We start from the raw sequence: 230686 nt of genomic DNA, 5'->3' as shown, positions 1-230686 counted from the left end.
GGCGCAGGAGACCGGCCAGGACGAGTGGCCGTCACTCGGCCGCTCAGCGACCGGCGCAGGCGACGCAGGTGGCCGACCACGGCCGGAACTCGAGGCGCTCCAGTGAGATCGGCTCACCGCACGACGTACAGCGTCCGAAGGTGCCGTCGGCGATCCGCTGCTGGGCGGCGGTGATCTCGCCCAGCGTCTGCCGGAGCGCGGAGCGCTGGACGGCGGCGACCTGGTCGTCCTCCGCGAGGGGGAGCCGTTCGATCTGGTCGAGCCGGTTGGCGGCGGCCTCGCCGAGGGCCTGGCCGAGCTGGGCCAGGGTCGCGGTGGTGAGCGAGTCCGTGGTGGCGGTGGGAGTGGGCGTGTTCACGTGGTCCTCCTGATGAGGTGGCTAGATGTCGAGCGCGCAGTAGACGCACCGTGGCGTCCAGGGCTTCTCGCGCAGGGCCGAGAGCGCGATCGGTCCGGAGCAGTCGGTGCAGGTGCCGTAGGTGCCCGCCGCCAGACGCGCGCGGGCCTGCGCGGCCTCGCGTGCGACGCGCTGCAGCTGGGCCTGGCGGGCCAGCGAGCGGTGGCTGAGCTCGGCCAGCGGAGGCATCCGGCGCAACGCGCGGCCGAGCGCGCGGAGGATCTCCTCCAGTCGTCGCGGGGTGTCGGTCGGCAGGGCGACGGTGTCGTCGAAGCGGGTCAGCGAGGAGCCCCTCGGTGGCTGGAGCACCGCGAAGGCGGCCGCCTGCTCACGCGTGGCGTCGGCGGTACGAGTGGTCCGTGCGGCGAACCGCCCGGCGGGAGCGGGGGCGGCGAGTTGCTGGGTCATGGAGGCCTCCAGGGGTCGAACGTCGATCCCGGTGGGGTGGTGTGGATGGTGCCGTCGAGCCGGGCTCAGCGGCGGATGCAGCGGTCGCAGATCGTCGTCCACGGCCGCAGCTCCAGCGACCGGTCGTCGATGTACTGCTCACAGCGGGAGCAGAGGCCGTAGGTGCCGGCCTCGAGCCGTTCCTGGGCGGCGATGATCGAGTCGAGGATCCGCGTGACGCTGGTCCGGTGCATCGTGGCGACCGGGCTGGAGTCCTGGGGGAGGTCCTTCAGCTGGGCCCGACGGGCCTGCGCCGCCTCGGTGAGGAGGGCGGTGAGGTGCTCGATGCTCTGCTGGCTGAGCTGGTCGTTCGGGTGTGCGGCGAGCCGAGTGGAAGCACGCATTGGTCCTGTCCTGTCGTCCGGATAAGCAAAAGCCGCGAACTCGTCGGGACGAGTCCGCGTGCCGGGGGTGGGATGAGCGACAGGTCAGGCGGGCGGAGCGCGATCGACGCTCCGGCGGAGGATGTCGAGACCACGCATGCCGCGGGCGATCTCACTCAGCTCGAGAGCGAGCAGGGCGGCACCGGAGGGCACGTGCGACGGACCGGCCGTCGTCGTGTGCGCCTTGCGGATGGGTGCCATGTTCGGACCATAGCACCGGGGGTCGAGGAATGCGCCGCGGAAGGCGGCACCCCTGGGGACCCCCGGTGCTCGGCCCGGCTGGTCGGAGTCGACCGGCCGGTGATCAGATGACGCCGAGCGCGAGCATCGCGTCGGCGACCTGGGTGAAGCCGGCGATGTTGGCGCCGGCGAGGTAGTTGCCGGGCTGGCCGTACTCGTCGGCGGTCGCCAGGCAGCGGTCGTGGATCTTGCGCATGATGTCGGCGAGACGACGCTCGGTGTAGTCGAAGGACCACGAGTCGCGCGAGGCGTTCTGCTGCATCTCCAGGGCGCTGGTGGCCACGCCGCCGGCGTTCGCCGCCTTGCCCGGCGCGAACGCGATGCCGGCCTCGCTGAAGCGGCGCACCGCCTCGGGGGTGCAGGGCATGTTCGCGCCCTCGGCGACCACCGAGCAGCCGTTGCGCACCAGGGCGGTGGCGTCGGTGCCGTTCAGTTCGTTCTGCGTCGCGCACGGCAGCGCGATGTCGCAGGGGACGTTCCAGATCGACCGGCCCTCGACGTAGTCGGCGCCCGCGCGCTCCTCCGCGTAGGCGGAGATGCGGGCCCGGCGCCCCTCCTTGATCTCCTTCAGGAGGTCGAGGTCGATGCCCTTCTCGTCGTGGACGTAGCCGGTGGAGTCGGAGCAGGCGACGACGACCGCGCCCAGCCGCTGCAGCTTCTCGATGGCGTAGATCGCGACGTTGCCGGACCCGGAGACCACGGCGGTCTTCCCGTCCAGGCTCTCGCCGCGGGTCTTGAGGATCTCGTCGACGAAGAAGACGGTGCCGTAGCCGGTGGCCTCGGTGCGGACCTGCGAGCCGCCCCAGGTCAGGCCCTTGCCGGTCAGCACGCCGGACTCGTAGCGGTTCGTGATCCGCTTGTACTGGCCGAACAGGTAGCCGATCTCGCGTCCGCCGACGCCGATGTCGCCGGCCGGCACGTCGGTGTACTCGCCGATGTGCCGGTAGAGCTCGGTCATGAACGACTGGCAGAACCGCATGATCTCGTGGTCCGAGCGACCCTTCGGGTCGAAGTCGGAGCCGCCCTTGCCGCCGCCGATCGGCAGCCCGGTCAGGGAGTTCTTGAAGATCTGCTCGAAGCCGAGGAACTTCACGATGCCGAGGTTGACCGAGGGGTGGAAGCGCAGCCCGCCCTTGTACGGCCCGAGGGCGGAGTTGAACTCCACGCGGAAGCCGCGGTTGATCTGCACGTCGCCGCGGTCGTCGACCCACGGCACGCGGAAGATGATCTGCCGCTCGGGCTCGCACAGCCGCGGGATGATCGCGGCGTCGACGTACTGGGGGTGCTTGGCGATGACCGGGCCGAGCGAGTCGAGCACCTCGTGTGCCGCCTGGTGGAACTCACGCTCGCCGGGGTTGCGGCGCAGCAGCTCGTCGTAGACGTCTTGCAGCTTCTCGTCGAGGACGGACACGGGTGCTCCTTGCGATCGGTTCGTTCCGGAGCCTGCAACGCCGAAGGCCCTTGACCTCGCGAATCCTAGGCGGTCACCGGGCGTCAGACCTGCCGGGTCTCACGGTCAGCGGTGTGATGTGTGCGGCGCGGCGCGCGGCCCGGCGAGAGACAAGGCCCCGATCACAGCCGCTGTCGGCCGGGTCGGCCGGGAAGAAGGTCTCGCAGCACTCGGTCTCGACGGCACGGCCCGCCGCCGCTGATCACGTCGTGGCGGCGCCGCCGAGCGGTACCGCTCGAAGGAGCACGACAGTGTCACGATGGGCTTCTGCACAAGGAGCTGCCGGGACGTCTGCGACCGCGACCGGAGGGCCCGGCAACGACCGCACGGCACACCGCCATTCTCGGACTAGGCTGCGGCCCCGTGAACACCGACACCGAGCACCTCCTCCTGCGCCGCGCGGTCGAGCTCGCCGCGGCGAACGTACGCGGCGGCGGCCGGCCCTTCGGCGCGCTGGTCGTGCTCGACGGCCAGGTCCTCGCCGAGGGCGTGAACACCACGACGTCGAGCGGCGACCCGGTCGCACACGCCGAGGCCGAGGCGATCCGCGCGGCATGCCGGGAGCGCGGCACGCTGCGACTCGACGATGCCGTGGTCTACGCCAGCGGTGAGCCCTGCGTGATGTGCCAGGCGCTCGCCAAGGCCGTCGGCGTCGCGGCGATGGTGTTCGCGGTCTCGTCCGCCGAGGCGGCCGTCGCCGGCTGGCCCTTCTCCGAGGAGTCCTTGCGGCTGCACGCGGCCTGGACCGCCGCCGCCGGCGGGTACGCCCGGCAGGGCGACGTGCCCGAGGCGGCGCAGCCGATCTTCTCGTGGGCGACCGCCCAGCCCTGACCGGCGCCCCTCAGTCCGGGTCGGCGCCGCCCTCGCCGGCCGTGCCGGCGGCATGCTCTGCGGCCAGCAGCGAGAGGCCCAGGGCGGCGAGCAGCCCGTTGCCGGCGAGGTAGCCCCCGGCCCCGGCGCCGGACATGCCGACCGCCGCTCCGCCGGCGGCGTACACGCCGGCCACCGGGCTGCCGTCGGGCCGCAGCACCCGCGCATGCTCGTCGATCGAGAGGCCGCCCTGGGTGTGGAAGAGGGCGGGCCGGACCGAGATCGCGGCCAGCGCGCCGGCGAGTGGCGCCTCCCAGTGGGTGCGGCCGAAGCGGTCGGGGCGCTCGCCGCGCGCGACCAGGCCGGTCTCGGCGACCGTGGCGGCCAGCCCCTGCGGGTCGATCCCGGTCCGCTCGGCGAGCTCGGCGGGGGAGTCGCCCCACCGGACCGCGCCGGTCGCGACGGTCTCCTGGTAGTCGCGGAATGCCAGGCAGGCCTCGTGGATCCGTCGATCCACGACGATCCAGGCCTCGCCGCCGGCCCGGTCCAGCACCACGCTGGCGTACTCGGAGTAGCCCGTCGTCTCGTCGCCGAACCTGGCGCCCGCCCGGTCGACGAGGAAGCCGCCGTGCATCACCGTGGCCCAGCCGGCGAGCGTCGCGCCGGGCATCGCGACGGCGGCATGGCCCTGGTAGGCGTCGAGCTGCGCCACCGCCGCCCCGAGCGCGCCGCCCAGCCGCAGGGCGTCGCCCGTGGACCCCTCGCTGCCGTGGTAGAGCGCGCCGGCCATCTCCGGCAGGTGCCGGCGCACCAGGTCCGGGTCGCCGGCGAAGCCGTTCGTGGCCAGCAGCAGTGCCCGGGCGGGCACGGACTCCGTGCCGTGGGGGGTGCGCAGCGTCACGCCGCGCAGCCGCCCGTCGTGCTCGACGTCCACGAGCTCGGCGGGCGCCATCAGGTCGATCTCCGGGCGGCGTCGGACCGCGGCGAGGAGCGTGGCCAGCATCGTGCGCCCGCTGCGGTCGGGGACCGTGTGGCAGCGCCACACCGAGTGGCCGGGGTAGTCGAAGTCGGTGACCAGGTCCAGGTCCAGGCCCGCGTGGTCGGCCAGCCACTCCACCAGCCGTGCGCTCACCCCGGCCAGCGTCGCGGCGACCCTCGGGTCGGCGGAGCCGCCGGTCTTGCGGCGGACGTCGTCCAGGAACCGGCCGGCGTCGTCCGCGACGCCGGCCGCCCGCTGCCAGCGGCTGCCGGCGCCGGGGATCATCGCCGTCGACATCGACGTGTTGTTGCCGAGCGCGAAGTGCTCGCTCCGGTCCACGACCAGGACCGAGAGCCCCAGCTCGGCCGCCCGCAGCGCGGCGACCAGGCCGCCTCCCGCGCCGGCCACCACGAGGTCGACCCGCTCGTCGTCGGCGTCCTCGACCCGAGGCTCATCCATGACGTCCCCCTTCGGGAGCGAGGTGGGCGGCCGGCCGCGCCGAAAGGTACGCTGAGCGGACCTGCATACCGCTGACCGGAACACGCGTTCCCGCCGAGGAGTCCCGATGCGACACGTCCCCGCCTTCCCTCGGTCGTTCCTGTACGTTCCCGGCGACCGACCGGACCTGTTCGCCAAGGCCCAGGTGAGCGACGCCGACGCCGTCATCCTGGACCTCGAGGACGCGGTGCCGGTCGCCGGCCGGGCCGCGGCGCGCGCCGAGGTGACGGCCTGGCTGCCCACGGTCGAGGAGCCGGACCGCTGGTGGGTGCGTCTGGACCCGACGAGTCTCGCCGAGGACCTGCGCCCGGTCGCGGAGTCCGGCGCCGCCGGGGTGGTGCTGGCGAAGGTCTCGCTCGCGGCGCTCGACGAGGCCGACGCGATCCTGCGCGGCATCGGGGCCGCGGCCTCCGGGACGAGCGTCGTGGGCCTGGTCGAGTCCGCAGCGACCTACGCCGCTCTGGCGCAGCTGGTCCGGCACCCGCGCCTGCTCACCCTGGGCATCGGGGAGGTGGACCTGCTGGCCGACCTCGGGATCGTCGCCTCCGAGCGGACCGCCGAGGCGATCGACGCCCTGCGCACCCAGGTAGTGGTGCAGTGCGCGGCCGCGGGGCTGAGAGCCCCGATCGCCCCGACCTCGACCCGGTTCCGCGAGCTGGACGAGTTCGCGGACACCACCAGGCTGCTGCACGAGCTCGGGTTCGGATCCCGCACCGCGATCCACCCCGGACAGGTTGCGGTGATCCACCGGGTGCTGACCCCGACGGCCGAGGAGCTGGCCTCGGCCGCCGAGGTCGTCGCCCGCTTCGAGGAGGCCGGGCAGGGGGTGGCGGTCGACGGCGAGGGCCGGCTGATCGACGCCGCCGTCGTCCGCCAGGCCCGGCGCACCCTCTCCCGGCAGCCGTCGCACTAGATGACTAATTCCAAGGTCTCGCACGCTACGCGACGCTCAGCATCCACGCTGGCTGCGTTGCCAGCGCTCGAGAGACATCCAGCCTGTCGTCGCGCCGGCGCCTGGCCAGCGCGGCGCTGAGCGCCGCTCGCTTGCACGATCCCTTGGAATTACTCATCTAGTCGGCGCGGCCCGCGCGGCGCTGGTACCGCCCGCGCGGCGCCCCGGTCATCGCGCCGTCGGTGAGCACGGCCTCGCCGCGCAGGTAGGTGTCGGTCACCCGGGCGGTCAGGGTGAAGCCCTCGAAGGGCGTGTACTCCTGGGTGGAGAGCGAGTCCTCGGCACGCACGACGTACTCGACGTCGTCGTCGACCAGGCAGAAGTCGGCGTCGTATCCGACCGCCACGTCTCCCTTGTGCGACAGGCCGTAGCGCTGCGCCGGGTTGCGCGCGACCAGCTCGGCGATCCGGTTGTAGGACAGGCCGCGCTTGCGGCCCTCGCTGATCATTCCGGGCAGCAGGTACTCCGCGCCGCCGAAGCCGGACTTGGCCAGGAAGACGTCCTCGCGGGGCTCGCCGAACTTCGCCTCGTCGCGGCAGCAGGCGTGGTCGGAGCAGACCCAGTCCACGTCGCCGGCGAGCACGTGCTCCCACAGCGCCTCGACGTCCTCGCGCGAGCGCAGCGGTGGGTTGACCTTGCCTCCGGGCGCGGCGGTGTGGAAGTCGGCGAGCAGGTGGCCGACGGTGACCTCGCGGCGGAAGGCGATGTGGGGGAAGGTCTGCTGCATCAGCATCGCCGACTCCATCGCCTTGCGGCTGGTGAGGTGGAGCAGGTTGATGTTGGGCAGTTCGGTCTCATGGGCGAGGTAGGAGGCGATGGCGATCGCCAGCCCCTCCGAGTGCGGCGGACGGGACGCGGAGTAGGCCTCGAGCCCGGTCAGGGTGCCGTCCTCCTCGACCAGCCGGGTGTAGGCGCGCATGATCTCGGCCGTCTCGCAGTGCAGGGACAGCGAGATGTGGTCGCGGTCGGCGGCGAAGCGCGGGTCCTGCCGGGCCGCCTCGATCCCGCGCATCACGAACTCGAAGTGGGCCAGGTCGTAGGCCTCGCCCTCCGGCAGCATCAGGAATGAGCCCTGGTCGCTGGAGCGTCCGTGCAGCCCGTGGCTGCCGTAGAACATGAAGACCTTGAACGAGGCCACGCCGAAGTCCTCGATGAGCATCGGGATCTCGTCGATGTGCTCGCGCAGGATCGGCGCGACGTGGAAGGCGTAGTCCACGTAGGACCGTCCCTCCACTGCGTCCAGGATCTCCGGGAAGACCTTGCGGTACGGGCCGGTGCGGTTCAGGTAGTAGGCGCCGGTGCGGATGTAGGTGATGCCCGAGGTCACGCCACCCTGGGCGGCGGCCTGGCTCTCGGTGTCCGCGTCGGTGCTCAGCGGGTTGTAGATGCCCCAGTGCTGGTGGACGTCCACCACGCCGGGGAACAGGTGCCGGCCGCGCGCGTCGAGCGTGCGGGCCGCCCGCGCCGGATCGATGTCCGGCTCGACGAGCGCGAACTGTCCGTCCTTGACGGCGATGTCGAGCCGCTCCGGGGAGCTCTGGCCCGCGCGGACGACGGTGGCGTTCGAGATGACGAGATCGAAGTCGGTCATGGAGGCTCTCCTCAGCTGCGGGACGCCGCGGCGTCCCCGTGGTCATCGGTGGCTGCGCGCCGTGCGGGGTCGGACGGACCGAGCGTCCGCTCGGCGTCGACTCCGGCAAGCGGCCCGGTCAGATCGTGCAGGTCTGTGCAGGTCTCGAGGCGCCGGCAGAGCCCGGCGAGGTCGCGGACCTGGTCGGGTGACAGCCCGCGGCGGGTGTTGGCCTCGAACTTGGTCGTCAGCTCCGCGAACGACAGCGGTCGCTGCGGACCGCCGCGGTTGCTGAGCACCTCCTCCACCACGACGCTCCCGTCGGTCAGCTCGGCGGTGAGCACGGCCGGGAACTGGCGGGGGAAGATCGCCGTGCAGCGCTCGTCGGCCACCACGTCGACCTTGGCCATCAGCGCCCGGCGCTGCGGGTCGCGTGCCAGGTCGTCGGTGTAGTCCTCCAACGCGGCGCCCAGGCCACCGCCGCCGAGCAGGCCCACCGCGACGGCGTACGGCCCGCTGAACTGGGCCATGTAGCCGGTCTCGGGCGCACGCTTGACCTCGATCGGGTCGCCGATCGTGCGCAGGTTGGGGGCCGGTACGCCGAGGACCAGGCGTCGCACGAGCTCGGGGGTCACGCCCCGTGCCTTCAGCGCCCGCCCGGCGTCCACGGCCGCGTGCGTGAAGTGGTTCGCCGGGTAGGGCTTGAAGAAGATGTCGGGGACCGCCCACTCCTCGCCCAGCCCGCGGGTGACCGCGCCGGGATCGAAGCGGCCGTGCAGCCAGGCCTGGAAGAACCCGAAGCGGCCCTCCAGCACGGTCGGGGGACCGGTGACGCCGAGCTCGGCGAGCTCGGCCGCGGAGACCGCGGCGTGCGCGGCCCAGCCGCAGTGCAGCCGCTTCACCGTGCCGCCGGTGCGGTTGGCCTCGATGATGCCCGACGCCATGGAGCCGGCGATGCCCAGCGCGTGCCGGACCTCGGCGGCTCCCCCCGTGAGCATGGCCGCGGCCGCCGCGCCGCCCATCGCGCCGCAGATCGAGGTGGCGTGCTGGCCGTGCTCGAAGAAGGTGGAGTTGCCCGCCTCCTCGTCGTACCCGGCCATTCCGAGCCGGACGCACACCTCCAGCCCCACCGCGATCGCACGGATCAAGGCGGCTCCGTCCGCGCCGACCCGCTGGGCCGCCGCCAGGGCAGCGGGCACCACCGTGGCGCTCGGGTGCAAGACGGAGGGGAGGTGGGTGTCGTCGAAGTCGAGGGAGTGCGCGAGCACTCCATTGACGAAGGCGGCCAGGTTCGCCGGCAGCGGCGTCGGTACGCCGACCGCGTCGGCGGGCCCGGCCGCGCGCTGGGCGACCGCCCAGCGGCGAGCCGCCACGCTGGTGTCGAGGTCGGCCGCGGCCACCGCGATGCCGAGCGTGTCCATGACCCGCGCACGTACGCTGTCGACCACGTCGGCCGGGAGCGTGGCGGTCTCGACACCGGCCGCGAACTCGGCCAGCTGCTCCACGAGGGTCCGGTCGTCGCTCACTGTGCGAACACCGCCAGCGGACGGACGGGGGAGCCGGTGGCGCCGTAGATGTTGAGCGGGATCAGCACCAGCGTGAACTCGTGCCGGTCCTCCCGGGCCAGCTCCTCCAGGTCGAGCGCCTCGATGATGTAGACGCCGTGCTCGACGAGCAGCACCCGGTGTGCGGGCAGCGTCGCGTGTCCGCCCCCCGGGGCCAGGCGCTCGAAGGCGATGGTGTCGGCGCCGGCGGCGTGCACCCCGCGGTCGGCCAGCCAGTGTGCGCCCGCCTCGCCGATGCCGGGGACGCCGCTGTCCAATCCGACGTACGGTGCACCCTCAGCGAAGCGCTGACCCCAGCCGCTGCGGACGAGCACCACGTCGCCCGCGCCGACCTCGAGGCCGCGGCGCGCGGCCGCCGCCTCCAAGTCCGCAACCGTGATCTCGTAGCCGTCCGCACAGCGCTCGATCCCCAGGAGACCGGGGATGTCCAGGAGCACGCCGCGCCGGAGCATGGGGGCGATCGTGTGCACGCCCAGCTCGTCGAACCGTCCGCCCAGGCCCGCCTCGCGCGCGTCGGCGCCGCCGTGGAGTCGCCCGTCCTGCGAGACGTGGGCGAGGGCGTCGATGTGGGTGCCGACGTGGGTGCCGGTGCTGATCATGTCGTTGGCGGCGCTGCCGCCGTCGGCCCGCTCCATGTCGCCGTGTCGGCGAGGGAGCGAGTGGTGGAACGCCGGGTGGTTCGGCGACTGCGGCATCCCGGTGCGCAGCTGGCGCCCCAGATCGACATACCTGACTCCTGCCTGCACCAGGTGCAGCAGCGGGTCACTCACTTGACGGCCTCGCTCTCTCTCATCTCACGTATCTGCTGATCGTCGAAGCCGAGCTCGGCCAGTACCTCGTCGGTGTCGGCGCCGTGGGCTCGGCCGGTGAATCGGATCCGACCGGGCGACTTCTGCATCCGCCACATCACGTTGTGCTGCAGCACGTCGCCCAGATCGTCGTCCGGGACCTCCGTGAGCATCTGCGTCTCACGCACGTGCGGGTCCTCAACGAGGTCGCGGGCGTTGTAGACCGCGGCGATCGCGGCGCCGGCCTCCTCGAAGGCGGCCAGCACCTCGCTCCGGTCGCGCTCGGCGATCCAGTCGCCGACGTAGCCGTCGAGGAGGTCGACGTGCGCCGCCCGGCCGTGCCCGGTGGCGAACCAGGGCTCGGCGATGACCTCGGGGTGGCCCACCAGGGTGAGCACCCGCTCGGCGATGCTCTGGGCGCTGGTGGACACCGCGACCCAGGAGCCGTCCCGGGTCCGGTAGGTGTTGCGGGGCGCGTTGTTGGCCGACCGGTTGCCACGTCGCTGCTCCAGGTGGCCCAGCTGCTGGTAGACGGTGGGCCCCGGCCCGACCGCGGCCATGATCGGCTCCAGGATGCTCAGGTCGACGACCTGGCCCTCGCCGGTGGCGTCGCGGTGCCGCAGGGCCATCAGGACGGCGGACGAGGCCGCGATGCCGCAGATGCTGTCGGCCAGGCCGAACGCGGGCAGTGTGGGCGGGCCGTCGGGCTGTCCCGTGAGGTCGGCGAACCCGCTCATCGCCTCGGCCAGGGTGCCGAAGCCGGCCCGGTGTGCGTAGGGGCCGGACTGTCCGAACCCCGTGACGCGCACCAGGACCAGGCCCGGGTTGATCTCGTGCAGCACCTCCGGGCCCAGGCCCCAGCGCTCGAGCACACCGGGCCGGAAGTTCTCCACCAGGACGTGGGCGGTGGCAGCCAGGCGCTTGAGGACCTCCGCCCCTGCCTCGGACTTGAGGTCGACGGCGACGGTGCGCTTGTTGCGGCCGATCTCCTTCCACCACAGCGGAACGCCGTCCTTGCTCGGGCCGTGTCCGCGCATGCCGTCGGCCCGCCTGGGGTGCTCCACCTTGATCACGTCGGCGCCGAAGTCGCCGAGGATCTGGCAGCAGAGGGGGCCGGCGAGGATGGTGGAGACGTCGACGACGCGGAGCCCATCGAGCGGCATGCGCTCGGTGACCATGAGACAGCCTTTCTGAAGTCCTGGGACGGGTGAAGCGGGAGAGTGGAGGGGTCCGGCCGCCGGGAGGCCGGACCCCTCGACGATCACTCCACGGCCGGTGCGACGTCCTCGGCCGGGATGGCGCGGCTGTTCAGCACGGCGAAGCCCTCGTCCTGCGAGGCGTCCCCCTTGACCTTCCAGGCGGTGACCGGCGACATCAGGAGGTGGTCCTCGGCGCGGAACTCGAAGGTGCCCTTGGGGCCGCTGAAGCTCATCCCGGGAAGCGCGTCGGCGACCTTGTCGGCGTCGGCGCTGCCGGCCGCCTCGATTCCCGCCTTGATCGCGAGGATCGCGGCGTAGCCCTCGTACGACCAGGCGTTGGGCCGCTTCGAGTGGGCCTCGCGGTAGCCGTCGACGAAGGCGGTGTTGACGTCGTTGTCGTACGCCTCGTCGAAGTAGTCGTAGACGAAGGTCATCGGCGGGGTGTCGGCGCCGAGCGCCTCGGCGGTCGGCGTCGAGCCGCCGAGGTTGATGACCTCGCCGTAGCGACCGAAGAAGTCGTAGGGCTCACCCTGCTTGACGAGGCCGATCGTGGTCGCCGAGAAGGTCGACATGAACAGGCCGGTGTTCTTCGCACTGTCGTCGGGGAGCGCGGAGAGCAGCGAGTTGATGTACGGCGCGACCTGGGTGGCGTCCAGCGGGACGTAGACGTCCTTCCCGGTCTTGTCCTCGCCCAGCGCGTCCGCGAACCGGGTCCAGACCTCGCGGCCGAAGTCGTAGTCCGGCCCGATTCCCTGCCAGGTCTCCAGACCCGTGGCCTCGGCGACGTCAGCGGTCGCATTGGCGAGCATGGTGTTGCTCGGCGCCAGCTGGAAGTAGTTGTCGGTCAGGCTGGCCTGTGTCAGTGCGTCGCCCTGGCAGCTCAGGCCCACCAGCACTCCGCCGCCGTCGGAGATGATCGGCGAGGCGGCGAGGCAGTCGGGATCGAGCGTGTAGCCGGCGATCAGCTTGACGCCGTCACTGAGCAGTTCACGCGCCATCTGGACCGAGGTGTTCGGGTCGCCCTTCTCGTCCTTGATGACGAGCTCGATCTCCCGACCGTCGATGCCGCCCTCGGCGTTGATCTGCTGCACGGCGAGCTCGGCGCCGCGTTTGTGCGACTCCCCGATCTCCGCCAACGGTCCGGACATGACAGCGACCAGACCGACCTTGATGGGCCCGGAGCTCTCGGCCTTCTCCGCGTCTCGCGAGGCCTTGCTGCTGCATCCGGCGGTGGTCATGAGTGCTGCGACCGCCACGAGCGACAGCATCTTCGTTGATTTCAGCATTGTTCTACTTCCTCTGCCGAGAGTGGTGTGACAGGGACTGGTTGGCTTCGCCGGGCCGACCGGCTCGCGCTAGACCTTGAGGTAGCGATCACGGATCTCCGGTCGCGCCTGGAACTCCGCACCTCCTCCCTGGAAGGCGATTCGCCCGTCGTCGATCACGCACACGTCATCGACGTTCTGCATCGCGAAGTTGACGTTCTGCTCGGCCAGGACGACCGTCACGGCGTACCGCTCCTTGATGGCGCGCAGCCCCTCGCCGACCTCCTGGACGATCCGCGGCGCGAGGCCCTCGGACGGCTCGTCCAGCAACAGCAGCGTCGGACTGGCCATCATCGCGCGGGCGATCGCGACGAGCTGCTGCTCCCCGCCACTGAGCGCGAAGCCTCGCCGGCTCAGCAGATTCTCGAGCAACGGGAACATCTCGACCATCTCGGCGACGCTGCGCTTCTCTCGCCCGCCGCACGCTCGATGGCCCAGCAGCAGATTCTCCTCGACACTCAGCGACGTCAGGATCCGCCGGTCCTCCGGGACCAGCTGCACGCCGGAGCGCGCGGCCTGGTCCGGGCGCATCCGATCCAGACGGTGTGACCCGTGCCGCACCTCCCCGGTGGTGGTCACCATCCCCCGGGCGATGCTGCGCAGCAGCGTGGTCTTGCCCGCGCCGTTGCGGCCGAGCACGGCCAGGGTGCGTCCACCTTCGACGGTGAGATCCAGTCCGAAGAGGACATGGGCGGTGCCGTACCAGGCATCGAGCCCGGACACCGTCAGTCGGTCGGAAACCGGCTCGCTCATTCGACTCCTCCGAGGTAGACGTCGGCCACGTCCGGCCGGGCACGGACCGTCTCCGGGTCACCGGTGCAGAGCACACTGCCGCGGTACATGACGGTCACCGCCTGCGCGAGACCGAAGACGACGTCCATGTCGTGCTCGGTGATCAGCACGGTGAGCTCGCGCTCCGCCCAGAGCTGCCGGACCAGGTGGACCGTCGCCTCGGTCTCCTCGGGCGACATCCCGGCGGTCGGCTCGTCCAGCAGCAGCACCCGCGACGACAACGCCAGGACCATGGCGATCTCCAAGCGCTTCCGGTCACCCTGGGAGAGCGAACCGGCCAGTCGAGTGGTCAGGTCGCCGAGGCGCAGCTCGTCGAGCAGGTGTTCCGCCTCGACCCGCGCGGCTCGGACCGCACGGGCGGACCAGAACACGAGCGACTTGCCTTGTCGGGACAGCACGGCGGCGACGATGTTGTCGCGCACGCTGAGGGTCGGGAACAGCCGGGCGACCTGGAAGGCCCGCCCGATCCCGAGCCGCACGCGGCGCTGGGGGCTGGCGCCGGTCACGTCCCGACCGTCGAGGAGCACAGTGCCGGTGTCGAGCGGGAGCTCGCCGGCGACCGCGCCGAAGAGGGTGCTCTTGCCCGCGCCGTTGGGTCCGATCACGGCGTGGATCTGACCCGCCGGGACGTGCAGGTCCACGCCGTCGAGCGCCGCGTTGCCGCCGAACCGCTTGGTGACCGAGCGCAGTTCGATCTCCAGGCTCATCGGGCCGCACCTTCCGTCTCGCGCAGTTCGACCTCGTCGGGTGTCGGCGGGTCGCCCCCGCCCCGCCTGATCCAGTAGCGGACCGTGCGCGGCAGGGAGACGACCCCGTCGGGCAGCAGGGCCAGCACCAGGTAGACCAGGATGCCGAGGAAGAAGATGTAGGACGTGGTCCACGCCGAGAGGTAGTGCTCGAGCACGGCGTAGAGCAGGGCGCCGATGGCCGGGCCGGCGAAGTGGCCCATGCCGCCGAGGACGAGCATCATCACCGGTACCGCCGAGGCGGTCCAGTACAGCGAGTCCGGGGTGACTACCTGGTTGACGTAGGCGGAGAGGGCGCCGGCGGCTCCGGCGCCGGCCGCGGCGAGGACGAACGCCAGGGTGCGGTAGGCCCGGACGTTGATGCCCAGGAACAGCGTGCGGACGGGGTCGTCGCGCAGTGCGCGCAGGATCTGACCGAAGGGGGAGCGGGACACCTGCCAGAAGCCGGCGACGATCACAGCGGCGAAGACGGCCACGAAGTACCAGACGTATCCCGGGTCGGACAGCTCGATGCCCAGCACCCGGCTGAAGGGGAACCCGGCGAGCCCGTTGTAGCCGCCGAGGGCGTCCGTGCGGATCGCGATGGTGTAGAGCGACTGGGCGAAAGCCAGGGTGAGCATCGAGAACGCGAGCCCAGCGCTGCGCCACGCGACCGCGGCGGCCACCACACCCACCAGTGCGCCGGCCAGGATCCCGATCAGCAGGCACAGGATCACGGGAAGACCTTCGTGCGCGGCCAGCGCGGCGGCGTACGCGCCGGCGCCGAAGAACCCGGCCTGGCCGAACGAGGGAATGCCCGCCTGGCCGAACAGCAGGTTCGTGCTGGTGGCGAAGACCACCGCGATCACCACGGTGTTGGCGAAGGAGAGCTGGCCGGCGGTGGCGAGCTGCGGGTACACGACCACGAACAGCACGCCCAGCGCGGCCAGGGCCAGCGCGCGCCTCGCTGCGACGGCCTTCCCCAATAGGGCTCTCATGCGATGACCACCTCACGGCCGGCGCCACGACCGCGCAGGCCCTCGGGACGGAAGAACAGGATCAGCAGCATCGGGAGGTACAGGGCGAAGTCGGCGAGCTCCGGCGCGTGGGTGCCCAGGAAGCTGGCGAGTACGCCGAGCAGCAGGCTGGCGATCAGCGAGCCGCTGATGCTGCCGAAGCCACCGATGATCACCACGGCGAAGGAGTAGAGGATGAACGTCGTCGCGAGGTTGGGCGTCATGCTCAGGGTCGGCGCCGCCAGCGCGCCGCCGACGCCGGCGAGGAAGATCGCGACGGCGAAGGTGGCCATGAAGATCCGGGAGATGTCGATGCCGAGGAGTGAGGCCATGTATCGGTCCTCCGCGACGGCGATCACCTGGCGACCGAACCCGGTGCCGTAGATCAGCCACTGCAGCCCGCCGAAGATGAGCAGCCCGACCACGATGAGCATCAGGTCATAGCGGGGAATCACCGTGTCGCCCAGGGTGAGAGCTCCGCCCAGGCCCTCGGGTCGCGGCTGGGTGTGCTGACTGCTTCCCCAGATCATCTGCACGGCGCCTTGCATGGTGAGCAGCACGGCGTACGTCGCGAGCAGCATGGACTCGGCGGAGTGGTCGTAGAAGGGCCGGAGCAGGAACCGCTCCACCAGCACTCCGATCACCGCGGTGGCGAGACCGGCGGCCACCACCAGCAGGGCGAAGGAGGCCGGGTTGTGCGCGGCGCCGCCCTGGAACTGGTAGGCGAAGTAGGCACCGATCAGGAACAGCCCGCCGTGGGCGAAGTTCACGATCCGGAGCACACCCAGCACCAGGGTGAGGCCACTCGAGACCACGAAGATCAGTGAGCCGGCGGCGAGCCCGGTCAGCAAGGTGGTGATCAAGTTGCCTCCGACAGTGTTCCGGTTGGCGGTACATGGTTCCTCTCAACACTCACCGAGAGGAACAGTCGCTGTCAAGCAATTGACCGGAAATGCGCTGTTCTGGAGTTCGAGCGCCGCGGAGTGTTTGTCGGAGCGGAACGACGTTGCCGTGAACCTGTTGCCGGATCTTGAGTCCGCTCGGCTAGCATCTGTCCGCCTCGGATGCCTGTCCCGACTCCGAGACGGACCGCCCCGGGGCCGTGGGCCTGGTGACCGGGAGGGTTGCCTTGAAGACCTCGATGTGAGGAGTGCGAATGCCCGGCGCCACGCCCCTTGACCTCTCCCTGCTTGAGACCGCTGACTCGCTGCGCTCCGGCGAGATGTCGATCCAAGACCTGTTGGATGCCACGTGGTCCCGGCTGGAGCACACGGAGCCCGCCGTACACGCCTGGGCAAGCCTGGCTGATCCTGCCGATCTGGCGCTCCGGGCGCGGGAGCTGCAGTCGAGCCTGGCCTCCGCCGCGAGCCCGCTCCACGGCATCCCGTTCGGGGTGAAGGACATGATCGACACGTCCGCCCTGCCGACCGAAGCGGGCTCGCGGGTGCTTGCCGGCCGTCGCCCGGAGCGAGACGCGGAGTGCGTGCGGCAGGTGCAGGCGTGCGGCGGGGTGATGCTCGGGAAGGCGCACACGCACGAGTTCGCCTTCGGCGTCCGCACGCCGCAGACCAACAACCCCTGGGATCCCGCGCGAACGGCGGGTGGCTCCAGTGGCGGCTCCGCGGCGGCGGTAGCGGCGGGCACTGCGATGTGGGCCCTGGGCACTGACACCCTCGGATCGGTGCGCATGCCTGCGACCATGTGCGGGGTCGTCGGGCTGAAGCCCACCCTCGGTGCCGTGTCGACGGTCGGGGTCCTGCCGCTGGCCACGACCCTCGACTGCGTGGGCGTTCTCACTCGGACCGTGCCGGACGCGGGGGCGGCGTTCGCGGCCGTCCGACGCCCCGACCTGCCTCCGCCCGTCCCCGTGCGCGAACGGCTGCGGATCGGCGTGCTCGTGGAGAGCTCGTTGGGTGCCGTCGAGCCCGAGCAGGCCGCGGCCATGCGCGCCAGCGCCGACCTGCTGGCGGCCGACCACGAGGTGCGGGAGGTCGCGCTCGGGGATCTCGACGCCCATGTTCGACTGGGCTTCGACTTCATGCTGCCCGAAGGCAGCCACTGGCACGAGCGGTTCCTCCGCGCGGAGGGTGGTGAACCCGCCTATGACCCCGCGCTGCGGGACATCCTCCGCTCCGGTTTGGACTTCCCCGCCGTGCGATACCTGGCGGCCGGCGAAGCGCGACGTGCGCTTCAAGCCGAGCTGGCCCGTCTGCTGACGGACGTGGACGTGCTGCTGACACCGGGCACGCCGTACCGCGCGCCGGTCGCCGCCGATCCCGGTATCAGGTGGCCCGATGGAACGGTGGAGCCGATGGAGACCTCGATGTGCCGGTACACGGCAGCCGCGAGCCTGACCGGACTTCCAGCCATGAGCGTGCCGACGGGGTTGGCCGGGGGCCTCCCGGTCGGTGTTCAGCTGATCGGTGGCGCGCACCGCGAAGCCGAGCTCATCGCCGTCGGGTCGAGGATCGAGACCCGTCTCACGCCGGTGCCATGGCCGGGTTCGGCCTCGGCGACTACCTGAAGCCGAGTTGACGGGACAGGTCTCGAGTGCCGGTCAGCAAGTGCTCGGCCGCCTGCTCCCACGACGAGGCGAACCGCTCGGTCGGGCCGCACACGGAGATGACGCCGACGACCTCGCCGCGATGATCCAGGACGGGGGCGGCGACGGAGTGGGCGTCGGCCAGACGCTCGCCGCTGGAGCGGGCGTACCCGCGACGGACGATCCGATCGAGATCCTTGCGCAGCGTCGCCTCGTCGGTGGTCGTGTTCGCCGTCAGTGCCTCACGTGGCTGGGTCGCGAAGAAGGCATCCTGGTCCTCCTTGTTGAGAAAGGCCAGGAACGCCTTGGACGAGGCGCCGGCATGGAGGGGGAACGGCCGTCCGATCGGAACCGTCATCCGCACCTCGCTGGGCGGGTTGACCTGGTCGATGTAGACCCGGTGCCAGTGCTGGCGAAGTGAGAGCGTGGCGGTCTCGTGCGTCAGCGCGCTCAGGCGCTCGAGCACCGGATGGGCCCGCTCGCGCAGGTCGACGTGGGCCAGGTAGGCCAGGCCCAGGGCGAGCGCCATCGGCCCGAGCCGGTAGCGCCGGGAGGCGGGGTCGGCCTCGATCAGGCCAGACTCCCGAAGCGAGGTCACCAGTCGGTGGACCACCGCCTTGGACAGCCCCATCGCCTGCGCGATCTCGGTGATGCCGAGCGTGGGCGACGGGGAGTCAGTGAACAGGGCCAGGACGCCCGCGGCGCGACGAACCGCACCGGCCTGGGTTTGACTCTCGATCGCGGCCACTCGCATCCCCTTCAGGCAATTGTTCCAGTGATCGGAACAAGGTTACAGGAGAAACCGGGTGCTTGCGGGTGAGCTTGACGCCTTCGCCAGGCTCTGTCGTACCTGACCTCAGTGTCGCGGATCCGCGGATTCGGAGCAGATACGTCAGGTGCGTGAGTCACCCGCGACGGAGCGGCTAGCGTGGCGTGTGTGTCCAACCGCTTGGCGTCCGCGACCAGCCCCTACCTGCTCCAGCACGCGGACAACCCCGTCGACTGGTGGGAGTGGGGACCCGATGCGTTCGAGGAGGCGCGGCGCCGCAACGTGCCGGTGCTGCTGAGCGTCGGGTACGCCGCGTGCCACTGGTGCCACGTGATGGCCCACGAGTCGTTCGAGGACGAGGCGACGGCGGCGTACCTCAACGAGCACTTCGTGAGCATCAAGGTCGACCGCGAGGAGCGGCCGGACGTCGACGCGGTGTACATGCAGGCGACCACGTCGATGACCGGTCAGGGTGGCTGGCCGATGACCTGCGTGCTCGACCACGACGGCAACCCGTTCTTCGCGGGCACCTACTTCCCGGACCGGCCGCGGCACGGGCAGCCGTCGTTCCGGCAGGTGCTGGAGGCGCTGGCCGACGCCTGGGTCAACCGGGGTGACGAGGTCGCGCGGGTCGCCGGGACGCTGCGCGAGCACTTGGCCTCGCAGAGCCTCGTGACGGGTGGGGCGGAGCAGGAGTGGCCGGAGCTGCTGGAGCGCGCGGTGATCACGCTGGCCCGTGAGTTCGACCAGCAGACGGCGGGGTTCGGCAACGCGCCCAAGTTCCCGCCGTCGATGGTGCTGGAGTACCTGCTGCGGATCTCCGGCGGCGACGGTGCGCAGACCGAGGCCCGGCGGATGCTCGATGCGACGCTCGAGGCGATGGCGCGCGGGGGCATCCACGACCAGCTCGGCGGCGGCTTCGCGCGCTACTCCGTCGACCGCGACTGGGTGGTGCCGCACTTCGAGAAGATGCTCTACGACAACGCCCTGCTGCTGCGGGTGTACGCCGAGTGGGGCACCGCCGAGGGCGTCTGGGCCGCCGAGGGGATCGGCGGCTTCCTGCTCCGCGAGCTCCGCACCGCCGAAGGCGGCTTCGCGTCGGCGCTCGACGCGGACTCCGAGGGGGAGGAGGGCACCTACTACGTCTGGACGCCGGGCGAGCTCACCGCGGTGCTCGGGCCTGACGACGGCCCGTGGGCGGCGGACCTGCTGGAGGTGACGGAGGCCGGCACCTTCGAGCGCGGCACCTCGGTCCTCCAGCTGCGGACGGACCCTCCGGTCGAGGAGCTGCCCCGGTGGTTCGACGTGCAGCGCCGGCTGCGCGAGGCGCGCGACCTGCGGGAGCGGCCCGCGCGCGACGACAAGGTGGTCGCGGCGTGGAACGGGCTCGCGATCAGCGGGCTCTGCCGAGCCGGCCGGCTGATCGGGCTGCCGGAGTACGTCGAGGCCGCCCGGCAGGCGGGCGAGCTGCTGTGGCGGGTCCACGTCGTCGACGGGCGGCTCCGCCGGGTCTCCCGTGACGGTGTCGTCGGCGCGCCGGCCGGGGTGCTGGAGGACCACGGCTGCGTGGCGGCCGGCTTCCTCGACCTGCTCCAGGTGACCGGCGACGCGGTCTGGCTGGAGCGTGCCGGGGCCGTGCTCGACGTCGCCCTCGAGCACTTCCGCGCCGACGACGGCGGCTTCTTCGACACCGCGGACGACGCCGAGGCCCTGGTGGCGCGCCCGCGCGACCCCTCCGACAACGCCTCGCCCTCGGGGCTGTCGGCGATGGTCGACGCGCTGTCGACGTACGCCGCGGTCACCGGCTCGGGCCGGCATCGCGACGCCGCCGAGGCGGCGCTGGCGACCGTGGCGGTGATCGCCGAGAAGGCACCCCGGTTCGCCGGCTGGTCCCTGGCCGCGGCGGTCGCGATGACGGGCGGGCCGCTGGAGGTCGCGATCGTCGGCGCGGAGTCCGACGAGCGCGACGAGCTGGAGCGGCTGGCCCGCAGGCACGCCGGGGCGGTCGTGGTCGTCGCCGGTGCGGCGAGCGACGAGATCCCGCTGCTGGCCGGCCGGGGCCCGGTCGACGGACGACCCGCGGCGTACGTCTGCCGCAACTTCGTGTGCGAGCGACCGGTGACCGCGCCCGGCGACCTCAGCGCGGCGCTGCGGCGCTGACCAGCTCGTCGCCGAGCCCGGAGCGCAGGTAGAGCACCGAGCGCCCGTGCCGCGCCGAGCTGAGCAGCCCGGCGTCGCGCATCGCGCGCAGGTGCTGGTTGACCGCGCTCGTGGTCACGCCCAGCCGGATCGCGAGCTCGGTCGACGACGCGGGGGAGTCGAGCACCGCGAGCAGCCGCGCGCGGACCTCGCCGACCAGCCCGGCCAGGGCCCGCGGCGCCGCGGGGCGCTCGCTCTCCCAGAGGGTGCCGGCGCCGCGGGCGCCGTACAGGATCAGCGGTGGCTCCTCGGCCGAGATCGGCGCCGTGGCGTTGCGGGTGAACAGCGACGGCGCGAGGGTCAGCCCCTCTCCGGCGGTGCTGCGCCGGAAGCCGACCTTCGAGCTCAAGTGGACGTGCAGCACGTCGTCGACCAGCCGGATCCGAGGCGAGAGGCCGGCGAACATCGCCGCCAGCCCCTCGCGAGCGATGGTGCGGCCGCGGAAGACGATGTCCGCCTCGAGCACCGCCCGCATCCGCGGCCACCAGGGCTCGAAGCAGGCGGTCCAGTACGCCGCGAGCGCGGTCGTGATGCGCCGCAGCACCCGGTCGCGGCGGCCGGTGAGCACGGCCGGCCGGGTCGCCGGGTCGGGGTGCACCTCGGCGATGTCGTCACGGACCACGTCGAGCGGCGTCTGCGCGAGCGCGGCCAGCTCGTCGTCGAAGCGGGTGAGCGGCGTCCACGGCCGCGGGGTCAGGAAGTCCGGGGTCCAGAGGCTGTCGTTGGTGAGCGCGAGCAGCATCTCGCCGTCGAGCTCGGCCCGGGCGGCCTGGGTGAGGTGGAGCCAAGGCAGCTGGAGGGGGTAGCGGCCCGGTTCGCGCCAGGTGCGCAGCGAGAGCGTGAGCTCGTTCATCGGGGAGAGGGCGAACCGCACCTCGCCGAGGTCGGCACCGGCCAGCTCGTACTCGATCCGCCCGACCATGAAGCACAACGCTACATCAATGGTGGCGCCGCGCATCGCGTGAGAGAACTCTGCCGTGCTCGACCGTCTCCGCCGCCTGCTGCTCCCGACCGATCCCGTCGAACGGGCCCTGACCTCCGCCACCATCGCCGCCTCGCTTGCGACCGGCCTGTTCTACAGCGTCAGCGCCCTCTACTTCACCCGGGTGATCGGGCTGGCCGCGACCACGGTCGGCGTCGGCCTGACGATCGCGGGCGCGGTCGGCGTGCTGATGTCTTTCCTGGGTGGGTACGCCGCCGACCGGATCGGCGCCGACCGGCTCCAGCTCGGGGCGAACGCCGTGCAGGGCCTGGCGTTGCTGGCCTACGTGGCCGCCGACAGCGCGCTGACCTTCGTGCTCGTCGCCTGTGTCGCCGTCGGCAGCCGCAGCCTGCAGGGGACGGCCAAGGCGACGGTCCAGGCGCGCTGGTTCACGGGTGCGGAGCGGGTCGAGATCCGGGCCCGGCTGCGCGTGATCACCAACGTGTTCATCGGCATCGGGACCGTGCTCGCGGGCGCCGCCCTGCTCGTCGACACCGCCGCGGCGTACCAGCTGACGATGGTCGCCGTCGGCGTCATCGCGCTCGCCGCGACGGTGCCGCTGACCGGCCTGCGCGGCCGGGCCGTGGGCTTCGGCGCGCAGATGGACGCGCACCTCGCGGTCGACCGCGTCGTCGGCCCGTCACCGCTGCGCGACCGCACGTACCTGACCGTGGTCGGGCTCAACTCGATCGTCGCGATGCAGTTCGGCATGACCTCCGTCGGCGTCCCACTGTGGATCGTGACGCGCACCGAGGCGCCCGCCGTGGTCGTGTCGGTACTGCTGGTGCTCAACACCGTCATCGTCGCGCTCTTCCAGGTCCGCGCGGCGCGGGGCACCCACGACGTGGCGGTGGCCGGTCGCACGGTACGCCGCGGCAGCCTGCTGCTCGCCGCGGGCTGCCTGCTCTACGCCGCGGCCGGCAGCACCGGGGCAGTGCTGGCAGTGGTGCTCCTCCTGCTCGCCGAGGCGCTCGGCTCGTGGGCCGAGGTCTGGTGCGAGGCCGGCGCCTGGGGTCTCGCCTTCGAGCTCGCCGATCCCGCCAGCGCGGGGCGCTACCAGGGGCTCTCCCAGACCGGCTACTCCGTCGCGGGCATGGTCGCGCCCGCGTTGGTCACGGCGACCGCGGTCGACCACGGGCTGCCGGGCTGGGCGTTCCTCGCGGCGCTGTTCGCACTCGCTGGGGTGGGCGTGGCCGCGGTGTCCCGCGCGGCCGCCACCCGTCGTACGCCGCAGGTCGAGCTGGTGGCCTGAGCCCGGCGCCGTCGCGACGGGTCAGTTGGTGACGACGAAGTAGACGACCAGCGCGACCAGGAGCAGGAGAGTGACGCCGCCGACGATCCAGACCCACAGCGGCGTCTTCGCCTTCGGCTCGGGGGCGGGCGGGGGTGGCGGCGGGGGCGGGGCCGCGACGACCGGCACCGGGGCGGGCGGGTTCATCAGCCCGCCGCAGCGGATGCAGATCTCGGCGGTGATCAGGTTGCCCTCGGCGCAGTGCGGGCAGGTGGCCGAGCCGACGGTCGCGCGGCCCGACGTGCCCGGCAGTCGCCGCAGCGACTCGCCGGCGGTGTCGCCGGTGTCGAGCATGACCTTCGACGGCGTCCAGAAGAGCGGGAAGTCGCAGGTGGCGCAGAAGTCCGTGGACTCGCGGCGGGTGAGCGCGACCATCGCGACGGTGCCGCACTCGGGGCAGGTGACCTGCTCCGGCGGGGCGTTGGTCGGCACCGGGATGGCGAGCGGCGGCGCCAGCGCCTCGGTGGGCTGGTCGTCGATGTCGGCGGCCGCTTCCGGCTGCTCCGGCTCGTCGCCGGAGAGCACGTGCCTGCCGGTCAGCGTCTCGCTCACCCCGGCCACTCCTCCTCGCTCGTCCACACCCGGTCGGGCCCGACGTACAGCTCCGCGCGGACGTGGGCCGGGACCTCGTCGCGGACCACGTCGATGAAGTCGTCGAGCTCCAGCAGTCCCGTCGACTCCACCCGCATCACCACCCAGGCGGTGTCCTCGGGTGCGTCGCCGGCACGCCAGATGCCGCCGCCCTCCTCGACGCGGGCCGGTCCCTCGGTGATCAGCTCCAGGTAGGAGCTGAGTCCGCGGGCCGTGCCCCGCCAGGTCAGCGTCTTCGCCGCACCGGACACGATACGGCGTTGCAGCGCCTCCGGCTGGGAATCGTCGATGGTCTCGACGCCGATCCAGGACGCGAGGTAGGGCAGCATCGGCGCGGGCGTGACCGTGCTGTCGGGGATGTGCTCGATGCTGTCGGCGTCCTCGAGCAGCGCGCCGCCCAGGTCCTGGAAGATCGACACGAACCGGACGAAGAAGTCCTGGTCGAGCATCGAGACCGGGAGCTGGTCGAGCATCCAGGACGGGGACCGCTGCGGCCGGGTCTGGCCGCCGGGCACCACCGTGCTGCTCAGCCGCTCGACGGTCACCGGACCACCACCTGGTGGCCGGCGGAGAGGAACAGCGACTGCTTGTCCAGGCGTACGACGTCCTTGCCGCCGCCGAGGCGCCGACCGGTGCGCAGGTCGTACTCGTAGAGCAGCACCTCGTCGACCCGCTCCACGCCGTCGACGCTCTCGAGGAGCTGGGTGACCACGGCGAGGTTCACGTCGGCGTCGAAGGGCCAGCCGGTGCCGTCGGAGCCGCCGACCAGCGGGTTGAGGAACCGCGCCAGCGTGTCCATCGCCCGCTGCCGCACCAGCGCGGCGGGCCGGCCCGGCGCGCCGTGGACGAGCGCGACCACCGAGACGCCCTGGTAGTACGGCGTACTCACCTCGACGGCGGTGCCGACGAGGCGGTGCTCGTCGAGCGCGTCGGTGATCGTGCCCATCAGCTGCTGGGAGATCGCGAAGTCGTCGAGCTGGTGGGTCGTCGGGTCGGAGCGCACGTGCGGTACGACGAGCAGCTGCACCGCGCCGTTGCCGCGGCCCGCGGGTCGGCAGCGGGCCCGGGCGACCTCGATCGAGGACTCCAGCGTCAGCCGCTCGAAGTCGCGTGCGGTCACCGCACGCTGGCCGGTGCGCAGGGTCAGCGGGCCGCGGGCCTTGGCCTCGGCGACGGTCTCGGCGTCGACGCCGCCCGAGGCGGGGGCGAGGTTGATCACGCCGTTCACGAACGGGACCGCGTTGCGCAGCAGGCTGAGCGTGCGGGCGCCGACGTTGCCCCGCGACCCACCGCCGTGGCGGTAGCCGCTGACCTCGACGAACGCGCCGTCGCGAGGGATCGCGCCGTGCTGGCGCACCGACCCGTCGGGGTAGCGGATCCGGGGACCGAAGTGGATCACACCGGTGCCGCTGTCCCACACGTAGTGGCGGTCGTCGGGCCCCGACGCGGAGAAGTCCTCGACCTCCTGCCAGACATGGGTGCGGGTGCCGTCGACGATCCGGACGGTCTCGTCCGAGCGCCGTGGCAGCACGGGATGACGACCGACCTGGAAGGTCTGCGCGGGTGCGCCGTTGCTGCGCCCGAGGGTCTCGCTGCCGATCACCTCGGCGTGCTCGGCCGCCACGGTGCCGCCGAGCGCGGACACCTCGAGGCCGCGGACCCGCGGTGAGTTGCGGTACGTCGGCTGGCCGGCGCGGGGTGCGAGCAGCCGCGCTCGCAGCCAGTACGCCGACTCGTTCGCGACCGTCAGCGGCTCGTGCTCGACCGGCACCATCAAGATGACCTCGCCCGGCCGGTTGAGCCCGCCGGTGGTGTCCTCGTGGACCCGGGCCGGCAGCCAGCCCTCGCCGTTCCAGACCTCCCACAGCAGCGGAGGGTTGCGCGGGTCGACGCCGATGCCCTCGGCCTGGGCCTCGACGCGCAGGCTCACCACCATGCCCGCCAGCGTGCCGCTGAAGCCGAGGTAGAAGGCGTCGCCCGGCGTCAGCGGGTCCGACGAGAAGCAGCGGGCGCCGTCGGTGCCGAAGCGGAGGTCCTCCCAGACGTCGGTGACCTGTTCGCTGGCCACCGAGGACGACTTGGCGGCCACCAGCTCCGGGGGAGCGATCAGCAGGTCCTGGGTGGTCGTGAACACGACGCTGTCGGTCTCGGCGACGCTGGTCTGCGTCATCACGGGGGTGTTCTCGGGCACCAGCACCGGCTGCTCGAGGACGGCGGAGAGCCAGAACGTCAGGTCGGTCCGGGCCACCGAGGGCGGGAACGGCTCGATGCCCACCATGTTGAGGAAGTGCACGAAGAGCCGGTCGGGCACCTGGTTGACGCGGTAGAGCACCATCTCGCTCATCCACGCGAACAGCTCGATCAGCGCGACGCCGGGGTCCGAGACGTTGTGGTTGGTCCACTCGGGGCAGTAGCGCGGGATCAGGCGCTTGGCCTCGTCGACGATGTCCTGGAAGGTCCGATCGTCGAGGGCGGGCGTGGGCAGCGGCATCGGTCGTCCTACTGGTGGCTACTCGGCGTCGTGGGGGATGACGTAGAAGGGATAGACGAGGTTACGACGGTCGTTGGTCGCGCGTACGCGATATCCGATCTGGATGCGGACCAACGCGTGATTGGCGGGATCGGCCTCGGGAGTGACCTCCTCGACGACGATCCGGGGCTCCCACTGTGCGAGCGCGTCGCGGACCGCCTCGGCGATCAGCCCCAGCAGGTTGCCGGTGACGGGCTCGAAGAGCAGCTCCCAGATCCGGCAGCCGAACTGCGGCCGCATCAGCCGCTCGCCGGGCGCGGTCATCAGCACCAGCTCGATGGAGCGGTCGAGGTCGGGTACGCCGTCCGAGAGCGCGATCGTGCCGGTGTGGTCGACGCCCATCGGCCACGCGAAGCCGCGTCCGATGAACGACGAGTCGGGCTGGCCCGGGTCGTCGTGCCTGCGCACCGTGGAGTCGGCCATCAGTTGATCGCCACCGATGCGCCCTTGACGGCGAGCACGCCGCCCGCCTCGACCGTGCCCATGCCCTGCGCCTTCACGCTGAGCATGGCGGCCTCCAGCTTGCCGCTCGCCGCCGTCTTGATCTCCAGGCCGGTCTTGCCCTCGAGCTTGAGGGATCCGTTCGCCGTGATCGTGATGTTCATGCCCTTGATGGTGATGTCGCCCTGGTCGGTGAAGGAGATCTCCGCCTGGCCGTTCTTGATCGTGATCGGCTTGTTGGCGGTCTCGACGAGCACGGCGTCCTCGCCGACCCGGATCTGGTGCCCGTTCTTGGTCTTGAGCAGCACGTGCTTCTTGTCCGGCGACGTGCCGTCGGCGAGCTCGATGAGGTGCCCGACCCGGGAGGTGATCCGGCGGAACTCGGTCTTGCCGTCCGAGCCCACGTTGTCGGTGTTGGGCAGCTTGTTCGCCGCGCTGTAGAGGCCGCCGAGCACGACCGGACGTCGGGTGTCGCCGCCCTCGAACCCCACCAGCACCTCGTCGTTGACCTCGGGATGGAAGACGACGCCGCGCTCCTTGCCGCCGCCCAGTGTGAGGACGCGCGCCCAGGCCGACTCGACGCCGCCGGCGCTGCCGAGGCTCGGGAACTTCACCTTGACCCGGCCCCAGTTCTCCTTGTCCTTGTTGTCGGTCACCACCGCCGTGACCAGGCCGTCGATCGCGCCGCCGGGCGCCGCCGGTGGCGGGCCCAGGAGATCCACCAGGGTGTCGGGCTGCAGCGGCCCGGCCGTGAAGTGGGTGTCGAAGCCGGAGCGCGTGTAGACGTGCTGGACCCGGGTGACGAAGTAGGTGCCGCTCGCGGCGCCCGCGTCGGAGATGGAGACCTTGACCCCGGGTGCCAGGCCGCCGTGGACCACGCACGTCCCGCGGGCCGTCACCGCGGCCGCGGACGACTGCGCGAGCATGCCCTTGCTCACCGCCTGGGCCTCGTCGGTGGTGAGCGGCGATGACGCCACCGTCGCGGTCGTGCCGGCTCCCGCCGTACGTCCCGGGACCTTCGCGAAGAGCTCGGCCTCCTGCGCGACCGTGTCGGTGGCGGTGTTCGTGATCGCCTGCTGCTGCTTGACGTCCCAGCCGGTGACGGTGACCTTGCCGGAGTGCCGGCTCGAGGCCCGGGTCGAGAGCCGTTGCAGGGTGGTGCCCATTTGCAGGGCGACCGTGGTGCTGGCGACGCCGGCCGGCTTCACGGTGAGCTTGCCGTCGGCGACCCACCACAGCATGCCGAACCGCGCGGTGACCCAGTCCAGGTAGGCGAGGTTGGTGCCGGACTGGAGCAGGTACTCCTGGACGTCACCGAACGCCGTGACGTCGGCGGACAGGCCGGCCTCGCCCGCGAACGACGAGAGCACGTCGGAGTACGTCTGGTTGAGGAAGGCGCGGTTCTGGGTCTGGCCGCCGAGCTTGTGCGCCTTGTCGTCGACGGTGACGGACAGCTCGGTGGTGGCCGCACCGAAGTCGGACTGGTCCAGGCTGACCCCGGTGACCTCGCCGGAGAAGACGGTCGGGCCGTTGTGGACGCCGATCGCGACCTCGGTGCCGAGGGTGAGCTTCGGCTGGACCACGAGGTCGAATCCGGTCTCGACGAAGCGCAGCGTCGCCCGGCCGACCAGGTTGACGCCGCGGTCGACCTCGACCGACACCAGCGCGTCGAGCTGGGCCGCGGTGAGCTTCTGCCCGTTGATCTTGACGACGGGCGCCTCCAGGAAGTCCGGCATCAGGAGCCCTCGAGCCGGGGCACGGTCAGCATCGTGCCGGGGCGGACGGCGAGGGGGTCCTCGAGGCCGTTGGCCTGCGCGAGCAGCCGCCAGCGGGTCGAGTCGCCGTAGTAGCGGGCGCTGATCCGGTCCAGGGTCTCCCCGGGCTGCACCCGGTGCACGCGGTGCGGCTTCGGGGTGCCGGACGTGGGGTTCTGCGGGCCGAAGGCCTGGGACGGCTCGTACTGCCGCAGCTCGAGCTCCATGTTGGCGCGCAGCGGCGTCCCGGTGGAGGAGAAGTAGGTGAACGACAGCCGCAGGCCCTGGATCACGGCCTTGAACGAGTGCAGGTCGCCCCAGTGGAAGGTGACCGTCGGCGGCCGGACGTTCGCGGTCGTCTCGTCGGCGCCGGGCAGTCCCGGGTCGACGTCCATCAGCCCGACGATCTTGCCGGTGTGCTCGGTGACCGCGGTGCCGACGGTCGTGGTGTCGAAGACCAGGTCGACCTTGAGCCAGCCGGAGTTGGCCCCGGCGTACCGCAGTGTCGGCACGCCCTGGCCCGGCATCGGGTTGGAGACCCAGTTGTTGCGGCGGCCCACGACGATCGTCTCGGGGTTGTAGAGGCAGGGGACGCGCTCGCCGCCCTCGATCTCCAGGAACGCCTTCTCGAGCTCGGCCATCAGGGAGTCCTCCATCCGTTCCAGCGTCCGCGGCGCTCGAGCTCGTCGATCACCCGGCGTTCGATGCGCTCGACGACGGCGTCGACGACCTGGTTGAACCCGACCCCGGGCAGCACCTGGTCCGCGGGGCCCGCGACGTCGCCCAGGTCGCCGTCGTTGTAGGCCACCTCGTAGGCGGAGGCGGGCACCGGCAGGCTGCTCGGCGCGGGCGGCGGTGGCGGAATGGCCATGGCGGTGTCTCCCTCGAGCGAACGGCGGATCAGCGGGCGCTCCGGTGTGGCGGAGCCCAGAGGTGCCGACCCCAGTGGTGCCGACCCCGGTGGTGCCGACCCCGGTGTGGCGAACAGGTGGGCGGTGGCGTCGACCAGGGACTGCCCGGTGCTGCGCCGCACGGTCGTCGACGCGGCGTCGCTGCTCGCCGGGCCACGGGCGACGTCGGGCACCGGCGGGGCAGGTGGCTGCTGGGGGGCGATGCTGATCCGGGGCGGGGCGACGGTGAGTCGGCGGACGTCGGCGGCCGGGCGGTGCCCCGACGGGGCGGACGCCGCGCCGGGAGGCCCGGCCGGGAACGCGGCGGTCGCGGGTGCCGGGGTCGCCGCCGGGGTCTCGGTCCAGGGCTGCCAGGCCGGTCGTGCGGGCGAGCCGGGCAGCGACGGTGACCCTGCTCGGCCGGCGGCATGGGCGCGTGCGGGCGCGGGGGTGCCGAACGAGCGACGCACCGCCGATGCCGCTGGTGCGGTCGTGCCGCTCGTGCTGCTCGCGCCGCCTGCCGGGGCGGGGCGACGCCAGAGCCGGTTCTCGCCGAAGCCGCCGGGCGTGCGACCCGGTGCACCGCCCAGGGCGGTGGCGACCGCGCTCGCGGGCCGGATCGTCTCCGGTGCGCCGAAGCCGGTCGCGAGCGCCCGGGTCGAGTCGGTGCCGTGGGCGGTGGCCCGGCGGATCGTCATCAGCTCCGGCATCGCGACCTCGGCGCGGGCGACCCCGGGGGAGGCGACGTGCGCGCCGACCCGGGTGACCGGGGTCGGGGTGACCGGTGCTGACACGGTCGGGGCTGACGTCGAGGCCGACGTCGGGGCCGACGTCGGGGCTGACGTCGGGGCTGACGTCGGGGCTGACGTCGAGGCTGAGGCGGCGGGAGCGGGGGCGACGGTGGTGGCGGCCGAGCGTCGAACCGTGGCGGGCGCGGGGATCGTCGTCGTCGCGATCGTGGTCGTGGCCGCCGGGATGCCGGTGGCCGGAGCGACGTGGACGGCGGGCGCCGGCGTGGAGCCGCGGACATCGGTCGCGGGCCGGATGTCGGTCGCCCGGCGCCAGAGACGAGGGAGCCGGCGTACCACCGCACCGTCCGGGGCCCCCGGCACGTCAGCGGGGACCCTCGTCGTGGGCGTCGAGCCGGTGTCGGTCGTCTCGGTCGTCTCGGTCGCGGAGGCCGGCGCCGGCGAGGCGCTCGCCAGTGGCGCCGCCGCGGCCGCGGTGGGCAGCCGGCGCACGACCGGATCGGCCGCGCGAGTCGCAGGCGCGGCGAGCGTCGAGGACGGCGCTGCTGCAGACGGGGTCGGCTGGGTCGACTGGCTCGGCTGGGTCGATGGAGCCGACTGGGCTGGCTGGGCTGGCTGGGCTGGCTGGGCCGACTGGGCCGCGGCCACCTGGGCACGCGCCCCGGCCGCCTGGCGCATCACGATGCTGCCGGCCGACCAGGCATGCCGGCGTACCGTCGCGGGTGCGTCCGCGCCGGCCGAGATCAGCCTCGGACCCGCCGCGGTCACGTCCTCGGTGTGGCGGAGCCCGGACGAGAGCGGCGCGCGGTCGGCGGAGGCGAGCGACGACACGATCGTCGACAGGCCCGGCGCCGCGGCGGCGGACGGAGCCGGAGCGTGCCCGATCGGTGCCCGCCGGACCAGCCCGTCGAACCGAGACCCCGGCGACCGCAGCTGCCACGACGGCCGCGTCGCCCTGCGCAGGGTCGGCGCGGCGATGCCGGTGGGCGGTGAGCCAGCAACCGAATCGGTGCCGGCGATGGTTGCTGATGCACCGCCGGTGGGTGCCGGTGCCGCGGTGATGCCGGTGGGCGGTGAGCCAGCAACCGAATCGGTGCCGGCGATGGTTGCTGATGCACCGCCGGTGGGTGCCGGTGCCGCGGTGATGCCGGTGGGCGGTGAGCCAGCAACCGAATCGGTGCCGGCGATGGTTGCTGATGCACCGCCGGTGGGTGCCGGCGGCGCGGTGACGCCGGTCGGCGGTGAGCCACCAACCGATTGCGTGCGCCGAACGGTTGCCTGCTCACCGCTGGACGGACCGCGCGGGGCAGGCGGGGCGGGGTCCGTCGCTGTGGGAGGCTCCGATGTCGGGCCGGGTGCGGTGGGGGTGGCGGGCTGGCGGGGCGCGCGAGTCGCCGGGCGACGCACGACGGGCGTGGACGTCCCGGGGGCGGACGCCATGGGGGTGGACGTCGTGGAGGTCGCCGGTGCCGACTGGCGGGCGCGGGCGGCCAGACCGGCGTTGAGCTTCGTCCGGTCGGAGTTCATCAGCATCGGGCCGACCGCGGTGACCTCCTCGATCCGCCGGACGCGGATCGCCTCACCGCGCAGGTTGCCGAGGATGCCTCCGGGCGTGTACGTCGACTCGTCCTGGACCGCACGGGCCGCGCGGGGCAGGCCGCGCTCGGGCAGCCGGCGGATCGCGACCGGCCGGGCCGGGGCGAGCCACGAGGGCGAGGCCGAGGCAGGAGATGAGGCCGAGGCGGCGGCCGAGGGGGCGGACGAGGCGGGAGCGTCACGATGCGACGGCGTCCACCAGCGGGGCGGGGCCGAGCTCGCGTCCAGGCCGCGCGGGTCCGGGCCGACCAGGGCGCGGCGGATCTCGACGGGCCGCGAGGTGGCCGCCGCGAAGCGCGACACCGACGACGCGAGGCTGCCGATCCGGCTCGGCAGTGGCCGGCCGACGGGCGGGCCCGGCAGCCGCATCCGGCGTACGACGTCGCGGCCCAGCCGGAGCTCGGAGCCGGCCGAGCCCGGCGCGATGTCCTCGGAGGGGGTCGTGGTCATGACGCCTGCGTGACCGCCCGGAACCCGTGGTGCGCGACCTCGAGCTCCTCCTCGAGCGGGTCCGCGCTCTCCACGGAGAAGTCGGGACCGCGCCACCGGACCGGGAAGACGTCGATGAACTCCCACGACCGCAGCCGGTTGCCGCCGGCGTCGATGACCGTGACGGCACCGGTCGACTTGGTGAGCTTGTTCTGGTTGGCGGCGAAGCCCTCGCCGGAGGTCTTGCTGAACCAGTCGAAGAGCGCGTTGCTGTCGGTCACGCCACGCCGGAACACCAGGTTCGGCCAGGTCATCCGGCTCGGGACCTGGTGGGCGTAGCCGTTCTGCCCGCCCTCGCGGATCTCCTCGGTCTGGACGCTGACGTTGAGCCCGGTCACCTCCTTGAAGACGCCGAGCTCCACGCCGTCCAGCTCGAAGAGGAACCGGTTGGCGATGGGCAGATCGCCCCCGAGGGGGGTCGTGATGTCACTGCTGGCCATATTCACGCACCGCCTGCCATGCTCGATCGTTCAGTGAGACCACGGCCCGCACCATCCGCACCCGATCCATGTGCTCGAGGTCGAGCAGGTCGTCGAGACGCCAGTGCAGGTGGTAGGCGAGGAACGCTATCTCCTGCCACAGCGCCTCGGTGGGGTAACGCATCATCGCGCCGTCACCTCGCGCATCCGTGCGTCCATCACTGGACCTTGCGCGGGATCTCCTCGACCGCTCGACGCAGGTTCGGTCGCGGACCCGGATCCGGCGCTCCCGTGGGTGCGGACGGCTCCCCGTCCGCACCCGGCTCCGCCTCGGCGGCGGGAGCGGGTGCGGACGGCGAGTCGACTCCCAGGAGGGAGGACGAGGCCTGGGCGTTGACCAGTGCCTCGTACTCCTCCTGGCTGCCGAAGTTGATCACCCCGTAGAAGTCCTGGAGGAAGGCCAGGTCCACCGCGAACAGTCCCTCGATGTCGTGCGAGGTGACCAGGTCGAGGGTGCCCAGCTGCTCCACGACCCGGGTCAGCACCAGGATGGTGAGACGCGGGTCGTCGGGACCCTGCACGGTCGGGTCGCGCAGCGGCTCCAGCTCGTCGCGAGCCGTCGCCAGCCGCATCCGGCCGGTCTTGTGCAGGCCGCCCTGACCGTCCACGTAGCCACGCGGAAGGGTGAACTCGTACGACGTGCGGAGAGAGTTCACTTGACCCTGTCGAGGCGCTCGATGACGAGGGTGATGGTCTCCTTGACCGCTTCGTTCGACTCCGTGCTGACGGCGTCGGTCGCGATCTTGGACGGCCAGCCCTTGATGAAGTTGAAGCGGCCCACCTCGGCGAACGAGGTGTCGTAGAGGACGATCGAGCCGTTCTTGCGAGCGCTGGCGCGGTTCATGGTCAGACCCTTGTCGCGGATCGCGATGAACCACTTCCAGATCGGGTCGGACATGGCGTCGGCCGGCGCCATCCGGGTGATGGTCAGGTCGGGCGCCTTCTGCGTGTTGCCGCGCGTCTTGACCACCTGCATCTTGCCCGTCGGGCCGTTCTGCTGGATGGTCACGACGTCGTGCTCGACGTCCAGGCCCGAGACGCCGGACAGGATGATGTTCTCGCCGTCGATCTCCAGGTAGAAGTTCTGCGCGACGATCGGGTCGGTCGCGATGAGGTCGTTGCCCATGACTGTGGTCTCCGGTCTCTAGTTAGGACGAGTGGGTGTCGGGGGCCCCGGCGTCAGCCGGCGACCTGCTTCTTCTGGCTGATCCGGAAGACCACGAACTCGGCGGGCTTCACCGGCGCGATGCCGACCTCGACCACCAGCAGACCCTGGTCGATCGACTCCGGCGGGTTGGTCTCGGCGTCGCACTTGACGTAGAACGCCTCGTCGGCGGACGTGCCGAACAGGGCGCCGGCCGACCAGAGACCGCGCAGGAACGCACCGACGGTGCGCTTCACGCCCTCCCACAGCGCCATGTCGTTGGGCTCGAAGACCGCCCACTGGGTGCCGGTCAGGATCGTGGTCTCCACCATGTTGAACAGGCGGCGGACGTTGATGTAGTTCCAGTCGGTGTCCGAGGACAGCGTGCGCGCGCCCCAGATCCGGATGCCGCGGGTGCCGAACGGGCGGATGCAGTTGATGCCGATCGGGTTCAGCAGCGACTGCTCGTTCTGGCTGACCGTGCGCTCGATGTCGAGCACGCCGCGCATGGTGTCGTTGGCCGGGGCCTTCCAGACGCCACGCGTGTCGTCGGTGCGTGCCCAGACGCCGGCGACGTGGCCGGACGGCGGGATCAGGATCTCGCTGTTGCCGTTGCTGCCGGTCGGGTTGTCGACCTTGACCCAGGGGTAGTACAGCGCGGCGTACGCCGAGTCGTACATCGCGACGTCGCTGCGCCACTCCTTGATCTGCTGCGGGCTCATGCCCGGCGGAGAGTCCAGCACCGCCATCCGGTTGCCGTTCTGCTCGCAGTGCGAGATCAGCGCGGTCTGGACGGCCTTCCACAGGTTGAGGTCGACGGTGCCGTCGTCCTTGGTGGCGGCGGTGACCAGGTCGGGCACGATCACCATGGTGACGTCCTCGGCGACGGTCAGGCCGTTGATGCCCTTGCGCGCCGACTCGGAGCCGGCGAACTTCGCACCGGTGACCGGGACCGGCACCGGGGCCGCCTTCTCGAGTGCGTAGCTGCCCGGCTTGACCAGCTCGAGCTGGGCGCCGAGGTCGACGCTGTCGTCGAGCTCGAGGGCGATCTTGATCCGGGTCGAGGTGGCGTTCACCTTGGTCGCCACGTTGGAGTCGCCCTTGCCGAAGTCGAGGCCGGAGAAGGACTCGACGACCGCGCCTCCCTCGAGGACGTCGATGGAGAACGTCGCGGGGCCGTCGGTGTCGTCGTCACCGGCGTCGTCGGTCGACACCTGGAGCGTGATGCTCGCGTCGGCCTCGAGGCTCTCGACGGCGACGGGGAGTCCGAGCGCGCGGTCCGCCGCCGGGAGGGCCAGGCGGGCCGGCTCGCCGGCGGGCTCGGTGTTCGGGACGCGGCAGATGTAGGCGATCGAGCCGCCGTTGGCGAAGTACCCGTAGACGGAGAGCGGGAGGATGCAGCCCTCGGCGAAGCCGCCGTAGAGGCTCTCGAACTGCGACCAGCTCGTGACGAGCCGGGGCGACAGGCCCTGAGGGTCGTTGGGGTCGTCGGTCGGGAAGGTCGCCGTGAATCCGACGAAGGCGGCCACCGCGGTCGGCGCGGCAGACAGGACCTTCTGGGAGGACGGAACTTCCTCGACGTAGACGCCGGGTGCGGTGTATGTGGGCATCTTCTTCATCCGCTCTCGCGACAGGTGGCAGGACAGCCGCAGACTGCTCCGGCCGGGCAGCGCATGTGACGGGAACGCCGACACATGGCCCGAAATGACTATGCCGATGGCGCGTTGATGTCTTGACGGTTGCCGGGCGGTCTCCGGGATGATCTCGCCATGGCCAACCGCCCCGCCGCGTCGTTGGAGCTCCGCGAGGGCGACCACCAGCTGCTCCTGGCGATGACCCGCAGCCCCACCGTGCAGGCCGGCCTCGCCCAGCGCGCGCGGATCCTGCTGCTCGCCGCCGAGGGGCAGTCCAACACCGCGATCGCCGACAAGGTCGGGGTCTCCCGGCCCACCGTGCTGGTGTGGCGGCAGCGGTACGTCGAGGCGGGCCTCGACGGGCTCGCCGACCGGTCGCGCCCGGGCCGGAGCCCCCAGGTCTCGGCCGCGGACGTGCTGACCGCGACGCTGCGTCCACCGCCGCGCCTGCTCGGCGTGACCCACTGGTCCTCCCGCCTGCTGGGCGAGGACCTCGGCGTGGGCCGCGGGACCGTGGTCCGGGCCTGGCACTCCTACGGGGTGCAGCCGGTGCGCGGTGGGTTCCGCTTCGCCGTGACGCCGACCCTGGCGGGGCGGGTCGTCGCGGTCCTGGCGCTCCGGGTGGGGCCTCCGGAGAGCTTCGTCCTCCTCGACGTGCGCGAGCCGTCGCGGGTGGGTGACCGGTCCGACGACTCGGCCGTCGCGGCGGCGTTGCCGGACCTGCGGACCGCGCTGCAGCAGCCCGTGCCGCCCGAGTCCGACGACCCGGGTGGCGCGCTGCTGGAGCTGCTCGACGACGTCAACCGGGCCCGGGCCTCCTGGCCCACGGCGTCGCGGCTGCACCTGGTCGCCGACGGTACCGGGCCGGTGAGCCTGCCGGCGCTGCGCGAGGCGTTGGCCGTCCGGTCGCGGATCAGTGTGCACACGGTCCGTGAGCCGGGCCGCTGGCCGGGCCTGGCGGCGGCGTTCCTCGCGATGGCGGCGCACCGGCAGGACGGCCCGTCCGCCGTCGCGTCCTTCGAGGACCTGCGGCGCCGGCTCGGACCCGCCGACGCCTTCGCCTGGTGCCACCAGGTACGCCGCGGCGGAGCCGGCTGGAGCGCCGCGGCCGCGGCGTACTCAAGCGTCAAGTGACTTCCGGGCCAGGGCGCTGGGGCCCGGCCAAGCGGGTCAGTTGGACTGGGTCCGCATGGCCCCTGGGTTGGTGATCTGGATGACCCCACCCCAGGCGCAGGTGCAGGTGGAGCCGGCGGTCAGGGCGGGCTGCCCGCCGATCTGGGTCTTCGGCGCGGTGGGTATCCAGGGGGTCGGCACCGGCACGCAGGGCATCGGGGTCAGCACCCCGAGCGCCGCCGAGGTCGCCGCGGCGACCGTGGGGTTGCTCAGGCTGGTGCACATCCCGAACGGCGGGATGTTGGCGCCCGGCGCCATGTCGGTGATCGTGGCGGCGGGCCGCCCCTCGACCAGCACCCGAGCGGTCCCCTTGGGGACGAGCGCTGCGGGCGCGGCCCCGAAGGAACAGCTCAGCATCGCTCCGGCGACTGCGTTGGGTCCGCCCATGACGTCTCGTCCTCCTTCAGTCCGCCGCTGCGGCGGTCATCGCTTCGACCCCTTCACCGACCCCTGGAGCGGCTCGCCCGCCGTCGTGACGAAGCAGATGACGTTGCGGTCGTCGTCCTCCCAGCTCCGGGCCGAGGGCAGCAGGAAGGTGTAGAAGAGGCTGGAGTCGAGGTAGTCCACCCCGACGTAGTCGCCGAAGGCGCCCGCGCACGCACCGTCGGCGAACTTGGTCAGGGCGTCGTCGCCCGGGTAGATGTCCGGTGCCTCGCCCTCGGTGGGCTGGTACTCGATCACCGCGTAGGACTCGTGCGCATGCGGCTCGTCACAGGCGACCTCGGTGAGCTCGCTCAGCTGCGCCTTGACCTCGCCGGGGCCCTCGAAGCACTGGGCCGGCTCGATCGAGAACACCGAGACGCCCTCGTCGTCGCCGCCGAAGAAGCTGCACCCCGCCAGCAGGGGGAGCGCGACGAGTGCGACCAGGGCCGCGGCCAGGCGACGTCCCGGACGGGCGCGCTCGGGCTCAGGCATGCCGCTCGTCGTCCATCCGCGAGGCCATGGCGCTGATCCGGTCGACCGCCGGCGGCTGGATCTCCCAGTCGAAGGAGTCGGCGGCGACGGTGGCCATCACGCTGAACGACGCCTTGAGCGATCCGCCCGCCGCGCTCCAGACCTCGCGGACCCGGTTGTCGGTGTCGCCGAGCGAGAGCCGAACCGAGGACGACAGGCCGTCGGCCAGCAGCGGCTCCGGGAGCACCTCGACCGCGGCGAAGATGCTGACGACGTCGCCGAGCAGCTGGTGCTCGTCGCGCGGGCTGCCGGCCCAGGCGCTGACCAGGTAGCCGAGCTGCACCATCGGCTGCGGACGGCGGCGCTGGGCGGGCCCGGTCTCCGGCGTGCGCACGGACGGCGCCGACGGTTGGCTGCTGCGCTGGATGTCGTACAGGAACAGGTTCACGGTGATCCGGGACAGCTGCGCCGACCAGGTGCCGTTGGGCGGGTCGAACGAGACGTCGCCCATCTCCTCGGGAAGCGGGAGCCGCGTCCGGAGCAGCTTCTCCAGGCCCGAGTCGACGTGGCTGATGAACACGCGCCGAGTTTGGCACGGGCGCCGGGAGGCCCACAGCAAATCCGACAGATCGCCCCTCGGGTCCGGACCGTCGGATCGGGCCGGTCCAGACCACCCGAACGGGCCACGGGGCCGGTCGGACGAGTTTCGTGATTCGGCCACGCAGGGTTCGTCCGATTCCTAGGATCGGACGGTCAGACATGGGGCCAGGTGCGGAGGTCGTCGTGCGGGTAGCCACCGAGCATCGGTTGGTTACCGCCTACCCCGGCGACACCGTGGACGTCCGGGTCGACGTCGTCAACACCGGCGAGCTCATCGAGGGAGTCACCGCCCACCTGATCGGCCTGCCCGACGGGCAGATCAGCGTCGAGCCGCAGCTGCTGCCGCTCTTCCCCGACGCGCAGGGTCAGATCACGCTCTCGATCGGCGTGCCGAGCCACCAGCCCGCCGGCATGCACCCACTCACGATCGCCGTCGTGTCGCACGGCTCCGGATCGCCGACCCAGCACGTCGACATCGACCTGTCGGTCTCGGCGCGGCCCGACGTGCGGCTGGCCACCGACCCGCAGTCGATCAGGTCCCGACGCACCGGACGCTTCGTCGTGACGATCGAGAACGCCGGCAACGTGGCCCTCGACGCGACGCTGACGGCGACGCAGGAGGACAAGCGGACCCGGGCGAGGTTCACCCCGGAGAAGGTCCGGGTCGAGCCGGGCACGTCGGTGCCGACGATCCTCGCGGTCAAGGGGCCGCGGATGTTCACCGGCGCCGAGACCGACCGGATGGTCACCGTCGGCCTGGTCGCCAAGCGCGCGCACACGATCCCGGCGATGGACGAGACCGAGACGGGCCCCGAGCTCGAGCGCGAGGCGATCGTCCGGCTCAAGCAGAAGCCGATGGTCAGCCGGGGCCTGCTGACCGCGCTCATCCTGATGGGCATCGTCCTGATGTGGGCCGCGATCTTCCTGCTCGGGCTCACCCAGGTGCTCGCCGGCGACCCGATGACCAAGACGGCGCCGGCGTCGTTCTTCCCGGCCTCCGCCGAGTCGGGCGAGGGGAGCAGCGGCGAGGGCGACGCGGCCGGCGGTGCGGGAGCGACCGCCGCGCCGGCGGGTGCGATGCCCAAGACGGGCCTGCTGCCGGCGGGCGTCGGCGGCGAGATCTCGGGAACGGTCCTGGCCGCGAGCAACCAGCAGCCGGCCGGCCGGATCACCGTGCAGGCCTACCGCCAGAGCCGCGACGGGCTCAAGCAGGTCAGCTCGGCCGCCAGCCAGACCGACGGCACGTACAGCGTCGCGGGCCTGTTCCCGACGGGCTACCTGTTGAAGTTCAGCGCCGACGGCTACCGCCCGGTGTGGTACCCGAACGCCCCCTCGAAGAGCGGCGCCACCAAGGTCCAGGTGACCGCCCAGGGCGAGGCCGAGGGATACAACGTCGTCATCCAGGGCAAGCCCGCCAGCATCACGGGTGAGATCGACCCGGGCGATGCGCTCGGTCCGGTGACCACGACCGTGGTGGCGCGGATGAGCGGCGCGACCTCCGACACCTCGCCGATCGCCCGCACGGTCGCCACGGGCAACACCTACACGCTCCCGAACCTGCCCGCGCCCGCGACGTACGAGCTGAGCTTCACGGCCGGGGGCTACCAGGCCACCAAGGTGACGACGGCGGTCGCGGGCGGCGAGGCCCGGATCCAGCCGGACGTCGTGCTGAACGCCGGCACCGGCAGCATCAGCGGGATGGTCACCGACGGGAAGGCACCCCTGGGCAACGTCACCGTGACGACGACGGTCGCGGGCCAGGAGGTCTCGGTCATCACGCCGACGACCGGGCAGGTCGGGTCGTTCACGCTCGACAAGCTGCCGACGCCCGGCACCTACATGCTCACCTTCTCCAGCCCCGACCACGGGTCGCGCGCGGAGATCGTCGACCTGGAGGCCGGCCAGAGCAGGAGCGCCATCGACGTCAAGCTGGTCGCCGGCACCGGGAGCGTCACGGGCATCCTGCTCGGCGCCGACGGCAAGGGCCTCGGCGGTGCCACCGTCATCGTCGGCGGCTCGGTCCAGGCCGGCGGCGCGGTGGACACCAGCTCGCTCCCGACGACGACCACGCTGACCGAGGGCGCCGTGGGGACGTTCTCGATCAGCGGCCTGGCCGCGCCCGGCGACTACACCCTGATGTTCCTGCTCGACGGGTACGCCTCGGAGACCGTGCCGATCAGCCTGAGCGGCAACGGCGCGCCGCCGAAGGTGACCGCGACGCTCGGCACCAAGCTCGGCGGCATCCGCGGGACCGTGACCGGGCCCAGCGGCGCGCCGTACGTCGGCGCCACCGTCGTCGCGACCAACGGTGCGAAGTCGTGGTCGACGACGAGCAGCTCGCCGGGTGGCACGCTCAGCAACGGCGGCTACCTGTTCAGCGAGCTCGAGCCGGGGACCTACAGCGTCACGGTCACCGCCGACGGCATCCGCCAGCAGACCGGGCTCGTCACGGTGACCTCCGGTGCCACTGCGGTGCAGGGCTTCACGCTCCGGGCGGCGAACTAGGACATGTACGTCGAGCTGAGCGAGCGTCGCATCGTGGCCGTCCCGGGCCACGCGCAGGAGTTGCAGATCACGATCAGCAACACCGGCGAGGTCATCGGCGGCTACACGCTGCGCTTCCTCGGCGCCGACCCGAGCTGGGTCGAGCTGCCGGAGTCCGAGATCTCGCTGTTCCCCGACGAGACCCGCACGATCACCGCACGCGTCACCGTCCCGGTCGGGATGGTGGCGGGCGACCGCCGCATCGCCATCCAGGTCCGCGAGCTCACCCCGCCCGAGTCGACCAGCATCGAGGAGGTCGTGCTGGTCGTGCCGGAGGCGCGGTCGGTCGAGATGCGCGTCGACCCGATCTCGCAGACCGCCGGCAGCAAGGCCCGGTTCGGCCTGCTGGTCGGTAACACCGGCAACTCCCAGATCAACAGTCGACTCACCGGCACCGACCCGGAGGGTCAGGTGCAGTTCGAGTTCGTGCCGGCGGTGCTCGACCTGCCGCCGGGCGAGCACGCCGTCGTGGAGCTGCGGGCCAAGGCGAAGCGCCCGTTCCTGGGCAGTCCGCTGGTCCGGATCCTCGACATCGGGCTCGAGGACCCGCCGCCCGCCGGAGCGGCCGCGGCGCGGGACGAGCTCGATCCCCAGGCGCCGGAGGAGCCGGAGGGGGAGTCGGCGGCCCGGAAGCTGTCGGTCAAGCGCCGCAAGAAGAAGGTGAGGAACCCCGCCGCGCCGTCGCCGGGCAACGACGCGCCGCCGATGGTCAACGCGTCGTTCGTGCAGAAGGCGCGGATCACCCGGGGGCCGCTGTCGCTGGCCGGTCTGCTGTTCGCGCTGACGGTCTTTGCCGTCGTGATCACGCTGGCCCTCTCGCGGATCGTCGGCCAGTCCGCCGCCGACCGCAACCTCGCGCTCGAGATCGCCCAGGCACGCAACGCCGCCGCCACCTCCGGCAGCAGTGGGATGTCGGGCACCGTCCTGCTGCTGACGTCGGGAGCGCCCGTGCCCGGAGTGGCCGTCGACGTCTTCCCGGCCGACGACACCTCCGAGCCGGTGGCGACGACGGCGACCGACAAGAGCGGCGCCTGGTCGGTCGCCAATCTGCCGTCCGGCGACTACAAGCTCACCTTCCGCGGCGCCGGCTTCGTCCAGCTCTGGTACCCGCAGGCGCTGAGCGCCGACAACGCCGAGACCGTGACGCTGGACGCCAACGGCAAACAGGCGGGCCTGGACGTCTCGCTCGGCGGCGTACCCGCCTCGATCACCGGGACGGTCCTCGGCGACGACGTGTCCGCTGCGACGCTCGCGCTTACCATGCCGATGGCCGGCACCCCCGGCGCGGAGGCGGGGGAGGCCGCCACCGGAGCGGTGGTGCAGACCGTCCCGATCGGCTCCGACGGCTCCTTCGAGCTGACCAACGTGCCCTCGCCGAGCGTCTACGACCTGGTCGTCACCAAGACCGGATACGCGACGTCGACGCAGCGCATCGACGTCAGCGCGGGCGAGGAGCGCACCGGTGTCGAGATCACGCTGCGCAAGGGCGACGGCGTCATCACCGGACAGGTCAGCTCGGCGAGCGGCCCGCTCGGCGGTGTCACGATCACGGCGACGTCCGGGCAGACCGAGGTGTCGACGATCTCGTTGACCGATGGCGACGTCGGCAGCTTCACGCTCCGCAAGCTGCCCACGCCGGCGAGCTACACCGTCGTCGCCAGCAAGGGTGGCTACGCGACGCAGACGCTGACGCTGACCCTGGCGAAGGGCCAGGCGCTGACCGGCGTCGGCCTGACGCTCGGCAAGTCGTCGGGCTCGCTCAAGGGCGAGGTGACGCTGCTGCCCGACCGGGCCCCGGCCGGCGGCGTCGCGGTGACGCTGACCGACGGCGAGCACACGGTCGTCACCGCGACCCAGAGCTCCGGTGACATCGGTGCCTGGCGCGTCGGCGGGCTGACCCTGCCCGGCACCTACACCGTGACGTTCTCCCGGGCCGACCTCGCCGCCCAGACGCTGTCGGTGTCGCTGGACGCCTCGGGACAGATCACCCCCGGCTCCCAGGGCGCCACGGTCACCTCCGCCGGCATCGAGGTCGCGATGCAGCCCTCGACCGCGGTGGTGAAGGGCATCATCACCCAGCCGCTGGCGGGATCGGGCAGCTCCGCGGTCGGCGAGGTCACCGTGCAGCTGAGCTCCGGTCCGGCGAGCTACTCGGTGATCACCGCGTCGGTGCCCAGCGCGGACACCGGCCGCTACCGCATCGAGAACGTGCCACCGGGCACGTACACCGTCAGCGTCAGCCGCAACGGCGTGAGCCCGACCTCGACCATCATCCAGCTGACCGCCGGCCAGGTGCGCGACTACAGCCCGGTGCTCGCGGCGGCCGCGGCGATCTCCGGCACCGTCACCCAGAACGGCGCACCGGTGCCGGCCGGCTGGTACGTCGACCTCTACCGGTCGTCCACCTACCCCGAGAACCCCTACCGGACCGTGCGTACCTCGGCGAACGGCACCTTCCTGTTCGAGGACGTCGACGCTCCGGAGGTCTACGTCGTCGAGGCCCGCCCCACCCGCGGCAGCGCTTCGCTGGGCTCGCGGACCGTCCAGCTCGCTGCCAGTGAGCAGCGGGACATCACGGTGAGAGCAGACCAATGACCTCGAGCTTCCCGGGCCACGAGCCCGCCCCCGGCGTGGTGGTGTCGTCGCGACTGCGCACCGCCGCCGGCTCGCCCCTCCCCGTCGAGGTGACGCTGACCAACACGGCCTCGACCGCTCGGGTCATCGCCGTCGGCGCGATCGGCGTCGACTCCTCGTGGCTGCCCCCGATGACGCGGACCGAGCTGCTCGAGCCCGGTCAGAGCGTGGTCGTCACGCTCACGCTCTCGCCGGCGATCGGCACGGTCCCCGCCCAGTACCCCCTGGCGTTCACCGCCCAGTCCCTCGACCCGATCAGCGGTCGTCCGGGCGGTGCCCCGCCCGCGATGGTCGACAGCGTCCTGGTGGTCAACCCGCGCAACCAGCTCGAGATCGAGCTGGTGCCGCGGCGGGTCTCGCTGGTGTCCTCGCGCCGGGTGCGGATGACGATGCGCAACACCGGCGACGACGTGGCGCGGGTGAAGGTCGGCGTCCAGGCGTCGCCGCGGCTGCGGGTGCGGTTCAAGCGCGAGGACGTCGAGGTCCTCCCCGGCGCCACGGAGCAGGTGAAGGGCCGGGTGTCGGTGCCGCGACCGCGCTTCTTCGGCACCATCGCCCACCACGCCTACACCGTGACGGCCCGCGGCACCGAGTCGGTGCGGCACGTCGAGGGGTCGGTGACCCAGCGTCCGTTCGTCAACACCTTCGTGCTCAAGGCCGTGGCCCTGCTCGCGGTGGTGTCGGTGTGGATCGCGGCCGCCGTCATCTTCATCCCGGGGCTGGCCGACCGGCTCGGCGACCGGCAGAGCGAGACGACCACCACCGCGGGTCGAGGAGAGCGGCGACGGCTCGGGGTCCTCGGACTCCGGCGGCTCCGACGGCGGTGGCTCCGACGGATCGGGAGGCCAGGGCGACCAGGCCGGGGCCGGTGGCGGCGGCAAGGGCGGCGGTGCGCAGCCGGCCGTGGCGACCGACGACCAGCCGCTGTCGCTGACCGGCACGGTCGCCGGCGACGACCCGGGCGGCGTCCGGGTGCGTCTGGAGCCGACGTCCCTCGTCGACGAGGGCGCCCAGGGTGGCGTCGGCGTCGGCGTCCCGAGCTCCCAGCTCGGGAACACCGGCATGAGCCTCGCGTCGTCGTTCCTCAACCAGGCGCTCGACCAGACGCCGGCGGACCGGACCGCGACCACGACGAAGGACGGCTCCTGGTCGTTCGCGGACGTGAGGTCGCCCGGCTACTACCTGCTGACCTTCAGCAAGCCCGGCTACCAGTCGCGGTCGTACGTCGTGGACTCGTCGAGCGAGAACGCCGCCGAGCCGCTCGAGGTCGAGCTGAGGCGCCGGCCAGGGCAAGCTCTCCGGCACCGTGACCGGACCGGGCGGCCCGGTCGGGGCCGCGACCGTGACGATCTCCGACGGCACCAACACGATCACCACGAGCAGCAACTCTCGGGGTCGAGTGGGGCACTGGTCGGTGAGCGGCCTGTCGACGCCGGGCACCTACGTCGTGCAGGCCGCCAGGCCGGGGCTCTCCAGCGAGTCCCGGATGGTCGAGCTCGCCGCGGGCGGCACCGCTACCGCCGACCTGCGGCTGCGCAACGGCGTCGCCAGCCTGATCGGCAAGGTGCGCGCGGTGAACCAGGCCGGGAAGCTGACCGGCGCCGGCGGCGTCTCGGTCAGGGTGGCGAGCGAGGACGGCGTGGTGCGCTCGGCGACGACGCTGACCCAGGGTGCCCGGGCCGGACGCGGCTCGGCCCGAGCCTCGGCCGACTTCGTCGGCACGTACAAGCTGCCCGGCCTGACCGTGCCGGGCAGCTACGTGGTCACGCTCAGCGGGCCGGACCTGCAGACGCAGACCACGAAGCTGACCCTGCGGCGCGGCCAGTCGCAGGCCACGGTCGACGCCGACCTGGTGGCCGCCTCGGGCTCCGTCGCGGGCACGATCACCGGGCTGGACACCAACGGCAAGGGCTCCGGCGTCGTCGGCTCCGGCCTGACGCTCTCCAACCCCGACAACACCTACAAGACGATGTCGACCTCCGACCCGGCGGGCAGCTTCCTGTTCAACGGTGTCGCGCCGGGCACCTACGCGCTCCAGACCCAGTTCTTCGGCTACGTCACCGACCACGTGACCATCACCGTCCGCGCCGGCCGCATCACGCAGGTGGACCGGACGATCAACCAGATCGAGGGTGGCGTCCTGGCCGCCCGCTCGTCGGTGCGCGGACGGGCCATCGACGGCAGCAGCGGCGTACCGATCGAGTGCCCGACCGTCGACAGCGAGTGCCTGACCGCGAGCGTCGTCGAGCCGGGCGTCGACGACGACAGCGACGACGACCACACCTACCGGACGACGTTCCTGGCCGCCGACGAGTTCACGCTGCCCGACCCGCAGACGGACCCGGAGGGCGGCCTGCTCCCGGGCCTGCACACCGTGGTCGTCTCGGCGCCGCACTACTCGTCGGCGATCGCCAGGGTCCAGGTCGGCGACAACCAGCTCGTCGACCTCGGCACGCTCGAGCTGCTGCCCGCGCCCAAGATCGTCGGCTCGATCACGACCGTCACCGACGTGCCGGCGGCGAACACCTGCATCTGGGCGGTGCCGCCGGGCGGCGACGAGCCGCCGGCGGGTTGCACGTCGGCCGTCACGGGCGGCGACGACCCCGTGTGCACCTCGGGCTCGGCGACCTTCGATCTCGGCAGCACCGACGCGGTCTGCGCCTACGTGCCGGGCACGGGTGGCTACTCGCTCGAGGTGCCCACCGACGGCACGTACACGCTCTACGTGCAGCCGCAGGACCCCGAGTACCTCGCGCCCGCGCCGACACCGGTGCTCCTGGAGAACGGCGTCACTCGCAACCAGTCGTACGTCCTCAACCGCCTCGGGCGGCTGAACATCACCGTCCGGAAGGCGGGGGCGCTGGCGCGCCTGGTGCCCTCCGACCAGACCTCCGTCGTCGTGCGCAGCCTGCCCGGGCTGCAGACCGTGAACTCGGCCACGACCGACGACGACGGAGTCGCGTCGTTCACCCGGGTCGCGGCGCAGAGCTACCGGGTCACCGCGACGGTGCCCGACCCGGCGCCTCCGGGCGTGCCGGCCGACGACGCCGGCCTCACCGCGTCCAAGGACATCCCGGTCGGCCTCAACCAGGTGGTCGCCGTCCGGATCAACCTGACCCGTCCGATCGGTGCCGCCGTCGCCAAGGTCGCGGGCTCGGTCAACGGCCAGCTCAAGCCGGTGCCGAACGCCTCGGTGCAGGTCGTCGGCGTGACCGGGTACGACGACACCGACAATCCCCGGCAGACCCCCGTCGGTATGGTCACCGAGGCCCAGGGCTGCTTCGGCATCCTCGGTGCGGGCCAGACGATCGCCGACCTCGGCACGGACTGCAACCCGGGCTGGGCGACCACCGCCCCGCCGCCGTCGGCCATCGGCAGGGTGACGTACCTGTCTCCGGTCGTGTCGGTGAAGGTGATCGCGCCGGGCTACACCGACGGCACGTTCAACGACGTGACGCTCAGCACCACCGACATCAACGACTTCCCGCTGTCTGCCAAGCCGGTCCCCCTCGGCACGGTCGTGCCCGAGATCGACCCGCCCGACCCGGGCTTCGACTGGACCCAGGTCAGCTTCACGGCGATCCCCGAGGCGGGCGCGACGCCCGCGATCACGGTGCGCGCCACCGGCACGGGCGGCACCGGACAGCTGACCTGGCAGGACACCCGGGTGCCCGGTGCGCCGAATCAGGCGATCCCGGGGACCTACGAGATCAGCGCCAGTCTGAACGGCTACATCGCCGGGACCGCCACCCTGGAGTGCCCGGTCGCGGTGAGCTCCGCGGTGACCTGCGCCTGGGACGGGGCACCGCTGAAGCTGCAGAAGCTTGCGCGCCTGGAGGTGCGCCCGCAGTCCGCCGGGGCCGCCCCGGTCACCGGAGCCCGCTACACGCTCTCGCGTGACGGCGTCGCGATCTCGACCGTGACTGCCGGCGCCGGCGCCGGCTCGGTCACCTTCACCGGCCTCGACCCGCGCGACGACGACCTCTACGACGTCGAGGTGCGGGCGCCGGGCTACGCCCACGGCTCGACCGCGAGCTCGACCAGCCCGCTGCCGCTGACCTGCACGCCGGGCGGGAGCAGCATCACGCTGGAGCCGGGTGGGTCGACGTCGTGCGTCGCGTCGATGACCAAGATCGGCACGATCCAGGGCACGGTGATCGGCTCGCCCGCGCCGCCGCCGTCGACCGGCGCCACCAGCAACGTGGCCGGCGCGACCGTCACCGTGCAGCGGTGCACGTCGGTGCTGCCGGCCGCACCGGCCACCGGCACGCCGTACTGCGCCGCGACGGGCGGTCCCACCTTCACCGGCACCACCAACGCCGGCGGCGGCTTCTCGATCACCGGCACGTACGACGTCGACGGGCTCGCCACCGACGTGGCCTGGCTGGTCACGGCCGAGGCGCCGGGCTACTCCCCGGACGAGGACCGCCCCGCCGACGTACCGGCCACCGCGCTGCCCGGCACCCTGGTCCGGTCGTTCACCGACAACGTGGCCGAGGCCGACGTGCGGTTGGACCTCGACCCGGTCGACGTCTCGGTCGCGGTGCTCGTCGGCGGCGTGACGGCGTCGGACGCGACCGTCACGCTCAAGCGCCTGACCTCGAGCGGCACCGAGGTGGTCCAGGAGCCGGCGTTCGACCCCGCCACCGGTCGCTACCCGCTGGTCGGGATCGTCCCCGGCTCGTACATCCTCGAGGTCAGCGGACCGGGCCTGGTCACCAACACCTGGACGCAGACCATCAGTGCGAACAACCAGGTCTTCACGGTCAGCCTCGACCGCGCGATGAACACCATCTACGGCACGATCCTCGGCTCCGACGCCTCGACCGGGCTCAAGGACGCCGACGTGTGGGTGTGCGCGGCGTCCACCTGCGACGAGGCGGACAAGGGGCCGGACAACAACCGGATGTCCGCGAAGACGGCGGCCAACGGCGGCTTCGAGATCCGCAACGTGCCCGACGGTGACTTCTACGTGCTGGTCACGAAGTACGGCTACCGGCCGTACGCCTCGCCGGCAGCCATCCACGTCGACCACACGCTCGGCGCACCGCCTCCGGTGAACCAGACCCTCGAGCTGGTCAAGCGCAACGTCACGATCACGGTGCAGACGCCGTGGACCAACAACGACCTCAGCGCGGGCACCGTCGCTCTCGACGAGGTGGGCGGATCGACCTCGCTCTCCGCGGTCAACCTGGTCGCCACCAGCACCCCCGGGACGTTCACCGCGTCGTTCAACCAGGTGAAGTGGGGCTGCTGGACGGTCACGATCACGCCACCGGTCTCGGGCAACCACCTCGGAACGCCGAGCGCACTGACCGGCGGGCCGACCGATGAGTCGATCACGTGCACGGGCGACTTCGCGCTGACGGTTCCGAGCACGTACGCCGCCAGCCCGGTGACCGCGACCAGCACGCTCAACGAGGGCCGGCTCGACGTGGCGGTCACCGCGACGCCGTTCACCGACGTCCCGCTGGGCACCACTCCGCCGACGAAGGTCGTGCTGACCATCAAGCGCGGCAACACGGTCGTGTACACCGACGACGAGTTCGCCGTGAGCAGCTCGCCGACGACGTTCTGGGTGCCGACCGGGAGCGCCTACACCGTCAGCGCCGACCTGGCGACGCCCACGCCGTTCTGGCCGGACGACTCCGACAGCGTGACCGTGCCCGCGACCAAGCCGCCGTCGTCGGCCGCCGCAGAGGCCGACCTCGACATCGAGGAGCAGGCGGCCACCCTCGACGTCACCGTGACCGGCGGCAGCGGCACCGATCCGCAGGCGACGCTGACCCTCACCGGCACCTCGACCGTGCCACCGTCGTACGTCGCTCCGCTCCTCACCAGCGGCTACAAGCGGACCTACTACCTGCCCGCCGGCACCTGGACGGTCAAGGCGGACATCGGGACGCGCACGAAGACCGAGCAGATCGAGATCACCGCCCCCGAGTCGACGGCGCCGAACGGCAAGTACGCCCTGACGATCGTCGTCCCGCCCCCGCCCTCCAGCGGTGAGGAGGAGGAAGAGGGCGGCAGCGGTGGTAGCGGTGGTTGAGATGCCACGGTGGTTGAGGAAGGCGCGCTGGCGCCTGTCTTGCGGTGGTTGAGGAAGGCGCGCTAGCGCCTGTCTCGAAACCACCCGTCGAGACGTCGACCTGTGGTCGGGACTGGGTCGCGTTGGGGGTGGTTTCGAGACGGTTGCTAGCGCAACCTCCTCAACCACCGTCGTCAGGGAGTCACGGTGGTTGAGGAAGGCGCGCTAGCGCCTGTCTCGAAACCACCAGTCTCGCGGTTGTGATCGTCGGAGTCAGCCTCGTCGAGCGTCCCTTGCACGGACGGACCGACGCCGGCGATCCGACGGTCAGCGCAGGGAGTACGTCGCGAGCGAGACGCCCACGTAGTGGGAGACGAACGCGAGGATCGTGAAGCTGTGGAACACCTCGTGGAAGCCGAAGAAGCGCGGCCACGGGTTGGGTCGCTTGAAGCCGTAGACGACGCCGCCGAAGGTGTAGAGCGCACCGCCGACCACGATCATCACGAACGTCGCGATGCCGACGCCGACCCCGAGCCGGGTCGCGCCGTCGAGGAACGACGGGATGAAGAAGACCGCCGCCCAGCCGAGCGCGATGTAGATCGGCACGTAGAGCCAGCGCGGCGCGTCGGTCCAGAAGATCCGGAAGCCGACGCCGAGCACGGCGCCGCTCCAGACGGTCGCCAGCAGCACCACGCGCGGCGTGCCGTCGAGGAGGAGGAGGCTGAACGGCGTGTAGGAGCCGGCGATCAGCAAGAAGATGTTGGAGTGGTCGAAGCGCCGCAGGAACGCCCAGACCCGAGGTGACCAGGTGCCGGTGTGGTAGATCGCGGACACCGTGAACAGTACGAGGGCTGATCCGGTGAAGAGCGCCGAGCCGATCCGGGTCGCCGGCGTGGGCGACAGGGCGATGAGCACGATCCCGGCCGCGAGCGTGAGCGGGGCGATCGCGAGGTGCAGCCAGCCGCGCAGCTTCGGCTTGATCTCGGCCTTGAACTCGGCCCGGAACTCCGCGACGGCTTCGCGGGCCTGGTCGAGCCCCGCTCGCACCGCGTGGTTCATGGCCTGGTTCATGACGCAGAACCTACCCGGCGCCCGGTGACGGAAACCGCACAGGCGGTGAACGTCACGTCAACGTTGCGACCACGAAATCGGCGGTTCGCTCGCTACCATCGACAGGTGGACTGGAAGCGGGGAGTGCGACGGGTGCTCTATCCGGCGTACGAGGCCCGCGTTCTGCGGCGGATGCCCGAGAACGTCCCGCAGCACGTCGGCGTGATGCTCGACGGCAACCGCCGGTGGGCGCGTGCCGTCGGCCACGACACCGCGCACGGCCATCGGGCCGGCGCCGCGAACATCGAGCCGCTGCTCGGCTGGTGCGACGAGGTCGGCATCGAGGTCGTCACGCTGTGGCTGCTGTCCACCGACAACCTCAACCGGCCCGAGCACGAGCTGCTGCCGCTGCTGGAGATCATCGGCGAGGCCGTCGCCTCGCTCGCCGACCAGCAGAAGTGGCGGATCCATCCCGTCGGCGCCCTCGACCTGCTGCCCGCGGAGGTCGCGGAGAAGCTGAAGGCGGCCGAGGAGGCGACCCGCGACGTCGACGGGATGCTGGTCAACGTCGCGGTCGGGTACGGCGGCCGTCGCGAGATCGCCGACGCCGTACGCTCGCTGCTCCACGAGTCCGCGGCCAAGGGCATGTCGCTCGAGGAGCTCGCCACCACCATCGACGTCGAGCACATCGCCGAGCACCTCTACACCAAGGGGCAGCCCGATCCCGACCTGGTGATCCGTACGTCGGGGGAGCAGCGCCTCGGCGGCTTCCTGCTGTGGCAGTCGGCGAAGTCGGAGTTCTACTTCTGCGAGGCCTACTGGCCGGACTTCCGACGGGTCGACTTCCTGCGCGCGATCCGTGCCTACGCGCAGCGTGAGCGGCGCTTCGGCTCGTAACCGAGCCTTCACCGTCCGTTCGGGCGTGTCGTCCCGGAACCCGTGGGGCCGCGGCGTACGTTCGCGGGTATCGGGGAGTGGGGAAGCTCCCCGTATCGGGAGGCCCGTTCGTGAGCATTCACGACTGCACCGCACACCATCGGGGGGATCCCCCTCGCGGGTGTGCGACCGGGAGCCGGCACTCCGGTCCTCGGGCTCGTTCCGGTCCATCAGAGTGAGCAGATGGCCGGACGCGGAGTGCCCGCCGGCCTGCTGAAGGGGTGTCATCGTGCCGACCCAGGCTCAGAAGTCACAGCGCTCCGCCACCACTGCCGATCGAGCGACACCGCCCGCCGTCCGCACCTTCGTCCTGGACACCAGCGTGCTGCTGGCCGACCCGGGCGCACTGCGGCGCTTCGCCGAGCACGAGGTCGTGCTCCCGGTCGTGGTGATCACCGAGCTGGAGGGCAAGCGGCACCACCCCGAGCTGGGCTTCTTCGCCCGTACGGCGCTGCGGATGCTCGACGAGCTGCGGATCACCCACGGCCGGCTCGACGAGCCGGTGCCGGTCGGCGACGAGGGCGGCACGATCCGGGTCGAGCTCAACCACACCGACCCCGAGTCGCTGCCCTCGGGCTTCCGTCTCGGTGACAACGACACGCGCATCCTCGCGGTCGCCCGCAACCTCGCCAACGAGGGCCACGCGGTCACGCTCGTCTCCAAGGACCTGCCGCTGCGGATCAAGGCGTCCGCGGTCGGCCTCGACGCCGAGGAGTACCGCGCCGAGGCCGTCAGCGACTCCGACACCGGCTACTCCGGCATGGCCGAGCTCGAGGTCGCGGCCGCCGACCTCGACGAGCTGTACGACGACGGCGTCCTCGACCTCGAGGCCGCGCGGGACCTGCCGTGCCACCACGGGCTGGTGCTGCTCTCCGAGCGCGGTACGGCGTTGGGCCGGGTCGGCCCCGACAAGCACGTGCACCTGGTGCGCGGCGACCGGGAGGCGTTCGGCATCCACGGCCGCTCCGCCGAGCAGCGAGTCGCGCTGGAGATGCTGCTCGACCCGGAGGTCGGGATCGTCTCGCTCGGCGGCCGCGCCGGCACCGGCAAGTCCGCGCTCGCGCTGTGCGCCGGTCTCGAGGCGGTGATGGAGCGGCGTCAGCACCAGCGGGTCGTGGTGTTCCGGCCGCTGTTCGCCGTCGGCGGCCAGGAACTCGGCTACCTGCCCGGCTCGGAGTCGGAGAAGATGTCGCCCTGGGCGCAGGCGGTCTTCGACACCCTCGGGGCGATCACGACCCGTGAGGTCATCGACGAGGTGCTCGACCGCGGCATGCTCGAGGTGCTCCCGCTGACCCACATCCGGGGCCGGTCGCTGCACGACGCCTTCGTCATCGTCGACGAGGCGCAGTCGCTGGAGCGCAACGTGCTGCTGACCGTGCTGTCCCGGATCGGTGCCAACTCCAAGGTGGTGCTCACCCACGACGTCGCGCAGCGCGACAACCTGCGGGTCGGGCGGCACGACGGCGTGGTCGCCGTGGTCGAGAAGCTCAAGGGCCACCCGCTGTTCGCCCACGTCACGCTGACCCGTTCCGAGCGGTCGCCGATCGCCGCCCTGGTGACCGAGATGCTGGAGAACATGACGGTCTGAGCCCCGATGGGCGCCTCGGAAGGCCGGGCCACCCGGTGCTTCTGAGGCATCTGTGGCTGTTGTGACGGGGGAGGTGGCCGTCGGCGAATTTATCCGGACGGATGAGGCAGTTCGGTTTGCAACCACCTGCTCCGTCCGGCAGGGTGGCTCGTGATCTCTTCGTGACCTTCGACAGCGTCGTCGCCGGTCCAGCCGGATCGCCTGCCCCGAGTCGTCTACCCCGAGTCAGCGAGCCTTGTCGAAGCGCACGAAGTACGTCCCGAAGCACCGGAGCGTCCCCGAGTCGACCCTGCGCAGCGCGCCCACGAAGGCGCTGCGCACCGGACTGGTGATGACCTCGGTCGCCGCCGCCGTCACCGGTATCTCGGTCGCCGGCGGCCTCCTCGGCACGCCCGCGCAGATGACGACCACGGCCCAGGACCTCGGCAGCGACGTGACCGGCGGCCTCGCCGGCAGGTCCAGTGACGACCAGGCCGCGGCGGCCGCGCTCGCGGACCGCGAGGTCGTCTCCCGCGCGGCCGATCGCCGGCGCGAGGCCGACCCGGACAAGGTCAGCGCGCTCTCCGTCGACAGTGGACCGGCGCGTACCGCGTCCGTGGACGTGAGCGACGGCGATCCGCGCGACATCGCCCGGGCGCTGCTGCCGCAGTTCGGCTTCTCCGGCGACCAGTTCGGCTGCCTCGACTCGCTGTGGACGCGCGAGAGCAACTGGAACCCCGCCGCCCACAACCCCTCCTCCGGCGCGCACGGCATCCCGCAGTCGCTGCCCGGCTCCAAGATGGCCTCGGCCGGCCCCGACTGGTCGTCCAACCCGGTCACCCAGATCACCTGGGGCCTCGGCTACATCCAGGACCGGTACGGCAGCCCGTGCGGTGCCTGGGGGCACTCGCAGTCGCACGGCTGGTACTGACCGTTCTGCAGGGATACCCGGTCCACCGGGTATCCCCGCACTTCTCGGCCGGTGCAACACCCCAGAACGTCAGGGATTGCGCGAGAAGTCCTACGGGTGCGTCATGGACTCCACGTCGAGCGCCTCGTCGAGCTGGGCCTCGGTGAGCTCGCCGCGCTCGACGTACCCCATCGCGATCACGGTCTCCCGGATCGTGGCGCCGTCGGCAAGTGCCCGCTTCGCGATCGTGGTGGCGGCCTCGTAGCCGAGGTAGCGGTTCAGCGGGGTGACGACCGAGGGCGAGGACTCGGCGTACTGCCGCATCCGGTCGGCGTTCGCGGTGATGCCGTCGACGCAGCGCTCGGCGAGCAGTCGTGAGGACGCCGCGAGCAGGCGCACCGACTCCAGCACGTTGCGGGCGATCACCGGCATCGCGACGTTGAGCTCGAAGCTGCCGCTGGCGCCGGCGGCGGTCACCGCGGCGTCGTTGCCGACCACCTGGAAGCAGACCATCAGCGTGGCCTCGGGCAGCACCGGGTTGACCTTGCCCGGCATGATGCTCGATCCGGGCTGCAGGTCGGGCAGGTGGATCTCGGCGAGGCCGGTCGTCGGACCCGAGGCCATCCAGCGCAGGTCGTTGCAGATCTTGGTGAGCCCGACCGCGTAGGTGCGCAGCACGCCGCTCAGCTCCACGAGCGAGTCGCGGGTGCCCTGGGCCTCGAAGTGGTTGCGCGCCTCGGTGAACGGCTGGCCGCTCGCCTCGCCGAGCACCGCGATCACGCGCTCGGCGAAGCCCGGCGGGGTGTTGATCCCGGTGCCGACCGCGGTGCCGCCCAGCGGCAGCTCGCGGACCCGGGGCAGCACGGACTCGAGCCGCTCGGCGGCGTACCGCACGGTCGCGGCGTACCCGCCGAGCTCCTGACCGAGCAGCACCGGCGTCGCGTCCATCAGGTGGGTCCGGCCCGACTTCACCAGGCCGGCGAACTCCTCGGCCTTGCGCTCCAGGCTGCCGGCCAGGAGGTCGAGGGCCGGCAGCAGGTCGTCGACGACGGCGAGGGTCGCGGCCACGTGGATCGCGGTCGGGAACGTGTCGTTGCTGGACTGGCTCGCGTTGACGTGGTCGTTGGGGTGTACGTCGGTGCCGGCCCGCTGCGCCAGCGTGGCGATGACCTCGTTGGCGTTCATGTTGGAGCTGGTGCCCGACCCGGTCTGGAAGACGTCGATCGGGAACTGGTCGTCGTGCTCGCCGGCCACCACCGACTCGGCCGCGCGGACGATCGCGTCCGCCTGGGCGGGCTCGAGGATGCCCAGCTCGCCGTTGACCCGCGCCGCGGCGGACTTGACCCGGCCGATCGCGTGGATCAGCGCCGGCTCGATCGGCGTGCCGCTGATCGGGAAGTTCTCCACCGCGCGCTGGGTCTGCGCCCGCCACAGCGCCGCCGCCGGCACCCGGACCTCGCCCATGCTGTCGTGCTCGACCCGGAAGTCTCCGTCGCTGATCGGGGAGTCGCTCATGACTCGGACGTTACCCGCGACACGAACAGCCAGTACTGCTCGTCGCGGTCCTGGAGCAGCACGTCGTGCGCCTGGCCCTGGGCGTTGCCGAACGCCGCGCGCAGCTGCTCGGCCAGCTCGGGGGAGTCCGCGGCCGACCAGACCGCGAGGGCGCCGCCGGGGCGCAGCGCCCGCCGCGCCGCCCGGAGGAACGGCTCCTGGTAGAGCGCCGCGTTGACGTCGTGCACCAGGTAGCCCGGCCCGTTGTCGACGTCGAGCAGCACCAGGTCGTACGACGCGGGCGCGGCCTCGGCGAGCGCGACCGCGACGTCGGCCACCACGATCGTCACCCGCTCGTCGGCCAGCATCGCGGGCCCGTGGGGGATCGTGCCGTCGCGCATCCAGTCGACCAAGGCCTGCTCGATCTCGACGACCGCGACCTTCTCGACGCGGCTGTCGGCGAGCACCTCGTGCATGGTGAACCCGAGGCCGAGGCCGCCCACGAACACCGCGCGGGGGTCGTCGACGGTCGCCAGCGCGCCGCTCGCCAGGGCCTGCTCGGTGCTCACCTCAAGCGTGTCCATGACGAACACGCCGTTGGCGCGCAGCTCGAGCGCGCTCGAACCGGCCTCGGACCGGCGCTCGCGCAGTACCAGCTCGCCGCGCTCGGACTCGGCTCGGGCGATCTCGACGTACTCCACCTGCCCGACCCTACGGACCCGACGCGACGGACCCGGCGCCAGGGACCGTCAGTCGAAGAGCTCGCTGAGCCAGCTCTCCTTGCGCTTCTTCTTGTAGTAGCCGCCCTGCTGGTAGGGCTGCTGATAGGGCTGCTGGTGCGGTTGCTGGTAGGACTGCTGGGCCTGCGGCGGCGCGGGCTGGGGTGCCGGCTGGGTCAGCGAGCGCTCGATGAGCTTGTCGAGCTCGCCGCGGTCGAGCCACACGCCCCGACAGCTCGGGCAGTAGTCGATCTCGATGCCGCTGCGTTCGCTCATCACCAGGATGGTGCCGTCGGTGGGGCACTGCATGGTCGTGTCCTCTCGTCGTTCACCCGGTCGAACGCACGAGTCGGCCGCGGGGTTCCGCTTCGAGGCGGTCAGCCGATCCAGGTCTGCGTGGTCCACGCCGTCTCGACGACCTCGAGGTAGGGCTCGAAGTCCAGCCCCTGCTGCCGGAGCCAGTCGTCGTCGTCGAACGTCGCGTCGTAGCGATCGGATCGATCGCACATCAGCGTCACGATGCTGCCGCGCTGCCCGCGCTCGTGCATCTCGCAGGCCAGCCGGAGCGCGCCGTAGAGATTGGTCCCGGTGGACGGCCCGGCACGCAGGCCGACGCGATCGCCGAGGAAGCGCATGGCGGCGACGGACGCGGCGTCCGGGATCCGCATCATCCGGTCGATCACGTGGGGCAGGAACGACGGCTCCACGCGGGGCCGGCCGATCCCCTCGATCCGTGATCCGGGAGCGGTGGTCCCCTCGCCGGCGTACGAGGGGAGGAACGCCGACCCGTCCGGGTCCACGACCGCGAGGCGGGTCTCGTGGCCGCGGTAGCGCAGGTAGCGCCCGATGGTCGAGCTGGTCCCGCCCGTGCCGGCGCCGACCACGACCCAGTCGGGGATCGGGAACGGCTCCTCGGTCAGCTGCTCGAAGATCGACTCCGCGATGTTGTTGTTGCCGCGCCAGTCGGTGGCCCGCTCCGCGTTCGTGAACTGATCCATGTAGTGGCCGCCGACGCTCTCCGCGAGGAGCCTGGCGGCGTCGTACACCTCGTCGGCGCGATCGACGAACTCGCACCGGCCGCCCTCCCGCTCGATCAGGGCCACCTTGGCCGGGCTCGTGGAGCGTGCGATGACGGCCACGAACGGCACCCCGATCAGCCGGGCGAAGTACGCCTCGCTGATGGCCGTGGAGCCGCTGGAGGCCTCGACGACCGTGGTGGTGGGGCCGATGTCGCCGGTGCAGATCGCGTACAGGAACAGCGACCGCGCCAGCCGGTGCTTGAGGCTGCCCGTCGGATGGGTCGACTCGTCCTTGAGGTAGATGAGCGCGGACGCGTCGTCGCCGGTGGGCAGCTTGACCATGTGGGTGTCCGCGCTGCGCGCCTCGTCGGCGCGCAGGCAGTGGATGGCGTGCTCCACCCACGACCGGTCGATGCTCGTCGACGGCTGAACGGCTCGGATCGGGACAACAGACACTTCTACTCCTTACTCGACCTGCGATGCACCCTGCGCGTTGTGTCGTCAGTGCCTCAGTTGACCATCCACGTGTCGCCGCCGCCGATGAGGGCGGCGAGACGGTCGGTCGGCTCGCCGGGTGCGGCCTGCCGGGCGGTGGCGATCTGGGCGCGCGCGCCGTCGTCGTACGTCGGGCGCTCGACCTGGCGGAAGATGCCGATGGGGGTGGGTGTGTGGGGGTCGGTGTCGAGCCGGGAGAGGGCGAACTGCCAGGTGGGGTCGGGCTCGGTGGGGTCGTGGGCCCAGGTGTGGCCGTGGGCGGTGACCTGGAGACCGGGTTCGAGGCGGAGCAGTTGCTCGGTGGCGTCGGCGCCTTTGAGGGTGTCGAAGGCGCCGTCGTTGAAGATGGGGCAGTTCTGGTAGATCTCCACCAGCGACGTGCCGCGGTGGGCGGCGGCCGCGGAGAGGACCGTGGTGAGGTGTTTGCGGTCGGAGTCGATGGTGCGGGCGACGAAGGTGGCTTCGGCGCCGAGGGCGAGGGAGACGGGGTTGAAGGGGTGGTCGAGGGAGCCCATGGGGGTGGACTTGGTGATCTTGCCGGTCTCGGACGTGGGGGAGTACTGGCCCTTGGTCAGGCCGTAGATCCGGTTGTTGAACAGCAGGATGGTCATGTTGACGTTGCGGCGCAGGGCGTGGATGAGGTGGTTGCCACCGATGGAGAGGGCGTCGCCGTCGCCGGTGACGACCCAGACGGAGAGGTCTTCGCGGGCGGTGGCGATGCCGGTGGCGATCGACGGCGCACGTCCGTGGATGGAGTGCATGCCGTAGGTGTCGAGGTAGTAGGGGAACCGGCTGGAGCAGCCGATGCCGGAGACGAAGACGATGTTCTCGCGGCGTAGGCCGAGGTCGGGCAGGAATCCTTGGACGGCCTTGAGGACGGCGTAGTCGCCGCAGCCGGGGCACCAGCGGACCTCTTGGTCGGAGGTGAAGTCCTTGCCGGTCTGGGGCTGGTCGGTGGTGGGGACCAGCTCGACACCCGAACGGAGTCCGGGGAACGGAAGCCCGGTGGCGGTCATGCCGATGCCTGCGCGGCCGCCACGAGCGGGTGGTCGGCGGGCATCATGCCGGCGCCCGCGGCTCCGCCCGGCGAGCCGAGGTCGGCGAACACCTCCGCGTTGATCGCGAGGTAGCCCGCCGACTCGCTGGGCAGGTCGTCCTCGTACGCGATCGCCTCGACGGGGCAGACGGGCTCGCAGGCGCCGCAGTCGACGCACTCGTCGGGGTGGATGTAGAGCATCCGCGGGCCTTCGTAGATGCAGTCGACGGGGCACTCGTCCACGCAGGCACGGTCCTTGAGATCGATGCACCCTTGGGAGATCACGTAGGTCATCAGTTGGCTCGCAGTTCTTCGCTGAGGTGGGTGAGGTGGGTGAGGATGTGGTGCTCCAGGTCCGCGGCCTTGAGGGGCATGCCGTTGATCTGGTTGTAGCCGATGGCGTCGATGAGGTATCTGCCGCGGAGTAGGAGGGAGAGTTGGCCGAGGTTCATCTCGGGGACGAGGACCTTGTCGTAGCGGTGGAGGATGTCGCCGAGGTCGTGGGGGAAGGGGTTGAGGTGGCGTAGGTGGACCTGCGCGACGTGGTGGCCGGCCTTGCGGACGCGGCGTACGCCGGCGCCGATGGGGCCGTAGGTGGAGCCCCAGCCGATCACGAGCACCTTGGCCTTGCCGTGTCCTGGGGGGCCGGAGGGGTCGTCGACCTCGAGTGGGGGGAGGGAGTCGGCGATCCGGTCGATCTTGGCCTGGCGGGTGCGGACCATGAGGTCGTGGTTGGCGGGGTCGTAGGAGATGTTGCCGGTGATGTCGGCCTTCTCGATGCCGCCGATGCGGTGCTCGAGGCCGGCGACGCCCGGGGGCGCCCAGGGACGCGCCAGCGTCTCGGCGTCGCGGGCGTACGGCTGGAACTTCCCGTCCTCGGTCAGGTCCTCGGCAGTCGCGAACGCCGGGTCGATCTTCGGCAGGTCGTCGATCTCGGGGATCCGCCAGGGTTCGGAGCCGTTGGCGAGGTAGCCGTCGGAGAGCAGCATGACGGGGGTGCGGTAGGTGATGGCGATCCGGGCGGCCTCGAGGGCGGCGTCGAAGCAGTCGCCCGGTGACTGCGGCGCGACGATCGGGACCGGGGCCTCGCCGTTGCGGCCGTACATGGCTTGGAGGAGGTCGGCCTGTTCGGTCTTGGTCGGCAGGCCCGTGGAGGGGCCGCCGCGTTGGACGTCGATGACGACTAGGGGGAGCTCGGTCATCACGGCCAGGCCGATGGCCTCGGACTTCAGCGCGATCCCGGGTCCGGAGGTGGTGGTCACGCCGAGGGAGCCGGCGAAGGAGGCGCCGATCGCGGAGCCGATGCCGGCGATCTCGTCCTCGGCCTGCAAAGTGGTGACGCCGAAGGCCTTGTGCTTGGACAGCTCGTGGAGGATGTCGGAGGCCGGGGTGATCGGGTAGGAGCCCAGGAACACCGGGAGCCCGGACTGGACGCCGCCGGCGACCAGGCCGTAGGCCAGGGCGAGGTTGCCGGTGATGTTGCGGTAGACCCCCGGGGCCATCGGGGCGGGCTTGATCTCGTAGGAGACCACGAACGCCTCGGTGGTCTCCCCGAAGTTCCAGCCGGCCTTGAACGCGGTGATGTTGGCGTCGCGGATCGCCTCGACCTTCGCGAACCGCTTCTCCAAGAACGCGATGGTGGGCTCGGTCGGGCGGCCATACATCCACGACAACAGGCCCAGGGCGAACATGTTCTTCGCCCGCGCGGCGTCCTTGCGGGACAGGCCGTACTCCTTGACCGCCTCGACCGTCATCCCGGTCAGGTCCACCGGCTGCACCGCGAACGCGCCCAGCGGGTCGTTCGCATCACCCAGCAGATCGAGTGGGTTCGACTCATAGCCGGCCTTGGTCAGGTTCCGGGCGGTGAAGTCGTGGGTGTCCACGATGATCGTCGCGCCCTGGGGCAGATCGCCCAGGTTCGCCCGCAACGCCGCCGGGTTCATCGCCACCAACACATCCGGGGCATCCCCCGCGGTCAGGATGTCGTGATCGGCGAAGTGCACCTGGAACGACGACACCCCCGGCAACGTGCCCTGCGGGGCCCGGATCTCGGCCGGGAAGTTCGGCAACGTCACCAGATCATTGCCGAACACCGCCGACTCCTGAGTGAACCGATCACCCGTCAGCTGCATCCCATCACCGGAATCACCAGCAAACCGGATGATCACCCGATCGAGCTGCTTGACCTGCTTGTCCTGCCTGATCATGCGCGTCCTCATCCGTTGCTCGTCTCCGCGGGCGGCCGGTCGCGTCCCCGCGGGACCGGCGACAGCTGCTCCTCGCCTGCCGGTCGGGTGCCCGGGCCGCCGCTGCGGCGCCCGGCGCCGTACTCGGCCTCCTAAGAGGTCAGACCTTGTCACTTGACGGGTCGTAGAATAGTATGACCTCTGACCTCTCACAAGGAGCAAGATGACAGCGCGTGATTCGGTGTGGATGCATGAGTTGACCTGGCCCGAGGTCGAGGAGTACCTCGGCGGCGACCGGGTGGCGATCGTGCCCATCGGTGCTACCGAGCAGCACGGACCGGCCGGAGTCCTGGGTGTCGACGCCCTGGTGGCGATCACGCTCGCCGAGGACGCCGCGCAGCGCTCCGGTGTGCTGGTCGCGCCGCCGATCTGGTTCGGGGACTCCGCGCACCACAGCGCGTTCCCGGGCACCATCACGCTCCGGACGGAGACGTTGACCGCCCTGGTGGCCGACGTCTGCCGGAGCCTGGCGCGCCATGGCTTCGACCGGATCATCCTGATCAACGGGCACAAGGGGTCCAACCTCCCCGGGCTGGTCACGGCGGTCCGCGGACTGCACGAGCGCGAGCTGGGCGGCGTGATGTTCGCGGTCGCGGACCCGCTGCACCTGGCGCGCTCCGCTGCCGGTGAGATCAAGGAGACCAACGAGCACCACTGCGGGGAGCTGGAGCTCTCCCACGTCCACTACCGGTTCCCGGGCATGGTCCGGATGGACAAGCTGACCGACGCCGAGGTCGACTTCGAGGACGTCTTCGGCGGCTTCGTCGGCAACGACCTCTTCGGTCCCGCGCCCGACGGCGTGGAGATCATGTGGTCCGGCGCGGAGCAGCGGGCGTTCACGCCGAGCGGTCAGTTCAGCTCCTCCCTGGGTGTCACCGAGGAGAAGGGTCGGCGCTACCACGACCACATCGTCGGCCGGCTGTGCGAGCTGATCGACTGGATGCGCGGCTACGACGGGCCCATCGGCCGCAAGGACCGCGGATGAGCGCGTCGACGGTCGAGCCCGGCCTGGTCACCACCGACGTCCTGGTCATCGGCGGTGGCGCCGCCGGGATCTACGCCGCCCTCGAGGCCCGTGCCGCGGGAGCGGAGGTGTGCCTGCTGGACAAGAGCATGGTCGGAGTCGGCGGCGCCACGATCATGGCCCAGATGACCGTCGCCGCGGCCCTCGGACACCGTGAGGACGACAGCGCCGAGCTCCACTTCGCCGACACCATCGCGAGCGGCAAGGAGCTGGTCAGCGAGCCGCTGGCCGAGCTGATGTGCGAGGACGCGCCGCGCCGCATCCTCGAGACCCGCGACATGGGTGTGCGTTGGGCGTCCGACGGCGACCGGCTGCGTCAGGTGATCGCTCCGGGGCACAGCCGTCAGCGGTGCTGCTACGTCGACGTCCTGGCGACCGGTACCGGCGTCATCAAGGGGATGAAGCTCGAGCTGCGTCGGCGCGACGTCGAGCGCACCCAGAACCTCTACGTCACCGAGCTGATCCGTGACGAGTGCGGCCGCGTCTGCGGTGCGGCCGCACTCGACATCACGGACGGCCGCCCGGTCGCGATCTGGGCGGGGAGCGTGGTGCTCGCCTGTGGCGGCCTCACCGAGATGTACAGCCGCAACTCGGCATCGGTGAACATGACCGGTGACGCCTACGCCCTCGCGCTCGGCGTGGGCGCCGAGATCCTCGACCCCGAGATGGTGCAGTTCTTCCCGATCGGCAACCTCGCGCCCCGCACCATCGGGCTCGACCCGATCATGTGGGACCCGTTCCGCTACAAGCTCGGCGGCCGGCTCACCAACGGTCTGGACGAGGACTTCCTGGAGCGGTACGCCGGCGTGGCCGACGAGGGCAAGTACACCGCCACCCGCGACGTGGTGAGCTACGCGATCCTCAAGGAGGTCGAGGCCGGCCGCGGCTCACCGCACGGCGGCGCCTGGCTGGACTTCCGGGGCATCCCCGCCGAGGACATCCACGCGGCGTTCCCGCCCGTGGTGGACAAACTGCTGGAGCAGGGCATCGACCTGACCCAGCGTCGCGTCGAGGTCGGTCCGACCGCGCACTACACGATCGGCGGACTGCGCGTCGACCCGCAGATGCGGACCAACATCCCCGGTCTGCTCGCTGCGGGGGAGGCCGTCGGTGGCGTCCACGGAGCCAACCGGCTCTCGGGGAACGCCATCAGCGAGGCCTTCGTCTTCGGCGCTCGGGCCGGCGTCAGCGCCGCCGCGGACGCGGTGGAGCTGGGCCGGCCCGACCCGAACGGCTCGGCCGCCGCGGCGATGAAGGACGCGCTCGGCCGCATCGACGAGGGCCGCGATCGCAACCGGGAGAGCGGCATCTTCCTCCCCGCGCTGCGCCGCCGGCTCCAGGAGGTCATGTGGCACCGGGTCGGGCCGCTGCGCGACGAGGCCGGCCTGATGGCCGCGGAGGCCGAGCTCGCCGAGCTCGCCGACGCCGTCGAGCTGGCCCATGTCGCTCCCGACCGGACGCACAACCAGGAGTGGGTCGAGCTGTTCGAGATGCGCACGATGCTGCGCAACGCCGCGGTGATCCGGCTCGGGGCGCTGGAGCGCCGCGAGAGCAGGGGTGCGCACCAGCGCGAGGACTTCGTCGCCACCGACGCGGCGTACGTCCGCAACAGCGTGATCACCGATGACGGCAGCGGTCTCGTGCACCGCTGGGAGGACATCCCGCGCCGCTCGCCGGCCACACAGGAGGAGGTGCTCGGCGCATGAAGCTGAGCGTTCAGCGCAAGAGTCAGGACGGCGGCGTCGACCGGGTCGACTCGTTCGAGGTCCCGGAGTCGGAGGGCATGACGGTCCTCGACGCGCTCCTGTGGGTGCGGGAGTTCGAGGACCCCACGGTCGGCGTCAGATTCTCCTGTCGACGGGCCAACGCCTGCAAGGAGTGCCTCGCCGTCGTGAACGGCCAGCGCACCTACACTTGCATCGTTCCGGCGACCGGTGAGGTGCTGGTCGAGCCGCTCTCGCACAAGCCCCTGGTCCGCGACCTGGTCACCCGTTTGTGACGGACAGGAGTAAGAACATGCGATTGGTCGTTGCCATCACCGGAGCTTCGGGGGCCATCTACGGCGTCCGGATCCTGCAGATGCTCTCCGCGCTGGGCGTCGAGAGCCATCTGGTCACCAGCAGGCACGCGATGCTCACCTTGACCACCGAGACCGACTGGACCCCCGAGGGACTGCGGTCCCTGGCCACCCACGTGCACCCGGTCGGGGACGTCGGGTCGGTGATCGCCAGCGGCTCCTTCCAGCACGACGGCATGATCATCGCGCCGTGCTCGGTCAAGACCCTGTCGGGCGTGGCCAACTGCTACGCCGACAACCTGGTCACCCGGGCCGCCGACGTCACCCTCAAGGAGGGTCGCCGGCTGGTGCTGGTCTTCCGCGAGACCCCGCTGCACCTGGGACACCTGCGCCTGCTCACCCAGGCCGCGGAGATGGGCGCCACCGTCTTCCCGCCGGTGCCGGCGTTCTACCACGAGCCCAAGGTCATCGACGATCTGGTCGACCAGACGGCCGGGCGCGTGCTCGACCAGTTCGGCCTGGACGCCGCGGTCGCCCGCTGGGAGGGCATGCGACCGCTCCGGGAGCGGCAGGACCAGCAGCCGGACCACCAGGCGGCTCTCGGCGAGCCGGTCAACGGCTGAGCCGGGATCGGAAGGAGACGGACATGACGCAACCACGTACCCAGTCGCGCCGCCGGCAGGCGCTGAACGACCAGCAGCCGATCATGGTCGACGCCTACCACCAGGTGAAGGCCCGGCTCAATGACCTGGTCGAGCGCCTGGCCGCCGAGGGGGAGTACCGCCTCCCGGCCGAGGACCAGCTCAGCTCGACCCTCGGGGTGAGCCGGCCGACGGTCCGCTCCGCCCTGCTGTCCCTGCAGAAGGAGGGCAAGGTCTCGCGGTTCCACGGCCGCGGCACCTTCATCAACAAGTACGCCCTGACGATGGGCGCCAACCTCGCCGAGGACCTGCCCTTCGTCGACCTCATCGCCAACCTCGGCTACACCGCCACGCTCCGGACGCTGGCCATCGGCGAGGTGACGCCCGAGGCGGAGATCGCCGCGAAGCTGAACCTCGAGGAGGGCGGGACGACCTGCACGGTGGACCGGATCTTCGAGGCCGACGGCCGGCCCGCCGTGCTCAGCCGTGACTACGTGCCGGTCTCCAGGCTGCTGCGCCCCGTGGAGCAGGTCACCGCCGAGGACTCGACCTTCGCGTTCGTCGAGCGCAACGTGCCCGGCCGGATCCAGTACTCCATCGCCGACCTCGTCCCGGCCGCCGCCGACGAGCGCACCAGCGAGCACCTCGGCGTACCCGCCGGACGGCCGATGCTGCTGATCCGGCACCTGCACCTCGACGAGAAGCAGGAGCCGGTCGCCGTCACCGACGCCCTCGTCGACGACGAGATCCTCCGGTTCTCGATCGTCCGCACCTACCTGGACTGACCCCCACCCCTCGACCGACCGACCCAGCTCCGATGTCTGGGCCGGCCGAAAGGAGACCCCGTGCCGAAGGACCTGCGCAGCTTCATGGCTGAGGTCGTCGAACAGCAACCGGGAGGGCTGCGCCGGGTCGACGTGCCCGTCGACCGCCGGTTCGGCATCAACGCCTACGGCGCCCGCGCCGAGCGGGAGCGTGAGTACCCCGCGCTGCTGTTCACCAACGTCGTCGACTCCGAGGTCAGCTGTGTCGCCAACCTGCTGGCGACACCGGAGCGGATGGCGCTGGCTCTCGGCCGGACGGTGAAGGAGCTGACGCAGTCCTCGGACCGCATCGAGAGCCCGGAGGCGCATCCGCCGGTGGAGGTCGCGGCCGCCGACGCCCCGGTCAAGCAGATCGTCTGGCGCGGCGACGACGTCGACCTCGGCAAGCTGCCGATCCCGGTGCACAACGCGCTGGACGGCGGGCCGTTCCTGACCGCCGCGGTCGCGGTGATGCGCGACCCGGAGTCGGGCAAGATCAACGCGGGCATCTACCGCCACCACGTCTACGACGACCGGCACATGGGCGTGTGGTTCTTCGGGTCCCACCACGGCGGGACCATCCACCGTCGCTACGAGGCCAAGGGCGAGCCGACCCCGGTCGCCATCGTCATCGGCCACCACCCGGCGTTCCTCATGGGCGCGGTCTCCCGGGTGCCGGGCATCGGCGGCGAGTACGACGCCGCGGGCAGCTTCCTGGGCGAGTCCCTCGAGGTGGTGCGGGCGGAGACCAGCGACCTGATGGTGCCGGCCCGCGCCGAGATCGTGCTCGAGGGCGTCATCATGCCGGCCGAGGAGCGCGAGGAGGGCCCGTTCGCCGAGTGGCCCGGCCACTACGTCGGCGGCGGCCCCAAGCCGGTGATCCGGATCGACGCGATCACCATGCGCCGCGACGCGATCTTCCAGGACATCCAGGCCTCCGGCCGCGAGCACCGGCTGATGGGTGCGCTGCCCCGCATCTCGAGCATCCACCGCAACGTCAGCCAGGTGATCCCCGGCCTCAAGGCCGTCAACGTCCCGGTCTACGCCCGGATGCACTGCTACCTGTCGATCGACAAGGAGCAGGACAACGACCCGATCCGCGCGGCCACGACGGCGCTGAACACCGAGCCCGAGAACCTCCGGATGGTCGTGGTCGTCGACGACGACATCGATATCTACAACGAGGAGGAGATGGCCTGGGCCATCGGCACTCGGATGGACGCCGCGCAGGACCTGCTGGTGATCCCCGCCTGGAACGGCCCGGGCGGCCTGCTGCCCACCAACTGGGGCTACGACAAGGAGGGCGGTCGTACGGCGCGTCGCTCCTCGGCGGTGATCATGGACGCCACCAAGCCGGCGCCGCCGGTGCAGTTCCCGGTGCGCGCCCAGGTGCCGCCCGAGGTCGTGGACGCGGTCGACCTCGACTCCGCGGTGTCGGTGACCGACTCGGCGGGTCTGCCGTGGCTCGGCTGAGTTCTGGCCTGGGTCTCACCCTGGCCTGCGGGCGCTACGACCGCGTCGGCCCGCTGGTCGACGGCCGCGTGGGGGTCGAGGGCATCGACCTCAACATGGTGCCGCTGGAGCCGGAGGAGTGCTTCTGGCGGATGCTGCGCTTCGAGGAGTTCGACGCCGCGGAGATGTCGCTCTCCAGCTACTGCATGCTCCGCGCTCGCGGCGACGAGCGGTTCGTCGGGATCCCGGCGTTCCTCTCCCGCAGCTTCCGGCACTCCAGCATCTACGTGCGGGAGGGGTCCGGCATCGAGGGGCCGACGGACCTGGAGGGTCGCCGGGTCGGCGTCCCGGAATACCAGATGACCGCCTCGGTGTGGACCCGCGGCATGCTCGCCGACGACCACGGCGTCGACCTGGACTCGATCACCTGGCGCACCGGCGGCATGGAGCAGCCGGGCCGGGTCGAGCGGCAGAAGCTGGTCGTTCCCGACCGGGTCCGCATCGAGCCGATCGGGCCCGAGTCCACGCTCTCCGGTGCCCTGCTGGACGGCGAGATCGACGCGCTGATGGCGCCGCGGATCCCGTCGGCCTTCAGTCGGGGCGAGGGCCGGGTCCGCCGGCTCTTCCCCGACTACGCCGAGCGCGAGACGGACTACTACCGGCGCACCGGGAACTTCCCGATCATGCACCTCGTGGTGGTCCGCGCCGACGTCGCACGTACACACCCGTGGGTGGCGCAGAGCCTCTACAAGGCGCTGCGTCAGGCCAAGGCGGTCGCCATCGAGGGCATCCACGAGGCACCGGCCCTGCGCTACACCATGCCCTTCCTGCTCGAGGCATGGGAGCGCCAGATCGAGGTCTTCGGTGCGGACCCGTGGCCGTACGGCGTCGACGCCAACCGGGCCCAGCTGGAGACCTTCTCCCGCTACCTGACCGAGCAGGGCATCGTCGAGCAGAGCGCGCCGGTCGAAGACCTCTTCGCCGCGAGCACCCTGATCGACTCGCGGATCTAGAGACCCGCGGACCTACAGACAAGGAGTGCGGTGAGCCACCACCAGGAGCCGTCCGGAGCCCCCGAGGTCGGCATCGAGCTCGACCTCAACGGCAGCCCGCGGACGATGATCGTCGACCCCGTCCAGTCGCTGGCCTCGGCCGTGCGCGCCGAGGGCCTGACCGGCACCAAGCTCGGATGCGAGACCGGCGACTGCGGCGCCTGCGCGGTCCTGGTCGACGGCGTGCCGATGGCGTCCTGCCTGCTGCCCGCCGTGCGGGCCGGCGGTCGGCGGGTCACCACCGTCGAGGGGCTGGGCACGGCCACCGAGCTGAGCCCGCTGCAGGCGGCGTTCATGCGGCACAACGCCAGCCAGTGCGGCTACTGCATCCCGGGCATCCTGGTGGCGGCCAGCCCGCTGGTCGACCGCGACGAGCTCACCCGCGACGACGTCGTCAGCGAGCTCACCGGGAACCTGTGCCGGTGCACCGGCTACGAGTCGATCGTCGACGCGGTCCTGGACGCGCACCAGCAGGTGCGGTCGGGCCGGACGGGAGGCGCGGCATGACCACGACCCAGGACACGATCCACGAGACGGCGGCTCGGGGCTGGGTCGGCCGGGGCATCCCGCAGGTCGACATCGAGGCCAAGCTGCGCGGCCAGACGGAGTACATCGGCGACCTGCGCCTGCCGAACATGGCGCACGCCGCGATCGTGCGCAGCACCGTGGCGCACGGGCGGATCCGCGGCATCGACACCAGCCGCGCCGAGCGGGTGCCCGGGGTGCTGGCGGTCGCCACCGCGGCCGACGCCCCCGAGGTGAAGTTCGGCCCCTACACCCCGGACTGGGAGATCCTGGCGCGGCACAAGGTGCGCTTCATCGGCGACGAGGTCGCCGCGGTCGCCGCCATCGACGAGCCGACGGCGCGGTACGCCGCGAGCCTGGTCGAGGTGGACGTCGAGGAGCTGCCGGCGGTCTTCGACCCGTTCGCGGCGCTGGCCGAGGGCGGCCCGGTGATCTGGGACGAGTACGCCGACAACGTCTCCACGCTGTTCACCATCGAGCGCGGTGACACCCGGGCGGCCTTCGACGCCGCAGACCTGGTGGTCGACGACGTCTACGCGACCAGCCGGATGTACCACGCCTACCTGGAGCCGATCGGGGTCATCGCCCACTACGTCGACGGCGTCCACGTCCTGCACGTGCCCTCGCACATCCCCTACCGGGCCCGGCAGACGTACTCCGCCGCACTGGGGCTGCCCCTGGACAAGGTCCGCCTGGTCGTGCCGCCGATCGGCGGCAGCTTCGGCGCCAAGTACGAGATGAACACCCCGCTGATCGCGGCGCTGCTGTCCCGCAAGGCCGGGGTGCCCGTGCGGATCCTCTTCGGTCGCGACGAGGACGCCGCCTACCACCGGCCGCGGCCGCCGTTCGTCTTCCGCAACCGGATCGCGGTGCGCGCCGACGGCACCTTCCTGGGCCGCGAGACCGACGTGGTCGGCATCGCCGGCGCCCGCACCTACTGGTCGCCGGCGACGGTGGCCACCGCGGTCCACCGCCCGGACTCGCTCTACAACTTCAATGCGATGACCGGCCGCGGCCGGCTCGTCTACACGAACGAGTCGCCGACCACCGCCATGCGCGGCTTCGGCAACGCCGAGGCGCTCTTCGGCATCGAGCAGATGATCGACGAGATCGCGGAGCGGCTGGACATCGACCCGGTCGAGATGCGGCGCCGCAACATCGTCCAGGAGGGTGAGACCTCCCTGCACGGCTGGTACATCAGCTCCTCCCAGCTGCCCGCCTGCATCGAGCGGGTCAGCGAGATGTCGGGCTTCGCCGACCGTCGGCGGGCCCGACCGCCCGCGACGGCGGGGGAGCGCGTCGGCAAGCTGCGCGGCACCGGCATCGCGCTCGGCCACCATGTGTCCGGCTACCGGCCGATCCTGCCCGACTACGACGGCTCCTCGGCGATCCTGAGGCTCGGCCCCGACGGCTCGATCCAGCTCTACGTGGGTGAGCCGGACGTCGGCCAGGGCCACGTGACCGTCATGGCCCAGCTGGCCGCCGACGAGCTCGGCGTCGCCCCATCCGAGGTGAAGGTGCAGGGGATCGACTCCGCCTTCAGCCCCGCCGCGGTCGGCACGCTCGCCTCGCGGGCGGCGACCATGGCCGGCATGGCCACGGTGGCGGCGGGTGCCGACGCACGCCGCAAGCTGATCGCGTTCGCCGCCGAGCAGTGGGGCGTCCCCGAGGCCGCCGTGTCGTGGCAGGCCGGCACCCTCACCGACACGACCGGCGCCAACGAGCCGTTCACGCTGCGCCAGGCGCTGCACCGGTACGGCGTGGTCAACTGCGGGCTGCCGCTGCTGGCCACGGGCGTCCACCATCCCAAGACGGTGATGCCCGACGCGACCAAGTACGGCAACGCCTCCGCGGCGTACCCCTTCGCCGCACACGTCGCCGAGGTCGAGGTCGACTGCGACACCGGCCAGATCTCGGTGGTCGGCTACTGGGCCGCCCACGACTCCGGCACCGTCCTGAACCCGCAGACCGCCCGCGGCCAGGTCCTCGGCGGCATCGCCCAGGGTCTCGGCTGGGCGCTGATGGAGGACGTCATCATGAGCGAGGGCGTCGTGCGCAACCCCAACTTCCTCGACTACCGGATCCCCGGTGCGGGCGACATGCCGGCCGGCGTCGAGGTCGAGTTCGTCGACGCCTACGAGCCCAACGGCCCGCGTGGCGCCAAGAGCCTCGGTGAGGTCGCGCTCAACCCGGTCGTCGCAGCGATCGCCAACGCGATCTACAACGCCACCGGCCTGCGCTGCAAGGACCTGCCGATCTCGCCGGAGCGGATGTGGCGCTACCTGCACCTCGGCGAGCCCGTGGAGTCCTCGTCGGCAGGAGCGATCCGATGACCACCCAGACCCGTGAGTACTTCGCACCCGGCTCGGTCGACGACGCGCTGCGGGTGCTCAGCGAGCGCCCGCGCGCGCACCTGCTGGCCGGCGGCACCGATCTCCTCAACGACCTGCGTCACGGCGTGATCGAGCCGGGCGACGTGGTCGACCTGGCCGGCGTCGCCGAGCTGGGCGGGCTCGACGAGGCGCCGGACGGCGTCCGGATCGGGGCCACGGTGACCATGCGGGAGCTGCTCGCGGCGCCGCTGGGCGATCGGCTGCGCGCCCTGCGCGAGGCGGCCGACCTGCTCGGCGGCCGGCAGATCCAGGCCGCCGCCACGGTGGGTGGCAACCTCTGCCAGGGATCACCGGCAGCCGAGGTGGCGACCGCGCTGCTCGCCCACGGTGCTCTGGTCGACGTCGCCGGGCCCCGGGGCCGGCGCACCATGCCGGTCGCGGAGCTCTTCGCCGGCCCGCGGCGCACCACGCTGGCGCCCGAGGAGATCCTGGTCGCCATCCGCGTCGGAGTCGCCGACGCCGGATGGAGCTCGGCGTACCGGCGGATCGACCTGCGCCGGTCCGTGGACATCGCGATCGTCAGCGCCAGCGCGGCGCTGGACATCGACGCCGGCGTCGTCCGGTCCGCCCGGGTGGCGGTCGGCGCGGCCCGTCCGGTGCCGTTCCTGGTGCCCGAGGCCGCGGCCGCGCTCGAGGGTGTGGCGGTCGGCGACGAGGCGGCCCTGGCCGCCGCGGCGGGCCGGGCGGCCGAGGCGGCCCGATCGGCGAGCTCGCCGATCACCGACGTGCGCGCGGGCGCGGAGTACCGGCGCGCCATGGTGGGCGTCGTGGTCGAGCGGGCGGTCAGGGCCGCCGTGGAGGAGGGACGATGAGCACCGAGTCGACGAGCGTGGACGTCGCGCAGCTGCGGCTGCGCACCGAGGCCTTCATCGACGGCCGCTGGCAGGCCGCCGTGGATGGAGCCACCGCCGAGGTGATCAACCCGGCCACCGAGCGGGTCATCGCCACCGTCGCGGTCGGCGGTGCCGCCGACGTCGACGCGGCCGTGGCCGCGGCCCGGCGGGAGATCGACGGCGGCGCCTGGTCGCGCACCTCCGGGACCGACCGGGGCCGGATCCTCGCCCGGGTGGCCGAGCTCCTGGAGCGCGACGCCGACCGGCTCGCTCGGATCGAGACCCTCGACGTGGGCAAGCCGCTGGCCGACTCGGCCATGGTCGACCTGCCCGGCGCGATCGAGACCTTCCGCTACTACGCGGGCCTCGCCGACGGCTGCCTGGAGGGACGCGTCGTCCCGACGCCGCTGCTGCGCGGCCGGCCGACGCACTCCTACACGGTGCGCCAGCCGATCGGTGTGGTCGGGGCGATCGTGCCCTGGAACGCCCCGCTGATGATCACCGCGTGGAAGCTCGCCCCGGCGCTGGCGGCCGGCTGCACGGTCGTGCTCAAGCCGGCGCTCGAAGCGCCGCTGAGCGTGCTCGCGCTCGCCGAGCTGCTGGCCGAGGCCGGCCTCCCCGACGGGGTCGTCAGCGTCCTCGCCGGCGACGCCGAGGCGGGCGCGGCGATCACCGCGCACCCCGGCATCGACAAGGTGACCTTCACCGGCAGCCCGGAGGTGGGCCGGCTGGTCCAGCAGGCGGCCGCCGGGACATTCAAGCGGGTCACCCTCGAGCTGGGCGGCAAGTCGCCGCAGATCATCCTGCCGGACGCCGACCTAACCGCCGCGGTGCGCGGCACCGCTCGTGGCCTCTTCGCCAACCAGGGCCAGGTCTGCGCGGCCGGCACCCGGGTGCTGGTGCATCGCTCGATCGCCGGGGACGTCGTCGAGGCGCTGGCCGAGGCCGCCCGCGCGGTGCAGGTGGGGGACCCGTTCGCCCCGGACACCACGATGGGCTCGCTGATCACCGGAGCCCACCGCGACCGGGTCCTGGGCTACGTACGCCGTGGGCTCGACGACGGCGCCCGCCTGGTCACCGGGGGTGAGCCGGTCGGCTCGACCGGCTACTTCATGGAGCCGACCGTGTTCGCCTCGGCGACGCCGCAGATGGCGATCGCCCGCGAGGAGATCTTCGGCCCGGTGGGCACGGTCCTGGAGTTCGACGACCTCGACTCCGCGGTCGCCATCGCCAACGACTCGACGTACGGCCTGGCCGCGTCGGTGTGGACCCGCGACCTGGCCGCGGCCCACGAGCTGACCGCACGGCTGCGGGCGGGCTCGGTCTGGGTGAACGCGTGGGGCGCGATCGATCCGCGGCTGCCCTGGGGCGGCATGCGGCAGAGCGGCATCGGGCGCGAGCTCGGTGCCGCCGCGATCGACGCCTTCACCGAGGAGAAGGCGGTCCGCATCGTCTACTGACGCCGGCGTTCCGAATGCCGTCGGCGCTCTTGTGCTCTGCACCACATTTGTCTATCGTCAGAGGTCATACGACAGACGGGATGCAACGGATCTCGTCAACACCGAAAGGGACACCCATGGCACGCATCCGGCTAGGCATGGTCGCCGTCGTTGTCAGCGCAATGGTTCTCGCCGCTTGCTCGGGAAACGCCCAGGACGACGATGACGGCACCAGCGGTCCGTCCGGCACGCTCAGAGTCGCCACCGACACCCCGCCCGACCCGTGGGACCCCGCGCTGGCGACGCCCGCGGACCCCAACCTCCTCTACTACCAGGGTCCCTACGAGTTCCTGGTCAACACCGACGACGACGGCCAGCTCGTGCCGGGCCTGGCCACCAGCTGGGAGTCCACGCCGGACAGCCTGACCCTGGAGCTGCGTGAGGGCGTGACGTTCTCCGACGGCACGACGTTCGACGCCGCCGCCGTCAAGGCGAACATCGAGCACCAGCAGAAGAACGGCATCCCGCCGAACCAGGCGAAGTTCCTCAACGTGGAGTCCATGGACGTCGTCAGCCCCACGGAGCTGAAGATCAACCTGTCTCGGCCGACCCCGCAGCTGATCTACAACCTGGCGCGGCAGCAGGGCATCATGGCGAGCCCCGAGGCGCTGAAGGACCCGAAGAAGCTGGCCACCGAGCCGGTGGGCACCGGGCCCTGGCTGCTGGACACCGCCGCCACGGTGGCGAACTCGAAGTACGTCTTCAAGCTGAACCCGAACTACTGGGACAAGTCGGTCCAGGGCGTGCAGAACATCGAGATCCACTTCATCCCCGACCAGCAGGCGCGGGCGAACGCGCTGCTGACCCACAAGGTCGACTACGCCGCACTGGACTTCCAGTTCGCCGACCAGGTCGAGGCTGCCGGCATGGAGGTCCAGGACGTCCCGTCGTTCCCGTACTACCTGCAGATCATGGACCGCAACGGCACCATCGTGCCGGAGTTCAAGGACAAGCGGGTCCGGCTGGCCATGGCGTACGCCATCGACCAGAAGTCCTTCTTCGACGTGACCATGTCCGGCTTCGGGGTCGAGACCAACCAGTGGACCATCCCCGGTCAGTACGGCTTCAACAGCGACTACACGGGCCTCGGCTTCGACCTGGACAAGGCGCAGTCGCTGATGGACGAGGCGGGCGTCAGCAGCCTGGAGTTCGACATCCCCTCGTACGGTCCGTTCGACGGGTACAACACGGCGATCGCCGGCTTCCTGGCGAAGATCGGGGTCACCATGAAGCTGGTGCCCTCCGAGACCGGCAACATCTCCGGTGAGGCCGCGAGCGGCAACTACGCCGCCGCGATCGTGCCGGCGCACGAGGTCCACCCGCAGGACTTCTACAACACCCGGATCTCGGTGTTCGGCCCGGCCAACCCGTTCAAGGTGCCCTCGCCCGACATCGACAAGGTGATGCAGCAGGTCACGGGTGCCGACCCGGCCGCGGACGAGGCGGCCTACCAGGAGATGGCCAAGCTGGCCTCCGAGGACGCGGTCGTGGTCCCGCTGGGAGTCGTCAGCTGCCTGCAGGCCTGGGACCCGCAGCGGATCACCGGGGTCACCAAGTGGGAGTGGACCTGTGGCAATGTGCGGTTCCAGGGCATGAAGGTGCGCTGAGGAACGTGATGTCGCGAACCGGGTCGGATCGGAACGGATTTCCCGCGCTGATGCGGGTGGGACGGCAGGAACGGTGACGAAGTTCATCGCGCTTCGGGTGGCGGCCATGGTGCCGCTGCTCGTGGTGATCTCGATCCTCGCCTTCCTCCTGGTGCAGCTCGCACCGGGCACCGTGGCCGACTCGATCCTGGGCAGCGGCGCCACGCCCCAGGCGGTGGCTGACCTCAACCACCGCCTGGGGCTGGACCGGCCGCTGATCACGCAGTACGGCATCTGGGTGGGCAACGCCCTCCAGGGCGACCTGGGTGTCTCGGCCAAGACCGCGGAGCCGGTCGCCGGCACCATCGGCTCCCGGATGGGCGCGACGCTGTCGCTCACCCTCGGCGCGCTGGTGCTGGCGGTCGTGGTCGGGATCGGGCTCGGCGTCCGGGCCAGCCTCCGGCCCGGCGGCATCTTCGACCGCACGATCACGATCCTGAGCTCGGCCGCCCTGGCGGTTCCGTCGTTCTGGGTCGGCATCCTGCTCAGCGTCTACGTCGGCGTGAAGTGGGGGGTGCTGCCGGCCGGCGGCTACACCGAGTTCGCCTACAGCCCCATCGACTGGCTGAAGGGGCTGATCCTTCCGTGGCTGGCGCTGGCGCTGCCCTCGGCCGCCGTCATCGCCCGCCAGATGCGGAGCGCGATGGTCGACGTCCTGCGCAGCGGCTACGTCCGTGCCGCGGTGGCCGGCGGCCTGACCCGCCGACAGGTCGTGTGGCGGCACGCGCTGAAGAACGCGCTCACCCCGGTGATCCCGGTGATCGGCTTCCAGTTGGTCGTCATCCTGGGCGCCTCCTTCGTCGTCGAGCAGGCCTTCAACATCCCCGGCGTCGGCTCGATGGCGGTGCAGGCGATCTTCGACCGCGACCTCTCCCTCGTGCAGGGCACGGTGATCGTGGTCGCCGTCTTCGTCCTGCTGTCCAACCTGATGACCGACATCGTGTTCGGCTGGGCGAACCCGAAGGTGCGCCTCTGAGATGGGTGACACAGTGAGCGAGACCCGACAGGCTCCACGACGCCCGGGCTTCCTGGCCCGGCTGGTGCGGCAGAAGGTGCCGTTCGTCGCGCTGCTCTTCGTCCTGATGATGGTGCTGGTGGCGATCTTCGCCCCGCTCATCAGCCCCTACGACCCCAACGCCCAGGACCTGGCCAACGCGTTCCAGGGTCCGAACGGCGAGCACTGGCTCGGCACCGACCAGGTCGGCAGGGACAACCTCAGCCGGGTGATCGCCGGCACCCGCCTGTCGATGGTCGCGATGCTGCAGGCGATCTCGATCTCGATCGTGATCGGCATCCCGCTCGGCATGTCGGCCGGCTACATCGGCGGTCGGTGGGAGCGGTTCATCAGCCGCGCCAACGACGTCGCCTTCGCGCTGCCGGCCATCCTCGTGGTCTTCGGCATCGTCGCGGTGACCGGTGTCAGCCTCTCCCACGCGATGATCGGCCTGGGTCTGGTCTTCAGCACCCGCTACATCGCGTTGGGCCGGGCGATGGTCAAGGCCGCTCGGCACGAGCCGTACGTCGAGGCGGCGCAGGTGCTCGGCGTCCGATCCTGGGGGGTCATCGCCCGGCACATCACGCCGAACATCCTGCGCCCGCTGGTCGTGCAGACCACCGTCCTGCTGGGCGCGATCATCCTCATCGAGGCCGAGCTCAGCTACCTGGGCCTGGCCGCCAGCGCGTCGGACCCCAGCTGGGGCCGGATGCTCCACGACTCCCAGGCGTACTTCGCCCGGCAGCCGTTCCTGCCCTTCCCGGCCGGCCTGGCGATCACCCTGCTGGTGATCGCGGTCAACCTCGCCGGTGACGGCGTCGCCGACGCCATCATCAAGCGGCCCGACTCGGGCGCCGTCACCACCGGCAAGCGCCGCAAGCGGCCGCCGGTCCTGGTGTCCGAGCGGGCCGACCGTCCGGTCGCCGACGGCCCCGCCCCGGTGCTCGAGGTCGAGGACCTGGTGGTCGCCTTCCCGGCCGCAGACGGCGGCGAGACCGTGGTCGTCGATGGCGTGGACCTGCGGGTGGCGCCGGGCGAGACGCTCGGCCTGGCCGGCGAGTCCGGATCGGGCAAGAGCCTGACCGCCTGGGCCGTGATGGGCCTGGTGCCCGAGCCGGGACGGATCGTGCGCGGCTCGGTCAAGGTGGCCGGCCAGCAGCTGATCGGTCGGTCCGACCGCGAGCTCAGCGACATCCGCGGCCGCGACGTCGGCATGGTCTTCCAGGACCCGGCGACCGCCCTGGACCCGGCGATGACGGTCGGCCGCCAGGTGATGGAGCCGCTGCGTCGCCACCTCGGCATGACCCGTGCCCAGGCCAAGGCGCGCGCCCAGGACCTGCTCGGTCTGGTCGGCGTACCCGACCCGGCCGGCCGCATGGGCGACTACCCCCACCAGTTCTCGGGCGGCATGGCCCAGCGCGTCGTGATCGCGCGGGCGCTGGCCTGCAACCCCAAGCTGCTGCTCGCCGACGAGCCCACCACCGCGCTCGACGTGACGGTGCAGGCCCAGGTCCTCGACCTGCTGATCGACCTGCAGGACGAGTTCGGCATGGGCATCGTCCTGGTGACCCACGACCTCGGCGTGGTCGCGGACATGTGCGACACGGTCTCGGTGATGTACGCCGGCCAGATCGTCGAGCGGGGCGACTGCGCCGACGTGCTGAAGCACCCGGAGCACCCCTACACCGCGGCGCTGCTGGCCTCCAGTCCGGTCAACGACGCGCCGACGGGACAGCGGCTGGCGACGATCCCCGGCCGGGTGCCCCCGCCGTGGGAGTGGTCGTCGGCCTGTCGGTTCCAGGAGCGCTGCTCCCACGCCGTGGACCGGTGCGGCACCGGGGGCATCGCCCTGGTCGGCGACTCCCGTGCGGTGCGCTGCGTGCGCACCGGCGAGCTGGACCTGGCCGAGAAGGTGAGGACGCCGTGACCGCGTTGCTGGACCTGCAGGACCTCTCGGTGCGCTACGCCGCGCGGCGCTCGCTGCTCGGTGGCGGCGCACCGCGGCCGGCGGTCGACGGGGTGAGCCTGCGCATCGAGCCCGGACGGACCTTCGGCCTGGTCGGCGAGTCCGGCTCCGGCAAGTCGACGATCGGGCGGGCGATCCTGCGGCTGGTCGACACCAGCGAGGGCGCGATCGTCTTCGACGGCCAGGACATCGCCGACTTCGGCCGGCGCAGCCCGCTGTCGTACCGACGCGCCGTGCAGGTGGTCTTCCAGAACCCGACCACCGCGCTCAACGCGAGCTGGAGCATCGAGGACATCCTGCTCGAGCCGATCCGGATGCACCGCAAGCTGCCGAGCTCCGCGGAGGAGTCCCGGTTGGTCGACCAGCTGCTCGACCAGGTCGGCATGTCGGGCTACCACCGCAAGCGCTACCCCTGGGAGCTCTCCGGCGGTCAGTGCCAGCGCATCGCGATCGCTCGCGCGCTCGCCTCGCAGCCGCGGCTGATCGTCTGCGACGAGCCGGTCAGCGCCCTGGACGTGTCCACCCAGAGTCAGGTGATCAACCTGCTGGAGGACCTTCAGGAGGAGCTCGGGGTCGCCTACCTCTTCATCGCCCACGATCTCGCCGTGGTCCGGCACATCAGCGACGAGGTCGGCGTCATGTACTCCGGCCGGCTCCTGGAGACCGGTCCGGCCGAGGAGGTCTACACCGCGCCCGCCCACCCGTACACACGGATGCTGCTGGCCGCGATCCCCATCCCGGACCCCGACGCTCAGCGGGAGCGCCGCCGGCTGCGCCGGGAGCTGCGGACCGCCCAGAAGACGGTCCAGAACGCGGCCCAGCAGGACGTGCGGCCGGACGCGCAGGAGCCGGCCGCGCCCGCGGCCGACCCGCGTGCCGAGGCCGGCTGCCCCTTCCAGAGCCGGTGCCCGCTGGTGATGCCGGTCTGCCGGACGGTGATGCCGCCGATGCGTCCGACCGCGGGCGGTGGTCACGTCGCCTGCCACGCCCACGAGCCGATGACGAACGGAGTCCCTCTCGATGACCGCTGACCTGATCCTGACCGGCGGCACGATCCGAACCTTGGATCCGGCCTCGTCGGTGGCCCAGGCGGTGGCGGTGCGGGACGGTCGGATCGCGGCGGTGGGCTCGGCGGTGGACGTCGCCGGCCTGCGCGGTCCGGCGACGCAGGTCGTCGAGCTCGACGGCCGTACCGTGATCCCCGGCGTCCACGACGGGCATCTGCATCTGGCGATGTGGGCGGCCAACCGGCCGGAGTACTCGATCGACCTGAGCCTCGCGACGTCGGTCGGGGAGGCGGTCGACGCCGTCGCCCGGCGGGTCGCCGAGCGGCCGGCCGGCAGCTGGGTTAAGGGCCACGGCTGGTACGAGGCCCGGATGAGCGACCTCGGTGGCCGCTGGCCCACCCGCCAGGAGCTGGACGCGGTCAGCCCGGAGCATCCGGTCGTCCTGGTGCACTTCTCCGAGCACGCGGTCTGGGCCAACAGCCTGGCCCTCGCCGCGGCCGGCATCACTGCCGCCACGCCGGATCCCGAGGGCGGCACGATCCTGCGCGACGCCGACGGTGAGCCCACCGGCTACCTGATCGAGTCGGCCGGCGACCTGATGATGACCGCGCTGCCGCAGCCCAGCCCGGCGGAGGCCGACGCGGCGGTCGACGCCGCGATGCGGCAGCTGCTCGACCTCGGCGTCACCAGCGTGACCGACCCGATGGTCGGGCCGGAGCTGCTCCGGCAGTACGTTCGGATGCACAACGCCGGCGGGCTCCCGATGCGGGTCGCCGTGCTGCTGCACTGGGCCGGGCTCGGACTGCCCAACAACGCCGGCGAGATCGAGCGCGCCCTGGGCTTCAGCGGGATGGCGACCGGCCTCGGGGACGACGTGCTCCGGATCGCCGGCGCCAAGCTGTTCGCTGACGGCATCCCGCCGCTGCGCACGTCCTGGACCTCGCGGCCGTACGGCGAGGGCTGCCACGGCTCGCTGCTCACCGACGGCGAGACCGACGAGGCGCGCCTGGCCGAGCTCGGCGGGATGATCGAGCACCTGCACCGGGCCCGGCTCCAGGTGCAGGTCCACGCGACCGGCGACCGGGCCTGCGACGCCGCGGTCGACGCGTTCGTCGCCGCGCATCGGGCCGACCCGTGGGTCGACGCGCGGCACGCGCTGATCCACGCCAACCTGCTCAGCCCGCAGACGGCCCGGCGGATGGCCGAGCACGGCTACTGCGCCAACACGAACGCGCTGATCAAGTGGAGCGTCGCCGACGCGCTGGTCGCGACGTACGGCGACGAGCGCGCCGGTTACAGCTCGCCGATGCGCAGTCTCATCGACGCCGGGCTGCACGTGGCCGACACCTCGGATGCGCCCGTCTCGGACCCGGACTGGCGCCAGGGCGTGGAGTGCCTGGTGCTGCGCGAGTCGCGGGCGAGCGGCACGGTCAGCGGTCCCGACGAGCGGGTCAGCCGCGAGGAGGCGCTACGCGCCTGGACCGTCGAGGCGGCGTACCAGGAGCACACCGACCACCTCAAGGGCACCGTCGAGCCGGGCAAGCTGGCCGACCTGGTGGTCCTGGAGGAGGACCCGCTCACCATCGACGAGCACCAGCTGCACGCCCTGACGGTCGCCGCGACCTACGTCGGCGGCGTCCACCGAGGAGGACCCGGACTGTGACGACAACGATGGACCCCGCCCGCCTGGAGCAGGTGCTCGCCGAGGAGGAGGAGCGCTACCGGCGCCGAACGCCGCGCTCGGCCGAGCTGGCCGTCGAGGGTCGCCGCTCGCTGGCCGGGGGAGTCCCGCTCCACTGGATGGGCAACTGGCCCACGCCGTACCCGCTCTTCATGGACGGCGCCGCCGGCGCGCAGGTCACCGACGTCGACGGTCACGAGTACGTCGACCTCTGCCTGGGCGACACCGGCGCGATGTTCGGTCACGCCCACCCGGCGGTGCGCGAGGCGATGATCCGGCACGCCGGCCGCGGCGCCACCGCGATGCTGCCCACCGCCGACGGCAACGCCGTCGGGCGGCTGCTCCAGGAGCGCTTCGGCCTGCCGCTGTGGCAGCTCGCGACGTCCGCGACCGACGCCAACCGGTTCGCGATCCGGATGTGCCGCCTGGCCACCGGGCGCGACAAGGTGCTGGTGTTCGCCGGCAAGTACCACGGCTCGGTCGACGAGACCCACGTCGTCGACGTGAACGGCCGGCTCGAGCCGCAGCCGGGGGTCTCGCGCAACGCGGTCGACTTCGACCGGGTCTCGGCCGTGGTCGAGTTCAACGACGTCGATGCCCTGGAGAAGGCACTCGCCGGCGGCGACGTCGCCTGCGTGCTGGCCGAGCCCGCGATGACCAACATCGGCATCGTGCCCGCCGTCGACGGCTACCACGACGCACTGCGCGAGCTCACACGTGCGGCCGGCACCAAGCTGATCATCGACGAGACGCACACGATCTCCACCGGACCGGGCGGCTACACCCGCGCCCACGACCTCGACCCGGACGTCTTCGTGCTCGGGAAGGCGATCGCCGGCGGCATCCCGGCCGCGGTCTACGGGATGACCGAGGAGATGGCCGGGACGCTGACCGACTACACGCGCAAGGAGAACCACGGCAGCAGCCACGGTGGTTTCGGCGGCACCCTGGTCGGCAACGCCCTCACGCTGCACGTGATGCGGACCGTGCTGGAGGAGGTGATGACCCCCGCGGCGTACGACCACATGATCGGGCTCGCCTCGCGGTGCGAGGCCGGGGTGCAGGAGGTCATCGCGCGGCACGACCTCGGCTGGCACGTGACCCGGCTCGGCGCGCGGTGCGAGTACCTCTTCGCGCCGTCGGTCCCGCGCAACGGCGGCGAGGCCAAGGCGGCCCGCAACCCGCTGCTGAACGCCACACTGCACCTCTTCCTGCTCAACCGCGGCGTCCTGCTCACGCCGTTCCACTCGATGGTGCTGATGTGCCCCGCCACGACGGCGGCGGACGTCGACCGGCACACCGCGGCCCTCGACGAGTTCGTCAGCACGGTCCTGGCCTGATGGTCTCGCCTGTCGCGCTGGTCACCGGGGCCAGCAGCGGGCTCGGCCTGGCGACCGCGGTGGAGCTCGCCGGCACCGGGCGGCGCGTGGTCGCGACGGTGCGTGAGGGCTCGCGTACGACGGAGCTGGCTGCCGCGAGTGCGGCGTCGGGTGGGCTGATCTCGATGGCCCGGCTCGACGTGCGCGATCGGGCTGCGGCCGCCGCGCTGGTCGGGTCGCTGACCGCCGACGGGCTCGCGATCGACGTGCTGGTCAACAACGCCGGCGTCGGCTCCTTCGGCGCCGTGGAGACCAGCACCGACGCCGAGCTCGAGCTGGTGATGGACACCAACTTCCTGGCGGCGGTGGCGATGACCCGGCTGGTGCTGCCGGGCATGCGCGCCCGCCGCGGCGGCACCGTCGTCAACATCGGGTCGGTCGACGGCTGGCTGCCGGGCCGACCGCTGCGCTGGGCGTACGCCGCCAGCAAGCACGCGCTCGGGACGTTCTCCGAGGCCCTCGCGCTGGAGGTCGCGTCGTTCGGGATCCGGGTCCGCCAGCTCGACCCCGGCTTCCACGCCACCCGCATCCGCGACAACCGGATCGCGCGAGCAACCTCGTCCGGCCAGGTCGGGGCCGAGGTCGAGGCGGCGTACGCCGACCTCGGCGCGGCCGTCGACCGGGCGATGCGCGCCGGCGGGGGAGCCGCCGCCGATCCGGCCGACGTGGCCCGCGCGGTGGTCGCCGCGATCGAGGACCGCGACGTGCACCCGATCCGCCGGCTGGTGGGCGCCGACGCCCTCGCCGCGACCGCCGCGGCGCGGGGCCGCAGCGAGCAGGAGCAGGCCGCCGACTGGTGGCGCGACGCGGGGCTGACCCCGCCCGGCGAAGGGACGGATCTGTGACCGAGCAGGAGTTCGCGGGCCGGGTCGCGCTGGTGACCGGCGCCGCGTCGGGGATCGGCCGGGCGAGCGCGCTCGCCCTGGCCGCCGAGGGCGCCTCGGTGATGGTCGCCGACCTCAACGCGGCCGGCGCGGCCGAGACGGTGGCGCTGATCGAGGCCGCCGGCGGCCTCGCCGACTCCGTCGAGGCCGACGTCACCGACGAGCGGGCCGTGGCCGCGATGGTGGCGGCCACCGTCGACCGGTTCGGCGGGCTCGACATCGCGCACAACAATGCCGGCGCGTCCGGGCGGTCCACGCGGATCACCGAGACCGACCTGGACAACTGGAACCTGATCATCGGCGCGAACCTGACCAGCGTCTTCCTCTGCCTGCGCGAGGAGCTGCGGATCATGTCCGCCCAGGGCAGCGGCGTCATCGTCAACACCGCCTCGGTCTCCTCCCGGACCGGCCAGGCCACCCTCGCGGCGTACGGCGCGGCGAAGCACGGCGTCTCCGGCCTGACCAAGGCCGCCGCGATGGAGCACGCCGGGCAGGGCATCCGGATCAATGCCGTCGCCCCCGGCTTCACCCGCACGCCGATGATCGAGCAGGAGATGGCGGAGAACCCGGTGTGGGCGACGTCGGCGCTCGACGCGATCCCGCTCGGCCGCGGTGCCCGCCCCGAGGAGATCGCCGACGTCGTCGTCTGGCTCTGCTCGCGCCGCTCGTCCTTCGTCGTCGGCCAGACCATTTACAGCGACGGCGGCGTGACGGTCGGCCGGAAGGTGCGCGCGCCGCAGTAGGCGCCGGTCCACCCGTCGCCGGTGCGGTGCGGCGGTGGGTGAGCAACCGAAGTCGTCGAGGATTCGGTTGCCTGCTCACCGCCGGGGCGGGGGTTGACCGTGGGGCGGTGCGTCAGCAACCGAACTCGCCGAGGAATGGTTTGCCTGCTCACCGCCGGGGCGCGGGTTGACCGTGGGACGGTGGGTGAGCAACCGAACTCGTCGAGGAATGGGTTGCCTGCTCACCGCCGGGGCGTGGGTTGACGGTGGGGCGGTGGGTGAGCAACCGAACTCGTCGAGGAATGGGTTGCCTGCTCACCGCCGGGGCGTGGGTTGACGGTGGGGCGGTGGGTGAGCAACCGAAGTCGCTGAGGAATGGTTTGCCTGCTCACCGCCGCCCAGCGGCCCGGCCCGGCCCGGCCCGACCGCAGGCCGCCCGGCTCAGCCCAGGTGGCCGCTGAAGCCGGAGACCTTGTTGGCGAAGGCCACCAGGCGGGAGCGCTTGTTGGTGCGGTCCTCGGCCTGGTCGCCGACAGCGCGGATCGCCCAGATGCCGAGGGCACCGACGGCGCGCAGCGGCTCGGGCTCCCAGCCCCGCGGCGGCTCGCCGACCCAGGGCAGCCGGGTCAGGTCGGTGTCCTCCCCGAGGATCAGGTCGGTCAGCGTCCGGCCGGCCAGGTTGGAGGCGGCCACGCCCTCGCCGACATACCCGCCGGCCCACGCGGTGCCGGCGGCGCGGTCGACGTTGACGCACGGTGCCCACCTGCGGGTGACCCCGAAGACCCCGGCCCACGAGCGGTCCACGCGCGCACCCGCCAGCGACGGGAAGAGCTTGACCAGCTGCTGGCGGAAGTACTCCTCGACCACCGGGAGGGCGTTCCCGTCGGGGGAGGGCTTGGAGCCGTAGCGGTACGGCAGCCGGTTGTCGGCGCCGCCGATGGTGATCCGGCGGTCCTCGGTGTGCTGCAGGTGCAGGAAGGGGTGCAGCGCCAGCAGCGTCTCGTGGCGCTCCCAGCCCAGCTCGGCCCACGTCGCGTCGTCGAGCGGCTCGGTGACGATCATCGAGGTGCGCACCGGGATCAGCCGGCGGCGATGGCTGCTCATGCTCTCGGTGTAGGCCTCGGTCGCGCGCACGACCCACTTCGCCCGCACCGTGCCGTACGGCGTGTGTGCGGCGGCCGCCTGCCCTCCGGAGCGCGGGGTGATCGAGGTGACCGGGGTGCCCTCGTAGATCCGGGCTCCGGCGGCATCGACCCGGTCGGCGAGGCGGCGGACCAGCCGGCCGGGGTTGATGGTCGCCGAGTGCGGGCTGAACCGGGCGCCCAGCTGGTTGGCCACCCCGATCCGCTCGGCGGCGGCGCCGGCCTCGAGCCAGACGCAGTCCTCCTCGGTGAAGCCGTGGGCGCGGTCCTCCTCGACCGAACCCCTGAGCCGCTTCGCCTCGAGCTGGTTGCGCGCCGAGATCACCACGCCGCCCTTGACGAAGGCGCCGAGGTCCTCGGCCGCCATGGTCTTGCCGACCTCGTCAACGGTCGCCTGGACCGCGCGCTCCATCCGGACGCCGGCGCCGGGGCCGCCGATCGAGTCCCAGTACTCCCTCGACCCGTTGAGCTGGGCGATCACCGCGCCGCCGTTGCGGCCCGAGGCGCCGTACCCGGCGAACTCGGCGTCCAGCAGCACGATGTCGAGCCCCGGGTCCTTGCGGAGCAGCGAGTACGCCGTCCACAGGCCGGTGTAGCCGGCGCCGACGATGCAGACGTCCGCCTCGCGGTCGCCGTCCAGGCGCGGGCGCCGCCGCAGCACCGACGGGTCGATCTTCTCCTCCTGTGCCAGCCAGTGAGAGACCACGCCGGCGGACGCGCCGGATCGGGTGGTCAGGTCAGCGGTGGGCTCGGGCATCGGGGCACCTCGTCTGATCGAAAGAAGGGAGGAAAGGTTAGAGGGAGCGGGTCCAGTCGGCGAGCAGCCGGACGGTGAAGTCGAGCTGCTCGGGCTGGCCGTAGAGATAGTGCCCGCCGCCGACCACGGGGGTCAGCAGCTTGCGGTCGTGCGGGACGGCGTCGTACAGCGACCGGGCGTGGCCGGGGTAGCAGCCGGGGTCGGCCGTCCCGTACACGACGTGCACGGGAACGTCGACCTCGCGCAGCCGCGTGGGGCCGTGACCGTTGGACAGGTCGTAGCTCCACTGGCTCTGCCACGAGCGCAGCGTGGTGAAGTGCGCCAGCGTCGCCGGAGTCAGGTTGGCCCGGTACGGCGGGCCCCACTGGGTCGTCGCCTTCCGGTCCGACGGGTCCAGCGACAGGTCCAGGTTGCGCGGGTCGGCCATGGTGCCGTGCACCACGAAGGGCAGGTCGTCGACCCGGCCGTCGGAGAGCTGGGGCAGCTCGGCCAGCCGCGCCTGGGCCCAGGCGGTGATCCGGCGGTTGCGCTCGATCTGCGCGGCCCGGTAGCGCTCGAGGAACTCCTCGGCGTACGGCGGACCGTTGTCGGGGTTGAAGAGGTCGAGCTCGGGGTCCCGCCGGAACGGGTCGGCCTCGTCGACGATCGCCGGGTCGATCTTCTCGGTCAGCACGCTGCTGCGGCCGGGGTGGGCCATCAGCATCACCAGCGCGTCGGCGGGCGGCAGCACGGCCTGGGTCAGGTCGGGCGCCCCACCGGCGGGTGGTGAGGTGATCGTGGCCTTGCGGGCCTGGTCCTGATAGAGCGCGACCAGGCCGCCACCGCCGGAGTTGCCGGCGAGCACGATCTGCTCGTAGCCCTCCTCGCGCAGGTGGTGGAGCACCGAGCCGATGTCGACCACGCAGTTCTCCAGCTGGAGCGCCGACTCGTTGCCGAGGTAGCGGGTGGTCATCCCGACCGCGTCGATGCCCAGGTGGGCCAGCGGGTCGAGCGCGTAGTGCGCCATGAAGTTCGACGACGGGTGCACGAAGACCATCACCGCACGCGAGCGGGCGCTCTCGTCACGATGGCGGGTGCACCACAGCACCCCGGCCTTGCGGGCGATGCCGGACTGGATGTCCGAGGTCGCGCCGGTCTGCATGGGAACCGCGAGCAGCTCCCGGATGACGGCCAACTCAGCTCCCCTCGGCCTCGGGGCGCCGGCTCCACGTGGTGATGTACTTCGGGTCCTCCACGTCGAGGGCCGGGTTGGCCAGGCGCAGCGGCCGGAAGGTGTCGAGCATGATCGCCAGCTCCTCGGTGCGCTGGCCGATCCGGGAGAGCGCCTTCTCGACGCTGCCCGGCTGCGGGCCGTGGATGTGGCCGGCCGGGTGCAGCGAGATCGAGCCGCGCTCCACGCCGGAGCCGGACCGGCTGAAGAAGTTGCCCTCGGCGTAGAAGAGGAACTCGTCGCTGTCCACGTTGGAGTGGTACGACGGGATCGGCACCGCCCGCGGGTCGTAGTCGAGCATCCGCGGCACGAAGTTGCAGAAGACCAGGTTGTGCGCCTCGAAGACCTGGTGCACCGGCGGCGGCCGGTGGAAGCTGCCGGTGATCGGGGAGAAGTCCGCGACGTTGAGCACGTAGGGGTAGTTGCAGCCGAACCAGCCGACGACGTCGAAGGGGTGGTTCTGCATCGTGTAGCAGGTGATCCCGTCGCGGTTGCGCACCAGCACGTCGACGTCGCTCTCCGCGGGCGCGACCAGCGGCTCGGTGGGCCGGCGCAGGTCGAGCTCGAAGTACGGCGACTCCTGGTGGTGCTGCCCGTACCGCGATAGGTAGCGCTTCGGCGGGTGGATGTGGCTGTAGGTCTCGAAGACCAGCGCGCGCAGCGGCCCCTCACTGGTCGGCAGCCAGCGGTGCGTGGTGCCGGTGGGCATGACCAGGTAGTCGCCCGGGCCGACCTCGAGGACGCCGAAGACGGTCTCCACGGTGGCGGTGCCTTCGTGCACGAAGACCAGCTCGTCGCCGACCGCGTTGCGGTAGAGCGGGGAGTCGGAGTCGGCGATGACGAACGAGACCAGCACGTCGTCGTTGCCGACCAGCGGCTGCCGGCCGGTGACGGCGTCGCCACCGACCTTGAGCTGGGAGGTGTTGAACAGCCGGGGCAGCAGCGGCTGGTTCGCGGTCAGCGTGATCGGCTCGCGCTCGACGGCGCGGACCGCGGAGATGCCCGTGGGAGGGAGCCGGTGGAACAGCAGCGACATGTCGGAGGAGAAGCCCTCCTCGCCCATCACCTCGGTGCAGTAGAGGGAGCCGTCCTCCTGCCGGAACTGGGAGAACCTCTTGGCGGGGACGTCCCCGACCCGGTTGAAGTAAGGCATCTGGCTTCCGTCCTGTGTCTCTCGGTGGCATGTTCGATAATCGAACGTAAGGCGAACGCGTGGATTTACGATAGGTGCGGCGCCGGGTGCGGTCAAGGTCTCCCGGGCCGGTTCGGGCGCACGCCCGCGCTCGATTCCGAGGGCGTCCCGCCGGACCCGAACGACGAGGCAGGAATGAGAGGTTGCTGGAGTGGAGCTGACCTTCCGTGAGTACTTCCCCTACGTGCACCACGACGCCGTGGTGCCCGAGCTGGTCGACGGCCGGGACCCGGTACGCCACCGGGTCATCGTCGCGGGCGGGGGCCCGACCGGCCTCGCCACCGCCCTCGGCCTGGCCCGGTACGGCGTGCCGAGCGTGGTCCTCGAGGTGGACGACACCGTGTGCAGCGGCAGCCGGGCCGGCGCGATCACCCGGCGCACGCTCGACATCTTCGCCCAGCTCGGCATCATCGAGCCGGCGCTGCGCACCGGCTTCACCTGGTCGGAGGGGCGGACCTTCTACCGCGACCAGGAGGTCTACAGCTTCTCGATGCCGCACGACGACGACCAGCGGTTCCCGCCGGGCATGAGCCTGCAGCAGAACTACGTCGAGCAGTACCTCATCGACGAGGTGGAGCGGCACGCCGACCTGATCGAGGTCCGCTGGCAGTCCGAGGTCGAGGGCGTCCGCCAGACCGAGGGTGGCGTCGAGCTGGACGTGCGCACGCCGACGGAGCGGTACACCCTCGCCGCGGACTGGGTCGTCGCCTGTGACGGCGGCCGCAGCGAGATCCGGCGCCGGCTCGGGCTGCAGCTCGGCGGCACGGCGTACGAAGGCAAGTTCGTCATCATCGACATCCGGATCGACACCGAGGGCTTCCCGATCGGCCGGCGCTGCTGGTTCGACCCGCCCTCGAACCCGGGCTCGACGCTGCTGATGTACACCAAGCCCGACGACATGGTGCGGTTCGACTACCAACTGTTGCCCGGCGAGGACGTCGAGGAGGCGATGCGGCCCGAGTCCGTGCTGCCGCGGGTCGAGCAGCACCTGAAGATGATGGGCGTCGACCGGCCGTGGGAGCCGGTCTGGATGAGCCTCTACCAGGCCAACGCGCTCACCCTCGACGACTACGTGCACGGCCGGGTGCTGTTCGCCGGGGACGCCGCACACCTGGTGCCGATCTTCGGCGTGCGGGGGATGAACTCCAGCCTCGACGACGCCCACAACCTGGCCTGGAAGCTGGCGCTGGTCGCGCAGGGGCGGGCGCCGCGGGAGCTGCTGGACAGCTACTCGGCCGAGCGGGTCTTCGCGGCCCGCGAGAACCTGCGGCTCGCCTCCAAGGGCGCGGAGTTCATGGCGCCGCCCTCCCGGCCGGCGACCGTGCTGCGCGACGCGGTGCTCTCGCTCTCGGAGCGGCACCCGTGGATCGCCACGCTGCTCGACCCGCGTCAGCACTCCTCGATCCCGCTCGTCGCCTCGCCGCTCAACGTGCCCGACGCGGACGGCTGGTCCGCCGGGCCGCGGCCGGGGCACATCCTGACGGAGTTCCCGGTGACGATCCGCGACGCGGACGGCGAGCGGGCCGGTCACCTCACCGACCTGATCGGTGCCCACGCCACCGTGCTGCTGGCGACCGAGGACGGCGCGGTGCCGGAGCCGGTCGCGGCCGCGGTCGCGGCGATCGCCGAGCGGATGCCGATCCGGGTCCGGACCCTCACGCCGGCCGAGGACCACACCGGGCGGTTGCTGCCGGGGTACGGCCTGGCCGATGCCGGCCTCGCGGCGTACCTCGTGCGTCCGGACGGACATGTCCAGGGGCGCTGGAAGGGCCTGGACGCCGCCGACCTGGCCGCCGCGATCACGCGCGCGGCCGACCTGATCACGACGGGAGGACGCGCATGAACACCACCACCGAGACCACGCGGGGCCTGAGCAGCGCCGAGCTCGACGAGCTCTACACGCTGTTGAGCGCGGGGCTGACGGCCGCCGGGGACGAGCAGACCTCGATGGTCCTGGCCCGGTTGGCGCTGCTGCTGATGCACGAGGTCGGCGACAAGGAGCGGGTGCACGCCGCCATCCAGGACGCCCTCGCTCCCTGGTGAGTGCCGGTGGTCAACCCGAGGTGAGCGCCGCCGAGACGGACTCGGCGGTCTCCTTCAGCACCGGGACGAGCGCGCGGACCTGGTCCGCGCGCTCGACCGGCGCCAGCAGCGCGATGCTGGCCAGCGCGTAGCCGTCGGCGTCCAGGAGCGGCACGGCGACGCCGTAGATGCCGGGGTGGAGCTCGTTGTGGCTCTCCGCGAAGCCCTGGCGGTGGAGGTCGTCGAGCCCCCGGCGGACCCGGGCCAGCTCGTCGACGTCGACGATCGACTCCAGCACCCGCTCCAGCTGCCGCGGCTCCAGGTAGCCGAGGATCGCCCGCCCGCTCGCGCCGACGGTCAGCGGGTGCCGTTCGCCGATCGGGTAGCCGACCCGCACCGGGTGCTTCTCGGCGACGACCTGGTCGATGGCGACCGCCTGGTCACCGTCGGCGACGGTGAGCAGCACCGTCTCGCCGTGGACCTCGGCCAGCTCGCGGACCACCGAGCGGGCCTGCGAGAACGCCGCGGGCCAGGCGCGCTGGGCCGCCTTGAGGAAGAACGGCCCGGCGCTGTAGTCGCTGCCGTGCTTGCGCACGAAGCCGCGCGCCTGCAGCGTGGTGAGCAGCCGGTGCGTGACGGTGCGGTTCAGGCCGAGGGTGCTGGCGACCTGCTGGGCGGTGACCGGCCCGTCGTCGATGACGGCGCCGAGCACCTGCAGGGCCTGGTCGGCCGTCTTCGAGATCTCCGCCACGGCGGCGTCCCCCTTGCTCTTCCGACCTAGCGCTCGGCCGAGCGCACCCGGATGCCCGACAGCGGGACGGTGACCTCGCCGGAGGGGTCGGTGAAGAAGTCGTTGCCCTTGTCGTCGACGACGATGAACGCCGGGAAGTCCTCGACCTCGATCTTCCAGACCGCCTCCATGCCGAGCTCGGGGTACTCGATGACCTCCTGGCTCTTGATGCAGTCCTGCGCCAGCCGCGCGGCCGGGCCGCCGATCGAGCCGAGGTAGAAGCCGCCGTGGCTGCCGCAGGCCTCGGTGACGACCTTGGAGCGGTTGCCCTTCGCGAGCATCACCATCGATCCGCCCGCGGCCTGGAACTGCTCGACGTAGGAGTCCATCCGGCCCGCGGTCGTCGGGCCGAACGACCCCGACGCCATGCCCTCGGGGGTCTTGGCCGGGCCGGCGTAGTAGACCGGGTGGTCCTTCAGATAGTCGGGCATCGCCTCGCCGGCGTCGAGCCGCTCCTTGATCTTGGCGTGCGCGATGTCGCGCGCGACGACGAGCGGCCCGGTCAGCGAGAGCCGGGTCTTGACCGGGTACTGCGAGAGCTGGGCGAGGATCTCCGGCATCGGCCGGTTGAGGTCGACCGCGACGACCTCGCCTCCGGAGATGTCCTCGGCCACCCCGGCGTCGGGCATGTACTGCGCCGGGTCGGTCTCCAGCTGCTCGAGGAAGACGCCGTCCGGCGTGATCTTGCCGAGCGCCTGCCGGTCGGCCGAGCACGACACCGCGATCGCGACCGGGCAGGAGGCGCCGTGGCGGGGGAGTCGCACCACGCGCACGTCGTGGCAGAAGTACTTGCCACCGAACTGCGCACCGATGCCGAAGGACTGGGTGAGCTCGAAGACCCGCTGCTCCAACTCGAGGTCGCGGAAACCGTGGGCGCTCATCGAGCCCTCGGTCGGCAGGTGGTCGAGGTAGTGCGCCGAGGCGTACTTCGCGGTCTTGAGTGCGAACTCCGCCGATGTGCCGCCGATGACGACCGCGAGGTGGTACGGCGGGCAGGCGGCCGTGCCGAGGGAGCGGATCTTCTCGTCGAGGAACTCCAGCATCCGCTTCGGGTTGAGGATCGCCTTGGTCTCCTGGAAGAGGAACGACTTGTTCGCCGAGCCGCCGCCCTTGGCCATGAAGAGGAACTTGTACTCCGGCGTGCCCGAGCTCTGCGGCGTCGAGTAGATCTCGATCTGCGCCGGCAGGTTGGTGCCGGTGTTCTTCTCGTCGTACGTCGTGAGCGGCGCGAGCTGGCTGTAGCGGAGGTTGAGCTTGGTGTAGGCGTCGTACACCCCGCGCGAGATCGCCTCGCCGTCGTCGCTGCCGGTGAGCACGCCCTCGGACTTCTTGCCCATCACGATCGCGGTGCCGGTGTCCTGGCACATGGGCAGCACGCCGCCCGCGGAGATGTTGACGTTCTTGAGCAGGTCGAGCGCGACGAAGCGGTCGTTGCCCGACGCCTCGGGGTCGTCGATGATCTTCCGCAGCTGCGCGAGGTGCGCGGGCCGCAGGTAGTGGCTGATGTCGTGCATCGCCTCGGCGGTCAGCCGCTGGATCGCCTCCGGCGACACCCGCAGGAAGGTCCGGCTGCTGCCGTCGACCACAGCCTCGAAGGTCGTGACGCCCTCGGTCGTGACCAGCCGGTAGGGCGTGTCGTCCTGGCCGGTCGGGAGCAGGTCGGAGTACAGGAACTCTGCGTGATTCTGGGGAGTCGTCGCCACGAGCGTCGAGCGTAGCCCGCGGTTCGGCTCCACGGCCCACCAGGGCGGGCCGGGCGGCCGTCTAGTGTCGCGCGTCGGAAGTTGTTGAACGCTTGGCGTGCTCAGGGTGCGTGCGCTGCAAGGCGCCGGAGCGACGCCATACCCGCTCGTCTAGCGAGCTTCGGCAACGCCGCAGAGTGCGTGCCATGGGTGCGCGAAGCGCACAAGAACTTTCGACACGCGGCACTAGGCTGCCACCATGGGAGAGATGGAGCCGCGTCCCGACCCCGCGCTGATGCGGATCTCCGACGCGGACCGACATCAGGTCGCCGAGATCCTCCGTCAGGCCGCCGGCGAGGGGCGCCTGGACATCGACGAGCTCGACGAGCGGCTCGAGGCGACCTACGCCGCCCGCACGTACGCCGATCTGGCGCCGATCACCCACGACCTGCCCGAGCAGGCACCGGCGCAGCGCTCCGGCGCGGTGCCGGCACAGCCGGCGTCCGCCGTCCCGGCCCGGCGCCACGACACCTCGATCGCGATCCTGGGCGGGGTCGACCGCAAGGGCGTGTGGGAGGTCGGCCCGACCCACAACGCGCTCGCGCTGATGGCCGGGATCGACATCGACCTGCGCGAGGCGGTCTTCACCGGCGCCGAGACCGTGATCACCGCGAACGCCTTCTGGGCGGGCATCGACATCATCGTCAACGCGCACACGGTCGTCGTCGTCGAGGGCATCGGGGTGATGGGCGCGTTCGACCAGGTCGACAAGGTGGAGCCGGAGATCACCCCGGACTCGCCGGTCGTCCGGGTCCGCGGGGTCGCGCTGATGGCGGCGGTCACCGTGGTCCGCAAGGGCCCCCCGCGCCCGCGCCGGTCCCGGAGCCGGCACGCCCCGCACTGACCGGCGGCGCGGTCAGCCCGCCGCGCTCGGCTGCTCGGCGGCCTCCGCCATCGCGCGCGTGGGGATCCGCCCGGCGCGCTCGTGGTCGACGGTGAGGTTCTCGCCCGTCGCCGGGTCGAAGAGGTGGATCTGGGAGCCGTCGACCCAGATCTCGGCCTCCTCGCCCTCCTCGATCCGGCTGGCGCCGTCGAGCGAGATCACCAGCTGGGTGTGCAGGGACTCGCCGTCCAGATCGCGTTCGAGCTGGCGCAGCTGCTCCTCCACCTCCGGCGGTGCCTCGAACGGGATGTAGGCGTAGGTCTCGTTGCCCAGCCACTCCACGACGTCGACCTGGGCGCGGAACGTCGAGCCCGAGGCGCGGTCGGTCTTCACCGACGCGTCCTCGAAGTGCTCCGGCCGGATGCCGGCCATCAGCAGCCCCTTGCCGGCCGCCTTCTGGGCCTTCTCCGGCGGCAGCTGCACGGTGCCGAAGGGCAGCTTCACCGAGTTGCCCTCCACGGTCGCCGGCAGGAAGTTCATCGGGGGCGAGCCGATGAAGCCGGCGACGAAGAGGTTGCCGGGCTGCTCGTAGAGCTCGCGCGGCGTCGCGAGCTGCTGGAGCACGCCGCGCTTGAGCACGGCGACGCGATGCCCGAGCGTCATCGCCTCGGTCTGGTCGTGGGTGACGTAGACGGTGGTGATGCCGAGCCGCTTCTGCAGCCGCGCGATCTCGGTGCGCATCTGCCCGCGCAGCTTCGCGTCCAGGTTCGAGAGCGGCTCGTCGAAGAGGAAGGCGTCGGCCTCGCGGACGATCGCGCGGCCCATCGCCACCCGCTGCCGTTGGCCGCCGGAGAGGTTGCCGGGCTTGCGCTCGAGGTGCTCCTCGAGCTCCAGCGTCTTCGCGGCCGCCCGCACCTTCTCGTCGACCTCGGCGTCCGGCGCCTTGGCCAGCCGCAGGGGGAAGGCGATGTTCTCGTAGACCGACAGGTGCGGATAGAGCGCGTAGTTCTGGAACACCATGGCGAGGTTGCGGTCCCGCGGCGCCAGGTCGTTGACCAACCGGTCGCCGATCACCATGTCGCCGGAGGTGATGTCCTCGAGCCCGACGATCATCCGCAGCAGCGTGGACTTCCCGCAGCCGGACGGGCCGACCAGGATCATGAACTCGCCGTCCTGGACGTCGATGCTCACGTCGTTCACGGCGGGGAACCCGTCGCCGTACCTCTTGACGATGTTCACCATGTCGATGGAAGCCACGGGGTCACCCCTTCACCGCGCCGGACGTCAGCCCGGCGACGATCTTTCGCTGGAACAGCAGGACGATGATGATGATCGGGACCGTGACCACGACGGAGGCGGTGGCCAGCAGCCCGTACGGCGGGTTGAACGGATCGGGGCCGACGAAGAAGGACAGCTGCGCCGGCACCGTGCGTGACGACGTCGTCGATGTCAGCGAGATCGCGAGCACGAACTCGTTCCAGGCGAAGAAGAAGGTCAGGATCGCCGCGGTGAAGACCCCCGGCGCGGCCAGCGGCACGATCACCTTGCGGAAGGCCTGCCACGAGGTGGCGCCGTCGACCTGGGCCGCCTGCTCCATCTCCCACGGAATCTCGCGGAAGAACGCCGAGAGCGTCCAGATCGCCAGCGGCAGGGTGAACGACATGTAGGGGATGATCAGCCCGGGCCAGGTGTTGAACAGCCCGAGCGTGCGCCAGAGGTCGAAGAGCGGACCGACCAGCGCGACCACCGGGAACATCGCGATCGCCAGCGCGAGGGAGAGCACCAGCCGCTTGCCCTTGAAGTCGAGGCGGGCGATGGCGTACGCCGCCAGGGTCGCGAAGATCACGGACAGCACCGTGGCGATGGCCGCGATCCCGAAGGAGTTGCGCAGGGCGTCGAGGAAGTCCTTGTGGGTGCTCTCCTGGCCCGGCGTGACGGTGCCGAAGCCGAGGATGTCGCGGTAGTTCTGGAGCGTCCAGTCCTTGGGCAGGAACTGGGGACTGCCGGCCGCGGTCTCGCCGGGGCCCTTGAAGGACAGCGACAGGATCCACACCACCGGGAGCAGGCACCAGACCAGGATGACGATGAAGCCGATCCAGGTGCCGACCTTGGTACGGGTCGCCCCTGCCGTCGCGGCCATTACGCCTCACCCCTCGCCTGCGCCAGGTCGACCCGGAACGTCTTGACGATCAGCCACGCCAGCAGCAGCACGGTGAGGAACAGCAGGACCGAGAGTGCGGAGCCGAGGCCCAGCTGGAACTGCTGGATGACCTGGCGATAGGTCAGGAACGACGAGGACTCGGTGTCCTGCGCGCCGCGGGTCATCACGTAGATGTTGTCGAAGATGCGGAAGGCGTCGAGCGCCCGGAACAGCACGGCGACCATGATCGCCGCCCGCATGTTGGGGATGATCACCTTCCACAGCCGCTGCCACCACGTGGCGCCGTCGACCTTCGCGGCCTCGATCATGTCCTCCGAGACCTGCGACAGGCCGGCGAGCAGGAGCAGCGCCATGAAGGGCGTCGTCTTCCAGATCTCCGACACCATGATCGCGAACATCGCCGGCCAGTGGCTGCCGAACCAGTTGGTGTCCGCGGTGATCCACGGCAGCCACTCGAACCAGCTGTTCACCCACCCGTTGTTCAGGCTGAACGCGAACTGCCAGGCGTACGCCGAGACCACCGTGATGATGCCGTACGGGATCAGGATCGAGGTCCGGATCGCCCCGCGGGCGAAGACGATCCGGTGCATCACCATCGCGAACGCGAACCCGATGACGAGCTCGACGGCCACAGTCACCACCATGATGATGACGGTGTTGAGGGTGTCCTGCCAGAAGAGCGAGTCGGTCAGGACGGTCCCGTAGTTGGACAGTCCCACGAACTCCTTGTCGTCCGGTGTGGTCAGCCGATAGCGGAACAGCGACAGGTAGAGCGCCTGGATCATCGGCCACGCCGTGACGACCAGCATCACGATGACCGCGGGCAGCACGAGCCGCTGACCGAGACGGTTCTCGGCTCTCGAGCGGTCGGTCATCTTCGCCCGCTTCTTGCCCGCCGGGGCCGCCGCCGTGGCGATCGTGGTGCTCACAGCAGGCTCCTTCCGTGGAGGACGTTGTCGATGAACGTCTGCGACTTCGCGGGCGTCGAGGAGTTGACGCTCGACGGTGGGTGCCACGTCGACTGGAGGCCGCCGGAGATGTCGCTCCAGTACGGCGTCACGGTGCGGGGTGCCGCGGCGTCCAGGCTCTCCTGGAAGAGTGCCAGCAGGTCGGCGGGGTAGGTCTTCTGCAGCGCGTTGTCGTTGGCCTCGTAGCCCGCCTTGCTCGCCGGCATGTTGCCGGTGATCTCGGCGTTGACCTCCTGGTTGTCGGGGCTGGTGAGGCACTCGATGGCCTTCATCGCGTCGTCGACGTGGTCGGAGTAGGCGCTCACGCCGAGCCCGATGCCGCCGTACGGCGGGCGCGACGCCTCGCCCTGGACCGTCTGCGGGTAGCGGGTGTAGCCGATGTCCTTGTTGAAGCCCTTGTTGGTCGCTTCGTAGCTGTTGTAGATGTAGGTCCAGTTGACCATGAACGCGCCCTGCGGCCCGCCGAACGTGCTGCCGGCCTGGCCCTCCTGGGCGACCGACAGGTCCGCGGGCGCGGCGGGGGAGTGTGCCAGCTTCTCGATGACCCCCGCGGCCTGCTCGCCGGCCGGGGAGTCGATCTCGAGCTTCATGTCGAGGCCCTTGTCGGTGTCGGTCGCGATCTCGCCGCCCGCGCCGGAGATCAGGGCGTTGATCCAGACGACGTAGCCCTCGTACTTGTTCGCCTGGACGGCGACCTTGCCGCCGTTCTTCGCCGCGACGTCGATGATCTGGTCCCACGTCACCGGCTGGCTCATGTCGATGCCGGCCTTCTCGACGAACGACTTGCGGTACCAGAGCACCTGGGTGTTCGACCAGAACGGCGCGACCACCATCTGGCCGTCCCAGGTGGCCGCGTCGGTGGCGCCCTGGAACGACTGGTCCTTCAGCTTGGTCTGCAGGTCCTGCGGCAGCGGCGCCAGGAACCCGGCGTTCGAGAACTCCGCGGAGAACGGCGGGTCGATGCTCATGATGTCGATGCCCGAGTCGTGGGCGGCCAGCCGGCGGGCCAGCTGGATCCGTTGCTCGTTGGCGTCCTGGGGCAGCACCTGGGTGCTGATCGTGTAGCTGTCGGTGCTGCAGTTCGCGGCGACCTTGGCCTGCCCCCCGGAGTCCGGGTTGATGTACCAGGTCAGCTCGGTCTTCCCGCTCGCGCTGGCCGAGCACGCGGCGAGGAACCCCGCCGCGGTCGTCAGGGCCGCGACGGCGGCGAGCGCGCGGCGTACCCGAGTCATACGGCTCTCCCCTCCGGAGTGTCCTAGTTCACATCTAGCCCTCCGGGGCGCGGTTGTAAACCCACCCGGCCCTCCGGCCCCCAGAACCGGTTACTGTGAGCCCGCTCACCTTTACTACGGATCGTCCGGCACGTACCTGCCGGTGAAGGAGTTGTTCCAGCATGGCCACTGTGCGTTTCGAGGAGGCGCAGCGCTGGTATCCCGGCGCTGACCGGCCCGCGGTGCCGGGCATCAGTCTCGAGATCGGCGACGGGGAGTTCATGGTCCTCGTCGGCCCCTCCGGTTGCGGCAAGTCGACGACCCTGCGGATGCTCGCCGGGCTCGAGGAGGTCAACCAGGGGAAGATCTTCATCGGCGACCGCGAGATCACCCACACCCCGCCGAAGGACCGGGACATCGCGATGGTGTTCCAGAACTACGCGCTCTACCCCCACATGTCCGTCGCCGACAACATGGCGTTCGCGCTCAAGATGGCGAAGGTGCCCAACGAGGAGCGCGCCCGGCGGGTCCAGGAGGCCGCGAAGATCCTCGGCCTGACCGAGTACCTCGACCGCAAGCCCAAGGCGCTCTCCGGCGGCCAGCGGCAGCGGGTCGCGATGGGCCGGGCGATCGTGCGCCAGCCGCAGGTCTTCTGCATGGACGAGCCGCTGTCGAACCTCGACGCCAAGATGCGCGTGCAGACCCGCACCGACATCGCCAAGCTCCAGTCCGACCTCGGCGTCACCACCGTCTACGTCACCCACGACCAGGTCGAGGCGATGACGATGGGCGACCGGGTCGCGGTGATGAAGGACGGCTACCTCCAGCAGGTCGACACCCCGCTGGCGCTCTACGACAAGCCCGTCAACCTCTTCGTGGCCGGCTTCATCGGCTCCCCGCAGATGAACCTGATCGAGGCCAAGGCCGACAACGGCCAGGCGAAGATCGGCGACTACCTCGTGCCGGTCGACCCGGCCGCCGCGCAGAAGATGCAGGGCAACATCACCGTCGGCGTCCGCCCCGAGGCGTGGCGCGTGGTCGGCAACAGCGAGGCCGGCATGCCGGTCCAGGTCACTGTGGTCGAGGACCTCGGCGCCGACGCGTTCGTCTACGGCACCAGCGGCGTCGAGGGCACCCCGCACAACATCATCATCCGGGTCAGCGGGCGCAGTCACCCGCAGAAGGGCGAGACGATGTACGTCACGACCGACCCCCAGAACGTGCACGTCTTCGACACCGAGTCCGGCGAGCGGCTCTCGGAGTAGCCGACGCCGAGCCGGCGCCAGATTTCACCCGAGCCGGCGCCAGCAACCGTCTCGAAACCCCGGAACTGATGCAGGGCGGTGACCGTGGTGTGGTCACCGCCCTGTGCACATTCCGGTGGTTTCGAGGCTCAGGCGCCAGGGCGCCTTCGCACCTCAACCACCGTCACGGTGGTTGAGGTGCGAGGAGCGCTAGCGACGAGCCTCGAAACCACCGGCCCGCTCAGCATTGCCGCGGATCGCGTTGACGAACGTCTCGTGGAGGGGCACGGGGAGGTCGTGGCCCATGCCGTCGATGAGCAGCAGCTCGGCGCCGGGGACGGCGGCGGCCGTGGCCCGGCCGCCCGACACGTGGACCATCCGGTCGGCGAGCCCGTGGACCACCAACGTGGGCAGGCGTACGCCGCGCAGCCGGCTGCCGCGGTTCGGCTGGGTGAGCACGGCGAGCATCTGGCGCACCACCCCGTCGGGGTGCACGCCGCGGTCGAAGGTCTCCTCGAAGCGCCGGCGCATCGCGTCCTCCGGCTCCGGGTAGGCCGGGGAGCCGGTCAGCCGGGCAAACGCCATTCCGCCCGCGACGTACGCCTCGCGGCCGGCCCGGCGCGGCGCGATCAGCCGCGGGAGCAGGGCCGGGTGCTGCCAGCCGACGCTGCGCTTGCCGGTGGTCGACATGACGCTGGTCAGCGAATGGACCCGGTCGGGCCGGGCGATCGCCATCGTCTGGGCGACCATGCCGCCCATCGACACGCCCACGACGTGGGCGCCGTCGAGCCCGAGGTGGTCGAGCAGCCCGAAGACGTCGTCGGACAGGTCCGCGAGGCCGTACGGCGGGCGCACCCTCCGCCCGGCGAACGCGCGCACCACCGAGGCTCGGGAGACCCGGGTCTCGAGCACGGTGGAGCGTCCGGCGTCGCGATTGTCGAAGCGCACGACGTAGAAGCCGACCCGGGCCAGGCCCGCGCACAGGTCGGGGTCCCACCAGGTCATCGGTCCGCCGAGGCCCATCACGAGCACCAGCGGGTCGCCGTCGGGGTCGCCGAAGGTCTGGTAGCACAGCTCGATGCCCCGCCCGACCGGAGCGAAGAGCTCCTCGGACACGACGACCTCGGCGGGAGACGACGGCATGGACCCAGTCAACCAGTTGAAGGTGAAACCGACATGCCGCCCCGGAATCTCACCCGGAGGGGTGGTCACCGGACGTAACGTGGCTCACATGCGTCCCACCGCGCTCGCGGACTTCCTCCTGCCCGAGGGCTTCACGGCCCCCGGGCCGGCGGCGGTGCTCCGCGAGGGCAGCGCGGTGCTCGAGATCGGCAGGTTCGCGCTGCGCGCGGCCGGCGACCGGCGGGCGCGGCGCGACACGCCGTACGCCGCGCGGGCCGGGGTGCGCCACGGCGATCCGGTGCTGCTCGTGCCCGGCTTCCTCGCCGGCGACGGCACGCTCGGGCTGATGGCCCGGGCCCTGCGGGCGCGCGGGTTCCGCACCTACCGCTCGCACATCCATGCCAACGTCGGCTGCACGCGGGCCGCCGCCGCGCAGCTCGAGGCGCGGCTGGAGGCGATCGCGATGCGGCGCGAGGCGCGGGTGCAGCTGGTCGGGCACAGCCTCGGCGGCATGCTGGCCCGCGGGATCGCGGCCCGCCGGCCCGACCTGGTCTCGGGCGTGGTCACGATGGGCAGCCCGATGCTCGCGCCCGGCGCCCACCACCGCTCGCTGGGCGCGAGCGTCGAGCTGCTGGTGCGGCTCAGCCGGGCCGGCGTACCCGGGCTGATGGCCGAGGACTGCGTCGCGGGGGCGTGTGCTCGGCAGAGCTTCGAGGAGAGCCGGCTCCCGCTGCCGAGTGGGACCGGCAACACCTCGATCTACTCCCGGCGCGACGGCATCGTCGACTGGCGCGCCTGCGTCGACCCGCTCGCCGAGGCGGTCGAGGTGAGCGCGTCCCACCTCGGCATGGCCTTCGACCCCCGCGTCATCGACCTGGTGGTCGACCGCCTCGGGCGTACCTCGCCCTGCTCAGCTGTCGAAGTCGATCGCGGCGAAAGCGCGTAGCTTCTGGAGCTGGTGCTCCGAGGTGATCGAGCGGATCGTGCCGCTGCGCGAGCGCATCACCAGCGAGTGGGTGGTCACCCCGCCGGCGCCGTAGCGCACCCCGCGCAGCAGCTCGCCGTCGGTGATGCCGGTCGCCACGAAGAAGCAGTCGTCGCCGGTGACCAGCAGGTCGGTGGTCAGCACGTGGTCGGGGTTGAGGTCGTGCCCGGCGTCGATCGCCTTCTGGCGCTCGTCGTCGTCCTGCGGCCACAGCCGGCCCTGGATGGTGCCGCCGAGGGCCTTCATCGCGCAGGCGGTGATGATGCCCTCCGGGGTGCCGCCGATGCCGAGCAGCAGGTCGATGCCGGTCTCGGCGCGGGCGGCCATGATCGCGCCGGCGACGTCGCCGTCGGTGATGAACTTGATCATCGCGCCGGTGGCCCGGATCTCGTCGACCAGGGCGGCGTGCCGGGGCCGGTCCAGCAGCACGACGGTCACGTCGCTCGGCGTCTTGCCCTTGGCCTTGGCGACCTGGTGGATGTTCTCCGCGACGGGCAGGCGGATGTCGACGACGTCGGCCGCCTCGGGGCCGGTGACCAGCTTCTCCATGTAGAAGACGGCGGAGGGGTCGTACATCGAGCCGCGCGGCGACACCGCGAGCACCGAGACCGCATTGGTCATGCCCTTCGCGGTCAGCGTGGTGCCGTCGATCGGGTCGACCGCGACGTCGCACTCGGGACCGGAGCCGTCGCCGACCCGCTCGCCGTTGTAGAGCATCGGGGCGTTGTCCTTCTCGCCCTCGCCGATCACGACGATGCCGTCCATGCCGATCGTCGAGATCATCACCCGCATCGCGTTGACCGCGACGCCGTCGGCGCCGTTCTTGTCCCCGCGCCCGACCCACCGGCCGGCGGCCATCGCCGCGGCCTCGGTCACCCGGACCAGCTCCAGAGCGAGGTTGCGATCGGGCGACTGCGGTGCGACGGAGAGGGCATCCGCCTGACGGGGGGAGGAGGGCTCGCTCATGGCCGCGACTCTATCGGTCCTCAGACCGGGTAGACCGAGACCTCCGTGGCCTTGACGCTGAACACCACGTGAAGCCCCGGCACCAGGTCGAGCTCGGCGGCGGCGAGCGGGGTGACGTCGGCGGCGAGGCTCGGCCCGCTCGGTGGGGCCGCGTGCACCCGCACCCGGTCGCCGAGCGGCTCCAGGTCGGTGACCGTCACCGCGATCACGTTGCGCGGACTGCCGGCCGGGGGCTCGTGGTCGCCGTCGCCGTACACCGAGACCGCGCTGGGCCGGAACACCGCCACGGCGGGGGCTCCGGCGGTCGGCTGCTCGCCATCGGACAGGCCCCTGACCTCGATCCCGTCCGGGCCGGCGACGGCACCGTCGCGCCAGGTCCCTCGTACGGCGTTGAGGCCGGCGATCCGGGCGGCGAACGCGCTCCGCGGCCGGGCGAGGACCGTCTGGGTCGGCCCCTCCTCGACGACCCGGCCGTCGTCGACGACCACGACCCGGTCGGCGAGCAGCAGCGCGTCCAGCACGTCGTGGGTGACCAGCACGACGGTCCGGTCGGTCAGCACCCGGCGCAGGGTCTGCCGCAGGGCGGGGCGCACGGCGACGTCGAGGGCGGCCATCGGCTCGTCGAGCAGCAGCAGCCGGGGGTCGGCGGCGAGCGCCCGGGCGACCGCGACCCGCTGGGCCTGGCCGCCGGAGAGCTGGTCCGGCCGGCGGCCGGCCAGCTCGCCGACGCCGACCTCGTCGAGCCACGCGCGGGCGCGCTCGCGAGCGGCGTGCCGCGACACGCCCCTGCTGCGCGGCCCGAACGCGACGTTCTCGAGCGCGCTCAGGTGTGGGAAGAGCAGCGCGTCCTGGGCGAGCAGGGCGATCCGGCGCGCGTGTGGCGGCACCCAGGCGTCCGGGCCGGTCAGCTCGGTGCCGTCGAGGACCACCCGGCCCGCGTCGGGGCGCAGCAGGCCGGCGGCCACGGACAGCAGCGTCGACTTGCCGGCGCCGTTCGGGCCGAGCACGGCGACGGTCTCGCCGGCGGCGGCGTCCAGCGCGACGTCGACGCCACGGTCGTCGACCCGGGCGGTGAGCTGGAGGTCGCTCACAGTCGGGGCGTTCATAGCGCCCCCCGGCCGGGCCGGGCGAAGGTGATCACCAGCACCGCGCCCAGCACCAGCACCAGCGACATCGCGACCGCGGCGTCGGGGTCGGTCACCCGCAGGTTGTAGATGTAGAGCGGCAGCGTGCGGGTGGTGCCCTCCAGGCTGCCGGCGAAGGTGATCGTGGCGCCGAACTCCCCGAGCGCCCGGGCGAAGGACAGCACCGCGCCGGACACCAGCCCGGGCAGCACCAGCGGCAGCGTCACCCGGCGGAAGACCGTCGTCGGCCGGGCGCCGAGCGATGCGGCGACCACCTCGTACCGCTCACCCGCCGTGCGCAGCGAGCCCTCGAGGCTGACCACCAGGAAGGGGAGCGACACGAACGTCTGGGCGAGCACCACCGCGATCGTCGAGAACGCGATCTGGACGCCGATCGCGTCCAGCTGCTCGCCCAGCAGTCCGCGGCGGCCGAACGTGTAGAGCAGCGCGATGCCGCCCACGACCGGTGGCAGCACGAGCGGGAGCAGCACGAGCGACCGGATCACGCCCTGCCCGCGGAAGCTGGTGCGGGCCAGCACCAGCGCCATCGGCACCCCGAACGCCAGGCACAGCAGGGTCGAGGCGACCGACGTCCGCAGGCTGAGCCAGAGCGCGGTCAGCGCCGAGTCGGAGGTGACCAGCGAGAGGAAGCTGTTCCAGTCGACGCGCGAGACCATCCCGGCGAGCGGGAGCATGACCAGCGCCGCGCCGAGGACGGCGGGGACGAAGATCCAGCCGGGGAGTCCGACGTGCCGTTGTCTTCCTGGGGCCACGGGCTAAGGCTGCCCGAAGCCGGCATCCTGGAGGATCTGCTGGCCCGTGTCGCCGAGCACGAACTCGACGAACTGCGCGGCCAGGTCGGACTCGTCGCTGCCGTCGACGGGGGCGATCGGGTAGGTGTTGACGACGTCGCCGGACTCCGGGAACGTCACGCCGTGGACCGCGTCGCCGGCGGCGGTCACGTCGGTCCGGTAGACGACGCCCGCGTCGGCCTCGCCGGAGGTGACCTTGGCGAGCACGTCGGTGACCGACTGCTCCTCGCTCACCGGCTTCAGGGTGACGCCGAGGTTGTCGGCCATCGTCTGGGTGGCGGCCCCGCACGGCACCTCGGGTGCGCAGACGACCAGCTGGAGGCCCTTCGCGGCCAGGTCCTGGAAGCTCGCGACCTCGGCCGGGTTGTCCGGGGGCGTGGCGATCTCGAGGGTGTTGGTCGCGAAGTCCCGGGGGTCCTCGCCGGCCAGGTCGGCGTCCACCAGCTTGTCCATGTTGGCGGTGTCGGCGGAGGCGAACACGTCGGCCTCGGCGCCTTCCTGGATCTGGGTGACCAGGTCGGAGGAGCCGCCGAAGCTGAACTCGACCTCGACGCCGTCGTGCGCCTTCTCGAACTCGTCGCCGATCTGCTCGAAGGTCGAGGTGAGCGACGCCGCGGCGTACACCGTCAGCGTCGTCGTCCCGCCGTTCCCGGCCTCCCCGTCGTCGTCACCCCCGCAGGCGGCCAGGGGGAGGACCAGGGCGAGGACGGCGGGCAGCAGGACCAGCTTGCGCAGGGGCTTGTTCACGGGCGCTCCACGATCACGTTGGTGGACTTGACGGACGCGATGGCTCGCACACCGGGCTCGAGGCCGAGCTCCTCGGCCGCCTCGGTGCTCATCAGCGAGACCATCCGGTAGGGGCCGCAGACCAGCTCGACCTGGGCCATCACCCGGTCCTTGACCACCTTCGTGACGATGCCGGACAGCCGGTTGCGCGCGCTCACCGCGGCCGCGCGGGTGGCCTCCCGGTCGGGATGTTCGGCCAGCGACTCGGCGAAGGCCGCCAGGTCGGCGCCGGGCACGACCGTGCGGCCGTCTTCCTTGGTGCTGGCCACGCGGCCGGCCTCGACCCAACGTCGCATGGTGTCGTCGCTGACGCCGAGCAGCTCGGCCGCTTCCGCGATCCGGTATGTCGTCACGCGGTGATCATGCCGTAGATGCGGGCGTTTGTGTCAATTTCGTCCGCAGATGCGCTAACTCGTCAGGCTCAACGCGAGCACCGCGACGATCAGGCTGACCGGCGTGAGGAGCAGCGAGACCCGGTGGAACGCCCGCAGCGAGGGCGGGTGCCCGAGCCGGATCAGGCCGCGGCGCCAGAGCAGGTTGGCCAGCGAGCCGGTGTAGCTGAGCCCCGAGCCGATGTTCAGCCCGAGCAACGCGGCGAGGACGGCGCTGTCGCCGCGGGGCGCCAGCAGCGGCACGAGGAGCAGGGTCGCCGAGAGGTTCGTGAACAGGTTGGCGAGCAGGGTGGCGAGCAGCGCGATCGCCAGCAGGGCGCCGAAGCCGGAGCCGGAGGGCAGCACCTCGGCGACGCGGTCGCCGAGGACGCCGGTCGCGATGCCGGCGACCACGAGGCCCAGGCACAGCACGAACAGCGCGAAGGCGGGGTGGGCGGCGTCGACGGCGTCGCGGACCGCCAGCAGGCCGCGGCGCCGCGCCCACCAGACCAGCGCCGCCGCGGCGACCCCGGACACCCAGCACGGCGCGATGCCGAACGGTGAGGCCACCGCGAAGCCGACCAGCATCAGGCCCACCACGACCAGCGGCACCAGCGGCAGCGCGGTGGTCCCGGTCGGACCGCCCGGCGCCGGCGACTCGGCGAGCTCCCGGCGGAAGAGCAGCCGCAGCCCGACGTACTCGACGACGAGCACGACCGCGAGCACCGGAGCCATCCGGACCGCGAACTGCCCGAAGGTGAGGTCGAGGTGCGGCATCGCCAGCAGGTTGGTGAGGTTGGAGACCGGCAGGAGCAGCGAGGCGGAGTTGGCCATCCGTAGGCAGGCGTGTGCGCCGGGGCGGTACGACGTGCCCGCGCCGACCGCGGCGGTGACGACGACCGGGGTGAGCAGCACGACCGTGGCATCGAGGCTCAGCACGGCGGTCACCGCCGCGGCGAGCAGGAAGACACCGGTGAAGATCGGCAGCGGCCGGCCGCGACCGGCGTCGCGGATCAGGCCCGCCGCCGCCATGAACAGTCCGGAGCGTCCGCAGACGTCGGCGACGACCAGGATCGTGACCAGGAAGAGCACGACCGGGCCGAGGTGGCGGAGCGTGTCCTCGACGTCCGGCCACGCCAGCACGCCGGTCGCGAGGGTGGCGGCCGCCGCGAGCAGCCCGACCAGTGCCTCGACCCGGCCCGACGGATGGGCGTATGCCGTCACCAGCAGGGCGACGAGCGCCGCGACGGGGATCACGTCGACGACCGGCACGGAGCGACCCTAGGTCACCGGCCCTGGGCCGACCTGTGAGGATGTTTCCGGAAGAGGAGGTCCTGCGTGAGCGAGGAGACGCAGACCGGGAAGCCCGGTCGCTACCAGCGGTCGTTCGGTGGCCTGATCGGGTCGATGATCGTGCTGGTGCTGGTCGTCCTGGGCATCGTCGCCTTCCGCGGGACCTTCCGTGACACCCCGGAGTACCAGCCGCCGGACATCGACTACCGCGAGATGGTCGTCAGCATCCAGCAGCTCGGCCTCGAGCCGGTCTACCCGCCGCGGCTCCCCGACGGCTGGTCGGTCAAGGACGCGTCGTTCGACTCCGGGGACCGCCCGGCCGTCGACATGGTGTTCACCACCGACGACGAGCGCACCGCCGGCGTACACCAGGAGGACGAGTCCGAGCGCGCCCTGCTCGGCACGTACGTCGGCGACGGCGTCCGTGAGAACGGCGACACCCTCACCACCCCGGTCGGCACCTGGACCGGTTGGGACGACACCGACACCGACCACGCCTGGACCGCCGAGGTCGGCGACGACACCGTGCTCGTCTACAGCTCGGGCGACCCCGAGGCGCTGCGTGCGTTCGTCGAGTCGCTGACGAGCGAGCCGTTGCAGCCGTAGCCCTGGTCGGCGTTCGGTCGGTCGGCGGCGCCGGTCAGCGGTGAGCAGGCAACCTTTCCGGAGCCGGCAATGGTTGCTGGCTCACCGCCGGGCTGGGCCAGCGCGAACGAAGCGGCTCGTCAGCCCGCGCCGCCGGTGACATCGCTGTAGCCCTCGAGTCGCTTCCCGGCCTCGACGTACTCGAACGGGAGGTCGGTGCGGCCCCACCACGGCAGGGTGGCGATCTTCGTGGCCTGCTCGAGGTCGAGCACCGGATGGTCGCGATGCGCACCGCCGTGCGGCCGAACTGTTGCAGCCTGGCGGCGATCAGTCCTGGTCGGCGTCCTCAGCGCCGTCGCCGTCGCCGGCATCGATCGCGGCGTCGAGGCGCTGCCGGGCGCCGTCGAGCCAGTCCTGGCAGATCGTGGCGAGCTGCTCGCCGCGCTCCCAGAGGGCGAGGGACTCCTCGAGCGTGGTGCCGCCGGTCTCGAGGGCGCGGACCACCTCGACCAGCTCCTGGCGCGCTTCCTCGTAGGAGGGCGTCTCGGCGCGCTCCCGGTCAGTCTTCTTGGCCATCGGTCTCCCCGTCGATCCTCTCGGTGCTCGTGGTGGTGGCGCGGATCCGGCCGTCGGCGACCCGGACGCTGATCCGCTGCTTGGCGGCGACGTCGCCGACCGAGGTGAGCACGTGTCCGTCGGCGTCCTGGACCACGGCGTACCCGCGCTGCAGCGTCGCGAGCGGGGAGAGCGCCCGTGCTCGGGCGCGCTGGTGGCCGACGTCGTCGGCAGCCCGGTCGAGCGAGTGGCGCAGGCAGCGGCGCGCCCGGTCGCGGAGCTGGTGCACCTCGTCGAGCCGTGCGTCGAGCAGGGTGCGCGGGTCGGCGAGGGCCGGCCTGGAGCGCAGCGCGTCGAGGCCGGCCTGCTCGCGGGAGATCCAGCCCGCCAGGGCGCCGCGGATCCGCTCGCGGGCCCGCACGACGTTGCGGACCTCGTCGGCGACGTCGGGCACCACGAGCTTGGCGGCGTCGGTCGGAGTGGAGGCGCGCACGTCGGCGACCAGGTCGAGCAGCGGCTGGTCGGGCTCGTGGCCGATCGCGGACACGAGCGGGGTGCGCACCCTCGCGACGGTCCGGATCAGGCCCTCGTCGGAGAACGGCAGCAGGTCCTCGACGGACCCGCCGCCCCGGGCGACCACGATGACCTCGACGGCGGCGTTGCGGTCGAGGCGCTCGACCGCCTCGATCACCTCCGCCGCCGAGCGCGGCCCCTGCATGGCGGCGTACGCCACCTCGAACCGGACCGCCGGCCAGCGCCGCCGGGCGTTCTCGAGCACGTCTCGTTCGGCGGCGCTGTTGGGTGCGGTGACCAGGCCGACCGTGCCGGGCAGGAACGGCAGCGGACGCTTGAGCTCGGCCGCGAAGAGACCCTCGGCGGCGAGCAGCTGGCGGCGGCGCTCGAGCCGGGCGAGCAGCTCGCCGAGGCCGACCATCCGGATGTCGCGGGCGTAGAGCGAGATCGTGCCGCGGTTGGCGTAGTAGGAGGGCTTGGCGTGCACCACGATGCTGGCGCCCTCGACCAGCGGCGGGTTCAGCCCGTCGAAGAGGGTGCGCGAGCAGGTGACGGTGAGCGAGATGTCGGCGACCGCGTCGCGCAGGGTCATGAAGACGGTGCTCATGCCGGGCCGGCGGTTGACCTGGGCCACCTGGCCCTCGACCCACACCGCGCCGAGCCGGTCCACCCAGCCCGCGATCGCGTTCGCGATCTGGCGGACCGGTGCCGGCGACTCGGGGGAGGTGTCGAGGGCCATGCCCGGGAGATTAGGGGATGGCACCGACCTCCCTAGACTGGACGCCATGACGACCGACATGGGCATGCCGCCGATCCTGTCACCGGAGGCGGCCGACAAGGCCGTCCTGCTGGCGGCGCCACGGGGCTACTGCGCCGGCGTCGACCGCGCGGTCATCACGGTGGAGAAGGCGCTGGACCTGTACGGCGCCCCCGTCTACGTGCGCAAGCAGATCGTCCACAACAAGCACGTCGTCTCCGACCTCGAGTCGCGCGGCGCGATCTTCGTCGAGGAGCTCGACGAGGTGCCGACCGGCGCGACCGTCGTCTTCTCCGCCCACGGCGTCTCGCCCGAGGTGCACCGCCAGGCGGAGGAGCGGTCGCTGAAGACCATCGACGCGACCTGCCCGCTGGTGACCAAGGTCCACCACGAGGCCAAGCGGTTCGCCGGCGAGGACTACGACATCCTGCTGATCGGCCACGCCGGCCACGAGGAGGTCGAGGGCACCGCCGGAGAGGCGCCGGACCACATCCAGCTCGTGCAGAGCCCCGCCGACGTGCCCGGGATCGTCGTGCGCGACCCGAAGCGGGTCGCCTGGCTCTCGCAGACCACGCTGTCGGTCGACGAGACCCTGGAGACGGTGGCGGCGATCCGGGCCCGGTTCCCCGAGCTGCTCGACCCGCCCAGCGACGACATCTGCTACGCCACCCAGAACCGCCAGCTCGCGGTCAAGGAGATCGCCAGCGAGTCCGACCTGGTGATCGTGGTGGGCTCGGGCAACTCGTCCAACTCCGTGCGCCTGGTCGAGGTCGCGCTCGAGGCCGGGGCGAAGGCGGCCCACCGCGTCGACGACGCCTCCGAGATCGACGAGTCCTGGCTCGACGGCGTGAGCACCGTCAGCGTCACCTCCGGCGCGAGCGTGCCCGAGGCGCTGGTGCAGGGTGTGCTGGCGCTCCTGGCCGAGCGCGGCTACCCGGACGCCCAGGCGGTGCACAGCGCCGAGGAGTCGCTGATCTTCGCCCTGCCCAAGGAGCTGCGTCGCGACCTCAAGGCCGCGGGACGAGCGTGAGTCGCTGACGATGGCGCGGTACGTCGACGTCCACCCGGACAACCCTCAGTCGCGGCTCCTCGGCCAGATCGCCGACGCGCTGCGCGGCGACCAGCTGATCGCCTACCCGACCGACTCGGGCTACGCGCTCGGCTGCCAGCTCGGCAACCGCGACGGTCGCGACCGGATCCTGCGCATCCGCGGCCTCGACGACCGGCACCACTTCACGCTGATGTGCAAGGACTTCGCCCAGCTCGGCCAGTTCGTGCAGATCGACAACTCGGCGTTCCGGGCGATCAAGTCCGCCACGCCCGGCCCGTACACGTTCATCCTCCCGGCCACCCAGGAGGTTCCGCGGCGGCTGATGCACCCGAAGAAGCGCACCGTCGGCGTCCGGATCCCCGATCACGTCTTCGTGCAGGCGCTGCTTGGCGAGCTCGGCGAGCCGCTGCTCACGAGCACGCTGATCCTCCCCGGCGAGGACGAGCCGCGCAGCCTCGGCTGGGAGATCAAGGAGGAGCTCGACCACCAGGTCGACCTCGTCATCGAGGCCGGCGAGACGCTGGCCGAGCCGACGACCGTCGTCGACTGGTCGGAGGGCTACCCCGAGGTGGTGCGGGTCGGCGCCGGTGACCCGGAGCGGTTCGCGGCCTGAGTGCCGTGCCGGTGCAGCACCCGGTGGCGTACGGCGAGCACGCCCAGGCTCAGCCCGTAGCCGACGATCAGCGCGCCCGCGTGGTGGCCGAGGCCGGTGACGACCGACTGCACCACGCCGTCCCCCGCGTCGGCGACGGCGTCGGGCCGGATCACGCCCAGGAACGTGAAGGTGCCGACCATCAGCAGCGGGGGCAGCACGCCGACGGTGAAGAAGTCGCGGGGCCGGACCAGCAGCGCCAGCGCCACGCAGAGCAGCACGAAGCAGAGGTCGAAGAGCACCCCCACCGAGCCGAACACGAGCAGGTCGAGGACAGCGGCGGTCAAGGTGACCGCCACTCCCAGGACGGCCACCTGACGGCCGGGCTCGTGCCCCTCCTCCCAGAGGGTCCGCTGGCTCACAGGGCCACGCTAGGGTCCCTCGCGTCGCCGTCATCGGCGGCGCGCCGGTCGACCGCGTGCAGTCCGACCGCGGTGGCGCCACCGGCGGACCTGGCCGCGGCCTCCACCTGACGGGGCGTGGGCAGGTCGCCGAAGCGGCGGGCCGAGACCAGCACCCGCGACTCCAGCGATCCCACGGTCTGGTTGTAGTGGCCGACCGCCGCGTTGAGGGAGCGTCCGAGCTGGTCGAGGTGGCCGGTCATGCTGGTCAGCCGCTCGTGGAGCTCGCGTCCGACCCGGTGGATCTCCCGGGCCTGGTCGGCCAGCGCCTCGTGGCTCCAGCCGTGCGCGACGGTGCGCAGCAGCGCGATCAGGGTCGTCGGCGTGGCGAGCACGACCTGCCGCGCAGCGGCGTACTCGATCAGCGACGGGTCCGCGTCGAGCGCGGCCGCGAGGAACGACTCGGCGGGCACGAACAGCACCACGAACTCGGGGCTCTCGGGCAGGGACCGCCAGTACTGCTTGCCGCCGAGCGCGTCGACGTGGGTACGCAGCTGCCCGGCATGGCGGCGCAGGTGGTGGCGGTGCTCGTCGGGGTCGTCGGTCGACGTCGCGTCGAGGTAGGCGTCGAGCGGCACCTTGGCGTCGACCACCACACTCCGGCCGCCGACCAGCCGGACCACCAGGTCGGGCCGCCGGGCGCCGTCGTCGAGCCGGACCTGCTCGGCGAAGTCGCACCGGTCGACGAGCCCGGCCAGCTCGACCGCCCGGCGTAGGTGCAGCTCGCCCCAGCGGCCGCGCACCTGCGGCTTGCGGAGCGCGGTCGCCAGCGACCTGGTCTCCCGCTGGAGCTGCTCGACCTGGGTGTCGAACTGCCCCTGCCAGGTCGCCCGCGCCCGGTCGAGGTGGTGCATCTGGTCGCTGAGCCGGTCCAGGCCCTGCATCACCTCGGCCTGGTCGACGAGGCCGGCGGCGTACCGCTGCACGGCGACGGGGCGCGAGCGCGCCCACAGCAGCCCGACGACCGCGCCGATCGCCAGACCGACCAGCAGCGTGAGGAAGAGCGTCAGGATGTCCATGGGGCCAGCATGGAGGTGGCCACCGACAGTGGTGTCTCGACGACGGAGGTCAATCGAGGTCGACGACCACGGGCGCGTGGTCGGAGGCGCCCTGGCCGGCCCGCTCCTCCCGGTCGACGAACGCGCCGGTCACCCGCGCGGCCAGTGACGGTGAGCCGAGCACGAAGTCGATGCGCATGCCGCGGTTGCGCTCGTAGCGCTGCCGGTAGTAGTCCCAGTAGGTGTAGGTGTCCGGCTCGGGGGCGTGCGGCCGGACGACGTCGACGTACCCGTCGTCGAGGAACGCCTGGAACGCCGCGCGCTCGGGCGGGGTCACGTGCGTCGACTTCGCGAACTGCTTGATGTCGAAGACGTCGTCGTCGGTGGGTGCGATGTTCCAGTCGCCGACGAGCGCCGTGGGCTGGTCGCGCCAGTCGGCTGCGGCCTCGCGCAGCCGGGCCAGCCAGTCGAGCTTGTAGACGTAGTGCGGGTCGTCGGGCTTGCGCCCGTTGGGCACGTAGAGCGACCAGATGCGGACGCCGGCGCAGGTCGCGCCGATCGCCCGCGACTCGACCTCCGCGACCTCGCCCCATCCCGGCTGGCCCGGGAAGCCGGTCGTCACGTCTTCGAGGCCGACCCGGCTCAGGATCGCCACGCCGTTCCACTGGTTGACCCCGGCCGCGGCCACGTCGTACCCCCGCGCCTCGAGGCCCATCAGCGGCAGCTGGTCCTCGCGGGCCTTGGTCTCCTGGAGGGCCAGCACGTCGACCTGGTGCCGGTCGAGGAACGCCTCGACGCGGTCGATGCGGGAGCGGAGGGAGTTGACGTTCCAGCTGGCGATGCGCACGGCCGCCACCCTAGTGACCAGGCCGGAGCCGGTGTCCGTCCGTATCCTGCTGCCGTGGCCCAGCTGACCTCGATCCACCGCTTCCCGGTCAAGTCCTGCCGCGGGGAGTCGGTCGACTCGGCCCTGGTCGAGCCGTGGGGGCTGTCGGGTGACCGGCGCTGGATGGTCGTCGACGAGGCGGGCACCGTGATCACCGCCCGCGAGGTGAACCGGATGCTGCTGATCGACCCGGTCCTCACCGGCGACGGTCTGCTGGTGACCGCGCCGGACCTGCCGCCGCTGTCGGTGCCGACACCCGACCCCGCGGCCCAGGTCGCGGTCGAGATCTGGGCCTCGCGGCTGACCGCCGCGCCGGCCGGGCCGGAGGCCGACGCGTGGTTCGGCAAGGCGTTGGGGTGCCCGGCCCGGCTGGTCCACCTCGACGACCCGACCCGTCGCCCCACCGACCCGCGCTTCAGCGGACCCGACGACCGCGTGTCGTTCGCCGACGGCTATCCGCTCCTGCTGGCCACCGAGGAGTCCCTGGCCGCGCTCAACGACGTCGTCCTCGAGTCGTCCGGTGGCGGCCACGCGCCGCTGCCGATGACCCGGTTCCGGCCCAGCGTCGTCGTCTCCGGGGTCGCCGCCTGGGCGGAGGACGACTGGCGCCGGATCCGGATCGGCGAGGCGACCTTCCGGGCGGTCAAGGGCTGCGCCCGCTGCGTGATGACGACGGTCGACCCGGACACCGCCGTGCGCGAGAAGGAGCCGATCGCCTCCCTGGCCCGGATCCGCCGCTGGGACGGCGCGACCTGGTTCGCGATCAACCTGGTGCCGGACACGCCGGGAGCGACGATCCGGGTCGGCGACGAGGTCGAGGTGCTCGAGGCGGTGCCCCCGGGAGCGGGACCGATCCGACCGGCCCGCTGAGCGCCGTCGGCGGATTGGGGCACCGTCGTACGCCGCCCGTAGACTCGCCGCCCGTGGCACTCACCATCGGCATCGTCGGGCTCCCCAACGCGGGCAAGTCCACCCTCTTCAACGCGCTGACCAAGAACGACGTCCTGGCGGCGAACTACCCGTTCGCCACGATCGAGCCGAACGTCGGCGTCGTCGGGGTGCCGGACGACCGGCTGCCGAGGCTGGCCGAGATCTTCGGATCCTCCCGGCTGCTGCCCGCGACCGTTGAGTTCGTCGACATCGCGGGCATCGTCCGCGGCGCGTCCGAGGGGGAGGGGCTGGGCAACAAGTTCCTCGCCCACATCCGCGAGTCGGCCGCGATCTGCCAGGTGACCCGGGTCTTCCGCGACGAGGACGTCACCCACGTCGACGGCGAGGTCAACCCCGCCAACGACATCTCCACCATCCAGACCGAGCTGATCCTCGCCGACCTGCAGACGGTCGAGAAGGCGATCCCGCGGCTGGAGAAGGAGGCCCGCGGCAAGAAGGAGCTGGCCGCCAACCTCGCCGCCGCCCGGGAGGCGCTGGCCGCGCTCGAGGCCGGCACCCCCATCATCGCGACGTCCATCGACCGCGCCCTGATCCGGGAGCTGTCCCTGCTCACGGCCAAGCCCTTCATCTACGTCTTCAACTGCGACGCCGACGAGCTGGCCGACGAGGCGCTCAAGGCGCGCATGCAGGAGATCGTCGCCCCGGCCGAGGCGATCTTCCTCGACGCGAAGTTCGAGGCCGAGCTGGTCGAGCTCGACGACGACGAGGAGGCCCGCGAGATGCTCGCCGAGATGGGCGTCGACGAGCCCGGGCTCGAGGTGCTCGCCCGGGTCGGCTTCGACACCCTCGGCCTGCAGACCTACCTCACCGCCGGTCCCAAGGAGACCCGCGCCTGGACGATCTCGAAGGGCGCGACCGCCCCCGAGGCCGCCGGCGTCATCCACACCGACTTCCAGCGCGGCTTCATCAAGGCCGAGATCGTCTCCTTCGACGACCTGGTCGAGCTCGGCTCGATGGCCAAGGCCAAGGAGGCCGGCAAGGTCCGCATGGAGGGCAAGGACTACGTCATGCAGGACGGCGACGTCGTGGAGTTCCGCTTCAACGTGTGACCCGGCGCGGTCGCGCGGGTCCCGCCGCCGCGCGGCTGCGGCAGGGATGCGGCAGCCACGCGGCGGCTTCTGACGGTGGGTGTCGTCAGCGCTCGAGGTCCCCGGGCTTGACCTCGGCCACCTGCTTGACGTTGAAGCGGCCCTCGTAGATCGGGCCCTCGCCGGTCGTCGGGCCCTGGTACTGCAGGAAGAGGATCCGGCAGCCGTTCTCCGTGTGCATCTCGTACTCGAAGTGCGGGTCCTGCATGTACACGAGGTCACCCTGGTGCAGGACGGTGTCGCCGTAGGTGCACTCGCCCTCGACCACGAACCACATCTGCGCGAAGTCGTGCTTGTGGAGCGGGAAGCCGGAGCCCGGCAGGTAGTTGATGATGCCCGCGTTGGGCTGGGTCGGGTCCTCGTCGCTGGGGTGGAACACCATCTGCGTGGTGTTCTTGAAGCGCCCCATCTTCGGTTCGACGTCATCGGGCCGACGGATGATCGGGGCGTTGTGCGTCTTGCGCGCCTCGTCGACCGTCGGTGCCTGCGTAGTCGTCATCAGAGTCTTCCTCTCGCGGGTGACCGGACATCTGCTCGCGCCCGGATTGACTATTGTTCAACTCTGTCGAACGATGTTCGATAAAGTTGACCCGAGTGAAGCCCGTCGTCCCACGCCTTGTCAACCGGTGATTCGCGAGGGATCCGGCGCGACCTCAAGCTTGCGTGCTTGACGTGCGTCACACCGTCATGCCACGGTTTCGTCCATCAACAGAACGGTGTTCAACTATGGAGAACGTCAAGACGTCACGTTCGGTCGAACGTGCACTCACCATCCTCCGCACCCTGGCGCAGGAAGGAGGTCCGCTCGGCATCAGTGAGCTCGCGCGCCGCACCGGATGTTCGAAGAGCACCGTGCACCTGAGCCTCCAGACGATGCGCGCCATGAAGTTCGTCGAGCAGGACCCGACGAGCGGCTACTACGTCCTCGGCCTGGCGGCCGCGCAGCTCGGCGCCGCCGCCACGGACAGCTCGCGCCTCGTCGAGGCGCTGAGCGGGCCGATGCACGACCTGGCGACCTTGTCGGCGGAGGCGGTCTCGCTCGGCGTCCGGACCGGGGGAGAGGTCACCTTCGTCAAGCGGGTCGAGACCGCACACGTGCTGAGGACCGGTATCCGGGAGGGCACCAGCATGCCCCTGCACGCCTCCGCTTGCGGCAAGGCCCTGCTGACCGGCCTGACCGATGACGAGATCGTCCAGCTCTTCCCGGACGAGCGGATCCCGTATCACGCCCGCGGAACGGAGACGACCCGTGCCGACCTGCTCGCCGAGGTCCGAGAAGCGCGCCGCCTGGGCTACGCGACCAGCCACGACGAGTTCGTCGACGGCGTCTCCGCCGCCGCGGCGCCGGTCGTCATCGGTGGCCGAGTCGTAGCCGCGGTCAGCATCGCCGGTCCCACCACCAGGTTCCGGGCGAACCTGTGGACCAACGAGCTCCGGCGACTCGTCAACGATCCCGCGCTCGACGCCGACGATGACGAGGGCGCCTCGGCATGACGACCTCGAACCTCCTGCTCGCCTCGATCGGAACGGTGCTGACCGGATCGATCGAGAGCCCCATCGAGCCTGCCGACTCGATCCTCGTCGAGGACGGTCGGATCGCCGCGGTCGGCACGGGCCTCCGAGCGCCGCTCGGTGTCCCGGTGCTCGACTGCGGGGGCGCGACGGTGCTACCCGGCCTGATCGACAACCACGTGCACCCGGTCTTCGGCGACTACACCCCACGACAGTCGCAGTCGAACTACCTCGAGGGCTTCGTGCACGGCGGCGTGACCTCGGCGGTGTCCGCCGGGGAGGTGCATCTCCCCGGGCGTCCCAAGGACGTCGCCTCGACCAAGGCGCTGGCGCTCCTGGCGTCGAGCAGCTTCCGCAACTTCCGTCCGTCGGGGCTCCGCGTTCATGGCGGAGCGCTCATGCTCGAGCCGGGCCTCCAGGAGTCCGACTTCGAGGAGCTCGCGGCCGCCGGCGTCAACCTCGTCGGTGAGATCGGCATCTCCGGAGTACAGGACCCGGAGGAGGCGGCTCAGATGACGAGGTGGGCCCAAGCGGTCGGCATGACCGTCATGGTGCACGTCGGCGGCAAGTCGGTGCCGACCAGCCGCACCGTCGACGCCGCCTTCTGCGCCGCGGTGCGGCCGGACATCGCCGCCCACGTGAACGGTGGACCGACCGCACCCGCGCTGGCGGATGTCGAACGCATCCTCGACACCACCGAGGCGAGCATCGAGGTCGTCTTCAACGGCAACCCGCGCGCCGCCGTCGACGTGACGCGTCTGGCGATCGCGCGCAACGCGGTCGAGCGGCTGGTCCTCGGCACCGACTCGCCCGCAGGCGCCGGAATCGCCCCGGCCGGGATCTTGCGCACGATGTCCCTCCTGTGCGCCATGGGCGGCCTGCCCGCACCTCTCGCCGTGGCCTGCGCGACTGGCAACACCGCTCGTGCCAGACGCCTCGACACCGGTCGCCTCGCCGTGGGCGCCCCGGCCGACCTGCTCGTCGCAGACACCCCCGACGGGTCGCACGCACCGGACTTCAGCTCCGCCCTCGAGACCGGCGACACCCCGGCGGTGGCGGCGGTCGTCATCGGCGGCGAGCTCGTCGTCACCAGAAGTCGCAACACCGCACCGCCCAAGAGGACGAGCCAGCTCGGCAGCGGCGTCCTCACCGCGTACTAGGAAGCAACGATCAGAAGGACGAACCCATGACCCGGAACCATCACCCGAGACACTCAGTGCGCCGACGCTTGCAGCTGAGCGTCGCCGTCCTCGCCGCGGCCGCACTCCTAGCAGCCTGCGGAGGCGATTCGGAGGGCAGCGTCGGCTTCGAGCTCAAGCACGAGGCCGCCGAGTCCCCGGCCGCCACGGACCTTCCCGAAGCAGAGGACGGTGTCGGCACGATCAAGATCGCCTCGCTCCCCATCCCGCACAACGCTCAGTTCATCGCCCTTCCCGAGTTCGCGAAGAAGTACGGCCTGGACGTCGAGTGGCAGTCCTTCCAGCGATACTCCGACACGCAGCTGGCGGTCGCCAAGGGTGACGTCGCCGTCGCCGCTGCCGGCTATCACACCGTCGCTCTCGACACCGCGCCGACCGGGGTGTCGATCGTCGCCGGTGGCAACTCCGGTGCCCAGGCACTCGTGCTGAGGCCGGACGCCGAGGTCGACGACTGGAACGATCTCGCCGGACTCAAGATCGGGGTGGCTCCGAACAGCGGACCGGACATCCAGTTCCAGCTCTCGGCACGCGAGGCCGGCTTCGACCCCAACTCGATCGAGCGGGTCAACTTCACCACCCTCGGGCCGGCCACGCTGACCGGTCTTCGCAACGAGGAGATCGACGGCATCCTGTGCTGGGAGGTCATCTGCGCGCAGGCCGTCGAGAACGGGAGCGCCGTCTACTCGTCGCTCGACATCGGCGCCAACGACACCCAGAACGCGAACACGCTGGCGCTGGCGAACGACGACTGGCTGGCCGACTACCCGAACGCCGCCACCTTGCTGGTCCGTGCCTACGTCGACGCCGTGGACTACTTCAACGAGTATCCCGACGAGCTGGTCGCCCTGATGATGCAGGAGACCGGAGCGCCCGCCGAGGTCGTCGAGGAGTCGCTCAACTCCATCACCCTGGAGTGGCAGCTCTACCGTGATCGGGCCCTGGCCACCGCTCGCGCGTACAACGAGCTCGGCGTCTCCAAGCGCGACATGTCCGACGTCGTCGAGGACAGCCTCGATTACACCTACCTGATGAACGCGACCGGCCTGTCGAAGACCGAGGTCGGCCAGTGAGTGCCGCGACGAGGTCGCCCGAGGTCATGGCAGGACCACCGATGCCGAGTTCCGAAGCCGGTGCCGAGCCCCGGGGATCGAGGCTGACGCGACTCGTCGCGGGCTCTGTGCGGCGGGTGGACCCGCTGGCCTTCGTCACGCCGATCGTCGTCGTCCTGGTCTGGCAGGCGGTCGTGTCCTTCGACCTGGTCGACACCGAGTACCTGCCCACGCCGTTGGAGGTCGCCGACGCCACCTGGGGCTGGGTGTTCGGCTCGGTCGACGCGCAGCCTCTCTACAACGGCACCTGGCTCGAGCATGCGCTCGCCAGCAGCCAGCGGGTGATCTACGGGTTCGCGCTCGGGGGGCTCAGCGGCGCGGCGATCGGATGCATCATCGGCTGGTCGAGGATCGGGAGCAGGCTCCTCGACCCCTTCTTCCAGATCCTTCGTCCGATCCCGATCACGGCCTGGCTGCCCTTCATGGTGGTCTTCTTCGGAACCAAGGCCATCTCCGCGATCGGGCTCATCGCTGTGGGTGCCTTCTTCCCGGTCATGCTCAACACCGTCCATGGTCTGCACCACGTAGCGCCGCTGCAGCTCCGAGCCGCCCAGATGCTCGGCTGCACCGGCCGGCTGCGCCTGCTGATGCGCGTGGGACTGCCGGCCGCGTTGCCCGCGATCTTCACCGGCCTGCGACTCGGGATCGGGCTGTCGTGGGTCCTGGTGATCGTCGCCGAGATGGTGGCGGTGAAGTCGGGGTTCGGCTACGTGATGTGGGACGCGTACTACTTCGTGCGGCTCGACGTCATCGTCGCGGCCATGCTCTCCGTCGGTCTCATGGGCTACCTGTTCGACCGGCTTGTCGTCATGATCGAGCGCCGCCTGTGCGCCTGGACCGTCGCCTGAGCGACAGAAAGAAGGCATGAGCGATGTCGATCGTCGATGTCCGACAGCTCAGCAAGCGCTACCCCGCTCGCGCCGGTCACGGACCGGTGCTCGCACTCGACGGCGTGGAGCTGTCCGTCGAGGAAGGCGAGATCGTCTGCATCGTCGGACCCTCCGGATGTGGCAAGACCTCGCTGCTGAACATCCTGGCCGGGTTCGAGGACGCCACGAGCGGTGCGGCGCTCTTCAAGGGCGCACCCATCCAAGGGCCCAGTCCCGACCGAGGGGTGGTGTTCCAGGAGGCCGCCCTCTTCCCGTGGCTGTCGGCCCGCCGCAACGTGGAGTTCGGCCTGGTGGAGAAGCGGATGCCGAAGGCCGAACGTCACAGCACGTCCCTCGAGTACCTGAGACTCGTGGGCCTCGAGGCAGCGGCGGACCGGCTCCCCGCCGCGCTCTCGGGTGGCATGCGGCAGCGCGTCGCACTCGCCCGGTCGCTGGCCAACGGCGCCACCGTGCTGCTGCTCGACGAGCCCTTCGCGGCCCTCGACGCCCAGACCAAGGCGCAGATGCACGGCGAGCTCCTCCGCATCTGGGAGACCATGCGCACGACCATGGTCCTCATCACGCACTCGATCGACGAGGCGGTCGCGCTCGCCGATCGGGTCGTGGTCATGGCCCCCAATCCCGGCCGGATCGTCACTCAGTTCCGGATCGACCTCGACCGGCCCCGGGACGACACGTCGCATCCGTTCAACGAGTACAAGAGGGAGATCCGGCAGGTCATCAACGACTGCACGCGGTCGGTGGCGTTGTGAGCTCGCCCCGTCCGCTGGCGAAGGGCCTGTCCCTGTATCCGTCCCGACCGGTCCAGGAGACGCGGCGACTCGCCTGTCTCGCCGAAGAACTGGGCTACAGCCACCTGTGGTTCGGTGACTCCCAGAACATCTGGAGAGAGGCCTACACCTCCATGGCGGCGAGCGCCGTCGACACCTCGCGCATCACCATCGGCACCGCCGTCACCAACGGCGTCACGCGGCACAGGTCCGTCGTCGCCTCCAGCTGGTCGACCCTGCACGAGCTGGCCGGAGGGCGGGTCGCGGCCGGGTTCGGAGTGGGTGACTCGGCCCTGCACACCATGGGTGCGACCCCCATGAAGGTGGCCGAGCTGGAGCACCTCGTCGGCGACCTGCGCACGCTCTGGCGGGGACGGGAGGTGCGGGCGCCCGGCGGCGAGAGCGGCTACCGGCTCGCGTACCTCCCCGAACCGGTCGAGGTGCCCGTCTACATCGCCGCCTCGGGGCCGCGACTCCTCGAGCTGGCCGGTCGTGTCGCGGACGGGGTCATCCTGCTCGTCGGCACGGACTCCGATGCCGTGAGCTCGGCCCTGGCCGTCCTCGGCGAGGCGGCGGCGGAGGCGGGACGAAGCCTGTCCGACATCGACATCGTGCTGTGGGCACCGACCGCCATCGACGACGACCCGGACCGGGCGCGCGACCGCGTGCGCGCGCACGTCTCCCGAACCGTCCTCCGGCCGATCCGGGTGGACCTGTCGGAACGCGAGCTGGCAGCCATCGAGGCCATCCGGAAGCACTATGACTACTACGACCACATGGTGCCGGGCTCGGACCACTCCCGCCTGGTCATCGACGAGCTGGTGGACCGGTTCGCTCTCGCAGGGAGCCGAGCGGAGGTCGGGGACCGGTTGAAGCACCTCGAGGGGCTCGGCGTCACCCAGGTGGGGATCATCCCCTTCGGGGAGTCGAACGACTCCATCGATCAGGTGATCCGCGACTTCTCGGGCCTCTGATGCCCACCACGCCGGTGGCTCCGAACCCGCGTCGTCCGCACCGGCAGCTGCCGTGGCCCTGTTTCCGGGGCAACGACCTCGTCGCGCACTCCCACACCGAACGGGTGATCAGCGCGGAACGCCTGGGACCGGATCTCTACCGTCTCGGTCTGCAGTGCCCCTTCGACCCGTCGAGGCACGATCTCGACATCACTGTCGTGAGTCGAGCCGCTCCGGACGAGGACCACGATGCCGGAGGAAGGGTGGTCTCTGTTCAACTGACGGTGAGCCGCTCGGGTATCTCGGGAAGGGCGTTCGTGGAGACCGCCCGCGGTGTCCGGCCGCGACCCAGCGGACTCGCGCAAGCGATGACCTCGCTCGTGCAGGGCGTCCATGGGACCGTGCTGTTCCGACTGTCCGGCGGGGCCGACTAGGAACGCTGTCTTCTGGTCTGCCTTCTGCCCGGCCCGAGCCGACCCCGATGGGCCACCGACACCAAGACGGTCAGAGCAGCGTGAGCAGGGGCCGTGGATCGGGCGCGTCGCCGGGCGCCTGCAGCACCACCGTGTCGGCTCCGGCCGCGGCCAGCTCGCCGATCCAGCCGCGGACGTCGCCGGCGTCCGGCGCCACCTCGGTGTACGCCGCGACATGGGCGCGCGGGCCGACCGCGGCCCGCGCGCGGCGGACGACGTCGGGATCGGTGACGCTGTCGAGCAGTACGCCGTCGGAGACCTCGCCGGCGAGCGAGACGGTGCGCGGGCCGCGCGCGCCGACCAGCAGCCGCGGCGGTGGTGCGGGCGGCCAGTCGAGGGCGACGGCGTCGAGCTGCACGTAGCGCCCGGACACCGACACCGTCTCGCCCCGCAGCAGGTCGCGGACGGCCAGCGTGTGCTCGTGCAACAGCGTCACGGGCGATTCCGCGCGGGCGCCGACCTGACCCATCCACGCCTGCACGCCGTGGCCGAGCGCCACGACGAGTCGGCCGGGGAAGAGGCGAGCCAGCGTCGCGATCTCCATCGCGGCGAGCGCGGGGTTGCGCAGCGGGACCGGCAGCAGCCCGATGCCGACCCGCACCCGCGACGACCAGGCCAGCGCCGCAGCGGCCGTCGTCAGGCCGCCCTCGAGGAAGCAGTCCTCCCAGAGCCACAGCTCGTCGACGTCGGAGGCGTTCACCGCCTCGACGACGGCGCGCAGCTCCTCGGGCGGGGACTGGGGACGGAAGACGACGCCGGTCGCGGTCATGTCGTCACGGTCTCATCTGCCGCCGACGGTCCGCGGACGCAGCGTGAGCAGCTGCTCGGCCCGGCCGACCGGACCCGACTCGTCGTGCAGCACCGTCGCGGTGAGTCCGTGCCCGCTCGGCCCCCACGTCACGGTCGTGTCCAGCCCGACCCACGGCCCCGACGGTGACCGGAAGAGGTGGATCGTCAGGTCGAGGTTGGGGAAGAGCCACTCCTCGGGCGAGCGCCGGACCGCGATCCCGTTGGCGGTGTCGACGAGCCCGACGTACGCCGCCAGCTCGCTGACCTCCTCGTCGGGGAGCAACGGGTGGGGCGTCGACACCCAGGCCGTGGTGCGGCCGGGCAGCGGCGGCGCCAGCGTGCGTACGTCGAGCGAGGCGATGTAGCCGCCGGGCCAGAGCTCGGCCATCGCCCAGGGTGCCGCGGTGTCGGGGCCCGCCAGCGGCTCGGGCAGCCCGCCGGCGACCACGGAGGTGTCGGTCGCGGCGAGCCGCCAGGCGCGGGCGCGGAGCACGGTCCGGCCGCGCCAGGTGGCCATGGCCTCGAGCAGCTCGATGGTGCGACCCGCTCGGACCACGGCGACGTCCGTCTCGAACTCCTCGACCCCGACCACGCCGAGGATGTCGAAGGAGATGCGGCCCAGCACGAGGCCGTCGTCGCCGCGCGCCGCGGCGTACCGCTCCAGCTCGTGGGCGACGAGGCCGTGGAGCGGGCTGATGTGCTGCTCGGTCGTCGACCAGGCCCCGCTCGTCAGGTCGGTGGCGCGGAAGCGCCCCTCGCCGAGGCGGACGAAGTACGACGTCGCTCCGCTCATGCGGCACCTGACGCGCTGCCCTGGATGATTCGCTCCCTGCGCTCGCTCATGCCGCCACGCTTTCATCCGACCCTAGACTCGATGGACGTGACCCACTCCGAGCCCAGGCTGCGGCCCGGCATCCGCGCCCTCGACCGGTTGTTCAAGGCCGCGCCGTCGCTCTCGGTGGCCCGGATGACGCCCAACCAGCTCGCGAAGGTGCAGGCGTCGGTCATCCCCGACGGCGGCCCGGCCGCGCTCGTCCTCGGCCGTCCTCGCAAGGGCGTGGACATCCGCACGACCACTTTCGTGGGTCGACACGGCGACCTGCCGCTGCGGATCTACACCCCGGAGGCGTGGTCGCGGACGTCGCGGCCGCTGGTGCTGAACTTCCACGGCGGCGGGTTCGTGCTCGGCAGCGCCCGTCAGGGCGACTGGATCTGCAGCACCGTCGCCGCGGACCTCGACGCGGTGGTGGTCTCGGTCGACTACCGGCTCGCGCCGGCGCACAAGTACCCCGCCGCGGTCGAGGACTGCTACGACGCCCTGCTCTGGACCGCCGCGCACGCGGCGGACCTGGGCGGCGACCCCGCCCGCATCGGGGTGATGGGCGACAGCGCGGGCGGCAACCTGGCGGCCGTCATCTCGATCGTCGCCCGCGACGAGCAGGGCCCGGCCATCGGCCACCAGACGTTGATCTACCCGGCGACCGACATGACCGACGCGGCGCTCGAGGACGCGTCGGTCGTCGCGAACACCCGCGGCATCGTGCTCAGCAACGACGACATCCAGATCTTCCGCGACCACTACCTCGACCCCACCGCCGACCGGACCGACCACCGCCTGTCGCCGGTGCGGGCCACCGACCTGTCCGGGCTGCCGCCGGCCGTCGTCGTGGTGGCCGGCCTCGACCCGCTGCACGACAGCGGCGTCCGCTACGCGCAGGCGCTCGCGGACGCCGGGAACGCGGTGACCGTCGAGGACTTCCACCAGATGCCGCACGGGTTCCTGAGCTTCCCGTACTTCGCGCACGCCGCCCGGCCCGCCATGGCCGCGATCGTCGAGTCCCAGCGGGCCGCCCTCGGCTGAGACGCTGATCCGTCGTGCCGGCGGGTGCCGACGTGCGAGGATCACGGCCGTGAAGGAGATCGCTGACGTCATCGTCGTCGGCGCCGGCCTCGCCGGCCTGACCGCGGCCGCCGAGGTCGCCGACGCGGGCAAGCGCGTCGTGCTGCTCGACCAGGAGCCGGAGCAGTCGCTGGGCGGGCAGGCGTTCTGGAGCCTCGGCGGGCTGTTCCTCGTCGACAGCCCCGAGCAGCGCCGGATGGGCATCAAGGACTCGCGGGCCCTCGCGATGCAGGACTGGCTCGGCAGCGCCCAGTTCGACCGCGACGAGGACCGCTGGCCGCGGCGGTGGGCCCAGGCGTACGTCGACTTCGCGGCCGGCGAGAAGAGGGCGTGGCTGCGCGCGATGGGGCATCGCGTGTTCCCGGTCGTGGGCTGGGCCGAGCGCGGCGACGGACGCGCCGACGGGCACGGCAACTCGGTGCCGCGCTTCCACATCACCTGGGGCACCGGGCCGGGCATCGTTGAGCCGTTCGAGCGCCGCTGCCGCGAGCACGCTGCCGCCGGCCGGCTGCGGTTCGCCTTCCGGCACCAGGTCGACGACCTGATCGTCGAGGACGGTGCCGTCGTCGGCGTGCGCGGCACCGTGCTGGAGCCGAGCGAGGTCGAGCGCGGCAAGGCCTCGAGCCGGCGCGGTGTCGGCGAGTTCGAGCTGCGCGCGCAGGCGGTGATCGTCACCAGCGGGGGCATCGGGGGCAACCACGACCTCGTGCGCCGGACCTGGCCCGCCCGGCTCGGCACGCCGCCGGCGACGATGGTTGCGGGCGTGCCGGCACACGTCGACGGGCGGATGCTCGCCATCACCCAGGACGCCGGCGCGAACGTGATCAACCCCGATCGGATGTGGCACTACGTCGAGGGCCTGCGCAACTGGGACCCGATCTGGGAGAACCACGGGATCCGGATCCTCCCCGGCCCCTCGTCCCTGTGGCTCGACGCGACCGGCAAGCGGCTGCCCGCGCCGTACTTCCCCGGCTTCGACACCCTCGGCACGCTCGCGCACCTGCGGCGGACCGGCCACGACTACTCGTGGTTCGTGCTCACCCAGAAGATCATCGAGAAGGAGTTCGCGCTCTCCGGCTCGGAGCAGAACCCCGACCTCACCGGCAAGGACCTCAAGCTGCTGCTGTCGCGGGTGCGCAAGGGGGCGCCCGGCCCGATCGAGGCGTTCAAGCAGCACGGCGAGGACTTCGTCGTCGCCGACGACCTCGCCGGCCTGGTGCGGGGCATGAACGAGGTCGGCGACCGACCCCTGATCGTGGAGGCCGAGCTGCGCGAGCTCGTCGAGCAGCGCGACCGCGAGATCGACAACGCGTTCACCAAGGACGCGCAGGTGACGGCGATCCGCGGCGCCCGCCAGTACCGCGGCGACCGGCTGATCCGGGTCGCGGCGCCGCACAAGCTGCTGGACCCCAAGGCCGGCCCGCTGATCGCCGTGCGGCTCAACATCCTGACCCGCAAGACCCTGGGCGGGTTGGAGACCGATCTCGACGGTCGCTGCCTGACGGCGGCGGGCGAGCCGCTCCCGGGCCTGTACGCCGCGGGCGAGGTCAACGGCTTCGGCGGCGGCGGGATGATGGGCTACAACGCCCTGGAGGGCACCTTCCTCGGCGGCTGCCTCTTCTCGGGGCGTACGGCGGGCCGGGCCGCCGCCCGGGCGGTCTGAGGGCCGGGCGTCAGTGGGCGCCGGTGAGGTTCAGGCCGACGACGCCGGCGACGATCATCGCCAGTGACGCGAACTTGAGCCAGTCCATGGACTCGCCGAGGAAGAGGTAGCCGACGACCGCCACCAGGGCGGTGCCGGCGCCCGACCAGATGGCGTAGGCGACCGACACCGGGACGGTCTTCACGATGATCGCGAGCAGCCCGATCGCGACGGCGTAGCCGGACATCACGACGATCGTCCACGGGATGTTCGTGAAGCCGTCGGCCTTCGGGAGCAGGGCGCTCGCCCCGACCTCCACGGCGATCGCGAGCACCAGCAGGATCCCGGCGAGCATGGGTCGAGTGTAGCAATCGCTACAGGCGCCGCGGTGGCGTCAGTAGTCGACCCGGTCGTCCTTGCCGAGCCAGGCCTCGAACGGCGTGAAGGCGGCCGGGTGGGACCCGGGCTGCACCAGCGTCGGCCAGGTCGACCGGTCGCGCGCGAAGAGCTCGTAGAACTCCCGGTCGTCGAAGCCGCCGCGGGCGGCGTCGTGGCGGTCGGCGGCGTACACGACGCGGTCGAGGCGCGCCCAGAGGCACGCGGCGACGCAGAGCGGGCACGGCTCGCACGACGTGTAGAGCACGCAGCCGGCCAGCGAGAAGTCACCGATCTCGGCACAGGCGGCCCGGATCGCCTCGACCTCGGCGTGGGCGGTCGGGTCGAGGTCGCGGGTGACCCGGTTCTGCCCCGTCGAGAGCAGCACGTCGTCGCGCACGATGACCGCGCCGAACGGCCCGCCGCCGGCCTTGACGTTCTCGATCGCGAGGTCGACGGCCCGGGAGAGCCAGCGGTGGTCGGGGTTCATGGGGACTCCTCGGACGTGGTGGAGGCGAGCCGCCACAGGCGGTCGCGGCTCATCGGCAGCTCGTGGGGACGGACGCCGAGCGCGTCGCGCACGGCGTTGGCGATCGCGGGCGCGACCGGGTTGTACGGCGCCTCGCTCATCGACTTGGCGCCTCGGGGCCCGAGTGTGTCGTAGGTGTCGGCGAAGAGCACCTCGGTCACGGGTACGTCGGCGATCTGCGGCACCCGGTAGTGCCGGAACGACCGCGTCACGACCTCGCCGTCGGCCAGCAGCAGCTCCTCCTGCAGCGCGCTGCCGAGCGCCTGGGCGACCCCGCCCTCGACCTGGCCGCGCAGCTGCTCGGGATTGATGATGCGGCCCGCGTCGACGGCCTGCACCGACCGCAGCACCCGCAGCTCGCCGGTGACCCGATCGACCGCGACCCGTGCGCCGTGCACGTTGAACGCGACCGACCGCGGGGTGCCGCTGTGCCGGCCGGTGCCGTGCAGCGGCGGCGCCTGGCCCGCGTCGAGCGCCGCGCGCACCCGGCGCGCGGCCTGCGCCACCGCCATGCCCGCGACGACGGAGCCGGTCGAGCCGTAGGCGCCGGTGTCGTACGCCGCCGCGTCGGTGTCCGACGAGCGCAGCCGCACCAGCGCGGGGTCGATGCCGAGCTCCTCGGCGACCAGCTGGACGTGCACGGTCGCGCTGCCGTTGCCGAACTCGGCGGTGCCGACGCCGATCGTCGCCGTACCGTCCGCGGCCAGCTCCACGGTCGCCTCGCTGTGGTGGCCGCGCGGCGGGATCGTCGCGATCATCGCGGCGGCCACGCCCTCGCCGACGGCCCAGCGGTCGCCGTCGGGGACCGGTACGTCGTCGCCGGCCGCGAGTGCGGTCTCGACGAGGTCGAGGCACTGGTCGAGGCCGTAGCTGCCGAAGGTCAGGTCGGGGTCGGGCGGGCCGTTGACGATGAACTCGTCGCCCGGCGCGACGACGTTGCGGCGGCGCAGCTCGACCGGGGACATCCCGAGCTCGCGGGCGAGCTCGTCGAGCGCGCACTCGATCCCGAAGATCACCTGGCCGAGCCCGTAGCCGCGGAAGGCACCCGAGGGCACGTTGTTGGTGTAGACGGCCTCGGCGTCGACGCGCTTGTTGGCGCAGCGGTAGAGCGCGACCGACTCGTGGCAGCCGTGGAACATCACCCCCGACGCGTGGTTGCCGTAGGCGCCGGTGTCGCTCAGGACGTCGACCGCCAGCGCGGTCAGCACCCCGTCGGCGTCCGCGCCGGCGGTCACCGAGACCCGCATCGGGTGCCGGCAGGGCGCCAGCGTGAACTGCTGCTCGCGGGTCAGCTCGAGCTGCACGGGTCTCGGCTCACCTTGTCGGGCGGTGCGCAGCACCGCGAGCGCGACCAGGTCCTCGACGAGCATCTCCTGCTTGCCGCCGAACCCGCCGCCGACCCGGGCGGCGACCACGCGGACCCGGTCGGGGTCGAGGCCCAGGATGTGCGCGAGCTCGGCGCGGAGCAGGAACGGCACCTGGGTGCTGGTGCGGATCACCAGCCGGCCGTCGTCGTCGATCCAGCCGCGGGCACCGTGGGTCTCCAGCGAGGCGTGGGTGACCCGGGCGGTCGTCCAGGTGCCGCTGACGGTCGCCGTCGCGGCGGCCAGTCCGGCGGCGACGTCGCCGACCTCGCCGTGCGTCCGGGCGACGACGTTGCGCGAGGGCTCGGCGATCCGCGCGACCTCGGGGGACTTGTCGCCGTGCAGCAGCGGCGCGCCGGGCGCGCGGGCGGCCTCGGGGTCGTGGACGGCGGGCAGCACGGCGTACTCGACCTCGACGAGCGCGGCCGCGCGCTCGGCCAGGATCGGCGACTCCGCGACGACGGCCGCGACCCGCTGGCCGCGGAAGCGCACGACGTCGTCGAGCATCCGGGTGTCGTCGGGGTCGTCGCGCCGGTCGTCGTGCCGCCCGGTCGAGTAGCGGACGTCGGGCACGTCGTGGTGGGTGAGCACCAGGCGTACGCCGGGCGCGGCGGCCGCTCGGGTCGTGTCGATGCTCGTGATGCGGGCGTGGGCGTGGGGGCTCTGCACGAGTGCCATGTGCAGCACGCCGGTCGTGGGCAGGTCGAGTGTGTAGGGCTCGGTGCCGGTCACGATGCGCTCGGCCGCCGGCGCCCCCAGCGACGCGCCGAACGCCGCGCCGTCGGCGGTGCCCGGCCCGACGTTGGTGCGACCGGCCAGCGCGTCGCGGATCGAGCGGTAGCCGGTGCAGCGGCACAGGTTGCCCTTGAACGCCTTGTCGACGACCGCCTCCTCGACGTCGGGGGCGACGCCGGTCGCGGTCACGATGAAGCCGGCGGTGCAGAAGCCGCACTGGAAGCCGGCGGCGTCGGCGAACGCCCGCTGCACCGGATGCAGGTCGCCCGGCCGGCCCAGGCCCGCCACCGTCGTGACCTCGCGGTCGATGCCGCGGACCGCCGGGTAGAGGCAGGAGTGCACGGGTGCGCCGTCGACGAGCACCGTGCAGGCACCGCAGTCACCGGAGTCGCAGCCCTTCTTCACCTCGAGGTGTCCGGTGTCGCGCAGGAACGTGCGCAGGCACTGGCCCGGGTCCGGGTCGGCCCCGGGGGGCGCGCCGTTGACCCTCATCGCGCTCGCCTCCGTGCGGCGGTGAGCAGGCAACCGAATCGGGTGACGGAACGGTTGCTGACGCACCGGCGCCCGGCGTGGGCGCGGGGGAGCGGTGAGCAGGCAACCGAATCGGGTGACGGAACGGTTGCTGACGCACCGCTGCCCGGCGGCGTCGGCGTCGGCGTCGCCGTCGGCATCGGCATCGGCGCGGCTGCCGGCCTCATGCCAGCAGCTCCTCGCACACTTCGCGGGCCAGGACGCCGGTGACGTGGGCGCGCCAGTCGGCGGCGCCGTGCGGGTCGTCGTACCAGCAGTCGATCGCCGCGAGCCCGGCGTCGAGGTCGTGGCCGTCGAGCACGACGGGGCGGGCGGTGCTCGCCGTCACCGTGATCGTGACCGTCGCCCCGGCGCGCCGTCCGGTGACCAGCGCGGACGACCTGCCCAGCGGTGTGAGGGCAACCTTCCGGAACGCGTAGTCGGTTGCCTGCTCACCGCCGAGCGGCACGTCGACGGCGCGCAGCACCTCTCCCGCCTCGAGCGCACTCCGGCCGGCACCGATCACGAAGTCGACGACCGGGACGCGTCGCGCGCCGCCGTCGGGGGTCCAGATCACGGCGACGGCGCCCAGCGTCGCCATCAGCGAGATCATCGCGCCGGCCGGCAGCGCCAGGCACAGGTTGCCGCCGATCGTGGCGACGTGCTGCACCTTCCACGACATCAGGAACGCGTCCGCACACTGGCGGACCAGCTCGGTGGCGGGTCCCCACGGAGCGGCCAGCGCCCGCTCGATCGTGCAGGTGGCGCCGAGGCGCAGCACGCCCGGCAGCTCCTCCCAGTCCGGCCACCCGAGCGCGGTCAGGTCGACGAGCCCGGTCACCGCGGGCTGCGGCTCGGAGAAGAGCCAGGTGCCGCCGGCGAGCAGCGCCTCGCCGGGCGCGAGCGCGAGGTCGTCGCGGCCACGCGCCGGTCGCAGGCTGGTCACCGTGGCCAGGTCCATCACTCCACCTCGCCGAGCCGTCCGTAGGTGGCGGTGATCTCGCTGACCCGGTCGCGCCCCTTGCGGCCGCGGGCCGAGAGCACGCCGTCGGCCAGCAGGCTGACCAGGCTCATCGCGGCGGCGTAACTGTCGAAGGCGAGGGTGCTGGAGACCGGGCAGGCCAGCCAGTACGTCGCGCGGGCGGCGTGCGCGCGGGCGGTCGGGTCGGCGAGGAGCACCACGGTGGCACCGGTGCGCACGGCCTCGTCGAGGATCGCGCCGAAGCCGGCCGGGCGGCGGCGGAAGCCGACCAGCACGACCGCGTCGCCGGCGCCGAGGTCGGCGAGCTCCTCGCCGAGCACCTGGCCGGGCAGCGGCGCGAGGCGGACGTCGGGGCGGGCGTGGGCCAGCTGCTGGCGCACGTGCAGGGCGACCGGGTGGCTGTTGCGCCACCCGAGCACGAGCACCCGCCGGGCCGAGGCCAGCACGCGGGTGACCTCGGCGAGCTCGCAGCTCTCCAGGGCCTGCCGGAGCGACTCCTCCTCGTGCGCCAGGTGCTTGACCAGCGTCGGCTCCCCGTCGACACGGCGCGGCTCGCCGGCCGAGCGCAGGCCGCGCAGGTGGTCGCGGACCTCGTCGAAGTCGGTGAAGCCGAGGTGCTTGAAGAGCCGGCTCATCGTGGCCTTCGAGACCCCGGCGAGGCCGGCCAGCTCGGCCGAGCGGTACGTCGCGAGGTCGTCGAGGTGCTCGAGCAGCGTCTCGGCAGCTCGGCGCTCCTGGGGCGACAGGTCGGCGTACCGATCCGCGATCCGCTCGTCGATGCGCTGGCTCATGCGTGCGTCTCCGATTCCACTCGTCGGGCCAGATGCAGCACCGCCGCCTCCAGCGCGTCCAGGCCGGCGGCGACGTCGCGCTCGCGGACGTCCTCGTCGGGGTGATGGCTGATGCCGTCGTGGCAGCGGACGAAGAGCATGCCGACGTCCGTGGTGAGCCCGATCGCCATCGCGTCGTGCCCGGCCGGGCTCCACAGCCCGATCGGGTCGTCGTCGCCGGTGCTGCGGATGCCGGCGATGACCGCCTCCTGCAGCCGGGGAGCGCACGGCATGGCCGGCGCCGTGTGGGTCTCGTGCACCTCCAGCCGCAGCCCGCGTGCGGTGCAGACCCGCTCGATCTCGGCCCGCAGTGCGGTCCAGAGCCCGTCGCGCTGGGCGTCGGTGGCCGCCCGCAGGTCGAGGCTCAGGTCGGCCCGGCCGGGGATCACGTTGACCGCCCCCGGCTGCACCTCGATCCGGCCCACGGTGGCGATGCAGCCCGCCTCCTTGGACATCCGCTCGACCAGCAGCACCGCCTCGCTGGCGCCGACCAGCGCGTCGCGCCGCCGGTCGTACGGCGTGCCGCCGGCGTGCCGGGCCTCGCCGATGACGTTGAGCCGGAAGCGCCGGGCGCCGGCGATGCTCGTCACGTAGCCCAGTGACCGGTCCGCGGCCTCGAGGTGCGGGCCCTGCTCGATGTGTGCCTCGAGATAGCCCACGAGATCCTCGGGCCGGCGGGCCGCCTCGCCGACGCGCTGCGGGTCGAGGTGGAAGTCGGCGTACGCCTGGCGCAGCGTGATGCCGGCGGCGTCGCGCAGGTCCCACCAGGCCTCGTCCCAGGTGCCGGCGACCGCCTGGCTGCCCAGCAACGCCTTGCCGAAGCGGGTGCCCTCCTCGTCGCTGAAGCCGATCACCTCGAGCGCGAACGGCAGCGCGGTCTCGCGCAGCCGCTCGGCGACGGCGATCGCCATCACGACGCCGAGCATGCCGTCGTAGGAGCCGGCGTCGGGCACCGTGTCGAGGTGGGAGCCGAGCAGCAGCGCCGGCAGCCCGGGCTCGCGGCCCTCGTGGCGGCCGCACTGGTTGCCGGCGGCGTCCTGCCAGGTGCGCATCCCGGCCGCCTCCATCCACCGGCCGGCCAGCGCGTTGGCGCCGGCGTGCTCGGGGGAGAGGTAGACGCGCTGCAGGGCAGGCGGCGTGGCGGTGAGCCGGTCGAGCTCGACGCAGCGCTCGAGGACCTGCCGGGCGGTGCTCATGAGGCGTAGACCTCCCGGGCGGCGCCGACGCCGCCTCCGGCGGTCACGGGGACGCCGTGCCCGCGCAGCACCTGTTCGAGCGCGGCCAGGGTGAGCAGCACGGCGTCGCGGCGCGCGTTGTGGCCCATCGTGCCGATCCGCCAGACCCGGCCGTGGAGCGGGCCGAACGACGTGCCGATCTCGATGCCGAAGTCGTCGAGCAGTGCCGCGCGGACCTTGTCGCCACCCGCGGCGCCGAGCGCCGCCGGGATCTCCACCGCCACGACGTTGTGCATCTTGTGGGCGACGTCGCCGAACACCTCGAGGCCGAGCCCGCGCACGCCCTCGAGCATCGCCCGACCGTGGCCGGCGTGCCGGGCGACGGCCGCGTCGACACCCTCCTCGACCAGCAGCCGGGCGCACTCGCGCGCGCCGTAGAGCATCGTGGTCGCCTCGGTGTGGTGGTTGAGCCGGCGCGGCCCCCAGTAGTCCATCAGCTGGGCGAGATCGAGGTAGTTGCTGGCGATCCGCTCGCCGCGGTCGACGTCGTCGTCGACGCGCAGCCCCGCCTCGACGTGCTTGCGGGCGTCGATCACGCCGACCGCCCGGTCGGAGATCGAGATCGGCGCGCTTCCGGAGGGGCCGCCGAGGCACTTCTGCAGTCCAGCGGTCGCGACGTCGAGCCCCCACGCGTCCATCTCGAACTCGTTGCCGCCCAGCGAGGCGGTCGCGTCGCAGTAGAGCAGCGCGTCGTGGCGACGGCAGATCTCGCCGAGGTCGGCCAGCGGCTGGCACATGGTGGTGCTGGTGTCGCCCTGGACCACCGCGACCAGCTTCGGCCGGACCCGACGTACGGCGTCGTCGATCGCCTCGGGGTCGAAGACCGCACCCCACGGCACCTCGATCGTGTGCACCTCGGCCCGGCACCGCTCCGCGATCTCGGTGAGCAGGTGACCGAACCGTCCGAAGACCGGCACCAGCACCCGGTCACCCGGCTCGAGCAGGCTGACGAGCGCCGCCTCGATGCCGGCGCGCGAGGTGCCGTCGACCAGGAAGGTCTGCCGGTTGGCCGTGCGGAAGACCTCGCGGTAGAGCGCCATCGTCTCGTTCATGGTGTCGGTCATCCACGGGTCGAACTGCCCGACCAGCTGCGCCGACATCGCGCGCAGCACCCGGGGGTCGGCGGTGACCGGGCCGGGGCCCATCAGCAGTCGGGGCGGTGGGTTCACCTGGGTCACGATGCTGGCCTCCTCAGCTGCCGGCCCCACGCGTGGTCGGGGTGGTCGGGGTCGACGGCGCGGCCGCGCACGACGGTGTGGGTCACGCTGCCGTCGAACCGCAGCCCGTCGTACGCCGTGATCGGGTTGCGGTGGGCGAGCCGGGCGGCATCGACCTCGAGCGGCACGGTGGGGTCGTAGACGACGAGGTCGGCGTCGGCGCCGGCCGCGATCCGGCCCTTGGCGGTGAGGCCGACCAGGTCGGCGGGGCCGCGCGACATCCAGCGGCTGACCTGCTCGAGCCCGACGCCGCGTCGGCGCGCCTCGTGGGCGACCGCGGTGAAGCCGACCTGGAGTCCGGAGATCCCGCCCCACGCCTGCTGGAGGTCACCGTCGCCGCGGCCCTTCTCCTCGGCCGTCGTGGGGGAGTGGTCGCTGACGACCAGGTCGATCACGCCGTCCCCGAGCCCGCGCCACAGCTCGTCGCGGTTGCCCGCGTCGCGGATCGGCGGGCAGCACTTGAACTCCGGCGCGGCGTCGGGGATGGTCCCGGCCTCGAAGCACAGGTAGTGGGGGCAGGTCTCGACGGTCACCGGCAGGCCCTCGGCCTTCGCGTCGGCGATCAGGTCGAGGGCCCGCGCGCTGGAGAGGTGGACGACGTGCACGCGGGCCCCGGTGTCGCGGGCCCCGTCGAGTACGCGCTGCACGGCGGTCGTCTCGGCGGCGTCCGGCCGGGAGTGCAGGAAGTCGGCGTACGCCCGGCTCGGCACCGTGGGCGCCACGTCGAGGACGGCGGGGTCCTCGGCGTGCACCAGCATCGGCGCGCCGAGACGCGCGAGCGTCGCCAGCGCGGCGTAGAGCTGGCCGGGGTCGAGCGGCGGGAACTCCTCGACGCCGCTGGGCGAGAGGAAGCACTTGAAGCCGAGGACGCCCGCCTCCCACAGTGGCTCGAGCTCGCGCTCGTTGTCCGGCACCGCCCCGCCCCAGAACCCCACGTCGACGGCCAGCCGGCCGGCCGCCGCCCGCCGTTTGCGCTCGAGGTGGTCGACCGTCGTGGTGGGCGGCAGGGAGTTCAGCGGCATGTCGACGATCGTGGTGGCGCCGCCGAGCGCCGCGGCGAGAGTGGCCGACGCGAAGCCCTCCCACGCGGTGCGACCGGGCTCGTTGACGTGCACGTGGCTGTCGACCACGCCGGGCAGGACGTACGTCGAGTCGGGCACGTCGAGCACCTGGCCGTCGACGGGGTGCGCCCACCGTTCAATAGCGCGGATCCGGCCGTCCTCGATCACGACGGTCGCAGGGACGAACCCCTCGCCGGCCAGGACGTGCCGCCCGCGCACCGCGGCCAGGGGCATCAGGCCTCCTCGCGCAGCACGGTCGCCTGGATCAGCCCGTAGGGCCGGTCGGCGGCGAAGAAGATCTCGCCGGGGTTGTCGAGCCCGAAGGGCTCGAGGTCGACGAGGAAGTGGTGCTTGTTCGGGCAGGAGAGGCGGATCTCGTCGATCTCGGCGTACCGCTCCAGCACCGCCCTGCCCATCTCGAAGATCGTCTGCTGGAGGGCGAGGGAGTGCCGACCGGCGAAGGTCGCGAGCAGCAGGTCCGAGACGCCGGCGTACGTCGCGTCGTAGTCGAGGCCGCGCTCGACGGCGGATGCGGCGTAGCGCCAGGTCGCGGTGAGGTCCGTGGCCAGGATCCGGTCGGTGGTCTCTTCCAGCGTCGTGTAGCGGTCGCGCGGGAAGCCGTGGAACTCCGAGCCGGTCGACTTCAGCACCGTGCAGTCGGTCAGGCCCGCGGTGACGACGGTGCTCTCGCCGTCGTGCTCGACGCGGGCGGTGCGGGTGCCGCGGCCGGTGCGCCGGAAGGCGTGGTCGTGGCCCGCGCCGTCGACGGCGATCCGCTCCCAGGCGTACTGCTCGGCCGCGAGGTCGGCGACGGTGACCCACTCGTGCGCGGTGGTGAAGTGACGGGCCAGCCGGAGCAGGAAGGCCTCGGGCGCGCCGACGCCGTCACGGGCGAAGGCGTAGACGGTGTTCTTCTGGGTGTCGGTCGCGACCACGTGGCCGTTGTCGCCCTCGGTGTGGCAGGAGGTGAAGTCGCCGCGCAGCTGGGTGGTGACGTTGAGGTCGGTGATCTCGTGGCGGTCGGTGGCGCGGTCGATGCGCACCAGGCGGCACTCGGCCTTGCCGTACTGGTTGGGTCCGAGCACGATCCGGGACCGGTTCGAGGAGGTCACGTCAGCTCCCTCGGTAGGTGGAGTAGGCGAAGGGGCTCAGCAGCAGCGGCACGTGGTGGTGCGGCCGGTCGGGGTCGATCTCGACGGCGATGCCGACGACCGGGAAGAACGTCGCGCGGCCCTGGTCGCCGAACCACGCGCCGGTCTCGAACGTCAGCACGTAGACGCCGCCGGCCAGGTCGGCGTCGAAGCGAAGGCGGCCGTCGTCGTCGGTGGTGCCGCTCCCGATCACCCGGTCCGTGGCGTCGCCGAGGTGCACCCGGACACCGGCGGCCGGCACCCCGGCGGTGGTGTCGAGGACGTGCGTGGACAGCGTGCTCATCGGAGGAGTCCTTCCAGGCGGAGCAGCGCGATCTCGCGCAGCTGGCCGGCGGTCACCGCGAGCTCGGTCTCGGGGTCGTGGGTGAGCCGCTCCTCCAGCAGGGCGAGGATCTCCTCGGCACTGCGCCCCGCGGCGCGCACCAGGTAGATCCGGTCGAACCTCTCCTCGTACGCCGCGTTGCCCGCGGCCAGCCGCCGCTGCACGTCGGCGTCGTGGGGGTCGACACCGGCCTGCTCGCGCGTCGACAGCGTGGCGCTCGCCCCGCTGCCGCCGTGGCGCTCGCCGATCCGCGGGTGGTCGGCCAGGGCCCCCTCGACCTCGGCCGGCGTCCACGCCCGGGCCCGAACGTCGGCCAGCGCGAGCAGGCGGTCGACGTCGTCGTACGGGCGACCGGCGACGAGCGCCGCGACCCACGAGTCGATGTCGGCGCAGGGGCGCACCGCGGCGCTCGCCTGCTCCGGGGTCATCGCGTTGAAGTCGGCGAGCTGCACCGACCCTCCTCTCCAGGCCGCCGGCCCGAACCGGTTGGATACCAAGGATCCGCGCGTCGCGGGACCGAAACCGTCGTTTCAGTGACGGTACGGCCTCGCCGCCCGTCACGTCAGGTCAATAGCCAATTCGAGGAGGTCGCGGTCGCGGCCGGGAGCGGCGAGCAGGCAGACGCCGGTGGGCAGTCCGGACCGGGTCCGGCCCGGCAGGCCGACCGCCGGCAGCCCGGCCAGGGCGGCGAGTCCGGTGAGCAGCAGCGTCGCCTGGCGGCCCGCCGACCGGTCGGCGCCGAGGAGCGGCGCGACCGAGGGCGCGGAGGGCAGCACGACGACGCGCTCGCCGACCAGCTCCCGGATCCGCGCGCTCGCCCGCCCGACCACCTGCCGCGCGGCGGCGGCCTGCTCGTCGTCGACCAGCGCCGCCGCCTCGAACCGGGCGCGCACCTCGGGGCCGATCTCGTCGAGCCTCGGCGCCACCCAGGGGCCGAGGTCGTGCCACGCCTCCCAGGCCTGCACCGTCTGGAACGCCGCCAGCCACGCCGGCAGCTCGGTGAGGTCCCACGACTCGCGCATCGCACCGTGCTCGGCGGCGAACGCGTCGACCACGGCGGCGACCTCGGGCTCGGCCAGCCCGGTGAGGCCCGGCACGCTGACCAGGTCGCTGGCCGGGTTGCGTGGGCCGGGCGGCAGCAGCACCTCGCCGACCCGCCGCAGCAGCCCGGCGTCGCGGGTCAGCCAGCCGACCGCGTCGAAGGAGCGCGCCAGCGGCAGCACGGCGTACGTCGACGCCGCGCCATGGGTGGTCCGGATCCCGTAGAGGCCCTGGTACGCCGCCGGCACCCGGATCGAGCCGGCGGTGTCGGTGCCGAGGCCGATGCTGGCCTGTCCCAGGGAGACGGCGCTCGCGGAGCCGGAGGAGGAGCCGCCGGCCGCCCGCCGGGGCGCCCGCGGGTTGGGCGGCGCGCCGTAGTGGGCGTTGACCCCGGCGAGCGACCACGCAAACTCCTCGGTCCGGGCGATGCCGCGCAGGCTCGCGCCGGCCTCCAGCAGCAGTTCGACCGCGCGGGCGTGGACCGGCTCCTCACGCGCCTCGGCCAGCCAGGCGGGGTTGCCGGCCCCGATGCGTTCGCCGCGCACGGCGTACACGTCCTTGACGGCCACGGTCTCCCCGTCGAGCGGTCCCGGCCCGATGGCGGGCACCAGCGGATCGCCCACCAGTCGCCAGATCCGGGTGTCGAGGGCCGGGCCGGGCGCCGAGACGTGGGCGGCGGTGACCCGCCACCCGTCGGCGGTGCGCACCCACAGCTGGGTCTGCTGCCCGCGGCCGCCGCGGGCGAGCTCGGTGACCGCGACGACGAGGGCGTGGTCGTCGTCCACGGTCTGCACGTGGGTCTGCACGATGCGCCGCTGCGGCGTGCCGCCGCGGCTGCTGCGGAACGCGCTGATCTGGTCGTGGCCGACGAGCAGCCCGTCGGCGCCGCCGCGCAGTGTCGTCGGGCCGGGTGCGAAGAGCCGGTCCAGCGTCGCGACGTCATCGGCCATCAGCGCGCGCTCGTACTCCCAGAACGCCTCGACGAGCCCGTCGGGCACGGACTGTTGCCGTGTGGTCATGCAGGGCAGTCTGACGGACCGGCGACCGCCTCACCCGTAGAGGCGGTCCACGACGTCCGAGTACTTGGCGTTCACGACCCGCCGCTTGAGCTTCAGCGTGGGGGTGAGCTCCTCGGACTCGGCCGTCCACTCGACGGGCAGCAGCTCGAACGACTTGACCTGCTCGGGCCGGGAGAGGCGGGCGTTGGCGGCGTCGACCGCCTGCTGCACCATCGCCCGGATCTCCGGCTTGGCCGCCAGGTCGGCGAGGTCGGTGAACTCGATGCCGAGCTGCTGCGCCATCAGCGGCGCGATCTCGCCGTCGAGGGTGAGGATCGCGACGACGTACGGCCGGTTGTCGCCGATCGCCATCGCGTGCCCGATGAGCGGCGACTCCTTGAGGTAGCTCTCGATGTTGGACGGCGCGACGTTCTTGCCGGCCGAGGTGATGATCAGCTCCTTCTTGCGGTCGACGACCGCGAAGAATCCGTCGTCGTCGAGCGTGCCGATGTCGCCGGTGTGCAGCCAGCCGTCGTCGTCGATCAGGGCCCGGGTGGCGTCGTCCTGGCGGTAGTAGCCGGGGGTGTTCACCGGGCCACGGACCAGGATCTCGCCGTCCTCGCCGAGCCGCACCTCCATGCCCGGGTTGGCGCGGCCGACGGTGCCGAGCCGGAAGCCGCCCGGGCCGTTGGCGGTGACGGCGCCGCAGGTCTCGGTCATGCCGTAGACGTCGTAGACCTTGAGGCCGAGGCCGGCCATGAACCTCGCGACGTCGACGGGCATCGGCGCCGCCGCCGAGCCGGCCCAGGTGACCTGGTCGAGGCCGAGCAGCAGCTTGAGGAACCCGAGGATCCGCTCGTCGGCCGCGCGGTAGGCCGCCTCGATCTCCGGCGTCATGGTGCCGCCGACCTCCTGGGCCTCGACCCACGCGAGCGCCGCTGCCATCGACTCCTCGACCATCGCGCGGTTGGCCGGGTCGGGGTCGGCGGCGAGCTTGGCCGTCAGGCCGGTGCGGATCTTCTCCCACACCCGCGGGACGCCGAAGAACGCCGTAGGGTGCACCTCGCCGAGCGCAGCCAGCAGCTGGGTCGGGTCGCCGATGGCGTGCATGTGGCTGCCCTGCGCCTGCGGCCCGTAGAGGCCGAGCACCCGCTCGGCGATGTGGGCCAGGGGCAGGTAGCTCACCCCGGTCTGGGCTCCGGTGAGTCCGGCGGCCTCCTGGGTGCTCATCGTCTCGTAGAGGACGTTGTGGTGGGTCATCACCACGCCCTTCGGGTGCCCGGTGGTCCCCGAGGTGTAGAGGATCGTGGCGGGCGAGTCCGGCGCGAGCGCCGCGGCTCGGGCCTCGACCTCGCCCGGGTGCGCGGCGCGGTACGCCGTCCCTGCAGCCACGAGCTCGTCCCAGTCCGCGTCGAGCCGGACGACCCTGCGGACGCTGTCGACCTCGTCGAGCGCGGTGGCCCAGCGGTCCCGGTAGGCCGCGTCCTCCACGAACACGACGGCCGGTCGGGCGTGCCCGGCGACGTAGGCCACCTGCTCGGGGGCGAGCGTGTTGTAGATCGACATCGGCGTCGCCCCGGCGTGCACGGCGGCGATGTCGGCGACGTAGTGCTCGATCCGGTTCGTGGCCATGATCGCGACCGTGTCGCCCGGGGCGACGCCGAGCTCGACCAGGCCTGCGGCGACGTCGAGGGCGAGCTCGCGGGTCTGGGCCCAGGTGAGGGTGCGCCACGACTCGCCCTCGGGCACGTGGTGCTTGTCGGAGTACGCCGGCCGGTCGCCGTGCTCGCGCACGGTGTCGGCCAGGATGTCGACGAGGGTGCGCCCCTCGATCCCGGACTGGACGCGGGCCCGCTCGGTCAGAACGTCGTCGGACATCGGCTGCTCCTCGATGGCATCGCAGTGACGAGGATCACAGCCTCGCCGATCGCGGGCCGCAGGGCCAGAGCGGCGCCCTCAGATACCCAGGCTGCGGCCGATGATCTCCTTCTGGATCTCGGTGGTGCCGCCGTAGATCGTCTGGATCCGGCTGTCGGTGAACGCCTTCGCGATCGGGTACTCCGTCATGTAGCCGTAGCCGCCGTGCAGCTGCACGCCCGCGTCGACGACCTGCTTCTGCAGCTCGGTGGTCCACCACTTCGCCATCGATGCGAGCGCGGTGTCGACCTCGCCGGTGTTCAGCTTGAGGATGCAGTCGTTGACGAAGACCCGCGCGACGTGGGCGTGGGTGGCCATCTCGGCCAGCACGAAGCGGTTGTGCTGGAAGGAGCCGATCGGCCTGCCGAAGGCCTGCCGCTCCTTGGCGTAGGCCAGCGACAGGTCGAGGACGTGCTCGATCGCGGCGACCGCCATCGCCGCGATCGAGACGCGCTCCCGCGGGAGGTTCGTCATCAGCGCGACGAAGCCCGCGCCCTCCTCGCCGAGCAGGTTCGCCTTGGGCACCTCGACGTCGTCGAAGAAGAGCTCGGCGGTGTCCTGCGCCTTCATGCCGACCTTGTCGAGGTTGCGGCCGCGGCCGAAGCCCGTCATGCCCCGCTCGACGACCAGCAGGCTGATGCCCTGGTGGCCCGCGTCGGGGTCGGTGCGGCACACGACGATCACCAGGTCGGAGAGGATGCCGTTGCTGATGAAGGTCTTGGACCCGTTGAGCAGGTAGTGGTCGCCCCGGTCGACGGCCGAGGTGCGGATCCCCTGGAGGTCGCTGCCGGCGCCGGGCTCGGTCATCGCGATCGCGGAGATGATCTCGCCGCTGACCAGGCCGGGCAGCCAGCGCCGCTTCTGCTCCGGCGTCCCCAGCGCGGAGATGTAGGGGACGATGATGTCGCTGTGCACGGGAAAGCCGGGGCCGCTCGCGCCGACCCGGGCCAGCTCCTCGGCGACGATGGCGTGGTAGCGGAAGTCGTCGACCCCGGCGCCGCCGTACTCCTCCTCGACGTCGAAGCAGAGCAGCCCCGCCGCGCCGGCCCGGCGCCACACCTCGCGGCTGACCTGGCCGTCGGCCTCCCACTGGTCGTGGTGGGGGACGACCTCCTTCTCGACGAAGGCGCGCACGCTCGCGCGGAAGTCCTCGTGCTCCTGCTCGTAGATGGAGGGGCGGGCGGGCATCAGGACACCCACTCCTTGACCTGGGCGACGGCGGCCGCCGGGTCGTCGGAGACCGGCGAGATCTGCAGGTTGGTGACTCCGGCCTCGCGGAAGGCGGCGATCCGCTCCCGGACGTACGACGCGGGGCCGACCAGGTTGCCGGCCTCGAGCCACTCGGTGGGCACGATCGCCTCGGCGTCGCGCTTGTTGCCGCCGAGGTAGAGGTCCTGGATCTGGTTGGCCTCCTTCTCGTAGCCGTACTGGCAGGCGAGGTCGTGGTAGAAGTTCTTGCCGCGAGCGCCCATGCCGCCGACGTAGAGCGCGTACATCGGGCGCATCAGGTCGAGCAGCTTCTTGGTGTCCTCGCCCTCGCCGATCGCGAGCATGCCGCCGGCGGAGATCTCCAGGGGCGCGAGGTCGGGGGAGCGCTTCGCGGCGCCCTTCGCGAGTGCCTCGCCCCACACCTGCGAGGCCTTCTCGGGCAGGAACAGGAACGGCAGCCACCCGTCGGCGACCTCGGCGGTCATCGCGACGTTGGCGTCGCCGAGGGCCGCGACCCAGATCGGCACGGCGCTGCGCTCGGGCCGGGTGAGCAGCTTGAGCGGCTTGCCGAGGCCGAGGCCCTGGTCGGCCGGCAGCGGGAGCGTGACGATCCGGCCGTCGTGGACGAGCGTCTCGCGGCGCAGGCCCCGGCGGATGATCGAGATGACCTCGCGGGTGCGGCCCAGTGGCCGGTCGTACGGCAGTCCGTGGAACCCCTCGATCACCTGCGGCCCGGACGCGCCGAGGCCGATCACCGCACGGCCGCCGGACACGTTGTCGAGGCCGGCCGCGGTCTGCAGCAGCGCGCCCGGCGTACGCGAGAAGACGTTGAGGATGCCGGCGCCGATCTCGATGGTCTCGGTCTTCGCGGCGAGGTAGCCCATCAGGGTGGGGGAGTCGAACCCGTAGGCCTCGGCGACCCAGACCGTGTCCAGTCCGGCCTTCTCGAGCCCGGCCACCTGGTCGGCGGCCTCGCGGGGGTTGCCGGCGTACATCAACGGCGTCGAGAGCTTCATCGTGACAGCCTAACTGTCACGGTCGTGGTTGCCGCAAGGGGTGAGCGTCAGGTGCGTGGGCCCAGGCGCAGTGCGTGCACCCAGATCTCGGTGATCCGGTCGACCGCCTCGTCGAAGTCGATCGGCTCCCCGAGCACGAACCACAGGAACGCGCAGCGCTCGGTCATCGCACCCAGTGCCGTGGCGAAGAAGGCGACGTCGATGTCGGCCGGGATCAGGTCCGCCTGCTGCCAGGCGCGCAGGGCCGCCTCGGTGCGGGCCCGGCTCTGGTGGTGCCGGCCGCTCAGGACCTCGCGGGCCTCGTCGTTGTTCATGGCCGCCTCCTCGATGACGGCCCAGAGTGCGGCGTTGCGCCGGAAGGACTGGAAGTAGAGCCGGTTCGTCTCGCGCAGCCGCTCCTGCGGTGCGGCGTCGCGCGGCAGGCGGGTCGGCTCCTCGTACACCTCGTTCTCGAGTTCGATCAGGAGGATCCGGAAGATCTCCTCCTTCGACTCGAAGTAGGTGTAGAACGACCCGATCGCGGTGTCCGCGGCGGCGGTGATGTCGGCGATCCGGGTGTGGTGGTAGCCCTTCTCCTCGAAGACCTTCCGGGCGCCGACGATCAGCTGGTTGCGGGTGCGGCGCCCCTGTCTGGTCAGGGTCCGCTCCGACTCGGCCGCCTTCTCGATGGTGGAGCGCAGCGACGCGCTCGGACCCGTCGCCGGCGGCGACGGGTCGCCGGGGACGGGTCGCGATCGACCGGGGCCATCTGTCATGTCGTCGTGGAACCGCTTTCTCGGGAGGTCGGCACTGCGGGCTGCGCCATTCAAGCCTAACCCGAACGAACCTTCAACATCCGAATGCTTGCTCAACTTCTGAACCTGTGCTCAACTATGCGCCACGAACGAGGTGACGGCAGTCACAAGGTGGAAGGAGTAGGGGTGGAGCAGCGGGTTGTACTCATCACCGGTGCGTCGAGGGGCTTCGGGGAGGTGGCGGCGCGCGAGCTGGCGCGCCGCGGCCACCGCGTCGTGGCATCGATGCGGAGCCCGGAGCGCGACGGCGACCGGGTGCGGGCGGGCTACGAGGAGCTCATCGAGACCGTCCGGCTGGACGTGACGGAGTCCGACCAGGTGGTCGCCGTGGTCGAGGGGATCGTCGCTCGGCACGGACGCATCGACGCGGTCGTCAACAACGCCGGGTACGGCCTCTACGGCGCGGTCGAGGACCTCACGGAGGAGGAGCTCTTCCGTCAGTTCAACACCAACTTCATGGGGGAGTGGCGGGTCTGCAAGGCCGTCGTCCCGCACATGCGCGCGGCCGGCGGCGGCACGATCGTCAACGTCAGCTCGCTCGGCGCGAAGCTGGTCGCCCCGCTGACCGGGATGTACTCGGCGACCAAGGCGGCGATCGAGGCGATGACCGAGGCGCTCCGCTACGAGGTCGACCGGTTCGGGATCAAGGTGACCATGCTCGAGCCGGGCATGTACCGCAGCGACTGGGCGACGACGTCGCTGGCGGTCTGCGACGCCCTCAGCGAGGGTCGCAGCCCGTACCAGAAGTCGGCGGAGAAGGCGCTGGAGGCCTTCCGCGTGATGGCCGAGACCCGACCGGGTCCCGAGGCCGTCGGCATCGTGATGGCCGACATGGTCGAGCTCCAGCAGACCCCGCCGGTGCGGCTGCCGATCGGCGACGACGCCTACAAGCTCGCGATGGCACGCACGCTCTCCTCCGACGACGCGTGGGAGAAGAGCGTCAAGACCGGGCCGTTCTTCGAGGACGTCGTCCTGTCCTCCGACGGCGCCGGCTTCGCGGGCTACTGATCGCGGCGCCGGGAGAGGAGTGAGCTCGATGGAGAGCTTCAGGGACAAGGTGGTCGTGGTCACGGGCGGAGCACGGGGCATCGGCCTCGAGGTCGCCCGGTCCATGGCCGCGGACGGTGCGGTGCTGGTCCTGCTGGACGCACCCGGGGCGATGTCGACCCTCGGGTACGACGCGGCCGGACCGGACGACCTGGCGCGCGCGGCGGAGTCCGTGCGCGCGAGCGGCGCCCGGTGCACGACGTATGCCGTGGACGTGCGCGACCGTCGCGCCGTCGCGGCCGCGGTCGACGAGATCGTGCGCGACGTCGGGTGCCCCGACGTCGTCGTCAACTGCGCCGGGGTGTGCTCGGTCGTCGACGCCGACGAGATGTCGGACGAGCACTGGGCGGAGGTCGTCGACACGAACCTGCACGGCGCCTACAACCTGGTGCGCGCGGTGATCGGCCCGATGACCGCGCGGGGTGGCGGCGCGATCCTCCAGGTCGTCGGCGACGAGGCCCGCCGCGGCGCGGCGCGGCTGTCGCACGTCAGTGCCGCCGGCTGGGCCGCGATCGGGTTCGCCAAGTCGGTCGCGCTCGAGTCGGCCGCGGCCGGCGTCGCCGTACACGTGCTGTGCGTCGGACCGGTCGAGACCGCCCTGACGGAGTCGGACGCGTTCCGGTCGGCCGCGGCCGACCGGCGCGAGGTGCTCCGGGGCGAGGAGGCCCTGGCCGCGCTGGGCGCGCGGCACCCGAACGGCGCCGCCTGGGTGTCGATGACCGACGTGGTGCGCGCGGCGCGGTTCCTGGCCGCCAGCGGCACCTCGGCCACGGGCTCGGTGCTCGACGTGTCCGCGGGGCTGAGCGCCCTCAACTCCGCCTGACGAGGCGACCGATGCGAGGAGGAGACAAGGATGAGTGAGTTCAGCGGCAAGGTCGCCCTGGTGACCGGAGGAGCCAAGGGCCAGGGGCGCAACCACGCCCTGGCCCTGGCCGAGGCGGGCGCGCGCGTCGGGATCGTCGACGTCTGCCGGCAGTTCGACAGCTGCGCGCCGATGGGCACCGAGGAGGACCTGCGGACCACCGAGGCGATGCTGAAGGAGCGGGGCGCGGAGTGCTTCGCGATGGTCGGCGACACCCGGAGCTCGAGCGACATGCGCCGGTTCGTCGACACCGCACGGGAGCGCTGGGGCTCGGTCGACGTCTTCGTCGCCAACGCCGGTGTCGCGGCGTTCGGCCCGGTGGCGGAGATGACCGACGACATGTGGGACGACGTCGTCGGCGCCAACCTCACCGGGGTCGCGACGTCGATCCGCGCGGTGGTGCCGGTCATGAAGGAGCAGCGCTCGGGGCGGATCATCGCGACCTCCTCGTCGGTCGCGCGCGAGGGTGGGCCCAACAACGCCAACTACGCCGCGTCCAAGTGGGGCGTGATCGGCTTCGTGAAGTCGCTGGCGATCGAGCTGGCGCCGCTCGGCGTGACGGTCAACGCCCTGGCGCCGATGTCGGTCTCGACCGACATGTGCCACAACGACAAGACCTATCGGCTCTTCCGGCCGGACCTCGCCGACCCCACCGAGGACGACGTGCGCGACACGTTCGCCAGCCTCAACCCGATGCGGGTCCCCTGGCTGGAGCTGGAGGACGTGACGGCCGGTCTGCTCTACCTCGCGTCGGAGTCCGGCCGCTACGTCACGGGCGCCTCCCTCGACATCGCGGGCGGGTGGAATGCCTACCACAGCGCCTGAGGGAGGCGACGGCCGTGTCGCGCTCCCGCTGGTCGAGGCGGACCGGACCACCGTCTCGAAGGTGGACGGCGTCATCGACACCGGACTCGCCCAGGTCACGCGGGTCGGTGAGCACGTCTACCTGTCCGGACAGCTCGCCCTCGACCCCGACGGCCGCATCGACGCCCCCGGGGACTGCGGCCGCCAGGCGACCCGGTGCTTCCGCAACATCGAGGGCATCCTCGCCGCGGTCGGCGGCCGGATGAGCGATGTCGTGAAGGTGGTCTGCTACCTGACCGACGCCGCCGACCTGGCCGCCTACGCCGAGGCACGACGCCGGTTCCTCCCGACCGTCCCGGCGTCCACCGCCGTCGTCGTGAAGGCACTGCTGCACGAGGACGCCCTCCTGGAGGTCGACGTGACGGCCGTCCTCCCCCCGCTCCCTACCCGAATCGGCTGAGAGGTGCCCATGTCGAGCAAGATCGACGATCTCGTCTCCACCGCCGTCGCCGGCGGACCGCCCCTGTTCTTCCCCCAGCCCGAGGGGGAGATCCACTACAACTTCGACCAGGGCAACCCGGCCACGGAGACCTTCCCGCTGGCGGCACTGGCCGCTCTCGAGGACGAGGTGCGCCGCGAGGTCGGCGGGCCGTCCTACGACTACTTCGACGCCGCGACCGGCTACGAGGAGCTGGTGCTCGGCTGGCGCGGGCTCCGAGGGGTCCTCGCCGACCGGTTCGCGGCCCGCGACGGCCGGCAGCTCGACCCGATGAACCTGATCCTCACCTCGGGGTCGGTGCAGGGCATCGCCCTGGTGGCCAAGGCGTTCGTCGACCCGGGTGACGTGGTGCTGGTCGAGGCGGCGACGTTCCCGTACGCCGTGCGCTTCTTCGAGGCGGCGGGGGCCGAGATCGTGCCCGTCCCGGTCGACTCCGACGGGATGGACGTCGAGGCGCTGGACGCGACGATCGAGGAGCTGCTGCGCAGCGGGCGCCGGCCCAAGCTCATCTACACGATCCCGACCTTCCAGCTGCCGACCGGCACCTGCCTGAGCCTCGAGCGCCGGCGCCGGCTGGTCGAGATCGCGAACCGCCACCGCGTCATGGTGCACGAGGACAACGTCTACGCGGAGCTGCGCTACGACGGGGATCCGCTGCCGACCCTGTTCAGCCTCGACCAGGGGGGACTGGTCGTCCAGTCCGACAGCTTCAGCAAGACCGTGGCCCCGGCGCTCCGGCTCGGCTGGGTGCTGGGCTCCCATCAGGCCATCGCCGCCGTGGGCGCGGTGCGCCAGGACCTCGGGGTCAACCAGCACCTCGCGAGGGTGATGGCCCGCTTCACGGAGTCCGGCATGCTCGACCGGCACATCGGCGAGATCCGCGAGGTCTACCGGGCGAAGCGGGACACCGCCGTCGCGGGGCTGCGCGAGCACTGCGCGGAGTGGGTGGACTTCACCGTGCCCGACGGCTCGTTCTTCCTGTGGCTGCGGATCTCCGAGCAGATCGACTGGGACGCCGCGGCGGCCCGGGTCGCGGAGGCCGGCGTGTACTGCCGCCCCGGCGAGCGGTTCTCGGGCGACGCCGGCGGCGGCCGCTTCCTCCGGATGGCCTTCAGCAACGTCTCCACCGAGACCATCGCCGAGGGTGTGGCGGCGCTCGGGCGCGCGCTGAAGGCGAGTGCCCGGTGATGACCCCGGTGATGAGCCCGGTGCTGAGCCCGGTGCTGAGCCCGGTGCTGACGGGGTCCGGTGCCGCGCCGGAGGGGTGCCGACGTGGCTAGCTCGTGGACCGAGGTCGTGCTCCCGGCCCGCTGGCGGCCGAGCCGGCCGAAGCGAGGCACGATCGTCGACGTCGCGATCACCTGCGTCTCCCTCTTCGCCGTCTGGCTCTGCCTGCTGCTCGGCTGGCAGTGGGCCTACGACGCGGAGTACGTCTCCAACCTCGTGCTCCCGTCGCCGAGCGCGACGTGGGATGCGTTCAAGGAGGGCGTGTTCGGCTCGGGCACGTACTGGTCCCACATCTGGGTGACGACCTGGGCCACGCTGCTCGCGGTCGGCATCGGCGTCGCCATCGGCATCGCGGGTGGCGCCCTGTTCGCCTTCGTCCCGATCGCTCGCCGGGCGCTCTACCCCTTCGTCCTGGTCGGCATGGCGTTCCCCAAGATCGCCGTGGCGCCGCTGTTCGTGCTGTGGTTCGGCTACGGGCTGTCGTCCAAGGTCGCCGTGGGCGCCTCGATCGCGTTCTTCCCGGTGCTGGCCAACGCCGCGACCGGGCTGCGCGAGATCAACAAGGATGAGACCGAGCTGTTCCGGGCCTACCGCGCGACCATGTGGCAGGAGCTCCGGTTCCTCCGGGTGCCGCGGGCCGTCTCCTACATCCTGCCGTCGCTCGACGTCGCGATCGTCGGCGCCCTTCTCGGAGTGATCGCGGGCGAGTTCGTCGCCTCGACCGAGGGACTCGGGTTCCTGGTGCTGCAGTACTCGAAGTTCGGTGACGCACCGAACGTCTTCGCCGTGCTCTTCTGCATGGCCATCGTCGGCCTCGCCCTCAAGGGGCTGGCCGTCGTGCTCTCCACCCTCGGGCCCAAGAACGTAACGCCGCGATGAGGTCGCGCGTCGTTCCGACAAGAAAGAGGAGTCTCATGATCAAGAAGCTCTGCGCCGTGGGCACGGTGCTCGCGGCCGCCCTCGCGGTCACCACCGGCTGCTCGGACGACTCGTCGACGTCCTCGGCGTCCGGCGACGAGGTGACCCGGCTCGTGCAGGTCAACGCCGACCCGTCGCTGGCGGCGACGGTGGCGTTCCACACCTCGGTCCCCGAGGAGATGGGCTACTTCGCCGATGAGGGCCTCGAGGTGGAGGTCCAGGGCATCGACGGTGCCGAGACCGCCGCGGCGATGGTGCAGTCCGGACAGGCCGACGTCGTCCAGGCCGGTGGGCCCGCGATGGTCCAGTTCGCGGCCGACAAGCCCGACGGCCTGGTCGCGGTCTACCTCAACAAGTCGCACTCCTTCCGTGTCGTCGTCCCCGAGGACTCCGACATCCGGACCGCGGCGGACCTCAAGGGCAAGACGATCGGGTCCGTCGCCCTTGCCGGCTCGCTCTACCAGTACGGCCGCGCGGTCGTCGAACAGGGCGACCTCGACCCGGACTCGGACGTCAAGTGGCTGCCGGTCGGCTACGGCACCCAGGCGGCGGCCGCCTTCCAGGACGGCAAGATCGACGCGTACGCCGGGGCCGACGTGTTCAACGCCGTCATCGGCAGCCTGATCGGCTCGTCCATGCGCGTCATCGAGGTGCCCTCCGACACCCTGCCGGCCTTCGGCGCCTGGCTGTTCCGGCGCGAGATGGTCGAGGAGCAGCCCGAGGTCGTCGCGGGGTTCATCCGCGCCACCCTGCGCGGCATGATCTTCACCGACGCCAACCCGGCCCGGGCCGTGGACATCCACTGGAAGGCCTACCCGAGCAGCAAGCCGACGGACGCCGACAAGGACGGCGTCGCGGAGTTCTGGCAGGACGTCGTCCAGGAGCGACTGGAGCTCACCTACCTCGGCACCGGCGAGGACGGCCTCTACGGGACGGCGAGCGACGAGCAGCTGACCACCACCTTCGAGTTCCAGGTGGGCGCCGAGATGCTGCCCGAGATGCCCGACCTCGACGTCCTGGTGGACCTGGGTCTCGCCGAGGACTACAACGACTTCGACGCCGACGAGGTCCGCGCAGAGGCAGAGGCCTCGTGACGTGAGTGCCGTGCGCCCCACCGCGCCCGCCCGGGCCAGCATCAGTGTCCGCGGGGTCACGAAGCGGTTCGAGATCCCTCGCGAGCCCTCGTTCCTCGCGCTCCAGGAGGCGAACCTCGAGGTGTCGCCGGGAGAGTTCCTGGCGCTGGTCGGCCCGAGCGGCTGCGGCAAGTCGACGCTGCTGCGGCTGATGTCGGGTCTGATCCCGCCCTCCGAGGGGGAGATCTGGGTGGGTGATACCCGGGTCGAGGGTCCCCAGGCCGACTTCAGCACCGTCTTCCAGTCACCCCGGCTGCTGCCGTGGAAGACGGTCGAGGAGAACGTCGCCCTGCCGCTGCGGCTGGGGCGCCGACGGGCCACGCCGGCCAAACGCGAGGTGCGGGACCGGGTCGCGGAGCTGCTCGACCTGGTCCAGCTCTCGGCGTTCGCTCGGCGCTACCCGGGCGAGCTCTCGGGCGGCATGCAGCAGCGCGTCTCGATCGCCCGGTCGCTGGTGACGTCGGCGTCGATCCTGCTCATGGACGAGCCGTTCGGCGCCCTCGACGCCTTCACCCGGGAGTACCTCAACGAGGAGCTCCTGAGCATCTGGAAGGCGACCGGCCGCACGATCGTCTTCGTCACCCACGACATGGACGAGGCCGTGTTCCTGGCCGACCGCGTCGCGGTGATGGGTGCGCAGCCGGGCCGCATCATCGACGTCCTCGACATCGACCTGCCTCGTGAGCGCGACGGCGGGATCCGCACCGAGGCGGCGTTCTTCGACTCGGTCCGCCGGGTCCGGAAGGCGATGGGCTCGACCGGTCGGCGAGCCGACCCCGAGCCGGCCCCGGCAGCGGAGTCGACGGAGGGGGTCCACGCATGAGCACCGAGCCGAGCATGGTGGTGTCGGCGCCTCGGGTGTTGACCGACGGCCTGCTGTTCCCCGAAGGTCCGGTCTGCCTGCCGGGCGGCGATCTCGTCGTGTGCGAGCTCGCCGGCCGGCGGGTCACGCGGATCTCGCCGGCCGGCGAGCGGACAGTCGTGGCCGACTTCCCGGGTGCGCCCAACGGCCTGGTCCTCGACCGGGACGGCGCCCTGCTCGTCTGCGACAACGGCGGGCGCTGGGTGGCCGAGGAGCACGTCGGGCTGGACGAGGGGCCGGGCGACCAGCCCGGCCTGCTGTGGCGGCTGGACCTCGGGGGCGAGCTGACCCCGCTGCTCGAGGAGATCGACGGCCTGCCGCTCACCTCGCCGAACGACCTCTGCTTCGGGCCGGACGGCTCGCTGTGGTTCTCCGACCCGGTCTGGCCCGGCCCCGACGGCGCCGTGCCGCCCGGCCGGGTCGGCTACCGCGGTGCCGACGGGACGGCCGCCTGGGTGCACGACGGGCTCCGCTACCCCAACGGCCTCGGCGTCACTCCCGACGGCTCCGCGCTCATCGTCGCGGAGTCCTACACGTCGTGGCTGCACCGCTTCCCGATCCTCGGGGGCGGCAGGCTGGGGGAGCCGGAGCGGTTCGCGCACCTGGGCGTGGGAACCCTGCCCGACGGGCTCTGCTTCGACGCCGAGGGTCGGGTGATCGTCGCCGGGGCGGGCACCGGCTCGGTGGTGGTGTTCTCGCCCGAGGGCGCCGAGCTCGGCCGGATCCCCTTCGGCAACGACGTCACCAACGTGTGCTTCGGCGGCCCGGACCGGCGCACGCTCTACGTCACCGAGGCGGGCCTCGGCCGGGTGAGCGCGCTGACCTGGGAGGTCGCCGGCCATCCGGTGCCGTACCAGCCGGGCTTCGCCGCGGCCGGTTCGTCGACAGCCGGCTCGTAGACAGAGGAGGAGCACCATGTCACGCCGTACCGTCCCCGCACTGCTCCGCGACGCGGAGCGGCGATTCGGCTCGGGCGTCGCCGTCGTCGACGGCGGAGCCGAGCTCACCTGGCGGGAGCTCGCGTCCGCGGCCCGCCGGGTCGGCAGCGGCCTGCGCGCTCGCGGCGTCGCCCGCGGCGACCGGGTGGCCGTCTGGGCGCCCAACTCCCTGCACTGGGTGGTGGCCGCGCTCGGGGTGCACGAGATCGGCGCGGTGCTCGTGCCGCTCAACACCAGGTACACCGGGCCGGAGGCCCGCGACATCCTCCGGCGGGCCCGGGTGCGGCTGCTGCTGACCGTCGACGGGTTCCTCGGGCTCGACTTCGTCGGCTCGCTCGTCGCCGGCCTCGCCCACGACGACGACGCGGATCCCGCCGTCGGCGACGTGGTCGCGGGGCTGCCCGACCTGCGCGACGTCGTGCTGTTCCCCGGCGATCGGGGCGCGGCCGAGGGGCGCGAGGTCGCGACGCTCGACTGGGACCGGTTCCTCGATGGCGCTTCCGACGCGAGCCCGGACGCCGGCCCCGTCGACGAGCACGACCTCGCCGACGTCGTCTTCACCTCCGGCACCACCGGCCGCTCGAAGGGGGTGATGACCCGGCAGCGACAGACCGTCGAGTGCGTCCAGGCCTGGGTCGAGTGCGCGGGACTGCGCGACGACGACCGCTACCTGATCGCGAGCCCCTTCTCCCACACCTTCGGCTACAAGGCCGGGCTGGTGGCCTGCGTCGCGACCGGGGCGACGATGTACCCGGTCGCGACCTTCGACGTCGATCACGTGCTGCGGCTGCTGCACGCCGAGGGCATCACGGTGGTCCCGGGGCCGCCGACGATCCTGCAGAGCCTGCTCGACGCGTCGAGCGGATCGGGCTTCGGCGGCAGCCGGTGGCGCATCGCCGTGACCGGGTCGGCGGCCGTGCCGGTGCGCCTCGTCGAGAGGCTGCGCGAGGCCGGGGTCGAGAACGTGCTGACGGCGTACGGCCTCTCCGAGGCCGTGGTCGTCACCATGTGCCGCCCGGACGACCCCGCCGAGGTCGTCGCGACGACGGCGGGCCGGCCGGTCGCGGGCTTCGAGGTCCGGGTGCGGGCCGGGGACGGCGGGCTGCAGGCGACCGGGCTGCCCGGCGAGATCGAGCTCCGCGGCCCCAACCTGATGGTGGGCTACCTGGACGACCCGGCGGCCACCAGCGAGGTGGTGGACTGCGACGGCTGGTTCCGCACCGGCGACGTCGGCACGATCGACGACGACGGGTACGTCTCCATCACCGACCGGATCAAGAACATGTACACGGTCGGCGGCTTCAACGTGTATCCCGCCGAGGTCGAGAACGCCCTCGCACGGCTCGAGGGCATCCGCGAGTCCGCGGTCGTCGGCGTCCCGGACGAGCGGCTCGGCAGCGTCGGACGCGCGTACGTCGTCCGTCCGCCGGGGGCCGATCGGCCCGACGCCGACGACGTGCTCGGCCACTGCCGGGCCCGGCTCGCGAACTTCAAGGTGCCCCGGGAGATCCGCTTCCTCGACCGGCTGCCGAGGAACGCCGCCGGCAAGGTCGTCGTGGACGACCTGCGCCGGCTCTGACGGAAGGTGACGCTGTGTCCCGCATCCCGCCCCTCGACACCGACGTGCTCGAGGCCGCCCACCCCGAGCTGCTGGCGACCATGCGCGCCGTCTACGGCGCGGAGCCGTCCACGTTCGGCATCCTGGCCCGGATGCCGAACGTGCTCGACGCCGTCGGCCGGCTCAGCATCGCCGTCATGAACGAGGGCCGGGTGGGGCCCGGCCTGAAGTGGATGGTGGCGCACATCGCGAGCATGTCGGCCGGCTGCCGCTACTGCTCGGCCCACACCGGCTTCCACGCCGCGGACACCGCGGACGTGGACCCGGAGAAGATCGCCGCCGTGTGGGAGTTCGCCACCGACCCCAGGTTCTCCGAGGCGGAGCGGGCCGCGCTGGCGATGGCCCTCGGCGCCGGTCAGACGCCGAACGCCACCACCGACGAGGACTTCGTGGAGCTGCGCCGGCACTTCGACGACTCCGAGATCGCGGAGCTGGTCGCGGTGGTGGCGCTGTTCGGGTTCTTCAACCGCTGGAACGACACGGTCGCCTCCGACCTCGAGCAGGCGCCGCGTGCCTTCGCCGAGAGCCACGTGCGGATCTTCCGGCCCGGGGACGCACCCTGAGGAGAGCGGGGCGTCAGCCGCGGCCGTGCCAGCTGTCCCACAGCGCGGCGTAGGAGCCGCCGGCGGCAACCAGCTCGTCGTGCGACCCGAGCTCGGAGATCCGGCCGTCCTCCACGACCGCGACCCGGTCGGCGTCGTGGGCGGAGAAGAGCCGGTGCGCGATCGCGATCACGGTGCGTCCCTCGAGCACCGCGGCGAGCGAGCGCTCGAGATGGCGGGCCGCGCGCGGGTCGATGAGCGAGGTGGCCTCGTCGAGCACCAGCGTGTGCGGGTCGGCCAGCACCAGCCGGGCCAGCGCGATCTGCTGGGCCTGGGGCGCGGTCACGGCGCGGCCGCCGGAGCCGACCTCGGTGTCGAGGCCCTCGGGCAGCGCCTCGACCCAGTCGAGCGCGTCGACGGCCGCGAGGGCCCCGCGCACGTCGGCGTCGGAGGATCCGGGGCGGGCCAGCACGAGGTTCTCGCGCACGGAGCCGACGAAGACGTGGTGCTCCTGGGTCACCAGCGCGACGTGGCCGCGCAGGTCGTCGAGCGGCAGCTCGACCAGCCCCACGCGGCCGACCGTGACCGAGCCGGTGCGCGGCGGGTGGATGCCCGCGAGCAGCCGGCCGAGCGTCGACTTGCCGGCGCCCGACGGCCCGACCATCGCGATCCGCTCGCCGACGCCGACGTCGAGGTCCACGCCGTGCAGCACGTCGCGCCCCTCGACGTACGAGAAGCGCACGTCGTCTGCGGCGAGGTGCTCGCCCTCGGGCTCGCGACCACTGACCTCGCGGTCGTCGGGCACCTGGGCGACGCCGAGCAGCCGGGCCAGCGAGGCCGCGCCGAGCTGGAGCTCGTCGAGGATCGACACGATCCGGTCGACCGGGTCGATCAGCATCTGCACGTACAGCGTCGCGGTCGTCACCGCGCCCAGCGTCACCTGGTCCTGGGTGTAGAGGTAGCCGCCGAAGAGCAGGGTCAGCACGGTGGGGATCAGGTAGGCGATCTCCATGTTCGGGAAGAACACCGTGCGCAGGAAGAGCGTGTAGCGCTCCGCCCGGTACGACGCCGCGATGTCGTCGTCGACCGCCTCGATGCGGCGCCGGCCCAGGCCGAGCGCCTCGACCGTGCGGGCGCCCTCGACGGTCTCGGTGAGCGTCGCGTTGATCTGCGAGTACGTCGCGCTCTCGCGCAGGTAGCCGTCCTTGGCCCGCTTGAGGTACCAGCGCAGCCCGATCACCAGCGGCGGCACGCCCAGCAGGCAGGGGATCGCCACCCACCAGCCGACGCTGAGCGCCGCGACGAAGGTGACGACCGCCGTGACGACCGCGATCGTCCACTCCGGCAGCGCCATCCGCACCGACCAGCCGAGCTGGTCGACGTCGCGGCTGGTGCGCGTCAGCAGGTCGCCCGAGCCGGCGTCCTCGACGACGCCGACCGGCAGCGCGAGCGTGTTGTCGACGAAGTCCTCGCGCAGCTCGGCCAGCACCTGCTCGCCGAGCACCTGGCTCAGGTAGCGGGCGAACCGGGTGAGCACGGTCTGCACGACGAGGAAGACCGCGAGCAGCGCGACGATCCGGTCGACGTGGTCGGTGGTGGTGCCGCTCTCGACGGCCTGCACGAGGTCGCCGAGCAGCCGCGGCGCGGCCAGGCCGGCGAGCGCGGCCGCGACGTGGAGCGCGAGTGCGCCGTACAGCATCCGCGGGTGCCGGCGGGCCAGCGAGCCGACGTACGAGCGCACCGCGCGGCCGTCGGCGACGGGCAGGTGCGTCCTCATCGGGACCCTCCCGACTTCTGGAGCTCGCCGGTCTCGGTCTCGAGGTCGGGGTCGCTCTCGCGGGCCACGACGCGGCGGTACGCCGGGCTCGTGTCGAGCAGGTCGGCATGGGTGCCGGTCGCGACCACCCGGCCGCCGACGAGGAACGCGACGACGTCGGCGGCGGCGAGCATCAGCGGGCTCGACGAGGTGACCACGGTGGTGCGTCCGGTGCGGTGGTCGCGCAGCCGCGCGGCGATACGGGCCTCGGTGTGCGCGTCGACGGCCGAGGTCGGCTCGACGAGCACCAGGATCTCGGGGTCGATCGCCAGCGCTCGGGCGAGCACCAGGCGCTGCCGCTGACCACCGGAGAAGCTGCGGCCGCGCTCGGCGACGATCGTGTCCAGCCCCTCCTCGAGCGCCTCGAGGATGTCGCCGGCCGACGCGGTCCGGAGCGCGCGCCGCACGTCGCCGTGGCCGGTGAGGTCGAGCCCGTCGCCGAGCCGGCCGGAGAAGAGCATCGCGCCGGTGTCGGAGACCACGATCCGCTTGCGCACCTCCGCCGGGTCGAGTGCGGTGAGCGGGGTGCCGCCGAACCGCACGTCGTCGTCGACGGGGGAGGCGGCCATGCCGAGCCGGTCGGCGAGCACCGCCGAGTCGTCGGGCTGTTCGCTGACGATCGCCGTCAGCCGGCCGGTGTGCACGACGAGCCCGGTGCGGGTGTCGACGAGGTCGGAGCCGACGGCCGGAGAGGGCGCCGGGTGGGCCGGGACGGTGACCTCGGGCTCGAGCGCGAGCACCCGGCAGATGCGGGCGGCCGCGACCCGGCCGCGGATCACCTTGTTGGCGTACTCCGTGGCGGTGCGCAGCGGGATCATCAGGAACGCCGAGTAGCCGTAGAAGGCGACCAGCTCGCCCGGCGTGATCGTGCCCTGCACGGCGTACCGGGCGCCGAGCCAGACCACGACCACGACGAAGAGCCCGGGCAGGAACACCTGGAGCGCGTCGAGCACCGACTGGAGCTGCGCTACCCGGACGCCGGCGGCGCGGGTGGTCTGCGACTCGCGGCGGTAGCGGGCCGAGAACACCTGCTCGCCGCCGATGCCGCGCAGCACGCGCAGGCCGCCGACGATGTCGCTGGCGGTGTTGGAGAGCCGGCCCATCAGGTGCCGCTGGTGGGCGCTGCGGCGCTGGAGGGGGCTGAGCAGCGGGGCGACGCCGAGCATCAGCAGCGGCACCCCGATGAGCACCACGAGCCCGAGCGTCACCGACGTCTGGAGCAGGATCACCGCCACCACGACGAACGACACGACGGCGCCGGCGAACCGTGCCGCGACGTCCATCACCTGGCCGATGTGGGAGAGGTCGTTGGTGCCGATCGCCACGACCTCGCCGGTCGAGACCCGGCGGGGCAGGGTGCCGCCGAGTCGCACGGACTGCCGGGTGACCAGCTGGACGACGCGGTACGCCGCGGTCAGCCAGTTGGTGACCGCGAACCGGTGCCGCATGATGCCCGCCCCGGCCTGCACCAGGCCGATGCAGAAGAGCACGGCCGCCCACTCGGCGAGCCGCGAGGTGTCCTTCGCGGCGACGCCCTCGTCGATGGCGCGGCCGATCACCGCCGGCATCACGGCCTGCGCGCTCATCCAGACGATGCCGAAGAGCATGCCGATCGCGAGCGTGTGCCACTGCTTGCGCGCCACCCACCAGAGGAACCCTCCCGGCGAGCCGTGGGCGGCGGTGCCGGGGTGGTCGAGGGGAAGCTTGCGCACTCGCCAACGCTACGGAGCAGACCCCGTGGTCAGCGAATTGTTTTCGCGGTGACGGTGGTCACCCGTCAGCCGTCCTCCATCGTGGTCAACGTGCCGCAGGATTGCCGGGCGTAGTCGATCGCGTTCTTGGCGCCGGCGAGGCTCATCCGCAGTGTGATCTGGCCGGGCTCGCCCCCGAGGTGGAGGCCGATCTTGAACGCCGTGGCGCCGCCCGACTCGGCGAACGCGTGGGCGTCGCAGCGGGTGGGCTTCACCGGCAGCTCGATGCGCTGCGTGGGATCGGTGCCGTGGACGGTGACCGCGGGGCGCCACACGTCGCTGCCGACGGGCGACAGCACCGGCGTGCCGGAGACGGTGTCGAGGGTGAGGGCGGGCCCGGGTTGGCCGGTCGGCGCCACGACGAGCGTGAGCGTGCCGGGGTCGCCGACCTCGCCGGCGCTCGGCACGTCCTCGGCCCAGGACAGCCGGGCCACCCGGGCGATCGCGAGCTCGAGGCAGCGCGACCCGGCGTACCGGCCGGCGACGTCGGTGGAGTCCGCGACCCGGAGCGCCCGGGTGGTCCTGCCGTACGTGACCGTCACGGTGCCGGTGCCCGTCGGGTGGTCGCAGGCGGGTCGTCGGGGGAGGTAGAGCGGGAAGCCGCGTTCGGACTGGGACGGGATCGGGCGCAGGCGGGTGCCGCGCAGGGTGGTGCGGTAGCGCGGGTCGGCGTAGGTGATCCGGGCCGGCCGGATCTGCGCCGCGGTGTCGTTGTCGATCCAGACCTCCATCCGGCCCGCGGCCGCGTCGCGCGACGACTGCCGCATGTCGGCGCGCAGCCGACCGCTCGGTGGCGGCTCGGGCGGCACCGGCAGCGGCGTCAGGGTCCGGATCGAGCGGGACGGCGACGGCGTCGTCGTGCTCGACGGCGCGTCGTCACCGGAGCAGCCGCCCAGCAGGAGCACTGCGGCCAGGGCCGCGGCGGCGCTACGCCTCACGGTTGTCCAGCCGCGCGGGCAGCACCAGGAGCAGCAGCACGAGCACGGCGGCGATCCCGGCCGCGGCCACCCCGGCCCAGGTGCGGTCGACGACGACGTCCCAGATCAGCAGCACCATCCCCGCCACGAGCAGGGAGATGCAGCCGATCACGCCGTACACGAGCCGGTGCGCGGACTCCACCACGCGCGCCTTGACGTGCCGGCCGGACAGCCGGCGGTGGATCGCGACAGGCGCCATCACCAGCGCGGTGCACAGCGCCGCGAGGATCACCAGCGCCAGGTAGAGGGCGGTCTGGAAGTCGTCGAGCTTCTGGAAGGTGTCCTGGAAGGGCAGGGTCAGCAGGAAGCCGGCCGTCAGCTGCGCGCCGGTCTGCATCACGCGCAGCTCTTGGAGCAGGTCGTTGAACTTGCGGTCGAGCCGCTCGTCCTCCGTCTCGTCGCGCCCCGACCGGCGGCGCTCGTCGTCCATGGTGCCAGTGTGACCCAGACTCAGCCGGCGAGATACGGGATCACCTCGGCCCTCGGCAGCTCGGCCGCCAGCGAGCCGGGGATCAGCAGCTTCGAACGGCGTACGCCGGAGCCGATCACCGCGACCTCGACGTCGAGCACCCGTGGGTCGACGAGCAGCCGCCAGCCGTCCGGGAGACCGATCGGCGTGATCCCGCCGTACTCCATCCCCGACTCCTCGACCGCCCGGTCCATCGACAGGAACGACGCCTTGCGCACGTCGAGCTCCTTGCGCACCCGGTTGTTGACGTCGGCCCGGGTGTCGGAGCGGACCAGGCACGCGGCGATCCGCTCGTCGCCGGCCCGGCTGCCGCCGACCACGACGCAGTTGGCACCGGTGTCCATGCCGATCTCGTACGCCGCCGCCATCGCGGCCGTGTCCGCCACCGCCGGGTCGATCTCCACCACGCCGACCCGCCCCGCGTGCGCCCACCCCCGCAACGCCGCCGCCACCGGTGCGGCGAGCAGATCCGGGCGGTCCAGGGCAGGAACGGTCTCGATGCGGCCGAGCTTCGGTGTCGTCATGAGGACATCCTGCTGGAGAGCGTTCACCGACCCGGTGGTTGAGGAAGGCGCGCTGGCGCCTGTCTCGAAACCACCTGTACCGCGCGAGCGATCGTCGGCGCCCTCCCGGCGGCACGAGTGCGGGTGCCGTATCGGGAGGGCGCCGACCTGTGGTCGGGACTGGGTCGCGTTGGGGGCGGTTTCGAGACGGTTGCTAGCGCAACCTCCTCAACCACCGTCGCCGAGCCTCCCGCCGAGCCCGGTGGTTGAGGAAGGCGCGCTGGCGCCTGTCTCGAAACCACCCGCCCGCGTGAGGAGTGCCGTCGTCCTCCCGGCGGCGCCAGTGTGGGTGCGCGTCCTGCGCCGTCCAGGGTCCGCTTCGCCGCTTCGCGCCCTTGACGGCTCCTCCCGCGCACCCGTTCGGCGCCTATCGGGAGGACGCCGACCGGTGGTCGGGACGCGGGATGCGTTCGTGGCGGTTTCGAGACGGTTGCTAGCGTAACCTCCTCAACCACCGTCGCCGAGACTTGTCGCGTCGGGGGCACGGTGGTTGAGGAAGGCGCGCTAGCGCCTGTCTCGAAACCACCACGAACCTGGGCGGAATTCGCCGCCCAACCCCTTGTGTGATCGAACAATCGTTCGATACAATGAGGTATGGCGCTGATCTCGGACACCCACCTCGACCCCACGGACGACGGCGGTGCCATGTCCGCGATGCCCGCGATTCCCGACGTGTCCGCGGTGCCCGACGTGTCGGGGATGTCCGAGGCGGAGCTGGTGGACGCGATCCGCGCCCTCGAAGACACCAAGGCGAGGGCCTGCGCGGCCCAGGCGCGGTTGACCCGAGTACTGGATGCCCGCGTGAGGGCCCGGCACGCCGACCAGGGCGTGCCGGCCGCGCGGCGGGGGCGGGACGTGCCCGGTCTGGTGGCCTACGCCCGCCGGGAGTCCCCCGCGCGCGGGTCGCGGTTGTTGGGGTTCGCGCACGCCCTGGCCGAGCTCCCCTCGACGGAGGCCGCGCTGGCGGCCGGGGTGGTGTCGGAGTGGCGGGCGATCCTGATCGCCCGGGAGACCGCCTGCCTCCAGCCCGGGCACCGGGCCCGGGTGGACGCCGAGCTGTGCGCCCCCGACAACCAGGGCGCCTATCGGTTCGCGGGGTGGGGCGACCGACGACTCGTCGCGCAGACCCGGGCGCTGGTCGCCGGCCTGGACCCGGCCGCGGTGGTCGACCGCCGCGCCCGCGCGGAGGCCGACCGGCACGTGAGCCTGCGGCCCGCGCCGGACACGATGGCCCGGCTCTCGGTGCTGCTCCCGGTCGCCCAGGGCGTCGCGGCCTACGCCACCCTGACCCGGGCCGCCGACTCCGCTCGTGCCCAAGGCGACCCGCGGTCACGGGGCCAGGTGATGACCGACACCCTCGTCGAGCTCGTCACCGGACAGGCCACCGCGGAGGCGGTCCCGGTCACGATCAACCTGACCGTCTCCGACCACACCCTCCTCGCCGGCGGACACCAGCCCGCCTGGCTCACCGGCTACGGCCCCCTGACTGCCGACCACGCCCGTCACCTCGCCGCTACGGCGCTGGCCGAGGCGCGGGTGGCGCTGCGGCGCCTCTACGCCTGCCCCGAGACCGGCACCCTCGTCGCGATGGAATCGAAGGCGCGGGCGTTCCCGAAGGCCCTCGGCCTGTTCCTTGACCTGCGCGACCAGACGTGTCGCACCCCCTGGTGCAACGCCCCGGTCCGCCACCACGACCACATCACCGACCACGCGCAAGGCGGCCCCACCTCCGCGATCAACGGCCAAGGCCTGTGCGAGCAGTGCAACCACACCAAACAGGCCCCCGGCTGGCGCGCCAGACCACTGGCCGGCCCACCCGATCAGCACGTCGTCGAGACCACCCTGCCCACCGGCCACACGATCCGATCAACAGCACCCCGCGCACCCACACCCAGCCGCGTCGCACCCCGGATCCAACGCGAACTCCACTACCCCGACTTCGTCATCGAATACGCCGCCGCCTGACCGGGTCGACCGACCCGGCAGACCGCATCGTCCTCTCCAGCGGTGACCACGACGGTCGACCCGAGCAGACCGCAAGCCGCCCAGCAGCCGTCACCACCCCCCCGTAACCCCCACCCACGGCGACCACACAAATCCGGTAAGCGCGTCACGGCGAACGACCACGGCGGACAGCACCGTCACAGACCCCCAGGAGAGGGACAGCCAGGGCACGGTGTTCAGCCAAACCTCGGTGAGACGGAACCGGATCACGGCACGATCTGGTCGCATGACGATCACGACCACATCCAAGCCCGGCTGGCAGGTCGTGCTGTTGGGCGCGGTGAGTCTTGGCCCGGCGCTCATCGCTTTCCTCCCGCTGACCATGAGGTCCGTCTGGTACTTGTCGGCGGAGCAGAACCAGCCCTTCCTGAGCGAGGGCCGAGTGCTGTGGTTCCTCGTCTCCTTCACGATCGCTTTCGCGCCGTTCTTCGGTGCGATCGTGGCGCTGCTCTCCGTGCGAGCCGCCGGGCGCGGCTGGCGCGGGGCCACCCAGATCGCGGCCTGGTGGGCATGCGGGCTGGGGCTGGTGGCGCTGGCCGCGGCGGGCCTGGGCGGGGGAGGGTTCTGAGCGGCGTCGTCCGGGCCGACGCCGGGAGCACCTTCACCATCGAGTACGCCGTCGCCTGACCGTACCGACCTCACATCGTGTTCTCCAGCGGTGACCACGACGGTCGACCCGAGCAGACCGCAAGCCGCCCAGCAGCCGCAACCACCCCCCGTAACCCCCACCCACGGCGACCACTCAAATCCGGTAAGCGCGTCACCGGCCGCAACGACAAGCCGACCGCACCGCTGCGCGCCGGTTCCATGGCAGGCACCGAGCGTTGCGGTCCGCTACGCCTCGTTGCCCAAGGTCCATGTCGCGCGCTCTCGCGGCCGGTGCAGTTCCTGGTAGATGCGCTGCCCCTCGACGTACCGCCTCGTGAGCTCAGCATCTGGCTGGAGCACCACAGCGTCGCGCCGGCTCTTCCGAGCCATGGCGACTGAGGTGGACACCTCGAGGAAGATCGAATAGTCCCACCAGCGGGCGAGCTCCTCGCGGAGCAGGAAGAGACCTTCGACGATCGTGATCGTGCTCGGGGCAGCGTGTTCGACGGGCGGATTGATGCGGACCTCGCGAGACCGGTCGATGCATGCCATGCGGTACTCGCCGTTGCCGCCGATGCTCAGTGGCTCCAAGACGCTTCTCGTCAGCGCCTCGTAGTCATAGCTGTCGTCGAGATAGCCCTCGGGCGAGGTGCGCCCACGACGGTGGCGTACGGCACTGGGGTGCATGAAGTCGTCGGCGTGGATGACCAGTGCCGTGCGATTGAGTCGACCTAGTGCGACCGCCAGATTGGTGGCGTACGTCGTCTTGCCGCTCCCGTCGCCGCCGTCGATCGCGACGAGCACCCTCTCCTGGCGGTGGCCATTGGCGATCGCCGAGGCGATGTCGTCGACGGTGGGCACCGGGCGATGGTGCCAGGAGCCCACAGTCCTTCACCCGCGGTTCACGTCGATCCCGCTGCGTGGTCACCGGCCCCGGCTCTGCTGGAGCCATGCGAGAGCCGATCGTCATCGCGCACCGTGGGGCGTCCGGCTACCGTCCCGAGCACACCCTCGCGTCGTACCGCCTCGCGATCGCGCTGGGGGCCGACTACGTCGAGCCCGACCTGGTCTCCACCAGGGACGGCGTGCTGGTCGCCCGGCACGAGGCCGAGATCGGGCGGACGACCAACGTGGCGCGGCGCGGTGAGTTCGCGGACCGGCTGACGACCAAGGAGGTCGACGGCCGCGAGATGACGGGGTGGTTCGTCGAGGACTTCACCCTCGCGGAGCTGAAGACCCTGCGCGCGGTGGAGCGGCTGCCCGAGCTGCGACCGCACAACACGAGGTGGGACGGGCGCTACGACGTGCCGACGTTCGACGAGATCCTCGGCCTGGTGGCCGCGGAGTCGGAGCGGCTCGGCCGCCCGATCGGTGTCTACCCCGAGACCAAGCACCCGGCGTACTTCGCCGAGCTCGGCCTCGGGCTGGAGGAGCCGCTCCTCGACGCGTTGGCGCTGCACGGGTACGGCGGACCGGACGCACCGGTGTTCATCCAGTCCTTCGAGCCAGCCGGTCTCCAGTGGCTCCGGTCACGCACCGGGCTGCCGCTGGTGCAGCTGGTCGGGGTCACCGGTCGCCATGGTCGGCCGAGCGATCTGGTGACCTCGACCGGCCTGCGGCGGGTCGCCGGCTGGGCGGACGCGGTGGGCGTCGACAAGGACCTGGTGCTGCCGCGACATCCGGGCCTCGGCACCATCGGGGAGCCGTCGCCGCTCGTCGCCGACGCGCATGCGGCCGGACTGCTCGTCCACGTGTGGACGATGCGCGACGAGAACGCCTTCCTGCCCACCGGCTACCGACGTGGCGAGAGCCCGTCCGACCCCGGGGACTCCATCGAGGAGACGCAGGCGTTCCTCGACGCCGGGGTGGACGGGCTCTTCACGGACCATCCGGACACGACCCTGGAGGCCAGGCGGCTTCAGGCCTCCGGCATCAGGACCCAGGCGGCGATGTAGGCGACCGCGACGGCGCCGACGCTGAAGATCGCGGCGACCACGGTGAGCAGCCGGACCAGGGTCGGGTCCAGGCCGAGGTAGTCGGCCACGCCGGAGCAGACGCCCGCGATCATGCGGTCGTCGCGGCGGCGGGTCAGGCGGCGGCTGGTGTCGATGTTCATCGGTTCTCCTCGGGGGACTCGGGACTCTCAGTGGGCTCGGGGCTCTCGGCGGGCTCCTCGGCGATGACCGCGGTGTCGGCGGCCTCGGCGGCCTCGTCGTACGCGCCGGGTACGTCGGACTCGTAGGTCTCGGCGACCGGTGCCGCCGGGGGTGTCTCGACCCAGCCGACCTGCTTGGTCGACCACTTGTGCCGCGACGACACGCTCAGGGCGAGCAGCCCGGCGAGGCCGGCCAGCACCCACGGGATGGGGAGCAGCCAGCGGATGTCGTCGTTGTCGACGCCGTCGGCCTGGATCACCGCCCAGATGCCGACCAGGCCGAGGAACGCGATCCCCATGACCAGGTGGCCGACGTTCACCGGGTGCCGGCCCGACGGCCGCTCGGTGTGGGTGGGCATGCTCGTGGTGCTCATCGGTGGCTCACCTCGATCTCCCCGACGCCGAGCTGGGCGTCGATCATGATCTCGGGACCGGTGCTCGGCCCCTCGAAGCTGGTGGACTGGACGTCGATCCCGCCCTGCTCGTGGTCGAACAGGTCGATGTGGCCGGGCCCGTTGACGTCCGCCTGGACGGTGGCGGCGAGGCGGGCGGGCAGGATCACCTCGATGCGGCCCACGCCGCCCTCGATCTCGATCCGTCGGCCGTCGAGACCGGCCAGGTCGACGACCTGCCGCAGGTCGAGCACCTGCTCGCCGGCGCCCAGCCAGTAGCGGTCCTGCACCGCGGACGCGCTGGTCGGCGTCACGCGGACCTGCTCCGCGTCCCACCGGTCGGCGGCGGTGGCCCCGACCAGGCCGACGGTCGCGAGCAGGCCGAGCAGGATGATCCCGCCCGCGCGGCCGAAGAACGCGCCGACCACCAGCATCACGCCGCAGATGGCCACGGCGAGCGCCGGGTACGCCGCGTCGGCGACCTGGCCGCCGGCGAGGTCCACGATGCCGAGGACGCCCTCGGCCAGCACGATCAGCGCGAGCGTGAACCAGAACAGGATGGGTCCGCGCTTGCGCGGGTTCGGCGGCCGGGGCGCGACCGGTGCGACCGGCGGCAGGTACGGCGGCGGTGCCGCGGGTGTGTACGCCGGGCCCGCGGCCGGTGCGACCGGTGCGGAGTAGGGGTTGGTCTGGGTGGGCGCCCCGGTCGGGGCGTACGGCGCGGCGTACTGGGGCCCGGGCTGCGGACCGTACGGCGCGGCGTACGGCGGCTGCGGTGCCGGGCCCGCCTGGCGCGGCGGGTTGTTGCGGGTCAGCAGCCACAGCGCGACCAGTGCCACGACCGCCAGCGGCCACGGGAACCAGAAGGCGCCCCAGCTGTCGCCGATCAGGGCCAGGGCCGCGATCGCGCCGACGATGATCAGCGCGACCGAGCGGGTCCGCTCGTCCAGGTTGAACGGCGCGCGGTCGGACCCCTCCTCGGGGACCAGCAGCCAGCAGGCGCCGTACAGGATCAGTCCGGCGCCGCCGAAGAACACCAGCACCACGAACGCGACCCGCAGGATGAGGGGGTCGATGTCGAGGTGCCGGCCGAGGCCGCCGGCGACGCCCGCGACCTTGCGGTCGGTGATCGAGCGGCGCAGCCGGCCCAGGTCGCGCATCTCCTCACGGGAGACGCGCGGTCCGGTGTCCTGGCCGGGGCCGTGCGGCGGAGGAGGTGCTTCGGGCGGTGTGCTGGTCATGGCACCAGCCTGCGTCACGCCGGACCCGGACACCATCGGGGACGCCCCTGATCCTGGGCGGGGCGGCGGCCCGGTCGCTCAGGGTCGGGTCGGGGTTCGCCCTCATGGTCCGGGCCCGGTCGCTGTGTGACGATTGACCCCGAGATGAGCAGCACACACGGCACCGCGGTCGACGGCGGCGCACCGCCCGCCCCGCGGGAGACCCGCCGCGCGACCCGCGACGCGCAGGAGCCGATCCTCGGCGGCGTCGCGTCCGGCCTGGCCAAGCACCTCGGCGTTCCGGTGCTCTGGGTGCGGGTGGCGTTCGTGGTGACCGCGGCGCTCGGCGGCTTCGGCATGTTCCTGTACGCCGGGCTGTGGTGGATGCTGCCGTCCGACCAGCACTTCGAGTCCGCCGCCCCCGGCATCGAGAGCGCCACCCGCGGCGGCCGCCGCCCCGGCCGGATCCGCCGGCTCGGCGACGTCGGCCCGGTGATCGTGCTGGCCGCGCTCGGGCTCGGCGCGATCCTGCTCGTCGAGGCCGTGGTCGGGCGTGGTGCGGTGTTCTGGCCGCTGCTGATCGGCATCGTCGGCGTCGCGCTGCTCTGGCGACAGGCCGACGAGGCCCAGCGGGAGCGCTGGCTCGACAGCACCGGCCGGATCGCGCCGGTGCGGGTCGTGTTCGGTGCCGGCGGCTGGGCGTCGTACGCCCGGGTGGCCGCCGGCCTCGCCCTGATCGTGGTCGCGCTCGTCCTCTACTCCGCGCACGGCGGCTCGCTCTCGATGGCGCGCGACATCACGGTCGCGGCCCTGCTCACCGTCGTCGGCCTCGCGATCGTGATCGGCCCGTGGGTCTACCGGCTCGCCTCCGACCTCTCCGACGAGCGCGCCGAGCGGGTGCGCACCCAGGAGCGCGCCGACGTCGCCGCCCACCTGCACGACTCCGTGCTCCAGACGCTCGCGCTGATCCAGAAGAGCGCCGACGACCCGACGACGGTCGCCCGCCTGGCCCGGGCCCAGGAGCGGGATCTCCGGTCGTGGCTCTACGCCGGCGAGTCGACCGACGAGCGCACGGTCGCCAGCGCCCTGCGCGGCGCCGCCGCGCGCGTCGAGGACGAGTACGGCGTGTCGGTCGAGGTCGTCACGGTCGGCGACTGCGACTTCGACGAGCTGCTCCGCCCGATCGTCAACGCGACCGGCGAGGCCGTCACCAACGCCGCGAAGCACGCCGGCACGGGCAAGATCGACGTGTACGCCGAGATCACCGACGCCGCGATCGACGTCTTCGTCCGCGACCGTGGCCGGGGCTTCGACCCGGAGACGATCGGCACCGACCGCTACGGCGTACGCCACAGCATCGTCGACCGCATGCAGCGCCACGGCGGATCCTCCGAGATCCGCTCGGCACCGGGGGAGGGGACCGAGGTCCGCCTGCACCTGCCCCGCCCCACCCGACAGGAGGAGAACCACCATGGCTGAGGGGACGAGCCTCGTGAGCGTGGTCATCGTCGATGACCACGCGATGTTCCGGCGCGGGGTGCGCGCCGAGCTGGAGAGCGCCGGCCGGGGCCGGGTGTCGATCCTCGCCGAGGCGGCCGACGTGGACGAGGCGGTCGCGGCCGTCAGCGAGCACCGCCCCGACGTCGTGCTGCTCGACGTGCACCTGCCCGGTGGCGGCGGGGTCGAGGTGATGCGGCGGGTCACCGCGTCCGGTGCCGCTCCCGAGACCCGCTACCTGGCGCTGTCGGTCAGCGACGCCGCCGAGGACGTCATCGGCACGATCCGGGGCGGCGCCCGCGGCTACGTCACCAAGACCATCACCGGGCCCGAGCTGGTCCAGGCGATCGGCCGGGTGGCCGAGGGCGACGCGGTCTTCTCGCCGCGGCTGGCCGGGTTCGTGCTCGACGCCTTCTCCGGCTCGATCGACGTGGCCGCCGTCGACGAGGACCTCGACCGGCTCACCGAGCGGGAGCGCGAGGTGATGCGGCTGATCGCCCGCGGCTACGCCTACAAGGAGGTCGCGAAGGAGCTGTTCATCTCCATCAAGACCGTCGAGACCCACATGTCGAGCGTGCTGCGCAAGCTGCAGCTGTCCTCGCGCCACGAGCTCACCCGGTGGGCGTCGGACCGCCGGCTGCTCTGACCGGTCCGGACCCCGGCCCCGCCGCCGGAGCCGACGGCCTAGGCTTCGGGCATGGAGTTCCTCCGGCACCTGCTGCTCGTCGTCCATCTGCTCGGCTTCGCCGCGCTCTTCGGAGGCCTCCTGATCCAGGCCCGCCAGCCGGAGAAGCGGGTCAACAGCCTGATGCGCGACGGTGCCGGCACGGCGTTCGTCGCGGGCCTGCTGCTGGTCGGCGTGCTCGAGGCGGACGGGTCGCCCAACCACGCGAAGATCGCGGTCAAGGCGATCATCGGCCTGGTGATCCTGGCGCTGGTGATGGCGAACCTGCGCAAGGAGCGCATCGCCAACGGCCTGTGGGCGCTGCTCCTGCTGCTCACCGTCGCCAACGTGTGCGTCGCGGTCTTCTGGAGCCCCGTCCACACCTGATCCCGGGTCTGTCTCAGGTCGTCCTACCGGCGGCCGATATGCCTCGTCGACCGGCTGGTACGACGGAAGGCAGGCAGCCCCGGTGGACGAGATCGACGAGATCGTCCAGGAGTTCCTCGTGGAGAGCCACGAGAACCTGGATCAGCTCGACCGCGACCTGGTCGCGCTCGAGCGCGAGCCCGGCTCGCGGGACCTGCTCGGCAGCATCTTCCGCACGATCCACACGATCAAGGGCACGAGCGGCTTCCTCGCCTTCGGCAAGCTGGAGTCGGTGACGCACGTCGGCGAGAACCTGCTCGCCCGGCTCCGCGACGGCAAGATGTCGATGACGCCGCAGACCACCGACGTGCTCCTGGCGATGGTGGACACGGTGCGCGACCTGCTGTCCGCGATCGAGGAGCATGGCGGGGAGGGCGATGCCGAGGTCGGCGCGGTGGTCGAGCGGATCAGCGCGCTGCTGGAGGGCAGGGAGCCCGCTGTCGAGGTCGTCCCCGAGTCCCTGGTCGAGTCCCTGGTCGAGGACGCTGTCGAGCGGGCCGACGAGAGCGCGGCGGAGAGCGCGGCCGAAGCCGTCGAGGCGCCCGACGCCCCTGCCGCGGAGACCCCCGTCGTGGACGCGGTCGCCGACCACCCCGACGACCACCACGGCCGGCGCAGCGTCGCCGACTCCTCGATCCGCGTCGACGTCGACCTGCTCGACACGCTGATGCAGCTGGTCGGCGAGCTGGTGCTGACCCGCAACCAGATCGTGCGGCAGGCCGGCGACCAGCAAGACGTCGAGCTGACCCGCTCGGCCCAGCGCCTCAACCTGATCGCCTCGGAGCTGCAGGAGGGGGTCATGAAGACCCGCATGCAGCCGATCGACAACCTCTGGGCCAAGCTGCCCCGCGTGGTCCGCGACCTGGGCGCCCACTGCGGCAAGCGGGTCGCGCTCTCGATGGTCGGCAAGGAGACCGAGCTCGACCGCTCGCTCCTCGAGGCCGTCAAGGACCCGCTGACGCACCTGGTCCGCAACGCCGTCGACCACGGCCTGGAGACCCCCGAGGACCGGATGGCCGCGGGCAAGCCGGCCGAGGGCGTCCTCACGCTCCGCGCGTTCCACGAGGGTGGCCAGGTGGTCGTCGAGGTGAGCGACGACGGCGCCGGCATCGACGCGGACAAGGTCGGGGCCAAGGCGGTCGAGCGCGGTCTGCGGACCGCGACCCAGCTCGCCCAGATGACGCCGACCGACGTCCTCCAGCTGATCTTCCTCCCCGGGTTCTCCACCGCCGCCGCGGTCACCAACGTCTCCGGCCGCGGGGTCGGCATGGACGTGGTGAAGACCAACATCGAGGCCATCGGCGGCACGATCGAGATCGAGTCCGTCGTCGGCCGCGGCACCACCTGCCGACTGCGGATCCCGCTCACGCTCGCGATCGTCCCGGCCCTGACCGTGGAGTGCGCCGGCGACCGGTACGCCATCCCGCAGCTGAGCCTGCTCGAGCTGGTGGCGCTGGACGCCGACCGCGCCGCGAACGCCGTGGAGGACGTCAACGGCGCCTCGGTCTACCGCCTCCGGGGCAGCCTGCTGCCGCTGGTCCGGCTCGCCGACGTCCTCGGCGTCGAGTCCGACCGCTCCGACGGGCACGTGCTGATCGCGGTCCTCCAGGCCGAGGGCAAGCGCTTCGGTCTGGTGATCGACCGGGTGCTCTCCACCGAGGAGATCGTGGTCAAGCCGCTCGGCACGCAGCTGAAGGCGATCGGCACCTACTCCGGTGCGACGATCCTCGGCGACGGCCGGGTCGCGCTGATCCTCGACGTCCAGGCCCTCGCGCGCCGCGTGCTCAACATGGACGCCCTCGACCAGGAGGACCGCACCGGCGACGACGCCCGCGGCACCGCCGGCCGGACGCTGCGGCTGCTGGTCGCCGGCCTCGGCGAGGGTCGCAAGGTCGCGATCCCGCTCTCGTCGGTCACCCGCCTCGAGAACTTCGACCGGACGGCGCTCGAGCGGGTCGGCAACCGCGAGGTCGTCCAGTACCGCGGCGGCATCCTGCCCGTCGTCCGCCTCAACGACTACTACGGCGTGGCGAGCGCCCGCGACAGCGAGGAGCTCGTCGTGGTCATCTACACGGTGGGTGACCGCAGCGTCGCGCTGGTCGTCGACGAGATCGTCGACATCGTCGACGAGGTCACCGAGTTCCACGACGACGTGACCGACCACGGCGTGCTCGGCTCGACCCTGGTCCGCGACCGGATCGTCGAGGTCCTCGACGTACGCGCCGCGATCATGTCGGCCGATCCCAGCTTCTACGCCGACCACGAGATGCCCGAGCTCCAGGAGGCGATGTGAGCGCCCGACTTGTCACCTTCACCCTGGACGGGCACCTGTACGGCGTCGACGTCACCGCGGTGCAGGAGGTGCTGCGCGGACAGCCGCAGACGCGGATCCCGCTCGCCCCGGACGCGGTCTCGGGGCTGATCAACCTGCGTGGCCAGGTGATGAGCGCGGTCGAGCTGCGGGTCCGGCTCGGCCTGCCCGACCGCCGCGAGGACCAGGAGCCGATGCTCGTGGTCGTCCGGGTCGCCGGCGAGACGATCGCGCTGCTCGTGGACACGATCGGCGCGGTGATGGACGTCGACGACGAGCAGTTCGAGCCGCCGCCGGACACGCTCGCCGGCCCGGCCCGGGAGTTCCTCGTCGGTGCCTACAAGCTCGAGGACCAGTTGCTCCTCTCGCTCGACGTCGACCGCGCGGCCGCGGCCTGACCACCCTCCATTCATCCCTTCACCCACCTCTTCGCGCCTCTATGCGCAGTCCGAACCCCGAGGAATAGCCATGTCTCTCACCTTCACCTGGACCGTCGGTCGTCGCCTGGCCGGCATCGCCGCCCTGGGCGCCATCTCCGTCGCGGCGGTCGGCGCGATCGCGGTGAACGGACTCCACACGCTTCAGGCGGGGTCCGACGAGCTCGCCGAGTTCGAGCAGGCCCGCGCCCTGCTGCACACCCTCGACACCCGGTCGAGCGAGCTGAAGGTGACCGGGCTCCAGGCGGCCGTCTACTCCGACAACCGGCAGCTGAGCCAGGACCTGACCGAGGACATCGCGACGATCGACGACCTGCTCGCCCGGCTCGACGCCACCGGTGCCGGTGTGACCGGACCCGCGTTCGAGTCCGCGTGGACCGACTACGTGGACTCGATCTCGGAGTACGTCGACCTCGCGATCGCCGACCAGCCCGCCGCGCTCGACCAGGTCGAGTCCGTGCAGGAGGCCAACGGCACGATGGACGACCTGCTCGGCACCGCGATCGAGCAGGTCGAGGAGGGCGCCGCCGAGCGCAGCGACGCGATCGTCTCGCACCGGGCGAGCACCCTGCGCCTCATCGTGCTCAGCGCGATCGTGGCGGTGGCGGTCCTGGTGACCCTCGCCTGGCTCATCGCTCGGTCGGTGACCCGGCCGCTGCACCGCGGCATCGCCGTCCTCGGTGCGTTCGCGGGCGGCGACCTCTCCCAGCGGGTGGAGGAGAAGTCCGCGGCCGAGCTCGGCGAGCTCGAGCGGGCGCTGAACCAGTCGATCGAGTCGGTGGCCGGCATCGTCACCGCCGTCCAGGGCTCGGCGGACGCCGTCGCCGCGGCGTCGGAGGAGTTGTCGGCGGCGTCGCAGCAGATCGCGGCTGGTGCGGAGGAGACGTCGGTGCAGGCGGGGGTGGTCTCGGGTGCGGCCGATGAGGTGTCGCGGAACGTGCAGACGGTGGCGGCGGGTGCTGAGCAGATGGGGGCTTCGATCCGGGAGATCGCGACGTCGGCCAATGATGCGGCGCGGGTGGCTTCGCAGGCGGTGGGGATCGTGGAGTCGACGAACGACTCGGTGGCCAAGCTCGGTGTGTCGAGTCAGGAGATCGGCAATGTGGTGAAGGTGATCACCTCGATCGCGGAGCAGACGAATCTGTTGGCGTTGAACGCGACGATCGAGGCGGCTCGGGCCGGGGAGGCCGGCAAGGGCTTTGCGGTGGTGGCCAATGAGGTCAAGGAGTTGGCGCAGGAGACGGCGCGGGCGACCGAGGACATTGCTCGTCGGGTGGATGCGATCCAGGGTGACACCACGGGTGCGGTCGAGGCGATGGGTCAGATCTCGGAGATCATCACCTCGATCAACGACTACCAGCTCACCATCGCCTCGGCGGTGGAGGAGCAGACCGCGACCACCAACGAGATGAGCCGCAACGTCGCCGAGGCCTCCACCGGCTCCGCCGAGATCGCCACCAACATCGGCGGTGTCGCGACCGCGTCCACGACCACCACCCAGGCGGTGAACCAGACCTTGGCCGCGATCGGCGAGCTGGCCGCGATGGCCGCGAGCCTGCGCACCGAGATCTCGCGTTTCAGCAGCTGACCCTGGGATCCCCAGACCCACTCACCACCACCCCCACAGCCGGAAGAAGCCCAGATGTCCAGCACCACCCGACCGCGCTCGATCCTGTCCTGGTTCCGCGACCGCGGAGTCCGCACCAAGATCCTCGTCGCGGTCGTCCTCACCGCCGTCGTCGCCATCGTCGTCGGCCTGTCCAGCCTGCGTGCGCTGGGCGACTCCGCCGAACGGGCCGAGGCCATCTACCGCGACAACCTGATCGGCGTGCAGTCGGCCGGTGACATGCGCACCGCGATCGACGTCCTGCGTCAGGGCTCCCGTGACGCCGTCATCGCGACCAGCGACGACGACACCCAGGCCGCCCTCGACGGCATGGCCGAGGCCGAGACGATGTTCGCCGAGGCGGCCGAGCGCTACGTGGGCGGTGGGCTGGACGCCGAGCGCGAGAAGCTGCTCGGCGAGCTGGAGCAGAAGGTCACGGAGTACCTGGACAAGCAGCTCACCGTGATGGCGCCGTTGGCGTTCCAGGGCAACCGAGGTCCCTGGACCGAGGCCAACGCGACCGTGATCCGGCCGATCACGAGTGCGATGACCGAGGACATCACGAGGCTCGAGGCGATCGAGTCCGCGGAGGCCGCGGACGCCGCTGCCGGCGTCACGTCGTCCTACAACAGCAGCAGGAACTTCGCGATCGTGCTGCTGACGGTCGGGGTGCTGCTGACGCTCGCGCTGGGCTGGTTCGTCGCCGGCGCCATCGCCTCGGGCGTGGCTCGGGTGAAGCGGGTCGCCGACGGGTTGGCCGTCGGCGACCTGACGCAGCGTGCCGACGTGGACAGCCGCGACGAGATCGGCCTGATGGCCGCGAGCCTGGACACCGCGACCGACCAGCTGCGCCGGCTGATGGAGAACGTGACCGAGTCGGCGGAGTCGGTGGCCGCGGCGTCGGAGGAGTTGTCGGCGGCGTCGCAGCAGATCGCGGCTGGTGCGGAGGAGACGTCGGTGCAGGCGGGGGTGGTCTCGGGTGCGGCCGATGAGGTGTCGCGGAACGTGCAGACGGTGGCGGCGGGTGCTGAGCAGATGGGGGCTTCGATCCGGGAGATCGCGACGTCGGCCAATGATGCGGCGCGGGTGGCTTCGCAGGCGGTGGGGATCGTGGAGTCGACGAACGACTCGGTGGCCAAGCTCGGTGTGTCGAGTCAGGAGATCGGCAATGTGGTGAAGGTGATCACCTCGATCGCGGAGCAGACGAATCTGTTGGCGTTGAACGCGACGATCGAGGCGGCTCGGGCCGGGGAGGCCGGCAAGGGCTTTGCGGTGGTGGCCAATGAGGTCAAGGAGTTGGCGCAGGAGACGGCGCGGGCGACCGAGGACATTGCTCGTCGGGTGGATGCGATCCAGGGTGACACCACGGGTGCGGTCGAGGCGATGGGTCAGATCTCGGAGATCATCACCTCGATCAACGACTACCAGCTCACCATCGCCTCGGCGGTGGAGGAGCAGACCGCGACCACCAACGAGATGAGCCGCAACGTCGCCGAGGCCTCCACCGGCTCCGCCGAGATCGCGGCCAACGTGAACGGCGTCTCCGGCGCGGCCGAGTCGACCACCCAGGCGCTGGTGCAGTCGACCGCGGCGATCGACGAGGTGGCTCGGATGTCCGCCGAGCTGCGCAGCGCCGTGGGCTTCTTCAAGGTCTGAGCAAGGCCTCGGCAAGGCCCCCTCAAGCCCCCGACAGGACGGCGACAAGGCCCGGACATGGGTTGCCCAACGCCTGATCCGCACGTCCACCGTCGGGCTACCATCGACCCCGCCCGGACTCAGGTCCGGGCGGGGTCGACGACACCGGACTGTGGTCGACCGTCGACGGGTGGACGGGAGCGAGCCCATGGCGTACTCGGTGGTCGGCGGGCCGGCCCTCGGCTTCGACCTCGCCCGCCTGCCGGGCGGCGCGCAGGTGGCCGGGGTGGTGCGGGTGGCGCTCGCCGTCGGACCCGAGGACCTGGACCGGCTGGCCGCCTGCCACCCGGGCGCGGGCGCCCGCGAGGAGTGGCGCCGGGCCTACGTGCCGACGACCGGCACCGAGTCGGCGGCCACGACGCTCCGGCTCGCCGGGGCCGCGCTGGAGGAGGCCGCGGCGGGGGAGACGGCGCTGCTGCGGCGACTCGAGAGCAGCCTGCTCGGCGACGCGCACGCCCTCGACCGGATGATCCGCCGCGACGTCCTGGACTGGACCTGGCTGCACGGCGGTGCGGTCGCCGCCCAGGACCCCGTGGCGTCGCTCGCCGCCGACGTACTCGCCGACGCGGCCACCAGCGCCTACCTGCGCGACCGGCTGGCGCCCGACCTGCGGCGCGCGATGGCCGCCCCGTTCGTCCGCGCCGGGCTGGCCCTGCCCGAGCTCGAGACCGGGCTGCCCGAGCTGGACCGCCGGCTGGCCGGGTTCGCCGCCTCCGACGACGACGCCCGCCGGGCCTGGCGCCGGGTCGTCGACGAGGTGCGCGGGCACACCGCCGAGTGGGCGCCCGCGATGCACCAGGCGACCTGGGCGCTCTCGGTGACCGAGCGGCTGCGAGCCGCCTGCGACGCCCAGTTGGCCGCCGTGCTCGCCTTCGTCGACGGCGGGTTCACCGGACGCGACGCGGCGTACGGCGTCTGGAACGCGTGGTCCGGCACCGTGCAGGCGAGCCTGGTGACCGACCTGCTGCCGGAGCGCGACGCCGACGTGCTGCTGCGTGTGTGGCGCGCGGTCCACACCCCGGCAGACTGACCCGCTCGGTCCCCTCAGGTCGCGAACCGAGCGGCCGATGAGCCCTTCACCTGTCACGGGGCAGGGCGACAGTGAAGGGTGTTCCATGGCGCGGATCCGGGTGCTCGTGGTCGATGACTCGGTCGTGATCCGCAAGCTGGTCTCCGACCTGCTCGCCGAGGATCCCGACATCGAGGTCGTCGGCACGGCGGTCAACGGCAGGGCCGGTCTGCAGAAGATCGTGTCGCTGCGGCCCGACCTCGTGACGATGGACATCGAGATGCCCGAGCTCGACGGCATCGAGACGGTCCGGCAGCTCCGGGCCGGTGGCAACCGGGTGCCCGTGATCATGTTCAGCACGCTGACCGAGCGGGGCGCCGTCGCCACCCTCGACGCCCTCGCCGCCGGCGCCTCGGACTACGTGCCGAAGCCGGCGAACGTCGGGAGCGTGAGCCGCTCGATGGAGCAGGTGCGCGACGCGCTGATCCCGCGGATCAAGTCGCTGGTCCCGCGGCCGGACGCGCGGCCGGCCGGCGCCGGACCGGTCGCCACGCCGGCGCCGACCCCCACGCTGCGCCCGCCGGCACCGCAGCCCGTCGGCGGGTACCGACTGGTCGTCGTCGGCTCCTCGACGGGCGGCCCCGAGGCGCTCGGCTCGGTGCTGTCCGGCCTGCCGCCGCTGCCGGTGCCGATCGCGGTCGTGCAGCACATGCCGCCGCTGTTCACCCAGCAGTTCGCGGCCCGGCTGGACCGTCAGCTGCCCGTCGAGGTCACCGAGGCCGTCGACGGCCAGGTGCTGCGGCCCGGCACGGTCTGCATCGCCCCCGGCGACTTCCACCTCGAGATCGTCGCCGACGGCCGGGCCTTCGTGGCCCGGATCAGCCAGACGCCGCCCGAGAACTACTGCCGCCCCGCCGTCGACGTGCTGTTCCGCAGCGCCGCCGCGGTCGCCGGACCCGCGGTGCTGGGCGTCGTGCTCACCGGCATGGGCTCCGACGGCTGCAAGGGCGCCCGCACCATCGTCGAGCGGGGCGGCAGCGTGATCGCCCAGGACCGGGCGACCTCGGTCGTCTGGGGCATGCCCGGTGCGGTCACCTCCGCCGGCCTCGCCGAGCGGGTGCTGCCCCTGGGCGACATCCCCGGCGAGATCAACCGGCGCCTGGGTCACGCACCCGTGGGCGTGACCGGTGTCGCGTCGGCGGCGGGAGGCACCCGGTGACGATCAGCCCCCACGCGTTCACCTTCGTCCGTGAGCTGGTCCGCGCCGAGAGCGCGATCGTGCTCGAGACCGGCAAGGAGTACCTCGTCGAGTCGCGGCTGGTGCCGCTGGCCCGCGCCGCCGGGCACCCGAGCGTCGACGCGTACGTCGCCGACCTCTCGACCCGGCGTACCCCCGCCGCGCTGAAGCAGGTGGTCGAGGCGCTGACGACCAATGAGACCTCGTGGTTCCGCGACTCCGACCCCTTCACGGCGCTCCGGCAGTCGGTGTTCCCCGCGCTCGCCAAGACCCGGCCGAACCGGACCCTGCGGGTCTGGGCGGCCGCCTGTTCGAGCGGCCAGGAGCCCTACAGCATCGTGATGACCGCGCTCGACACCCCCGAGCTCGCGGGCTGGCGGGTCGAGCTGCTCGCCACCGACCTGTCCGAGGAGATGCTGGACCGGGCCCGCACGGGCGAGTACTCGCAGCTGGAGGTCAACCGCGGCCTGCCGGCCACGACGATGGTCCGCCACTTCGAGCGGGCGGGGCTCAACTGGCGCATCAACCGGTCGATCAGGGAGCGCGTGGAGTTCCGCCAGCTCAACCTGACCCGGCCGTTCCCGCCGATGGGCCGGTTCGACGTGGTGTTCCTCCGCAACGTGCTCATCTACTTCGACCTCCCGACCAAGCGGGATGTGCTCAGGCGGGTGCGTCAGGTGATGGCACCGGACGGCCACCTCTTCCTGGGGGCGGCGGAGATGACCATGGGCGTCGACGACGCCTGGGAACGGGTGCCGGCGGGTCGGTCCTCGGTCTATCGGATCAGAGAGGACCTCAAGATGGAGGGCAGCTCATGCGTGCTTTGATTGTCGATGACTCCCGAGCGATGCGCCGGATCGTCGGCCGCATCCTCGAGGACGTGGGCTACGACGTGGTCGAGGCCGCCGACGGCCAGCAGGCCATCGAACGGCTCGAGGAGATGGACGAGCCGCTCCAGCTCGCCTGCGTCGACTGGAACATGCCCGTGATGGACGGCCTCACGTTCATCACGGAGGTCCGCAAGCGGCCGGAGTGGCGCGCCATCACGCTGATGATGGTGACCACCGAGAGCGAGCAGGACCGGATCGTCCGGGCGCTGGCCGCCGGCGCCCACGAGTACCTCATCAAGCCGTTCACCGGTGAGGCCATGCTCGAGAAGCTCGACCTGCTCGGGCTCCTCCCGACCTCGACAGGATCCTGACATGACCATCTCGAGCGCGCCCGACGAGGCGCTCGTGCTCGCCGCCATCGAGCAGGTGTGGGGCTCCATGCTCTTCGCGAGCGCCGCGCCGTGGCCGGCCGACCGGCCCGCGGAGTTCGAGACCGGCCTGCAGGCCCAGATCGAGCTGCGCGGCGACTGGAACGGGCGGCTGGTGCTCACCTGCGACAGCGTGGTGGCCGGCCAGATCGCCGGGGCGATGCTGGGCCTCGGCCCCGAGGAGCAGCTCGACCAGCCCGACGTGCACGACGCGGTGGGCGAGGTGCTCAACGTCGTCGGCGGGAGCGTGAAGGGTGCGCTTCGGGGTACGTCGGCGCTGGGCCTGCCGGGGGTCCGCGAGGTCACCGCGGTGCCGGCGCGCGACGAGTCGTTCGTCGTCTCGTGGGGCGATGCGCCCGTCTACGTCCAGATCGTCCCCGACGCCGCCTGAGCGGCGCCGTCAGCCAGCAGCTCATCCGGAAGGCAGGTCAGAAGGTAGCCCATGAAGATCCTCATCGCCGACGACAGCAAGGTCATGCGTCAGATCGTGCTGCGCACGATGCGCCAGGCCGGCTTCGGCCATCACGAGTTCGTGGAGGCCGTGGACGGCGCCGAGGCCGAGCAGCTGGTCGCGAGCGAGTCTCCCGACCTGGTCCTCTCCGACTGGAACATGCCCAACAAGACCGGGATCGAGCTGCTGCGTGCACTGCGCGGCGGTGGCAACCCGGTGCCGTTCGGCTTCGTCACCTCCGAGGGCTCCGAGGAGATGCGGGAGACCGCGCGGGCCGCCGGCGCGATGTTCCTGATCGCGAAGCCCTTCACCGCCGACCACTTCGAGTCCGAGCTCTCCGGAATGCTGGGCTGAGGCCGACATGCTTCCCGACCGCAAGGACATCAAGGACCTCTTCGAGGGGCTGCTCGGGCGCGAGGTCGCGCTGACCGACGGCACCCCGGTCGACCTGGGCATCCCGAAGCCGATCGTCGCGTCGTACCTCGACGACACCCACGGCTTGCGCGCCGTGGCGGTGATGAGCTTCGGCCTCGCGGCCCGCTCCGGCGCCGCCATCGCGCTGATCCCCAAGGGCGCCGCGCAGGCCGCGGAGGAGGACCGGCTGCTGCCGGTCAATCTCTTCGAGAACGCCGCCGAGATCTGCAACGTGCTGGCCGCCCCGCTGGGCGAGGCCATGGACACCCACCTGCGGCTGGCGGAGACGTTCGCGCCGTCGGACCCGGTCCCGGCCCACCTGCTGGCGCTGGCGGCCCAGGCCGGTGGCCGCGAGGACCTCGAGCTCGACATCTCCGGCTACGGCACGGGCGGACTCTCGATCGCCGTCGCCGTCTGAGCTGCCCGGCACACGCGGGTCCGGGCTGGGGGCGCTCGCACGTAGGGTGGAGCGCGAGATGAGTATGTCGATCCCGCTGCCCGGCCTCGAGGCCGTCGCCCCCGCCGCACCGGCCCGTCGCGGCCCCAGCCGCGAGGAGCTGCTCGAAGGCCTCAACGAGCCCCAGCGCGCCGCCGTGGTGCACGAGGGGGCGCCGCTGCTGGTGGTGGCCGGCGCCGGGTCGGGCAAGACCCGGGTGCTCACCCGGCGGATCGCGTGGCTGATCTCCGAGCGCCGGGCCCACCCCGGCTCGATCCTCGCGATCACCTTCACCAACAAGGCCGCGGCCGAGATGAAGGAGCGGGTCGAGGACCTGGTCGGCAAGCGCGCCCGCATCATGTGGGTGTCGACGTTCCACTCGGCCTGCGTGCGCATCCTGCGCAAGGAGGCCGACAAGCTCGGCTACAAGTCCAACTTCTCCATCTACGACGCCGCCGACCAGAAGCGGCTGATGACGCTGGTCTGCAACGACCTCGACCTCGACCCGCGTCGCTACCAGCCGGGCGCGCTGCTGCACTGGGTCTCGAACCAGAAGAACGAGCTGCGCGACCCCGAGGACGCCACCAAGGACGCCCGCAACCACCTCGAGGAGACCTACGCCGCGGCGTACACGGCGTACCAGCGCCGGCTCCGCGAGGCCAACGCGCTGGACTTCGACGACCTGATCATGTCGACCGTGCATCTGTTCCAGGCGTTCCCGGAGGTGCGCGAGACCTACCGGCGCCGGTTCCGGCACGTGCTCGTCGACGAGTACCAGGACACCAACCACGCGCAGTACGCGCTGATCCACCAGCTCTGTGCGGACGACCCTGAGCAGTCCGACCCCGACGCGGAGCGGGTCGAGCCGGCCGAGCTGATGGTCGTCGGCGACGCCGACCAGTCGATCTACGCCTTCCGCGGCGCCAACATCCGCAACATCCTCGACTTCGAGCAGGACTTCCCCAACGCGACCTCGATCCTGCTGGAGCAGAACTACCGCTCCACGCAGACCATCCTGACCGCCGCCAACTCGGTGATCGGCCACAACAAGGGCCGCAAGGAGAAGCGGCTGTGGTCCGACGCCGGCGACGGCGAGCGGATCGTCGGGTACGTCGCCGACGACGAGCGCGACGAGGCCCGGTTCGTCTCCGAGGAGATCGACAAGCTCACCGACGAGGGCGCCCACCGCCCCGGCGACGTCGCGGTGTTCTACCGCACGAACGCGCAGTCGCGGGTGTTCGAGGAGGTCTTCATCCGCACCGGGATGCCCTACAAGGTGGTCGGTGGGGTCCGGTTCTACGAGCGCCGCGAGGTGCGCGACGCGCTCGCCTACCTGCGGATGCTGGTCAACCCGGCCGACCAGGTGTCGCTGCGGCGGATCCTGAACACCCCCAAGCGCGGCATCGGCGACCGCGCCGTCGCGTGCGTCAACGCGCTGGCCGAGCGCGACCGGATCACGTTCTGGGAGGCGCTGCGCCGGGCCCAGGACGCCCCCGGCCTGGCCACCCGCTCACTCACCCAGATCCAGGGCTTCGTGGCGATGGTCGAGGAGCTGCAGTCGATGGTCGACGCGGGTGAGCGCGCCGACGTCGTCCTGGAGACCGTGCTCGCCCGCTCCGGCTACCTCACCTGGCTGGAGGAGAGCGACGACCCGCAGGACGAGACCCGGCTGGAGAACCTCGCCGAGCTGGTCGCGGTGGCCCGGGAGTTCGCCGAGGACCCGCTGGCCGGCCCGTCGGCCGACCCGACCGACGTCGAGGCCGGCATCGTCGCCCCGGGCCTGGCCGACTTCCTCGAGCGGGTCGCGCTGGTGGCGGACACCGACCAGATCCCCGACGACGACCCCGAGGACTCCGGCGTCGTCACGCTGATGACGCTGCACACGGCGAAGGGCCTGGAGTTCCCCGTCGTCTTCCTCACCGGCCTCGAGGACGGCGTCTTCCCGCACGCCCGTGCGCTCGGCGACCAGCCGGAGCTGGAGGAGGAGCGCCGCCTGGCGTACGTCGGGGTGACCCGGGCCCGCGAGCGGCTCTACATCTCGCGTGCGGTGGTGCGCTCGGCCTGGGGCGCGCCGTCGCACAACCCCGGCTCGCGCTTCCTCGACGAGTTGCCGGTCGATCTCGTCGACTGGCGGCGCACCGAGGCCGCCCAGACCCGGTGGAGCCGGCCGGACCTCTCCGGCGGCCAGCGGTTCGGCGAACCCACCGCCGCCGGCCGGCGCAACTTCTCGGCCGCCGCCGTGCGCGCCGACGCCGCGGCCCGCGCCAAGCCGGCGCGAGAGATCCCCAGCCTCGAGCCCGGCGACCGGGTGCTGCACGACTCGTTCGGCCTGGGCACGGTGGTCGCCCTGGAGGGCGCGGGGGAGAAGTCCGTCGCCTCGATCGACTTCGGTTCCGAGGGCGTCAAGCGGCTGCTGCTGCGCTATGCGCCGGTCGAGAAGCTGTAGCCGCAGGTTGAGGTGCGAGGCCCGCTAGGGCCGTGAGCACGGTGGTTGAGGAGGGCCGCCAGGCCCGTCTCCACGGTGGTTGAGGAGGGCCGCCAGGCCCGTCTCCACGGTGGTTGAGGAGGGCCGCCAGGCCCGTCTCCACGGTGGTTGAGGAGGGCCGCCAGGCCCGTCTCGAAACCCGGTGATCCGAACAGCAGCAGTGACTACGGCTGAAGCCCGTGTACGACGAGCGCGGCGTACGGGTCGACCGGGTCGCCGCCGCCGGGGCGGACCTCGAGGTGGAGGTGCGGCCCGGTGACGTTGCCGGTGGAGCCGACGTAGCCGATCGTGTCGCCGGCGCTGACCTGCTCGCCCTCGCTGACGGTGTACGAGGTCTGGTGGCAGTACCAGAGCTCGGTGCCGTCGTTGAGCGTGATGACGGTCTTGTTGCCGTACGCGCCGTCGTAGCCGACGGAGGTCACCACGCCGTTGGCGACCGCGTGGATGGTGGTGCCGCTCGGGGCCGCGAAGTCGAGACCGGTGTGGTAGTGGGACCACAGGCCGCTGTAGGCGCCGAACTGGGCGGTGAGGCGGTAGCCGGAGAGCGGCAGCGTCCACTGGTTGAGCCGGAGCTTGTCGGACTGCTCCTGGGCCTGCTGGGCGAACTTCTTCAGGGCGGCGTTGCGCTCGCGGTTCTGCGCCTCGACCTCGTCCTGGAGGTCGGCGTCGACCGCGTCGGAGAGCGCGTCGCGGCGCGAGTCGCGGCTGACGGTGCGCCGGTCGAGGAGGCTGGCGCTGGCGACCTGGCTGGCCCCGCTGAGGGCGCTCGCCTGGCTGAAGCGGGGCACCTCGTCGTCGAGCCCGCCCTGGGCGGTCACGGCGCCGCCGACCGAGACGGCCAGCGCGGCGAGGCCGAGCAGCACCGGCGCCGACGGCAGGGCCCGGAAGAGCGGGGCGCGCGAGGAGCTGCGCCGGGCACCCGGCTTGGACGGCGCGGTGCGCGGCGTGTGCGCGGCGCGCACGCCGCCGATGCGCGAGGTCTGGTAGACGACCGGCCGCTCGGTGAGCACCTCGGGGACGTCCCGGGTGATCGGCAGGACCAGGGTCTCCTCGTCCTCGTGGAGGACGACGGCCGCGGGAGCGGGGGCGGCCGGGGCGGCGGCGCGGCGGCCGGGCTTCTCGGCCCGACGCTTGCCGGCGGTGCCGCTGGCTACCGGGGAGGGGAGGTCCGAGGGACGACGGCGCGGGCCGCGACGATCCGCTCGGTGGTTACCCATGAATTTGCTTCTCCGCTGCTCGGGGTTCAGACGGCGAGGCCCGACTGTAACGGACCGATCACGGGGTCGGGAATCCAACCCCGCCAACTTGTGGACGGAATCCGACGAAATTGGCTGGCCAACCGTCGCACAAGATGGTCCAGAGGTCACATCGGCCGGATCGGCCCGGCTGAAACCCCTTCGTGTCGACTTTTTACCGTGGCCCCGGCCACGTGGCGCTCATCACGCTCGGTTAGCCTCCCGTCATGAGCACCTCAGCGGCGCGCCGAATCCGCATCGTGGTGGGCAAGCCCGGTCTCGACGGGCACGACCGGGGGGCCAAGATCGTCGCCCGGGCGCTGCGCGACGCCGGACACGAGGTGGTCTATACGGGCCTGCATCAGACCCCCGAGCAGATCGTGGAGACCGCGATCCAGGAGGACGCCGACCTGATCGGGCTGTCGGTGCTCTCCGGCGCGCACATGACGCTCTTCCGGAGGCTGGTCGAGCTGCTCGCCGAGCGCGACGCCTCCGACATCGTCGTCTTCGGAGGCGGGATCATCCCCGAGGAGGACATCCCGGTGCTCGAGGAGCTCGGGGTGGCCAAGGTGTTCACCCCCGGTGCGTCGACCGGTGAGATCACCGGCTGGGTCGCGGAGCACTTCGCCGCCTGACCGCCGCCTGACTGCCGCCTGAGCCGCCGTCCGGCCGGGCTGCGCCGTGCCCCACGTCACGTCGGTCCGCCCTCGTCGTACTCCCGCGAGCGGGTCTAAGGTGCCGAGGACACCCCGAGCGCGTGGCGGCTCCCTCCAATCGGCTGGGCGCGCCCGCTCGCTCGCTCCGACCGAATAGGACTTGGTGGATCAGTGGATCTGATGGAGTACCAGGCGAAGGAGCTCTTCGCCAAGCATGGTGTGACCACGACGCTGGGCGTCGTCGTCGAGACCGCGGAGGCCGCCAAGGCCGCCGCCGAGAAGCTCGGTGGCGTGACCGTCATCAAGGCACAGGTCAAGGCCGGCGGCCGCGGCAAGGCCGGTGGCGTGAAGCTGGCCAAGACGGCGGATGAGGCGTTCGAGCACGCGTCCAAGATCCTCGGCATGGAGATCAAGGGCCTCACGGTCAACCGGGTCCTGGTGACCCCGGCGACCCCGCCCGAGGAGGAGTACTACTTCTCCTTCCTGCTCGACCGCGCCAACCGCCAGTACCTCTGCATCGCCTCCGTCGAGGGCGGCGTCGAGATCGAGGAGGTCGCCAAGACCAACCCCGACGCGGTCAAGCAGATCGCGATCGACCCGGGCGCCGGCGTGGACGAGGCGAAGGCCCGCGCGATCGCGACCGAGGCGAAGTTCCCCGAGCCGGTCTTCGAGCAGGCCGTCGCGATGATCCAGGCGCTCTACCGGGTCTTCGTCGAGGAGGACGCCACGCTCGTCGAGGTCAACCCGCTCGCGCGGCTGGCCGGCGACAAGCTCGAGGCCCTCGACGGCAAGGTGTCGCTCGACGACAACGCGTCCGAGGTCCGCCACCCCGACCACGAGGGCTTCGTGATCCGCGAGGAGGAGGACCAGCTCGAGGCGAAGGCCAAGGACAAGGGCCTCAACTACGTCAAGCTCGACGGCCAGGTCGGCATCATCGGCAACGGCGCGGGCCTGGTCATGTCGACGCTCGACGTCGTCGCGTACGCCGGTGAGGCCCACGGCGGCGTCAAGCCCGCCAACTTCCTCGACATCGGCGGCGGCGCCAACGCTCAGGTGATGGCCGACGGCCTCGACGTGATCCTCGGCGACCCGCAGGTCAAGAGCGTCTTCGTCAACGTCTTCGGCGGCATCACCGCCTGCGACGAGGTCGCCAACGGCATCAAGGGCGCGCTGGAGATCCTCGGCGACGAGGCGAGCAAGCCGCTCGTCGTGCGCCTCGACGGCAACAACGTCGAGAAGGGCCGCGCGATCCTGGACGAGCTGAACCACCCGCTGGTCACCCAGGTCGACACGATGGACGGCGCGGCCGACAAGGCCGCCGAGCTCGCGAACGCGTAAGGACGAGAACAGATGTCGATCTACCTCAACAAGGACTCCAAGATCATCGTCCAGGGCATCACGGGCGGGATGGGCTCCAAGCACACCACGCTGATGCTCGACGCGGGCTCGAACATCGTCGGCGGCGTCAACGCGCGCAAGGCCGGCACCACCGTCGAGCTCGGCGGCCAGGACCTCCCGGTCTACGGCACCGTCAAGGAGGCGATGGCCGAGACCGGCGCCGACGTGTCGGTCGTCTTCGTGCCGCCGGCCTTCACCAAGGACGCCTGCATCGAGGCCATCGACGCCGGCATCGGCCTGCTCGTGGTCATCACCGAGGGCGTGCCGGTGCAGGACACCGCCGAGGTGTGGTCCTACCTGCAGAGCCCGGCCAACTCCGGGGGCACCCGGATGATCGGCCCCAACTGCCCCGGCATCATCACGCCGGGGGAGTCGCTGGCCGGCATCACCCCGCACACCATCGCGGGCAAGGGCCCGGTCGGCCTGGTGTCGAAGTCCGGCACGCTGACCTACCAGATGATGTACGAGCTGAAGGACTTCGGCTTCTCCACCGCCATCGGCATCGGTGGTGACCCGATCATCGGCACCACCCACATCGACGCCCTCGCGGCGTTCGAGGCCGACCCGGAGACCAAGGCGATCGTGATGATCGGCGAGATCGGCGGCGACGCCGAGGAGCGGGCCGCGGCGTACATCAAGGACCACGTGACCAAGCCCGTCGTCGGGTATGTCGCGGGCTTCACCGCCCCGGAGGGCAAGACCATGGGCCACGCCGGCGCCATCGTCTCCGGCTCCTCCGGCACCGCCCAGGCCAAGAAGGAGGCCCTCGAGGCGGTCGGCGTGAAGGTCGGCAAGACGCCGTCCGAGACCGCCGCGCTGATGCGTGAGGTCCTGCAGAGCCTCTGATCCAACGCCGAGTCGGCGCCAGATCTCACCATCAGGTGGAGATCTGGCGCCGACTCGGCGATTTCGGGTCAGTCCATCTCGTCGACGACGGCCCGGGCACCGTCCAGGTGGGCCGTGACCGCGTCGGCGTCGAACGCGTCGCCGTCGTGGTTGACCAGCGTCTGCAGCACCGCCTGGCCGACCCGGACGACCTGCACGATCTGGCCACCCGGGCCCGGCTCGCCGTCCACCTCGACGCGCATGACCGACGAGGCCGCGTAGTCGCCGAGGTCGGACTCGTCGACCTCGTAGGTCTTGCTGACGCCCTCGTCGGCGTCCTCCGGGCAGGCGGCGAACGGCGCGATCACACCCTCGGCGTAGGCCTGCGCCGCGTCGGCCGACGCGAAGGTCATCAGCTGGCGCAGGATGCCGGTGGAGATCGAGCGATGGCCGGCGTACAGGGTGTCGACCGGCTCCGGTAGCCCGGTCGGAGCGGCGCCGCAGGCCCGGAGCGAGCTCTCGACGTTGTACCCCTCGAGGTCCAGCTCGTGGGCGGGGCCTTCGAGGCCGATGCCGCCCTCGGCGTCGGTGGGCAGTCCCTCGTCGAGCGGGAATGCGTCGGGGATGGTGCCCGACAGGCCGGTCGGCTCGTCGACGGCCTCGGAGGCGTCCGGGGCGGCCGGGTCGCAGCCCTCGATCGAGAAGACGCACATCGCAGCGACGGTCGGCTCGACGGCGCCGGTACGCCGGTCCAGCTCGTACTGCACCGCTTGGTCGCCGCCGGCGGAGCCGTAGGCGCTGTCGTAGAGCAGCGCGTTGCCGGTGCGGAACACCTCCACCAAGGTCAGGTCGCTGATCAGGCCGTCGTCGTGGCGGGCCTGCTGGGTGTAGGCGTAGGCGTCGTCGGCCGTGAGCTGGTCCGGGGCCGGCACCGAGCTGAAGAACATCTCGATGCCCTGTCCGCCCGGGACGGGCGCGCAATCGGCCGTCGCGTTCCGCAGGGCGTCGAGCTCCGCGGCCGCGGTGGCCTCGTCGGGGTAGACGACCAGCCAGCGCTGTGCGTAGTCCTCCGACTCGCCTCGGTACCGCACGGCCAGGTCGTCAGCGGGCTTCTGCGAGGGCCAGTCCCCGCAGTTCGGGATCTCTCCGACGGCCGCCGGCCGGGTGGTGGCCGGGGTCGGGAAACCGGTCTTCAGTGGGAAGTCCGTTGGGATCGTGGTGGTCCAGCCGCCCGGCGGCTGCTGGTCGACCGGGAGCGGCTGTCCCTGGTTGCCACCGCTCGCGGCCAGTGCGATCGGGGTCGCGATCATCGCGACCGCGGCGACCGCGCCCACGGTGGCGAGCGCCTGGTGGCGACGCCGCATCCGGGTGCCACGGCGGCGTACCTCGGCGGCGGGGAGCGGGTCCATGGTGAGTCCTGGGGTGGAGAAGTTCTCGAGCTCTGCCAAGAAGTCGGGGTCTGCCGGGTCAGGCATGGCTCACTCCTTCCTCGTCGCCGAGCAGCGCGGCGAGCGCGGCGCGGCCCCGGCTGAGCCGGGCCTTGATGGTTCCTTCGGGGACGCCCACCTCGCGGGCGACGTCGTGCACGGGCAGGTCGGCGATGTGGTGGAGCACCAACGCCTGCCGCTGCGCCTCGGGGAGCTGCTTGAGCGCCGCCACGAGCGCGACGTGCGCCTCGCTGGGTGCCGGGGCCTCGGTGGCCGGGCCGACCGCCCGGTCCGCCGGCCGCCGGCCGCGCACCGTGCGCCGCCAACGGCTCACCGCCAGTCGGTACGCCGTGGTGCGCACCCACGCCTCGGGGTGCTGGGCCCGTTCGAGCTTCCTGCGGTGCGCCCAGGCGCGCACGAACGCCTCCTGCACGCACTCCTGCGCCTCGTCCCGGTTGCCGATCATCGCGTAGACCTGGCCGGTGATCCGCTGGAACGACGCGGTGTAGAAGTCGTCGAACTCGCGTTCGTCCATCGACTCAAGTGTCCCGTCTCGTGTGGTCAGCAGGGTTGCTGATCGTGAGGGATACGCCCGGACGGGGGTCACGGTTGCACGCCGACGCGGATTTCTCCCGCAGGCGCAGCGGATCGGGGTGGGCTACTGGCCGGTCTTCGGCGCGGGCATCTGCCGGAGCCGGTCGAGGGCCCGCTCGGCGAGGGCCTGGAACTGCTCCGGGGGGATCGTGACGTCCTTGACCGGCACGAAGCCGACCTGGCCCACGGCGGTGCCGTGGCGCAGCACGCCCATCAGGAAGTTGATCGACTTGTCGTCGGTGACCGCGGTCGTCACCCGCCACACGGTCAGCTCCCGGTCGCCGCGGCGTACCTCGCGCAGCCGGGTGACCTCGGTGCCCATCTGCTTCTTCGAGCACCGCGCGAGCTTGTCGCGGACGTCGCCGACGAAGGCCTTCGCCCTCTTCTTCGGCAGCGTGCCGACCGACTCGGTGAGGCCGAACTCGCTCGGCAGCTTCGCCTTCGGGATCAGGAAGGTGCGGGTGAGGTTGTTGCTCATCCCGCGCGTGGTGAAGTCGGTGTCGTCGCAGTGGGTCGCCGCGGCGTTGTCGAGCGCGCGGCGCGGCTCTGTGCCGACCCAGGGCCGGCGTACGCCGGTGGCGGGCGGCAGGTCGACCTCGGAGAGCATGCCGGGCGCCGCGCCCACCGGGACCGGTGCCGACCTCCGGGTCGACGGGTCGGTCGCGCAGGTGCCCCCCTGGGGGAGCTCGCACAGCCGGTCGACCCCGGCCGCGAGCAGCCGCGCCACCGTGCGGGGCCGGGGTCCGGCGTCGCCGGGTGTGCTGGCCACCGTCGTCGTGGTGAAGCTGCCGGTGCGGGCCACGCCGGCGATCACGCTCGTCGCGGGGTCGGCCCAGGTGCGGAGCTCGAAGACCACCGCCTCGTCGCCGATGCCCGCGGCGCCGTACGTCGTGAGCAGCTGCGCCCGGTCCTCACGACAGTCGGCGAACCACCGGCTCGCCGCGTCGTACGCCCGGATCGCGGCCCGCTCGGTGCGCGCCGCCTCCGCGGCCTGGATCACCACGGTCGCCCGCCGCGCGGCCTTGCCCGTCGCCTGCGGCTTCGCGGTCGGCTGGCTCTGGGTCGGCTGGCTCTGGGTCGACTGGCTCTGGGTCGACTGGCTCTGGGTCCGCTGGGGGTCGAAGACCCGCACCAGCGCCGCGTCGGGACGGTTGCGCGGTGCGGCGTACCGGCTCTCCTGGCAGGTCATCACCAGGCCGTTGCGAGTGGAGTTGTCGTCGGTGCTCGCGATGCTCCAGGTGTCGGAGGCGGCCCCGGACACGGTGCGGGCGACGTCGTCGCCGTCGAGCATGGAGTCCTCGGGCAGCGCGACCGGCTCCCGCTGCTGGGCACCGGCCGCCTGACCCTCGATCCGCTCGCCGGCCAGCGTCGGGCGCACGCCGTCGGCGTCGGTGACGAGCGTGCCGGTGATCACGAGCGCGGCGGCGGTGGCGGCGACGCCGATCACGGTGTGCGTACGCCTTCGGGCCGCGCCGGCGCGGCGGATGATCGTGGAGCGGGGCCAGCGGACGTTCTCCACGTGCCCGCGGACCGCCTCGAGCACGCTGCGCACGCTCGTGGTGGGCACCTCGCGGTGCAGCGCGAAGGTCGACGTCGCGGTCTGCAGCTCGCGCTCCGCCTCGGTGCGGGGGAGTCCGACCTCGCGGGCCATCGCGGTGAGCGAGGCGCTGGTGAGCTCGGTGATCAGCAGCACCCGGCGCTGGGTCATCGACAGCTTCGCCAGGGCGTCGAGCGTGGCCTTCACCTCGGCATCGAGGCTCTTCTCGCGGTGCCAGAGCTTCGCGGTGTGCCGGCGTTGCGCATGGCGGCACGCGTGCTCACGGACCCAGCCCTCGGGGTCCTCCACGCGGGTGACCTTGCGCCAGTGGTGCCAGGCGACCACGAAGGCGTCGCGGACCGCGGCGCGGGAGGACGAGAGGTCGCCGGTGAGGCAGTACGTCAGCAGCAGCAGGCGGGTGCGGACGTCCTTGTAGAACTGGTCGAACTGGTCGGGCTCCGTCATGGCTGACTCCACGGTAGCCTGCGCCGCACATCCGCACCGATTCGGCGTGTGCGCCCGGCTCCGGGGTCGGGAGCGGGTGATGATGTCCGGACCATGACGTCGCTGCTTCCCGGGTCCTTCCCGGCCGGGTCCACGTCCCGGGCCGGTCGGAGCGGAGCCGATCCCCGGCACCGCTCGCCGCTGGTCCCGGTCGCCTTGCTCGGCGGCGCCGCCGCGGCCGGTGCGGTCCTCGTGGTCTGTCTCGCCGTCGGGGTGCTCGGCTGGTTCCTCACCGACGCCGGCGCCCACGGCACCCCCCGCGACGGGCTGCGCGTCGGGGCGTTCGGCTGGCTGATGGCCCACGGCTCCGGGGTCATGATCGGCGGCGTCGCGGTCACGATCGTCCCGCTCGGCATCTCCGCGCTCTGCGCGTGGTCGGCCTGGCGGGTGGGACACCGCGTCGGCGACGCGATCTCGGGCCACGGCCCCGACGCCGACCGGATCGCCGACGGCGAGCGGGACTGGACGGTCCCGACCGCGGCGGCGGCGTTCACCGCCGGCTACCTGGCGGTGACGGTCGGTACCTGTCTGCTGGTGTCGTCCGACACCACCTCGCCGTCGCTCGGTCGGGTGGTGGTCTGGTCGTTCCTGCTGTGTGCCGCCTTCGGCTGGACCGGCATCGCGACCGGCTCGGGGCGGCTCGCGATCTGGGCCGCGGACGTGCCCGCCTGGCTGCGCGCGGGCCTCGCCGGCGGCCTGCGCATCCTCGCCACGTTCCTGGTCGCCTCGACGGTGCTCTTCCTGGCCGCCCTGGTCGCCGACTTCGGTACGGCGGTCAACGTGATGTCCCGCCTGCACGCCGGTGTCGGCGACGCGGCGATCTACACGACGCTCACCGCGACGCTGGTGCCCAACGCGGTCGTGTACGCCGGCAGCTACCTGCTCGGCCCAGGCTTCCTCGTCGGCACCGGCACGCTGGTGTCGCCGAGCCTGGTCTCGCTGGGGCCGGTGCCGATGTTCCCGCTGCTCGCCGCGCTGCCCGACAACGGCGCCACGCCGGCGTGGGCGGCGTACCTGATCGCGGTCCCGCCGCTGACCGCCGCCGTCGCGGCCGCGGCCGCCCAGCGGCGCATCCCCACTCTGCGGTGGGAGGAGGGCGCGGTCCGCGGCTGCGTCGGCGGCGTGCTGGCCGGCCTCCTGCTCGGCGCCCTCACCGTGGTGTCCGGCGGCGCGGCCGGCCCCGGCCGGATGCGCGAGATCGGCCCCGACGCGATGGATGTGCTGGTGCACGCCGTGACCGCGTTCGGCATCGGCGGCGTCGTCGGCGGAGTGGCGATGACCTGGTGGCAGCGCCGCGCCGCCCGCGCCGAGGGCGAAGCGTCCTAGACTCCCTCGCGTGTCGCGCACCGAGCCCGCTGCCCTGGTCGTTCTCGTCTCCGGCAGCGGCACCAACCTGCAGGCGCTCCTCGACGCGTGCACCGACCCGGCGTACGGCGCCCAGGTGGTCGCCGTCGGCGCCGACCGCGACGGCGTCGAGGGGCTCGCCCGGGCCGAGCGCGCGGGACTCCCGACGTTCGTGGTGCGCGTCAAGGACTACGAGACCCGCGAGGAGTGGGACGCCGCGCTGGCCGGCGCGGTCGCGGCGTACGACCCCGACATCATCGTGTCCGCGGGCTTCATGAAGCTCTTCGGCAGCACCTTCCTCGCGCTCTACGGCGGCAAGGTCGTCAACACCCACCCGGCGCTGTCGCCGTCCTTCCCCGGGATGACCGGGCCGGCCGACGCGCTGGCGTACGGCGTGAAGGTCACCGGCGCGACGCTGTTCGTGGTCGACCCCGGCGTCGACACGGGCCCGATCATCGACCAGCGGGCGGTCGGGGTGCTCGACGGCGACACCGTCGAGACCCTGCACGAGCGGATCAAGGGCGCGGAGCGCGGGATGCTCGTCGAGGCGGTCGGCCGGATGGCCCGCGAGGGCTTCGTCGTCGAGGGACGCCGGGTCCGCTTCGGCAAGCTGGTCGACTAATGTCTGATCCACACGACTGGCGCAGGTGGGCAACCACCAGGGAGTGAGCCGGGAGCATCGACCGCCTGGGTGCTCTCAAACCGCCCGAACCATCGCAACCGCTGGAGTGTCCGTGTCCGACTCTGCCATTTCCGTGGGCCGCATCCCGATCAAGCGCGCCCTCGTCTCCGTCTACGACAAGACCGGGCTCGAGGATCTCGTGCGGGCCCTCCACGACGCCGGCGTCGAGCTGGTGTCGACCGGGGGCTCCGCCGCCCTGATCGCCGGGTTGGACCTGCCGGTGACCAAGGTCGAGGATCTCACCGGCTTCCCCGAGTGCCTCGGCGGCCGGGTCAAGACCCTGCACCCGCGCGTGCACGCGGGCATCCTGGCCGACCGCCGCCTCGACTCGCACGTCGAGCAGCTCGCCGAGCTCGGCGTGGAGCCCTTCGACCTGGTGGTCTCGAACCTCTACCCGTTCGTGCAGACCGTCGCCTCCGGGGCGACCCCCGACGAGTGCGTCGAGCAGATCGACATCGGCGGCCCCTCCATGGTCCGCGCCGCCGCCAAGAACCACCCCTCGGTCGCGATCGTCACCTCGCCCGGGCGCTACGCCGACCTGCTGGCCGCGGTCGCGGCCGGTGGCTTCACGCTCGCCGAGCGACAGCTGCTCGCCGCGGAGGCGTTCACCCACACCGCGGCGTACGACGTGGCGGTGGCGTCCTGGATGGGCAGCGTGCTCACCGACACCTCGGTCGAGGACGGCGAGAGCACGGGCTTCCCCGCCTGGGTCGGCGCATCGTGGGAGAAGGCCGCGGTGCTCCGGTACGGCGAGAACCCGCACCAGCCGGCCGCGCTCTACCGGAGCGAGTCGGCTCTCGGCGGCAGCGGTCTCGCGGGCGCCGAGCAGCTGCACGGCAAGGAGATGTCCTACAACAACTACGTCGACACCGATGCCGCCCGGCGGGCGGCCAACGACTTCGCCGAGCCGGCGGTCGCGATCATCAAGCACGCCAACCCGTGCGGCATCGCCGTCGGCTCCGACGTCGCCGAGGCGCACCGGCGGGCGCACGAGTGCGACCCGGTCTCCGCGTTCGGCGGCGTGATCGCGGTCAACCGTCCGGTGTCGGTCGAGATGGCCCGTCAGGTGGCCGAGGTCTTCACCGAGGTGATCGTCGCGCCGGCGTACGACGAGGGCGCCGTCGAGATCCTCCAGGCCAAGAAGAACATCCGGATCCTGGTCTGCGCGGTCGACGCGCACCCGGCGCCGGTGGAGATCCGCCCGGTCAGCGGCGGCCTGCTGATGCAGCGCGTCGACCACGTCGACGCGGCCGGCGACGACCCCGCGACCTGGACGCTGGCGACGGGCACGGCCGCCGAGCCCGAGGTGCTGGCCGACCTCGCCTTCGCCTGGAAGGCCTGCCGGTCGGTGAAGTCGAACGCGATCCTGCTGGCCAAGGACGGCGCCTCGGTCGGCATCGGCATGGGCCAGGTCAACCGCGTCGACTCGTGCCGGCTCGCCGTCGAGCGGGCGGGGGAGCGGGCCGCCGGCTCGGTCGCGGCCTCCGACGCGTTCTTCCCGTTCGAGGACGGTCCGCAGATCCTGATCGACGCCGGCGTCACCGCGATCGTCCAGCCGGGCGGGTCGGTGCGCGACGAGCTGACGATCGAGGCCTGCCGGGCCGCGGGCATCACGATGTACTTCACCGGCACCCGGCACTTCTTTCACTGAGCCGACCACGAGCACGACAGGATGACCCCCGTGACCGCACAGAAGCTGGACGGCAGCGCGACCCTCAAGGCGATCAAGGCCGAGCTGACCGAGCGGGTGGCCAAGCTGCGCGAGCGCGGCGTCGTACCCGGCCTCGGCACCGTGCTCGTCGGCGACGACCCCGGTTCGCACTGGTACGTCTCGGCCAAGCACAAGGACTGCGCCGAGATCGGCATCGAGTCGATCCGGGTCGACCTGCCGGCCACCGCGGCTCAGGCCGAGGTCGAGGCGGAGATCGACCGGCTCAACGCCGACCCGGCCTGCACCGGCTTCCTGGTGCAGCAGCCGACCGGCCTCGACGAGTTCCGGCTGCTCTCGCGGGTCGACCCCGACAAGGACGTTGACGGCCTGCACCCCACCAACCTCGGCAAGCTCGTGCTGGGCGAGGCCGGCCCGCTGCCGTGCACGCCGATCGGCTGCATCGAGCTGCTGCGCCGGCACGGGGTGGAGCTGAACGGCGCGGAGGTGGTCGTGGTGGGCCGCGGCATCACCGTCGGCCGGCCGCTGGGGCTGCTGCTCACCCGCCGCAGCGAGAACTCCACCGTCACGCTCTGCCACACCGGCACCCGTGACCTCGCCGCGCACACCCGGACCGCCGACGTGGTCGTGGCCGCCGCCGGCGTGCCCGGGATCATCACCGGCGACATGGTCAAGCCGGGGGCGGCGGTGCTCGACGTCGGCGTCTCCCGGGTGGACGGCAAGATCGCCGGCGACGTCGCCGACGACGTCTGGGACGTCGCCGCGTGGGTCTCGCCGAACCCGGGCGGCGTCGGCCCGATGACCCGCGCCATGCTGCTCTCCAACATCGTGACCGCTGCCGAGCACCAGGCCTCGTGAGCGACTCGGACCAGCCGCCGGGGCCGCCGGATCCTGCCGAGGAGGAGGAGCCGACCTCCGCCGAGGACACCGGCGAGGGCGCGCCGCGCCGCTACCCGTCGACGATCGGTGGCGGCTTCTACCTCCTGGTGCTGGCGGTGGTCGCCATCGCGATCGGCGTCGTCACGACCGGTGCGTGGCGCGGCGGCATCCGCTGGTTCGGCGGGGCGCTGATCTTCGCCGCCGTGGTCCGGGCGGTGCTGCCCGCCAAGGACGCCGGCATGCTCGCCGTCCGCGCCCGCTGGTGGGACTGTCTCCTGCTCGCCGGCACCGGCGTCGCCCTGATCCTCCTGGCCAGCTCGATCCCCGACCAGCCCCTCTAACGCCGAGTCGGCGCCAGTTTTCACGTCCTGGTGAAAACTGGCGCCGACTCGGGTGAGATTTGGCGCCGACTCGGCTCAGATCAGGCCGAGCTCCGTGACGGCGGCGCGCTCGTCGGCGAGCTCCGCGGTGGAGGCGTCGATCTTGGCGCGGGAGAAGTCGTCGATCTCGAGGCCCTGGACGATCTCCCAGTCGCCGCCCTTGGTGGTGACCGGGAACGACGAGATCAGGCCCTCGGGCACGCCGTAGGAGCCGTCGGAGACGACCGCCATCGACACCCAGTCGCCCGTGGCGGAGCCGAGCAGCCAGTCACGGGCGGCGTCGATGGTGGCCGACGCGGCCGAGGCGGCCGAGGAGGAGCCACGGGCCTCGATGATCGCGGCGCCGCGCTTGGCGACCGTCGGGATGAAGGTGTCGGCGATCCAGGCCTGGTCGTCGACGACCTCGGCGGCGTTCTTGCCGGCGATCTCGGCGTGGAAGACGTCGGGGTACTGGGTCGCGGAGTGGTTGCCCCAGATCGTCATCTTCTTGATGTCGGTGACGGCGGCGCCGGTCTTGGCGGCCAGCTGCGAGATCGCGCGGTTGTGGTCGAGGCGGGTGAGCGCCGAGAACCGCTCCTGCGGGATGTCGGGTGCGTTGGTCATCGCGATCAGCGCGTTGGTGTTGGCCGGGTTGCCGGTCACGCCGATGCGGACGTCGTCGGCGGCCACCTTGTTGAGCGCCTTGCCCTGGGCGGTGAAGATCGCACCGTTGGCTGAGAGCAGGTCGCCGCGCTCCATGCCCGGGCCACGGGGACGGGCGCCGACGAGGAGCGCCAGGTTGACGCCGTCGAAGATCTTCTCGGCGTCGTCGCCGATCTCGACGCCGGCCAGGTTCGGGAACGCGCAGTCGTCGAGCTCCATGACGACGCCCTCGAGGGCCTTCAGCGCCGGGGTGATCTCCAGCAGCCGCAGCTCGATCGGGCGGTCGCCCAGCAGCGCACCGCTGGCGAGGCGGAAGAGCAGGCTGTAGCCGATCTGACCGGCGGCACCGGTGACGGCGACCTTCAACGGGGTAGAGCTCACGACGACTCCTTGACACACGAGCGAGGCAGGTGGATTTCCGGCTCCCGACGCTAGCAGCGCACCGTCCCCCTGCGATGCTGGGGTCCATGACGATGCGCGGGCCGATGGCGATGGCATTCGCCACCGTCGTCGCCGTCGGTCTCGCCGGGTGCGGTACGGCGTCCGCGCCGAGCCCCCCGACCGGGGTCGACCAGCTGGTCATCCCGACGCCGAGCCCCGACCCCGACGACTTCGTCGCCGGGGTCGACAACACCTGGCTGCCGTTGCCCGCCGGCCGGACCTGGACCTACGAGGTCGTCGACGCCGGCGGGGCCCACCGGATGCGGGTCCGCGTGGCCGACGGGCCGGAGGTCGACGGCGTCGCCACCACGGCGCGGGTGACCACCGAGGCCGGTGCGGACACCACGGACTGGTTCGCCCAGGACGACGAGGGCAACGTGTGGTGGTTCGGGCGCGAGGGGGAGTGGCAGGCCGGCACCGACGGCGCCCGCGCCGGACTCGCGATGCCGAGGAGCCCGCGCGTGGGCGACGGTTTCCGTACGGCGTACCAGCCGGGAGTCGTCGAGGACGTCGCGACCGTCACCGCCGTGGACGAGTCCGTCACCGTCCCGGCCGGTTCGTACGACGGCGTTGTGGTCGCCCGCGTGACCTCGGCGCTCGAGAGCGGCGCGCGGGACACCTACTGGGCGCGCGGCGTCGGGCTGGTCGAGGAGGACGGCACCGGCCGGACGGTCCGCCTGACCGGCGTCAGCGGCTGACGATCAGGGGCTGACGGTCACGGGTGCGGCGGCCGGATCTGGGTGTCGCCGTCGTCGCCCTCGGGCCACCCGGGCGTCGCGGGCGGCTCCGCCGCCTGCTCGGCCGCGGCCCGCTCGGCCGCGGCCCGCTCGGCCGCTGCCTGCTCGGCGGCCTGCTGGGCCCGCCACTGCTCCGGGGTGGAGCCGACGGGGTGCCACTGCTGGCCGACCGGGTCCCACTGCCAGCCGTCCTGGACGATCGGCTGGGCCGCGGCCGGCTCCGGGTTCCACTGCTGCTGGTACTGGTCGCGAGCGGCGTACCCGGGCGTCTGCGCCGCGGTGCGGGGCCGGATGAAGCTGATGCCCGAGCCCGGGACCAGATCGCCGACCCGGCCGAAGAGCAGCGGGTAGGCGATGCCCGCGATCGCCGCGCCGATCAGCGGGGCCAGGATGAACAGCCAGAGCTGCTTGATCGCGTCGGGCCCGGCGAAGAGCGCGGGGCCGATGGAGCGGGCGGGGTTGACCGAGGTGCCGGTCGCGGGGATCGCCACGAAGTGGATCGCCGCCAGCGTGAGGCCGATCGCGAGCGGCGCGAGGGCGGGGTGCTCGTTGCGCTCGTCGGTCACGGCCAGGATCACGAGCACGAAGACCGCGGTCAGCACGAGCTCGAGCAGGAAGGCCGCCCACCAGGCGTAGCCGCTGCCGACGTCGCCGAAGGCGTTCTGGCCCATGTTGCCCTCGGCGTCGAAGTTCGCGAAGCCCTGCATCATCACGAAGAGCGCCAGCGCGCCCAGCACGGCGCCCACCAGCTGGGCGACGATGTAGAGGCCGACCTCGCGCCAGGCCATCCGGCCGCCGATGCCGGCGCCCACGGAGACGGCCGGGTTGAAGTGGCCGCCGGAGACCCGGCCGAACGCGTAGACCATCACCACGATGACGAGACCGAAGGTGAGGCCGACCGTGGTGACGGTCGACGGCAGCAGCCGGCCGTCGTTGGCGGCCTGCGCGGTGCCGTAGACGACGACGGAGCCGCAGCCGAACAGCACGAGGACGAGCGTCCCGATCACCTCGGCGATGAGCTTCTGCTGGAGGGTGGGTGCGACGTTGGGCTCGATGGTGGGTTCGATGGTGGCGTCGGACATGTCATCAGCTCCCTCGTGCGGCGCCCCTCGCGAGCGCGGCGACAGCACCTTACCCATGGCCACCCCCCGCTGGACCTCACCCGAACCGGGTGCAAAGGTGGGTTGGTCGGCCCCGTCAGGTATCTTGACGTCAAGGAACTTTGTCCAGCCCCAGGAGACACAGAACCCTCATGGCCAAGATCATCTACACGCACACGGACGAGGCGCCCCTGCTGGCGACGTACTCCTTCCTCCCGATCGTGCAGGCGTACGCCGGTAAGGCGGGCGTCGCCATCGAGACCCGCGACATCTCGCTGTCCGGCCGGATCCTCGCTCAGTTCGGCATCGTCGACGACGCGCTCGCCGAGCTCGGCGCCCTGGCCAAGACGCCCGAGGCCAACATCATCAAGCTGCCCAACGTCTCCGCCTCCGTCCCGCAGCTCAAGGCCGCGGTCAAGGAGCTGCAGGAGCAGGGCTTCGCGATCCCCGACTACCCGGAGAGCCCCTCGACCGAGGAGGAGAAGGAGATCCGGGCGAAGTACGACAAGGTCAAGGGCTCCGCGGTCAACCCGGTGCTGCGCGAGGGCAACTCCGACCGCCGCGCGCCGCTGTCGGTCAAGAACTACGCCAAGACCCACCCGCACCGGATGGGCGCGTGGAGCTCCGACTCCAAGACCAACGTGGCCACCATGGGTCACGACGACTTCTTCTCCAACGAGCGGTCCGTCGTGCTCCCGGCCGACGACACCCTCACCATCAAGCACGTCGCCGCCGACGGCACCGAGACCGTCCTCAAGGACGGCCTGAAGGTGCTTGCCGGCGAGGTCGTCGACGGCGCGTTCATGAACGTCGCGGCGCTGCGCGGCTTCCTCGCCGAGCAGATCGCCCGGGCCAAGGCCGACGACGTGCTGTTCTCGGTGCACCTGAAGGCGACGATGATGAAGGTCTCCGACCCGATCATCTTCGGCCATGTGGTCCAGGCGTTCTTCCCCGCGCTGTTCGAGCAGTACGGCGAGCAGCTCGCCGCCGCCGGCATCTCGCCGAACGACGGCCTCGGCGGGCTGCTCTCCGCCGCCGAGAAGCTCCCCGAGGGCGCCGCGATCAAGGCGGCCGTCGAGGCCGGTCTCGCCGACGGACCGAAGATGGCGATGGTCGACTCCGACCGCGGCATCACCAACCTGCACGTGCCCTCCGACGTCATCATCGACGCCTCGATGCCGGCGATGATCCGCATCGGCGGCCACATGTGGGGCCCCGACGGCGAGGAGGCCGACACCCTCGCGGTGATCCCGGACTCCAGCTACGCCGGCGTCTACCAGGCGGTCATCGACGACTGCCGCGCCCACGGCGCGCTCGACCCGGCCACGATGGGCTCGGTGCCCAACGTCGGCCTGATGGCGCAGGCGGCCGAGGAGTACGGCTCCCACGACAAGACCTTCGAGGTCCCCGCCGCGGGCAAGGTGCAGGTCGTCAACGCCGCCGGCGACGTGCTCATCGAGCACGACGTCCAGCAGGGCGACGTCTGGCGCGCCTGCCAGACCAAGGACGCCCCGATCCGCGACTGGGTCAAGCTGGCCGTCACCCGTGCCCGCGCCACCGGCTCCCCGGCGGTGTTCTGGCTCGACGAGGCCCGCGCCCACGACGCCAACCTGATCGCCAAGGTCAAGCAGTACCTGCCCGAGCACGACACCGACGGGCTCACCATCGAGATCATGGCGCCGGCCGAGGCCACGGCGTACTCCCTCGAGCGGATCCGCAAGGGCGAGGACACCATCTCGGTCACCGGCAATGTGCTGCGCGACTACAACACCGACCTGTTCCCGATCCTCGAGCTCGGAACCTCGGCGAAGATGCTCTCCGTCGTTCCGCTGATGAACGGCGGCGGCCTCTTCGAGACCGGCGCGGGCGGCTCGGCCCCCAAGCACGTGCAGCAGCTGGTCAAGGAGAACTACCTGCGCTGGGACAGCCTCGGCGAGTTCTTCGCGCTGGTGCCCTCGCTGGAGCTGTACGCCGAGCAGGCCGGCACGCCGGCCGCGAAGGTGCTCGCCGACACCCTCGACCGGGCGACCGGGACCTTCCTCAACGAGGACAAGTCCCCGACCCGGCGCCTGGGCGGCATCGACAACCGCGGCTCGCACTTCTACCTGGCGCTCTACTGGGCCCAGGAGCTCGCCCGGCAGACCGACGACGCCGACCTCGCGGCCGCGTTCAAGCCGCTGGCCGACACACTCGCGGCGAACGAGCAGCAGATCGTCGAGGAGCTGATCGCGGTGCAGGGCAGCCCGGCCGACATCGGCGGCTACTACCGCCCCGATGACGCCAAGGCGGACGCCGTGATGCGCCCGTCGGCGACGCTCAACGAGGCGCTGGCGTCCCTTGCCTGAAGCACCGGAGGAGATCCACTCGAGCTTCGACCGCTGGGACCAGCGGCCGGCGCTCGGGCGCCGCGGCCTGGTCGTGATGATCGGGGTCGTGGTCGTGATCGCCGCCGTGGCGTTCGGGGTGGTCTCGCTGGTCTCGCGGGGCACGGAGACCCAGGCGACGGCGATCAAGGTCCCGACGTCGGACTGGATCCCCGGACAGCCGGGTGGCTCCGAGACGATCCGCGGAGCGCTGGCGATCGACTCGCGGCGCTGCACCTACCTGCGGGCCGACGACGGGTCGGAGCTGTGGCCGGTCTGGCCGGCCGGGTACTACGCCCGGATCGACGATGCGGGTCGGGTGAGCCTGTACGACGGCGGCGACCGCCTGGTCGCCCGCGACGGCGAGAGCGTGCAGGCGTCCGGCAGCTATGCGACCGCGGCGGCGTTCGCGGGGCAGACCTGCCTGCCACCCGACGGCGACGTCGCGGTGGTGGAGTCCGAGGTGTCCCGGCTGGGCTGACGCCCAGCCGGGCCCCGGCCCGGGTCGGTCAGGAATAGGCGCCGCACCGGGCGCGGTTGCAGACTGTCGAGTGCTGCGTACGCCGTCAGCCGTGACTCGACCGCCAACCGGAAAGATCCCCGCCTCGTGACGACGACCGCGCCGACCCCCGCCGCGACGGGTGAGGCCACGACCGCGCGCCACTATCGGCTGGCGGTCCTCGCCCTCGCGCTCGGCGGGTTCGCGATCGGGACCACCGAGTTCGTGACGATGGGCCTGCTCCCGCAGGTCGCCGCCGGTGTCGGCGTCTCGATCCCGCAGGCCGGCCACGTCATCTCCGCCTACGCGCTCGGCGTGGTGGTCGGCGCTCCGGTGATCGCGATCTTCGGTGCCCGGCTGCCGCGGCGCGCGCTGCTGGTCGGCCTGATGGCGGCGTACGCCGTCTTCAACGTGCTCAGCGCCGCCGCCGACAGCTACGGCGTGCTCTTCGCCGCGCGGTTCCTCGACGGCCTGCCGCACGGCGCCTACTTCGGTGTGGCGTCGCTGGTCGCCGCGGGCCTGGCCAGCCCCGGCCGCCGGGGCCGGGCGGTCGCCAGCGTGATGCTCGGCCTGTCGGTCGCGAACGTCGTCGGCGTGCCCGCCGCCACCTGGCTCGGTCAGCAGGTCGGGTGGCGCGCGGCGTACCTCTCGACCGCGGGCCTGGCGCTGCTCACCGTGCTGATGGTCCTCGTGTTCGTGCCGCGCACCCCGGGCGACCCGGAGGCCACCGGGCGGCGCGAGATGCTGTTCTTCCGGAACGGCCAGGCGATGCTGACGCTGCTCGCCGGTGCGGTGGGCTTCGGCGGCCTGTTCGCGGTCTACTCCTACATCGCGCCGACCGTCACCGACGTGGCTGGCCTCTCCGAGTCCGCGGTGCCGGTGTTCACCGCGGCGTTCGGCGTCGGCATGGTCGCCGGCACCTGGCTGGCCGGGCGGCTGGCCGAGTGGTCGGTGTTCCGTACCCTGATCTGGTCGGGGGCGGCCTCGGTCCTGGTGATGCTCGTCGTCTGGGCGGTCGCGCCGTACGGCTGGTGGCTGATGCCGGTCATCTTCCTGGTCACGGCGACCGGGTCGGTGCTCGTGATCAACCTGCAGCTGCGGCTGATGTCGGTCTCCGGCGAGGCGCAGACGCTGGGCGCGGCGATGAACCACGCGTCGATCAACATCGCCAACGCGCTCGGCGCCTGGCTGGGCGGCCTCGTGATCGCCGCCGGCTACGGCTACCGGGCGCCGGCGCTGGTCGGTGCCGCCCTGTCGGTCGCCGGCATCGCCGTGCTGCTCTGGTCGGCCGCGCTGCACCGGCGGACCGGCTGACCCTGCCGCGTCCGTCCCATCCCCATCCGGAAGAATGACCGCCATGTCCACCACGACCGCACCCGAGGTCGCTCCGAGCACCCAGGGGTCCGCCACGTCCCGTCCCCGCGTGCTCTCCGGCATCCAGCCGACGGCCGACTCGTTCCACTTCGGCAACTACCTGGGCGCGCTGCGGCAGTGGGTGGACCTCCAGCAGGAGTACCAGCCGTTCTTCTTCATCGCCGACCTGCACGCGATCACGGTCGAGCAGGACCCGAAGGTGCTCCGCGAGCGCACCCTGCGGGCCGCCGCCCAGCTGATCGCGATGGGCATCGACCCCGACCGCTCGGCGATCTTCGTGCAGTCGCAGGTGCCCGAGCACGCCCAGCTCGGCTGGGTGCTCCAGTGCCTGACGGGCTTCGGCGAGGCGCGCCGGATGACCCAGTTCAAGGACAAGTCAGCGAAGGGCGGTGAGGGCGCGGCCAGCGTCGGCTTGTTCACCTACCCGATCCTCCAGGCGGCCGACATCCTCCTCTACCGGCCCCACTACGTGCCGGTGGGCGAGGACCAGCGTCAGCACCTCGAGCTGACGCGCGACCTGGCGCAGCGCTTCAACAGCCGCTACAAGAAGACGTTCCGGCTGCCGGAGCCCTACATCCTCAAGGCCACCGCCAAGATCACCGACCTCCAGGACCCGACCTCGAAGATGTCGAAGTCGGCCTCCTCGCTCTCGGGCATCATCGAGATGCTCGACGACCCGAAGGCCTCGGCGAAGAAGATCCGCTCGGCGGTCACCGACTCCGGGTCCGAGATCCGGTTCGACCCCGACGGCAAGCCCGGCGTCAGCAACCTGCTCACGATCTACTCGGCGCTCACCGCGCGCCCGATCGCGGACCTCGAGGCGGAGTACGCCGGTCGCGGGTACGGCGACCTGAAGAAGGAGCTCGCCGAGGTCGTGGTCGACTTCGTGACGCCGTTCCGGACCCGCACGCTCGAGCTGCTCGACGACCAGACGTACCTCACCGACGTGCTCCGCCGGGGCGCCGAGCAGGCGGGGGCGGTGGCCGAGGCGACGCTGCGCGACGTCTACCAGCGGGTCGGCTTCGTGGCGGCCGGCCAGTAGGGTCGAGGTCGTGCCAACCATCGGAGTGGCGATCGCGATCCCCGAGCCCTGGGCGACCGAGCTGCAGGACTACCGGACCGCGGTCGGAGACACCACGGCGGCGATGATCCCGACCCACATCACGCTGGTGCCGCCGACCGACGTCGACGATGCCGACCTGCCGGAGATCGAGCGACACCTGGCCGAGGCCGCGACCGGCATCGGCAGCTTCGTGGTGCACCTGCGCGGGACCGGCACCTTCCGGCCGATCTCGCCGGTCGTCTTCGTCACCCTCGTGCAGGGCATCTCCGAGTGCGAGCGGCTCGCCGACGCCGTACGCCGCGGTCCGCTGGACGTCGAGCTCGCGCACCCCTACCACCCGCACGTCACGATCGCCCACCACATCGAGGACGCCCTGTTGGACCGGGCGTTCGCGGAGCTGGCGGACTTCGAGTGCGAGTTCACGGTGGGGGAGTTCCACCTCTACGTGCACGACGAGGAGATCGGCTGGCAGCCGACGCGGCAGTTCTCGCTGGCGGCGTCGGGGACCTGACGTGCCCTCGCTCCGGGAGCGCGCCGCGGACGTCCGCCGGCGCCGGCCCCTCGTCGACCACGTCGTCCGCACGCAGGAGCACTACGGCACGGTGAAGGCCGGCCAGCAGGCCGGCGCGGTCACCTACTTCGCGTTCCTGTCGTTCTTCCCGATCCTGGCTCTCGCGTTCTTCGTCGTCGGCTGGCTCGCGAAGATCTGGGCCAACGCCGAGGAGAACCTCACCAAGGCCCTGGACGCCGTCATGCCCGGCCTGGTCGGCACCGGCCCCGACCAGGTGCAGATCAGCGACATCGAGCGGGCCGCGAGCACCGTGGGGATCATCGGCGCGGTGATCCTGCTCTACTCCGGGCTCGGCTGGCTGGCCGCGATGCGCGCCGCGCTCGTCATCGTGTTCGAGGTGCCGGCGAAGGAGCAGCCCAACTTCGTGCTCGGCAAGCTCCGCGACCTGCTCACCCTGGCCGTCATCGGCGGGATCCTGCTGCTGGCGGTGGTCGTGGCCGGTCTGGTCGGCGGCTTCTCGCGTGAGGTGCTGGACTGGCTGGACCTCGACATGGAGTTCGGGCGGCTGCTCTGGCTGCTCACCGTTGCGTTCGGCTTCCTCGCGAACATGCTGCTGTTCTACGCGATGTTCGTGCTGCTCGCCGAGCCGCGCACCCCGCGCCGGTCGCTGTGGTCGGGGGCGGTGCTCGGTGCGATCGCGTTCGAGGTGCTCAAGCAGGTCTCCGGTCTGCTGATCAAGGCGACCCAGGGCACTCCGGCGTTCCAGGCGTTCGGCATCGCGCTGATCGTGCTGGTCTGGATCAGCTACTTCTCCCAGGTGGTCCTCTACTCCGCCGCCTGGGCACACACCTCCCGCGCCGCGCGCGCCGCCCGACCGGTGCCCATGGTGGCTCCGGTGGCCGGGCCGCCGTCGCCCCCGGTGCGGCGTACCGACGACGTCGAACACCCCTGGGCGGCGCCGTACGCCGCGGGTGCGGCGACCATGCTCGGCCTGATGGCCGTGGTCCGCAGGCTGACGACCAGATCGACGAGAAGGAGCGAATGACAGTGGGACGCAAGACCGGGTGGTTCCTGGTCGCCGTGGCGGCGTGGAACTTCCTGACCTGGATCATGTTCGCGCGCAACCTGTACGACGCGCACGCCTCCGGTGAGGACCGCCCGCAGGGCTACTGGATCGCCCACACCGGCCTGATCACCGTCAACCTCTGCCTGGGCGTCGTCTTCGCCGTCCTCGGCCTCCGGACCCTGCGCAAGCCCTGAAGCTCGCGGGTGGCTCCGCGAAGCCGGGTCAGCGTGGCACGGACGCCGACGACGGCGGCGTCCGCGATCCGCTGGGCGATGCCGTGTGCAGCTTGGCAGCTGCGGCCCCGGAGAGGACGCCGGCGGCCAGGAAGCCGATCCCGAGGCTGACGAGGATCACCAGAGGCAGGAACAACGCCGTCGCCGCCAGGAGGGTCCAGCGGGCGATGCCGGGAGCCAAGGATGTCGACAGCAGAGCCAAGACTGTGGGAACCGCCATGGCGGCCGCCCATGCCGCGGTCTTCGCCGCGGAGTTGTCTCCCTCGGTGACCATCACGGCCAGGTAGAGGGCCACCGAAGCTGCGCCGAGCAGGCCCGACGCCGCAGCGAGGCGCCTGACTTCCCTCGGAACTCGTCCGACCGTTCCCGTCACCATGATGCCCACTTCCCTAGCTGTGGCTGCGGTGGAAGGACAACAGCGAGGCGCAGTCACCCTCCTTGTGCGCAGACCACTCCATCTGGAAGACGCCATTTGCCTTTCCGCGGATGAGGTTCGGGCGGTAGTTGGTCCGGGTGTCGGCGATGGGTAGGCAGAATGGCTGGTTGCTGAACCCAGAGTAGCTCTCCGTCACGGCACCGCCGCACGTGCGGCCCGAATCGGTGCTCGAGTAGTCCTTGCGCCGGCCGGTTGCCTGAAGCCAGCCGTACTGCCCATGGCTTGGACCAGCCGCATGCCTCCCGCAAGGCCTGAAACGCCGAGTCGGCGCCAGATTCCAGTCAGGACTGGAATCTGGCGCCGACTCGGGTGAGATCTGGCGCCGACTCGGCTTAGTGGCCGTGGCGGAGGGCGGCGTGCAGGTCCCAGTTGAGGCGGGAGATCACGTCGAGGGGGATCTCCTTGGGGCAGGCAGCGGTGCACTCGCCGATGTTGGTGCAGCCGCCGAAGCCCTCGGCGTCGTGCTGGGCGACCATGCCGACGACGCGGCTGTCGCGCTCCGGCTGGCCCTGCGGGAGCTCGCCGAGGTGGGTGATCTTCGCACCCATGAACAGCGAGGCCGAGCCGTTGGGACAGGCCGCCACGCAGGCGCCGCAGCCGATGCAGGTCGCCACGTTGAACGCGCGGGTCGCGTCGTCGCGGGGGACCGGCACGGAGTGCGCCTCGGGGGCGGAGCCGGTGTTGACGGAGATGAAGCCGCCGGCCTGGATGATCCGGTCGAACGCGCCGCGGTCGACGACGAGGTCCTTGACCACCGGGAACGCGTCGGCGCGCCAGGGCTCGACGACGATCTCGTCGCCGTCCTTGAAGGACCGCATGTGCAGCTGGCAGGTCGTGGTGACCTCCGGGCCGTGCGCCTGGCCGTTGATCATCAGCCCGCACATGCCGCAGATGCCCTCGCGGCAGTCGGAGTCGAACGCGACCGGGTCCTCGCCCTTGGCGATCAGATCCTCGTTGAGGACGTCGAGCATCTCCAGGAACGACATGTCCTGCGAGACGCCGTCGAGCTCGTAGGTCTGCATCGCGCCCTTCGACGCGGCGTCCGGCTGGCGCCAGATCTTGAGGGTCACCTTCATTACTTGTAGCTCCGCTGCTTCATCTCGATGGCCGTGTAGACGAGGTCTTCCTTGTGCAGGACGGGCAGCTCGCCGTCGCCGGCGAACTCCCAGGCGGCGACGTACGCGTACTGGTCGTCGTGGCGCAGCGCCTCGCCGTCCTCGGTCTGCGACTCGGCGCGGAAGTGGCCGCCGCAGGACTCGCGGCGGTTGAGCGCGTCGATGCACATCAGCTCACCGAGCTCGAGGAAGTCGGCCACGCGGCCGGCCTTCTCCAGCGACTGGTTGAGGCTGTCGGAGGTGCCCAGCACCTTCACGTTGCGCCAGAAGTCGTCCTTGAGGGTGCGGATCAGGTCGATGGCCTTCTTCAGGCCGTCCTCGGTCCGCTCCATGCCGCAGTACTCCCACATGATGTTGCCGAGCTCGCGGTGGTAGGAGTCGACGCTGCGGGTGCCGTTGGTGGACAGGAAGTGCGAGACCCGGTCCTCGACCGACTTCCGCGCCTCGACGACGTCCGGGTGGGTCTCCTCGACCTTCTCGAACGGCCCGTCCGCGAGGTAGTCGCGGATCGTGTGGGGCAGCACGAAGTAGCCGTCGGCGAGCCCCTGCATCAGGGCGGAGGCGCCCAGGCGGTTGGCGCCGTGGTCGGAGAAGTTGGCCTCGCCGGTCACGAACAGCCCGGGGATCGACGCCTGCAGGTCGTAGTCGACCCACAGGCCGCCCATGACGTAGTGGACCGCCGGGTAGATCCGCATCGGGGTGTCGTACGGGTTCTCGCCGGTGATCCGGGCGTACATGTCGAAGAGGTTGCCGTACTTCTCCTCGACCGCGTCGCGGCCCAGCCGCTCGACCGCGGCGCTGAAGTCGAGGTAGACGCCACGGCGCACGCCGTCGACCTCCGGGCCGACGCCGCGACCCTCGTCGCAGACGTACTTGGCGGCGCGGGACGCGATGTCGCGCGGCACCAGGTTGCCGAAGGAGGGGTAGATCCGCTCCAGGTAGTAGTCGCGGTCCTGCTCCGGGATCTGCCGGGGGTCCTTGTCGCAGTCGGACTTCTGCTTCGGGACCCAGATCCGCCCGTCGTTGCGCAGCGACTCCGACATCAGCGTCAGCTTCGACTGGTGCGACCCGGTGACCGGGATGCAGGTCGGGTGGATCTGCGTGTAGCAGGGGTTGGCCATGTAGGCGCCCTTGCGGTGCGCCCGCCAGGTGGCCGTGACGTTCGACCCCATCGCGTTGGTGGAGAGGTAGAAGACGTTGCCGTAGCCTCCGGAGGCCAGCACGACGACGTCGGCCAGGTGTGTCTCGATCTCGCCGGTGACCAGGTCGCGGGCGATGATGCCGCGGGCCCGTCCGTCGACCACGATCAGCTCGAGCATCTCGTGGCGGGTGTACTGCGTGACCGTGCCGGCCGCGACCTGCCGCTCCATCGCCTGGTAGGCGCCGATCAGCAGCTGCTGACCGGTCTGGCCGCGGGCGTAGAACGTGCGGGAGACCTGGACGCCGCCGAACGAGCGGTTGTCGAGGAGGCCGCCGTACTCACGCGCGAAGGGGACGCCCTGCGCGACGCACTGGTCGATGATGTTGGCGCTGACCTCGGAGAGCCGGTAGACGTTCGACTCGCGCGAGCGGTAGTCGCCGCCCTTGACGGTGTCGTAGAACAGCCGGTGGACGGAGTCGCCGTCCTCCTTGTAGTTCTTCGCGGCGTTGATGCCGCCCTGCGCGGCGATCGAGTGGGCGCGGCGCGGAGAGTCCTGGTAGCAGAAGGACTTCACGTTGTAGCCGGCCTCGCCGAGCGTGGCCGCGGCCGAGCCGCCGGCCAGGCCGGTGCCGACGATGATGATGTCGAGCTTGCGCCGGTTGGCCGGGTTGACCAGGCGGGCCTCGAACTTGCGGGTCTGCCAGCGCTCGTCGATCGGGCCCTCGGGGGCCTTGGTGTCGCGGATCGGCTCGCCGGGGGTGTAGTAGCCGGCGGCGTCGTCGCCGTGCTCCGCGGGGGCGTCGTGCGAGGGGTCACCCGTCAGCGTGGTGTCAGGCATGTCGGTCATGTGCAGCCCCTTACTTGGAGATGACGCCCGCGAGGACGAAGATCGGGACGAGGGAGAAGCCGGCGGCGATGACGACCGCGAGGATCCAGCCGAGGGCCTTGGCGTTGCGACGGGCGCGTGCGTTGTTCGTCAGGCCCAGCGTCTGCGCGGCGCTCCAGGTGCCGTGGTGCAGGTGCATGCCGAGCGCGAACATCGCCAGCAGGTAGATGACGGTCATCCACCAGGTGTCGAAGGTGTCGACGAGCAGGTTGTACGGGTCGTTGGTCTCCCCGCCCGCCACGTTGACCTTGCCGATCGTGAAGTTGATCAGGTGCCAGATCACGAACAGCAGGATCGTCAGGCCGCCCCAGCGCATCCAGCGCGAGGAGAACGACGAGGCGAGGTTCTTCTTCACGACGTACTTCTGGCTGCGCGCATGGTTCGCGCGGCGCCACAGCTTGGCCGCGGCGTATACGTGCACGACCACCGCGACGATGAGCACGGCGCGCATGATCCAGAGGAAGCCGGCGTACGGGAGCATCGGCTCGCCGAGCGTGCGCAGGTGGTGCGCGTACTCGTTGTAGGCATCGTGGCCGGCGAAGGCCTTGAGGTTGCCGTACATATGGAGCAGCACGTACAGGATGAAGATGATGCCGCTCGCGGCCATCAGGAGCTTGAGGGTGATGGTCGAGCGCGACGCCCGCGCACCCGTCACCAAGGTCGTCGTTGCCACGAGAGGCCACGCTACCCCGCGTGAGCGGCCCGTGATCGGCGGGTCAGTGTGACTTAGAGCGCGTTACCGACCGGTCTCGTTCGCGCGCTGGTGCAACCGGTTCTCGAAATCTTCGGTGTGGCCTCTTTCACATCCCGCGCCGACTGTGCAGACTGCGGATGCACCCGACCCACCGGAGGTGGCGATGGCGTCGACCGACGCGCGCGAGACCAGGGCAACGCAGGGCTCAGCAGGTTCGACAGGTGTGAACGGCCCGACCCGGGCCCGGATCGGAGTGAAGACGCTCCGTACCGACACGTGGTGGCTCTACCCGGCCGTGACGTTCGTGGTGTTCTCGGCGTTCGTGGTCTATGCCACCTGGCGGGCGTTCGCCGGCGCCTACTACTACGCGACGCCGTACCTCTCGCCGTTCTACTCGCCCTGTCTCGGTGACTGCGTCGAGGGCGCCTCGGACTTCGGCCAGCCGTTCGCGGGCTTCCCACTGTCGGCGGCGCTGATCATCCTGATCTTCCCGCTCGGCTTCCGGCTCACCTGCTACTACTACCGCAAGGCCTACTACCGGGCGTTCTGGCTCTCGCCGCCCGCCTGTGCGGTTGCCGAGCCGCACGGCAGGTACACCGGCGAGACCCGCTTCCCGCTGATCCTGCAGAACATCCACCGCTGGTTCTGGTACGCCGCGGTGCTGGTCGCCTGCGTGCTCAGCTACGACACCGTGCTGGCCTTCCGCAACGAGGACGGCGAGTGGGGGCACATGGGCCTCGGCACCGTCCTGATGCTGGCCAACGTCGTGCTGATCTGGCTCTACACGCTCTCGTGCCACTCCTGTCGGCACATCACCGGCGGCCGGCTCAGACACTTCTCGAAGCATCCCGTGCGCTACCGGCTGTGGACGGCCGTCTCGAAGCTGAACACCAAGCACGGGGTCTATGCCTGGTACTCGCTGTTCTCCGTGGCGATCGTGGACCTCTACGTCTACCTGCTCGCCACCGGCGCCTTCGACGACCCGAGGTTCTTCTAATGAGTGAGCGGCACCCCATGACCGGCAACGAGATGTCCGGGTCAGCGGCCGGCGGACTGGAGCGGCACGAGTACGACGTGGTCGTGATCGGTGCCGGGGGCGCCGGCCTGCGCGCGGCGATCGCGGCGCACGAGGCGGGTGCACGCACCGCGGTGGTGTGCAAGTCCCTGCTCGGCAAGGCGCACACGGTGATGGCCGAGGGCGGCATCGCCGCCGCGATGGGCAACCGCTGGCCCGAGGACAACTGGGAGGTGCACTTCCGCGACACCATGCGTGGCGGGAAGATGCTCAACAACTGGCGGATGGCCCAGCTGCACGCCCAGGAGGCGCCCGAGCGTGTGCAGGAGCTCGAGGACTGGGGCGCCCTCTTCGACCGCACCGACGACGGGCTGATCTCGCAGCGCGACTTCGGCGGTCACAAGTACGCCCGGCTCGCCCACGTCGGCGACCGCACCGGGCTGGAGATGATCCGCACCCTCCAGCAGCGCACCGTGCAGCTCGGCATCGACGTGTTCATGGAGTGCACGATCACCGAGCTGCTCAAGGACGGATCGCGCGTGTCGGGTGCCTTCGGGTACTGGCGCGAGACCGGCCGCTTCGTCGCGTTCGCGGCACCGACGGTGATCCTCGCGACCGGCGGCATCGGCAAGTCCTTCAAGGTCACCTCGAACTCCTGGGAGTACACCGGCGACGGCCACGCGCTCGCGCTCCGGGCGGGCGCCGCGCTGATCAACATGGAGTTCGTGCAGTTCCACCCGACCGGCATGGTGTGGCCGCCCTCGGTGAAGGGGCTGCTGGTCACGGAGTCGGTGCGCGGCGACGGGGGTGTGCTCAAGAACTCCGAGGGCAAACGCTTCATGTTCGACTACATCCCGGAGTTCTTCAAGGCGGAGACGGCCGACACCATCGAGGAGGCCGACCGGTGGTACGAGGACAAGAAGAACAACCGGCGGCCACCCGAGCTGCTGCCCCGTGACGAGGTGGCGCGGGCGATCAACTCCGAGATCAAGGCCGGCCGCGGATCACCGCACGGCGGCATCTATCTCGACATCGCGTCCCGGCGTACGCCCGAGTTCATCCGCAAGCGGCTGCCGTCGATGTACCACCAGTTCAAGGAGCTGGCCGACGTCGACATCACCCAGGAGCCGATGGAGATCGGGCCCACCTGCCACTACGTGATGGGCGGGGTCGAGGTCGACGCCGACAGCCAGGAGAGCGCGGTCACCGGCCTGTACGCCGTGGGGGAGTGCTCGGGCGGCATGCACGGCTCCAACCGGCTGGGCGGCAACTCGCTCGGCGACCTGCTGGTGTTCGGCAAGCGGGCGGGTGAGCACGCTGCGGCGTACGCCGCGGGGCTCTCGACCCGTCCGGCGGTCGACGAGGCCGACATCAAGGCGGCGTCGACGAGCGCCCTCGCGCCATTTGAGGTAGAGGGAGGCGAGAACCCGTACACGATCCAGCACGACCTCCAGCAGTCGATGAACGACCTGGTCGGCATCATCCGCACCGCCCGCGAGCTCGAGCAGTCACTGGTCGAGATCGAGGGGTTGAAGGAGCGCGCGCGGCACATGGTCGTGGAGGGGCATCGGCAGTACAACCCCGGCTGGCACCTGTCGATCGACCTGCGCAACATGCTGCTGGTCTCGGAGGCCATCGCGAAGGCGGCGCTGGCCCGCGAGGAGTCACGCGGCGGCCACACCCGCGACGACTTCCCCCAGACCGACAACGAGGTGTGGGGCACGAAGAACCTCGTCGTCACCCTCGACGCCGGCGGCACCGGCGTGGACCTGTCCGAGAAGCCGTTGCCGGTGCTGCCGGACGAGCTCAAGAAGTACTTCGACTAGCCAGATCATCGGGAGAGGACCGGCATGGGCTACGACCTGAAGATGCGCGTCTGGCGCGGCGACCAGTCGGGCGGCGACCTCGGCGACTACACCGTGGAGGTGTCCGAGGGCGAGGTCGTCCTCGACGCACTGCACCGGCTGCAGGCGACGCAGGCCGGCGACCTGGCGATCCGCTGGAACTGCAAGGCCGGCAAGTGCGGCTCGTGCTCCGCCGAGATCAACGGCCGGCCGCGGCTGATGTGCATGACCCGGCTCTCGGACTTCGAGCCCGAGGAGACGATCACGGTCACGCCGATGCGCGCCTTCCCGGTGATCCGCGACCTGGTGACCGACGTGTCGTACAACTACGAGAAGGCCAAGGAGCTGCCGTACGCCGAGCTCGGTCCGCGCGACCCCGACGGCAAGCGCCGGATGGCGCAGATCGACGTCGAGCGCGGGCAGGAGTTCCGCAAGTGCATCGAGTGCTTCCTGTGCCAGGACACCTGCCACGTCGTCCGCGACCACGAGGACAACAAGCCGGCCTTCGCCGGCCCGCGGTTCTTCCTGCGGTACGCCGAGCTCGACATGCACCCCCTCGACACCCACGACCGGCGGGCCCTGGCGCAGAGCGCCGCGGGCATCGGGATGTGCAACATCACCAAGTGCTGCACCGAGGTCTGCCCCGAGGGCATCCGGATCACCGACAACGCGATCATCCCGATGAAGGAGCGGGTCGTCGACCGCAAGTACGACCCGCTGGTCTGGCTCGGCAACAAGATCGGCATCCGCAACAAGGACAACGACGGCCGTGCCGAGGTCTAGCGACCCACGACGAGCCGGACCTTCGATCCGAGCCGGACCTCCGTGCCGGCGGTCACGCCCTGACCGAGGACCTTGCCCCGCTTGGCCTTCTTCGCGACCTTCTTCCGGCTGACCGCGCCCGTGGCGCAGCCCGCGGCCTTCAGCCGGGTGGTGGCCTGGGCGACGGTGCGGCCGGTCACGCTCGGCACCCGGCAGTACGTCGTGGCCGTGGGGGTGGCCGGGGTCGCGGGTGCCGGGGTCGAGACCACGACCGGAGCGTTGGCGGGGCAGACGTCGTCGCTGAACGCGCCGTTCGTGGCGTTGCCGAACGACTCCGTCCCACATCCGGCGTGGACGATGCCGCCCGCGAGCTCGACGCCGGTGTTGTTGAGGTTGAGGTGCGTGCGCGTCGCCCATGCCTCGGCCCCGGCCGCCGCGCGGAGCGCGACGTTGGACTGGGTGACGACGCTGTCGGTGATGCTCACCCGGGTCGGGTGCCCCGGAGCCGGCTCGAGCAGGACTCCGTGCTGACAGTTCTGGGTGAGCGCGACGTCGCTGAGCGCGATGTCGACGAAGGTGTCGGGTGAGCTGGAGGTGAGCGGGGTCCGGATGGCGTTGGCCTGGCCGGAGATCCGGACGTCGTCGAGGCGGACCGAGCGGGCCGCGATCACGGAGACGCCCGCGATGCCGCCGCAGGTGCCCGCGACGCTCCCGGACAGGCCGCCGATGATGTCGAGGCCGCGCAGGATCACGTCGGCATCTCCCGGGGCGTTGATGATGACGGCCGTGGTCCCGAGGTTGCTGATGGAGCCGAAGCTGCCGGAACCGTCGATCGTGATCGACTTGGTGATCGTGACGGCGCCGAAGCCGCCCGGGTCGAGGACGTTGATCGCGCCGCCCGCTGCCGTCTTGGAGATCGCCCCGGCGAAGGTCTTGCACGGTGAGGTGCGCGAGCACGGATTGCCGTCGTCGCCGACGCCCGAGACCCAGGTGCGCTGCGCCTGCGCCTGTGCCGGCGCGGCGATCACGGGCACGGTGGCCAGGCCGAGGACGAGGGGAAGGACGGGAGCGAGGCGCCGGAGGCGGCGCCGGGACGTTGTCATGACGCGGACCGTAGCGGTCGGAGGCGGTGCCGTCTGCCGATCGCGGGACCTCGTCCGAGACGTCACACGCGGTCGACGGTCGGGGCCTCAGCCGACCTGGCGGATCCGCACGTAGTAGGCGGGGATGGAGCCGTCCGGCCGCTTCCTCCCATCGGGTCGCTGTCGCAGGGGCGTGCGGGCGAAGGTCGCGACGTCGTACTCCTCGATGGAGAGGGTGACGTAGCGGGCACCCGGCAGCACGAGAACCTCGCGCTCGGTGGTCGCGGTCGACAGCATCGAGATGTCCTTGCCGCCGCTGCCGTCCACCTCGACCTCGACGAACAGCTTGATCGGCCCGTCGCCGCTCGTGCGGAGGAACTGACGACCGGTCGCGGTGCCCTTGGACGTGCTCATGAAGAGCTCGTTGGTGGCCACCTGGCCGACCGTGTACATCCTCTTCATCCGGCCGAGGTCCACGTTGTCGCCACGGTAGGAGACGCCGTGCCACGCCGGCAGCTTGGCGAGGCCCGACATCGCCATGCCAGCGTGTACGGCGCTCTCCTGCTGGAGGCGGTCGACGGACTCGTCGTCGGCCCTCGCCCCGAGGTGCTTGCGCAGTCCGGGCTCGAAGCCGGTCATGCTCGGGTTGATGTAGCGGTAGTTCTCCGCGGTGTAGGTCCGAATCGCCAGCACCTCGGCATGGCTGAGGCCGGCAGCCGCCGTCGCGAGCCGGGCGTTGGGTGCCTTCTGGTTGTCGGATGCGCTCGCGTCCTGTACGAACCGCTCGTCGTCCGGACGGGCACCCCATGACGTGTCGTGACCCCGGATGTCGGCGCCGCCCGTCAGGTGTGCGAACTGTCGAACGGGCGGGCGGGTCTGGCCGCCCTTCGAGCCCTTCTGCGCCGGCACCGCCTGCAGCTCGTGCTTCTGGAGGTCGGTGCCCCCGAGCCGCTCGGCGTACTGGAGTTCGGCGTAGGTGCGCAGGACCTGGGCCGAGGCGAGTCGGTCGATCTCCACCATCAGGTCGATGCGGCTGCGCTCGACCTCGCTGGTGCCCCCGCGGTGCTTGAACCGATAGGACTCCGCCAGGCGCCCGACCTTCTTGACCAGGGGCAGCTGGTTCAGCGGGTGCCGGGTCGCGGCGAGCTCGTCGAGGGTGACCATCAGCCGGTAGAGGGTCGACTTCTTGGAGCGGGCGCGCTTGAGCTCGTCGTAGGACATCGTGTCCCGCACCGCGGTGGACATCTCGCGCAACGTCCGGCTCGGCCCGCGCCGCGGGCGCTTGGCCTTCGCGGCGGCGGCCGCGATCTCCTTCTCGGTGGGGGGCACGAAGTCGGAGAGGTCGTCGACCTTGGCTCCCGCGTCGTCGAAGGGCGAGTCCTCCTGCTCCGACTCGGACTCCTGGGACTCGTCGTGACGGTCGCCGCCCTGGGGGGTGACCTTGCCCGGTGCGAGCGTGACGTCGTTGGAGGGCTGGCCGGCGAGGGTCTGCAGCTGCTCCTCGCTCTCGCTCTCCTGCGACTCGTCCTCGACCTCGAGCTGGGTGGGTGGCGCGGTGGCGGCCTGCTTCGGCGCCGGCGCCTGCGGCTTCCTCTTCTTGAAGTGCCTACTGAAGCCCATCGAAGTCCTCCTCCCGGACTACGCGCCCGAGCTTGACGTACTCCGCGATCAGGGCCGCCCGGACGTGGCGCATCTCGACCGGGCGGTCCTCGTCGGCCGCCCGGAAGGCGGCGGCGATCACGGCGTTGCGGATGACGCCGCCGGTGAGCTCGTAGCGGCGGGCGAGCAGGTCGAGGTCGAGGTCTCCCTGCGGTACGCCGTCGCGGAGGTGCCGCTCCCAGATGGCGCGCCGCTCGGGCCCGGCCGGGGTGGGGAAGTCGACGACGAAGTGGATGCGGCGCAGGAAGGCGTCGTCGATGTTCTTCGGCAGGTTCGTGGCCAGCACGACGATGCCGTCGTAGGTCTCGAGCCGTTGGAGGAGGTAGGAGACCTCGAGGTTGGCGTACCGGTCGCGGCCGTCCTTGACCTCGGCCCGCTTGCCGAAGAGCGAGTCGGCCTCGTCGAAGAACAGCACCGAGCTGCCGGCCGACGCGGCCGCGAAGAGCCGCTCGAGGTTCTGCTCGGTCTCGCCGATGTACTTGCTGACCACGGTCGAGATGTCGATGCGGTACATGTCCAGGCCGAGCTCCGACGCGACCACCTCGGCGGCCAGGGTCTTGCCGGTGCCGGACTGGCCGGTGAAGAGCGAGACGATCCCGCGGCCGGCGGCGTGCGACAGCCCCCAGTCGTTGAGCACCCGGCCGGCGTGCTGGTAGCGCGCGACGATCGACCGCAGCTGCGCCAGCTTGGCCCCGCTCAGCACCAGGTCGTCCCAGGACTTCTGCGGCCGGACCCGGCGCGCCAGCGTGCCGAGTGGCCCGGCGAGCAGGCGGCGGACGGCGACGTGCACGTCGCCGTCGACGGTCGGGTGCACCGCAGCGACGAGCTCCGTCTGCTCCGCGGTGAGCCGGTGCTCCAGCGGTACGCCGGGGCCGACCGCGGCTCGCCACTCGTCGTCGGTCACCAGCTCGGCGGACGCGACGTGCTCGGAGCGCGCCCGGTCGGGCAGGTCGCGGACCGGCAGTTCGTCGACGCAGGTGAGCGCCCAGCCGAGATGGGTGGCCCGCTCGACCCAGCGCCGCCCCTCCTCGGGGAGGCCGTCGTCGAGCTCGACGACGACCGCTCGGCCGGTGAGGGTGGCCTCGCGCACGATCGCGGCCCAGCCGGCGTCGGACGCGGGGGCCGGGGCCACCAGGAACCGGCCGCCACCGGAGCGCTCGATGGCCAGGTCGCGGCGGCGTACCCGGTCGGGACCGGAGGCCAGCACGACCTCGGCCGACCGGGGAGTCGACGCCGGCCGGTCGACGTGACGGGTGCCGACCGGCAGGTCCGCGTCGGGGGACGGGTCGCCCAGCAGTGCCCACAGCACCTGCGGCGCGAGCTCGACCTCGGTCGTCGCCCACAGCCCCGGGCGGTGACCGCCGACCAGCGCCGCGCGTCGCAGGGCGGACCCGGGACCGGCCGCCTCCGCGCAGGCGAGGGTCCCGCCCAGCAGGCGGGCGGCGGCGCCGAGCGTGATCCGGCTGGGCCGGGTCGCGCCGACCAGCACGCCGATCCGGGCCGCGCGCACCGGGTCGAGCTCGCAGGCCACGAGGAGTGCGAGCAGCTCGCGCGCGGGACCCACCGCCCCGGCGTTGACGCAGAGCGTGTGGAACACCGACGCGGAGTCGAGCGCGAGCGCCGTGCGCGCGTCGTCGAGCGCCTCGGCCGGCGCCTCGTCCAGGGCCACCTCGATCGCGGCGTCCGCGAAGGCGGCGAAGGGCGGTGCGCCGGCGTCCGTCGCGAGCATGGGCGTCGACATCCGTGCTGGTCTCCCTCTGGGGGCCGACGCAGGAGCCGGGGCCCTCGAGCGAAATCTAGACCACCGGAGGCCGCTGTCCACCCCGAATGGTGAGGATGCCCGCGCCCGCTCTCGGCCGGGGCAGGACCGGTTCCGGGCCGGTCAGGAGAGCATCCCGACGAAGGCTCTCGAGGCGACGTACGTCGCGGCGCCGAGCGCGGCCGCCACCACCAGGGTCACCAGCGCGATCGTCACGACCGCCCTGAGCACCGCCTGCCAGCGTGCCGCCTCCTCCTCGTTCCGGCCCCGAGGCCGGTGTGCGAGCACCGTCATGCCGATCTCCTCCCTCCCGAGTCGAGGATCGATCTGGATCCAGCATGTTCCTCGTCCGGTGTGTTGTCTTCGCCTGCACCGGGTGAGACGCGGTGGGCGGCGGTTCGGTTGTCCGGAGGTGGCCGAGGAGGCACCCGGTACGGTTTTGTCGATCGAGGAGCCTCACGTCGATACGAGCCGGGGAGGGCGTGTGGTCAGGGGACGTCCGGGCCGGGCGCTGTTGGCGACCCTCGCGGTCAGCGCCCTGGCCCTCGTCGGCATCGACGACCCGGCACGGGTGCCCGAGTCGGCGCGCGCGGCGCTCACCCCCACGCCGACACCGGCGCTGGAGCGGCCGGTCTCGAGGCCGAACGTCCTGATGATCACGGTCGACGACCTGGCCGCGGCCGACCTGCCCTACCTCCCGCGGGTGCGCCGGCTGATGGAGACCGGCGGCGTGACCTTCGGCGACGGCATCGCGCCGTCCCCGATGTGCGTGCCGGCCCGGGCGTCGCTGCTCACCGGGCAGTACGCCCACAACCACGGCGCCAAGACGGTGCGCGGTCCGGCCGGCGGCTACCAGGCGCGGGACTGGGACGACCGCGACACGATCGCCAGCGCGCTGCAGGACGCCGGCTACGACACGCTGTTCACCGGCAAGTACCTCAACGGCTACGGCAAGAACAGGACCGCCCGCGACATCCCGCCCGGCTGGACCGACTGGCGGGCCACGCCCGACCCCTCGACGTACCGCTTCTTCGACCAGCGCCTGAGCGTCAACGGCCGGATCGAGCGCCAGCAGGGCTACACGACCGACGTGATGACCGAGCAGGCCACCCAGATGATCGGGGAGCGCCGCGACAACCCCTGGTTCGCCTGGGTCAATTACGTCGCTCCGCACGTCGGCGGACCGGTGGACGCGGAGGCGCCGCGGAAGAAGTACGCCGGCACGCGCCAGGCCCGCTTCAAGTCCACGGTGCCCGATCCCGAGGACGTCGGCTTCTACCGGGACGTGCCGCTGCCGATCACGCCCAACTCGTTCCCGGAGCCCGACCACGAGACGCTGCCCGAGTGGGCGCCGGCCAACGTCCGCCAGTTCGACGAGGCGGACCGTCAGGCCCTGAACATCGTCTACCAGCGCCGGATCGAGGCGGCGCGCGGCCTCGACCGGGCGGTCGCCAAGCTCTTCCGCCAGCTGAAGGCGACCGGGCAGCTGGACCGGACGCTGGTGATCTTCACCTCCGACAACGGCTACGCGGTCGGCAACCACAACCTGAACGGCAAGCTCTACCACTACGACGAGTCGGTGCGGATCCCGATCCTGATGCGCGGCCCCGGGCTCCCGCAGGGCGTCACGGTGCCGACCGCGGTGACCAACCCCGACCTCGCCGCGACGATCCTCGCCGCGACCGGGGTCGCGCCGCCGCGGCCACTCGACGGCGTCGACATCCTGCCGTGGGTCGACGCGCCGGCCCAGGTGCGCGTGGTGCCGATCGAGGCCTACCAGGTGGCTGGCACCCAGCGCATCTACTGGGGCGTGCGGGTCGGTGCCTGGACCTACGTCCGCTACCGCCGCGGCGGGCAGGAGCTCTACGACCGCTCCCGCGATCCCTACGAGATCCACAACCTCGCCGGCGAGAAGCGCTACGCGCCGGCGCGCAAGGCGCTGGCCTCGCTCGCCAAGCGCTACCGGGGCTGCGCGGGCGAGACCTGCCCGCGCGACTTCTACCCCGCCGACGAGCTGGCCGAGCTCTTGGCCGAGGCCGCGTCGGGGGAGGGGAGCGCCGATGCCTGAGCAGCCCGAGCGGTTCTGGGCCGGCTTCCACCTCGACCCGCGGCGCCCGGAGCACGCCCGGGTGCGGGCGACCGACGCCGACCGCGACCACGCCCGCGACCTCTTCGTCGAGGCGTACGCCGACGGCCGGCTGACCCGCGCGGAGCTCGACGTACGCACCGCGCGGACGACGGCGCCGATCACCCTCGGCGCGCTCCTGACCCTCGTGTCCGACCTCCAGCCCACCCGGAGCGCGTCGGCGGAGCCCGACCGGTCCCGGCGGCCGGCGGGCCGCGAGCTGCTCGTGTTCGTCGTATGCAGCGTCGCGTGCGTGCTGCTGTGGTCGCAGACCGGTCGCGGCTTCTTCTGGCCGCTGTGGGTGATCGTCTTCACCGGCCTCCCGCCGCTGGCGACGCTCGTCAGCGGGCGGCGGGTGCCCGAGGGCGGCTCCGGACGCGGAAAAGGTCACACTCAGTAGCCCTCGTCACGAGGCGCTCCTATCGTTCGCACCATGACCGAACGTGGGACTCTCGAGGGCGGCCTGAGCGAGCCCGAGGAGCTGGAGCCCGAGCAGGGGTCGCTCGACCTCGCGGACCCGGCCGACACCTGGACGGTGGCCGACTGGGAGACGCAGGCGGCGGCCGTGCTGCGCAAGGCCGGGCGCCTGGGCGAGCAGGACGCCGACGACCTCGTGTGGGAGCGGCTCACCCGCACCACGCTCGACGGCATCGGCATCTCGCCGCTCGGCACCGCCGCGCTCCTCGACGGCCTGCGGACCTCCGGCCGGCCGACCCGGCAGGGCGACTGGGACGTCCGGTCCTACGTCGACGCCGGCGACCCGGCCGCGGCGAAGCTCGCCAACGAGGAGGCGCTCGTCGACCTCGACGGCGGCGTCACCAGCCTGTGGCTGCGCGGGAGCGCCGACTACGCGACCGTCCTGAAGGACGTGCTCCTCGACCTCGCCCCGGTCGTGCTCGACGGCGGCGACCCGCAGGCGTTCCTGGCGTACGCCCGGTCGAGTCTGGCGGAGGGCCGAGAGCTGCACCCGGCGACGAACCTCGGCGTGCCCGCGGCCGACGCGACCGGCGAGCTCGCGCGAGCGGCGCAGCAGCGTGGCGTCCTGGCCTTCGTCGTCGACGCGACCGCCGTGCACGACCGCGGCGCCTCCGACGCGCAGGAGCTGGCCTGGTCGCTGGCCGCCGGCGCGGCGTACCTGCGCACGCTCACCGACGCCGGCCTGAGCGTCGACGAGGCCGCCGGCCTGGTCGAGTTCCGCTACGCCGCGACCGACGAGCAGTTCGCCACGATCGCCAAGCTGCGCGCGGCCCGCCGGGCCTGGGCGCGGATGCTCGAGTTGAGCTCCGCGCAGGGCCGCGAGCAGCGCCAGCACGTGGTGACCAGCCGGCCGATGATGAGCAAGTACGACCCCTGGGTGAACATGCTCCGCACCACCGTCGCCGCCTTCGCGGCCGGCGTCGGGGGAGCCGACAGCGTCACCGTGCTGCCCTTCGACGGCCCGCTCGGCCGCCCGGACGCCTTCGGCCGCCGGATCGCGCGCAACACCAGCCACCTGCTGATCGACGAGTCGCACGTCGCCCACGTCGCCGACCCGGCCGGCGGCGCGTACGCCGTCGAGAAGCTCACCGACGACCTCGCGGTCGCCTCCTGGGAGCTCCTCGGCCGGCTCGAGGAGGGCGCCGACCTGGACGCGGAGATCGCCGAGACCGTGGCGAGGCGCGATGCCGCGGTCGCCCGGCGCAAGCGCCCGATCACCGGCCTCACCGAGTTCCCCAACCTCGGCGAGGTGCTCCCGGAGCGCGACCCGGCCGGTGCCGACACCACGCGTCGCTACGGCGCCGCGTTCGAGGCGCTGCGCGACCGTCCCGTCGCGTCGAAGGTCTTCCTGGCGACGCTCGGCACGGTCGCCCAGCACACCGCCCGCGCGACGTTCGCGAGCAACCTGCTCGCCGCCGGCGGCATCGCGGTCGACGTCGCCGGGCCGACCCCGGGCGTCGACGACCTGGTCGCGGCGTACGACGGCCAGGCGGTCGTCTGCCTGGCCGGAGCAGACGCGACGTACGCCGAGTGGGGCCAGGCTGCGGCCGAGGCCCTGCGCGCGGCCGGCGCGACGCACGTGATCATCGCCGGGAAGCCGGCGGACTACGCGGACGCGTCGTGCGCGATGGGCGTCGACGCGCTCGCCTTCCTGACCAGCACGAGGGAGAAGCTGCAGTGAGTGTCCCGAAGAGCTTCAGCGGACTGTCGCTGGAGGGTGGTTTCGAGACAGGCGCTAGCGCGCCTTCCTCAACCACCGTGTCGACTGATTCGAGCGCGCCTTCCTCAACCACCGTGTCGACTGGTTCGAGCGCGCCTTCCTCAACCACCGTGTCGACTGATTCGAGCGCGCCTTCCTCAACCACCGTGTCGACTGATTCGAGCGCGCCTTCCTCAACCACCGTGTCGGCTGGTTCGAGCGCGCCTTCCTCGACCACCGTGCCGCCGGTGGTTGAGGTGCGAGGAGCGCCAGCGACGAGCCTCGAAACCCCCGGTGACGACCACACCTGGTTGTCGCCCGAGGGCATCGCGATCCGGCCGTCGTACGGTCCCGCGGACCTCACCGGCCTCGACGCGCTCGACACGCTGCCGGGCCTGAGCCCGTTCCTGCGCGGGCCGTACCCGACGATGTACACGACCCAGCCGTGGACGATCCGGCAGTACGCCGGCTTCTCCACCGCTGAGGAGTCGAACGCCTTCTACCGCCGCAACCTCGCGGCCGGCCAAAAGGGCCTGTCGGTCGCCTTCGACCTGGCCACCCACCGCGGCTACGACTCCGACCACCCGCGGGTGCGCGGCGACGTCGGCATGGCGGGCGTGGCGATCGACTCGATCTACGACGCGCGCACGCTCTTCGACGGCATCCCGCTGGACCAGATGTCGGTGTCGATGACCATGAACGGCGCGGTGCTGCCGGTGCTGGCGCTCTACATCGCGGCGGCCGAGGAGCAGGGGGTGAAGCCGGAGCAGCTCGCGGGGACCATCCAGAACGACATCCTCAAGGAGTTCATGGTCCGCAACACCTACATCTACCCGCCGGCCCCGAGCATGCGGATCATCAGCGACATCTTCCAGTTCACCTCGCAGAAGATGCCCCGCTTCAACTCGATCTCGATCTCCGGCTACCACATCCAGGAGGCCGGGGCGACCAACGACCTCGAGCTCGCCTACACGCTGGCCGACGGCGTCGAGTACATCCGGGCCGGCCTCGACGCGGGGCTGACGATCGACCAGTTCGCGCCGCGGCTGTCCTTCTTCTGGGCGATCGGCATGAACTTCTTCATGGAGGTCGCCAAGATGCGCGCGGCCCGCGCGCTGTGGGCGCGGCTGGTGCGCCAGTTCGACCCGCAGAACCCGAAGTCGCTCAGCCTGCGTACCCATTCGCAGACCAGCGGCTGGTCGCTGACCGCGCAGGACGTCTTCAACAACGTCGGCCGCACCGCCATCGAGGCGATGGCCGCCACCCAGGGCCACACCCAGAGCCTGCACACCAACGCGCTCGACGAGGCGATCGCGCTGCCGACCGACTTCTCGGCGCGGATCGCCCGCAACACCCAGCTGCTGCTGCAGCAGGAGAGCGGCACCACCGGCACGATCGACCCCTGGGCGGGCAGCTACTACGTCGAGCGGCTGACCCACGACCTCGCCGAGCGCGCCTGGGCGCACATCCTCGAGGCCGAGCAGGCGGGCGGCATGGCCGCCGCGATCGAGCAGGGCATCCCGAAGATGCGCATCGAGGAGGCCGCGGCCCGCACCCAGGCCCGGATCGACTCCGGCGCGCAGCAGGTGATCGGCGTCAACACCTACCGGCTCGCGGCCGAGGACAAGCTCGACGTGCTCAAGGTCGACAACGACGACGTCTACCGTCAGCAGATGGCCAAGCTGGAGCGGCTGCGCGCCGAGCGCGACGACGACGCCGTACGCCGCGCGCTCGAGGCGCTCACCCGCTCCGCCGAGCAGGGGGCGACCCGGGGCTCCCTCGACGGCAACCTGCTCGCGCTGGCCGTCGACGCGGCTCGGGCGAAGGCGACCGTGGGGGAGATCTCCGAAGCGCTGGAGAAGGTCTACGGCCGCCACCAGGCGGTGATCCGTACGATCAGCGGCGTGTACAGGGACGAGTCGACCACCGGCGAGGGCGGCACGCTCGTGCAGCAGGTGCTCGACGCCACCGAGGAGTTCGAGGAGGCCGAGGGCCGCCGACCGCGCATCCTGGTCGCCAAGATGGGCCAAGATGGCCACGACCGCGGCCAGAAGGTCGTGGTCACGGCGTTCGCCGACATGGGCTTCGACGTCGACGTGGGCCCGCTGTTCTCGACCCCGGAGGAGGTCGCCCAGCAGGCCGTGGACGCCGACGTGCACATCGTCGGGGTCTCCTCGCTGGCCGCGGGCCACCTCACGCTGCTGCCGGCGCTGAAGCAGGCGCTCGCCGAGCAGGGCCGTCCGGACATCATGATCGTGATCGGCGGGGTGATCCCACCCGACGACGTACCCACGCTGCGGGAGATGGGCGCGGCGGCGGTGTTCCTGCCCGGCACCGTGATCGCCGAGTCGGCGCTTGATTTGCTGGCCCGGCTGCGGGAGCAGCTGAAGCACTGATGCCGGACGTCGATTCGCTCGTCGCCGGCATCCGGGACGGCAGGCGGGCGGCGGTCTCGCAGGCGATCACGCTTGTCGAGTCGACCCATCCGCGGCGTCGCGAGCAGGCGCGCGAGCTGCTGACCGCGCTCGCCACGGATGCGCCCAGCGACGTGGTCCGGGTCGGGATCTCGGGCGTGCCGGGTGTCGGGAAGTCCACGCTCATCGAGGCGCTCGGCTCCCGGCTGACCGGCCAGGGGCACCGGGTCGGGGTGCTCGCGGTCGACCCGTCCAGCGTGCGTACCGGCGGCTCGGTGCTCGGCGACAAGACCCGGATGTCGCGGCTCGCCAACGACCCGTCGGCGTTCGTCCGGCCCTCGCCCAGCGCCGGCACCCTCGGCGGCGTCGCGCGGGCGACCGTGCAGGCGATGGCGGTGCTCGAGGCCGCGGCGTACGACGTGGTGCTGGTCGAGACCGTGGGCGTGGGTCAGTCCGAGGTGACCGTCGCGGGCATGGTCGACACATTCGTCTTCCTGACCCTGGCCCGCACCGGCGACCAGTTGCAGGGCATCAAGAAGGGCATCCTCGAGCTCGCCGACGTGATCGCCGTCAACAAGGCCGACGGGGACCGCGTGCAGGAGGCGCGGGTGGCCGCGCGTGACCTGGCCGGGGCGCTGCGGCTGGTGCGCGGCCGGGGGGAGTGGGCGCCTCCGGTGGTGACCTGCTCCGCCCTCGAGGACACCGGGGTCGACGACCTCTGGGACCGGGTGCACGGCCACCGCGACCACCTCGGCCCGCAGGGGCTGGCCGACAAGCGGGCCCACCAGCAGCTGGACTTCACCTGGGCGCTGGTCCGCGACGAGCTCGACCAGCGGCTGCGGCACTCCGCGGGGGTCAAGGCGGTGCGCGAGGAGGTGCGCTCGGCCGTGCTCGCGGGCGAGCTGCCCGCCACGGTGGCGGCCGACCGGATCCTCGCGGCGTACGACGCGGGCTGACCGGCGCCGGCGGGTCAGCCGATGCCGAGGACCCGGACCAGTCCTCGCTCGACCTCCCTCATGAGATGACTCGGGACCGCGCCGGTCGGGTGTGGGTCCAGCGAGCTGCGGTCGACTGTCGCGAGCGCGGTGACGTTGGCGACCGAGTCCTTCGGCAGTCCGGTAGCCGCCGCCGGCAGGAAGACGTTGCCCGGCATCGCCGACAGTGCGGTGTGGGAGGTGAGGACGGCGACGATCGTCGTTGCGAGCCGACTCTCGTTGTACGGGTCCGCCTGGACGACCAGCACCGGCCGCCGCTTCGCCGGAGCGCTGCCCGATGGTTCGCCGAGGTCGCACCAGTGGACGTCGCCACGACTCACCACTGGCTGTCCGGATCGTCGTCGAGCCGTGTGCCCGCGGTGATCGCGAACTGCATCGACGAGTCGGCGTTGGCCGCGTCCACGACCGCGTCGATGGCTGCCGTCACATCGGCGGACTCGACCTCGGCCGCTAGGCGCTCCGCGGCGGCCGAGTAGAACTGGGAACGGTTCAGTCCCAGCTTCCTCGCCGCTCGCTCGGCGCGAGCGTAGATCTCTTCCGGTACGGAGATCGCGGTCTTCACGACCCGAGTATAACTCGGTATGACCCGGGCCGTTGCCTCGGTGTCCCGAACATTCGGGACCGGCGTCACCTGCGCCCGGGACCGGGGGATCGGCAGTGTCATCCCACCGACACCACATCCTTCTGGAGGCAGCACACCATGCGCACGACCCGAATCCTCGCCGGCCTGGCGGCCACCGCGCTCGCCGCCGGCACCCTCGCGGCGGCGCCGTCCCTGGCGGTGCCCGCCAAGCCCGCCAAGCCCGCCAAGCCGACCGTGCTGGCGAAGGGCCTGCTCAGCCCGCTGAGCATCGCCGTCGACGGCACCGACGTCTACGTCACGCAGAACTTCGGCGGCTCGCTCCAGCTGCTCCGGCCGGGCAAGCAGCCGAAGACGCTCTACACCGCCACGAAGCGGGGCGCCGAGGTCGGCGCCGTCTCCGCGCGGCGCGGCACCGTGACCTTCGCGGTCAGCGAGTCCGACAAGGACGGCAACTACACCGCGACCCGGCTGCTGCGGATCGCCGGCAGCGGCAAGGCGACGCCGGTGGCGAACCTGCTGGCCTACGAGAGGAAGGCCAACCCCGACGGCGACGTCACCTACGGCGTCCGCGGCCTCGCCGACGACTGCGCGGCTCAGTGGCCGGCCGACGGGCCGCCGGCGTCGTACCCCGGCATCGTCGACTCGCACCCCTACGCGACCACGACGGTCAAGCGGACGACGTACGTCGCGGACGCGGCGATGAACGCGATCCTCGCCGTGTCACCGCAGGGCAAGGTCCGCACGGTCGCCGTGCTGCCGGGCGTGCCGACCGAGATCACCGCGGGCTTCGCCGAGGAGCAGGGGCTGCCGCAGTGCGCGGTCGGCCTCGACTACTACTTCGAGTCGGTGCCGACCGACGTCGAGGTCGGTCCCGACGGCAGCCTCTACGTGAGCTCCCTGCCGGGCGGGCCCGAGGACCCGAGCATGGGCGCGCGCGGCCAGGTCTTCAGGGTGCATCCCAAGAGCGGCAAGGTGAGCAGGGTCGCCGGCGGCCTGGTCAGCCCGGTCGGGGTGGCCGTGGCCGACAACGGCGACGTGTACGTCTCGCAGCTGTTCTCCGGCGCGATCGCGAAGATCAAGAAGGGCTCGGACCGGGCGTCGACCGTGCGCCGGCTCTCGATGACCGGTGACGTCGAGGTGCGCGGCACGATGCTGTTCGCGACCACGGACGTGCTCCCGCCGAAGGGCAAGAAGCCCAACGGCAAGGTGGTCAGCTTCCGACGCTGACCGCCCCACGATCCGAGTGCGGGTCCCGGATGATCGGCCGGGGCCCGCACTCGCGTCTATCCCCCGGATGGGCGTTGCGCGCGGCACGAGGTCGTCACAGTGTGGAGGGGCTCATCACCGCTCAGGGAGGAAGCCCATGCGCAGAACCCGGATGCTCGCCGCCGCGGCCACGCTCGCCGTGGCCGCCACGACGGCCGTCGCCGTGCCCGCCGGCCAGGCGGCCGCGCCGAAGCCCGACACGCTCGCCAAGGGACTGATCGCCCCGCTCTCGGCCGCGGTCGACGACGACGGCACGGCGTACGTCACCCAGAACTTCGCCGGCCTGCTCAGCAGGATCCGCCAGGGCAAGAAGCCCAAGACGGTCTACGCGAGCAAGAACGGCAACGAGGTCGGCGGGGTCTCGGTCTTCCACGGCAAGCTCGTGTTCACCGAGACCAAGAGCAGCGGCGAGCAGATGCCGATCAAGTCGTGGGTCAAGTGGATCACGCCGAAGGGCAAGGTCAAGACGCTCGCCAACGTCCGTGCCTACGAGAACAAGAAGAACCCGGACCACAAGGTCACCTACGGCATCCGGGGCATCAGCGCCGAGTGCGCGGCGCAGTGGCCGACGGCGGACTTCGGGCCGCCGAGCTACCAGGGGCTGCCGGACTCGCACCCGTACGCGACGTACCAGGTCGACGAGGGCACCGTCTTCGTCGCCGACGCGGGGATGAACGCCGTGCTCTCCATCTCGCCGAAGGGCAAGATCCACACGCTCGCGGTGCTGCCCGCGGTGCCGGTGAAGATCACCGCGGAGCTCGCCCAGGGCATGAAGCTGCCCGACTGCGTGGTCGGCATGACCTACTACGGCGAGCCGGTGCCCACCGACGTGCAGAAGGGCTCCGACGGCAAGCTCCTGGTCACCACCGAGGGTGGCGGGCTCGGGGAGCAGATGCCGCTCGGGTCGCTCTACAGCGTCGGCATGAAGAACGGGAAGGTCAAGCAGGTCGTCGGCGGCCTCTTCGCGCCCACCGGACTGGCAGTGGCGGCGAACGGCGACGTCTACGTCGCCCAGCTCTTCGGCGGCGAGATCTCCCGGATCAAGCACGGCACCACGAAGGTGCGCACGTACGCCAAGACGAAGCTGCCCGCCGCGGTCGAGTGGACCCCGGACGGCCTCTACGCCACCACGAACGTGCTCCCGCCGAACGACACGGCACCGCCCGCCGGCAAGCTCGTGCGCTACGGCGGCTGAGCCGACCCGCGGAGCCCCGGATGCGGGCCCGGTCGCCGGCCGGGCCCGCATCCGGGCGCGCGTGAACTAACCTCGTGCTGACATGTCCTCCCTCGGCCCGACCCCTGGCACGCCCCCCGGCGCCGTCCTCGGCGACGCCATCGCCGGCGCCGTCGCGGCCGTCGGGGACGAGCTGATCGGGCTGCGGCGCGACCTGCACGCGCACCCCGAGCTGTCCTGGCGTGAGCTGCGCACGACCGCTCTCGTCGCGGCCCGCATCCAGCAGGCCGGGTGGCGGGTCACCGAGCTGCCCCGCACCGGGCTGATCGCCGAGATCGGCGACCACGGCCCGGTCGTCGCGCTGCGGGCCGACCTCGACGCGCTGCCGGTCCCCGACCTCACCGGCGACCCGTGGGCGAGCACGGTCGAGGGGGTCACCCACGCGTGCGGGCACGACGTGCACACCTCGGCGCTGGTCGGCGCCGCCGTCGCCCTGGCGCGGGTGCACGAGCTGGGGCTGCTCCCGGGCCGGGTGCGGCTGCTCTTCCAGCCCGCCGAGGAGGTGATGCCCGGCGGCGCGCTGTCGCTGATCGAGCTGGGCGCCCTCGACGGCGTCGAGCGGATCTTCGGCCTGCACTGCGACCCCACCCTCGACGTCGGCCGGGTCGGCCTCCGCGAGGGGCCGATCACCGGTGCGGCCGACCACGTCGACGTCACGCTCACCGGCTCCGGCGGGCACACCTCGCGCCCGCACCTCACCGAGGACCTCACCTTCGCGCTCGGCAAGGTCGTCACCGAGCTGCCGGCCATCCTCTCCCGCCGGCTCGACCCGCGGGCGGGCGTCAGCGTGGTCTGGGGCGTGGTCCGGGCCGGCTCGGCGCACAACGTGATCCCCGCGACCGGCCGGGTCGGGGGGACGGTCCGGATGCTCGACGCGATCGCCTGGTCGGAGGCCGAGAAGCTGGTGCCGCTGCTCGTGGAGCAGATCGTCGCGCCGTACGGCGTGCACGCGCAGGTCGAGTACCAGCGCGGCGTGCCCCCGGTGGTCAACGACTCGGCCTCGACCACGCTGCTGGCGGGCGCCGTGGAGGCCGTGCTCGGCCTCCACGGCCACGTGTCCACCCAGCAGAGCCTCGGCGGCGAGGACTTCGGGTGGTATCTCGACCGGGTCCCGGGCGCGATGGGCCGGCTCGGCACCCGCACGCCGGGCGGGCCGACGTACGACCTGCACCAGGGGAACCTCCGCGTCGACGACCGCGCGGTGGCGGTCGGCGCCCGGGTGCTGGCGCAGGTCGCGGTGGCGTCCTTGCCCCGCACCTGACGTGAAACGGGCGGTTCGCACGCATCGACTCGGTAACAACTTCGTCAACAGCGTGCCGTCGCCGCGCGAAGGGCCTAGTGTCTGACCTGTTTTCTGCGCCTGGAAGGGCGTCCACAGCACATGAAGGAGGCGTCTTGCGGCGCACCACGAAGTTTGCGGCAGTGCTCGCGGCCGGGATCCTGGCCCTCAGCGCGTGCGGCAGTGACAGCGACGGCGACAACGGCTCGGCCTCGGACGACGGCTCGAAGGCGCCCACCTCTGACGTCAAGGTCGGCATGGCGTACGACGTCGGCGGCCGTGGCGACCAGTCGTTCAACGACTCCGCGGCGGCGGGTCTCGACCAGGCCAAGGAAGAGGGCCTGATCGCCGAGAGCCAGGAGTCCGAGGCCGAGGACGGCGAGGCCGAGACCGCTCGCGAGGAGCGTCTGCGCACCTTCGCCGACGCCGGCTACGACCCGATCATCGCGGTGGGCTTCGCCTACGCCGCCTCGGTGGGCAAGGTCTCCAAGGAGTACCCCGACGTCCACTTCGCGATCATCGACGACTCCAGCCTCGCGGACTCCCCGAACGTCGCCAGCCTGGTGTTCGCCGAGGAGCAGGGCTCGTTCCTGGTCGGCGCCGCCGCGGCGCTGAAGACCGAGACCGACCACATCGGCTTCGTCGGTGGTGTCGAGACCCCGCTGATCCAGAAGTTCCAGGCGGGCTACGAGGCCGGCGCCCAGGCGGTCAACCCGGACATCAAGATCGACGTCAAGTACCTCACCCAGGTCCCGGACTTCTCCGGCTTCGCCGACCCGGCCAAGGGCAAGACGGCCGCGCAGGGCATGTACGACAACGGCGCGGACGTCGTCTACCACGCCGCCGGCGGCTCCGGTGGTGGCGTCTTCGAGGCGGCCTCCGAGGCCAAGGCCTGGGCGATCGGTGTCGACTCCGACCAGTACAACACCGCGGACCCGTCCGTGAAGGACGTCATCCTGACCTCGATGCTCAAGAACGTGAACGTCGCGGTCTACAACTACCTCAAGCAGGTCAGCGGGGGCGACTTCCCGACCGGTGTCACCACCTACGACCTCAAGGTCGACGGTGTCGGCTACTCCACCAGCGGTGGCTTCGTCGACGACATCACCGACCAGCTCGACGACTACAAGCAGCAGATCATCGACGGCGAGATCACGGTGCCGGACAAGCCGGCCAAGTGACCGTCGGCTGAATCGACACGATGACGGGTCCGCGGGGCAAGCCCCGCGGGCCCGTCCCGTCTCCGGTAGCGTCACGCCCGGACTGACAAGGAGGTCAGAGATCGTGCCCACCGCGGCCCCACCCAGCGAGATCGCCGTCCGCCTGCGCGGCATCGGCAAGAGGTTTCCTGGCGTCATCGCCAACGACGACATCAACATCGACGTGCGCCGGGGCACGATCCACGCCATCGTCGGCGAGAACGGCGCCGGCAAGTCCACGCTGATGAAGATCCTGTACGGCGTGCAGCCGCCCGACTCGGGCACGATCGAGATCAACGGCGAGCAGGTCACCCTGCACTCGCCGGCCGACGCCATCAAGGCCGGCGTCGGCATGGTCTTCCAGCACTTCATGCTCGCCGACAACCTCACCGTGCTCGAGAACGTCGTACTCGGCGCCGAGAAGCTCCACGGCATCGGCGCGAAGGCCCGGGCCGAGGTGGTGCGGATCTCGGACGCCTACGGCCTCGGCATCGACCCCGACCGCCTGGTCGAGGAGCTCGGCGTCGGCGCTCGGCAGCGCGTCGAGATCCTCAAGGTGCTCTACCGGGGCGCCCGCATCGTCATCCTCGACGAGCCGACCGCCGTGCTGGTGCCCCAGGAGGTTGACGAGCTCTTCGGCAACCTGCGCGAGCTCAAGGCCGAGGGCCTGAGCGTCATCTTCATCTCCCACAAGCTCGACGAGGTGCTCTCGGTCGCCGACGAGATCACCGTGATCCGCCGCGGCACCACCGTCCGCACCGTCGAGGACCCCAAGGGCGTCACCGCCCGCCA

Annotated in this window: 215 protein-coding genes and 1 riboswitch (2 of these 216 cut by a window edge); of the genes, 109 read left to right on the top strand and 106 right to left on the bottom strand. The window is 71.9% G+C overall.

The genetic code is table 11. From position 1 onward, the window contains the following. A protein-coding gene (locus KM427_RS20745; RefSeq protein ID WP_502887161.1) for a MarR family winged helix-turn-helix transcriptional regulator crosses the window boundary here: on the top strand, positions 1-106 show its 3' portion. Its footprint begins 662 nt before the window's first position; only the last 106 of its 768 coding nucleotides appear in the window; its start codon lies beyond the left edge, outside the window; it ends in the stop codon at positions 104-106. Here KM427_RS20745 and KM427_RS20740 read toward each other — a convergent pair. The 5 genes from KM427_RS20740 to gdhA form a co-directional block, all read right to left on the bottom strand. Next, positions 44-358: a TraR/DksA family transcriptional regulator gene (locus KM427_RS20740; protein WP_183591691.1), complete on the bottom strand. Its 315-nt coding sequence runs from the start codon at positions 356-358 to the stop codon at positions 44-46. The genes KM427_RS20745 and KM427_RS20740 overlap by 63 nt on opposite strands. Positions 359-379: 21 nt before the next feature. After that, a complete protein-coding gene (locus tag KM427_RS20735; protein WP_215525157.1) occupies positions 380-805 on the bottom strand; it encodes a TraR/DksA C4-type zinc finger protein in 426 nt (141 codons plus the stop codon). A 65-nt stretch (positions 806-870) separates the two neighbouring features. Beyond that, a complete protein-coding gene (locus tag KM427_RS20730; protein WP_215525156.1) occupies positions 871-1188 on the bottom strand; it encodes a TraR/DksA C4-type zinc finger protein in 318 nt (105 codons plus the stop codon). An 84-nt stretch (positions 1189-1272) separates the two neighbouring features. Continuing rightward, positions 1273-1428, bottom strand: coding sequence for a hypothetical protein (locus KM427_RS20725; RefSeq protein WP_183591688.1), 156 nt, complete (start codon positions 1426-1428; stop codon positions 1273-1275). A gap of 103 nt (positions 1429-1531) precedes the next feature. Next, positions 1532-2878, bottom strand: a complete 1347-nt coding sequence (gdhA, locus tag KM427_RS20720) for an NADP-specific glutamate dehydrogenase (RefSeq protein WP_183591687.1) — start codon at positions 2876-2878, stop codon at positions 1532-1534. Between the two features lie 402 nt (positions 2879-3280). Here gdhA and KM427_RS20715 point away from each other — a divergent pair, with 402 nt between their 5' ends. After that, positions 3281-3748 (top strand): nucleoside deaminase, encoded by a 468-nt coding sequence (locus KM427_RS20715; protein ID WP_215525155.1) that lies wholly within the window; start codon positions 3281-3283, stop codon positions 3746-3748. 10 nt (positions 3749-3758) lie between these two features. Here KM427_RS20715 and KM427_RS20710 read toward each other — a convergent pair whose 3' ends face one another. After that, on the bottom strand, positions 3759-5165 hold the full coding sequence (locus KM427_RS20710) for an FAD-dependent oxidoreductase (protein ID WP_215525154.1): 1407 nt from the start codon (positions 5163-5165) through the stop codon (positions 3759-3761). Positions 5166-5271: 106 nt separating this feature from the next. Here KM427_RS20710 and KM427_RS20705 point away from each other — a divergent pair, with 106 nt between their 5' ends. Continuing rightward, positions 5272-6117, top strand: coding sequence for an HpcH/HpaI aldolase/citrate lyase family protein (locus KM427_RS20705; RefSeq protein WP_215525153.1), 846 nt, complete (start codon positions 5272-5274; stop codon positions 6115-6117). 157 nt (positions 6118-6274) lie between these two features. Here the strand turns inward: KM427_RS20705 and KM427_RS20700 are convergent, their stop codons facing one another. From KM427_RS20700 to KM427_RS20660, 9 genes are all read right to left on the bottom strand, one after another. Continuing rightward, a complete protein-coding gene (locus tag KM427_RS20700) occupies positions 6275-7747 on the bottom strand; it encodes a dihydroorotase (protein ID WP_215525152.1) in 1473 nt (490 codons plus the stop codon). Positions 7748-7758: 11 nt separating this feature from the next. Further along, positions 7759-9252 (bottom strand): MmgE/PrpD family protein, encoded by a 1494-nt coding sequence (locus KM427_RS20695; RefSeq protein ID WP_215525151.1) that lies wholly within the window; start codon positions 9250-9252, stop codon positions 7759-7761. Next, entirely contained in the window at positions 9249-10061 is an 813-nt protein-coding gene (locus tag KM427_RS20690; RefSeq protein WP_183591681.1) for a cyclase family protein, read from the bottom strand. Before KM427_RS20690 ends, KM427_RS20695 begins: the two co-directional genes overlap by 4 nt. Continuing rightward, on the bottom strand, positions 10058-11257 hold the full coding sequence (locus KM427_RS20685) for a CaiB/BaiF CoA transferase family protein (RefSeq protein WP_215525150.1): 1200 nt from the start codon (positions 11255-11257) through the stop codon (positions 10058-10060). The genes KM427_RS20690 and KM427_RS20685 overlap by 4 nt, the downstream gene beginning before the upstream one ends. Positions 11258-11340: 83 nt before the next feature. Continuing rightward, the gene (locus tag KM427_RS20680; RefSeq protein WP_215525149.1) at positions 11341-12564 is read right to left on the bottom strand and encodes an ABC transporter substrate-binding protein; all 1224 of its coding nucleotides are present in this window, start codon (positions 12562-12564) and stop codon (positions 11341-11343) included. 69 nt (positions 12565-12633) lie between these two features. Next, positions 12634-13356 (bottom strand): ABC transporter ATP-binding protein, encoded by a 723-nt coding sequence (locus tag KM427_RS20675; RefSeq protein WP_183591678.1) that lies wholly within the window; start codon positions 13354-13356, stop codon positions 12634-12636. Next, positions 13353-14102 (bottom strand): ABC transporter ATP-binding protein, encoded by a 750-nt coding sequence (locus KM427_RS20670; RefSeq protein WP_183591677.1) that lies wholly within the window; start codon positions 14100-14102, stop codon positions 13353-13355. Before KM427_RS20670 ends, KM427_RS20675 begins: the two co-directional genes overlap by 4 nt. Next, positions 14099-15118 (bottom strand): branched-chain amino acid ABC transporter permease, encoded by a 1020-nt coding sequence (locus KM427_RS20665; RefSeq protein WP_215525148.1) that lies wholly within the window; start codon positions 15116-15118, stop codon positions 14099-14101. The genes KM427_RS20670 and KM427_RS20665 overlap by 4 nt, the downstream gene beginning before the upstream one ends. Then, entirely contained in the window at positions 15115-15999 is an 885-nt protein-coding gene (locus KM427_RS20660; protein ID WP_183591675.1) for a branched-chain amino acid ABC transporter permease, read from the bottom strand. Before KM427_RS20660 ends, KM427_RS20665 begins: the two co-directional genes overlap by 4 nt. A 293-nt stretch (positions 16000-16292) precedes the next feature. On the opposite strand from KM427_RS20660, the gene KM427_RS20655 reads away from it, so the two are divergent. Then, positions 16293-17660, top strand: a complete 1368-nt coding sequence (locus KM427_RS20655) for an amidase (protein WP_215525147.1) — start codon at positions 16293-16295, stop codon at positions 17658-17660. Here the strand turns inward: KM427_RS20655 and KM427_RS20650 are convergent. Then, complete coding sequence (locus KM427_RS20650) at positions 17653-18426, bottom strand: IclR family transcriptional regulator (RefSeq protein ID WP_183591673.1); 774 nt, start codon at positions 18424-18426, stop codon at positions 17653-17655. The genes KM427_RS20655 and KM427_RS20650 overlap by 8 nt on opposite strands. A gap of 189 nt (positions 18427-18615) precedes the next feature. On the opposite strand from KM427_RS20650, the gene KM427_RS20645 reads away from it, so the two are divergent. Beyond that, complete coding sequence (locus tag KM427_RS20645; protein ID WP_215525146.1) at positions 18616-20607, top strand: thioredoxin domain-containing protein; 1992 nt, start codon at positions 18616-18618, stop codon at positions 20605-20607. Here the strand turns inward: KM427_RS20645 and KM427_RS20640 are convergent. Beyond that, positions 20585-21568, bottom strand: a complete 984-nt coding sequence (locus tag KM427_RS20640; RefSeq protein WP_183591670.1) for an ArsR/SmtB family transcription factor — start codon at positions 21566-21568, stop codon at positions 20585-20587. The two genes, KM427_RS20645 and KM427_RS20640, sit on opposite strands and share 23 nt — an antisense overlap. Before the next feature lie 55 nt (positions 21569-21623). On the opposite strand from KM427_RS20640, the gene KM427_RS20635 reads away from it, so the two are divergent. Next, positions 21624-22880: an MFS transporter gene (locus KM427_RS20635; protein WP_215525145.1), complete on the top strand. Its 1257-nt coding sequence runs from the start codon at positions 21624-21626 to the stop codon at positions 22878-22880. 21 nt (positions 22881-22901) lie between these two features. Here KM427_RS20635 and KM427_RS20630 read toward each other — a convergent pair whose 3' ends face one another. From KM427_RS20630 to KM427_RS20575, 12 genes are read right to left on the bottom strand one after another with little or no spacing between them, the layout of a single operon-like run. Further along, positions 22902-23471 carry a hypothetical protein gene (locus KM427_RS20630; protein WP_215525144.1) on the bottom strand — a complete coding sequence of 190 codons (570 nt, stop codon included), beginning with the start codon at positions 23469-23471 and terminating at the stop codon, positions 22902-22904. Continuing rightward, positions 23468-24055: a phage tail protein gene (locus tag KM427_RS20625; RefSeq protein WP_252274716.1), complete on the bottom strand. Its 588-nt coding sequence runs from the start codon at positions 24053-24055 to the stop codon at positions 23468-23470. The genes KM427_RS20630 and KM427_RS20625 overlap by 4 nt, the downstream gene beginning before the upstream one ends. Beyond that, positions 24052-26001, bottom strand: coding sequence for a putative baseplate assembly protein (locus tag KM427_RS20620; RefSeq protein WP_183591668.1), 1950 nt, complete (start codon positions 25999-26001; stop codon positions 24052-24054). The genes KM427_RS20625 and KM427_RS20620 overlap by 4 nt, the downstream gene beginning before the upstream one ends. Positions 26002-26019: 18 nt before the next feature. After that, positions 26020-26463 carry a GPW/gp25 family protein gene (locus KM427_RS20615; protein ID WP_183591667.1) on the bottom strand — a complete coding sequence of 148 codons (444 nt, stop codon included), beginning with the start codon at positions 26461-26463 and terminating at the stop codon, positions 26020-26022. Then, positions 26463-28217: a phage baseplate assembly protein V gene (locus KM427_RS20610; RefSeq protein ID WP_215525143.1), complete on the bottom strand. Its 1755-nt coding sequence runs from the start codon at positions 28215-28217 to the stop codon at positions 26463-26465. The genes KM427_RS20615 and KM427_RS20610 overlap by 1 nt, the downstream gene beginning before the upstream one ends. Continuing rightward, a complete protein-coding gene (locus KM427_RS20605) occupies positions 28217-28891 on the bottom strand; it encodes a CIS tube protein (protein ID WP_252274713.1) in 675 nt (224 codons plus the stop codon). Before KM427_RS20605 ends, KM427_RS20610 begins: the two co-directional genes overlap by 1 nt. Next, positions 28876-31920, bottom strand: a complete 3045-nt coding sequence (locus KM427_RS20600; RefSeq protein WP_215525142.1) for a hypothetical protein — start codon at positions 31918-31920, stop codon at positions 28876-28878. The genes KM427_RS20605 and KM427_RS20600 overlap by 16 nt, the downstream gene beginning before the upstream one ends. After that, positions 31917-32399 carry a phage tail protein gene (locus tag KM427_RS20595; RefSeq protein WP_183591662.1) on the bottom strand — a complete coding sequence of 161 codons (483 nt, stop codon included), beginning with the start codon at positions 32397-32399 and terminating at the stop codon, positions 31917-31919. The genes KM427_RS20600 and KM427_RS20595 overlap by 4 nt, the downstream gene beginning before the upstream one ends. Beyond that, positions 32386-32565: a DUF6760 family protein gene (locus KM427_RS20590; RefSeq protein WP_183591661.1), complete on the bottom strand. Its 180-nt coding sequence runs from the start codon at positions 32563-32565 to the stop codon at positions 32386-32388. Before KM427_RS20590 ends, KM427_RS20595 begins: the two co-directional genes overlap by 14 nt. Before the next feature lie 31 nt (positions 32566-32596). Further along, positions 32597-33094 carry a hypothetical protein gene (locus tag KM427_RS20585; RefSeq protein WP_183591660.1) on the bottom strand — a complete coding sequence of 166 codons (498 nt, stop codon included), beginning with the start codon at positions 33092-33094 and terminating at the stop codon, positions 32597-32599. Further along, the gene (locus KM427_RS20580; RefSeq protein ID WP_183591659.1) at positions 33091-33564 is read right to left on the bottom strand and encodes a phage tail protein; all 474 of its coding nucleotides are present in this window, start codon (positions 33562-33564) and stop codon (positions 33091-33093) included. Before KM427_RS20580 ends, KM427_RS20585 begins: the two co-directional genes overlap by 4 nt. A 53-nt stretch (positions 33565-33617) precedes the next feature. After that, the gene (locus tag KM427_RS20575; RefSeq protein WP_215525141.1) at positions 33618-35192 is read right to left on the bottom strand and encodes a phage tail sheath family protein; all 1575 of its coding nucleotides are present in this window, start codon (positions 35190-35192) and stop codon (positions 33618-33620) included. Between the two features lie 159 nt (positions 35193-35351). Between KM427_RS20575 and KM427_RS20570 the strand changes: the two genes are divergently transcribed. Further along, positions 35352-36350, top strand: coding sequence for a helix-turn-helix domain-containing protein (locus KM427_RS20570; RefSeq protein ID WP_183591657.1), 999 nt, complete (start codon positions 35352-35354; stop codon positions 36348-36350). A gap of 36 nt (positions 36351-36386) precedes the next feature. Here the strand turns inward: KM427_RS20570 and KM427_RS20565 are convergent, their stop codons facing one another. The 3 genes from KM427_RS20565 to KM427_RS20555 are packed head-to-tail and all read right to left on the bottom strand — an operon-like array spanning position 36387 to position 37863. Beyond that, complete coding sequence (locus KM427_RS20565) at positions 36387-36776, bottom strand: DUF4280 domain-containing protein (protein WP_183591656.1); 390 nt, start codon at positions 36774-36776, stop codon at positions 36387-36389. Positions 36777-36812: 36 nt separating this feature from the next. Then, positions 36813-37304, bottom strand: coding sequence for a septum formation family protein (locus KM427_RS20560; protein WP_215525140.1), 492 nt, complete (start codon positions 37302-37304; stop codon positions 36813-36815). After that, on the bottom strand, positions 37297-37863 hold the full coding sequence (locus KM427_RS20555) for a Pvc16 family protein (RefSeq protein ID WP_183591654.1): 567 nt from the start codon (positions 37861-37863) through the stop codon (positions 37297-37299). Before KM427_RS20555 ends, KM427_RS20560 begins: the two co-directional genes overlap by 8 nt. Before the next feature lie 179 nt (positions 37864-38042). Here KM427_RS20555 and KM427_RS20550 point away from each other — a divergent pair, with 179 nt between their 5' ends. The 4 genes from KM427_RS20550 to KM427_RS20535 are packed head-to-tail and all read left to right on the top strand — an operon-like array spanning position 38043 to position 49110. Further along, entirely contained in the window at positions 38043-40388 is a 2346-nt protein-coding gene (locus KM427_RS20550) for a carboxypeptidase-like regulatory domain-containing protein (protein ID WP_215525139.1), read from the top strand. A 3-nt stretch (positions 40389-40391) separates the two neighbouring features. Continuing rightward, positions 40392-43022 carry a carboxypeptidase regulatory-like domain-containing protein gene (locus tag KM427_RS20545; RefSeq protein WP_215525138.1) on the top strand — a complete coding sequence of 877 codons (2631 nt, stop codon included), beginning with the start codon at positions 40392-40394 and terminating at the stop codon, positions 43020-43022. Beyond that, the gene (locus KM427_RS20540) at positions 43019-44371 is read left to right on the top strand and encodes a COG1470 family protein (RefSeq protein ID WP_215525137.1); all 1353 of its coding nucleotides are present in this window, start codon (positions 43019-43021) and stop codon (positions 44369-44371) included. The genes KM427_RS20545 and KM427_RS20540 overlap by 4 nt, the downstream gene beginning before the upstream one ends. Then, entirely contained in the window at positions 44368-49110 is a 4743-nt protein-coding gene (locus KM427_RS20535; protein WP_215525136.1) for a carboxypeptidase regulatory-like domain-containing protein, read from the top strand. The genes KM427_RS20540 and KM427_RS20535 overlap by 4 nt, the downstream gene beginning before the upstream one ends. 306 nt (positions 49111-49416) lie before the next feature. Here the strand turns inward: KM427_RS20535 and trhA are convergent, their stop codons facing one another. Next, positions 49417-50160 carry a PAQR family membrane homeostasis protein TrhA gene (trhA, locus tag KM427_RS20530; RefSeq protein WP_183591650.1) on the bottom strand — a complete coding sequence of 248 codons (744 nt, stop codon included), beginning with the start codon at positions 50158-50160 and terminating at the stop codon, positions 49417-49419. A gap of 105 nt (positions 50161-50265) precedes the next feature. Between trhA and KM427_RS20525 the strand changes: the two genes are divergently transcribed. The 3 genes from KM427_RS20525 to KM427_RS20515 all read left to right on the top strand — a co-directional run bounded on the left by KM427_RS20525 (position 50266) and on the right by KM427_RS20515 (position 53573). Further along, complete coding sequence (locus KM427_RS20525; protein WP_183591649.1) at positions 50266-51036, top strand: isoprenyl transferase; 771 nt, start codon at positions 50266-50268, stop codon at positions 51034-51036. A gap of 268 nt (positions 51037-51304) precedes the next feature. Then, complete coding sequence (gene phoH2 / locus KM427_RS20520) at positions 51305-52663, top strand: RNA 5'-3' helicase PhoH2 (RefSeq protein WP_183591648.1); 1359 nt, start codon at positions 51305-51307, stop codon at positions 52661-52663. A 235-nt stretch (positions 52664-52898) separates the two neighbouring features. Further along, entirely contained in the window at positions 52899-53573 is a 675-nt protein-coding gene (locus KM427_RS20515) for an aggregation-promoting factor C-terminal-like domain-containing protein (RefSeq protein WP_215525135.1), read from the top strand. A 90-nt stretch (positions 53574-53663) separates the two neighbouring features. Here KM427_RS20515 and KM427_RS20510 read toward each other — a convergent pair whose 3' ends face one another. The 7 genes from KM427_RS20510 to KM427_RS20480 form a co-directional block, all read right to left on the bottom strand. Further along, positions 53664-55067 carry a class II fumarate hydratase gene (locus KM427_RS20510; RefSeq protein ID WP_215525134.1) on the bottom strand — a complete coding sequence of 468 codons (1404 nt, stop codon included), beginning with the start codon at positions 55065-55067 and terminating at the stop codon, positions 53664-53666. Further along, entirely contained in the window at positions 55064-55747 is a 684-nt protein-coding gene (locus KM427_RS20505; protein WP_215525133.1) for a spermine/spermidine synthase domain-containing protein, read from the bottom strand. Before KM427_RS20505 ends, KM427_RS20510 begins: the two co-directional genes overlap by 4 nt. 48 nt (positions 55748-55795) lie before the next feature. Next, the gene (locus KM427_RS20500) at positions 55796-56074 is read right to left on the bottom strand and encodes a TFIIB-type zinc ribbon-containing protein (RefSeq protein WP_215525132.1); all 279 of its coding nucleotides are present in this window, start codon (positions 56072-56074) and stop codon (positions 55796-55798) included. Between the two features lie 68 nt (positions 56075-56142). Beyond that, positions 56143-57240, bottom strand: coding sequence for a PLP-dependent cysteine synthase family protein (locus tag KM427_RS20495; protein WP_252274711.1), 1098 nt, complete (start codon positions 57238-57240; stop codon positions 56143-56145). Between the two features lie 53 nt (positions 57241-57293). After that, positions 57294-58295 carry a 2-oxoacid:ferredoxin oxidoreductase subunit beta gene (locus KM427_RS20490; protein WP_215525131.1) on the bottom strand — a complete coding sequence of 334 codons (1002 nt, stop codon included), beginning with the start codon at positions 58293-58295 and terminating at the stop codon, positions 57294-57296. After that, on the bottom strand, positions 58292-58609 hold the full coding sequence (fdxA, locus tag KM427_RS20485; protein WP_183591642.1) for a ferredoxin: 318 nt from the start codon (positions 58607-58609) through the stop codon (positions 58292-58294). Before fdxA ends, KM427_RS20490 begins: the two co-directional genes overlap by 4 nt. After that, positions 58609-60534, bottom strand: a complete 1926-nt coding sequence (locus KM427_RS20480; RefSeq protein WP_215525130.1) for a 2-oxoacid:acceptor oxidoreductase subunit alpha — start codon at positions 60532-60534, stop codon at positions 58609-58611. The genes fdxA and KM427_RS20480 overlap by 1 nt, the downstream gene beginning before the upstream one ends. A gap of 190 nt (positions 60535-60724) precedes the next feature. Here KM427_RS20480 and KM427_RS20475 point away from each other — a divergent pair, with 190 nt between their 5' ends. The 19 genes from KM427_RS20475 to KM427_RS20385 all read left to right on the top strand — a co-directional run bounded on the left by KM427_RS20475 (position 60725) and on the right by KM427_RS20385 (position 83100). Further along, positions 60725-61546, top strand: coding sequence for a creatininase family protein (locus KM427_RS20475; protein WP_183591640.1), 822 nt, complete (start codon positions 60725-60727; stop codon positions 61544-61546). After that, on the top strand, positions 61543-63291 hold the full coding sequence (locus tag KM427_RS20470) for an FAD-binding protein (protein ID WP_215525129.1): 1749 nt from the start codon (positions 61543-61545) through the stop codon (positions 63289-63291). Before KM427_RS20475 ends, KM427_RS20470 begins: the two co-directional genes overlap by 4 nt. Then, on the top strand, positions 63288-63584 hold the full coding sequence (locus KM427_RS20465) for a 2Fe-2S iron-sulfur cluster-binding protein (RefSeq protein ID WP_215525128.1): 297 nt from the start codon (positions 63288-63290) through the stop codon (positions 63582-63584). The genes KM427_RS20470 and KM427_RS20465 overlap by 4 nt, the downstream gene beginning before the upstream one ends. Positions 63585-63601: 17 nt before the next feature. Beyond that, positions 63602-64225 carry a UbiX family flavin prenyltransferase gene (locus KM427_RS20460; RefSeq protein ID WP_183591637.1) on the top strand — a complete coding sequence of 208 codons (624 nt, stop codon included), beginning with the start codon at positions 63602-63604 and terminating at the stop codon, positions 64223-64225. Positions 64226-64248: 23 nt separating this feature from the next. Further along, positions 64249-65028 (top strand): GntR family transcriptional regulator, encoded by a 780-nt coding sequence (locus KM427_RS20455; RefSeq protein WP_215525127.1) that lies wholly within the window; start codon positions 64249-64251, stop codon positions 65026-65028. A gap of 60 nt (positions 65029-65088) precedes the next feature. Further along, entirely contained in the window at positions 65089-66519 is a 1431-nt protein-coding gene (locus tag KM427_RS20450) for a UbiD family decarboxylase (RefSeq protein WP_215525126.1), read from the top strand. Then, positions 66507-67511: a substrate-binding domain-containing protein gene (locus KM427_RS20445; RefSeq protein WP_215525125.1), complete on the top strand. Its 1005-nt coding sequence runs from the start codon at positions 66507-66509 to the stop codon at positions 67509-67511. The genes KM427_RS20450 and KM427_RS20445 overlap by 13 nt, the downstream gene beginning before the upstream one ends. 30 nt (positions 67512-67541) lie before the next feature. After that, the gene (locus tag KM427_RS20440) at positions 67542-68057 is read left to right on the top strand and encodes a (2Fe-2S)-binding protein (RefSeq protein ID WP_252274709.1); all 516 of its coding nucleotides are present in this window, start codon (positions 67542-67544) and stop codon (positions 68055-68057) included. Then, positions 68054-70408: a xanthine dehydrogenase family protein molybdopterin-binding subunit gene (locus KM427_RS20435; RefSeq protein WP_215525124.1), complete on the top strand. Its 2355-nt coding sequence runs from the start codon at positions 68054-68056 to the stop codon at positions 70406-70408. The genes KM427_RS20440 and KM427_RS20435 overlap by 4 nt, the downstream gene beginning before the upstream one ends. Beyond that, positions 70405-71280 (top strand): FAD binding domain-containing protein, encoded by an 876-nt coding sequence (locus tag KM427_RS20430; RefSeq protein ID WP_215525123.1) that lies wholly within the window; start codon positions 70405-70407, stop codon positions 71278-71280. Before KM427_RS20435 ends, KM427_RS20430 begins: the two co-directional genes overlap by 4 nt. Beyond that, complete coding sequence (locus tag KM427_RS20425; protein WP_215525122.1) at positions 71277-72761, top strand: aldehyde dehydrogenase family protein; 1485 nt, start codon at positions 71277-71279, stop codon at positions 72759-72761. The genes KM427_RS20430 and KM427_RS20425 overlap by 4 nt, the downstream gene beginning before the upstream one ends. Before the next feature lie 116 nt (positions 72762-72877). Next, positions 72878-74407 (top strand): ABC transporter substrate-binding protein, encoded by a 1530-nt coding sequence (locus KM427_RS20420; RefSeq protein ID WP_183591631.1) that lies wholly within the window; start codon positions 72878-72880, stop codon positions 74405-74407. 73 nt (positions 74408-74480) lie between these two features. Continuing rightward, positions 74481-75422 carry an ABC transporter permease gene (locus KM427_RS20415; protein ID WP_215525121.1) on the top strand — a complete coding sequence of 314 codons (942 nt, stop codon included), beginning with the start codon at positions 74481-74483 and terminating at the stop codon, positions 75420-75422. A 13-nt stretch (positions 75423-75435) separates the two neighbouring features. Next, on the top strand, positions 75436-77367 hold the full coding sequence (locus tag KM427_RS20410; protein WP_215525120.1) for a dipeptide/oligopeptide/nickel ABC transporter permease/ATP-binding protein: 1932 nt from the start codon (positions 75436-75438) through the stop codon (positions 77365-77367). Continuing rightward, positions 77364-78437 (top strand): ABC transporter ATP-binding protein, encoded by a 1074-nt coding sequence (locus KM427_RS20405; RefSeq protein ID WP_183591628.1) that lies wholly within the window; start codon positions 77364-77366, stop codon positions 78435-78437. Before KM427_RS20410 ends, KM427_RS20405 begins: the two co-directional genes overlap by 4 nt. Beyond that, complete coding sequence (locus tag KM427_RS20400) at positions 78427-80076, top strand: amidohydrolase (RefSeq protein WP_215525119.1); 1650 nt, start codon at positions 78427-78429, stop codon at positions 80074-80076. Before KM427_RS20405 ends, KM427_RS20400 begins: the two co-directional genes overlap by 11 nt. Further along, the gene (locus KM427_RS20395) at positions 80073-81434 is read left to right on the top strand and encodes a transaminase (RefSeq protein WP_215525118.1); all 1362 of its coding nucleotides are present in this window, start codon (positions 80073-80075) and stop codon (positions 81432-81434) included. The genes KM427_RS20400 and KM427_RS20395 overlap by 4 nt, the downstream gene beginning before the upstream one ends. Next, on the top strand, positions 81434-82318 hold the full coding sequence (locus KM427_RS20390; protein ID WP_215525117.1) for an SDR family NAD(P)-dependent oxidoreductase: 885 nt from the start codon (positions 81434-81436) through the stop codon (positions 82316-82318). The genes KM427_RS20395 and KM427_RS20390 overlap by 1 nt, the downstream gene beginning before the upstream one ends. Further along, complete coding sequence (locus tag KM427_RS20385) at positions 82315-83100, top strand: SDR family NAD(P)-dependent oxidoreductase (RefSeq protein WP_215525116.1); 786 nt, start codon at positions 82315-82317, stop codon at positions 83098-83100. The genes KM427_RS20390 and KM427_RS20385 overlap by 4 nt, the downstream gene beginning before the upstream one ends. Positions 83101-83520: 420 nt before the next feature. Here the strand turns inward: KM427_RS20385 and KM427_RS20380 are convergent, their stop codons facing one another. From KM427_RS20380 to KM427_RS20370, 3 genes are read right to left on the bottom strand one after another with little or no spacing between them, the layout of a single operon-like run. Then, on the bottom strand, positions 83521-84978 hold the full coding sequence (locus tag KM427_RS20380; RefSeq protein ID WP_215525115.1) for an NAD(P)/FAD-dependent oxidoreductase: 1458 nt from the start codon (positions 84976-84978) through the stop codon (positions 83521-83523). Positions 84979-85015: 37 nt separating this feature from the next. After that, positions 85016-86152, bottom strand: a complete 1137-nt coding sequence (locus tag KM427_RS20375) for an alpha/beta hydrolase (RefSeq protein ID WP_215525114.1) — start codon at positions 86150-86152, stop codon at positions 85016-85018. A 1-nt stretch (position 86153) separates the two neighbouring features. Next, positions 86154-87341 carry a homogentisate 1,2-dioxygenase gene (locus tag KM427_RS20370; protein ID WP_183591623.1) on the bottom strand — a complete coding sequence of 396 codons (1188 nt, stop codon included), beginning with the start codon at positions 87339-87341 and terminating at the stop codon, positions 86154-86156. A 190-nt stretch (positions 87342-87531) separates the two neighbouring features. Between KM427_RS20370 and KM427_RS20365 the strand changes: the two genes are divergently transcribed. After that, positions 87532-89223 carry an FAD-dependent monooxygenase gene (locus KM427_RS20365; RefSeq protein ID WP_215525113.1) on the top strand — a complete coding sequence of 564 codons (1692 nt, stop codon included), beginning with the start codon at positions 87532-87534 and terminating at the stop codon, positions 89221-89223. Then, a complete protein-coding gene (locus tag KM427_RS20360; RefSeq protein WP_215525112.1) occupies positions 89220-89423 on the top strand; it encodes a DUF2783 domain-containing protein in 204 nt (67 codons plus the stop codon). The genes KM427_RS20365 and KM427_RS20360 overlap by 4 nt, the downstream gene beginning before the upstream one ends. Before the next feature lie 10 nt (positions 89424-89433). Here the strand turns inward: KM427_RS20360 and KM427_RS20355 are convergent, their stop codons facing one another. Both KM427_RS20355 and KM427_RS20350 read right to left on the bottom strand, forming a co-directional pair. Next, entirely contained in the window at positions 89434-90153 is a 720-nt protein-coding gene (locus KM427_RS20355; RefSeq protein WP_215525111.1) for an IclR family transcriptional regulator, read from the bottom strand. Between the two features lie 26 nt (positions 90154-90179). Next, on the bottom strand, positions 90180-91895 hold the full coding sequence (locus tag KM427_RS20350; RefSeq protein WP_286674209.1) for a fumarate hydratase: 1716 nt from the start codon (positions 91893-91895) through the stop codon (positions 90180-90182). A 238-nt stretch (positions 91896-92133) separates the two neighbouring features. Here KM427_RS20350 and KM427_RS20345 point away from each other — a divergent pair, with 238 nt between their 5' ends. After that, positions 92134-92778 carry a DUF1707 SHOCT-like domain-containing protein gene (locus tag KM427_RS20345; RefSeq protein ID WP_215525110.1) on the top strand — a complete coding sequence of 215 codons (645 nt, stop codon included), beginning with the start codon at positions 92134-92136 and terminating at the stop codon, positions 92776-92778. A 12-nt stretch (positions 92779-92790) separates the two neighbouring features. Here the strand turns inward: KM427_RS20345 and KM427_RS20340 are convergent, their stop codons facing one another. Genes KM427_RS20340 through KM427_RS20325 form a run of 4 tightly spaced genes read right to left on the bottom strand, consistent with a single transcriptional unit; the run spans position 92791 to position 97118 of the window. Next, positions 92791-94014, bottom strand: coding sequence for an ABC transporter ATP-binding protein (locus KM427_RS20340; RefSeq protein WP_215525109.1), 1224 nt, complete (start codon positions 94012-94014; stop codon positions 92791-92793). Between the two features lie 4 nt (positions 94015-94018). Continuing rightward, entirely contained in the window at positions 94019-94897 is an 879-nt protein-coding gene (locus tag KM427_RS20335) for a carbohydrate ABC transporter permease (RefSeq protein WP_183591618.1), read from the bottom strand. Further along, on the bottom strand, positions 94897-95847 hold the full coding sequence (locus KM427_RS20330; protein WP_215525108.1) for a carbohydrate ABC transporter permease: 951 nt from the start codon (positions 95845-95847) through the stop codon (positions 94897-94899). The genes KM427_RS20335 and KM427_RS20330 overlap by 1 nt, the downstream gene beginning before the upstream one ends. Beyond that, positions 95844-97118 carry an extracellular solute-binding protein gene (locus KM427_RS20325; RefSeq protein ID WP_215525107.1) on the bottom strand — a complete coding sequence of 425 codons (1275 nt, stop codon included), beginning with the start codon at positions 97116-97118 and terminating at the stop codon, positions 95844-95846. Before KM427_RS20325 ends, KM427_RS20330 begins: the two co-directional genes overlap by 4 nt. 161 nt (positions 97119-97279) lie before the next feature. Between KM427_RS20325 and KM427_RS20320 the strand changes: the two genes are divergently transcribed. Continuing rightward, a complete protein-coding gene (locus KM427_RS20320; protein WP_215525106.1) occupies positions 97280-98362 on the top strand; it encodes an ABC transporter ATP-binding protein in 1083 nt (360 codons plus the stop codon). Between the two features lie 189 nt (positions 98363-98551). Here the strand turns inward: KM427_RS20320 and KM427_RS20315 are convergent, their stop codons facing one another. After that, positions 98552-99484: an alpha/beta hydrolase family protein gene (locus KM427_RS20315; protein WP_215525105.1), complete on the bottom strand. Its 933-nt coding sequence runs from the start codon at positions 99482-99484 to the stop codon at positions 98552-98554. A gap of 88 nt (positions 99485-99572) precedes the next feature. On the opposite strand from KM427_RS20315, the gene KM427_RS20310 reads away from it, so the two are divergent. Further along, the gene (locus KM427_RS20310; protein ID WP_183591614.1) at positions 99573-100409 is read left to right on the top strand and encodes an esterase/lipase family protein; all 837 of its coding nucleotides are present in this window, start codon (positions 99573-99575) and stop codon (positions 100407-100409) included. Here KM427_RS20310 and glpX read toward each other — a convergent pair. The 6 genes from glpX to KM427_RS20280 are packed head-to-tail and all read right to left on the bottom strand — an operon-like array spanning position 100374 to position 105779. Beyond that, positions 100374-101414 (bottom strand): class II fructose-bisphosphatase, encoded by a 1041-nt coding sequence (gene glpX, locus KM427_RS20305; protein ID WP_215525104.1) that lies wholly within the window; start codon positions 101412-101414, stop codon positions 100374-100376. The two genes, KM427_RS20310 and glpX, sit on opposite strands and share 36 nt — an antisense overlap. A gap of 20 nt (positions 101415-101434) precedes the next feature. Beyond that, a complete protein-coding gene (locus KM427_RS20300) occupies positions 101435-102520 on the bottom strand; it encodes a sulfate/molybdate ABC transporter ATP-binding protein (RefSeq protein WP_215525103.1) in 1086 nt (361 codons plus the stop codon). Beyond that, positions 102517-103311: an ABC transporter permease gene (locus tag KM427_RS20295; protein WP_353846975.1), complete on the bottom strand. Its 795-nt coding sequence runs from the start codon at positions 103309-103311 to the stop codon at positions 102517-102519. The genes KM427_RS20300 and KM427_RS20295 overlap by 4 nt, the downstream gene beginning before the upstream one ends. Before the next feature lie 3 nt (positions 103312-103314). Beyond that, positions 103315-104097: a molybdate ABC transporter substrate-binding protein gene (gene modA, locus KM427_RS20290; RefSeq protein WP_252274706.1), complete on the bottom strand. Its 783-nt coding sequence runs from the start codon at positions 104095-104097 to the stop codon at positions 103315-103317. Next, the gene (locus KM427_RS20285; RefSeq protein ID WP_183591611.1) at positions 104094-104489 is read right to left on the bottom strand and encodes a TOBE domain-containing protein; all 396 of its coding nucleotides are present in this window, start codon (positions 104487-104489) and stop codon (positions 104094-104096) included. The genes modA and KM427_RS20285 overlap by 4 nt, the downstream gene beginning before the upstream one ends. A 54-nt stretch (positions 104490-104543) precedes the next feature. Beyond that, entirely contained in the window at positions 104544-105779 is a 1236-nt protein-coding gene (locus KM427_RS20280; RefSeq protein ID WP_215525102.1) for an SLC13 family permease, read from the bottom strand. A 66-nt stretch (positions 105780-105845) separates the two neighbouring features. Between KM427_RS20280 and KM427_RS20275 the strand changes: the two genes are divergently transcribed. Further along, on the top strand, positions 105846-106406 hold the full coding sequence (locus KM427_RS20275; protein WP_215525101.1) for a DUF4245 family protein: 561 nt from the start codon (positions 105846-105848) through the stop codon (positions 106404-106406). 119 nt (positions 106407-106525) lie between these two features. On the opposite strand, the gene KM427_RS25760 is transcribed toward KM427_RS20275, so the two are convergent. From KM427_RS25760 to xseA, 3 genes are read right to left on the bottom strand one after another with little or no spacing between them, the layout of a single operon-like run. Continuing rightward, a complete protein-coding gene (locus tag KM427_RS25760; RefSeq protein WP_286674208.1) occupies positions 106526-106657 on the bottom strand; it encodes a hypothetical protein in 132 nt (43 codons plus the stop codon). A 55-nt stretch (positions 106658-106712) separates the two neighbouring features. Then, entirely contained in the window at positions 106713-106961 is a 249-nt protein-coding gene (locus KM427_RS20270) for an exodeoxyribonuclease VII small subunit (RefSeq protein ID WP_215525100.1), read from the bottom strand. Next, entirely contained in the window at positions 106945-108192 is a 1248-nt protein-coding gene (gene xseA, locus KM427_RS20265; RefSeq protein ID WP_215525099.1) for an exodeoxyribonuclease VII large subunit, read from the bottom strand. The genes KM427_RS20270 and xseA overlap by 17 nt, the downstream gene beginning before the upstream one ends. A 46-nt stretch (positions 108193-108238) precedes the next feature. Between xseA and KM427_RS20260 the strand changes: the two genes are divergently transcribed. Together KM427_RS20260 and KM427_RS20255 are read left to right on the top strand one after the other, a co-directional pair. Further along, positions 108239-109240: a 4-hydroxy-3-methylbut-2-enyl diphosphate reductase gene (locus tag KM427_RS20260; RefSeq protein ID WP_183591606.1), complete on the top strand. Its 1002-nt coding sequence runs from the start codon at positions 108239-108241 to the stop codon at positions 109238-109240. 10 nt (positions 109241-109250) lie between these two features. Continuing rightward, positions 109251-109874 (top strand): L-threonylcarbamoyladenylate synthase, encoded by a 624-nt coding sequence (locus tag KM427_RS20255; protein ID WP_215525098.1) that lies wholly within the window; start codon positions 109251-109253, stop codon positions 109872-109874. Here the strand turns inward: KM427_RS20255 and KM427_RS20250 are convergent. From KM427_RS20250 to KM427_RS20240, 3 genes are read right to left on the bottom strand one after another with little or no spacing between them, the layout of a single operon-like run. Next, positions 109820-110275 carry a DUF6542 domain-containing protein gene (locus tag KM427_RS20250; protein ID WP_215525097.1) on the bottom strand — a complete coding sequence of 152 codons (456 nt, stop codon included), beginning with the start codon at positions 110273-110275 and terminating at the stop codon, positions 109820-109822. The two genes, KM427_RS20255 and KM427_RS20250, sit on opposite strands and share 55 nt — an antisense overlap. Further along, positions 110272-111333, bottom strand: coding sequence for a DNA recombination protein RmuC (locus KM427_RS20245; RefSeq protein ID WP_215525096.1), 1062 nt, complete (start codon positions 111331-111333; stop codon positions 110272-110274). Before KM427_RS20245 ends, KM427_RS20250 begins: the two co-directional genes overlap by 4 nt. A 49-nt stretch (positions 111334-111382) precedes the next feature. Continuing rightward, positions 111383-112159 carry an exodeoxyribonuclease III gene (locus KM427_RS20240; RefSeq protein WP_215525095.1) on the bottom strand — a complete coding sequence of 259 codons (777 nt, stop codon included), beginning with the start codon at positions 112157-112159 and terminating at the stop codon, positions 111383-111385. A 54-nt stretch (positions 112160-112213) separates the two neighbouring features. Here KM427_RS20240 and KM427_RS20235 point away from each other — a divergent pair, with 54 nt between their 5' ends. Beyond that, on the top strand, positions 112214-113068 hold the full coding sequence (locus KM427_RS20235; RefSeq protein WP_215525094.1) for an MOSC domain-containing protein: 855 nt from the start codon (positions 112214-112216) through the stop codon (positions 113066-113068). A 53-nt stretch (positions 113069-113121) separates the two neighbouring features. Beyond that, on the top strand, positions 113122-114198 hold the full coding sequence (gene ychF / locus KM427_RS20230) for a redox-regulated ATPase YchF (RefSeq protein WP_215525093.1): 1077 nt from the start codon (positions 113122-113124) through the stop codon (positions 114196-114198). An 85-nt stretch (positions 114199-114283) separates the two neighbouring features. On the opposite strand, the gene KM427_RS20225 is transcribed toward ychF, so the two are convergent. After that, complete coding sequence (locus KM427_RS20225; protein ID WP_183591599.1) at positions 114284-114736, bottom strand: cupin domain-containing protein; 453 nt, start codon at positions 114734-114736, stop codon at positions 114284-114286. Between the two features lie 227 nt (positions 114737-114963). On the opposite strand from KM427_RS20225, the gene KM427_RS20220 reads away from it, so the two are divergent. From KM427_RS20220 to KM427_RS20195, 6 genes are all read left to right on the top strand, one after another. Beyond that, a complete protein-coding gene (locus tag KM427_RS20220) occupies positions 114964-115731 on the top strand; it encodes an IclR family transcriptional regulator (RefSeq protein ID WP_215525092.1) in 768 nt (255 codons plus the stop codon). Beyond that, positions 115728-116909 (top strand): amidohydrolase family protein, encoded by a 1182-nt coding sequence (locus KM427_RS20215; protein ID WP_183591597.1) that lies wholly within the window; start codon positions 115728-115730, stop codon positions 116907-116909. The genes KM427_RS20220 and KM427_RS20215 overlap by 4 nt, the downstream gene beginning before the upstream one ends. Positions 116910-116977: 68 nt before the next feature. Beyond that, positions 116978-118018 carry an ABC transporter substrate-binding protein gene (locus KM427_RS20210; RefSeq protein WP_183591596.1) on the top strand — a complete coding sequence of 347 codons (1041 nt, stop codon included), beginning with the start codon at positions 116978-116980 and terminating at the stop codon, positions 118016-118018. Between the two features lie 41 nt (positions 118019-118059). Continuing rightward, positions 118060-118905 carry an ABC transporter permease gene (locus tag KM427_RS20205; RefSeq protein WP_183591595.1) on the top strand — a complete coding sequence of 282 codons (846 nt, stop codon included), beginning with the start codon at positions 118060-118062 and terminating at the stop codon, positions 118903-118905. A 23-nt stretch (positions 118906-118928) separates the two neighbouring features. Next, complete coding sequence (locus tag KM427_RS20200; RefSeq protein WP_215525091.1) at positions 118929-119699, top strand: ABC transporter ATP-binding protein; 771 nt, start codon at positions 118929-118931, stop codon at positions 119697-119699. Then, on the top strand, positions 119696-120691 hold the full coding sequence (locus KM427_RS20195) for an LLM class flavin-dependent oxidoreductase (RefSeq protein WP_215525090.1): 996 nt from the start codon (positions 119696-119698) through the stop codon (positions 120689-120691). Before KM427_RS20200 ends, KM427_RS20195 begins: the two co-directional genes overlap by 4 nt. Before the next feature lie 483 nt (positions 120692-121174). On the opposite strand, the gene KM427_RS20190 is transcribed toward KM427_RS20195, so the two are convergent. After that, a complete protein-coding gene (locus tag KM427_RS20190; RefSeq protein WP_215525089.1) occupies positions 121175-121912 on the bottom strand; it encodes an LLM class flavin-dependent oxidoreductase in 738 nt (245 codons plus the stop codon). Positions 121913-121924: 12 nt separating this feature from the next. After that, entirely contained in the window at positions 121925-122725 is an 801-nt protein-coding gene (locus tag KM427_RS20185; protein ID WP_215525088.1) for a thioesterase family protein, read from the bottom strand. 87 nt (positions 122726-122812) lie between these two features. Here KM427_RS20185 and KM427_RS20180 point away from each other — a divergent pair, with 87 nt between their 5' ends. Beyond that, positions 122813-123793: an alpha/beta hydrolase gene (locus KM427_RS20180; RefSeq protein ID WP_215525087.1), complete on the top strand. Its 981-nt coding sequence runs from the start codon at positions 122813-122815 to the stop codon at positions 123791-123793. 49 nt (positions 123794-123842) lie between these two features. Beyond that, positions 123843-125495, top strand: coding sequence for an FAD-binding dehydrogenase (locus tag KM427_RS20175; RefSeq protein WP_215525086.1), 1653 nt, complete (start codon positions 123843-123845; stop codon positions 125493-125495). Positions 125496-125505: 10 nt separating this feature from the next. Here the strand turns inward: KM427_RS20175 and KM427_RS20170 are convergent, their stop codons facing one another. The 16 genes from KM427_RS20170 to KM427_RS20095 form a co-directional block, all read right to left on the bottom strand. Further along, positions 125506-125829 carry a DMT family transporter gene (locus KM427_RS20170; RefSeq protein WP_183591587.1) on the bottom strand — a complete coding sequence of 108 codons (324 nt, stop codon included), beginning with the start codon at positions 125827-125829 and terminating at the stop codon, positions 125506-125508. Between the two features lie 39 nt (positions 125830-125868). Beyond that, a complete protein-coding gene (locus KM427_RS20165; RefSeq protein ID WP_183591586.1) occupies positions 125869-126339 on the bottom strand; it encodes a nucleoside deaminase in 471 nt (156 codons plus the stop codon). Continuing rightward, positions 126336-128969: a molybdopterin-dependent oxidoreductase gene (locus KM427_RS20160; protein WP_215525085.1), complete on the bottom strand. Its 2634-nt coding sequence runs from the start codon at positions 128967-128969 to the stop codon at positions 126336-126338. The genes KM427_RS20165 and KM427_RS20160 overlap by 4 nt, the downstream gene beginning before the upstream one ends. Before the next feature lie 202 nt (positions 128970-129171). Continuing rightward, positions 129172-129948 (bottom strand): FAD binding domain-containing protein, encoded by a 777-nt coding sequence (locus KM427_RS20155; protein ID WP_252274703.1) that lies wholly within the window; start codon positions 129946-129948, stop codon positions 129172-129174. Then, positions 129948-130760: a MurR/RpiR family transcriptional regulator gene (locus tag KM427_RS20150; protein WP_183591583.1), complete on the bottom strand. Its 813-nt coding sequence runs from the start codon at positions 130758-130760 to the stop codon at positions 129948-129950. Before KM427_RS20150 ends, KM427_RS20155 begins: the two co-directional genes overlap by 1 nt. After that, complete coding sequence (locus KM427_RS20145; protein WP_183591582.1) at positions 130757-131995, bottom strand: allantoate amidohydrolase; 1239 nt, start codon at positions 131993-131995, stop codon at positions 130757-130759. Before KM427_RS20145 ends, KM427_RS20150 begins: the two co-directional genes overlap by 4 nt. Beyond that, a complete protein-coding gene (locus KM427_RS20140) occupies positions 131992-133212 on the bottom strand; it encodes a pyridoxal-phosphate-dependent aminotransferase family protein (RefSeq protein WP_252274701.1) in 1221 nt (406 codons plus the stop codon). The genes KM427_RS20145 and KM427_RS20140 overlap by 4 nt, the downstream gene beginning before the upstream one ends. Further along, positions 133209-134546, bottom strand: a complete 1338-nt coding sequence (allB, locus tag KM427_RS20135; RefSeq protein WP_215525084.1) for an allantoinase AllB — start codon at positions 134544-134546, stop codon at positions 133209-133211. The genes KM427_RS20140 and allB overlap by 4 nt, the downstream gene beginning before the upstream one ends. Next, the gene (gene pucL, locus KM427_RS20130) at positions 134546-135424 is read right to left on the bottom strand and encodes a factor-independent urate hydroxylase (protein WP_215525083.1); all 879 of its coding nucleotides are present in this window, start codon (positions 135422-135424) and stop codon (positions 134546-134548) included. The genes allB and pucL overlap by 1 nt, the downstream gene beginning before the upstream one ends. Before the next feature lies 1 nt (position 135425). Continuing rightward, the gene (uraH, locus tag KM427_RS20125; RefSeq protein WP_183591579.1) at positions 135426-135746 is read right to left on the bottom strand and encodes a hydroxyisourate hydrolase; all 321 of its coding nucleotides are present in this window, start codon (positions 135744-135746) and stop codon (positions 135426-135428) included. After that, positions 135743-136237: a 2-oxo-4-hydroxy-4-carboxy-5-ureidoimidazoline decarboxylase gene (gene uraD, locus KM427_RS20120; protein ID WP_183591578.1), complete on the bottom strand. Its 495-nt coding sequence runs from the start codon at positions 136235-136237 to the stop codon at positions 135743-135745. Before uraD ends, uraH begins: the two co-directional genes overlap by 4 nt. Before the next feature lie 105 nt (positions 136238-136342). Beyond that, the gene (locus KM427_RS20115) at positions 136343-137845 is read right to left on the bottom strand and encodes an AtzH-like domain-containing protein (RefSeq protein WP_215525082.1); all 1503 of its coding nucleotides are present in this window, start codon (positions 137843-137845) and stop codon (positions 136343-136345) included. Positions 137846-137875: 30 nt separating this feature from the next. Continuing rightward, a complete protein-coding gene (locus KM427_RS20110) occupies positions 137876-139702 on the bottom strand; it encodes an AMP-dependent synthetase/ligase (protein WP_215525081.1) in 1827 nt (608 codons plus the stop codon). Positions 139703-139780: 78 nt separating this feature from the next. Beyond that, positions 139781-140929 carry an acyl-CoA dehydrogenase family protein gene (locus tag KM427_RS20105; RefSeq protein ID WP_215525080.1) on the bottom strand — a complete coding sequence of 383 codons (1149 nt, stop codon included), beginning with the start codon at positions 140927-140929 and terminating at the stop codon, positions 139781-139783. Continuing rightward, positions 140929-141966, bottom strand: coding sequence for an LLM class F420-dependent oxidoreductase (locus KM427_RS20100; RefSeq protein ID WP_215525079.1), 1038 nt, complete (start codon positions 141964-141966; stop codon positions 140929-140931). The genes KM427_RS20105 and KM427_RS20100 overlap by 1 nt, the downstream gene beginning before the upstream one ends. A 47-nt stretch (positions 141967-142013) precedes the next feature. After that, the gene (locus tag KM427_RS20095; RefSeq protein WP_183591573.1) at positions 142014-142721 is read right to left on the bottom strand and encodes a TetR/AcrR family transcriptional regulator; all 708 of its coding nucleotides are present in this window, start codon (positions 142719-142721) and stop codon (positions 142014-142016) included. A gap of 165 nt (positions 142722-142886) precedes the next feature. On the opposite strand from KM427_RS20095, the gene KM427_RS20090 reads away from it, so the two are divergent. From KM427_RS20090 to KM427_RS20040, 11 genes are all read left to right on the top strand, one after another. Further along, complete coding sequence (locus tag KM427_RS20090; RefSeq protein WP_183591572.1) at positions 142887-143768, top strand: SDR family oxidoreductase; 882 nt, start codon at positions 142887-142889, stop codon at positions 143766-143768. Between the two features lie 28 nt (positions 143769-143796). Then, complete coding sequence (locus tag KM427_RS20085; RefSeq protein WP_215525078.1) at positions 143797-144630, top strand: SDR family NAD(P)-dependent oxidoreductase; 834 nt, start codon at positions 143797-143799, stop codon at positions 144628-144630. Positions 144631-144660: 30 nt separating this feature from the next. After that, positions 144661-145494, top strand: a complete 834-nt coding sequence (locus tag KM427_RS20080) for a mycofactocin-coupled SDR family oxidoreductase (RefSeq protein WP_215525077.1) — start codon at positions 144661-144663, stop codon at positions 145492-145494. Between the two features lie 61 nt (positions 145495-145555). After that, on the top strand, positions 145556-145933 hold the full coding sequence (locus tag KM427_RS20075) for a RidA family protein (RefSeq protein WP_183591569.1): 378 nt from the start codon (positions 145556-145558) through the stop codon (positions 145931-145933). Between the two features lie 9 nt (positions 145934-145942). Further along, a complete protein-coding gene (locus KM427_RS20070; protein ID WP_215525076.1) occupies positions 145943-147160 on the top strand; it encodes an aminotransferase-like domain-containing protein in 1218 nt (405 codons plus the stop codon). Positions 147161-147244: 84 nt separating this feature from the next. Then, complete coding sequence (locus tag KM427_RS20065; protein ID WP_183591567.1) at positions 147245-148078, top strand: ABC transporter permease; 834 nt, start codon at positions 147245-147247, stop codon at positions 148076-148078. 35 nt (positions 148079-148113) lie between these two features. Further along, a complete protein-coding gene (locus KM427_RS20060; RefSeq protein ID WP_215525075.1) occupies positions 148114-149211 on the top strand; it encodes an ABC transporter substrate-binding protein in 1098 nt (365 codons plus the stop codon). Position 149212: 1 nt separating this feature from the next. Further along, positions 149213-150073 carry an ABC transporter ATP-binding protein gene (locus tag KM427_RS20055; protein WP_215525074.1) on the top strand — a complete coding sequence of 287 codons (861 nt, stop codon included), beginning with the start codon at positions 149213-149215 and terminating at the stop codon, positions 150071-150073. Continuing rightward, a complete protein-coding gene (locus KM427_RS20050; RefSeq protein WP_215525073.1) occupies positions 150070-151011 on the top strand; it encodes an SMP-30/gluconolactonase/LRE family protein in 942 nt (313 codons plus the stop codon). The genes KM427_RS20055 and KM427_RS20050 overlap by 4 nt, the downstream gene beginning before the upstream one ends. A gap of 16 nt (positions 151012-151027) precedes the next feature. Further along, the gene (locus KM427_RS20045) at positions 151028-152629 is read left to right on the top strand and encodes an AMP-binding protein (protein WP_215525072.1); all 1602 of its coding nucleotides are present in this window, start codon (positions 151028-151030) and stop codon (positions 152627-152629) included. A gap of 14 nt (positions 152630-152643) precedes the next feature. Continuing rightward, the gene (locus KM427_RS20040; RefSeq protein WP_215525071.1) at positions 152644-153231 is read left to right on the top strand and encodes a carboxymuconolactone decarboxylase family protein; all 588 of its coding nucleotides are present in this window, start codon (positions 152644-152646) and stop codon (positions 153229-153231) included. Between the two features lie 13 nt (positions 153232-153244). Here KM427_RS20040 and KM427_RS20035 read toward each other — a convergent pair whose 3' ends face one another. From KM427_RS20035 to KM427_RS20015, 5 genes are all read right to left on the bottom strand, one after another. Beyond that, the gene (locus tag KM427_RS20035; protein ID WP_215525070.1) at positions 153245-154987 is read right to left on the bottom strand and encodes an ABC transporter ATP-binding protein; all 1743 of its coding nucleotides are present in this window, start codon (positions 154985-154987) and stop codon (positions 153245-153247) included. After that, positions 154984-156738, bottom strand: coding sequence for an ABC transporter ATP-binding protein (locus KM427_RS20030; RefSeq protein ID WP_215525069.1), 1755 nt, complete (start codon positions 156736-156738; stop codon positions 154984-154986). The genes KM427_RS20035 and KM427_RS20030 overlap by 4 nt, the downstream gene beginning before the upstream one ends. Positions 156739-156803: 65 nt before the next feature. Beyond that, positions 156804-157715 (bottom strand): hypothetical protein, encoded by a 912-nt coding sequence (locus tag KM427_RS20025; RefSeq protein ID WP_215525068.1) that lies wholly within the window; start codon positions 157713-157715, stop codon positions 156804-156806. After that, a complete protein-coding gene (locus tag KM427_RS20020; RefSeq protein ID WP_215525067.1) occupies positions 157705-158184 on the bottom strand; it encodes a DUF6328 family protein in 480 nt (159 codons plus the stop codon). The genes KM427_RS20025 and KM427_RS20020 overlap by 11 nt, the downstream gene beginning before the upstream one ends. A gap of 20 nt (positions 158185-158204) precedes the next feature. Next, positions 158205-158747: a YbaK/EbsC family protein gene (locus KM427_RS20015; RefSeq protein WP_215525066.1), complete on the bottom strand. Its 543-nt coding sequence runs from the start codon at positions 158745-158747 to the stop codon at positions 158205-158207. A gap of 633 nt (positions 158748-159380) precedes the next feature. Here KM427_RS20015 and KM427_RS20010 point away from each other — a divergent pair. Both KM427_RS20010 and KM427_RS20005 read left to right on the top strand, forming a co-directional pair. Further along, positions 159381-160751 carry an HNH endonuclease gene (locus KM427_RS20010; protein WP_215525065.1) on the top strand — a complete coding sequence of 457 codons (1371 nt, stop codon included), beginning with the start codon at positions 159381-159383 and terminating at the stop codon, positions 160749-160751. Between the two features lie 265 nt (positions 160752-161016). Further along, on the top strand, positions 161017-161358 hold the full coding sequence (locus KM427_RS20005) for a hypothetical protein (protein ID WP_215525064.1): 342 nt from the start codon (positions 161017-161019) through the stop codon (positions 161356-161358). A gap of 266 nt (positions 161359-161624) precedes the next feature. Here the strand turns inward: KM427_RS20005 and KM427_RS20000 are convergent, their stop codons facing one another. Beyond that, positions 161625-162239, bottom strand: a complete 615-nt coding sequence (locus KM427_RS20000) for a nucleoside/nucleotide kinase family protein (RefSeq protein WP_215525063.1) — start codon at positions 162237-162239, stop codon at positions 161625-161627. Positions 162240-162328: 89 nt separating this feature from the next. Between KM427_RS20000 and KM427_RS19995 the strand changes: the two genes are divergently transcribed. Then, positions 162329-163333, top strand: a complete 1005-nt coding sequence (locus tag KM427_RS19995; protein ID WP_183591556.1) for a glycerophosphodiester phosphodiesterase — start codon at positions 162329-162331, stop codon at positions 163331-163333. Here KM427_RS19995 and KM427_RS19990 read toward each other — a convergent pair. From KM427_RS19990 to KM427_RS19980, 3 genes are read right to left on the bottom strand one after another with little or no spacing between them, the layout of a single operon-like run. Next, a complete protein-coding gene (locus KM427_RS19990) occupies positions 163297-163494 on the bottom strand; it encodes a PspC domain-containing protein (protein ID WP_183591555.1) in 198 nt (65 codons plus the stop codon). The genes KM427_RS19995 and KM427_RS19990 overlap by 37 nt on opposite strands. Beyond that, complete coding sequence (locus KM427_RS19985; RefSeq protein ID WP_215525062.1) at positions 163491-163907, bottom strand: hypothetical protein; 417 nt, start codon at positions 163905-163907, stop codon at positions 163491-163493. The genes KM427_RS19990 and KM427_RS19985 overlap by 4 nt, the downstream gene beginning before the upstream one ends. Continuing rightward, positions 163904-165166, bottom strand: a complete 1263-nt coding sequence (locus KM427_RS19980; RefSeq protein ID WP_215525061.1) for a PspC domain-containing protein — start codon at positions 165164-165166, stop codon at positions 163904-163906. Before KM427_RS19980 ends, KM427_RS19985 begins: the two co-directional genes overlap by 4 nt. 144 nt (positions 165167-165310) lie before the next feature. On the opposite strand from KM427_RS19980, the gene KM427_RS19975 reads away from it, so the two are divergent. The 15 genes from KM427_RS19975 to pcrA all read left to right on the top strand — a co-directional run bounded on the left by KM427_RS19975 (position 165311) and on the right by pcrA (position 181032). After that, complete coding sequence (locus KM427_RS19975; protein ID WP_183591552.1) at positions 165311-166624, top strand: ATP-binding protein; 1314 nt, start codon at positions 165311-165313, stop codon at positions 166622-166624. Continuing rightward, a complete protein-coding gene (locus KM427_RS19970; RefSeq protein ID WP_215525060.1) occupies positions 166617-167288 on the top strand; it encodes a response regulator in 672 nt (223 codons plus the stop codon). The genes KM427_RS19975 and KM427_RS19970 overlap by 8 nt, the downstream gene beginning before the upstream one ends. A 51-nt stretch (positions 167289-167339) precedes the next feature. Next, the gene (locus KM427_RS19965) at positions 167340-167693 is read left to right on the top strand and encodes a hypothetical protein (RefSeq protein ID WP_183591550.1); all 354 of its coding nucleotides are present in this window, start codon (positions 167340-167342) and stop codon (positions 167691-167693) included. A gap of 82 nt (positions 167694-167775) precedes the next feature. Next, a complete protein-coding gene (locus KM427_RS19960) occupies positions 167776-170025 on the top strand; it encodes a chemotaxis protein CheA (protein ID WP_215525059.1) in 2250 nt (749 codons plus the stop codon). Continuing rightward, complete coding sequence (locus tag KM427_RS19955; RefSeq protein ID WP_215525058.1) at positions 170022-170441, top strand: chemotaxis protein CheW; 420 nt, start codon at positions 170022-170024, stop codon at positions 170439-170441. Before KM427_RS19960 ends, KM427_RS19955 begins: the two co-directional genes overlap by 4 nt. A gap of 70 nt (positions 170442-170511) precedes the next feature. Continuing rightward, on the top strand, positions 170512-172068 hold the full coding sequence (locus tag KM427_RS19950) for a methyl-accepting chemotaxis protein (RefSeq protein ID WP_215525057.1): 1557 nt from the start codon (positions 170512-170514) through the stop codon (positions 172066-172068). Positions 172069-172122: 54 nt separating this feature from the next. Beyond that, complete coding sequence (locus tag KM427_RS19945; RefSeq protein ID WP_215525056.1) at positions 172123-173742, top strand: methyl-accepting chemotaxis protein; 1620 nt, start codon at positions 172123-172125, stop codon at positions 173740-173742. A gap of 169 nt (positions 173743-173911) precedes the next feature. After that, on the top strand, positions 173912-174811 hold the full coding sequence (locus KM427_RS19940) for a hypothetical protein (protein ID WP_215525055.1): 900 nt from the start codon (positions 173912-173914) through the stop codon (positions 174809-174811). Between the two features lie 85 nt (positions 174812-174896). Continuing rightward, complete coding sequence (locus KM427_RS19935) at positions 174897-176009, top strand: protein-glutamate methylesterase/protein-glutamine glutaminase (RefSeq protein ID WP_215525054.1); 1113 nt, start codon at positions 174897-174899, stop codon at positions 176007-176009. Then, positions 176006-176854, top strand: a complete 849-nt coding sequence (locus tag KM427_RS19930) for a CheR family methyltransferase (protein WP_215525053.1) — start codon at positions 176006-176008, stop codon at positions 176852-176854. Before KM427_RS19935 ends, KM427_RS19930 begins: the two co-directional genes overlap by 4 nt. Next, entirely contained in the window at positions 176842-177228 is a 387-nt protein-coding gene (locus tag KM427_RS19925; RefSeq protein ID WP_183591542.1) for a response regulator, read from the top strand. The genes KM427_RS19930 and KM427_RS19925 overlap by 13 nt, the downstream gene beginning before the upstream one ends. A 1-nt stretch (position 177229) precedes the next feature. Further along, positions 177230-177676: a chemotaxis protein CheX gene (locus tag KM427_RS19920; RefSeq protein ID WP_215525052.1), complete on the top strand. Its 447-nt coding sequence runs from the start codon at positions 177230-177232 to the stop codon at positions 177674-177676. A 51-nt stretch (positions 177677-177727) separates the two neighbouring features. Next, entirely contained in the window at positions 177728-178090 is a 363-nt protein-coding gene (locus KM427_RS19915; protein WP_183591540.1) for a response regulator, read from the top strand. A 7-nt stretch (positions 178091-178097) separates the two neighbouring features. Continuing rightward, entirely contained in the window at positions 178098-178568 is a 471-nt protein-coding gene (locus KM427_RS19910; protein WP_215525051.1) for a hypothetical protein, read from the top strand. Positions 178569-178632: 64 nt separating this feature from the next. Continuing rightward, positions 178633-181032: a DNA helicase PcrA gene (gene pcrA, locus KM427_RS19905; RefSeq protein ID WP_215527694.1), complete on the top strand. Its 2400-nt coding sequence runs from the start codon at positions 178633-178635 to the stop codon at positions 181030-181032. Between the two features lie 203 nt (positions 181033-181235). On the opposite strand, the gene KM427_RS19900 is transcribed toward pcrA, so the two are convergent. Beyond that, positions 181236-182288 carry a M23 family metallopeptidase gene (locus KM427_RS19900; protein ID WP_215525050.1) on the bottom strand — a complete coding sequence of 351 codons (1053 nt, stop codon included), beginning with the start codon at positions 182286-182288 and terminating at the stop codon, positions 181236-181238. Between the two features lie 245 nt (positions 182289-182533). Between KM427_RS19900 and icmB the strand changes: the two genes are divergently transcribed. From icmB to sucD, 3 genes are all read left to right on the top strand, one after another. After that, on the top strand, positions 182534-182941 hold the full coding sequence (icmB, locus tag KM427_RS19895) for a coenzyme B12-dependent isobutyryl CoA mutase small subunit (protein WP_183591537.1): 408 nt from the start codon (positions 182534-182536) through the stop codon (positions 182939-182941). 192 nt (positions 182942-183133) lie between these two features. Beyond that, a complete protein-coding gene (gene sucC / locus KM427_RS19890; RefSeq protein ID WP_183591536.1) occupies positions 183134-184300 on the top strand; it encodes an ADP-forming succinate--CoA ligase subunit beta in 1167 nt (388 codons plus the stop codon). Positions 184301-184312: 12 nt separating this feature from the next. Continuing rightward, positions 184313-185206, top strand: a complete 894-nt coding sequence (sucD, locus tag KM427_RS19885) for a succinate--CoA ligase subunit alpha (RefSeq protein WP_183591535.1) — start codon at positions 184313-184315, stop codon at positions 185204-185206. Positions 185207-185274: 68 nt separating this feature from the next. On the opposite strand, the gene KM427_RS19880 is transcribed toward sucD, so the two are convergent. From KM427_RS19880 to KM427_RS19870, 3 genes are all read right to left on the bottom strand, one after another. Continuing rightward, positions 185275-186660, bottom strand: a complete 1386-nt coding sequence (locus KM427_RS19880; RefSeq protein ID WP_215525049.1) for a hypothetical protein — start codon at positions 186658-186660, stop codon at positions 185275-185277. Continuing rightward, a complete protein-coding gene (locus KM427_RS19875) occupies positions 186653-187147 on the bottom strand; it encodes an RNA polymerase sigma factor (RefSeq protein ID WP_215525048.1) in 495 nt (164 codons plus the stop codon). The genes KM427_RS19880 and KM427_RS19875 overlap by 8 nt, the downstream gene beginning before the upstream one ends. Before the next feature lie 123 nt (positions 187148-187270). Next, the gene (locus tag KM427_RS19870; RefSeq protein WP_215525047.1) at positions 187271-189208 is read right to left on the bottom strand and encodes a SigE family RNA polymerase sigma factor; all 1938 of its coding nucleotides are present in this window, start codon (positions 189206-189208) and stop codon (positions 187271-187273) included. A gap of 93 nt (positions 189209-189301) precedes the next feature. Between KM427_RS19870 and KM427_RS19865 the strand changes: the two genes are divergently transcribed. From KM427_RS19865 to KM427_RS19845, 5 genes are all read left to right on the top strand, one after another. Further along, positions 189302-190573, top strand: a complete 1272-nt coding sequence (locus KM427_RS19865) for a cell division protein PerM (protein WP_215525046.1) — start codon at positions 189302-189304, stop codon at positions 190571-190573. Between the two features lie 10 nt (positions 190574-190583). Then, entirely contained in the window at positions 190584-191213 is a 630-nt protein-coding gene (gene purN, locus KM427_RS19860) for a phosphoribosylglycinamide formyltransferase (RefSeq protein WP_183591530.1), read from the top strand. A 2-nt stretch (positions 191214-191215) separates the two neighbouring features. Beyond that, a riboswitch (ZMP/ZTP riboswitch) is annotated at positions 191216-191291 on the top strand. A gap of 34 nt (positions 191292-191325) precedes the next feature. Then, positions 191326-192924 carry a bifunctional phosphoribosylaminoimidazolecarboxamide formyltransferase/IMP cyclohydrolase gene (gene purH, locus KM427_RS19855; protein ID WP_252274697.1) on the top strand — a complete coding sequence of 533 codons (1599 nt, stop codon included), beginning with the start codon at positions 191326-191328 and terminating at the stop codon, positions 192922-192924. A gap of 30 nt (positions 192925-192954) precedes the next feature. Beyond that, positions 192955-193800, top strand: a complete 846-nt coding sequence (locus KM427_RS19850; protein ID WP_215525045.1) for a bifunctional methylenetetrahydrofolate dehydrogenase/methenyltetrahydrofolate cyclohydrolase — start codon at positions 192955-192957, stop codon at positions 193798-193800. Beyond that, positions 193797-194162, top strand: a complete 366-nt coding sequence (locus KM427_RS19845; protein ID WP_215525044.1) for a DUF3017 domain-containing protein — start codon at positions 193797-193799, stop codon at positions 194160-194162. The genes KM427_RS19850 and KM427_RS19845 overlap by 4 nt, the downstream gene beginning before the upstream one ends. 75 nt (positions 194163-194237) lie before the next feature. On the opposite strand, the gene KM427_RS19840 is transcribed toward KM427_RS19845, so the two are convergent. Next, entirely contained in the window at positions 194238-195224 is a 987-nt protein-coding gene (locus KM427_RS19840) for a malate dehydrogenase (protein ID WP_183591526.1), read from the bottom strand. A gap of 86 nt (positions 195225-195310) precedes the next feature. Here KM427_RS19840 and KM427_RS19835 point away from each other — a divergent pair, with 86 nt between their 5' ends. After that, positions 195311-195982, top strand: coding sequence for a hypothetical protein (locus tag KM427_RS19835; RefSeq protein WP_183591525.1), 672 nt, complete (start codon positions 195311-195313; stop codon positions 195980-195982). A 17-nt stretch (positions 195983-195999) separates the two neighbouring features. On the opposite strand, the gene KM427_RS19830 is transcribed toward KM427_RS19835, so the two are convergent. After that, positions 196000-197103 carry an MIP/aquaporin family protein gene (locus KM427_RS19830; RefSeq protein ID WP_215525043.1) on the bottom strand — a complete coding sequence of 368 codons (1104 nt, stop codon included), beginning with the start codon at positions 197101-197103 and terminating at the stop codon, positions 196000-196002. 170 nt (positions 197104-197273) lie between these two features. On the opposite strand from KM427_RS19830, the gene KM427_RS19825 reads away from it, so the two are divergent. From KM427_RS19825 to KM427_RS19795, 7 genes are all read left to right on the top strand, one after another. After that, positions 197274-199466 carry an NADP-dependent isocitrate dehydrogenase gene (locus tag KM427_RS19825; RefSeq protein WP_215525042.1) on the top strand — a complete coding sequence of 731 codons (2193 nt, stop codon included), beginning with the start codon at positions 197274-197276 and terminating at the stop codon, positions 199464-199466. Then, entirely contained in the window at positions 199459-199965 is a 507-nt protein-coding gene (locus KM427_RS19820; RefSeq protein ID WP_183591522.1) for a hypothetical protein, read from the top strand. Before KM427_RS19825 ends, KM427_RS19820 begins: the two co-directional genes overlap by 8 nt. A 126-nt stretch (positions 199966-200091) precedes the next feature. Beyond that, positions 200092-201297 carry an MFS transporter gene (locus KM427_RS19815; RefSeq protein ID WP_215525041.1) on the top strand — a complete coding sequence of 402 codons (1206 nt, stop codon included), beginning with the start codon at positions 200092-200094 and terminating at the stop codon, positions 201295-201297. A 43-nt stretch (positions 201298-201340) separates the two neighbouring features. Further along, on the top strand, positions 201341-202399 hold the full coding sequence (trpS, locus tag KM427_RS19810; protein ID WP_215525040.1) for a tryptophan--tRNA ligase: 1059 nt from the start codon (positions 201341-201343) through the stop codon (positions 202397-202399). 10 nt (positions 202400-202409) lie between these two features. Then, positions 202410-202931 (top strand): 2'-5' RNA ligase family protein, encoded by a 522-nt coding sequence (locus KM427_RS19805; protein WP_215525039.1) that lies wholly within the window; start codon positions 202410-202412, stop codon positions 202929-202931. Position 202932: 1 nt separating this feature from the next. After that, the gene (locus tag KM427_RS19800; RefSeq protein WP_215525038.1) at positions 202933-203976 is read left to right on the top strand and encodes a YihY/virulence factor BrkB family protein; all 1044 of its coding nucleotides are present in this window, start codon (positions 202933-202935) and stop codon (positions 203974-203976) included. Further along, on the top strand, positions 203973-204191 hold the full coding sequence (locus tag KM427_RS19795) for an SCO4848 family membrane protein (protein WP_215525037.1): 219 nt from the start codon (positions 203973-203975) through the stop codon (positions 204189-204191). Before KM427_RS19800 ends, KM427_RS19795 begins: the two co-directional genes overlap by 4 nt. Before the next feature lie 28 nt (positions 204192-204219). Here KM427_RS19795 and KM427_RS19790 read toward each other — a convergent pair whose 3' ends face one another. From KM427_RS19790 to KM427_RS19775, 4 genes are all read right to left on the bottom strand, one after another. Beyond that, positions 204220-204615: a hypothetical protein gene (locus KM427_RS19790; RefSeq protein WP_215525036.1), complete on the bottom strand. Its 396-nt coding sequence runs from the start codon at positions 204613-204615 to the stop codon at positions 204220-204222. Between the two features lie 383 nt (positions 204616-204998). Further along, positions 204999-205742, bottom strand: coding sequence for a succinate dehydrogenase/fumarate reductase iron-sulfur subunit (locus KM427_RS19785; protein WP_183591516.1), 744 nt, complete (start codon positions 205740-205742; stop codon positions 204999-205001). Beyond that, entirely contained in the window at positions 205742-207760 is a 2019-nt protein-coding gene (locus tag KM427_RS19780) for a fumarate reductase/succinate dehydrogenase flavoprotein subunit (RefSeq protein ID WP_183592229.1), read from the bottom strand. Before KM427_RS19780 ends, KM427_RS19785 begins: the two co-directional genes overlap by 1 nt. Positions 207761-207779: 19 nt before the next feature. Further along, on the bottom strand, positions 207780-208481 hold the full coding sequence (locus KM427_RS19775; RefSeq protein WP_183591515.1) for a succinate dehydrogenase cytochrome b subunit: 702 nt from the start codon (positions 208479-208481) through the stop codon (positions 207780-207782). A gap of 244 nt (positions 208482-208725) precedes the next feature. Here KM427_RS19775 and sdhC point away from each other — a divergent pair, with 244 nt between their 5' ends. From sdhC to KM427_RS19760, 3 genes are read left to right on the top strand one after another with little or no spacing between them, the layout of a single operon-like run. Next, positions 208726-209499 carry a succinate dehydrogenase subunit SdhC gene (sdhC, locus tag KM427_RS19770; RefSeq protein ID WP_252274695.1) on the top strand — a complete coding sequence of 258 codons (774 nt, stop codon included), beginning with the start codon at positions 208726-208728 and terminating at the stop codon, positions 209497-209499. Further along, positions 209499-211343, top strand: coding sequence for a fumarate reductase/succinate dehydrogenase flavoprotein subunit (locus tag KM427_RS19765; RefSeq protein WP_215525034.1), 1845 nt, complete (start codon positions 209499-209501; stop codon positions 211341-211343). Before sdhC ends, KM427_RS19765 begins: the two co-directional genes overlap by 1 nt. Positions 211344-211367: 24 nt before the next feature. Next, positions 211368-212144, top strand: coding sequence for a succinate dehydrogenase/fumarate reductase iron-sulfur subunit (locus KM427_RS19760; RefSeq protein ID WP_183591512.1), 777 nt, complete (start codon positions 211368-211370; stop codon positions 212142-212144). On the opposite strand, the gene KM427_RS19755 is transcribed toward KM427_RS19760, so the two are convergent. From KM427_RS19755 to KM427_RS19740, 4 genes are all read right to left on the bottom strand, one after another. After that, positions 212141-213226 (bottom strand): PASTA domain-containing protein, encoded by a 1086-nt coding sequence (locus tag KM427_RS19755; protein WP_215525033.1) that lies wholly within the window; start codon positions 213224-213226, stop codon positions 212141-212143. The two genes, KM427_RS19760 and KM427_RS19755, sit on opposite strands and share 4 nt — an antisense overlap. 87 nt (positions 213227-213313) lie before the next feature. Then, positions 213314-214825: an ADP-ribosyltransferase gene (locus tag KM427_RS19750; protein WP_215525032.1), complete on the bottom strand. Its 1512-nt coding sequence runs from the start codon at positions 214823-214825 to the stop codon at positions 213314-213316. Beyond that, entirely contained in the window at positions 214812-216605 is a 1794-nt protein-coding gene (locus tag KM427_RS19745) for an ATP-binding protein (RefSeq protein ID WP_215525031.1), read from the bottom strand. The genes KM427_RS19750 and KM427_RS19745 overlap by 14 nt, the downstream gene beginning before the upstream one ends. Positions 216606-216746: 141 nt before the next feature. After that, on the bottom strand, positions 216747-216917 hold the full coding sequence (locus KM427_RS19740; protein ID WP_183591508.1) for a hypothetical protein: 171 nt from the start codon (positions 216915-216917) through the stop codon (positions 216747-216749). Between the two features lie 190 nt (positions 216918-217107). Between KM427_RS19740 and KM427_RS19735 the strand changes: the two genes are divergently transcribed. The 5 genes from KM427_RS19735 (at position 217108) to meaB (ending at position 224294) form a co-directional block, all read left to right on the top strand. Then, positions 217108-218691, top strand: coding sequence for a sulfatase family protein (locus KM427_RS19735; RefSeq protein ID WP_252274693.1), 1584 nt, complete (start codon positions 217108-217110; stop codon positions 218689-218691). Continuing rightward, entirely contained in the window at positions 218684-219148 is a 465-nt protein-coding gene (locus KM427_RS19730) for a DUF1707 domain-containing protein (RefSeq protein WP_215525029.1), read from the top strand. The genes KM427_RS19735 and KM427_RS19730 overlap by 8 nt, the downstream gene beginning before the upstream one ends. Before the next feature lie 33 nt (positions 219149-219181). After that, positions 219182-220906, top strand: a complete 1725-nt coding sequence (locus KM427_RS19725; RefSeq protein WP_215525028.1) for a methylmalonyl-CoA mutase family protein — start codon at positions 219182-219184, stop codon at positions 220904-220906. Between the two features lie 266 nt (positions 220907-221172). Then, the gene (scpA, locus tag KM427_RS19720) at positions 221173-223320 is read left to right on the top strand and encodes a methylmalonyl-CoA mutase (RefSeq protein WP_286674207.1); all 2148 of its coding nucleotides are present in this window, start codon (positions 221173-221175) and stop codon (positions 223318-223320) included. Continuing rightward, positions 223320-224294, top strand: a complete 975-nt coding sequence (gene meaB, locus KM427_RS19715) for a methylmalonyl Co-A mutase-associated GTPase MeaB (RefSeq protein ID WP_215525027.1) — start codon at positions 223320-223322, stop codon at positions 224292-224294. The genes scpA and meaB overlap by 1 nt, the downstream gene beginning before the upstream one ends. Before the next feature lie 14 nt (positions 224295-224308). Here the strand turns inward: meaB and KM427_RS25615 are convergent, their stop codons facing one another. Together KM427_RS25615 and KM427_RS25610 are read right to left on the bottom strand one after the other, a co-directional pair. Next, a complete protein-coding gene (locus KM427_RS25615; protein WP_286674206.1) occupies positions 224309-224653 on the bottom strand; it encodes a type II toxin-antitoxin system PemK/MazF family toxin in 345 nt (114 codons plus the stop codon). Next, positions 224650-224895 (bottom strand): hypothetical protein, encoded by a 246-nt coding sequence (locus tag KM427_RS25610; protein WP_252274689.1) that lies wholly within the window; start codon positions 224893-224895, stop codon positions 224650-224652. The genes KM427_RS25615 and KM427_RS25610 overlap by 4 nt, the downstream gene beginning before the upstream one ends. A 138-nt stretch (positions 224896-225033) precedes the next feature. Here KM427_RS25610 and KM427_RS19705 point away from each other — a divergent pair, with 138 nt between their 5' ends. The 5 genes from KM427_RS19705 to KM427_RS19685 all read left to right on the top strand — a co-directional run. Continuing rightward, complete coding sequence (locus KM427_RS19705) at positions 225034-226143, top strand: ScyD/ScyE family protein (RefSeq protein ID WP_215525025.1); 1110 nt, start codon at positions 225034-225036, stop codon at positions 226141-226143. 136 nt (positions 226144-226279) lie between these two features. Next, entirely contained in the window at positions 226280-227377 is a 1098-nt protein-coding gene (locus KM427_RS19700) for a ScyD/ScyE family protein (protein ID WP_215525024.1), read from the top strand. Positions 227378-227459: 82 nt separating this feature from the next. Next, positions 227460-228677: an amidohydrolase gene (locus KM427_RS19695; protein WP_215525023.1), complete on the top strand. Its 1218-nt coding sequence runs from the start codon at positions 227460-227462 to the stop codon at positions 228675-228677. 134 nt (positions 228678-228811) lie between these two features. Further along, positions 228812-229876: a BMP family lipoprotein gene (locus KM427_RS19690; protein WP_183591499.1), complete on the top strand. Its 1065-nt coding sequence runs from the start codon at positions 228812-228814 to the stop codon at positions 229874-229876. A gap of 103 nt (positions 229877-229979) precedes the next feature. After that, positions 229980-230686, top strand: the beginning of a protein-coding gene (locus KM427_RS19685) for an ABC transporter ATP-binding protein (RefSeq protein WP_183591498.1). 823 nt of this gene lie beyond the right edge of the window; only the first 707 of its 1530 coding nucleotides appear in the window; the start codon lies at positions 229980-229982; its stop codon lies beyond the right edge, outside the window.

Origin of the sequence: Nocardioides sp. LMS-CY (assembly GCF_018732145.1) — a bacterium.
Taxonomy (GTDB): domain Bacteria; phylum Actinomycetota; class Actinomycetes; order Propionibacteriales; family Nocardioidaceae; genus Nocardioides; species Nocardioides soli.
Note: the sequence above shows the minus strand (reverse complement) of the source record. Positions and strands in the feature narration are given on the sequence as shown.

Excerpts from the sequence above, each read along its gene's own strand:
- KM427_RS20735 (WP_215525157.1), bottom strand. The coding sequence starts at position 805 with ATGACCCAGCAACTCGCCGCCCCCGCTCCCGCCGGGCGGTTCGCCGCA.
- KM427_RS20730 (WP_215525156.1), bottom strand. The coding sequence starts at position 1,188 with ATGCGTGCTTCCACTCGGCTCGCCGCACACCCGAACGACCAGCTCAGC.
- KM427_RS20725 (WP_183591688.1), bottom strand. The coding sequence starts at position 1,428 with ATGGCACCCATCCGCAAGGCGCACACGACGACGGCCGGTCCGTCGCAC.
- KM427_RS20710 (WP_215525154.1), bottom strand. The coding sequence starts at position 5,165 with ATGGATGAGCCTCGGGTCGAGGACGCCGACGACGAGCGGGTCGACCTC.
- KM427_RS20705 (WP_215525153.1), top strand. The coding sequence starts at position 5,272 with ATGCGACACGTCCCCGCCTTCCCTCGGTCGTTCCTGTACGTTCCCGGC.
- KM427_RS20700 (WP_215525152.1), bottom strand. The coding sequence starts at position 7,747 with ATGACCGACTTCGATCTCGTCATCTCGAACGCCACCGTCGTCCGCGCG.
- KM427_RS20685 (WP_215525150.1), bottom strand. The coding sequence starts at position 11,257 with ATGGTCACCGAGCGCATGCCGCTCGATGGGCTCCGCGTCGTCGACGTC.
- KM427_RS20680 (WP_215525149.1), bottom strand. The coding sequence starts at position 12,564 with ATGCTGAAATCAACGAAGATGCTGTCGCTCGTGGCGGTCGCAGCACTC.
- KM427_RS20675 (WP_183591678.1), bottom strand. The coding sequence starts at position 13,356 with ATGAGCGAGCCGGTTTCCGACCGACTGACGGTGTCCGGGCTCGATGCC.
- KM427_RS20670 (WP_183591677.1), bottom strand. The coding sequence starts at position 14,102 with ATGAGCCTGGAGATCGAACTGCGCTCGGTCACCAAGCGGTTCGGCGGC.
- KM427_RS20665 (WP_215525148.1), bottom strand. The coding sequence starts at position 15,118 with ATGAGAGCCCTATTGGGGAAGGCCGTCGCAGCGAGGCGCGCGCTGGCC.
- KM427_RS20655 (WP_215525147.1), top strand. The coding sequence starts at position 16,293 with ATGCCCGGCGCCACGCCCCTTGACCTCTCCCTGCTTGAGACCGCTGAC.
- KM427_RS20640 (WP_183591670.1), bottom strand. The coding sequence starts at position 21,568 with ATGGTCGGGCGGATCGAGTACGAGCTGGCCGGTGCCGACCTCGGCGAG.
- KM427_RS20620 (WP_183591668.1), bottom strand. The coding sequence starts at position 26,001 with ATGCCGCTGCCCACGCCCGCCCTCGACGATCGGACCTTCCAGGACATC.
- KM427_RS20615 (WP_183591667.1), bottom strand. The coding sequence starts at position 26,463 with ATGGCCGACTCCACGGTGCGCAGGCACGACGACCCGGGCCAGCCCGAC.
- KM427_RS20610 (WP_215525143.1), bottom strand. The coding sequence starts at position 28,217 with ATGCCGGACTTCCTGGAGGCGCCCGTCGTCAAGATCAACGGGCAGAAG.
- KM427_RS20605 (WP_252274713.1), bottom strand. The coding sequence starts at position 28,891 with ATGGAGGACTCCCTGATGGCCGAGCTCGAGAAGGCGTTCCTGGAGATC.
- KM427_RS20600 (WP_215525142.1), bottom strand. The coding sequence starts at position 31,920 with ATGACCACGACCCCCTCCGAGGACATCGCGCCGGGCTCGGCCGGCTCC.
- KM427_RS20595 (WP_183591662.1), bottom strand. The coding sequence starts at position 32,399 with ATGGCCAGCAGTGACATCACGACCCCCCTCGGGGGCGATCTGCCCATC.
- KM427_RS20590 (WP_183591661.1), bottom strand. The coding sequence starts at position 32,565 with ATGATGCGTTACCCCACCGAGGCGCTGTGGCAGGAGATAGCGTTCCTC.
- KM427_RS20580 (WP_183591659.1), bottom strand. The coding sequence starts at position 33,564 with ATGGGCAACGACCTCATCGCGACCGACCCGATCGTCGCGCAGAACTTC.
- KM427_RS20575 (WP_215525141.1), bottom strand. The coding sequence starts at position 35,192 with ATGCCCACATACACCGCACCCGGCGTCTACGTCGAGGAAGTTCCGTCC.
- KM427_RS20570 (WP_183591657.1), top strand. The coding sequence starts at position 35,352 with ATGGCCAACCGCCCCGCCGCGTCGTTGGAGCTCCGCGAGGGCGACCAC.
- KM427_RS20565 (WP_183591656.1), bottom strand. The coding sequence starts at position 36,776 with ATGGGCGGACCCAACGCAGTCGCCGGAGCGATGCTGAGCTGTTCCTTC.
- KM427_RS20560 (WP_215525140.1), bottom strand. The coding sequence starts at position 37,304 with ATGCCTGAGCCCGAGCGCGCCCGTCCGGGACGTCGCCTGGCCGCGGCC.
- KM427_RS20550 (WP_215525139.1), top strand. The coding sequence starts at position 38,043 with ATGGGGCCAGGTGCGGAGGTCGTCGTGCGGGTAGCCACCGAGCATCGG.
- KM427_RS20545 (WP_215525138.1), top strand. The coding sequence starts at position 40,392 with ATGTACGTCGAGCTGAGCGAGCGTCGCATCGTGGCCGTCCCGGGCCAC.
- KM427_RS20540 (WP_215525137.1), top strand. The coding sequence starts at position 43,019 with ATGACCTCGAGCTTCCCGGGCCACGAGCCCGCCCCCGGCGTGGTGGTG.
- trhA (WP_183591650.1), bottom strand. The coding sequence starts at position 50,160 with ATGAACCAGGCCATGAACCACGCGGTGCGAGCGGGGCTCGACCAGGCC.
- KM427_RS20510 (WP_215525134.1), bottom strand. The coding sequence starts at position 55,067 with ATGAGCGACTCCCCGATCAGCGACGGAGACTTCCGGGTCGAGCACGAC.
- KM427_RS20500 (WP_215525132.1), bottom strand. The coding sequence starts at position 56,074 with ATGCAGTGCCCCACCGACGGCACCATCCTGGTGATGAGCGAACGCAGC.
- KM427_RS20490 (WP_215525131.1), bottom strand. The coding sequence starts at position 58,295 with ATGACCGCCACCGGGCTTCCGTTCCCCGGACTCCGTTCGGGTGTCGAG.
- fdxA (WP_183591642.1), bottom strand. The coding sequence starts at position 58,609 with ATGACCTACGTGATCTCCCAAGGGTGCATCGATCTCAAGGACCGTGCC.
- KM427_RS20480 (WP_215525130.1), bottom strand. The coding sequence starts at position 60,534 with ATGAGGACGCGCATGATCAGGCAGGACAAGCAGGTCAAGCAGCTCGAT.
- KM427_RS20475 (WP_183591640.1), top strand. The coding sequence starts at position 60,725 with ATGACAGCGCGTGATTCGGTGTGGATGCATGAGTTGACCTGGCCCGAG.
- KM427_RS20470 (WP_215525129.1), top strand. The coding sequence starts at position 61,543 with ATGAGCGCGTCGACGGTCGAGCCCGGCCTGGTCACCACCGACGTCCTG.
- KM427_RS20465 (WP_215525128.1), top strand. The coding sequence starts at position 63,288 with ATGAAGCTGAGCGTTCAGCGCAAGAGTCAGGACGGCGGCGTCGACCGG.
- KM427_RS20460 (WP_183591637.1), top strand. The coding sequence starts at position 63,602 with ATGCGATTGGTCGTTGCCATCACCGGAGCTTCGGGGGCCATCTACGGC.
- KM427_RS20455 (WP_215525127.1), top strand. The coding sequence starts at position 64,249 with ATGACGCAACCACGTACCCAGTCGCGCCGCCGGCAGGCGCTGAACGAC.
- KM427_RS20435 (WP_215525124.1), top strand. The coding sequence starts at position 68,054 with ATGACCACGACCCAGGACACGATCCACGAGACGGCGGCTCGGGGCTGG.
- KM427_RS20430 (WP_215525123.1), top strand. The coding sequence starts at position 70,405 with ATGACCACCCAGACCCGTGAGTACTTCGCACCCGGCTCGGTCGACGAC.
- KM427_RS20425 (WP_215525122.1), top strand. The coding sequence starts at position 71,277 with ATGAGCACCGAGTCGACGAGCGTGGACGTCGCGCAGCTGCGGCTGCGC.
- KM427_RS20420 (WP_183591631.1), top strand. The coding sequence starts at position 72,878 with ATGGCACGCATCCGGCTAGGCATGGTCGCCGTCGTTGTCAGCGCAATG.
- KM427_RS20400 (WP_215525119.1), top strand. The coding sequence starts at position 78,427 with ATGACCGCTGACCTGATCCTGACCGGCGGCACGATCCGAACCTTGGAT.
- KM427_RS20390 (WP_215525117.1), top strand. The coding sequence starts at position 81,434 with ATGGTCTCGCCTGTCGCGCTGGTCACCGGGGCCAGCAGCGGGCTCGGC.
- KM427_RS20380 (WP_215525115.1), bottom strand. The coding sequence starts at position 84,978 with ATGCCCGAGCCCACCGCTGACCTGACCACCCGATCCGGCGCGTCCGCC.
- KM427_RS20370 (WP_183591623.1), bottom strand. The coding sequence starts at position 87,341 with ATGCCTTACTTCAACCGGGTCGGGGACGTCCCCGCCAAGAGGTTCTCC.
- KM427_RS20360 (WP_215525112.1), top strand. The coding sequence starts at position 89,220 with ATGAACACCACCACCGAGACCACGCGGGGCCTGAGCAGCGCCGAGCTC.
- KM427_RS20345 (WP_215525110.1), top strand. The coding sequence starts at position 92,134 with ATGGGAGAGATGGAGCCGCGTCCCGACCCCGCGCTGATGCGGATCTCC.
- KM427_RS20335 (WP_183591618.1), bottom strand. The coding sequence starts at position 94,897 with ATGGCCGCGACGGCAGGGGCGACCCGTACCAAGGTCGGCACCTGGATC.
- KM427_RS20325 (WP_215525107.1), bottom strand. The coding sequence starts at position 97,118 with ATGACTCGGGTACGCCGCGCGCTCGCCGCCGTCGCGGCCCTGACGACC.
- KM427_RS20320 (WP_215525106.1), top strand. The coding sequence starts at position 97,280 with ATGGCCACTGTGCGTTTCGAGGAGGCGCAGCGCTGGTATCCCGGCGCT.
- KM427_RS20315 (WP_215525105.1), bottom strand. The coding sequence starts at position 99,484 with ATGCCGTCGTCTCCCGCCGAGGTCGTCGTGTCCGAGGAGCTCTTCGCT.
- KM427_RS20310 (WP_183591614.1), top strand. The coding sequence starts at position 99,573 with ATGCGTCCCACCGCGCTCGCGGACTTCCTCCTGCCCGAGGGCTTCACG.
- glpX (WP_215525104.1), bottom strand. The coding sequence starts at position 101,414 with ATGAGCGAGCCCTCCTCCCCCCGTCAGGCGGATGCCCTCTCCGTCGCA.
- KM427_RS20300 (WP_215525103.1), bottom strand. The coding sequence starts at position 102,520 with ATGAACGCCCCGACTGTGAGCGACCTCCAGCTCACCGCCCGGGTCGAC.
- KM427_RS20270 (WP_215525100.1), bottom strand. The coding sequence starts at position 106,961 with ATGGCCAAGAAGACTGACCGGGAGCGCGCCGAGACGCCCTCCTACGAG.
- xseA (WP_215525099.1), bottom strand. The coding sequence starts at position 108,192 with ATGGCCCTCGACACCTCCCCCGAGTCGCCGGCACCGGTCCGCCAGATC.
- KM427_RS20260 (WP_183591606.1), top strand. The coding sequence starts at position 108,239 with ATGACGACCGACATGGGCATGCCGCCGATCCTGTCACCGGAGGCGGCC.
- KM427_RS20255 (WP_215525098.1), top strand. The coding sequence starts at position 109,251 with ATGGCGCGGTACGTCGACGTCCACCCGGACAACCCTCAGTCGCGGCTC.
- KM427_RS20245 (WP_215525096.1), bottom strand. The coding sequence starts at position 111,333 with ATGGACATCCTGACGCTCTTCCTCACGCTGCTGGTCGGTCTGGCGATC.
- KM427_RS20225 (WP_183591599.1), bottom strand. The coding sequence starts at position 114,736 with ATGACGACTACGCAGGCACCGACGGTCGACGAGGCGCGCAAGACGCAC.
- KM427_RS20220 (WP_215525092.1), top strand. The coding sequence starts at position 114,964 with ATGGAGAACGTCAAGACGTCACGTTCGGTCGAACGTGCACTCACCATC.
- KM427_RS20215 (WP_183591597.1), top strand. The coding sequence starts at position 115,728 with ATGACGACCTCGAACCTCCTGCTCGCCTCGATCGGAACGGTGCTGACC.
- KM427_RS20205 (WP_183591595.1), top strand. The coding sequence starts at position 118,060 with ATGCCGAGTTCCGAAGCCGGTGCCGAGCCCCGGGGATCGAGGCTGACG.
- KM427_RS20200 (WP_215525091.1), top strand. The coding sequence starts at position 118,929 with ATGTCGATCGTCGATGTCCGACAGCTCAGCAAGCGCTACCCCGCTCGC.
- KM427_RS20190 (WP_215525089.1), bottom strand. The coding sequence starts at position 121,912 with ATGACCGCGACCGGCGTCGTCTTCCGTCCCCAGTCCCCGCCCGAGGAG.
- KM427_RS20185 (WP_215525088.1), bottom strand. The coding sequence starts at position 122,725 with ATGAGCGGAGCGACGTCGTACTTCGTCCGCCTCGGCGAGGGGCGCTTC.
- KM427_RS20170 (WP_183591587.1), bottom strand. The coding sequence starts at position 125,829 with ATGCTCGCCGGGATCCTGCTGGTGCTCGCGATCGCCGTGGAGGTCGGG.
- KM427_RS20165 (WP_183591586.1), bottom strand. The coding sequence starts at position 126,339 with ATGAACCCCGACCACCGCTGGCTCTCCCGGGCCGTCGACCTCGCGATC.
- KM427_RS20160 (WP_215525085.1), bottom strand. The coding sequence starts at position 128,969 with ATGAGGGTCAACGGCGCGCCCCCCGGGGCCGACCCGGACCCGGGCCAG.
- KM427_RS20155 (WP_252274703.1), bottom strand. The coding sequence starts at position 129,948 with ATGGACCTGGCCACGGTGACCAGCCTGCGACCGGCGCGTGGCCGCGAC.
- KM427_RS20150 (WP_183591583.1), bottom strand. The coding sequence starts at position 130,760 with ATGAGCCAGCGCATCGACGAGCGGATCGCGGATCGGTACGCCGACCTG.
- KM427_RS20145 (WP_183591582.1), bottom strand. The coding sequence starts at position 131,995 with ATGAGCACCGCCCGGCAGGTCCTCGAGCGCTGCGTCGAGCTCGACCGG.
- allB (WP_215525084.1), bottom strand. The coding sequence starts at position 134,546 with ATGCCCCTGGCCGCGGTGCGCGGGCGGCACGTCCTGGCCGGCGAGGGG.
- uraH (WP_183591579.1), bottom strand. The coding sequence starts at position 135,746 with ATGAGCACGCTGTCCACGCACGTCCTCGACACCACCGCCGGGGTGCCG.
- KM427_RS20115 (WP_215525082.1), bottom strand. The coding sequence starts at position 137,845 with ATGACCACACGGCAACAGTCCGTGCCCGACGGGCTCGTCGAGGCGTTC.
- KM427_RS20110 (WP_215525081.1), bottom strand. The coding sequence starts at position 139,702 with ATGTCCGACGACGTTCTGACCGAGCGGGCCCGCGTCCAGTCCGGGATC.
- KM427_RS20105 (WP_215525080.1), bottom strand. The coding sequence starts at position 140,929 with ATGCCCGCCCGCCCCTCCATCTACGAGCAGGAGCACGAGGACTTCCGC.
- KM427_RS20100 (WP_215525079.1), bottom strand. The coding sequence starts at position 141,966 with ATGAAGCTCTCGACGCCGTTGATGTACGCCGGCAACCCCCGCGAGGCC.
- KM427_RS20095 (WP_183591573.1), bottom strand. The coding sequence starts at position 142,721 with ATGACAGATGGCCCCGGTCGATCGCGACCCGTCCCCGGCGACCCGTCG.
- KM427_RS20085 (WP_215525078.1), top strand. The coding sequence starts at position 143,797 with ATGGAGAGCTTCAGGGACAAGGTGGTCGTGGTCACGGGCGGAGCACGG.
- KM427_RS20080 (WP_215525077.1), top strand. The coding sequence starts at position 144,661 with ATGAGTGAGTTCAGCGGCAAGGTCGCCCTGGTGACCGGAGGAGCCAAG.
- KM427_RS20070 (WP_215525076.1), top strand. The coding sequence starts at position 145,943 with ATGTCGAGCAAGATCGACGATCTCGTCTCCACCGCCGTCGCCGGCGGA.
- KM427_RS20060 (WP_215525075.1), top strand. The coding sequence starts at position 148,114 with ATGATCAAGAAGCTCTGCGCCGTGGGCACGGTGCTCGCGGCCGCCCTC.
- KM427_RS20050 (WP_215525073.1), top strand. The coding sequence starts at position 150,070 with ATGAGCACCGAGCCGAGCATGGTGGTGTCGGCGCCTCGGGTGTTGACC.
- KM427_RS20045 (WP_215525072.1), top strand. The coding sequence starts at position 151,028 with ATGTCACGCCGTACCGTCCCCGCACTGCTCCGCGACGCGGAGCGGCGA.
- KM427_RS20035 (WP_215525070.1), bottom strand. The coding sequence starts at position 154,987 with ATGAGGACGCACCTGCCCGTCGCCGACGGCCGCGCGGTGCGCTCGTAC.
- KM427_RS20020 (WP_215525067.1), bottom strand. The coding sequence starts at position 158,184 with ATGGACGACGAGCGCCGCCGGTCGGGGCGCGACGAGACGGAGGACGAG.
- KM427_RS20015 (WP_215525066.1), bottom strand. The coding sequence starts at position 158,747 with ATGACGACACCGAAGCTCGGCCGCATCGAGACCGTTCCTGCCCTGGAC.
- KM427_RS20010 (WP_215525065.1), top strand. The coding sequence starts at position 159,381 with ATGGCGCTGATCTCGGACACCCACCTCGACCCCACGGACGACGGCGGT.
- KM427_RS20005 (WP_215525064.1), top strand. The coding sequence starts at position 161,017 with ATGACGATCACGACCACATCCAAGCCCGGCTGGCAGGTCGTGCTGTTG.
- KM427_RS19995 (WP_183591556.1), top strand. The coding sequence starts at position 162,329 with ATGCGAGAGCCGATCGTCATCGCGCACCGTGGGGCGTCCGGCTACCGT.
- KM427_RS19990 (WP_183591555.1), bottom strand. The coding sequence starts at position 163,494 with ATGAACATCGACACCAGCCGCCGCCTGACCCGCCGCCGCGACGACCGC.
- KM427_RS19985 (WP_215525062.1), bottom strand. The coding sequence starts at position 163,907 with ATGAGCACCACGAGCATGCCCACCCACACCGAGCGGCCGTCGGGCCGG.
- KM427_RS19980 (WP_215525061.1), bottom strand. The coding sequence starts at position 165,166 with ATGACCAGCACACCGCCCGAAGCACCTCCTCCGCCGCACGGCCCCGGC.
- KM427_RS19975 (WP_183591552.1), top strand. The coding sequence starts at position 165,311 with ATGAGCAGCACACACGGCACCGCGGTCGACGGCGGCGCACCGCCCGCC.
- KM427_RS19970 (WP_215525060.1), top strand. The coding sequence starts at position 166,617 with ATGGCTGAGGGGACGAGCCTCGTGAGCGTGGTCATCGTCGATGACCAC.
- KM427_RS19965 (WP_183591550.1), top strand. The coding sequence starts at position 167,340 with ATGGAGTTCCTCCGGCACCTGCTGCTCGTCGTCCATCTGCTCGGCTTC.
- KM427_RS19950 (WP_215525057.1), top strand. The coding sequence starts at position 170,512 with ATGTCTCTCACCTTCACCTGGACCGTCGGTCGTCGCCTGGCCGGCATC.
- KM427_RS19945 (WP_215525056.1), top strand. The coding sequence starts at position 172,123 with ATGTCCAGCACCACCCGACCGCGCTCGATCCTGTCCTGGTTCCGCGAC.
- KM427_RS19935 (WP_215525054.1), top strand. The coding sequence starts at position 174,897 with ATGGCGCGGATCCGGGTGCTCGTGGTCGATGACTCGGTCGTGATCCGC.
- KM427_RS19925 (WP_183591542.1), top strand. The coding sequence starts at position 176,842 with ATGCGTGCTTTGATTGTCGATGACTCCCGAGCGATGCGCCGGATCGTC.
- KM427_RS19920 (WP_215525052.1), top strand. The coding sequence starts at position 177,230 with ATGACCATCTCGAGCGCGCCCGACGAGGCGCTCGTGCTCGCCGCCATC.
- KM427_RS19915 (WP_183591540.1), top strand. The coding sequence starts at position 177,728 with ATGAAGATCCTCATCGCCGACGACAGCAAGGTCATGCGTCAGATCGTG.
- KM427_RS19910 (WP_215525051.1), top strand. The coding sequence starts at position 178,098 with ATGCTTCCCGACCGCAAGGACATCAAGGACCTCTTCGAGGGGCTGCTC.
- pcrA (WP_215527694.1), top strand. The coding sequence starts at position 178,633 with ATGTCGATCCCGCTGCCCGGCCTCGAGGCCGTCGCCCCCGCCGCACCG.
- KM427_RS19900 (WP_215525050.1), bottom strand. The coding sequence starts at position 182,288 with ATGGGTAACCACCGAGCGGATCGTCGCGGCCCGCGCCGTCGTCCCTCG.
- icmB (WP_183591537.1), top strand. The coding sequence starts at position 182,534 with ATGAGCACCTCAGCGGCGCGCCGAATCCGCATCGTGGTGGGCAAGCCC.
- sucD (WP_183591535.1), top strand. The coding sequence starts at position 184,313 with ATGTCGATCTACCTCAACAAGGACTCCAAGATCATCGTCCAGGGCATC.
- KM427_RS19880 (WP_215525049.1), bottom strand. The coding sequence starts at position 186,660 with ATGCCTGACCCGGCAGACCCCGACTTCTTGGCAGAGCTCGAGAACTTC.
- KM427_RS19875 (WP_215525048.1), bottom strand. The coding sequence starts at position 187,147 with ATGGACGAACGCGAGTTCGACGACTTCTACACCGCGTCGTTCCAGCGG.
- KM427_RS19870 (WP_215525047.1), bottom strand. The coding sequence starts at position 189,208 with ATGACGGAGCCCGACCAGTTCGACCAGTTCTACAAGGACGTCCGCACC.
- KM427_RS19865 (WP_215525046.1), top strand. The coding sequence starts at position 189,302 with ATGACGTCGCTGCTTCCCGGGTCCTTCCCGGCCGGGTCCACGTCCCGG.
- KM427_RS19835 (WP_183591525.1), top strand. The coding sequence starts at position 195,311 with ATGACGATGCGCGGGCCGATGGCGATGGCATTCGCCACCGTCGTCGCC.
- KM427_RS19830 (WP_215525043.1), bottom strand. The coding sequence starts at position 197,103 with ATGTCCGACGCCACCATCGAACCCACCATCGAGCCCAACGTCGCACCC.
- KM427_RS19825 (WP_215525042.1), top strand. The coding sequence starts at position 197,274 with ATGGCCAAGATCATCTACACGCACACGGACGAGGCGCCCCTGCTGGCG.
- trpS (WP_215525040.1), top strand. The coding sequence starts at position 201,341 with ATGTCCACCACGACCGCACCCGAGGTCGCTCCGAGCACCCAGGGGTCC.
- KM427_RS19795 (WP_215525037.1), top strand. The coding sequence starts at position 203,973 with ATGACAGTGGGACGCAAGACCGGGTGGTTCCTGGTCGCCGTGGCGGCG.
- KM427_RS19785 (WP_183591516.1), bottom strand. The coding sequence starts at position 205,742 with ATGAAGGTGACCCTCAAGATCTGGCGCCAGCCGGACGCCGCGTCGAAG.
- KM427_RS19780 (WP_183592229.1), bottom strand. The coding sequence starts at position 207,760 with ATGCCTGACACCACGCTGACGGGTGACCCCTCGCACGACGCCCCCGCG.
- KM427_RS19765 (WP_215525034.1), top strand. The coding sequence starts at position 209,499 with ATGAGTGAGCGGCACCCCATGACCGGCAACGAGATGTCCGGGTCAGCG.
- KM427_RS19760 (WP_183591512.1), top strand. The coding sequence starts at position 211,368 with ATGGGCTACGACCTGAAGATGCGCGTCTGGCGCGGCGACCAGTCGGGC.
- KM427_RS19755 (WP_215525033.1), bottom strand. The coding sequence starts at position 213,226 with ATGACAACGTCCCGGCGCCGCCTCCGGCGCCTCGCTCCCGTCCTTCCC.
- KM427_RS19750 (WP_215525032.1), bottom strand. The coding sequence starts at position 214,825 with ATGGGCTTCAGTAGGCACTTCAAGAAGAGGAAGCCGCAGGCGCCGGCG.
- KM427_RS19745 (WP_215525031.1), bottom strand. The coding sequence starts at position 216,605 with ATGTCGACGCCCATGCTCGCGACGGACGCCGGCGCACCGCCCTTCGCC.
- KM427_RS19740 (WP_183591508.1), bottom strand. The coding sequence starts at position 216,917 with ATGACGGTGCTCGCACACCGGCCTCGGGGCCGGAACGAGGAGGAGGCG.
- KM427_RS19730 (WP_215525029.1), top strand. The coding sequence starts at position 218,684 with ATGCCTGAGCAGCCCGAGCGGTTCTGGGCCGGCTTCCACCTCGACCCG.
- KM427_RS19725 (WP_215525028.1), top strand. The coding sequence starts at position 219,182 with ATGACCGAACGTGGGACTCTCGAGGGCGGCCTGAGCGAGCCCGAGGAG.
- meaB (WP_215525027.1), top strand. The coding sequence starts at position 223,320 with ATGCCGGACGTCGATTCGCTCGTCGCCGGCATCCGGGACGGCAGGCGG.
- KM427_RS19705 (WP_215525025.1), top strand. The coding sequence starts at position 225,034 with ATGCGCACGACCCGAATCCTCGCCGGCCTGGCGGCCACCGCGCTCGCC.
- KM427_RS19700 (WP_215525024.1), top strand. The coding sequence starts at position 226,280 with ATGCGCAGAACCCGGATGCTCGCCGCCGCGGCCACGCTCGCCGTGGCC.
- KM427_RS19695 (WP_215525023.1), top strand. The coding sequence starts at position 227,460 with ATGTCCTCCCTCGGCCCGACCCCTGGCACGCCCCCCGGCGCCGTCCTC.